Annotated in this window: 208 protein-coding genes, 8 tRNA genes, 1 other RNA gene, 1 pseudogene and 1 riboswitch (1 of these 219 only partly in view); of the genes and pseudogenes, 123 read left to right on the forward strand and 95 right to left on the reverse strand. The window is 62.9% G+C overall.

Features of this window, described 5'->3' with window-relative positions:
- Together BCA01S_RS34640 and BCA01S_RS06950 are read left to right on the forward strand one after the other, a co-directional pair.
- The coding region (locus BCA01S_RS34640) for an ABC transporter ATP-binding protein C-terminal domain-containing protein (RefSeq protein ID WP_042318195.1) at positions 1 to 191 on the forward strand (191 nt) is incomplete at its 5' end.
- A 17-nt stretch (positions 192 to 208) separates the two neighbouring features.
- A complete protein-coding gene (locus BCA01S_RS06950) occupies positions 209 to 913 on the forward strand; it encodes an ABC transporter ATP-binding protein (RefSeq protein WP_027776310.1) in 705 nt (234 codons plus the stop codon).
- A gap of 133 nt (positions 914 to 1,046) precedes the next feature.
- Here BCA01S_RS06950 and BCA01S_RS06955 read toward each other — a convergent pair whose 3' ends face one another.
- The 3 genes from BCA01S_RS06955 to BCA01S_RS06970 form a co-directional block, all read right to left on the reverse strand.
- Entirely contained in the window at positions 1,047 to 1,520 is a 474-nt protein-coding gene (locus BCA01S_RS06955) for a GNAT family acetyltransferase (RefSeq protein WP_027776311.1), read from the reverse strand.
- 16 nt (positions 1,521 to 1,536) lie between these two features.
- The gene (locus BCA01S_RS06960) at positions 1,537 to 2,721 is read right to left on the reverse strand and encodes an acetylornithine transaminase (RefSeq protein ID WP_027776312.1); all 1,185 of its coding nucleotides are present in this window, start codon (positions 2,719 to 2,721) and stop codon (positions 1,537 to 1,539) included.
- A gap of 391 nt (positions 2,722 to 3,112) precedes the next feature.
- A complete protein-coding gene (locus BCA01S_RS06970; RefSeq protein WP_027776313.1) occupies positions 3,113 to 4,144 on the reverse strand; it encodes a CDP-6-deoxy-delta-3,4-glucoseen reductase in 1,032 nt (343 codons plus the stop codon).
- A gap of 128 nt (positions 4,145 to 4,272) precedes the next feature.
- Between BCA01S_RS06970 and BCA01S_RS34645 the strand changes: the two genes are divergently transcribed.
- A complete protein-coding gene (locus BCA01S_RS34645; RefSeq protein ID WP_042318289.1) occupies positions 4,273 to 5,361 on the forward strand; it encodes an NAD-dependent epimerase/dehydratase family protein in 1,089 nt (362 codons plus the stop codon).
- Positions 5,362 to 5,501: 140 nt separating this feature from the next.
- Here the strand turns inward: BCA01S_RS34645 and BCA01S_RS06980 are convergent, their stop codons facing one another.
- Both BCA01S_RS06980 and BCA01S_RS06985 read right to left on the reverse strand, forming a co-directional pair.
- Positions 5,502 to 5,690, reverse strand: coding sequence for a hypothetical protein (locus BCA01S_RS06980; RefSeq protein WP_027776314.1), 189 nt, complete (start codon positions 5,688 to 5,690; stop codon positions 5,502 to 5,504).
- 166 nt (positions 5,691 to 5,856) lie between these two features.
- The gene (locus tag BCA01S_RS06985) at positions 5,857 to 6,567 is read right to left on the reverse strand and encodes a pseudouridine synthase (RefSeq protein ID WP_027776315.1); all 711 of its coding nucleotides are present in this window, start codon (positions 6,565 to 6,567) and stop codon (positions 5,857 to 5,859) included.
- Positions 6,568 to 6,659: 92 nt separating this feature from the next.
- Here BCA01S_RS06985 and BCA01S_RS34650 point away from each other — a divergent pair.
- The 9 genes and pseudogenes from BCA01S_RS34650 to BCA01S_RS07035 all read left to right on the forward strand — a co-directional run bounded on the left by BCA01S_RS34650 (position 6,660) and on the right by BCA01S_RS07035 (position 17,051).
- Positions 6,660 to 7,318 (forward strand): annotated as a pseudogene (locus tag BCA01S_RS34650) (MFS transporter).
- Between the two features lie 149 nt (positions 7,319 to 7,467).
- On the forward strand, positions 7,468 to 8,475 hold the full coding sequence (locus BCA01S_RS07000; protein WP_027776318.1) for a MurR/RpiR family transcriptional regulator: 1,008 nt from the start codon (positions 7,468 to 7,470) through the stop codon (positions 8,473 to 8,475).
- Positions 8,472 to 9,467, forward strand: coding sequence for an isoaspartyl peptidase/L-asparaginase family protein (locus BCA01S_RS07005; protein ID WP_027776319.1), 996 nt, complete (start codon positions 8,472 to 8,474; stop codon positions 9,465 to 9,467). Before BCA01S_RS07000 ends, BCA01S_RS07005 begins: the two co-directional genes overlap by 4 nt.
- A 58-nt stretch (positions 9,468 to 9,525) precedes the next feature.
- The gene (locus tag BCA01S_RS07010) at positions 9,526 to 11,448 is read left to right on the forward strand and encodes a dipeptide ABC transporter ATP-binding protein (protein ID WP_027776320.1); all 1,923 of its coding nucleotides are present in this window, start codon (positions 9,526 to 9,528) and stop codon (positions 11,446 to 11,448) included.
- Between the two features lie 153 nt (positions 11,449 to 11,601).
- Positions 11,602 to 13,164, forward strand: coding sequence for a glutathione ABC transporter substrate-binding protein GsiB (gsiB, locus tag BCA01S_RS07015; protein ID WP_042318200.1), 1,563 nt, complete (start codon positions 11,602 to 11,604; stop codon positions 13,162 to 13,164).
- Between the two features lie 111 nt (positions 13,165 to 13,275).
- A complete protein-coding gene (gsiC, locus tag BCA01S_RS07020) occupies positions 13,276 to 14,196 on the forward strand; it encodes a glutathione ABC transporter permease GsiC (protein WP_027776322.1) in 921 nt (306 codons plus the stop codon).
- 7 nt (positions 14,197 to 14,203) lie between these two features.
- A complete protein-coding gene (gene gsiD, locus BCA01S_RS07025; RefSeq protein ID WP_027776323.1) occupies positions 14,204 to 15,109 on the forward strand; it encodes a glutathione ABC transporter permease GsiD in 906 nt (301 codons plus the stop codon).
- Positions 15,106 to 16,218: a DmpA family aminopeptidase gene (locus tag BCA01S_RS07030; RefSeq protein WP_027776324.1), complete on the forward strand. Its 1,113-nt coding sequence runs from the start codon at positions 15,106 to 15,108 to the stop codon at positions 16,216 to 16,218. Before gsiD ends, BCA01S_RS07030 begins: the two co-directional genes overlap by 4 nt.
- A complete protein-coding gene (locus tag BCA01S_RS07035) occupies positions 16,218 to 17,051 on the forward strand; it encodes a M55 family metallopeptidase (RefSeq protein ID WP_027776325.1) in 834 nt (277 codons plus the stop codon). The genes BCA01S_RS07030 and BCA01S_RS07035 overlap by 1 nt, the downstream gene beginning before the upstream one ends.
- A 44-nt stretch (positions 17,052 to 17,095) precedes the next feature.
- Here the strand turns inward: BCA01S_RS07035 and BCA01S_RS07040 are convergent, their stop codons facing one another.
- Entirely contained in the window at positions 17,096 to 18,046 is a 951-nt protein-coding gene (locus tag BCA01S_RS07040; RefSeq protein WP_027776326.1) for an alpha/beta fold hydrolase, read from the reverse strand.
- 213 nt (positions 18,047 to 18,259) lie between these two features.
- On the opposite strand from BCA01S_RS07040, the gene BCA01S_RS07045 reads away from it, so the two are divergent.
- Complete coding sequence (locus BCA01S_RS07045) at positions 18,260 to 19,645, forward strand: amino acid permease (protein WP_027776327.1); 1,386 nt, start codon at positions 18,260 to 18,262, stop codon at positions 19,643 to 19,645.
- Between the two features lie 132 nt (positions 19,646 to 19,777).
- On the opposite strand, the gene BCA01S_RS07055 is transcribed toward BCA01S_RS07045, so the two are convergent.
- Both BCA01S_RS07055 and hemN read right to left on the reverse strand, forming a co-directional pair.
- A tRNA-Leu gene (locus BCA01S_RS07055) sits at positions 19,778 to 19,862 on the reverse strand.
- Between the two features lie 106 nt (positions 19,863 to 19,968).
- Positions 19,969 to 21,354 (reverse strand): oxygen-independent coproporphyrinogen III oxidase, encoded by a 1,386-nt coding sequence (hemN, locus tag BCA01S_RS07065; protein ID WP_027776328.1) that lies wholly within the window; start codon positions 21,352 to 21,354, stop codon positions 19,969 to 19,971.
- Between the two features lie 221 nt (positions 21,355 to 21,575).
- On the opposite strand from hemN, the gene BCA01S_RS07070 reads away from it, so the two are divergent.
- The 3 genes from BCA01S_RS07070 (at position 21,576) to BCA01S_RS07080 (ending at position 23,480) form a co-directional block, all read left to right on the forward strand.
- Entirely contained in the window at positions 21,576 to 21,896 is a 321-nt protein-coding gene (locus BCA01S_RS07070) for a YkgJ family cysteine cluster protein (protein WP_084166814.1), read from the forward strand.
- A gap of 54 nt (positions 21,897 to 21,950) precedes the next feature.
- Entirely contained in the window at positions 21,951 to 22,541 is a 591-nt protein-coding gene (locus BCA01S_RS07075; protein ID WP_027776330.1) for a DUF1439 domain-containing protein, read from the forward strand.
- Positions 22,542 to 22,628: 87 nt separating this feature from the next.
- The gene (locus BCA01S_RS07080) at positions 22,629 to 23,480 is read left to right on the forward strand and encodes an undecaprenyl-diphosphate phosphatase (protein ID WP_027776331.1); all 852 of its coding nucleotides are present in this window, start codon (positions 22,629 to 22,631) and stop codon (positions 23,478 to 23,480) included.
- A gap of 102 nt (positions 23,481 to 23,582) precedes the next feature.
- Here BCA01S_RS07080 and trmB read toward each other — a convergent pair whose 3' ends face one another.
- Positions 23,583 to 24,365 carry a tRNA (guanosine(46)-N7)-methyltransferase TrmB gene (gene trmB, locus BCA01S_RS07085; RefSeq protein WP_027776332.1) on the reverse strand — a complete coding sequence of 261 codons (783 nt, stop codon included), beginning with the start codon at positions 24,363 to 24,365 and terminating at the stop codon, positions 23,583 to 23,585.
- A gap of 403 nt (positions 24,366 to 24,768) precedes the next feature.
- Here trmB and BCA01S_RS07090 point away from each other — a divergent pair, with 403 nt between their 5' ends.
- Entirely contained in the window at positions 24,769 to 25,152 is a 384-nt protein-coding gene (locus tag BCA01S_RS07090) for an aggregation-promoting factor C-terminal-like domain-containing protein (RefSeq protein ID WP_027776333.1), read from the forward strand.
- A gap of 105 nt (positions 25,153 to 25,257) precedes the next feature.
- On the opposite strand, the gene BCA01S_RS07095 is transcribed toward BCA01S_RS07090, so the two are convergent.
- The 4 genes from BCA01S_RS07095 to BCA01S_RS07110 form a co-directional block, all read right to left on the reverse strand.
- Positions 25,258 to 25,331: transfer RNA gene (locus tag BCA01S_RS07095), tRNA-Gly, on the reverse strand.
- 105 nt (positions 25,332 to 25,436) lie between these two features.
- Positions 25,437 to 26,000 carry a YggT family protein gene (locus BCA01S_RS07100; protein WP_027776334.1) on the reverse strand — a complete coding sequence of 188 codons (564 nt, stop codon included), beginning with the start codon at positions 25,998 to 26,000 and terminating at the stop codon, positions 25,437 to 25,439.
- A 198-nt stretch (positions 26,001 to 26,198) separates the two neighbouring features.
- Positions 26,199 to 26,519 (reverse strand): EthD family reductase, encoded by a 321-nt coding sequence (locus tag BCA01S_RS07105; RefSeq protein ID WP_020069078.1) that lies wholly within the window; start codon positions 26,517 to 26,519, stop codon positions 26,199 to 26,201.
- A gap of 77 nt (positions 26,520 to 26,596) precedes the next feature.
- Positions 26,597 to 27,526 (reverse strand): Rossmann-like and DUF2520 domain-containing protein, encoded by a 930-nt coding sequence (locus BCA01S_RS07110; protein ID WP_027776335.1) that lies wholly within the window; start codon positions 27,524 to 27,526, stop codon positions 26,597 to 26,599.
- A 239-nt stretch (positions 27,527 to 27,765) separates the two neighbouring features.
- Between BCA01S_RS07110 and BCA01S_RS38435 the strand changes: the two genes are divergently transcribed.
- The 3 genes from BCA01S_RS38435 to BCA01S_RS07125 all read left to right on the forward strand — a co-directional run bounded on the left by BCA01S_RS38435 (position 27,766) and on the right by BCA01S_RS07125 (position 29,792).
- The gene (locus tag BCA01S_RS38435) at positions 27,766 to 27,927 is read left to right on the forward strand and encodes a hypothetical protein (RefSeq protein WP_164701921.1); all 162 of its coding nucleotides are present in this window, start codon (positions 27,766 to 27,768) and stop codon (positions 27,925 to 27,927) included.
- Positions 27,928 to 28,293: 366 nt separating this feature from the next.
- Positions 28,294 to 28,608, forward strand: coding sequence for a hypothetical protein (locus BCA01S_RS07120; protein WP_027776336.1), 315 nt, complete (start codon positions 28,294 to 28,296; stop codon positions 28,606 to 28,608).
- A 218-nt stretch (positions 28,609 to 28,826) separates the two neighbouring features.
- Positions 28,827 to 29,792, forward strand: coding sequence for a threo-3-hydroxy-L-aspartate ammonia-lyase (locus BCA01S_RS07125; RefSeq protein ID WP_027776337.1), 966 nt, complete (start codon positions 28,827 to 28,829; stop codon positions 29,790 to 29,792).
- 77 nt (positions 29,793 to 29,869) lie between these two features.
- Here BCA01S_RS07125 and BCA01S_RS07130 read toward each other — a convergent pair whose 3' ends face one another.
- A complete protein-coding gene (locus BCA01S_RS07130) occupies positions 29,870 to 30,565 on the reverse strand; it encodes a LysE family translocator (RefSeq protein WP_020069072.1) in 696 nt (231 codons plus the stop codon).
- A gap of 58 nt (positions 30,566 to 30,623) precedes the next feature.
- A complete protein-coding gene (locus tag BCA01S_RS07135) occupies positions 30,624 to 32,192 on the reverse strand; it encodes a UbiD family decarboxylase (protein WP_027776338.1) in 1,569 nt (522 codons plus the stop codon).
- Positions 32,193 to 32,795: 603 nt separating this feature from the next.
- On the opposite strand from BCA01S_RS07135, the gene BCA01S_RS07140 reads away from it, so the two are divergent.
- Positions 32,796 to 34,001 (forward strand): transglycosylase SLT domain-containing protein, encoded by a 1,206-nt coding sequence (locus tag BCA01S_RS07140; RefSeq protein WP_027776339.1) that lies wholly within the window; start codon positions 32,796 to 32,798, stop codon positions 33,999 to 34,001.
- 198 nt (positions 34,002 to 34,199) lie between these two features.
- On the opposite strand, the gene BCA01S_RS07145 is transcribed toward BCA01S_RS07140, so the two are convergent.
- The 8 genes from BCA01S_RS07145 to BCA01S_RS07185 form a co-directional block, all read right to left on the reverse strand.
- Positions 34,200 to 35,399 carry a pyridoxal phosphate-dependent aminotransferase gene (locus tag BCA01S_RS07145; RefSeq protein WP_027776340.1) on the reverse strand — a complete coding sequence of 400 codons (1,200 nt, stop codon included), beginning with the start codon at positions 35,397 to 35,399 and terminating at the stop codon, positions 34,200 to 34,202.
- Between the two features lie 156 nt (positions 35,400 to 35,555).
- Positions 35,556 to 35,990, reverse strand: coding sequence for a transcription antitermination factor NusB (nusB, locus tag BCA01S_RS07155; protein WP_027776341.1), 435 nt, complete (start codon positions 35,988 to 35,990; stop codon positions 35,556 to 35,558).
- A complete protein-coding gene (ribH, locus tag BCA01S_RS07160; protein WP_027776342.1) occupies positions 35,987 to 36,490 on the reverse strand; it encodes a 6,7-dimethyl-8-ribityllumazine synthase in 504 nt (167 codons plus the stop codon). The genes nusB and ribH overlap by 4 nt, the downstream gene beginning before the upstream one ends.
- Positions 36,491 to 36,546: 56 nt before the next feature.
- Positions 36,547 to 37,677, reverse strand: coding sequence for a bifunctional 3,4-dihydroxy-2-butanone-4-phosphate synthase/GTP cyclohydrolase II (gene ribBA, locus BCA01S_RS07165; RefSeq protein WP_027776343.1), 1,131 nt, complete (start codon positions 37,675 to 37,677; stop codon positions 36,547 to 36,549).
- A 242-nt stretch (positions 37,678 to 37,919) separates the two neighbouring features.
- Positions 37,920 to 38,534: a riboflavin synthase gene (locus BCA01S_RS07170; protein ID WP_027776344.1), complete on the reverse strand. Its 615-nt coding sequence runs from the start codon at positions 38,532 to 38,534 to the stop codon at positions 37,920 to 37,922.
- 11 nt (positions 38,535 to 38,545) lie between these two features.
- Positions 38,546 to 39,703 (reverse strand): bifunctional diaminohydroxyphosphoribosylaminopyrimidine deaminase/5-amino-6-(5-phosphoribosylamino)uracil reductase RibD, encoded by a 1,158-nt coding sequence (ribD, locus tag BCA01S_RS07175; RefSeq protein ID WP_027776345.1) that lies wholly within the window; start codon positions 39,701 to 39,703, stop codon positions 38,546 to 38,548.
- Between the two features lie 48 nt (positions 39,704 to 39,751).
- A complete protein-coding gene (gene hemL, locus BCA01S_RS07180; RefSeq protein WP_027776346.1) occupies positions 39,752 to 41,035 on the reverse strand; it encodes a glutamate-1-semialdehyde 2,1-aminomutase in 1,284 nt (427 codons plus the stop codon).
- 138 nt (positions 41,036 to 41,173) lie between these two features.
- Positions 41,174 to 41,752: a hypothetical protein gene (locus BCA01S_RS07185; RefSeq protein WP_027776347.1), complete on the reverse strand. Its 579-nt coding sequence runs from the start codon at positions 41,750 to 41,752 to the stop codon at positions 41,174 to 41,176.
- A 265-nt stretch (positions 41,753 to 42,017) separates the two neighbouring features.
- On the opposite strand from BCA01S_RS07185, the gene BCA01S_RS07190 reads away from it, so the two are divergent.
- Together BCA01S_RS07190 and BCA01S_RS07195 are read left to right on the forward strand one after the other, a co-directional pair.
- Positions 42,018 to 43,238 carry a Bcr/CflA family multidrug efflux MFS transporter gene (locus BCA01S_RS07190; protein ID WP_027776348.1) on the forward strand — a complete coding sequence of 407 codons (1,221 nt, stop codon included), beginning with the start codon at positions 42,018 to 42,020 and terminating at the stop codon, positions 43,236 to 43,238.
- A gap of 204 nt (positions 43,239 to 43,442) precedes the next feature.
- The gene (locus tag BCA01S_RS07195; RefSeq protein ID WP_027776349.1) at positions 43,443 to 43,673 is read left to right on the forward strand and encodes a hypothetical protein; all 231 of its coding nucleotides are present in this window, start codon (positions 43,443 to 43,445) and stop codon (positions 43,671 to 43,673) included.
- Positions 43,674 to 43,877: 204 nt separating this feature from the next.
- On the opposite strand, the gene BCA01S_RS07200 is transcribed toward BCA01S_RS07195, so the two are convergent.
- The 4 genes from BCA01S_RS07200 to rph form a co-directional block, all read right to left on the reverse strand.
- Positions 43,878 to 43,967: transfer RNA gene (locus BCA01S_RS07200), tRNA-Ser, on the reverse strand.
- Positions 43,968 to 44,022: 55 nt separating this feature from the next.
- Complete coding sequence (gene hemW, locus BCA01S_RS07205; protein ID WP_027776350.1) at positions 44,023 to 45,252, reverse strand: radical SAM family heme chaperone HemW; 1,230 nt, start codon at positions 45,250 to 45,252, stop codon at positions 44,023 to 44,025.
- The gene (gene rdgB / locus BCA01S_RS07210; protein WP_027776351.1) at positions 45,249 to 45,896 is read right to left on the reverse strand and encodes an RdgB/HAM1 family non-canonical purine NTP pyrophosphatase; all 648 of its coding nucleotides are present in this window, start codon (positions 45,894 to 45,896) and stop codon (positions 45,249 to 45,251) included. The genes hemW and rdgB overlap by 4 nt, the downstream gene beginning before the upstream one ends.
- Positions 45,889 to 46,629, reverse strand: a complete 741-nt coding sequence (rph, locus tag BCA01S_RS07215; protein ID WP_027776352.1) for a ribonuclease PH — start codon at positions 46,627 to 46,629, stop codon at positions 45,889 to 45,891. The genes rdgB and rph overlap by 8 nt, the downstream gene beginning before the upstream one ends.
- A 221-nt stretch (positions 46,630 to 46,850) precedes the next feature.
- On the opposite strand from rph, the gene BCA01S_RS07220 reads away from it, so the two are divergent.
- The 5 genes from BCA01S_RS07220 to BCA01S_RS07240 all read left to right on the forward strand — a co-directional run bounded on the left by BCA01S_RS07220 (position 46,851) and on the right by BCA01S_RS07240 (position 51,798).
- Positions 46,851 to 47,774: a YicC/YloC family endoribonuclease gene (locus BCA01S_RS07220; RefSeq protein WP_027776353.1), complete on the forward strand. Its 924-nt coding sequence runs from the start codon at positions 46,851 to 46,853 to the stop codon at positions 47,772 to 47,774.
- A gap of 17 nt (positions 47,775 to 47,791) precedes the next feature.
- Positions 47,792 to 48,475: a guanylate kinase gene (gene gmk / locus BCA01S_RS07225; protein WP_027776354.1), complete on the forward strand. Its 684-nt coding sequence runs from the start codon at positions 47,792 to 47,794 to the stop codon at positions 48,473 to 48,475.
- A gap of 60 nt (positions 48,476 to 48,535) precedes the next feature.
- Positions 48,536 to 48,739 (forward strand): DNA-directed RNA polymerase subunit omega, encoded by a 204-nt coding sequence (gene rpoZ / locus BCA01S_RS07230; protein ID WP_006025620.1) that lies wholly within the window; start codon positions 48,536 to 48,538, stop codon positions 48,737 to 48,739.
- Positions 48,740 to 48,850: 111 nt separating this feature from the next.
- Positions 48,851 to 51,211, forward strand: a complete 2,361-nt coding sequence (locus tag BCA01S_RS07235; protein ID WP_027776355.1) for a RelA/SpoT family protein — start codon at positions 48,851 to 48,853, stop codon at positions 51,209 to 51,211.
- Positions 51,212 to 51,306: 95 nt separating this feature from the next.
- Complete coding sequence (locus BCA01S_RS07240; RefSeq protein ID WP_027776356.1) at positions 51,307 to 51,798, forward strand: phage protein NinX family protein; 492 nt, start codon at positions 51,307 to 51,309, stop codon at positions 51,796 to 51,798.
- 95 nt (positions 51,799 to 51,893) lie between these two features.
- On the opposite strand, the gene BCA01S_RS07245 is transcribed toward BCA01S_RS07240, so the two are convergent.
- Positions 51,894 to 51,970: transfer RNA gene (locus BCA01S_RS07245), tRNA-Arg, on the reverse strand.
- A 79-nt stretch (positions 51,971 to 52,049) separates the two neighbouring features.
- Positions 52,050 to 52,126, reverse strand: a tRNA-Arg gene (locus BCA01S_RS07250).
- Between the two features lie 120 nt (positions 52,127 to 52,246).
- Between BCA01S_RS07250 and greB the strand changes: the two genes are divergently transcribed.
- A complete protein-coding gene (gene greB, locus BCA01S_RS07255) occupies positions 52,247 to 52,816 on the forward strand; it encodes a transcription elongation factor GreB (RefSeq protein WP_027776357.1) in 570 nt (189 codons plus the stop codon).
- A 99-nt stretch (positions 52,817 to 52,915) separates the two neighbouring features.
- On the opposite strand, the gene BCA01S_RS07260 is transcribed toward greB, so the two are convergent.
- Together BCA01S_RS07260 and BCA01S_RS38995 are read right to left on the reverse strand one after the other, a co-directional pair.
- Positions 52,916 to 54,061: a porin gene (locus BCA01S_RS07260; RefSeq protein WP_027776358.1), complete on the reverse strand. Its 1,146-nt coding sequence runs from the start codon at positions 54,059 to 54,061 to the stop codon at positions 52,916 to 52,918.
- 537 nt (positions 54,062 to 54,598) lie between these two features.
- Positions 54,599 to 54,847: a hypothetical protein gene (locus BCA01S_RS38995; RefSeq protein ID WP_084166818.1), complete on the reverse strand. Its 249-nt coding sequence runs from the start codon at positions 54,845 to 54,847 to the stop codon at positions 54,599 to 54,601.
- 546 nt (positions 54,848 to 55,393) lie between these two features.
- Here BCA01S_RS38995 and BCA01S_RS07270 point away from each other — a divergent pair.
- Positions 55,394 to 56,545: an exonuclease domain-containing protein gene (locus BCA01S_RS07270; RefSeq protein ID WP_027776360.1), complete on the forward strand. Its 1,152-nt coding sequence runs from the start codon at positions 55,394 to 55,396 to the stop codon at positions 56,543 to 56,545.
- Between the two features lie 106 nt (positions 56,546 to 56,651).
- Here the strand turns inward: BCA01S_RS07270 and BCA01S_RS07275 are convergent, their stop codons facing one another.
- Positions 56,652 to 57,248 (reverse strand): chorismate mutase, encoded by a 597-nt coding sequence (locus tag BCA01S_RS07275; protein WP_027776361.1) that lies wholly within the window; start codon positions 57,246 to 57,248, stop codon positions 56,652 to 56,654.
- 279 nt (positions 57,249 to 57,527) lie between these two features.
- Positions 57,528 to 57,677: a hypothetical protein gene (locus BCA01S_RS38440; protein WP_006050185.1), complete on the reverse strand. Its 150-nt coding sequence runs from the start codon at positions 57,675 to 57,677 to the stop codon at positions 57,528 to 57,530.
- Between the two features lie 651 nt (positions 57,678 to 58,328).
- Here BCA01S_RS38440 and BCA01S_RS38445 point away from each other — a divergent pair.
- Positions 58,329 to 58,571: a hypothetical protein gene (locus BCA01S_RS38445; protein ID WP_439709124.1), complete on the forward strand. Its 243-nt coding sequence runs from the start codon at positions 58,329 to 58,331 to the stop codon at positions 58,569 to 58,571.
- A gap of 73 nt (positions 58,572 to 58,644) precedes the next feature.
- Here BCA01S_RS38445 and BCA01S_RS07290 read toward each other — a convergent pair.
- The 5 genes from BCA01S_RS07290 to pepN form a co-directional block, all read right to left on the reverse strand.
- Positions 58,645 to 58,720: transfer RNA gene (locus BCA01S_RS07290), tRNA-Thr, on the reverse strand.
- Positions 58,721 to 58,774: 54 nt separating this feature from the next.
- Positions 58,775 to 59,791 carry a class 1 fructose-bisphosphatase gene (locus BCA01S_RS07295; protein WP_020069041.1) on the reverse strand — a complete coding sequence of 339 codons (1,017 nt, stop codon included), beginning with the start codon at positions 59,789 to 59,791 and terminating at the stop codon, positions 58,775 to 58,777.
- Between the two features lie 131 nt (positions 59,792 to 59,922).
- Positions 59,923 to 60,378 carry a HigA family addiction module antitoxin gene (locus tag BCA01S_RS07300; RefSeq protein ID WP_027776363.1) on the reverse strand — a complete coding sequence of 152 codons (456 nt, stop codon included), beginning with the start codon at positions 60,376 to 60,378 and terminating at the stop codon, positions 59,923 to 59,925.
- 16 nt (positions 60,379 to 60,394) lie between these two features.
- Positions 60,395 to 60,676: a type II toxin-antitoxin system RelE/ParE family toxin gene (locus tag BCA01S_RS07305; RefSeq protein ID WP_027776364.1), complete on the reverse strand. Its 282-nt coding sequence runs from the start codon at positions 60,674 to 60,676 to the stop codon at positions 60,395 to 60,397.
- Between the two features lie 201 nt (positions 60,677 to 60,877).
- Positions 60,878 to 63,583: an aminopeptidase N gene (pepN, locus tag BCA01S_RS07310; RefSeq protein WP_027776365.1), complete on the reverse strand. Its 2,706-nt coding sequence runs from the start codon at positions 63,581 to 63,583 to the stop codon at positions 60,878 to 60,880.
- A 257-nt stretch (positions 63,584 to 63,840) separates the two neighbouring features.
- Here pepN and BCA01S_RS07315 point away from each other — a divergent pair, with 257 nt between their 5' ends.
- The gene (locus BCA01S_RS07315; protein WP_027776366.1) at positions 63,841 to 64,551 is read left to right on the forward strand and encodes a DUF4136 domain-containing protein; all 711 of its coding nucleotides are present in this window, start codon (positions 63,841 to 63,843) and stop codon (positions 64,549 to 64,551) included.
- Positions 64,552 to 64,631: 80 nt separating this feature from the next.
- Here the strand turns inward: BCA01S_RS07315 and BCA01S_RS07320 are convergent, their stop codons facing one another.
- Positions 64,632 to 65,204: a TMEM165/GDT1 family protein gene (locus BCA01S_RS07320; RefSeq protein WP_027776367.1), complete on the reverse strand. Its 573-nt coding sequence runs from the start codon at positions 65,202 to 65,204 to the stop codon at positions 64,632 to 64,634.
- A gap of 8 nt (positions 65,205 to 65,212) precedes the next feature.
- Positions 65,213 to 65,432: riboswitch (yybP-ykoY riboswitch) on the reverse strand.
- 520 nt (positions 65,433 to 65,952) lie between these two features.
- Between BCA01S_RS07320 and BCA01S_RS07325 the strand changes: the two genes are divergently transcribed.
- The 18 genes from BCA01S_RS07325 to BCA01S_RS07410 are packed head-to-tail and all read left to right on the forward strand — an operon-like array spanning position 65,953 to position 83,242.
- On the forward strand, positions 65,953 to 66,804 hold the full coding sequence (locus BCA01S_RS07325) for a beta-ketoacyl synthase chain length factor (RefSeq protein ID WP_027776368.1): 852 nt from the start codon (positions 65,953 to 65,955) through the stop codon (positions 66,802 to 66,804).
- Complete coding sequence (locus BCA01S_RS07330; RefSeq protein ID WP_027776369.1) at positions 66,788 to 67,582, forward strand: lysophospholipid acyltransferase family protein; 795 nt, start codon at positions 66,788 to 66,790, stop codon at positions 67,580 to 67,582. Before BCA01S_RS07325 ends, BCA01S_RS07330 begins: the two co-directional genes overlap by 17 nt.
- On the forward strand, positions 67,557 to 67,856 hold the full coding sequence (locus tag BCA01S_RS07335) for a phosphopantetheine-binding protein (RefSeq protein ID WP_020069033.1): 300 nt from the start codon (positions 67,557 to 67,559) through the stop codon (positions 67,854 to 67,856). The genes BCA01S_RS07330 and BCA01S_RS07335 overlap by 26 nt, the downstream gene beginning before the upstream one ends.
- Before the next feature lie 3 nt (positions 67,857 to 67,859).
- Positions 67,860 to 68,111 carry an acyl carrier protein gene (locus tag BCA01S_RS07340; protein ID WP_020069032.1) on the forward strand — a complete coding sequence of 84 codons (252 nt, stop codon included), beginning with the start codon at positions 67,860 to 67,862 and terminating at the stop codon, positions 68,109 to 68,111.
- The gene (locus BCA01S_RS07345; protein WP_027776370.1) at positions 68,111 to 68,779 is read left to right on the forward strand and encodes a COG4648 family protein; all 669 of its coding nucleotides are present in this window, start codon (positions 68,111 to 68,113) and stop codon (positions 68,777 to 68,779) included. Before BCA01S_RS07340 ends, BCA01S_RS07345 begins: the two co-directional genes overlap by 1 nt.
- Positions 68,776 to 70,482, forward strand: coding sequence for an ApeI family dehydratase (locus BCA01S_RS07350; RefSeq protein ID WP_027776371.1), 1,707 nt, complete (start codon positions 68,776 to 68,778; stop codon positions 70,480 to 70,482). Before BCA01S_RS07345 ends, BCA01S_RS07350 begins: the two co-directional genes overlap by 4 nt.
- Complete coding sequence (locus BCA01S_RS07355) at positions 70,482 to 72,218, forward strand: glycosyltransferase family 2 protein (RefSeq protein WP_027776372.1); 1,737 nt, start codon at positions 70,482 to 70,484, stop codon at positions 72,216 to 72,218. The genes BCA01S_RS07350 and BCA01S_RS07355 overlap by 1 nt, the downstream gene beginning before the upstream one ends.
- A complete protein-coding gene (locus BCA01S_RS07360; protein WP_027776373.1) occupies positions 72,205 to 73,818 on the forward strand; it encodes an HAL/PAL/TAL family ammonia-lyase in 1,614 nt (537 codons plus the stop codon). The genes BCA01S_RS07355 and BCA01S_RS07360 overlap by 14 nt, the downstream gene beginning before the upstream one ends.
- A complete protein-coding gene (locus BCA01S_RS07365; protein ID WP_174447020.1) occupies positions 73,815 to 74,255 on the forward strand; it encodes an acyl-CoA thioesterase in 441 nt (146 codons plus the stop codon). Before BCA01S_RS07360 ends, BCA01S_RS07365 begins: the two co-directional genes overlap by 4 nt.
- 11 nt (positions 74,256 to 74,266) lie before the next feature.
- Complete coding sequence (locus BCA01S_RS07370; RefSeq protein WP_042318295.1) at positions 74,267 to 74,926, forward strand: LolA family protein; 660 nt, start codon at positions 74,267 to 74,269, stop codon at positions 74,924 to 74,926.
- Positions 74,926 to 77,427, forward strand: a complete 2,502-nt coding sequence (locus tag BCA01S_RS07375) for an MMPL family transporter (RefSeq protein WP_027776376.1) — start codon at positions 74,926 to 74,928, stop codon at positions 77,425 to 77,427. The genes BCA01S_RS07370 and BCA01S_RS07375 overlap by 1 nt, the downstream gene beginning before the upstream one ends.
- The gene (locus BCA01S_RS07380; RefSeq protein WP_027776377.1) at positions 77,424 to 78,608 is read left to right on the forward strand and encodes a beta-ketoacyl-[acyl-carrier-protein] synthase family protein; all 1,185 of its coding nucleotides are present in this window, start codon (positions 77,424 to 77,426) and stop codon (positions 78,606 to 78,608) included. Before BCA01S_RS07375 ends, BCA01S_RS07380 begins: the two co-directional genes overlap by 4 nt.
- Before the next feature lie 6 nt (positions 78,609 to 78,614).
- Positions 78,615 to 79,100 carry a hotdog family protein gene (locus tag BCA01S_RS07385; RefSeq protein ID WP_027776378.1) on the forward strand — a complete coding sequence of 162 codons (486 nt, stop codon included), beginning with the start codon at positions 78,615 to 78,617 and terminating at the stop codon, positions 79,098 to 79,100.
- Positions 79,097 to 79,822 carry a 3-ketoacyl-ACP reductase FabG2 gene (locus tag BCA01S_RS07390; protein ID WP_020069022.1) on the forward strand — a complete coding sequence of 242 codons (726 nt, stop codon included), beginning with the start codon at positions 79,097 to 79,099 and terminating at the stop codon, positions 79,820 to 79,822. Before BCA01S_RS07385 ends, BCA01S_RS07390 begins: the two co-directional genes overlap by 4 nt.
- Complete coding sequence (locus BCA01S_RS07395) at positions 79,822 to 81,048, forward strand: beta-ketoacyl-ACP synthase (RefSeq protein ID WP_027776379.1); 1,227 nt, start codon at positions 79,822 to 79,824, stop codon at positions 81,046 to 81,048. The genes BCA01S_RS07390 and BCA01S_RS07395 overlap by 1 nt, the downstream gene beginning before the upstream one ends.
- Complete coding sequence (locus BCA01S_RS07400; protein ID WP_027776380.1) at positions 81,045 to 82,283, forward strand: beta-ketoacyl-[acyl-carrier-protein] synthase family protein; 1,239 nt, start codon at positions 81,045 to 81,047, stop codon at positions 82,281 to 82,283. The genes BCA01S_RS07395 and BCA01S_RS07400 overlap by 4 nt, the downstream gene beginning before the upstream one ends.
- Before the next feature lie 34 nt (positions 82,284 to 82,317).
- The gene (locus tag BCA01S_RS07405; RefSeq protein WP_027776381.1) at positions 82,318 to 82,740 is read left to right on the forward strand and encodes a hypothetical protein; all 423 of its coding nucleotides are present in this window, start codon (positions 82,318 to 82,320) and stop codon (positions 82,738 to 82,740) included.
- Positions 82,741 to 82,798: 58 nt separating this feature from the next.
- Complete coding sequence (locus tag BCA01S_RS07410) at positions 82,799 to 83,242, forward strand: excinuclease ABC subunit A (protein WP_027776382.1); 444 nt, start codon at positions 82,799 to 82,801, stop codon at positions 83,240 to 83,242.
- Between the two features lie 16 nt (positions 83,243 to 83,258).
- On the opposite strand, the gene BCA01S_RS07415 is transcribed toward BCA01S_RS07410, so the two are convergent.
- Positions 83,259 to 83,987, reverse strand: a complete 729-nt coding sequence (locus tag BCA01S_RS07415) for a class I SAM-dependent methyltransferase (protein WP_027776383.1) — start codon at positions 83,985 to 83,987, stop codon at positions 83,259 to 83,261.
- 120 nt (positions 83,988 to 84,107) lie between these two features.
- Between BCA01S_RS07415 and BCA01S_RS07420 the strand changes: the two genes are divergently transcribed.
- Positions 84,108 to 85,361 carry an NAD(P)/FAD-dependent oxidoreductase gene (locus tag BCA01S_RS07420; RefSeq protein WP_042318297.1) on the forward strand — a complete coding sequence of 418 codons (1,254 nt, stop codon included), beginning with the start codon at positions 84,108 to 84,110 and terminating at the stop codon, positions 85,359 to 85,361.
- Between the two features lie 120 nt (positions 85,362 to 85,481).
- On the opposite strand, the gene guaD is transcribed toward BCA01S_RS07420, so the two are convergent.
- The 10 genes from guaD to BCA01S_RS07470 all read right to left on the reverse strand — a co-directional run bounded on the left by guaD (position 85,482) and on the right by BCA01S_RS07470 (position 98,673).
- Positions 85,482 to 86,846 (reverse strand): guanine deaminase, encoded by a 1,365-nt coding sequence (gene guaD / locus BCA01S_RS07425; protein WP_027776385.1) that lies wholly within the window; start codon positions 86,844 to 86,846, stop codon positions 85,482 to 85,484.
- 81 nt (positions 86,847 to 86,927) lie between these two features.
- The gene (locus tag BCA01S_RS07430) at positions 86,928 to 87,974 is read right to left on the reverse strand and encodes an adenosine deaminase (protein WP_027776386.1); all 1,047 of its coding nucleotides are present in this window, start codon (positions 87,972 to 87,974) and stop codon (positions 86,928 to 86,930) included.
- A 66-nt stretch (positions 87,975 to 88,040) separates the two neighbouring features.
- Positions 88,041 to 89,057, reverse strand: coding sequence for a xanthine dehydrogenase accessory protein XdhC (gene xdhC, locus BCA01S_RS07435; protein ID WP_020069013.1), 1,017 nt, complete (start codon positions 89,055 to 89,057; stop codon positions 88,041 to 88,043).
- Between the two features lie 152 nt (positions 89,058 to 89,209).
- The gene (gene xdhB, locus BCA01S_RS07440; protein WP_027776387.1) at positions 89,210 to 91,660 is read right to left on the reverse strand and encodes a xanthine dehydrogenase molybdopterin binding subunit; all 2,451 of its coding nucleotides are present in this window, start codon (positions 91,658 to 91,660) and stop codon (positions 89,210 to 89,212) included.
- Positions 91,660 to 93,204, reverse strand: a complete 1,545-nt coding sequence (gene xdhA, locus BCA01S_RS07445) for a xanthine dehydrogenase small subunit (RefSeq protein WP_027776388.1) — start codon at positions 93,202 to 93,204, stop codon at positions 91,660 to 91,662. Before xdhA ends, xdhB begins: the two co-directional genes overlap by 1 nt.
- Positions 93,205 to 93,699: 495 nt before the next feature.
- A complete protein-coding gene (locus BCA01S_RS07450; protein WP_027776389.1) occupies positions 93,700 to 94,209 on the reverse strand; it encodes a disulfide bond formation protein B in 510 nt (169 codons plus the stop codon).
- A gap of 124 nt (positions 94,210 to 94,333) precedes the next feature.
- A complete protein-coding gene (locus BCA01S_RS07455) occupies positions 94,334 to 95,713 on the reverse strand; it encodes an amidase (protein WP_027776390.1) in 1,380 nt (459 codons plus the stop codon).
- A gap of 62 nt (positions 95,714 to 95,775) precedes the next feature.
- Positions 95,776 to 96,456, reverse strand: coding sequence for a GntR family transcriptional regulator (locus tag BCA01S_RS07460; protein WP_020069007.1), 681 nt, complete (start codon positions 96,454 to 96,456; stop codon positions 95,776 to 95,778).
- 158 nt (positions 96,457 to 96,614) lie between these two features.
- A complete protein-coding gene (locus BCA01S_RS07465; protein WP_027776391.1) occupies positions 96,615 to 97,964 on the reverse strand; it encodes an MFS transporter in 1,350 nt (449 codons plus the stop codon).
- 22 nt (positions 97,965 to 97,986) lie between these two features.
- A complete protein-coding gene (locus BCA01S_RS07470; RefSeq protein ID WP_027776392.1) occupies positions 97,987 to 98,673 on the reverse strand; it encodes a DUF2848 domain-containing protein in 687 nt (228 codons plus the stop codon).
- A 168-nt stretch (positions 98,674 to 98,841) separates the two neighbouring features.
- Between BCA01S_RS07470 and BCA01S_RS07475 the strand changes: the two genes are divergently transcribed.
- From BCA01S_RS07475 to BCA01S_RS07485, 3 genes are all read left to right on the forward strand, one after another.
- Entirely contained in the window at positions 98,842 to 100,599 is a 1,758-nt protein-coding gene (locus BCA01S_RS07475) for a cation:proton antiporter (RefSeq protein WP_027776393.1), read from the forward strand.
- A 128-nt stretch (positions 100,600 to 100,727) separates the two neighbouring features.
- On the forward strand, positions 100,728 to 102,212 hold the full coding sequence (locus tag BCA01S_RS07480) for a gamma-glutamyl-gamma-aminobutyrate hydrolase family protein (protein WP_027776394.1): 1,485 nt from the start codon (positions 100,728 to 100,730) through the stop codon (positions 102,210 to 102,212).
- 362 nt (positions 102,213 to 102,574) lie between these two features.
- On the forward strand, positions 102,575 to 103,372 hold the full coding sequence (locus tag BCA01S_RS07485) for a DUF2968 domain-containing protein (RefSeq protein WP_027776395.1): 798 nt from the start codon (positions 102,575 to 102,577) through the stop codon (positions 103,370 to 103,372).
- A 67-nt stretch (positions 103,373 to 103,439) separates the two neighbouring features.
- Here the strand turns inward: BCA01S_RS07485 and BCA01S_RS36960 are convergent, their stop codons facing one another.
- Both BCA01S_RS36960 and BCA01S_RS07495 read right to left on the reverse strand, forming a co-directional pair.
- The gene (locus tag BCA01S_RS36960; protein WP_052369437.1) at positions 103,440 to 104,177 is read right to left on the reverse strand and encodes a hypothetical protein; all 738 of its coding nucleotides are present in this window, start codon (positions 104,175 to 104,177) and stop codon (positions 103,440 to 103,442) included.
- A gap of 722 nt (positions 104,178 to 104,899) precedes the next feature.
- Positions 104,900 to 105,433, reverse strand: a complete 534-nt coding sequence (locus BCA01S_RS07495; protein ID WP_027776397.1) for a GNAT family N-acetyltransferase — start codon at positions 105,431 to 105,433, stop codon at positions 104,900 to 104,902.
- Positions 105,434 to 105,743: 310 nt separating this feature from the next.
- On the opposite strand from BCA01S_RS07495, the gene BCA01S_RS07500 reads away from it, so the two are divergent.
- Positions 105,744 to 107,045, forward strand: coding sequence for an MFS transporter (locus BCA01S_RS07500; RefSeq protein WP_027776398.1), 1,302 nt, complete (start codon positions 105,744 to 105,746; stop codon positions 107,043 to 107,045).
- Positions 107,046 to 107,154: 109 nt separating this feature from the next.
- Here the strand turns inward: BCA01S_RS07500 and BCA01S_RS07505 are convergent, their stop codons facing one another.
- A complete protein-coding gene (locus BCA01S_RS07505; RefSeq protein ID WP_027776399.1) occupies positions 107,155 to 109,002 on the reverse strand; it encodes a tetratricopeptide repeat protein in 1,848 nt (615 codons plus the stop codon).
- Positions 109,003 to 109,125: 123 nt separating this feature from the next.
- On the opposite strand from BCA01S_RS07505, the gene BCA01S_RS07510 reads away from it, so the two are divergent.
- The 3 genes from BCA01S_RS07510 (at position 109,126) to BCA01S_RS07520 (ending at position 112,667) form a co-directional block, all read left to right on the forward strand.
- Positions 109,126 to 109,494 (forward strand): ArsR/SmtB family transcription factor, encoded by a 369-nt coding sequence (locus BCA01S_RS07510; protein WP_027776400.1) that lies wholly within the window; start codon positions 109,126 to 109,128, stop codon positions 109,492 to 109,494.
- A complete protein-coding gene (locus BCA01S_RS07515; protein WP_027776401.1) occupies positions 109,491 to 110,768 on the forward strand; it encodes a cation diffusion facilitator family transporter in 1,278 nt (425 codons plus the stop codon). Before BCA01S_RS07510 ends, BCA01S_RS07515 begins: the two co-directional genes overlap by 4 nt.
- Positions 110,769 to 110,942: 174 nt before the next feature.
- Positions 110,943 to 112,667, forward strand: coding sequence for an FAD-dependent monooxygenase (locus tag BCA01S_RS07520; RefSeq protein ID WP_027776402.1), 1,725 nt, complete (start codon positions 110,943 to 110,945; stop codon positions 112,665 to 112,667).
- A gap of 75 nt (positions 112,668 to 112,742) precedes the next feature.
- On the opposite strand, the gene BCA01S_RS07525 is transcribed toward BCA01S_RS07520, so the two are convergent.
- The 4 genes from BCA01S_RS07525 to BCA01S_RS07540 are packed head-to-tail and all read right to left on the reverse strand — an operon-like array spanning position 112,743 to position 118,017.
- The gene (locus BCA01S_RS07525; RefSeq protein ID WP_027776403.1) at positions 112,743 to 112,994 is read right to left on the reverse strand and encodes a formate dehydrogenase subunit delta; all 252 of its coding nucleotides are present in this window, start codon (positions 112,992 to 112,994) and stop codon (positions 112,743 to 112,745) included.
- An 8-nt stretch (positions 112,995 to 113,002) separates the two neighbouring features.
- Complete coding sequence (gene fdhF / locus BCA01S_RS07530; protein ID WP_027776404.1) at positions 113,003 to 115,954, reverse strand: formate dehydrogenase subunit alpha; 2,952 nt, start codon at positions 115,952 to 115,954, stop codon at positions 113,003 to 113,005.
- Positions 115,955 to 115,969: 15 nt separating this feature from the next.
- Positions 115,970 to 117,535: a formate dehydrogenase beta subunit gene (locus BCA01S_RS07535; RefSeq protein ID WP_027776405.1), complete on the reverse strand. Its 1,566-nt coding sequence runs from the start codon at positions 117,533 to 117,535 to the stop codon at positions 115,970 to 115,972.
- Complete coding sequence (locus tag BCA01S_RS07540; protein ID WP_027776406.1) at positions 117,532 to 118,017, reverse strand: NAD(P)H-dependent oxidoreductase subunit E; 486 nt, start codon at positions 118,015 to 118,017, stop codon at positions 117,532 to 117,534. Before BCA01S_RS07540 ends, BCA01S_RS07535 begins: the two co-directional genes overlap by 4 nt.
- A 134-nt stretch (positions 118,018 to 118,151) precedes the next feature.
- On the opposite strand from BCA01S_RS07540, the gene BCA01S_RS07545 reads away from it, so the two are divergent.
- Positions 118,152 to 119,231: a substrate-binding domain-containing protein gene (locus BCA01S_RS07545; RefSeq protein WP_027776407.1), complete on the forward strand. Its 1,080-nt coding sequence runs from the start codon at positions 118,152 to 118,154 to the stop codon at positions 119,229 to 119,231.
- A gap of 110 nt (positions 119,232 to 119,341) precedes the next feature.
- The gene (locus BCA01S_RS07550) at positions 119,342 to 119,611 is read left to right on the forward strand and encodes a hypothetical protein (RefSeq protein WP_027776408.1); all 270 of its coding nucleotides are present in this window, start codon (positions 119,342 to 119,344) and stop codon (positions 119,609 to 119,611) included.
- Positions 119,612 to 119,692: 81 nt separating this feature from the next.
- Here the strand turns inward: BCA01S_RS07550 and BCA01S_RS07555 are convergent, their stop codons facing one another.
- Positions 119,693 to 120,052 carry a COG4315 family predicted lipoprotein gene (locus BCA01S_RS07555; protein ID WP_027776409.1) on the reverse strand — a complete coding sequence of 120 codons (360 nt, stop codon included), beginning with the start codon at positions 120,050 to 120,052 and terminating at the stop codon, positions 119,693 to 119,695.
- A gap of 862 nt (positions 120,053 to 120,914) precedes the next feature.
- On the opposite strand from BCA01S_RS07555, the gene BCA01S_RS07570 reads away from it, so the two are divergent.
- The 4 genes from BCA01S_RS07570 to BCA01S_RS07585 all read left to right on the forward strand — a co-directional run bounded on the left by BCA01S_RS07570 (position 120,915) and on the right by BCA01S_RS07585 (position 126,804).
- Positions 120,915 to 121,868 carry a lysophospholipid acyltransferase family protein gene (locus tag BCA01S_RS07570; RefSeq protein ID WP_042318218.1) on the forward strand — a complete coding sequence of 318 codons (954 nt, stop codon included), beginning with the start codon at positions 120,915 to 120,917 and terminating at the stop codon, positions 121,866 to 121,868.
- Between the two features lie 109 nt (positions 121,869 to 121,977).
- Positions 121,978 to 123,171 (forward strand): HlyD family secretion protein, encoded by a 1,194-nt coding sequence (locus tag BCA01S_RS07575; protein WP_027776411.1) that lies wholly within the window; start codon positions 121,978 to 121,980, stop codon positions 123,169 to 123,171.
- A 2-nt stretch (positions 123,172 to 123,173) separates the two neighbouring features.
- Positions 123,174 to 125,276, forward strand: coding sequence for a peptidase domain-containing ABC transporter (locus tag BCA01S_RS07580; protein WP_027776412.1), 2,103 nt, complete (start codon positions 123,174 to 123,176; stop codon positions 125,274 to 125,276).
- On the forward strand, positions 125,269 to 126,804 hold the full coding sequence (locus BCA01S_RS07585) for a TolC family outer membrane protein (RefSeq protein WP_027776413.1): 1,536 nt from the start codon (positions 125,269 to 125,271) through the stop codon (positions 126,802 to 126,804). The genes BCA01S_RS07580 and BCA01S_RS07585 overlap by 8 nt, the downstream gene beginning before the upstream one ends.
- Before the next feature lie 141 nt (positions 126,805 to 126,945).
- Here BCA01S_RS07585 and ssrA read toward each other — a convergent pair.
- The 4 genes from ssrA to ompA all read right to left on the reverse strand — a co-directional run bounded on the left by ssrA (position 126,946) and on the right by ompA (position 129,724).
- Positions 126,946 to 127,315: a transfer-messenger RNA gene (gene ssrA, locus BCA01S_RS36705) on the reverse strand.
- 117 nt (positions 127,316 to 127,432) lie between these two features.
- Positions 127,433 to 128,146: a phosphoglycolate phosphatase gene (gene gph, locus BCA01S_RS07590; RefSeq protein WP_027776414.1), complete on the reverse strand. Its 714-nt coding sequence runs from the start codon at positions 128,144 to 128,146 to the stop codon at positions 127,433 to 127,435.
- 29 nt (positions 128,147 to 128,175) lie between these two features.
- Positions 128,176 to 128,874 (reverse strand): bifunctional 2-polyprenyl-6-hydroxyphenol methylase/3-demethylubiquinol 3-O-methyltransferase UbiG, encoded by a 699-nt coding sequence (gene ubiG / locus BCA01S_RS07595; RefSeq protein WP_027776415.1) that lies wholly within the window; start codon positions 128,872 to 128,874, stop codon positions 128,176 to 128,178.
- A 202-nt stretch (positions 128,875 to 129,076) separates the two neighbouring features.
- Entirely contained in the window at positions 129,077 to 129,724 is a 648-nt protein-coding gene (gene ompA, locus BCA01S_RS07600; RefSeq protein WP_013340148.1) for an outer membrane protein OmpA, read from the reverse strand.
- Between the two features lie 487 nt (positions 129,725 to 130,211).
- Between ompA and gyrA the strand changes: the two genes are divergently transcribed.
- From gyrA to cysM, 17 genes are all read left to right on the forward strand, one after another.
- Positions 130,212 to 132,848 carry a DNA gyrase subunit A gene (gene gyrA, locus BCA01S_RS07605; RefSeq protein ID WP_027804785.1) on the forward strand — a complete coding sequence of 879 codons (2,637 nt, stop codon included), beginning with the start codon at positions 130,212 to 130,214 and terminating at the stop codon, positions 132,846 to 132,848.
- 122 nt (positions 132,849 to 132,970) lie between these two features.
- Positions 132,971 to 133,573 (forward strand): DUF2059 domain-containing protein, encoded by a 603-nt coding sequence (locus tag BCA01S_RS07610; protein WP_027776416.1) that lies wholly within the window; start codon positions 132,971 to 132,973, stop codon positions 133,571 to 133,573.
- A 292-nt stretch (positions 133,574 to 133,865) separates the two neighbouring features.
- A complete protein-coding gene (serC, locus tag BCA01S_RS07615; RefSeq protein WP_027776417.1) occupies positions 133,866 to 134,948 on the forward strand; it encodes a 3-phosphoserine/phosphohydroxythreonine transaminase in 1,083 nt (360 codons plus the stop codon).
- A gap of 77 nt (positions 134,949 to 135,025) precedes the next feature.
- A complete protein-coding gene (gene pheA / locus BCA01S_RS07620; protein ID WP_027776418.1) occupies positions 135,026 to 136,108 on the forward strand; it encodes a prephenate dehydratase in 1,083 nt (360 codons plus the stop codon).
- 84 nt (positions 136,109 to 136,192) lie between these two features.
- Complete coding sequence (gene hisC / locus BCA01S_RS07625; protein ID WP_027776419.1) at positions 136,193 to 137,305, forward strand: histidinol-phosphate transaminase; 1,113 nt, start codon at positions 136,193 to 136,195, stop codon at positions 137,303 to 137,305.
- Between the two features lie 52 nt (positions 137,306 to 137,357).
- Positions 137,358 to 138,299, forward strand: coding sequence for a prephenate dehydrogenase (locus tag BCA01S_RS07630; protein WP_027776420.1), 942 nt, complete (start codon positions 137,358 to 137,360; stop codon positions 138,297 to 138,299).
- A 19-nt stretch (positions 138,300 to 138,318) separates the two neighbouring features.
- Positions 138,319 to 139,623 carry a 3-phosphoshikimate 1-carboxyvinyltransferase gene (aroA, locus tag BCA01S_RS07635; RefSeq protein ID WP_027776421.1) on the forward strand — a complete coding sequence of 435 codons (1,305 nt, stop codon included), beginning with the start codon at positions 138,319 to 138,321 and terminating at the stop codon, positions 139,621 to 139,623.
- Positions 139,624 to 139,658: 35 nt separating this feature from the next.
- On the forward strand, positions 139,659 to 140,345 hold the full coding sequence (cmk, locus tag BCA01S_RS07640; protein WP_027776422.1) for a (d)CMP kinase: 687 nt from the start codon (positions 139,659 to 139,661) through the stop codon (positions 140,343 to 140,345).
- Between the two features lie 174 nt (positions 140,346 to 140,519).
- Complete coding sequence (rpsA, locus tag BCA01S_RS07645; RefSeq protein WP_020068971.1) at positions 140,520 to 142,253, forward strand: 30S ribosomal protein S1; 1,734 nt, start codon at positions 140,520 to 140,522, stop codon at positions 142,251 to 142,253.
- 101 nt (positions 142,254 to 142,354) lie between these two features.
- Complete coding sequence (locus BCA01S_RS07650) at positions 142,355 to 142,678, forward strand: integration host factor subunit beta (protein WP_006050255.1); 324 nt, start codon at positions 142,355 to 142,357, stop codon at positions 142,676 to 142,678.
- 518 nt (positions 142,679 to 143,196) lie between these two features.
- On the forward strand, positions 143,197 to 143,490 hold the full coding sequence (locus BCA01S_RS07655) for a LapA family protein (protein ID WP_020068970.1): 294 nt from the start codon (positions 143,197 to 143,199) through the stop codon (positions 143,488 to 143,490).
- 70 nt (positions 143,491 to 143,560) lie between these two features.
- The gene (lapB, locus tag BCA01S_RS07660) at positions 143,561 to 144,736 is read left to right on the forward strand and encodes a lipopolysaccharide assembly protein LapB (protein ID WP_027776423.1); all 1,176 of its coding nucleotides are present in this window, start codon (positions 143,561 to 143,563) and stop codon (positions 144,734 to 144,736) included.
- An 84-nt stretch (positions 144,737 to 144,820) separates the two neighbouring features.
- The gene (locus BCA01S_RS07665) at positions 144,821 to 146,224 is read left to right on the forward strand and encodes a UDP-glucose dehydrogenase family protein (RefSeq protein ID WP_027776424.1); all 1,404 of its coding nucleotides are present in this window, start codon (positions 144,821 to 144,823) and stop codon (positions 146,222 to 146,224) included.
- Entirely contained in the window at positions 146,190 to 147,209 is a 1,020-nt protein-coding gene (rfaE1, locus tag BCA01S_RS34660; RefSeq protein WP_084166820.1) for a D-glycero-beta-D-manno-heptose-7-phosphate kinase, read from the forward strand. Before BCA01S_RS07665 ends, rfaE1 begins: the two co-directional genes overlap by 35 nt.
- A 141-nt stretch (positions 147,210 to 147,350) precedes the next feature.
- Entirely contained in the window at positions 147,351 to 148,343 is a 993-nt protein-coding gene (gene rfaD, locus BCA01S_RS07675; protein ID WP_027776425.1) for an ADP-glyceromanno-heptose 6-epimerase, read from the forward strand.
- Between the two features lie 76 nt (positions 148,344 to 148,419).
- Complete coding sequence (locus BCA01S_RS07680; RefSeq protein ID WP_027776426.1) at positions 148,420 to 148,785, forward strand: ComEA family DNA-binding protein; 366 nt, start codon at positions 148,420 to 148,422, stop codon at positions 148,783 to 148,785.
- Between the two features lie 255 nt (positions 148,786 to 149,040).
- Complete coding sequence (gene cysM, locus BCA01S_RS07685) at positions 149,041 to 149,943, forward strand: cysteine synthase CysM (RefSeq protein WP_027776427.1); 903 nt, start codon at positions 149,041 to 149,043, stop codon at positions 149,941 to 149,943.
- Positions 149,944 to 150,057: 114 nt separating this feature from the next.
- Here the strand turns inward: cysM and mltB are convergent, their stop codons facing one another.
- Entirely contained in the window at positions 150,058 to 151,215 is a 1,158-nt protein-coding gene (mltB, locus tag BCA01S_RS07690; RefSeq protein ID WP_027776428.1) for a lytic murein transglycosylase B, read from the reverse strand.
- A gap of 287 nt (positions 151,216 to 151,502) precedes the next feature.
- Here mltB and BCA01S_RS07695 point away from each other — a divergent pair, with 287 nt between their 5' ends.
- Together BCA01S_RS07695 and BCA01S_RS07700 are read left to right on the forward strand one after the other, a co-directional pair.
- On the forward strand, positions 151,503 to 152,426 hold the full coding sequence (locus BCA01S_RS07695; RefSeq protein ID WP_027776429.1) for a histone deacetylase family protein: 924 nt from the start codon (positions 151,503 to 151,505) through the stop codon (positions 152,424 to 152,426).
- A gap of 55 nt (positions 152,427 to 152,481) precedes the next feature.
- Positions 152,482 to 153,282, forward strand: a complete 801-nt coding sequence (locus tag BCA01S_RS07700; protein ID WP_027776430.1) for an enoyl-CoA hydratase — start codon at positions 152,482 to 152,484, stop codon at positions 153,280 to 153,282.
- Here the strand turns inward: BCA01S_RS07700 and BCA01S_RS07705 are convergent.
- Entirely contained in the window at positions 153,279 to 154,202 is a 924-nt protein-coding gene (locus BCA01S_RS07705) for an alpha/beta hydrolase (RefSeq protein ID WP_027776431.1), read from the reverse strand. The two genes, BCA01S_RS07700 and BCA01S_RS07705, sit on opposite strands and share 4 nt — an antisense overlap.
- 241 nt (positions 154,203 to 154,443) lie before the next feature.
- Between BCA01S_RS07705 and BCA01S_RS07710 the strand changes: the two genes are divergently transcribed.
- The 6 genes from BCA01S_RS07710 (at position 154,444) to BCA01S_RS07735 (ending at position 160,786) form a co-directional block, all read left to right on the forward strand.
- Entirely contained in the window at positions 154,444 to 155,478 is a 1,035-nt protein-coding gene (locus BCA01S_RS07710) for a methionine ABC transporter ATP-binding protein (RefSeq protein WP_027776432.1), read from the forward strand.
- Positions 155,468 to 156,121, forward strand: coding sequence for a methionine ABC transporter permease (locus BCA01S_RS07715; RefSeq protein WP_020068958.1), 654 nt, complete (start codon positions 155,468 to 155,470; stop codon positions 156,119 to 156,121). Before BCA01S_RS07710 ends, BCA01S_RS07715 begins: the two co-directional genes overlap by 11 nt.
- Before the next feature lie 14 nt (positions 156,122 to 156,135).
- On the forward strand, positions 156,136 to 156,933 hold the full coding sequence (locus BCA01S_RS07720; protein ID WP_027776433.1) for a MetQ/NlpA family ABC transporter substrate-binding protein: 798 nt from the start codon (positions 156,136 to 156,138) through the stop codon (positions 156,931 to 156,933).
- Positions 156,934 to 157,170: 237 nt separating this feature from the next.
- Positions 157,171 to 157,920 carry an electron transfer flavoprotein subunit beta/FixA family protein gene (locus BCA01S_RS07725; protein ID WP_027776434.1) on the forward strand — a complete coding sequence of 250 codons (750 nt, stop codon included), beginning with the start codon at positions 157,171 to 157,173 and terminating at the stop codon, positions 157,918 to 157,920.
- A gap of 31 nt (positions 157,921 to 157,951) precedes the next feature.
- Complete coding sequence (locus BCA01S_RS07730) at positions 157,952 to 158,887, forward strand: electron transfer flavoprotein subunit alpha/FixB family protein (protein ID WP_027776435.1); 936 nt, start codon at positions 157,952 to 157,954, stop codon at positions 158,885 to 158,887.
- Between the two features lie 108 nt (positions 158,888 to 158,995).
- Positions 158,996 to 160,786, forward strand: a complete 1,791-nt coding sequence (locus BCA01S_RS07735; RefSeq protein ID WP_027776436.1) for an acyl-CoA dehydrogenase — start codon at positions 158,996 to 158,998, stop codon at positions 160,784 to 160,786.
- Positions 160,787 to 160,934: 148 nt separating this feature from the next.
- On the opposite strand, the gene BCA01S_RS07740 is transcribed toward BCA01S_RS07735, so the two are convergent.
- Positions 160,935 to 162,221, reverse strand: a complete 1,287-nt coding sequence (locus tag BCA01S_RS07740) for a D-amino acid dehydrogenase (RefSeq protein WP_027776437.1) — start codon at positions 162,219 to 162,221, stop codon at positions 160,935 to 160,937.
- A 167-nt stretch (positions 162,222 to 162,388) separates the two neighbouring features.
- Between BCA01S_RS07740 and BCA01S_RS07745 the strand changes: the two genes are divergently transcribed.
- Positions 162,389 to 162,889: an Lrp/AsnC ligand binding domain-containing protein gene (locus BCA01S_RS07745; RefSeq protein ID WP_013340120.1), complete on the forward strand. Its 501-nt coding sequence runs from the start codon at positions 162,389 to 162,391 to the stop codon at positions 162,887 to 162,889.
- An 85-nt stretch (positions 162,890 to 162,974) separates the two neighbouring features.
- Positions 162,975 to 164,120: a PA0069 family radical SAM protein gene (locus BCA01S_RS07750; protein ID WP_027776438.1), complete on the forward strand. Its 1,146-nt coding sequence runs from the start codon at positions 162,975 to 162,977 to the stop codon at positions 164,118 to 164,120.
- Positions 164,121 to 164,139: 19 nt separating this feature from the next.
- Here the strand turns inward: BCA01S_RS07750 and BCA01S_RS07755 are convergent, their stop codons facing one another.
- Entirely contained in the window at positions 164,140 to 164,607 is a 468-nt protein-coding gene (locus tag BCA01S_RS07755; RefSeq protein WP_027776439.1) for an NINE protein, read from the reverse strand.
- Positions 164,608 to 164,850: 243 nt separating this feature from the next.
- Positions 164,851 to 166,020, reverse strand: coding sequence for a PQQ-dependent sugar dehydrogenase (locus BCA01S_RS07760; protein ID WP_084166822.1), 1,170 nt, complete (start codon positions 166,018 to 166,020; stop codon positions 164,851 to 164,853).
- Positions 166,021 to 166,192: 172 nt separating this feature from the next.
- Between BCA01S_RS07760 and rpsP the strand changes: the two genes are divergently transcribed.
- The 6 genes from rpsP (at position 166,193) to BCA01S_RS07795 (ending at position 170,526) form a co-directional block, all read left to right on the forward strand.
- Positions 166,193 to 166,447 carry a 30S ribosomal protein S16 gene (rpsP, locus tag BCA01S_RS07765; protein WP_006400702.1) on the forward strand — a complete coding sequence of 85 codons (255 nt, stop codon included), beginning with the start codon at positions 166,193 to 166,195 and terminating at the stop codon, positions 166,445 to 166,447.
- A gap of 120 nt (positions 166,448 to 166,567) precedes the next feature.
- A complete protein-coding gene (gene rimM / locus BCA01S_RS07775) occupies positions 166,568 to 167,326 on the forward strand; it encodes a ribosome maturation factor RimM (RefSeq protein WP_027776441.1) in 759 nt (252 codons plus the stop codon).
- 38 nt (positions 167,327 to 167,364) lie between these two features.
- Positions 167,365 to 168,132 carry a tRNA (guanosine(37)-N1)-methyltransferase TrmD gene (gene trmD / locus BCA01S_RS07780; protein WP_027776442.1) on the forward strand — a complete coding sequence of 256 codons (768 nt, stop codon included), beginning with the start codon at positions 167,365 to 167,367 and terminating at the stop codon, positions 168,130 to 168,132.
- 146 nt (positions 168,133 to 168,278) lie between these two features.
- Complete coding sequence (gene rplS / locus BCA01S_RS07785; RefSeq protein WP_020069334.1) at positions 168,279 to 168,665, forward strand: 50S ribosomal protein L19; 387 nt, start codon at positions 168,279 to 168,281, stop codon at positions 168,663 to 168,665.
- Positions 168,666 to 168,756: 91 nt separating this feature from the next.
- Entirely contained in the window at positions 168,757 to 169,473 is a 717-nt protein-coding gene (locus BCA01S_RS07790; protein ID WP_027776443.1) for a CoA pyrophosphatase, read from the forward strand.
- A gap of 114 nt (positions 169,474 to 169,587) precedes the next feature.
- Positions 169,588 to 170,526 (forward strand): CobD/CbiB family protein, encoded by a 939-nt coding sequence (locus BCA01S_RS07795; RefSeq protein ID WP_020069336.1) that lies wholly within the window; start codon positions 169,588 to 169,590, stop codon positions 170,524 to 170,526.
- Positions 170,527 to 170,704: 178 nt separating this feature from the next.
- On the opposite strand, the gene BCA01S_RS07800 is transcribed toward BCA01S_RS07795, so the two are convergent.
- Genes BCA01S_RS07800 through BCA01S_RS07810 form a run of 3 tightly spaced genes read right to left on the reverse strand, consistent with a single transcriptional unit; the run spans position 170,705 to position 173,275 of the window.
- Positions 170,705 to 171,025 carry a putative signal transducing protein gene (locus BCA01S_RS07800; RefSeq protein WP_027776444.1) on the reverse strand — a complete coding sequence of 107 codons (321 nt, stop codon included), beginning with the start codon at positions 171,023 to 171,025 and terminating at the stop codon, positions 170,705 to 170,707.
- Position 171,026: 1 nt separating this feature from the next.
- Positions 171,027 to 172,019, reverse strand: a complete 993-nt coding sequence (rsgA, locus tag BCA01S_RS07805) for a ribosome small subunit-dependent GTPase A (protein ID WP_027776445.1) — start codon at positions 172,017 to 172,019, stop codon at positions 171,027 to 171,029.
- The gene (locus tag BCA01S_RS07810) at positions 172,016 to 173,275 is read right to left on the reverse strand and encodes a M48 family metallopeptidase (protein WP_027776446.1); all 1,260 of its coding nucleotides are present in this window, start codon (positions 173,273 to 173,275) and stop codon (positions 172,016 to 172,018) included. Before BCA01S_RS07810 ends, rsgA begins: the two co-directional genes overlap by 4 nt.
- 144 nt (positions 173,276 to 173,419) lie before the next feature.
- On the opposite strand from BCA01S_RS07810, the gene orn reads away from it, so the two are divergent.
- Positions 173,420 to 174,031, forward strand: coding sequence for an oligoribonuclease (gene orn, locus BCA01S_RS07815; RefSeq protein ID WP_027776447.1), 612 nt, complete (start codon positions 173,420 to 173,422; stop codon positions 174,029 to 174,031).
- Between the two features lies 1 nt (position 174,032).
- Here the strand turns inward: orn and mog are convergent, their stop codons facing one another.
- Complete coding sequence (gene mog, locus BCA01S_RS07820) at positions 174,033 to 174,689, reverse strand: molybdopterin adenylyltransferase (RefSeq protein WP_042318229.1); 657 nt, start codon at positions 174,687 to 174,689, stop codon at positions 174,033 to 174,035.
- A complete protein-coding gene (yjgA, locus tag BCA01S_RS07825; RefSeq protein WP_027776449.1) occupies positions 174,670 to 175,281 on the reverse strand; it encodes a ribosome biogenesis factor YjgA in 612 nt (203 codons plus the stop codon). Before yjgA ends, mog begins: the two co-directional genes overlap by 20 nt.
- A gap of 254 nt (positions 175,282 to 175,535) precedes the next feature.
- Here yjgA and pmbA point away from each other — a divergent pair, with 254 nt between their 5' ends.
- Positions 175,536 to 176,906 carry a metalloprotease PmbA gene (gene pmbA / locus BCA01S_RS07830; RefSeq protein ID WP_020069344.1) on the forward strand — a complete coding sequence of 457 codons (1,371 nt, stop codon included), beginning with the start codon at positions 175,536 to 175,538 and terminating at the stop codon, positions 176,904 to 176,906.
- A 99-nt stretch (positions 176,907 to 177,005) separates the two neighbouring features.
- Here the strand turns inward: pmbA and BCA01S_RS07835 are convergent, their stop codons facing one another.
- The gene (locus BCA01S_RS07835; RefSeq protein ID WP_027776450.1) at positions 177,006 to 177,530 is read right to left on the reverse strand and encodes a dihydrofolate reductase; all 525 of its coding nucleotides are present in this window, start codon (positions 177,528 to 177,530) and stop codon (positions 177,006 to 177,008) included.
- 694 nt (positions 177,531 to 178,224) lie between these two features.
- Between BCA01S_RS07835 and BCA01S_RS07840 the strand changes: the two genes are divergently transcribed.
- Positions 178,225 to 179,619, forward strand: a complete 1,395-nt coding sequence (locus BCA01S_RS07840) for a sigma-54 dependent transcriptional regulator (RefSeq protein ID WP_020069346.1) — start codon at positions 178,225 to 178,227, stop codon at positions 179,617 to 179,619.
- A gap of 232 nt (positions 179,620 to 179,851) precedes the next feature.
- A complete protein-coding gene (locus tag BCA01S_RS07845) occupies positions 179,852 to 180,823 on the forward strand; it encodes a thymidylate synthase (protein ID WP_027776451.1) in 972 nt (323 codons plus the stop codon).
- An 88-nt stretch (positions 180,824 to 180,911) separates the two neighbouring features.
- Here BCA01S_RS07845 and BCA01S_RS07850 read toward each other — a convergent pair whose 3' ends face one another.
- Together BCA01S_RS07850 and BCA01S_RS07855 are read right to left on the reverse strand one after the other, a co-directional pair.
- On the reverse strand, positions 180,912 to 183,398 hold the full coding sequence (locus tag BCA01S_RS07850; RefSeq protein ID WP_027776452.1) for a DUF6600 domain-containing protein: 2,487 nt from the start codon (positions 183,396 to 183,398) through the stop codon (positions 180,912 to 180,914).
- Between the two features lie 151 nt (positions 183,399 to 183,549).
- Complete coding sequence (locus BCA01S_RS07855) at positions 183,550 to 184,263, reverse strand: ArsR/SmtB family transcription factor (protein ID WP_027776453.1); 714 nt, start codon at positions 184,261 to 184,263, stop codon at positions 183,550 to 183,552.
- A 177-nt stretch (positions 184,264 to 184,440) separates the two neighbouring features.
- Here BCA01S_RS07855 and BCA01S_RS38450 point away from each other — a divergent pair, with 177 nt between their 5' ends.
- The 4 genes from BCA01S_RS38450 to BCA01S_RS07875 all read left to right on the forward strand — a co-directional run bounded on the left by BCA01S_RS38450 (position 184,441) and on the right by BCA01S_RS07875 (position 188,019).
- A complete protein-coding gene (locus tag BCA01S_RS38450) occupies positions 184,441 to 184,584 on the forward strand; it encodes a hypothetical protein (protein ID WP_167455740.1) in 144 nt (47 codons plus the stop codon).
- 211 nt (positions 184,585 to 184,795) lie between these two features.
- Positions 184,796 to 186,103, forward strand: a complete 1,308-nt coding sequence (locus BCA01S_RS07865) for an MFS transporter (RefSeq protein ID WP_027776454.1) — start codon at positions 184,796 to 184,798, stop codon at positions 186,101 to 186,103.
- Complete coding sequence (locus BCA01S_RS34665) at positions 186,103 to 187,290, forward strand: GlxA family transcriptional regulator (protein WP_042318231.1); 1,188 nt, start codon at positions 186,103 to 186,105, stop codon at positions 187,288 to 187,290. The genes BCA01S_RS07865 and BCA01S_RS34665 overlap by 1 nt, the downstream gene beginning before the upstream one ends.
- 222 nt (positions 187,291 to 187,512) lie before the next feature.
- Positions 187,513 to 188,019, forward strand: a complete 507-nt coding sequence (locus BCA01S_RS07875) for an acyl-CoA thioesterase (RefSeq protein WP_020069353.1) — start codon at positions 187,513 to 187,515, stop codon at positions 188,017 to 188,019.
- A 174-nt stretch (positions 188,020 to 188,193) separates the two neighbouring features.
- Here BCA01S_RS07875 and fumC read toward each other — a convergent pair whose 3' ends face one another.
- From fumC to BCA01S_RS07900, 5 genes are all read right to left on the reverse strand, one after another.
- Complete coding sequence (fumC, locus tag BCA01S_RS07880) at positions 188,194 to 189,594, reverse strand: class II fumarate hydratase (RefSeq protein ID WP_027776455.1); 1,401 nt, start codon at positions 189,592 to 189,594, stop codon at positions 188,194 to 188,196.
- A 15-nt stretch (positions 189,595 to 189,609) separates the two neighbouring features.
- Positions 189,610 to 191,259, reverse strand: a complete 1,650-nt coding sequence (locus BCA01S_RS07885; protein ID WP_027776456.1) for a phospholipase D family protein — start codon at positions 191,257 to 191,259, stop codon at positions 189,610 to 189,612.
- Between the two features lie 157 nt (positions 191,260 to 191,416).
- Positions 191,417 to 192,376: a ketopantoate/pantoate/pantothenate transporter PanS gene (gene panS / locus BCA01S_RS07890; protein ID WP_027776457.1), complete on the reverse strand. Its 960-nt coding sequence runs from the start codon at positions 192,374 to 192,376 to the stop codon at positions 191,417 to 191,419.
- 482 nt (positions 192,377 to 192,858) lie between these two features.
- Positions 192,859 to 194,271, reverse strand: a complete 1,413-nt coding sequence (locus BCA01S_RS07895) for an MATE family efflux transporter (RefSeq protein WP_027776458.1) — start codon at positions 194,269 to 194,271, stop codon at positions 192,859 to 192,861.
- Positions 194,272 to 194,592: 321 nt separating this feature from the next.
- Positions 194,593 to 194,811, reverse strand: a complete 219-nt coding sequence (locus tag BCA01S_RS07900) for an RNA-binding S4 domain-containing protein (RefSeq protein WP_011489423.1) — start codon at positions 194,809 to 194,811, stop codon at positions 194,593 to 194,595.
- A 311-nt stretch (positions 194,812 to 195,122) separates the two neighbouring features.
- Here BCA01S_RS07900 and BCA01S_RS07905 point away from each other — a divergent pair, with 311 nt between their 5' ends.
- From BCA01S_RS07905 to BCA01S_RS07915, 3 genes are all read left to right on the forward strand, one after another.
- Positions 195,123 to 195,587, forward strand: a complete 465-nt coding sequence (locus BCA01S_RS07905; protein WP_027776459.1) for a hypothetical protein — start codon at positions 195,123 to 195,125, stop codon at positions 195,585 to 195,587.
- 80 nt (positions 195,588 to 195,667) lie between these two features.
- Positions 195,668 to 195,949, forward strand: coding sequence for a hypothetical protein (locus tag BCA01S_RS07910; RefSeq protein ID WP_020069359.1), 282 nt, complete (start codon positions 195,668 to 195,670; stop codon positions 195,947 to 195,949).
- Between the two features lie 218 nt (positions 195,950 to 196,167).
- Entirely contained in the window at positions 196,168 to 198,297 is a 2,130-nt protein-coding gene (locus BCA01S_RS07915; protein WP_027776460.1) for an ATP-dependent helicase, read from the forward strand.
- A 145-nt stretch (positions 198,298 to 198,442) separates the two neighbouring features.
- Here BCA01S_RS07915 and BCA01S_RS07920 read toward each other — a convergent pair whose 3' ends face one another.
- The 8 genes from BCA01S_RS07920 to fdxA form a co-directional block, all read right to left on the reverse strand.
- On the reverse strand, positions 198,443 to 199,210 hold the full coding sequence (locus tag BCA01S_RS07920; RefSeq protein WP_027776461.1) for a DUF4088 family protein: 768 nt from the start codon (positions 199,208 to 199,210) through the stop codon (positions 198,443 to 198,445).
- 322 nt (positions 199,211 to 199,532) lie between these two features.
- Entirely contained in the window at positions 199,533 to 199,862 is a 330-nt protein-coding gene (locus tag BCA01S_RS07925) for an AzlD domain-containing protein (protein ID WP_027776462.1), read from the reverse strand.
- Positions 199,859 to 200,539 (reverse strand): AzlC family ABC transporter permease, encoded by a 681-nt coding sequence (locus BCA01S_RS07930; protein WP_244145977.1) that lies wholly within the window; start codon positions 200,537 to 200,539, stop codon positions 199,859 to 199,861. The genes BCA01S_RS07925 and BCA01S_RS07930 overlap by 4 nt, the downstream gene beginning before the upstream one ends.
- Positions 200,540 to 200,666: 127 nt before the next feature.
- Entirely contained in the window at positions 200,667 to 201,497 is an 831-nt protein-coding gene (locus BCA01S_RS07935; RefSeq protein WP_027776464.1) for a helix-turn-helix transcriptional regulator, read from the reverse strand.
- Between the two features lie 128 nt (positions 201,498 to 201,625).
- Positions 201,626 to 202,102, reverse strand: a complete 477-nt coding sequence (locus tag BCA01S_RS07940; protein ID WP_027776465.1) for a CreA family protein — start codon at positions 202,100 to 202,102, stop codon at positions 201,626 to 201,628.
- Between the two features lie 248 nt (positions 202,103 to 202,350).
- Positions 202,351 to 202,426 (reverse strand) — tRNA-Asn (locus tag BCA01S_RS07945).
- Between the two features lie 62 nt (positions 202,427 to 202,488).
- Positions 202,489 to 202,564, reverse strand: a tRNA-Asn gene (locus BCA01S_RS07950).
- Positions 202,565 to 202,681: 117 nt separating this feature from the next.
- The gene (gene fdxA, locus BCA01S_RS07955) at positions 202,682 to 203,005 is read right to left on the reverse strand and encodes a ferredoxin FdxA (RefSeq protein WP_020069367.1); all 324 of its coding nucleotides are present in this window, start codon (positions 203,003 to 203,005) and stop codon (positions 202,682 to 202,684) included.
- Positions 203,006 to 203,297: 292 nt separating this feature from the next.
- On the opposite strand from fdxA, the gene pncB reads away from it, so the two are divergent.
- From pncB to BCA01S_RS07980, 5 genes are all read left to right on the forward strand, one after another.
- Positions 203,298 to 204,494, forward strand: a complete 1,197-nt coding sequence (pncB, locus tag BCA01S_RS07960; protein ID WP_020069368.1) for a nicotinate phosphoribosyltransferase — start codon at positions 203,298 to 203,300, stop codon at positions 204,492 to 204,494.
- A gap of 127 nt (positions 204,495 to 204,621) precedes the next feature.
- A complete protein-coding gene (locus BCA01S_RS07965) occupies positions 204,622 to 205,284 on the forward strand; it encodes a LutC/YkgG family protein (protein ID WP_027776466.1) in 663 nt (220 codons plus the stop codon).
- 75 nt (positions 205,285 to 205,359) lie between these two features.
- Positions 205,360 to 206,787: a sodium:proton antiporter gene (locus BCA01S_RS07970; protein WP_027776467.1), complete on the forward strand. Its 1,428-nt coding sequence runs from the start codon at positions 205,360 to 205,362 to the stop codon at positions 206,785 to 206,787.
- Between the two features lie 54 nt (positions 206,788 to 206,841).
- Positions 206,842 to 207,831: a 2-hydroxyacid dehydrogenase gene (locus BCA01S_RS07975; RefSeq protein ID WP_027776468.1), complete on the forward strand. Its 990-nt coding sequence runs from the start codon at positions 206,842 to 206,844 to the stop codon at positions 207,829 to 207,831.
- Positions 207,828 to 209,276 (forward strand): DNA recombination protein RmuC, encoded by a 1,449-nt coding sequence (locus BCA01S_RS07980; protein WP_027776469.1) that lies wholly within the window; start codon positions 207,828 to 207,830, stop codon positions 209,274 to 209,276. The genes BCA01S_RS07975 and BCA01S_RS07980 overlap by 4 nt, the downstream gene beginning before the upstream one ends.
- A gap of 90 nt (positions 209,277 to 209,366) precedes the next feature.
- Here BCA01S_RS07980 and BCA01S_RS07985 read toward each other — a convergent pair whose 3' ends face one another.
- The 5 genes from BCA01S_RS07985 to BCA01S_RS08005 all read right to left on the reverse strand — a co-directional run bounded on the left by BCA01S_RS07985 (position 209,367) and on the right by BCA01S_RS08005 (position 216,370).
- The gene (locus BCA01S_RS07985) at positions 209,367 to 209,642 is read right to left on the reverse strand and encodes a hypothetical protein (RefSeq protein WP_006053283.1); all 276 of its coding nucleotides are present in this window, start codon (positions 209,640 to 209,642) and stop codon (positions 209,367 to 209,369) included.
- 80 nt (positions 209,643 to 209,722) lie between these two features.
- Positions 209,723 to 211,024, reverse strand: a complete 1,302-nt coding sequence (gene moeA / locus BCA01S_RS07990) for a molybdopterin molybdotransferase MoeA (protein WP_027776470.1) — start codon at positions 211,022 to 211,024, stop codon at positions 209,723 to 209,725.
- A 59-nt stretch (positions 211,025 to 211,083) separates the two neighbouring features.
- On the reverse strand, positions 211,084 to 211,722 hold the full coding sequence (mobA, locus tag BCA01S_RS07995; protein WP_027776471.1) for a molybdenum cofactor guanylyltransferase MobA: 639 nt from the start codon (positions 211,720 to 211,722) through the stop codon (positions 211,084 to 211,086).
- Between the two features lie 8 nt (positions 211,723 to 211,730).
- Positions 211,731 to 212,840 (reverse strand): GTP 3',8-cyclase MoaA, encoded by a 1,110-nt coding sequence (moaA, locus tag BCA01S_RS08000; protein ID WP_027776472.1) that lies wholly within the window; start codon positions 212,838 to 212,840, stop codon positions 211,731 to 211,733.
- 194 nt (positions 212,841 to 213,034) lie between these two features.
- Entirely contained in the window at positions 213,035 to 216,370 is a 3,336-nt protein-coding gene (locus BCA01S_RS08005; RefSeq protein WP_027776473.1) for an Rne/Rng family ribonuclease, read from the reverse strand.
- A gap of 733 nt (positions 216,371 to 217,103) precedes the next feature.
- Here BCA01S_RS08005 and BCA01S_RS08010 point away from each other — a divergent pair.
- Genes BCA01S_RS08010 through BCA01S_RS08025 form a run of 4 tightly spaced genes read left to right on the forward strand, consistent with a single transcriptional unit; the run spans position 217,104 to position 220,253 of the window.
- Positions 217,104 to 218,141, forward strand: coding sequence for an RluA family pseudouridine synthase (locus BCA01S_RS08010; protein WP_027776474.1), 1,038 nt, complete (start codon positions 217,104 to 217,106; stop codon positions 218,139 to 218,141).
- Positions 218,134 to 218,793: an HAD-IA family hydrolase gene (locus tag BCA01S_RS08015; RefSeq protein WP_027776475.1), complete on the forward strand. Its 660-nt coding sequence runs from the start codon at positions 218,134 to 218,136 to the stop codon at positions 218,791 to 218,793. Before BCA01S_RS08010 ends, BCA01S_RS08015 begins: the two co-directional genes overlap by 8 nt.
- Positions 218,790 to 219,206 (forward strand): Rieske (2Fe-2S) protein, encoded by a 417-nt coding sequence (locus BCA01S_RS08020; RefSeq protein WP_042318235.1) that lies wholly within the window; start codon positions 218,790 to 218,792, stop codon positions 219,204 to 219,206. The genes BCA01S_RS08015 and BCA01S_RS08020 overlap by 4 nt, the downstream gene beginning before the upstream one ends.
- Positions 219,207 to 219,248: 42 nt before the next feature.
- Positions 219,249 to 220,253 carry a S49 family peptidase gene (locus tag BCA01S_RS08025; RefSeq protein WP_027776477.1) on the forward strand — a complete coding sequence of 335 codons (1,005 nt, stop codon included), beginning with the start codon at positions 219,249 to 219,251 and terminating at the stop codon, positions 220,251 to 220,253.
- Positions 220,254 to 220,346: 93 nt separating this feature from the next.
- Here BCA01S_RS08025 and BCA01S_RS08030 read toward each other — a convergent pair whose 3' ends face one another.
- On the reverse strand, positions 220,347 to 221,066 hold the full coding sequence (locus BCA01S_RS08030) for an SAM-dependent methyltransferase (protein ID WP_027776478.1): 720 nt from the start codon (positions 221,064 to 221,066) through the stop codon (positions 220,347 to 220,349).
- The gene (locus BCA01S_RS08035; protein WP_027776479.1) at positions 221,063 to 221,680 is read right to left on the reverse strand and encodes a Maf-like protein; all 618 of its coding nucleotides are present in this window, start codon (positions 221,678 to 221,680) and stop codon (positions 221,063 to 221,065) included. The genes BCA01S_RS08030 and BCA01S_RS08035 overlap by 4 nt, the downstream gene beginning before the upstream one ends.
- Positions 221,681 to 222,055: 375 nt before the next feature.
- Here BCA01S_RS08035 and BCA01S_RS08040 point away from each other — a divergent pair, with 375 nt between their 5' ends.
- From BCA01S_RS08040 to fabG, 6 genes are all read left to right on the forward strand, one after another.
- Positions 222,056 to 222,700, forward strand: coding sequence for a DUF177 domain-containing protein (locus BCA01S_RS08040; protein ID WP_027776480.1), 645 nt, complete (start codon positions 222,056 to 222,058; stop codon positions 222,698 to 222,700).
- 101 nt (positions 222,701 to 222,801) lie between these two features.
- Positions 222,802 to 222,981, forward strand: a complete 180-nt coding sequence (rpmF, locus tag BCA01S_RS08045; RefSeq protein WP_006051932.1) for a 50S ribosomal protein L32 — start codon at positions 222,802 to 222,804, stop codon at positions 222,979 to 222,981.
- A gap of 172 nt (positions 222,982 to 223,153) precedes the next feature.
- A complete protein-coding gene (plsX, locus tag BCA01S_RS08050; RefSeq protein ID WP_027776481.1) occupies positions 223,154 to 224,260 on the forward strand; it encodes a phosphate acyltransferase PlsX in 1,107 nt (368 codons plus the stop codon).
- Complete coding sequence (locus tag BCA01S_RS08055; RefSeq protein WP_027776482.1) at positions 224,260 to 225,249, forward strand: beta-ketoacyl-ACP synthase III; 990 nt, start codon at positions 224,260 to 224,262, stop codon at positions 225,247 to 225,249. Before plsX ends, BCA01S_RS08055 begins: the two co-directional genes overlap by 1 nt.
- A gap of 98 nt (positions 225,250 to 225,347) precedes the next feature.
- On the forward strand, positions 225,348 to 226,283 hold the full coding sequence (gene fabD, locus BCA01S_RS08060; RefSeq protein ID WP_027776483.1) for an ACP S-malonyltransferase: 936 nt from the start codon (positions 225,348 to 225,350) through the stop codon (positions 226,281 to 226,283).
- A gap of 71 nt (positions 226,284 to 226,354) precedes the next feature.
- Positions 226,355 to 226,428 carry the 5' portion of a 3-oxoacyl-ACP reductase FabG gene (gene fabG / locus BCA01S_RS08065; RefSeq protein WP_027776484.1) on the forward strand. Its footprint extends 676 nt past the window's final position, so 74 of the gene's 750 nt are visible here — the first part of the coding sequence; its start codon is at positions 226,355 to 226,357; its stop codon lies beyond the right edge, outside the window.

A 226,428-nucleotide genomic window follows, 5' to 3' on the forward strand; every position in this document is an offset into this window, starting at 1 on the left:
GGCTGCTCGACAAGATCCGCGCCGACGGCAAGACGATCCTGCTGATCGAACACGACGTGAAGCTCGTGATGGGTCTGTGCAACCAGATGACGGTGCTCGACTATGGCAAGGTGATTGCGCAAGGACTGCCGCAAGACGTGCAGAAGGATCCGAAGGTGATCGAAGCTTATCTGGGTGCAGGAGTCCACTGATGTCCACGACGCATGCAATGTTGAAAATCAAGGGCCTGCAGGTCAATTACGGTGGCATCCAGGCAGTGAAGGGCATCGACCTCGAGGTCGCGCAGGGCGAGCTGGTCACGCTGATCGGCGCGAACGGCGCGGGCAAGACCACGACGATGAAGGCGATCACCGGGCTCAAGCCGTATGCCGCAGGCGACATCGAGTACATGGGTCAGTCGATCAAAGGCGTGCCGCCGCATGAGTTGCTCAAGCGCGGCCTCGCGATGGTGCCGGAAGGCCGCGGCATCTTCGCGCGCATGTCGATTATCGAGAACATGCAGATGGGCGCTTATCTGCGCACCGACAACGACGGCATCAAGGCCGACGTCGATCGCATGTTCGGCTTTTTCCCGCGTCTGAAGGAGCGCGCCACGCAATACGCGGGCACGCTCTCGGGCGGCGAACAGCAGATGCTGGCCATGGCGCGCGCGATCATCTCGCGTCCCAAGCTGTTGCTGCTCGATGAGCCGTCGATGGGTTTGTCGCCGATCATGGTCGAGAAGATCTTCGAAGTGGTGCGCGCGATTTCGGGTGAAGGCATGACCGTGCTGCTCGTCGAGCAGAACGCGCGTCTCGCGTTGCAGGCGGCGAACCGCGGCTATGTGATGGACTCGGGTCTCGTCACGATGTCGGGCGACGCGAAGCAGATGCTTGATGATCCGAAGGTGCGGGCGGCTTATCTGGGTGAATGAGCTGGGTGAATGAGCTGGGTGAATGAGCTGGGTGAATAACCCTTGAGCTGAACCGCCGATGCAAAAAAGGCCGCATGCGTGAGTCAAACGCATGCGGCCTTTCTCTTTTTACGACGCATGAAGCGCCTGAAAACTAAACCGGCGGCGAATCCGCCAACTCACCAAGACGTTTGCCGAGACTGACCACCGCATCCGCGCGATAACCGAGCGCCTCGTAAAACGCGCGGACGTCGCTTTTCGCGGACAACACCTGCAGGTTCAGTTTCGGGCAGCCAAGCGCCGCCAACGCGTTTTCGACGTGTGCGACCAGACGCGAGCCGATTCCATGTCGCCGCAACGACTCGTCCACCGCGAGCGAGTAAAGCCAGCCGCGATGACCGTCGTAGCCGCCCATCACCGTGCCGACCACTCGCTCACCCAGCACCGCTACAAAGAACAGCTCGGGCTGCGTCGCGAGCTTGTTCGCAATCGACAGATGCGGGTTGCGCTGCGGCTTCGTCACGTCCCTGTATTCCGGGAAGGCCTGCTGCCACAGCGCGACCACTGCGTCGGTGTCGTTCGCCTCGAAGCGGCGGATAGAGAGCGTTGCGGTCGCGGTCGTCGTCATACGCGTGCCCGCGCAATTACAGCGTGTCGAGGATCGAACGCAGCATCGCCATCATCTGGTCGATCTCTTCGTTCGTGACGTTCAGCGCAGGCATGAAGCGCAGCAGGTTCGGGCGCGCCGCGTTCAGCAGAAGACCGTCGGGCTGCATGTCACGCGCCTTTTCGACGATCTGGTTGCCGATGTCCTTGCCGAGCAGCAGTGCACGCAACAGACCTTCGCCGCGCTCTCCCTTGAAACCGCGCTCTTCCGACAACTCGAGCAGCTTCGCGCGCAAATACTCGCCGCGCGCACGCACGCCTTCGAGGAAGCCCGGCGCGGTGAGTTGCGAGATCACCGAGTAACCGACCGCGGTCATCAACGGATTGCCGTTGTACGTGCCGCCCTGGTCGCCTGCTTCGAACACGGCGACTTCAGCTTTCGCGAGCAGCGCCGCGAGCGGCACGCCGCCGCCAATACCCTTGCCGAGCGTCATGACGTCCGGCTCGATGCCCGACAGCTCATACGCGAACAGCGTGCCGGCACGGCCGCAGCCGCTTTGCACTTCGTCGACGATCAGCAGCACATTGTGCTTGCGGGTCAGCTCGCGCAGTTGCTGCATGAATTCGCGCGTTGCCGGAATCACACCGCCTTCGCCCTGGATCGGTTCGAGCATCACCGCGACCGTCTTCGCGTTGATGAGCTTTTCCACCGACGCGATGTCGTTCAGATCCGCTTTCGGGAAGCCCGGCACTTGCGGCGCGTAGATCGTGTCCCAGCCCGGCTTGCCGCTTGCAGACATCGTGGCGAGCGTGCGGCCGTGGAAGCTGTGATCGAACGTGATGATTTCGAATGCGCCGTCCTTGAACTTCTTGCCCCACTTGCGGACGAGCTTGATCGCGCCTTCGTTCGCTTCGGCACCGCTGTTCGCGAAGAACACCTTGTCGAAGCAGCTATGCTGCGTGAGCAGCGCCGCGAGCTTCGCCATCGGCTCGTTGTAGAAAGCCGGCGACGGATTGAAGAGCAGCTTCGCCTGCTGGTTCAGCGCTTCGATCATGCCTTCGTTGCAATGACCGAGGCAATTGACCGCCCAGCCCTGAATGAAGTCCAGATATCGCTTGCCGTTGTTGTCGTAGAGCCACGAGCCCTTGCCGTGCGTGAAAACGATTTCGGGCCGGTTGGTGATGTACATCAGCGACTCGATCGGATATTCATTGAAATTCATGACGGCAGGCTCCAGACAGCGGGTAATAGGTGGATAAGGTGTTGGCGCACGTTAGCCGATGAGCAAACGGGCCGGAAAAACAAAAAAGCCACGGCATGCCGTGGCTTTCATGATTCGAACAGCTTGCGCTTTGTTGTAGCGCGAATCCGTGACGAAGCCGGCGGCGTCCCTAGGGAAGCGGCGAGCGGCGACGTCGAAGTTCGGATTGGATGCGGTTCATGCGCGAAAGAATACGACAATAAAAGCGCTGATGTAAACCTTGAATTTGCACGAATTCATCGCGATGGGCGCGCCCGCCAGTTTTTGCGCGGCTGTCTTCATGCTGACATGTTGTCTCAGGCACGGCTCGCTCGTTGTAACGAGCGAGCCGTTTCTTTCAGCGGGTTTCGAGTCAAACCGCGTTCGCCAGGTCCGCGGCGCTCGTGAACGAGTCCGCGTAGAACTCGTCTTCGGGCAGGCTGTGATGGTGCGTGAAATCGCGTTGTGCCGACTCGACCATGACCGGTGCGCCGCACGCATATACCTGATACGCGGACAGGTCGGGGAGGTCTTCGATCACTGCCCGATGCACGAAGCCCACGCGGCCGGTCCACGCATCGCTCGCGTCCGGCTCCGAGAGTACCGGCACGAACTTGAAGTTCGGAATTTCGCGCGCCCATTGTTCGGCCAGTTCGAGCAGATACAGATCTTTCTTGCGACGCGCGCCCCAGTACAGCGTCATCGGGCGGTTCAGGTTCTTGAACACCGCATGCTCGACGATTGCCTTCAGCGGCGCGAAGCCGGTGCCCGAAGCAAGCAGCACGATCGGCTTGTCCGACTCTTCGCGCAGGAAGAACGTGCCGAGCGGCGCTTCGAAGCGCAGGATATCGCGCTCTTTCATGGCGTTGAACACGTGGTCGGTGAAGGCGCCGCCGGGCATGTGGCGAATGTGCAATTCGATCGGGCCTTCGACGTGCGGCGCATTCGCCATCGAATAGCTGCGGCGCTTGCCGTCCTTCAGAATGAATTCGAGGTATTGGCCGGCAAGATATTGCAGACGTTCGTTAGCGGGCAATTGCAGCTTGAGCACGACGACGTCGTCGGCCTTGCGCTCGATCGCATTCACACGGCACGGCAGTTTCTTTACCTGCACGTCGCCCACACCTGCCACTTCGCGGATATCGATCTCGAGATCGGAGCACGCCGTTGCGCAGCAGAAGAGCGCCATGCCGCGCGTTTTTTCTTCGTTCGACAAAGCCGACGACGAATGTGCGCGCTGTTCCACCTGGCCGCTGACCACAGCGCCTTTGCACGAACCGCACGCGCCGTTCTTGCAGCCGTACGGCAGACCGATGCCTTGACGCAAGGCGGCGTTCAGCACCGGCTCGTCCTGTTCTACCTGAAACTGCCGGCCGCTTTGCCGGAGCGTGACGTTGAATGCCATAAAGTGTTCGAAGTCGAAAAGTCGGTAATCGTTAAACGGAGAGACGGGGCATGCAAAGTCGGGATCGTCGGAGCCAGCGGTATTGTCGCCCGGCGCCCCACGTGCTTGACGGCTACAATGCGTGCACCATGAAAGCCACACGAAACTTCCGCCGTCCGCGCGTGCTGATCGTAGGTTGCGGCGATGTCGGCATGCGCTGCGTCCCCCTGTTGCAGCGCGCCCACGTCTTTGCACTGACAAGCCATGCGGAGCGCAGCGCAGAGTTGCGTGCCGCGGGCGTTTCGCCGCTGGTCGGCGATCTCGACGAGCGCCGCAGCCTGAAACGGCTCGCGGGCCTCGCGCTCACAGTGCTGCATCTCGCGCCGCCGCAGAAAACCGGCGACGACGACCGCCGCACTCGCGCGTTGCTATCAGCCTTGGCGATGCGCCGCGCTCGCGCGTTGTCAGGCACGCATGGGACCCGCGCCACCATCGCGCCGGTCGGGCGCTTGCGCCGCGCGCGCGCTTCATGGGCACAAGCACGGCCACTCCCGGAACCAGCCGGTATTGTACCCGACGGCCTTCGCCGCGCCGCCGCTTCACGCGCGCCGCTGCGCTTCGTGTATGCGAGCACGACAGGCGTCTATGGCGATTGCGGCGGGGCGTGGATCGACGAGACGCGCGTCACGGTGCCGGCCAATGCGCGTGCGAAACGCCGCGTGTCGGCCGAGCAGCAATTGCGACGCGCGACCGCTCGCGGGACGCTCGTCGCGAGCATCGCGCGGATTCCGGGCATCTATGCAGCCAATCGCCTGCCGCTCGCGCGGCTTGAAAAGCGCACACCGGCGCTCGTCGATGCCGACGACGTCTACACCAACCACATTCATGCGGACGACCTCGCCGCGATCCTCGTGCGCCTCGCCACTCATGGCAGGCCGGCGCGCGTGGTTCACGCGTCCGACGACTCGTCGCTGAAAATGGGTGAGTACTTCGACCTCGTCGCCGATGCGTTCGGTTTGGCACGTGCGCCGCGCATCACGCGGGCTCAGGCTGAAGAGCAGATCGAGCCGACCTTGCTGTCGTTCATGCGCGAGTCGAGACGGCTCGTGAACCGCCGCTTGAAAAAAGAGCTAGGCATACGCCTGCGCTATCCGAGCGTCGAAGATTTTCTGCGTGAAGCGGCAGGCGCTGGGGAAGAGGTTAACGACGCTGCTAAAGACATTGCAAGCAGACCATGAAGGCCCGGTAGAGGCATCACATTGCCCCAAAAGCCCGGCGACGCAGCGGCAAAGAAAGTCCGCCGGACATCGGCCGGACAACTTCGTGAAGCGTCGCCGCACGGCACACCATAGCACCGCAAAGCAGCGCGCCTCGTGCCTCAGGTCAGTGCGGGCAGTGCTTCAAGCAGCAGGAAACACAACATCCCGCCGATCAACGCGCCGATCAGATTCGGATCGTATTTGTGCCGCAGCCGCATGGCGATCAGCAGTCCGCCGATCAGCAGCAACCCGACACACACGAACGCCGGCAGCACGTACGAGAGCATGACTCCGTTATGGACGATCATGGCCGCTCCTTGAACTCTTTGTAGTCTTTGTTTAAACGAGTATAGGGCGCGGCCTGATGAAGAGCATGCTGCAGTGCAGCGTCGATCGCATGGGCGGTCGCGCGAATGTGCGGGTGCCCACAGGGCTTTCCTAATCTTGTCAGATGGTTGCGCGCGACCTACCGGTTTACCCGCTCCGTAAAGATCCGAGGTCGGTTTCATCGAGCCATTGCCACGCGCCCGGCGCGAGGGTCGCGGGCAAAGCGAGTCCGCCAACGCGCTCGCGATGCAGCGCTTCACAACGGTTGCCGGCCGCCGCGATCATCCGCTTGACCTGGTGATACTTGCCTTCCATCACGGTGAGCGCCAACGTGTGCTCGCCGCGCGCATCGGCCTCGACCGCCGCGACCGGCTTCGACTCGCCGTGCAATAACACGCCATTGCGCAGCGCGCTCAACTGCGCGTCGTCGATCGCATGACGGGTTGTCGCGACATACACCTTCGGGACCTTGCGTTTGGGCGACGTGAACATGTGGACGAACTTGCCGTCGTCGGAGAGCAGCAGCAAGCCGGTGGTGTCCTGATCGAGCCGGCCGACGCATTGCACGCCGCGCTCGGCGAGCTGCGGCGGCAGCAGACTGAATACGCTCAGATGATGCTGCGGATCGCGCGAGCACTCGTAGCCGGCCGGCTTGTTGAGCAGCAGATATGCGCGCTCCCGGTACGGCCAGACCACGCCGTCGACGCTGAAGCAGAACGACGCGTCGTCAGTCGGGAAATCGGCGTCGGCGTCAGTGCATAGCGCTCCGCCGATGCTCACGCGAGCGTCGTTTATCAGCGCGCGGCATTGGCGGCGCGAGCCGAAGCCCTGGGTGAAGAGAATGCTTTCGAGATTCATGGCGAGCGAAGAATAACACCGCAAGAAGCGGGGCGTCCCGCGGTGCGTTCGCGGCCACGATGGCGGCTCCTGTTTCATTGCCGGAGCCATCCATGCATGCCTCGCCGTCTTCAACCCGTGTCCGTTTGCCGGCCGCTTTCCAGCGGCTCGCGTGGTCTAACCTCGTCGCGCAATCCGCCGAGCAGATCAGCCTCGCCGCCGCGCCGCTCGTCGCCGTGTTCGCGCTCGGCGCCGACGCTCGCGGCACGGGACTTCTGCAGACGGCGCAGACGTTGCCTTTCCTGTTGCTGTCGATCCCGCTCGGCGTATGGGCCGACCGCCGCTCGCGCCGCACGTTGATGGCGCTAGCCGAAAGCGTGCGTGTCGTCGCAATGCTCTGCGTGCTTCTGCTTCTGATGACCCATGCGCTCACCCTGCCGTTGCTTGCCGCGCTCGGCTTCGTGGCCGCGACTGGCACAGTGGCGTCTCGAACTTGCGCGCAGCGTCGCGTATTCGGCTGGACCGGCGCACGCTGCGCCAGGCCATCACGCCGCAACGGATGATGGGCCGCGTCTCCGCGCTGAACAGCACGGCGACCTATGGCGCGCGGCCGGCAGGCGCACTGCTCGGCGCGGCGATCAGCGCGCGCTGGAACATGGACGCCTGTCTGATCGCCGCCGCAGCGGCCTTTTTCGTGCAGGCGTCGATTATCGCGATGTCGCCTGCGGCGCGGCTCGCGCGCATTCCCGAGGAACGCGTCACAGCTTGCTGAAGATCAACTTCACTGCACGATGAGCGCCAGGGCAAACCCCCAAAAAATGAAAATGAATTTTTTCTCGGACCAATTCCATGTAAATATACTTTCATCCAATTTGCTTACACCTCGACACACTGCCGCGCTGACCACGCCGCTTCGCTCGCATGATTCATCAACCGTCCGTTGCATCCAATCCGGCTGAGCAGGCCATCGCTGCGCGCATCGAGGCGGCCATGCCTACGCTCACGCCGATTCATCGGCGTATGGGCGAGTACGTACTGGCCAATCTGTTTCGCGCTGCCACCATGCGAATCGACGAACTGGCGAGCGTGGTCGGCGCTTCGGTGGCAACAGCGAATCGCTTTGCCCGCGCGCTTGGCTTCGACGGTTATCCGCAGTTCCGTGAGGCGCTCGTGCGCGGCTTCGAGGCGACGCTCGCGCCGGTCGAACGTCTGCGCAGCGCGCAAGAGTCGCTCGCTGCGGGCGACGACGTGGTCGACGCGTCGCTCGAACAGGCTGCCAACAACCTGCACCTGACCCGCACGGCGATCGACAGCGCCGCCGCCGAGGCCGCGGTCGAAGCGATCCTCGCCGCGCGGCGTGTGTTCGTGCTCGGCGCGGGCACGAGCGCGTTCCTGGCCGGGTTGATGGAGCACGGCCTGATGGCGTATCACGACAACGTGCAATCGCTTGCGTTCATCGGCGGACCGTCGCATGCGGCGCGGCGCCTGTTCAACTGCGGCAAGGGCGATCTCGTGATCGGCATCGCGTTTCCGCGTTATGTCGACGACACCATCGAACTCGCGCGCCGTGCGGCAACTCGCGGCGCGCGCGTGCTGGCGCTGACCGACGGACCGCGCTCGCCGCTCGCGCAGTTCGCCGATCTCTCGTTATACGTGCGCTCTGAACGCCGCCTCGCGGCGAACGCGGATGCCGCTGTTCTTGCTGTGATCGAAGCGCTATGCGACGCGGTCGCCTATCGGGCGAAGCGCTCGGTGAAGGCAGCCGCCGACGTTACCGAGTTCGTATTGCCGTGGCTCACCGACCCGCTGTCCGCATCCGCGAGTGGGGCGGGTGAAGCCGTGCGCGAACCGGCGCGCACTGCGCGTACGTCAGTAAGCGCAGTACCGAACCCTCGCACCACCCAGGCAAAATCCAAACTCAAACGATGAACGACAACGCAGTCATTGCCATTCATGGCGGCGCGGGCACGATCCTGCGCGCGTCGCTGTCGGCCAGTGCCGAGGCCGAATACCACGCGGCTCTGCACGCGGTGCTCGCCGCCGGCCAACGCGTGCTTGCAGACGGCGGCAGCGCGCTCGACGCAGTCAGCGAGGCCGTGCGGTTGCTCGAAGACTGCCCGCTGTTCAACGCGGGCATTGGTGCGGTCTACACGGCAGCGGGCACGCATGAACTCGACGCGGCGATCATGGACGGCAGCACGCTCGAGGCCGGCGCGATCTGCTGCGTGAAGCGCGTGCGCAATCCGGTTCTCGCGGCGCGCCGCGTGCTCGAGTGCAGCGAACATGTGCTCTTTACCGGCGAAGGCGCGGAAAGTTTCGCGGCCGCGCAGGGACTTGAATTCGTCGAACCGCAGTACTTCGATACGGAAGCGCGTCATCGTCAATGGCTGCTCGCGCGCGATCAGCAGCGGGCAATGCTCGATCACGACGGCGCGACGCTCGCCGCGTCGCCGTCGGCTACAGACAATAGCGATCCCATGCCGCACGAGCCGATCGATCCGAACCGCAAGTTCGGCACTGTCGGCGCGGTCGCACTCGACAGGCACGGCCACGTTGCGGCGGCGACGTCGACGGGCGGCGTCACCAACAAGCAGGTCGGGCGCGTGGGCGATACGCCGCTGATCGGCGCGGGCTGCTATGCCGACGACGCAACCTGCGCGGTCTCGACCACCGGCTCCGGCGAAATGTTCATGCGCATGGTCGCGGCTTACGACGTCGCCGCGCAAATGGCCTACCGCAACGTGTCGTTGCACGAAGCCGCGCACGACGTCGTGATGAACCGCCTGCCCAAGATCGACGGCCGCGGCGGCCTGATTGCCGTCGACGCACTCGGCAATATCGCGTTGCCGTTCAATACCGAGGGTATGTACCGCGGTTTCGCGCGACTGGGCGAGGCGCCGACGACGGCGATCTACCGTTAGTTCGTTACCCTGAACATTGCTGAACACCGCTTGCGCGTTCGAATTCAAAGGAATCATTGTGCCGACTTCATCGCACACCGCCAGCCCGATTACTGGAAGCCTGCCGACGCAACGCGTACTCGCAGTCGACAACCTGTCGGTCGCGTTTCGCAGCGGCGAGACCACCTTCAACGCAGTGCGCAATCTGTCGCTGACGGTCGAGCGCGGCGAGACGCTTGCGATAGTGGGCGAATCGGGTTCAGGAAAATCAGTGACATCGCTCGCGTTGATGCGGCTGATCGAGCATGGCGGTGGGCGCCTTGCCGGCGGCAGCATCGCATTCCGGCGCCGCGACGGCAGCGTGCTCGACCTCGCGAAAGCGTCGTCCGGCACGATGCGCTCGATTCGCGGCGCCGACATCGCGATGATTTTTCAGGAGCCGATGACCTCGCTTAATCCAGTCTTCACGGTGGGCGACCAGATCAGTGAGGCGATCTCGCTGCATCAGGGCAAGAGCCGCTCGGCGGCCTTCGCGGAAACGCTGCGTCTGCTCGAACTCGTGCGCATTCCCGAGGCGCGGCGCGTGGCGGCGCGGTTTCCGCATCAACTGTCGGGCGGAATGCGCCAGCGCGTAATGATCGCGATGGCGCTGTCGTGCAAGCCGGCCTTGCTGATCGCCGACGAACCGACCACCGCGCTCGACGTGACTATTCAGGCGCAGATCCTGCAACTGATTCGCGGCTTGCAGGACGAGATGAACATGGGCGTGATCTTCATCACGCACGACATGGGCGTGGTCGCCGAAGTGGCGGACCGCGTGCTGGTGATGTATCGCGGCGAGAAGGTCGAAGAGGGTGCGTCGGACGCGCTCTTTGCAGCGCCGTCGCATCCTTATACGAAGGCGTTGCTCGCTGCCGTGCCGCGTTTGGGCGCAATGCAAGGCACCGATCAACCCGCGAAATTTCCGATCCTGACGGTCGAGCAGGCGGGCGCGAGCGGCGCCGATGAACCCGTGCGCCCTGCAGCCGCCGTTGCGAAGGAAGCGCAACCGCATGTCGACGAAAGCACGCCGCCGATTCTGCGCGTGCGCGATCTGGTCACGCGCTTTCCGGTCAGGACCGGGCTTTTTGGCCGCCTGACGGGCCGCGTGCATGCAGTCGAAAAAGTCAGTTTCGATCTGCGGCCAGGTGAAACGCTCGCCCTAGTCGGCGAGTCGGGCTGCGGCAAGTCGACCACGGGTCGCTCGCTGTTGCGGCTCGTGGAAAGTCAGAGCGGTTCGATCGAGTTCGACGGCAAGGAAATCAGTTCGCTGACAGGACCTGCGTTGCAGGCACTACGCCGCGATATCCAGTTTATTTTTCAGGACCCGTTTGCGTCGCTCAACCCGCGTCTGACGGTCGGCTTCTCGATCATGGAGCCGCTCCTCGTGCACGGCGTCGCGCAAGGCGCAGAGGCACAGGCGCGGGTCGCGTGGCTGCTCGAAAAAGTAGGCTTGCCGCCCGAAGCCGCGCGCCGTTATCCGCATGAATTTTCCGGCGGCCAGCGGCAACGCATTGCGATTGCGCGCGCGCTCGCGTTGAATCCGAAAGTCGTGATTGCCGACGAATCCGTTTCCGCTCTCGACGTCTCCGTGCAGGCGCAGATCGTCAATCTGATGCTCGATCTGCAGCGCGAGCTCGGCGTCGCGTATCTGTTCATCTCGCACGACATGGCGGTGGTGGAGCGCGTCAGTCATCGCGTTGCAGTCATGTACCTCGGACAGATCGTCGAGATCGGTCCGCGCCGCGCAGTGTTCGAAGCGCCGCAGCATCCGTACACGAGAAAGCTGATGGGCGCGGTGCCGGTTGCCGATCCCGCGCGACGTCACGCGAAACGGATGCTCGCCGCCGATGAAATTCCGAGCCCGATCCGCTCATTGAACGATGACCCGGCCGTGGCGCCGCTCGTCGCCGTGGGGCCGGGTCACTTCGTCGCACAACATCGAGTCGGCGGCGCGTATTAGACGGCGACTCGCAGCCAGGCGAAGCCGGCATGCAAGCAGCCCTGGCACAAGATCCGGACAACAAGCCGGACGCAAAAACCCGATGCAGCAACTTAAAGCAAATCGTCTCGCAGCAACTTAAACCATTTTATTTTCGCAGCCTGGAGCCAACTCATGAACCTGCCGGTCCCGTCTTCCACGTTCCGTTTGCGCGCGCTGATCAGCGGCGGCGCGGTAATGTTCGCGATGCTCGCGGGCAATTTGGCGCACGCCGAAACCACCGCGGTGATGGCCGTCGCGTCCACTTTCACCACGCTCGATCCGTACGATGCGAATGACACGCTGTCGCAAGCCGTTGCGAAGTCGTTCTACCAGGGGCTTTTCGGCTTCGATAAGGACATGAAGCTCGTCAACGTGCTCGCCGATAGCTACGAAGCGAGCGCGGACGCGCGCGTCTACACCTTCAAGCTGCGCCATGGCGTGAAGTTCCAGGACGGTACCGACTTCAATGCCGCCGCAGTCAAGGCCAACTTCGACCGCGTGACGGATCCGGCGAACAAGCTGAAGCGTTACAACATGTTCAACCGCATCGAGAAGACGGAAGTGGTCGACCCGTACACGGTGAAGATCACGCTGAAGGCGCCGTTCTCGGCCTTCGTGAACGTGCTTGCGCATCCGTCGGCGGTGATGATTTCGCCGGACGCGCTGAAGAAGTACGGCAAGGACATTGCGTTCCATCCGGTCGGCACGGGCCCGTTCGAACTCGTGAAGTGGGACCCGGCAGGGGACCTGACGGTGAAGAAGTTCGGCGGCTACTGGAAGAAGGGCTATCCGAAGGTCGATGCGATCGACTGGAAGCCGGTGGTCGACAACAACACCCGCGCCGCATTGATGCGCACGGGCGAAGCCGACTTCGCGTTTCAGGTGCCGTTCGAGCAGGCCGGGCAATTACAGTCGAGCCCGAAGGTCGATCTGATCGCGTCGCCGTCGATCATTCAGCGCTACATCAGCCTGAACGTGAATCAGAAGCCGTTTGACAATCCGAAGGTGCGCGAGGCGCTGAACTACGCGGTCAACAAGGAGGCGCTGACCAAGGTCGTGTTCGCCGGATATGCAACGCCTGCCGACGGCGTCGTGCCGCAAGGTGTGGACTACGCGGTGAAGCTCGGGCCCTGGCCGTACGATCCCGCGAAGGCTCGCGCGTTGCTGAAGGAAGCGGGCTATCCGAACGGTTTCGAAACCACGCTGTGGTCGGCGTATAACTACTCGACCGCGCAGAAGGTCATCCAGTTCGTGCAGCAGCAACTGGCGCAAGTCGGCATCAAGGCGCAGGTCGAGGCGCTCGAAGCCGGCCAGCGCGTAGCCAAGGTGGAAAGCGCGCAAGACGCGGCGACCGCGCCGGTGCGCATGTACTACGCGGGCTGGTCGTCGTCCACAGGCGAAGCCGACTGGGCGATCACGCCGCTGCTCGCGTCGGTCTCGTTCCCGCCGAAGATGGTCAATACCGCTTACTACAAGAACGATACGGTCGACGGCGACCTGAAGCAGGCGCTCGAAACCACGGATCGCACGCAGAAGGCCGCGCTTTACACGGACGCGCAAAAACGCATCTGGGCCGACGCGCCGTGGATTTTCCTCGTCAAGGAAAAGGTCGTGTATGCGCGCAGCAAGCGTCTGTCGGGTGCATATGTCGCGCCGGACGGCTCGTTCAATTTCGACGAGATCGCGGTCAAGTGATGATTTGACCGTGCGGCGCTGCGTGTTGCATCAGGACACGCAGTGCCGCGCTCCCGTATCGCGGTCCTACATGACACCTCGTTGCCTGCTTCATTGCCGGATTGAGCTTCAATGCTGAACTTCCTCGTCAAACGTCTCTTTGGCCTGCTGCCGACGCTCTTTATCGTCGCGGTGCTGGTCTTTCTGTTCGTGCATCTGTTGCCGGGCGATCCGGCGCGGCTCGCCGCCGGTCCCGATGCCGACGAAGCGACCGTCGCACTGGTGCGCGCCGACCTCGGACTCGACAAGCCGATGCCGCAGCAGTTCGCGCACTTCTTCGTGAAGATCGCGCACGGCGATTTCGGCACGTCCACGCGCAGCAAGCGGCCCGTTAGCCAGGAGATCGGCGAGCGTTTCATGCCGACGCTGCTGCTCACGCTCGCAAGCATGGTGTGGGCGGTCGTGATGGGCATGGGCATCGGCATCGTGTCGGCGGTGTGGCGTAACCGCTGGCCTGACCGGCTCGGCATGACGCTCGCGGTGTCGGGTATTTCCTTTCCCGCATTTGCGCTCGGCATGCTGCTGATGGAGATCTTCTCGGTGAAGCTCGGCTGGCTGCCCATTGTCGGCGACGGCTCGTGGCAGAGCTACATACTTCCTTCGCTCACTCTCGGCGCGGCAGTTGCGGCGGTGATGGCGCGCTTCACGCGCGCATCGTTCGTCGAAGTGATGAACGAGGACTTCGTGCGCACCGCGCGAGCGAAGGGCGTGCCCGAGCGGCTCGTGATCGTTAAACACTGTCTGCGTAACGCAATGATCCCCGTCGTCACGATGATGGGTCTGCAATTCGGCTTTCTGCTCGGCGGCTCGATCGTGGTCGAGGTCGTGTTCAACTGGCCGGGCCTCGGGCGCTTGCTGGTGGATGCGGTGTCGATGCGCGACTATCCGGTGATTCAGGCCGAGGTGCTGCTGTTCTCGCTCGAATTCATCGTCATCAATCTGGTCGTCGACGTGCTGTATGCCGTGATCAATCCGACCATCCGTTTCAAGTGAGGCCTGCATGAGCACGACAGCCACCGGGCCGGATGCGGCCAAACCTTCCGGCGCAGAGCGCGCGATCCGCACGCCTTGGAGCGAGTTCTGGCGCAAGTTTCGCAAGCAGCACGTCGCGCTCGCGGCCGGCATTTTCGTGTTGCTGCTGGTCGTGGTCGCGATTGTCGCGCCGCATATCGTGCCCTACGACCCTGAGAATTTCTTCGACTACGACGCGTTGAACGCAGGGCCATCGGCCGCGCACTGGTTCGGCGTCGATTCATTGGGCCGCGATATTTTCAGCCGTATTCTCGCGGGCTCACGTATTTCACTCGAAGCTGGCTTTCTGTCTGTAGCGATCGGCGCGGTGATCGGCACTTTCTTCGGGCTGCTCGCAGGCTACTACGAAGGCTGGTGGGATCGCATCACCATGCGCGTGGCCGACGTGCTGTTCGCTTTTCCCGGCATTCTGCTTGCAATCGGCGTGGTCGCGATTCTCGGTAACGGCATGATCAACGTGATCTGCGCGGTGGCGATCTTCAGCATCCCAGCCTTCGCGCGCCTCGTGCGCGGCAATACGCTGATGCTCAAGCAGCTCACGTATATCGAAGCGGCGCGCAGTATCGGCGCGTCGGATTGGACCATTATCGTGCGTCATATCTTGCCGGGCACGATCTCGTCGGTGGTCGTGTACTTCACGATGCGTATCGGCACGTCGATCATCACCGCCGCTAGTCTGTCGTTTCTCGGACTGGGCGCTCAACCGCCAACGCCCGAGTGGGGCGCAATGCTCAACGAAGCACGCGCGGATATGGTCACCGCTCCGCATATCGCGCTGTTTCCGAGTCTGGCGATCTTCCTGACCGTGCTCGCGTTCAACCTGCTGGGCGACGGCTTGCGCGATGCGCTCGATCCGAAGCTCGATCGCCCATGAGTTCGACGCAGTTGCCGGGTTTGCACAATTTGCCGGATGTGCCGCATATCGGCGAGTTGCAGTGCGGCCCGCTGGGCACGATTGCCGACGTGCATGGCGTGAGCGTCGGACACTGCACGCTCGATGAAGGCGCGCTACAAACCGGCGTGACCGTGATTCGTCCGCATGCGGGTGATCCGTTTCTCGACAAGGTGCCGGCGGCGGCGTCGGTAATCAATGGCTTTGGCAAAAGCGTGGGCCTCGTGCAGGTCGACGAACTGGGCACGCTCGAAACGCCTATCGCGCTGACCAATACTTTCAGCGTGGCCGCTGTGGCGCAGGCGCAGATCCGCGCGGCCATACGCGCCAATCCGGGCATTGGCCGCGAATGGCCGACCGTCAATCCGCTGGTGTTCGAATGCAACGACGGATACCTGAACGATATCCAGGCGTTAGCCATCGGCGAGCAGCACTTCAATAAGGCATACGACGCGGCGAGTACGAGCGTTGCGAGCGGGTCGGTCGGAGCGGGGCGCGGCATGTCGTGCTTCGATCTGAAGGGCGGCATTGGCAACGCTTCGCGTGTGGTGCGGATCGGTCAACGTGAATACACAGTGGGCGCGCTCGTGCTCGCCAACTTCGGCCGTTTGCCGATGCTGACGGTCGACGGAACTCCGCTCGGGCGGATTCTTGCCGGGCGTGCGGCAGCAGCGGAGGCGGAATCGGCTGGCAAACATGCGGACATCGCGAAGCCCGAGCAAGGCTCGATCATCATGATCGTCGCAACCGATGCACCGCTCGACGCGCGTCAACTCAAGCGCCTTTCTTTGCGCGCGGCCGCGGGCCTTGCGCGCACGGGTTCCGTCTATGGTCACGGTAGTGGCGATATTGCGCTCGCCTTTTCAACGGCCTATACGGTGCCGCATATCGCCGAATTCATCGCGCTCGCACCTCTGCTCGCCGATCAACACATGGACCCGCTCTTTCGCGCCTGCGCCGACAGCGTCGAACAGGCGATTCTCGATGCGTTGTGGAGCGCGGAGTCCGTGACCGGTCGCGATGGGCATAGGCGTCTATCACTGGGCGAGAGCGCTCCCGACCTCGCGCATTTACTGAAAAGAAAGTCCTGATGAAAGTCCTTATTTCCGCCGACATCGAAGGGATTGCCGGCGTGTTTCATCCCGAACAAACGCGCTCGGGCAACGGCGAATACGAAGCCGCGCGCCGCTGGATGACGCTCGAAGCGAACGCGGCGATTGAAGGTGCGTTCGCCGGCGGTGCGACTCAAGTGTGGGTCAACGATTCGCACGGCGGGTTTCGCAATCTGCTGCCCGATCTGCTCGACTCGCGAGCTCAGGTGGTGCTCGGCAAGCCGCGCACGCTCGGCATGATGGCTGGTCTGGAATACGGCGCCGCGCTCGTCTTCATGATTGGGTATCACGCAATGTCGCAAACGCGTGGCATCCTCGCGCATACGATCAACAGTTTCGCGTTTGCCCGCGTGTCGCTGAACGGTGAAGAGGTGGGCGAGGCGGGCCTTTACGGCGCGCTGGCGGAAGAATATGGCGCACAGGTGGCGCTTTTATCCGGCGACGACGTTTTCGCCAACGAAACCGCGCCGCGCTTTCCAGGCGCGCGCTTTGTCGTGACGAAGAGTGCGACCGGACACGCGAGCGGCGTCACGCAGTCGCCGGCAAGCGCTCGCGCGGCTATCGAAAGCGCTGCGTGCGAGGTGGTGCAGCATCATGTCGCCAACGGTCACCCTTCGCAAGCTACACGCGGCGCAGCCAAGCCTGTCGAGTGCGAATTGCGCGTGCAGACGAGCGCGCTAGCCGATCTGTTTTGCCAGTGGCCGACTATCACGCGTGTCGATGCCGTCACATTGCGCTTTGGCGCGGCATCGGCTGAACACGCGGTGCGCATGCTCAACTGTTTATCCGCGATGTCGTTCATGCTGCGATAGCGTTAGCTTTTGCAGTACGCGCCGCGAGCAATTGAACCGCTTGACTACTGCTGCCTGCTCAATTCGCGCGCGGCACGGTCTATCACGTCGGCAATCGCGCCCGCATGCGACACTGGCGCGAGATGGCTCGACGCCATCGGCACGATCTTCGCGCCCATCCGCTCGGCCATGAATCTCTCGACGTCCGGCGACACTGCGCGGTCCTTTGTCGTCACCACGTACCACGACGGCTTCTCTTTCCACGCGACCTGGCTCACCGTTTCGTCGAAGGCCTTGGCGGCGATCGGTACTTGCGCGGCCGACAGCACGCGCGTCAGATTTTCGGGGACGTCGGCGGCGAAGTCGGCGTGGTATTTACTGCGGTCCAGCCACAGAAAACCGCTCGCGTCCTTGACGATGCTCTGACCCGAGGGCATGGGCGCGCCCCGCTTCAGCAGGTCCATCGTCGACTCGTGAAGATCGGGTGCGATTGCCGCGATGTACACGAGCCCCGCGACGTTCGGCGCATTCGCCCCCGCTTCGGTAATCACGACGCCGCCCCATGAATGGCCGACGAGCATCGTCGGGCCTTCCTGGCGAGCAAGCACACGACGTGTCGCGGCGACGTCGTCGGCGAGCGAGGTCAGCGGGTTTTGCACCGAACTCACGTGATAGCCCTTCTGCTGCAATTTCGCGACGACGCCGTTCCAGCTCGAACCGTCGACGAACGCGCCGTGAACCAGCACGACATTGCGCACCGGCCCTGTCATCGGCGCGATGGCGGGCTTGGCGGCCGAGGCTGTAGCGGGCGCCCCGGAGGCGGTGGAAGGCACTGCAGATGGGCTGGCTTCGGCAGCCGGCGGAGCAACCGGCTCGGCAGACTGGGTGGGTTCGGGCGTGCGCTCCGCGGCCGGTGCCGCAGGCGCCGCGTTCTGTGCGACGTTTTGCGCAAAGACGCCGAAACTGTCAAAACCGAGACAAATGACGGCGGCGCAAAGCAGGTGTTTGGGCGACATGTTGCATCTCCTGAGGCATCAAACCGACTACGGCAACATACAGAAGCGGCGCGGCAGTGACAATCGCTATTCCTCCTGTGCCGGTGCGGTGCGAAACAAAGCGCGGGTTGGTACCAGTATTTGGGCAATATCGGCCGAGGTAAAATTTTCGGTTCTGCCGGGACGGACCACAAGTCCGATCGGGCGATCGAAATCCATACACTGGGGCGCAATTTGGACAATGCACTACAGCAAGACGGCTTGAAACGCGGGCTGAAGAACCGCCACATCCAGCTCATCGCATTGGGCGGCGCGATCGGCACGGGACTCTTCCTCGGGTCGGCAAGCGTACTGCAGGCCGCGGGCCCTTCGATGATTCTCGGCTATGCAATTGGCGGTGTCATCGCGTTCATGATCATGCGGCAGTTGGGCGAAATGGTCGCGCAGGAACCTGTGGCCGGCTCGTTCAGCCACTTCGCGTACAAGTATTGGGGCGACTTTCCCGGCTTTCTGTCTGGCTGGAACTACTGGGTGCTATACGTGCTCGTCAGCATGGCCGAATTGACGGCGGTCGGCACATACGTTCATTACTGGTGGCCCGGCGTGCCGACGTGGGTGTCGGCGCTGGTCTGCTTTGCGGGCATCAACGCGATCAACCTCGCGAACGTCAAAGCGTACGGCGAGACGGAATTCTGGTTCGCGATCATCAAGGTCGTGGCGGTAATCGGCATGATCCTGTTCGGCGGCTATCTGCTCGTCAGCGGACATGGCGGGCCGCAGGCGTCGATTAGCAATCTCTGGAGCCACGGCGGATTTTTCCCGCATGGGTTCCACGGACTCTTCACGATGCTCGCCGTCATCATGTTTTCGTTCGGCGGGCTGGAGCTGATCGGCATCACCGCAGCGGAAGCTGACGAGCCGCAAAAGAGCATTCCGAAGGCCGTTAATCAGGTCATCTACCGGATCCTGATTTTTTATATCTGCTCGCTCGCGGTGCTGCTGTCGCTGTATCCGTGGAACGAAGTCGCGGCCGGCGGCAGCCCGTTCGTGATGATCTTTTCGCAGATCGGTTCGACGCTGACCGCCAACGTGCTGAACGTGGTGGTGCTGACCGCGGCGCTGTCTGTGTACAACAGCGGCGTCTATGCGAATAGCCGCATGCTGTACGGTCTCGCGGAACAAGGCAATGCGCCGCGCGCACTGATGAAGGTCGACCGGCGCGGTGTGCCGTATATGGCGATCGGCTTATCGGCGCTGGCCACGTTCACCTGCGTGATCGTCAACTATCTGATTCCCGCCGAGGCGCTCGGCCTGCTGATGGCGCTCGTCGTCGCCGCACTCGTGCTGAACTGGGCGTTGATCAGCCTGACGCATCTGAAGTCGCGCCGGGCGATGGTCGCAGCGGGCGAGACACTCGTCTTCAAATCGTTCTGGTTTCCCGTCAGCAACTGGATCTGCCTCGCGTTCATGGCGCTGATCCTCGTGATTCTCGCGATGACCCCTGGCCTGTCGGTTTCCGTGCTGCTCGTGCCGTTATGGCTCGTGGTGATGTGGGCGGGCTATGCGTTCAAGCGGCGTCGCGCGGCGGCGCATGTTGCCGCGCGAGTGGTGGGACGCTAGGAGGGCGAGGCGAGCACGGCGAGAGCCGTGCTCGCCGAAAAGCAAAAACCCGCGAAGCGTTCGGCTTGCGCGGGTTTGCGATACATCTTGCGGCTGATTTACCGCTGATTTCGTGCTGACTACGAAAATGTTTGGTGCCCAGGGCCGGAATCGAACCGGCACGCCTTGCGGCGGGGGATTTTGAGTCCCCTGCGTCTACCAATTTCACCACCTGGGCAGGTCTTGCAGCGCACGCGCGAGATGCTGGCGCGTGGCGAAGACGCAGATTATGGCCGAAAATTCGACGACGGGCAAGCCGGTTGCAGCCACCGCCCGCCATGCCGTCAAACAGTGCGCGAGAAACGTTCGAGCGTCTGTTGGCCGAGATAGCGGTCGAACACCATTGCGATGTTGCGCACGAGCATGCGCCCGGCCGTCTGCACTTCCAGCTTGCGCTCGGTCAGCGACACGAGGCCGTCCCGCTCGAAGCCGCGCAAGCGGTCGAGTTCGGGCTCGAACGTATCGGCGAAGCGGATGCCGTACAGCGCTTCGAATTCGTTGAACCGCAATTCCAGATTGCACATCAACTGGGTGATGATGTCGCGGCGCAAACGGTCGTCGGCGGTGAGGCGTACACCGCGTGCAATTGCCAGTTTGCCGGCGTCGATCGCCGCGCCATACGCGGGCAGGTCTTTGGCATTCTGCGCGTAGACGTCACCGACCTTGCCGATCGACGACGCGCCGAAGCCGATCAGATCGCATTCGGCACGCGTGCTGTAGCCTTGGAAGTTGCGGTGCAAGGTTCGTTGTGCCTGCGCGCGCGCCAGTTCGTCGGTGGGCAGCGCGAAGTGATCCATGCCGATGTAGACGTAGCCCGCCGCTGTCAGACGCTCGACCACCCGTTGCAAGATGGCGAGCCGTATTGCAGGCGAGGGCAGCGTGGCCGCGTCCATCTGACGTTGCATTTTGAAAAGCCGCGGCATATGCGCATACGCGAACACGGAGAGGCGATCAGGCGTGAGTTCGATCATCGTATCGAGCGTGCGAGTGAAGCTTTCCACCGTTTGATGCGGCAGCCCGTAGATCAGATCGACGCCGATCGAATGAAAGCCTGTATGCCTCGCGGCCTGCATGACAGAGGCGGTCATATCGAGCGGCTGAATGCGGTTGATGGCGCGCTGCACGAGCGGATCGAAGTCCTGCACGCCGAGACTCAGGCGATTGAAGCCGAGCTTGCGTAGATGCGCAATGGTCTCGGGCGAAGCCTCGCGCGGATCGACTTCGATCGAATATTCGGCTTCGTCGTCGGGCGGCAAGGTGAAGTGCTCGCGAGCCGCGCTCATCAACTCGGCCAGTTCATCGTTCGACATGAACGTGGGCGTGCCGCCGCCCAGATGCAATTGCGATACTGGCCGGCGCGTATCGAAACACGCGGCCTGCAAGGCCATTTCGCGCTTTAACTGTTCGAGGTAGGGGCGCGCGCGCGCGCGGTTTTTCGTCGCGATCTTGTTGCACCCGCAGTAGAAGCAAACCGTGTCGCAGAACGGAATATGAAAGTACAGCGAGAGGTCCGCGGCCGATGCGCCAGGGTCCGCTGCGGCGCGTAAATAGTCGGCAACCGAGAAGTTGTCGCGGAACTGAAGGGCTGTGGGATAGGACGTATAGCGTGGGCCGTTCGCGCTGTACCTGGCGAGCAGGTCAGGGCGAAACAGCGAATTGGCGGTGGTCATGAATGGCTCGTTGTGATGGCCACCGGCAAAGAGGCGGGAACTCCGCTGTTTCCCGCGTTGATGAACGGAACTTGCGGCGCCTCACGAGCGTGGCCTTGAGGGTCAGTCGAGTTTACGTGAGCGGTTTCGCGCCGGATTGTGTAAAAAGGTCGCACGCGACGCAGTGGCACAATGCGGGTCGGGTGGCGATGCGCCGCTCTTCGATTTGAGGACAATGTGCAGTGAGCGATGTGCGCGATCGCGTGACGAACCGCGACTTTCCGTTTGATGTGGCAGATCATGCGTGCCGCCCCGATTGCGGCGCGTGTTGCATCGCGCCGTCAATTTCGAGTCCCATTCCGGGCATGCCGAACGGCAAGCCGGCGGGCGTGCGCTGCGTGCAATTAGGCGAAGACTTGCGATGCGCGATCTTCGGCCGGCCCGAGCGGCCGGCATGCTGCTCGGGGCTGCAGCCTCAGCTGGAAATGTGCGGGCCGGACAGAGGAAGAGCGCTTGCATGGCTCACGCTGCTCGAAGCGCAGACTCGGCCGGAAGTTGAATAAAGCAAGTATCTGGACCGAGGCAGGCTCTCAATTGTGGTTGATCGGAGATTGTGTATGACTGGACTTGTCGCGCCCACCAGGCGCCGTTTTCTACTCGCAGCGCTGGCAGGTGCCGGCGCGCTTGGCGTTGTTTCGCTCACGGCCTGCGCCACGCCGATCTTCCCGTTCATTCCGTCTCATTACACGTTCTCGCAGCAGCAAGTGCAGGACGCCGTGCAGCGCAAGTTCCCTTATCAACGCACTGTCTCACAAGTATTCGACGTCGCGCTGAGCCATCCGGTGGTCGGCTTGCTGCCCGACGCGAACCGCATTTCGGTGAAGCTCGATGCGCACCTCGCGAGCCCGTTCATGCCGCAGCCGGTTGACGGCGTCTTCACGTTGTCGAGCGAACTCGCCTACGACGCCGCGAGCAAATCCGTCGTGCTGAAGTCGCCCAATGTCGACAACGTCAGCGTGAGCGGCGAGGCGCAGGCTTATACGCAACAGATCAACGCCGCCGCCGCCGTGCTCGCCACGCAGTTGCTGAGCAATTACCCGATCTACACATTCAAGCCCGAACAACTTCAATTTGCCGGAGTTAATTACGAACCCGGTACAATCACCATCCTTACAAACGGTATACGCGTGCAAATCGTCGAGAAGTGACGTTGCGCGTGGCCGGCAGGGCCGTGCGTCGTCGTGCCGGCCGTGCCAGTTCCGACAATCGACAATCGAAAACGATGAGGGGCACGGATGGACTGGTTATTGGCTTGCAAGGCGTTGATTCTGGGCGTCGTCGAAGGCTTGACGGAATTTTTGCCGGTGTCGAGCACAGGGCACCTGATCGTCGCGGGGAGTCTCCTCAACTTCACCGACGAACACGCTAAGACCTTCGACGTCGTCATTCAGCTCGGCGCGATTCTCGCGGTGTGCTGGGAGTTTCGCCGCCGCATCGGCAGCGTGGTGACCGGCCTGCCGAGCCGTCCGGAAGCGCGGCGCTTTACGTTGAACGTGATCATCGCGACCATTCCGGCGGTCGTGCTCGGTCTGCTGCTGGAAAAGTCGATCAAGGCTGCGCTGTTTTCGCCGGTGCCCGTGGCGTTCGCGCTGGTGGTGGGCGGCGTCGTCATCTTGTGGGCAGAAGCGCGTCAACGCGCGCAAGCCCGCGAAGGCGGACAAGCCAGGGTTGCGCGTGTGACCAGCGTGGACGACCTGAGCGCGATGGATGCGCTCAAAGTCGGCCTCGCTCAATGTTTCGCGTTGATCCCTGGCACGTCGCGCTCGGGCTCGACAATCATCGGCGGGATGTTGTTCGGACTCGACCGGCGCGTGGCCACTGAGTTTTCGTTTTTCCTCGCGATCCCGATCATGTTCGGCGCGACGGCCTACGAGTTGTACAAGGACTGGCATCTGCTGTCCGTCGACGCGCTCGGCGTTTTCGCGCTTGGCTTCGTGGCGGCGTTTATCAGTGCCTTTCTGTGCGTGCGCTGGTTGCTTCGCTACATCGCCGGACACGATTTCACGGCGTTCGCGTGGTATCGCATCGGCTTTGGATTGCTGATCCTGCTAGTGGGCTATAGCGGCGCGCTGAGCTGGACGGAGTAAGTCTCCTCGGCTTTTCGCAGGCCGGGAAAAAAGGTCCGTCACTCGAGTTGGCGGACCTTTTTGTTTATGCGGTCGATGTTCTGACGACAAACGTCTCTGCGTTTATGCGACCTCGCGTTTGCGGAACACGAGATCCCACACACCGTGGCCGAGGCGCAGGCCGCGTCGCTCGAACTTCGTTACCGGACGATATTCGGGGCGCGGCGCATAGCCGTCGACGGTGTTTTGCAACGTCGGCTCGGCATTGAGCACTTCAAGCATCTGTTCGGCGTAGTTCTGCCAGTCGGTCGCGCAATGCAGATAGGCGCCGGGCTTCAGGCGCGACGCGAGCAGCGCGACGAACTTTGGCTGAATCAGGCGACGCTTGTGATGGCGCGCCTTGTGCCACGGGTCGGGAAAGAAGATGTGCACGCCGTCGAGGCTGTCCGGCGCGATCATCTGTTCGAGCACTTCCACGGCGTCGTGCTGAATGATGCGGATGTTGGTCAGCGCCTGCTCGCCCATCAACTTCAACAATGCGCCGACACCCGGTTCGTGCACTTCGACGCCGAGAAAATCGTCAGCCGGACGGTGCGAGGCGATTTCCGCGGTGGTCGCGCCCATGCCGAAGCCGATCTCCAGCACGCGCGGCGCTTCACGGCCGAATACACTGTTCCAGTCCGGCTGCTGCGGCGCAAACGGAACGACGAAGCGCGGGCCGAGTTCGTCCATCGCGCGGCGCTGACCGGTCGACACCCGGCCGGCGCGCGTGACAAAGCTGCGAATGCGCCGGCGATGCAAGGCTTCGCCGTGCGGCGCGGCGTCGTCGGCGGCGACATCGTCTGTTTCATTGGAGGACGTCGGAAGGTCGTCGGGCAAGCCGGCGTTGTTGGGATCGTGGATCATGGTCGATGCTGCTAAGGATGAAGGCTTCGCGGCTTGCTCGGCGCGGGTTGGCCCTAATTGGCGCTCGCTGACAACGACGCGGCGCACCGCGTTAGCGCGAGCCGGTTGTCATGTCGGCAAGCGGATTGCGATTAGTCGCCGCGCGGGCTAGCCGTCGCTACAAAAAAGCCGCCTTCGTAGAGGCGGCTCGTGCCTGGTTTTTGCCCAAGGCTCGGCAATAAGGTGGAGCGGTGTTGCAAGTGCGCGTAAGGTAGCACAACGCGAAAGGGTGCGTCCAGACAGCGCGCGGTTCGTCGCGTCCGCGGGCAGCGCACATTACGTTTTAATAACAGTGCAGGTCTTGTATGATTTAATCGTTCTGTAAGCCGGCACTTTCCAACGATTAAACTACGCGAATACCGTTATGAGTAAGCACACACACAATCACCGCGAAGCAAAACCAGCGAAAACCGGCTGGCGCCCGATTAAGCCGGCGCGTGTTCCTGCTACCTCCGTGAATGCGCTTCGGGAAGCGATGTCCGTTGAAAGTGTGCCGCTGACTCAATTCAACGACCTGCTGTGGCTCATGGCGCAGGAATCGGGCGGTGCGGTGAATCTGCGCAGTCCTAAATCCGGCGCGCGCGGGCTGTTTCAATTGCTGCCGTCGCAATATGAATTGAATCCGGACGGCGTCAAGTCTTTTGGCAATGCAGTGGAAGAATGCCGCGGCGGAATTCGTTATATTCTCGGCCGCTATCACAATGCGGCGTCCGCCCGTTTGGCATGGAAAGCCAATCAGTGGATTTGACGTATCAGGCGTGTTTTGCTTCGCGTGACTGAAACTGAGGGCGGTGAATGCAGATACTTTCTTCGAAGCAGTTGCGAGCGGGTTGCGAAACTGCCGGAAAGTATCTGGAGCGGGCGATGGGAATCGAACCCACGGCTCTAGCTTGGGAAGCTAGGGTATTACCATTATACGACGCCCGCAGAGCGCGCTATTTTACTCGGGAAAGGGCAGCGAGCGCAAACTGCGTCGCCGCTTTCCTTATGCCGCGCTGTGCGCGGCGACATCGTCCAGCATTCCGCTCCGCTTTAGATCACGAAGTAAGTCAGCTGAACGGCGGCGCGCGTGACCACCATCAGCAGCACCTGCACGATCACGAAAAGAAGAATCGGCGAGAGGTCGATGCCTCCGAGATGCGGCACGACGCGTCGCAGCGGATTCAGAAACGGCGCGGTCAGTTGATAAAGGATCGGCATTGCTGGCGAACGCGGATTCAGCCACGACAGCAGCGCCATCAGGATCGTCATCCAGATGATCAGATTCAGCGCCCACTTGATCACGGTCAGCACCGCGACGATCAGCAGCGTCGGCACCAGCGTGAGCGGGTCGGCGCCGGTCAGGACCACCATCAGCACGACGTAGACGATCGCCGCGATCAGCGCCGCGACGAGGCTCGCCCAGTCGACGTTGCGCGTGCTCGGCAGAATGCGGCGCAGCGGCAGAACGATCCAGTTCGTCGCTTGTAGCACGGCGTTCGTGACCGGGTTGTACGGCGGCATGCGCACGACCTGCAGCCAGGCGCGCAGCAGCAACGCCGCGCCGAATAGCGTGAAGACGGTATTGAGCAGAAAACGGGCGATATCGCCAAACATCGTGTGTCCTTATGCTTCTGATGACAGCCGCGGAACGGCATGGGCGCCGGCGCTCTTCGGTCTCGTGCACCGGCGGGTCAGTAACTGGCATCGGCCGCCGACGCGGCCGCATGCATTGCAAAGCGGATGATACGGGTCGTGCAAGGGGCGCATTTCCAACGTCGGACGAGGAGCCGCCCCCGCATCAACTGCGGCCAGTCACACGGAAACCTTGATTTCGCTGATGAGAATGGCGCCGTTGCCGCCGTCGGTGTAATTCGGAATGTCGGCCAGCAGGCGTTCGGATGCCGGCTTGAAGACCTTGTAGAAGTCATCCGTGCTGTCGAACAGGAAATGACCTGCGGCCACATACGGCGGCGGCGTACCCGGCGGGCCCGCGTTGATGCCTACGTCGACGGACCAGCCCTTCAGCGACGGGCCGAACAGTTCCGCCGCGAGCGGCATGTGGGTGACGCAGTAATAGTCCACGTCGAAGTGGCCGTTTTCCCGATACGGATAGAGGATGCTGACCTTGATCATTGTGCGTTCTCGTCTGTTGGTCCCGAAGCGAGGCGCCGGCGGATTGCGCGCGGCGCCGGACGTCACATTATCACGGCTTACTTGACGCTTGCACCTGCTGCCGCCTGATTCAGCGAGCGGCTCAACGAATCTTCCACCGCGTCTGCGATTGCGGCGATTGCCGCAGGCGGCGTGGCGCGGCGTTGCGCCAGCTCGACCGCGCGCCGTGACAGCAGACCATACAACGCAGCGTGATCGCCGCCGAGGCTTTCCATCAACGCCAACTGCTTCTGCACGACACCGGTGTCGCCGCGCGAGACCGGCCCCGCCAGCGCATTGGACAGTCCCTTGTCGCGAGCGGTCTGGATGGTGCCCGCGAGCATCGGCAACAGCGCGCGTAACGCTTCGTCCTCGGCAAAACCGAGCGTGCGCCACAGCGCGACGCATTCAGCCAGGCTGCAGAGCGCGAAACTCGCCGCATAGTGCGCGGCGCCGTGGTACAGCATGCGGCCGCCCGGCGGAATCGACAACGGATGGCAGCCGAGCGCGACGGCCAACGCCGTCAGCGTGTCTTTCAGGTCGCCGTCGGCCTCGATCGTCACCGAACAGCCGGCGATACGGTCGAGGTCGGCCAGCTCGCCGCTGAACAGGTAGAGCGGGTGAAAGCCCCCAATCGACGCGCCCTGGTCCCGCGCGCCCGCCAGCAACTCGACCGGCGACGCGCCGCTGCAATGCACGAGCGCCTTGCCATAGACTGCATCGGCGGCGAAACGCAGTGTGTGCGCTGACGTACCGATGCTGTCGTCGGGAACGGCTAAAAAGACAACATCGGCGCCGTCGACGACTTGCTGAGGATCATCGAGCGCCACGCAGTTGGGAATCTGACTGGCGAGCCGACTAGCGGAAGCGGGCGTGCGGCTCGCCACTGCCGTCACCGGATAGCCTGCGCGCGAGAAACTCAGCGCGAGGCATCGCGCGAGCCGGCCCGCGCCGATAAACCCGAGGCGTGGCAAATGGGAGTGGGACATGTCGACGTGCTCCAGACGGGACGTGAAAGGGAACAAGCAGTATCGCGCATCGGCCGGCGTACAGCGTGTGCAACGGTCGTCAGATGAGTTTGCCTGCGATATGACGCGAGCTGCCGGTCATGGCGTCGCGCGCGCCCCGTGGGCTTGAAAACTGCTCACAATTTCCGCATGGCCGATCGGCTGTGGCTGTCTATGGGTATTCGCTTCGCAATTTCGCAATCGGATTCGGGGAGGCTACGATGAATATTTTTTCTTACCGGAAGCACTTGCGGTTTTTGACCCACGCTCAGCGGCGTCGCTGGTGGGATCAGAAGAAGCGTCTGAGCCCGCGCGTGCGCATCAGCGCCGCGTACGTGCCACCTAACGTGTCCCGCGAATTCGCGTACGTGAAGGTCGGCTGACCGACACCCGTTTGTAGCTTTAAAAACCCGGTCTGTGCGCCGGGTTTTTTATTGGGCGTTGCTCTGCGCCGTCAGCATTGAAGCTAATTTGTAATTAAAGATTACCGACCCGGCGTCCGTTTAACTCGCCGTTGCCTCGCGACCCCATCGTGTCCACCGCGGCGGGCCCTAATCCGTTGATTCCTCAGGCCCTTCGCGCTCTTTAAGCGACGCTACTTTCTGCGCGACAGCGCAAAACCTTTTCGCGTATTGCAATTTGCAACAAATGCGAACAGCGTTGCGCGGGCTTTTTGGATAGATTGATTCCGTAGCATGCATGGCATGCGGAGTTGGCGACCTTCAATGGGCCGCGCCAGGAGAACAAAAGTGAAGAAGATCGTTCCGTTCGTCGTTGCCGCCGCACTCGGCGTGGGGTTTGTCGCCACCGCGCAGGCGCACGTCTCTGTCGGTATCGGTATCGGGGTACCGGTCGCGCCGGCTTATCCTGTCTATGCCGCGCCTGTCTATGCCCCGCCGCCGCCGGTGTACTATTCGCCGCCGCCGCCCGTCGTCTATGCGCCGCCGCCTGTGGTCTACGCGCCGCCGCCCGTCGTAGTGGGTGGGTATTACGGTTACGGTCGACCTTATTATCGTCACGGCTATTACGGTGGTGGCTATGGCCACGGTTACTATCGGCGCTAATTCTGCCTGACCCACGAGTTTTGATCGACACCTACCTGGTTGACGCGTCGCTGTAGGCGGGCAGAGAGTCTGAACGGCGTAACGCCGGCTTGATCGCCGCGTTACGCCGTTTTGTTTTTACGGCATCGTGTGAGTTGTTGCGGACGTTTCAAAGCGTCGGCGAAGCTGGGAGAATGGCTGTTTCGCCACCGCTCTGGAGAACTCCGCCAATGCAGCCGATGCACCCACTCCCCGCTCCCACGTTCGACGACGTGCTCGACGCCGCAGCGCGACTCGAGGGCGTCGCGCACCGCACGCCGGTTCTGACCTCGAGCACGTTCAACGAGCGCACCGGAGCGTCGGTGTTCTTCAAGTGCGAGAACTTTCAGCGGATGGGGGCCTTCAAGTTTCGCGGCGCCTACAACGCGATCTCGCATTTCGACGCGGAGCAGCGCAAGGCCGGCGTGCTGACCTATTCGTCCGGCAACCACGCGCAGGCTATCGCGCTGTCGGCGCGCCTCGCCGGCATCCGCGCGACAATCATCATGCCGCACGACGCGCCTGCGGCCAAAGTGGCCGCCACCAAGGGCTATGGCGGCGAGGTAATCACCTACGACCGCTATAAGGAGAACCGCGAGGAGATCGGCCGAAGGCTCGCCGAGGAGCGCGGCATGACGCTGATTCCGCCATACGATCATCCCCATGTGGTTGCGGGGCAGGGCACGGCGGTGAAGGAATTGATCGACGAAACGGGGCCGCTCGACATGCTATTCGTGTGTCTGGGCGGTGGCGGGCTGATTGGCGGCAGCGCGTTGTCGGCGGCGGCCTTGAGTCCGGACTGCGCGGTAATCGGCGTGGAGCCGCAAGCGGGCAACGACGGTCAGCAGTCTCTTGCGCGCGGCGAGATCGTGCATATCGACACGCCGCGCACCATCGCCGACGGGGCGGCCTCGACGCATCTGGGCGACTACACCTTCGCGATCATTCGCAAGCTCGTTGCGCGGATCGAAACCGTCACCGACGAGCAGTTGATCGACACCATGCGCTTTTTCGCGCAACGCATGAAGATCGTCGTCGAGCCGACCGGCTGCCTCGCGGCGGCGGCCGTGCTGAACGGCGTCTTGCCAGTGAAGGGCAAGCGCGTGGGTGTGGTAGTGAGCGGCGGCAACGTCGATCTCGCGAAGCTCGCGCAGTACCTGGCCTGATCATTTTCCGGCGTGAAGCCGGCTTCACGTGTAGGAAGACGGCCCGCCCAGGTTAATAGGGGGCGGGCCGTTGCATGTTAGCTCGCCGCTTGTGCAACCGGCGAGCGCTCTGCCGTTTGCAGAATCAGATCGCGGTAACCGTTCACGATCACGCTGTATGAGAAGTAGGCGAACAGCAGCGCGGACAACACATGGCACGCGCGTAGCAAACCGGTGCCGGCGCGCTTGCGGCCGTGGCTGCCGAGGCCGCAGATGAATACCGTCCAGCACAAGCCGCCAAGAAAGAAACCGCCGAGAAATACGGGCGCGGTTTTGGCGCTCGTCGCGCCAGCTTTGGCGATCAGTGCGCCCCCCACTGCGGCGAACCACAGAATCGCCGAGGGCGACGACACCGCGAGCAATACCCCGCGAAGGAACCCGCGCCACGCGGACAGATGCGGCGAACTCGCGTCCGCCTCGCCGGCGACAGGCGGCGCCGACGCCGGAAACATCGCTTCGCGCGCCATCTTCCAGGTAAGGAACAGCAGGATAACCGCGCCACCGATCCACACGACCCAGCGCACCGACTCGAACTGCAGCAGCGCAGCCATGCCGGCTAGCGCAAGCGCCGCATAAATCAGGTCGCCGACGCACGAGCCAAGGCCGAGCCAGAAGCCCGGCTTGAATCCGTGCGACAGCGCCAGCGAAATCATCGCGACGTTTACGAGGCCGATGTCGAGACACAACGACAAAGACAGGAAGAACCCGTCCGACATCATCGAGAAGGCATGCATGCCTGCAACTGCTCCATCTGTTTGTTATGCGGCCGCGCGCTGGGCTCGCTCGGCGCGCTCACAGTCCCAGTTCGTTCCACAAACTGTCGATTCGCTGCTTCACCGCCGCGTCCATTTCGATAGGTCGGCCCCATTCGCGATCGGTTTCGCCAGGCCATTTATTGGTAGCGTCGAGTCCCATCTTCGAACCGAGGCCCGCGACCGGCGACGCGAAGTCGAGATAATCGATCGGTGTGCGATCGACGAGCACCGTATCGCGCGTCGGGTCGACGCGCGTGGTGATCGCCCAGATCACTTCTTTCCAGTCGCGAATGTTGACGTCTTCGTCTACGACGACAATGAACTTCGTATACATGAACTGTCGCAGGAAGCTCCAGACGCCGAACATCACGCGCTTGGCGTGGCCCGGGTAGCTCTTCTTCATCTGCACGATCGCCATGCGGTAGCTGCATCCTTCTGGCGGCAGATAGAAATCTGTAATTTCGCTGAACTGCTTCTGCAGAAGCGGCACGAACACTTCGTTGAGCGCGACGCCGAGCACGGCGGGCTCGTCGGGCGGTTTGCCGGTGTAGGTGGAATGGTAGATCGCGTCGCGGCGCATGGTGATGCGCTCGACAGTGAATACCGGGAACCACTCCTGTTCGTTGTAGTAGCCGGTATGGTCGCCATACGGGCCCTCCAGGGCGTGCTCATAGGCGGCCGAGGCGCCCTTGGCCGGCCGCGGCGGCGCGCCGGCCGGAGCGGGCGAGGGCGCACCTTCCTGCGGATAGATAAAGCCTTCGAGCACGATCTCCGCGCGTGCGGGTACCTGCAGACCGTCGACGCCCGGCGTAATGCATTTGGCCAGCTCCGTCCGACCGCCGCGCAGCAAGCCGGCGAACTGGTATTCGGACAGCGTGTCCGGCACCGGCGTCACCGCGCCGAGGATCGTCGCCGGATCCGCACCCAGCACGACCGCTACCGGATACGGCTGGCCGGGATTCTTCAACGCGAACTCGCGGAAGTCGAGCGCGCCCCCGCGATGCGCGAGCCAGCGCATGATCAGCTTGTTGCGTCCGATTAATTGCTGGCGATAGATGCCGAGATTTTGTCGGCTCTTGTTCGGGCCTTTTGTGACGGTCAGGCCCCACGTGATCAACGGGCCGGCGTCCCCCGGCCAGCAAGTCTGGATAGGCAGCTTTTCCAGGTCGACGTCATTACCCTCCCACACGATTTCCTGGCAGGGTGGCGCGCTCACGGTTCGTGGCGCCATGTCCCACACCGCTTTTGCCAGCGAGAACAGTTTGCCCGCGTCCTTCAGCCCTTTTGGCGGCTCCGGTTCCTTCAACGCAGAGAGGAGCCGGCCGACGTCGCGCAGCGAATCCAGCGCGGCGCCGTCGCCTTCGCCGGCTTCAGCGTCGATGCCCATACCGAGCGCCACGCGGCGCGGCGTACCGAACAGGTTGCCAAGCACCGGGAACGCATGCCGCTCCTGATTCTCAAATAGCAGAGCCGGTCCCCCGGCGCGCAGCACGCGGTCGCACAGTTCGGTCATTTCCAGGACAGGCGATACCTTTTGCGGGATACGGCGCAGTTCTCCAATCGTCTCGAGACGGCCGATGAAGTCACGCAGGTCTTTGTATTTCATCTGATGCGGTTGTGTGCCGCGAGCGGCGATAGAGGAAAGCGCGACTGCGGAGGAGGCGCCAGAACGATTGTCGATTTTACCTGCGTTGGCTAGCGCACGTAGATCGGCCAAACGTCATAGGGCGAGCAGCAATCGCCAGAATGCCGAAAAACCGCTCGGCACGGCCCTCTGGGCGGTCGGAACGCTCGTCGTTATTACAATTAGTTATACTTTCGCCAGTTTATAGTGTTGACGATCTATAAAACCGTGCCCTAGAATCCGTCCACGTTGGTTGCAGGGCGTGAACCTTTTACCACTGCCCCCGGTCCCATCTGACGCAACGCGTCACCGCTTACCGAAGCCCTGCACGGTATTCGTCGGTCTTATCGATGTCCTTGCCAGCGCCAACCGACGCTGGTTTTTCGCGTGGGAGCCACCGCCCGCATGTTTTTGGCATGCCGCGGACCGCTTTTCAGGAAGGCTCCCCACAAACGGTATTTGCCGTTTTCCCGACGTCGCTGCTGCCCTAACCAGACAGAGCGCGCGATGTCTTGACTCTGCGAATGTGTGGTACCGCCTGTTTTTCCGGTGGGGTTCGCGGATCATGCAACATGGGAGATCTGAATGAACGCCTGGTTATCGTGGCGTCCCGACGAACGAATCGCGCAAGTCGTGCGCGGTGCAGTGCGTCGCGGGACGCAATTGAGTCATCACCTGTTCAGCATTGTCGGCGGCATTGCCGTGGTGCTGGCAATCGCGCTGTGGCTGATGCCCACGTGGCGCGGCACCCTCGCGGCGAAGCTGATGCCGGTCCTTTCCGCGGCTGTGCAAGCGGGCCCCGCGCGCCTGCTGCAAGGCAACCCGCTGCCTGCTTTCGGGCCGCCGGGGCGCACTTCGTCGGACGAAACGCTGTCCGCGAACTCGAACCCAAACAGCGCTGACGCAGCAAGCGTCGGCAATAACACGGGCGTGAGCGCCAGCAATACCAGTTATGACGGCGCGTTCGACGGTTCCGGCTCGGCCGGCATGGGGATCGCGGCGCTCAACGGTCTCGATCCGCGCACGATGCAAAGCGTTTCAGCGTTGGCGCGGCTGATTCCTGCGCAACGCGTGTCCGCCGACGCGCGCGACGATCGCGTGCTGATTTCGTCGCGTGAACAGGCTCTCGTGGCGTCGTACCTGGCGCGTCGCTACCGCGTCGCCCAGGAGCCCGTCGGAGAGCTGGTGAAGGCTGCTTTCGACACCGGTCGCGAAGTCGGCCTCGACCCGCTGCTGTTGCTGTCGGTGATGGCGATCGAATCGGGCTTCAACCCGTACGCCGAGAGCGGCGTGGGGGCCCAAGGCCTGATGCAGGTGATGTCCAAGGTTCATTCGGACAAGTTCCAGTATTTTGGCGGCGAGAGCGCTGCGCTTGAGCCGGTCGCGAACATCAAGGTCGGCGCGCTGGTTCTGAAGGATTGCATCGCGCGTGGCGGTTCGCTGCCGGGCGGATTGCGGCTGTATGTCGGCTCGACGTCGCAGGACGACGGCGGCTACGGCGCCAAGGTGATGGCAGAACGCGCGCGTCTGCGTGACGTGGCCCGCGGCCGCAAGGTGCCGATCAACACGCCGCAGGCGCCGGTTACCACGGCATCGAATAATGCGTCGTCGTCATCCTCGTCGTCGTCCGCCGCTGCGAACAACAGCAACGGCAAGCGGGTGCAGGTCACGCTGGAAGGAAGCCACCCGTTGAGCGCCGCTGCGCCAGGCAAGACGCCGGTCTCGGAACAGGACGATGCCAGCACGAGTGCTCCCAAACACGTGGCGTCTGCCGCGGAACTGGGCGCCTGAGACGCTCGCATAACGTCATGCTGATCGCCCTGACGCGAGCGCACGGACGGCAAGAAAAAGGACACCTTAGGTGTCCTTTTTTGCTTTTGGGGAGGTCGCGCGGCTAGGCGACAGTAGCGTCCTGGGTCCGGCTGTGCCTGGCGGCAGGCGACTCTCGCTGCGCACGAGGCACTCATCAGGGCCGGCCGCCTGCCGCTCCTACTGCCGTTGGCCGAAAAGCCGCGCCAGGCGTTCCACCGCCTCTTCCAGCTTCTCGTAAGCGGTTGCGTACGACAGCCGGATATATTGTTTTGGCGCGTGGCTGCCGAAGTCCATTCCTGGCACGAGCACGACACCTGCCTCGTGCAGCATTGCTTTCGTGAGTGCCGAGCTGTCACCTGCGGCAGGATGAGCGACGCTTCGGCAGTCGGCGTAGACGTAGAACGCACCGTCGGGCATGACGGGCACGGTGAAGCCCAGCGATTCGAGCGCCGGCGCGATGAAGTCACGCCGCCGTTTGAACTCGAGACGGCGTGCCTCGTAGGTTGCGATGGTTTGCGGTTCGAAGCACGCGAGCGCCGCGTGCTGGGCGAGCGCTGACGCGCAGATGAAGAGATTCTGTGCCAGTTTCTCGAATGCACTCACCATGCCCGGCGGGACCACCAGCCAGCCGAGGCGCCAGCCCGTCATGTTGAAGTACTTCGAGAAGCTGTTGACCGTGATGACGTCGTCGCCATAGGACAGCGCCGACACCGGTTTCGCGTCGTAGCTCAAGCCCTGGTAAATCTCGTCGACAATCGTGAAGCCTCCACGCGAGCGCACCGCTTTGACAATGCGTTCCAGTTCCACCGGCTCGATTGACGTGCCGGTCGGGTTGGACGGCGACGCGAGCAGCACGCCACGCGTGCGCTCGTTCCAGCGCTGCTCGACATCGGCGGCAGTCAGTTGGAAGCGTTCGGCAGGGCCGCTTGGCACCATCACCGGTTTGCCTTCGGCTGCGATCACGAAATGGCGGTTGCACGGGTAGCATGGGTCCGGCATCAACACTTCGTCGTCGCGATCCACCAGTGCCGCGCATGCCAGCAGCAATGCGGCCGACGCGCCCGCGGTCACCACGATCCGGGCGGGGTCCACGTCGACGCCATGGACGTCTGCGTAGTGCGCCGAAATTGCTTCGCGCAGTGCGTGCAGGCCAAGTGCGCTGGTGTATTGCGTGACGCCGCGGCGCAGCGCGTTCGCTGCTGCCTCGATGACCGGTTCGGGGGCGGTGAAGTCGGGCTCGCCGATTCCCATGTGAATGATGTCGCGCCCGTCGCGCTCAAGAAGCGCAGCCTCTTTTGCCAGCTCCATCACGTAGAACGGCTGTATGGAGTCGACGCGTGCGGCGAGCCGCATAAGAGGTTCGGTCACGGAGTTCATACGGTTAAATCCAGTTCAAATGCGAAAGCGCGACCGCCATTGCGCGGTTTCTCGCGCGCGGCAGCGTTGTGACGAGCGATGCATTTCGTTGTGTCGGCGTCGCGCATATTTGCGACGGTTTCGCCGCGATGTTGCGCGAGCCGACCACACGCATGCCTAGCCCTTTCGAGCGGCTTCGATTTCCGCGACGCGCAGCTTGGCCGCCAGCTTGTCGAGCACACCATTCACGTACTTGTAGCCGTCGGCGCCGCCGAAGGTCTTGGTCAGCTCAACCGCTTCGTTGATCACCACGCGGTAAGGAATATCGAGGTGATTCTTCAGTTCAAACGCGGCGACGAGCAGCACGGCGCGCTCGACCGGCGATAGCTGCTCGATTGGACGGTCGAGGCAAGGCGCGATATCGGCGGACAGTGCCTCGGAATCGCGGATCACGCCGTGCAGAACGGCGTCCAGATGCTCATGGTCCGCTTTGTCGAAGCCCTGCGCGCCGCGCAGCTGCGCGTCGATCTCACTGCCGGGCGAACCAGACAGCAGCCACTGATAAAGCCCCTGCGTGGCCAGTTCGCGGGAGCGTCGGCGTGCGCTCTTCATGCCTCTTCCTCTTCTTCGTCTTCTTCTTCGTCGCCGCCGAGTTGTTCCAGCGCGACCGCGAGGTTCGCCATTTCGACCGCCACGCGTGCCGCGTCGCGACCTTTCTCGGTCATGCGAGCGACGGCTTGCTCGTCGTTCTCGGTGGTCAGCACCGCATTTGCAACAGGAATGCCGAAGTCGAGGCCGATGCGCGTGATGCCCGCGCTGCTCTCGTTCGACACCAGTTCGAAGTGGTACGTTTCGCCGCGGATCACCGCGCCGAGCGCGATCAGCGCGTCGAACTGCGCGCTCTCAGCGAGCTTTTGAAGCGCCAGCGGGATTTCCAGCGCGCCCGGCACGGTGACGAGCAGCACGTCTTCGCCGGTCACGCCGAGGCGTTCGAGTTCTTCGATGCACGAGTCGGCGAGGCCGTTGCAGACGGGTTCGTTAAAACGCGCCTGGACGATGCCGATGCGCAGTCCGTCGCCGTCGAGGTTCGGTTGGTATTGTCCGATTTCCATGTGAATTCCGTAGTGTTTTTGAGTGAGCGCGAGGCGCGTGAATGACCGGATCAGCGTTATTGCGGAGGCTGCGCGGCGCTGCCTGGCATGGGTATGAAGCCTGTGACTTCGAGACCGTAACCCGACATGCTGCCCAGCTTGCGCGGATTCGACAGCACCTGCATCTTGCCGACGCCCAGCTCGCGCAAAATCTGCGCGCCGACGCCGTAGGTCTTGAAGTCGACGGGCCGGCGCTTGAGCGCGTCTGCTTTTTCTTTCGAATCGAACGCCTTGAAGACGTCGATCAGATGTTCCTTCGAGTCGCCGCAATTGAGCAGCACGATCACGCCGACTTCGCGGGAGGCGATCTCTTTCATGGCTGCGTCGAGCGTCCACGAATGAGTGGATTCGCCGACTTCGAGCAGGTCGAGCACCGACAGCGGCTCGTGCACGCGCACCGGCGTGTCCTTCTCCGGGTTGGGCTTGCCGCGCACGAGGGCAATGTGCGGCTGACCGCTCGGCTGATCAAGATACATGACCGCGCGGAAAGCGCCGTGCGCCGTCTGCATGGTGCGCTCGCAAATGCGCTCGACGATCGACTCGGTGCGGCTGCGATAGTGGATCAGATCCGCGATCGTGCCGACCTTCAGGTCGTGCTCTTTTGCGAACTCCATCAGGTCGGGCAGGCGCGCCATGGTGCCGTCGTCGTTGATGACTTCGCAGATCACTGCCGCCGGCGTAAGGCCAGCCAGCGCGGTGAAGTCGCAGCCTGCCTCCGTGTGGCCGGCGCGCACGAGCACGCCGCCCGGCTGGGCCATGATCGGAAACACGTGGCCAGGCTGCACGATATGCTCCGCCTTCGCGTCCGGTGCTACTGCCGCGGCGATCGTGCGGGCGCGGTCGGCGGCCGAGATGCCGGTCGTCACGCCCTCCGCCGCCTCGATGCTGACGGTGAACGCGGTTCCGTACTGCGTGCCGTTGCGGTACGTCATGAGCGGCAGGTTGAGCAGCTTGCAACGTTCCTGCGTGAGCGTGAGACAGATCAGGCCGCGGCCGTAGCGCGCCATGAAGTTGATCGCTTCCGGCGTCACGAATTCGGCGGCGAGCACCAGATCGCCCTCGTTTTCGCGATCTTCTTCGTCGACGAGGATCACCATCCGGCCGGCTTTGAGTTCGGCGATGATCTCTGGAGTGGAGGCGAGCGTCATGTTGGCGAGTTTTTCGGAGAAAGCGCGTATTTTACGCCACGCGCGGTCCCAAGTCGCCTCCGCCGGACGGCATATGCCGTTTGGCCGACTGGCGCTGCGTCACCGGCCGTTGATATGCTCGCAGAACGATAGACGCATGGACTGATGAGAAGCGGCAAGGCGCCGCATGCGTGGGCGCCCGGCGGCTGCTGCAGCCTTGCAGCTGGTGTTGCTGTTGGCGTTGTTGCTGGTGTTTTTGCCGGCTACTTCGGTGAGTTGAGCATGCGCTCCACGTAGCGCGCGATCAGATCGATTTCCAGATTCACCGGCGTGCCTTCGCGCAGATGCTTGAGCGCGGTGACTTCCACCGTGTGCGGAATCAGATTGATCGAGAACTCGCAACCGTCGTCACGATCTTTAACCGAGTTGACGGTCAGACTGACTCCGTTGACAGTGATAGAGCCCTTGTATGCCAGATAGCGGCCGATCTCGCGCGGCGCCAGCACGCGCAGTTCGTGCGATTCGCCTACCGGCGCAAAGTGGGTGACCGTGCCCAGGCCGTCCACGTGACCCGAGACGATATGGCCGCCCAGCCGGTCGTGCGCGCGCAGTGCCTTTTCCAGGTTGACTTCGCCCACTTCGCCAAGGCCCGCTGTGCGATTCAGGCTTTCGCGCGACACGTCCACTTCGAACGAATGGTCGGTCTTCGCGACCACGGTCATGCAGGCGCCCTGAATGGTGATGCTGTCGCCAAGTTGGACGTCGGCGAGATTGAGGCCGCCGGCTTGCACGTTCAGGCGCACGCCTGCGTCGCCGTCAGTGCCGAGAGGCTTGACTGACTCGATGCGGCCCACTGCCGCGACGATCCCTGTGAACATCGTACTAATCCTCAAAACGAAACGGGTTGGGACGCGGTGTCGGTTCCGGCTGGGGTTACGCCCGCCGGCAGGAGGCGCGCGAGAATCCGAAGATCTTCGCCGATCCGCTCGACGTTATGAAAAACCAGCTTGACGCGTCCTTCAAGTGTTTCAGGCGCGCTCAGGTTGAACATGCTCATCGAGTCGATGCCGAGCAGACTCGGCGCGAGATAGACGAGTAGTTCGTCCACGCAACCTTCGCGCAGCAGCGAGCCGTTCAGCTTGTAACCGGCCTCCACGTGAAGTTCGTTCACCTGGCGCTCGCCCAGCACTTTCAGCATTGCCGGAAGGTCCACCTTGCCGGCCGCGTTGGCCAGTTGGACGATCTCGGCGCCACGCTCGCGTAGTGCTTGCGCACGGTCGCTATGCCGTTGATCGAGATTGCCGCAAAAGATCAGCGTGGGCGCCCCGGCCAGAATCTGCGCCTGCGGCGAGACTTCCAGCTGACTGTCGATCAACACGCGTTGCGGCTGACGCGGCGTGTCGACAGCGCGAACAGTCATGCGCGGATCGTCTTCCCTGACGGTGCCGATGCCGGTGAGAACGGCCGACGCGCGGGCGCGCCATGCATGGCCGTCGGCACGGGCGGCCTCGCCGGTGATCCATTGGCTGACGCCGGAAGGCAGGCCGGTACGGCCGTCGAGCGAGGCTGCCACTTTCATGCGCACCCACGGCCGGCCGCGTGTCATGCGCGACACGAAGCCGATGTTCAACTCGTGCGCTTCGTTGGCGAGCAGCCCGCAGCGTACTTCGATGCCGGCGTCGCGCAGCACCGCAAGACCGCGTCCGGACACCTGCGGATTGGGGTCTTCCATCGCGGCCACCACGCGCGCGACTTGCGCTTCGATCAGCGCTTTCGCACACGGCGGCGTGCGTCCAAAGTGGCTGCACGGTTCGAGCGTTACGTAAGCGGTGGCGCCGCGCAGATCGTGACCGCGCGAACGCGCGTCTTTCATCGCGCGGATTTCCGCGTGGTCCTGGCCGGCTGGCTGCGTGAAGCCTTCGCCGATCACTTCGCCGTTCTTGACGAGCACGCACCCCACGCGCGGATTCGGGTCGGTCGTGTACATGCCGCGCTTGGCCAACGCAAGCGCGCGTTCCATATGGACGAAGTCGGTTTGCGAAAACATCGGTGTGTGGTTAGGTCCGGTGGCAGGGTGGCGGCGGTTTCTGGACGCTCAGGCGCTCAGCGACGCAAACGCGCCACGAGCGGCATCCACAGTTGCGTCGACGATCGCGTCGTCGTGCGCAATCGAAACAAAGCCTGCTTCATATGCCGACGGCGCGAAGTAGACGCCCGCGTCGAGCATCTTGTGAAAGAACGCGTTGAAGCGCGGCACGTCGCTCCTGGTCACTTCGGCGAAGCTTGTCGGAATCGACTCGGTGAAGTACAGGCCGAACATGCCGCCGAGCGAGTCGGCCGCGAACGGTACATTGGCTTCGCGAGCGACCTGGGCGAGACCTTTCGCAAGACGGGCAGTGCGCGTGGCGAGTGTTTCGTAAAAGCCCGGCGCCTGGATCAATTGCAGCGTCTTCAGGCCCGCGGCGACCGCGATGGGATTGCCGGACAACGTGCCCGCCTGGTAGACGCCGCCGAGCGGCGCGAGGTGAGCCATGATGTCGCGCCGTCCGCCGAAGGCAGCCGCCGGCATGCCGCCGCCGATCACTTTGCCAAGACACGTCAGATCCGGCGTGATGCCGTAGACCTCTTGCGCGCCGCCGAGCGCCACGCGAAAACCGCACATTACTTCGTCGAAGATCAGCACGGAGCCGTATTCGGAGCACAGGCGTCGCAGCGCCTGCAGAAACTCGGGTGTGGCACGCACCAGATTCATGTTGCCCGCCACCGGCTCGACGATCACCGAGGCGATTTCGTTGCCGAAGGCTTTGAACGCCTCTTCGAGCGCGGCGACGTTGTTGTATTCCAGAACCGTGGTGTGCTTTGCGATGTCGACCGGCACGCCCGCCGATGTCGGATTGCCAAACGTCAGCAGGCCCGAACCGGCTTTCACGAGCAGGCTGTCGGCATGGCCGTGGTAGCAGCCTTCAAACTTGACGATACGGCTGCGGTTCGTGAAGCCGCGCGCCAGACGCAGCGCGCTCATGGTCGCTTCGGTGCCGCTCGACACCATGCGCACCTGTTCGATCGACGGCACGAGCTTGCAGATTTCCTCTGCGATTTCGATTTCCGACTCGGTGGGCGCGCCGAACGAGAAGCCATTGGCCAGCACGCGCTGCACCGCTTCCAGAACTTCGGGGTGCACATGCCCGAGAATCATGGGACCCCAGGAGCCGATGTAGTCGATATAACGTTGGCCATCGGCGTCCCAGAAATAAGGACCCTGTGCGCGTTCGATGAAACGCGGCGTGCCGCCGACCGAGCGGAATGCGCGGACCGGCGAATTCACGCCGCCGGGAATGGTGCGTTGCGCGCGGTCGAAGAGGGTTTGATTGTTGGACATGACGATGCCTGGAATTGGGTTGCGCAGCGGCGCGGCTTGCCTGCGAGCGGTTGGCGCGACGCCGGGATAGATGAGAGAAATTGTACCGGAGTCGGTGTGAACAGGTTTTGCGGAGCTACGTGGCTTTCAGACGCATTCTCAGCGCAGCGGCGCGCGCTTCCTTGCGGGCGTCTTCACGGAGGCCTTAACTGGCGATGTGCCGGTGGGCGATTGCGCCGCGTGCGCAGTCGCTTTGGTGGAGCGTGCGGGGCCAACTGGCGCGTCCAATCGCGGCGGCTTGCGTTTGCCCGTGAGTTCAGCCCAGCGTTTCTCTAGCGCGCCTTCCGCGATCGGTTTGATCACCGTGCCTGAACTCTGCGCGTCCCAGGTCTGCACCGAAAATGGATGCACGCGCAACATGTCGCGAGGGATCACCGCGCTTTCATGCGCATCGACGAGCCAGTCGTAGACGAAGTCTATGCACAGGCGGTAGCCGCGCTTCGTGGCTGGGTCCGGGACCTCGTACGGTGCGCGTGTCACATAGCCCGAGCCGAAAATGCCCTTCGGCTCCGTGGCGACACGATGCAAGAACACGCGGTCGCCGGGCAGAATGCCGCGCGCGAATCCGCAACCCCACACGTCGGCTACGGCGACGCCCGCCGCAACGCGTTTGGCCACATCGGGCAGTTCTGGCCACGGCCATTTCTTCGGGCTCCAGATCAGCAGGAAGGCAGTCATCGTAACGTTGCACAGAAAGGTATGAGGGACGCGCGCCGCTGCCATCCTCGCGCGACGCTGAACGGCCGAAACGGTTCACGCGGCAGCTTAACCGATCAGCGGCGCGCTTGCCCTGCAAGCCTGCAACGGCCTCACGCTGCGGCTGGTGCTCGCTGCTCGCGAGGTTGATGCCTTAACCGTCGCGTACAATCGATGCGACCAACTGCAGTCTTTTTGTACCCCCGCGCGCCGGTTTTCCGAGGACGCGCGCTTCACCTGGATTCCCATGTCTCACGTCACCGGACGCCGGCCAGATGGCCGGCTGATTCTGTTGCTCGGTGCGCTTGCCGCGTGCGGGCCGATTTCCATCGACATGTATTTGCCGAGCTTGCCGACCATCGCGCAGGCGTTCGCGATCGGAACGGGCGCCGCACAAACCACGCTGACCAGTTTTATGTTCGGCTTCTCGATCGGCATGCTGCTCTACGGGCCGCTGTCCGATACGTATGGCCGCCGGCCTGTGCTGCTGGGCGGCATCATCATGTATGCGCTGGCGAGCATTGCGTGCACGCTGTCGTTCTCGATCGGCGCGCTGGTCACGTTCCGTTTCGTGCAGGCGCTCGGTGCGGGTGCGGCATCCGTGCTCGCTCGCGCCATTGCCCGCGACGCGTATGGTCCCACCGACGCTGCGCGCGTGCTGTCCATGCTCGCCATCGTCACGTCGATCGGACCATTGCTCGCGCCGCTGATCGGCGGACAGTTGCTGCTGCTTGGCGGCTGGCGTGTCGTCTTCATTGCGTTGACGCTGTTCGGCATGGTGTGCGCGATAACCGCGTTTCTCAAAGTGCCGGAAACCTGGCCGCGCGAAAAGCGTGCACATTCGGCGCTACTCAAATCGTTCGCTGCATACGGCCGGCTGTTACGCGATCCAGTTGCCTGGGGGCATATGCTGTGCGGCGGCATGGCATTCGCGTCGATGTTCGCGTACATCACGGCGACGCCGTTCGTCTATATCCAGTACTTCCACGTGTCGGCGCAGCATTATGGCTTTCTGTTTGCGCTGAACATCGTCGGGATCATGCTGGGCAACTTCATGAATACGCGGCTTGTCGGCCGGCTTGGGTCGTTGCCGATCATTTCGTTTGCCGCGACCGTGAGCTGTATTGCGTCGTTGTTCGTCTGTCTTGTCTCGTTGACCGGCTGGGGCGGGCTGTGGTCGATCGTTGCCGGCCTGTTCTTTGTCGTTGGCGTAGTGGGTTTGCTGTCCGCCAATTGCACGACGGATCTGATGCATCGCTATCCGGTGAATGCGGGTGCGGCGGCTGCCGTGTTCGGCGCGGTGCAACTGGCGCTGGGCGCGCTGTCGAGCCTCGCGGTCGGACTGTGGCAGGACGGCTCGCCTAAAGGCATGGGCGTCGTGGTGGGCGTCGCAGGATCGCTGTGCTACGTCGGTCGTATCCTCGTCGTCAGATGGCACGGGACAAAGGCGCCGGTGGCTGTCGTTTGACGGCCGCGTGATGGAGATGCCGCAATAAGGCGGCGCAGCAAGGACGGCGTAAAGAGAGCGCTCCGTGCTCCTGCACTTGATGCGTACACGCATTTCCGGTGTACGAAGCGCTTCTACCGGAAAACACCAGGTGTTGCGCGCACGCGACCTTGCCTTTGAATTGGCATTGCTATGATGGGATCACTGTTCCTCGGAGCGGCAATCATGGCGATCGGAGATTTGATGAACGGCGAGCGGCAACATGCTGCATTCGCCGAAGCGCGGAAGCTGGCCGACAGCGGCGCCTATCACGACTACACGGACATCGAATACGTTTTGCGCTTTGATTACGGCTTGACCGATGTGTCCGCGCTGCTCGACAGCCAGTTGATGCATCGCGATCTGAACCGGCGTTGCGCCGACGCACGCGAGAAGCTCGACGCGGTTAGTGTGTGACGCGGGGCGGGGGCGTCGTTTGTCGTTGTGCTGTTTTGATGGCGCGTACCCGGCTGGCGGGGTCGGGCGCATATGGGTAATCGCACGCCCGTTCCGCAAGTTCGTACAGCTTCAAAGTTGAAGCGAGGCGCCGGCGCTCGTGTAGTAAACGGCGCGAGCACAAACAAAAACGGGCCTTGCGGCCCGTGGATGTGTACAGAGATCTGGCGGAGGCGGTGAGATTCGAACTCACGGAAGGATCACTCCTTCGCCGGTTTTCAAGACCGGTGCCTTAAACCGCTCGGCCACACCTCCAAGCCGCAAATTGTAACCTGAAAAAACCTCGCTGCGGCGCTCTCTTGATCCGCATTCACTGCGGATCTTTCAGAAACAACGCCTGAAGATCGTTGAGGAACGCTTGTCCGAGCGGCGTAGGCGCAATCTTTTCGTGGTCTCGCGTAATCAGTTTGCGGCGTTCCGCCTGCTGCAAAGCCGGCTCGATAGATGTCATCGACAAACCCGTACGTTCGATGAACCGATGCACCGGAAAGCCTTCCACCAGTCGCAGCGCATTCAGCATGAACTCGAACGGCAGGTCGCGCGGTCCGACTTCGTGTTCTTCCTGCACCGCCGCGCCGGCCTTGGCGTGCTCGATGAACGTGGCCGGATGCTTGTAGCGCGCCTGACGCAACACACGATTCGGAAACGACAGCTTCGTGTGCGCGCCGGCGCCAATGCCAAGATAGTCGCCGAAACGCCAGTAGTTCAGGTTGTGCCTGCTTTGCCGATGCGGTCTGGCATACGCGGACACTTCGTAGCGCTCATATCCCGCCGCCGACGTGCGTTCGTGAATCCAGTCGTGCATGTCGGCGGACGCGTCGTCGTCCGGCAGTGCTGGCGGGAATTTTGCAAAAAGCGTGTTTGGCTCGAGCGTCAGGTGATACAGCGAAAGATGCGGCGGCGCGAACGACAACGCAGTCTCGACATCGGCCTGACATTCGGCGAGCGTCTGCTGCGGAAGCGCGAACATCAGGTCGAGATTGAAATTGTCGAACGTAGTGGCGGCCACTTCCACCGCATGGCGCGCTTGCGTCGAATCGTGAATCCGGCCGAGCGCCTTCAGATGCGCCTCGTTGAAACTCTGTATGCCCACCGACAGCCGGTTCACGCCGCTCGCGCGAAACTGCGCGAACTTCGCCGCCTCGAACGTGCCGGGATTGGCCTCGAGAGTGATCTCCGCATCGGCGTCGAGCGGCAAGAGCGCTCGCACGTCCGACAGCATGCGGTCCAGTCCGGCCGCTGACAGCAAGCTCGGCGTACCGCCGCCGATGAACACCGTATGTACCTGCCGTCCCCACACGAGCGGCAACGCCATTTCGAGGTCGGCACGCAACGCGTCGAGATACTCGTTCTCGGGGAAGCTGTCGCCTTTCCATTCATGCGAGTTGAAATCGCAGTACGGACACTTGCGCACGCACCATGGAAAATGCACATACAACGAGAGCGGCGGCAGCGACGTCAGACGGATGCTGCCCGGCGACGTGAATGCCTTGATCACGCCGTTTCCGACATCGGCGGGCGTCGGCTTGATCGGAATCACGCTTCCTCCGTCAGACGCGCAAGCAGTTGGCGCAACGCAATCGCGCGATGACTGCTGGCATTTTTCAGCGCCGGTTCGAGCTCCGCGGCGCTCGCGTTCAGCGACGGCAAAAAGAAGTACGGGTCGTAACCGAAGCCGTTCGCGCCGCGCGGCGCATCGAGAATCTCGCCATGCCAGCGGCCTTCGGCGATCAGCGGCTCGGGATCGTCGGCGTGACGCACGAGTGCCAGCACGCAGTAATAATACGCGCGGCGATCGCTCTCGCCTTTTAACGCGGAGACGAGCCGCGCGTTGTTTGCCGCGTCGCTCTTCTCGCCGCCGGCCAGTTGCGCGTAACGCGCCGAATAGACGCCCGGCGCGCCGCGCAGCGCGCGCACGCACAGGCCGGAGTCGTCGGCGAGGGCAGGCAGCCCGGTCAGCCTGGCCGCATGCCGTGCCTTGGTCAGCGCGTTTTCGACGAACGTGGGATGCGGTTCGTCCGCTTCCGGCACACCCAGTTCGCCTTGCGCGATCAGCTCGATACCTGCCGCGCCGAGCAGCGCCGCGAACTCGCGCAGCTTGCCCGCGTTATTCGACGCCAGCACGACCTTGTTCAACGGCGATCCCGATAGAGGCGCGCCATTGCCTTCACGAACTTCACTCACCTCGATACTCCAATGCTTCTTTCTGTTTCGCGATCAGCGTGGCGATGCCGTCGCTCGCGAGATCCATCAGCGCGTTCATTTCATCGCGCGAAAAAGGCACGCCTTCTGCGGTGCCCTGAATTTCGACGAAGCCACCCGCGCCCGTCATGACCACGTTCATGTCGGTGTCGCATTGCGAGTCTTCGTCGTAATCCAGATCGAGCACCGGCACGCCGTCGTACACGCCGACTGAAATCGCCGCGACGTAGTCGTTGATCGGCGAACTCTCGATGCGTCCCGCAACCAGCAGTTTGTTCACCGCGTCATGCGCGGCGACAAAAGCGCCGGTGATGCTCGCCGTGCGTGTGCCGCCGTCGGCCTGGATCACGTCGCAGTCGATATGCAGCGTGCGCGCGCCGAGCTTCTCCAGATCGAACACCGAGCGCAGCGCGCGGCCGATCAGACGCTGGATTTCCTGGGTGCGCCCGGTCTGCTTGCCGCGCGCGGCCTCGCGGTCGCTGCGCGTATGCGTGGCGCGCGGCAACATGCCGTATTCGGCGGTGAGCCAGCCCTGGCCGCGATCGCGCAGGAACGACGGCACGGTCTCCGCGATGCTCGCCGTGCAGATCACCTTGGTGTCGCCGAATTCGACCAGCACCGAACCCTCCGCGTGCTTCGTATAGTGGCGCGTGATGCGCACGTCGCGCAGCTGATTGGCGAGACGGCCGCTAGGGCGTTGAGTGGTGTCGGTCATGTCGATTGGGTCGGGAAGGAAGCAGGAGGGGAAAGCACGATTTTACAGCCGATCCGCGCAGGTATGCGCCCCGTCGGCGCGCCGCGTCGGCCGGGGCTCTCCAAGGGGTCCCATCGCCAAAAATGGGATAATGCCGTTTCACCGCCTCGCGTCTCGTACACGCCGGGCGATTCGACTCTTCGGCCAGCGTCTCACGCATGGCCTCCATCGCGAGAAATACGATGATCTACAGCATGACTGGCTATGCGAGCGCGACACGCGAACTCGTCGCGGCCTCCGGCACGGGCGGCGTAAGCGTGTCGGTCGAACTGCGCACGGTGAACTCGCGCTTCCTCGACCTGAACTTCCGTATGCCCGAGGACGTGCGCGTATGCGAACCCACGCTGCGCGAAATGCTGATGAACAAGCTGTCGCGCGGCAAGGTGGATATTCGTATCAATCTGCAGCGTAGCGAACAGACGGCAAACGCCGGTTCGATCAATCATGACGCGCTGACGCAGCTTGCGTTGCTGGAGCGCACCGTGCTGGCGACGTTTCCGGAAGCGGGCCGTCTGCGCTCGGGCGAGATTCTGCGCTGGCCCGGCGTGCTCGCCGAGACGGGCGTGGCGCCGGACGTGCTGCGCGACGCAGTGCTCGCATGCGGCAAGCAGGCCATTACCGATCTGATCGACGTGCGCGCCCGCGAAGGCGCACAACTGGCCACGATGCTGCTCGCCAACGTCACCGAGATGGAAGCGATCGTCACGAAGATCACGCCGCTCGTGCCGGAATTGATCACAAAGCATCAGCAGAAGATCGTCGAGCGACTGCAGGAAGCACTCGGCATTGCCGCACCCGAAACGGCGGCGACCACTGTGTCGCGGGAAGAGATCAATGAGCGGATTCGTCAGGAAGTGACGATGTACGGTATCCGCATCGACATCGCCGAAGAACTGTCGCGGCTCACGGCTCACCTGAACGAAACGCGTCACGTGATCCAGAAGGGCGGCAAGGTCGGCAAGCGGCTCGACTTCATGATGCAGGAACTCAATCGCGAAGCGAACACGCTCGGCTCGAAGGCGGCGGCGAAGGAACTGGCGGATTCGTCGATGACCCTGAAGCTGCTCATCGAACAGATGCGCGAGCAGGTACAGAATCTGGAATAAGGCTGGAGCATCACAACATGACCGATCACCACACACGCGAAAGCGGCGCACCGCGCAACCCGTATGCCGGAGCATATCCGGGCAACCTGTTCATGGTCGTCGCGCCGTCTGGCGCCGGCAAGTCGACGCTCGTGAACGCGCTGCTCGCCGGCGACGACGCGATCCGTCTCTCGATCTCGTACACGACGCGCCCACCGCGTCCGAAAGAGCAGGACGGCGAGCATTATCACTTCACGTCCGTCGACGATTTCATGCGGCGTCACGACGAGGGCGAGTTTCTGGAAAGCGCCGAAGTGCACGGCAACTACTACGGCACTTCGCGCGTGTGGATCGAGGAGCAGATGAAGAGCGGCCATGACGTGTTGCTCGAAATCGACTGGCAGGGCGCGCAACAGGTGAAGAAGCAGTTTCACAACGCCGTCGAAATTTTTATCCTGCCGCCATCGCTCGAAGCGCTCGAAGAGCGCCTGAGAAAGCGCGGCCAGGACGAGCCGAATGTGATTACGCGTCGGCTTCTCGCTGCAGGCAGCGAGATGGCGCACGCGGCCGAAGCCGAGTATGTGGTGATCAACGAGAACTTCGATCGCGCGCTCGGCGAACTGCAGTGTCTCGTGGCTGCCACGCGTTCGCGCTTCGCCTCGCAATACGCGCGTCATACGCAGCTTTTCGTGCAGCTCGGCATTCACCTTCCGCACCCCTGAGCGCGGCGGCGATTCGAGCACATAAGGTAGAATAAGCAACATACTGAGAAGGAACTCAACATGGCCCGCATTACCGTCGAAGACTGTCTCAAACAGATCCCGAATCGTTTCGAACTCGCGCTCGCCGCAACGTATCGCGCGCGTCAGCTCGCTCAAGGCCACACGCCGAAAATCGAAAGCCGTGACAAGCCCACGGTCGTCGCGCTGCGCGAAATCGCGGCCGGCCAGGTCGGCGTCGAAATGCTGAAGAAGGTGCCGGTTTAAGGCGTACGGTTTCTGTTTTCGGTTGGCAAGCATTTTTGCCATAGTTTTTGCGTCACCTGATTGCAGCAACGTGCAGACCGGCGTCAACTCTCAACCGCTACGGAGGCGACCATGAGTACTACCCCGCCCACCGCCACGGAAGCGGAGCATGACGCCGACTCGCCCTCGTCTGCACGCAAGTACATCGACGCGGTCCTCGAACAGTCGTTTCGCCATCTGTTCGGGCCGACCGCCACGCCGGAGCAGCCGCGCCGGCATGACGTCGTATCGATTGCCAAGCTGACCTCCGCGTTGTCCGGCTATTTGCAGCCGGAAGAGATCAAAGACGTCAAGGCGGCTTTCCATTTCAGCGACGAAGCCCACCTCGGCCAGTATCGCCAGAGCGGCGAGCCCTACATCACGCACCCGGTTGCCGTTGCGGAAATCTGCGCCGGCTGGAATCTCGACGGCCAGGCAATCATGGCCGCGTTGCTCCACGACGTGATGGAAGACCAGGGCGTGACCAAGGCCGAGCTCGCCGAGCGTTTCGGCGCGAAGGTCGCGGAACTGGTCGACGGTTTGTCGAAGCTCGACAAGATGGAGTTTCGCAATCGCGAGGAAGCGCAGGCGGAAAATTTCCGCAAGATGCTGCTTGCCATGGCGCGCGACGTCCGCGTGATCCTCGTAAAGCTGGCCGACCGGCTGCACAACATGCGTACGCTCGGCGCGGTGCCGCCCGAAAAGCGTCGTCGCGTGGCGCGTGAAACGCTGGACATCTACGCGCCGATTGCGCACCGGCTCGGCTTGAACAATACGTATCGCGAGCTACAGGACCTGAGCTTCGCGAACTTCAATCCGCATAGGTATGCCACGCTCGAGAAGGCTGTGAAGGCGGCGCGCGGCAACCGGCGGGAAGTGGTCGGCAAGATTCTGGAGTCGGTGCAGCGCGCAATCGCCGACGCTAAGATCGACGCGGAAGTGACCGGTCGCGAGAAAACCATTTTCAGCATCTACAAGAAAATGCGCGACAAGCAGTTGTCGTTCTCGCAGGTGCTGGACGTGTACGGCTTTCGTGTAGTGGTGGACAGCGCGCTCGAGTGCTACACCTGCATCGGCGCATTGCATGCGCTTTACAAGCCGGTGCCGGGCAAGTTCAAGGACTACATCGCGATCCCGAAGGTGAACGGCTATCAGTCGTTGCACACTACGCTCGTTGGTCCGTTCGGCGCGCCGATCGAGTTCCAGGTGCGTACCCGCAAGATGCACGAGATCGCCGAAGCCGGCGTGGCAGCTCACTGGCTGTACAAGAACGGCAGTGCGGATCTGAACGACGTGCAAAAGCGCGCGCATCAGTGGCTTAAGTCGCTGCTGGACATTCAGAGCGAAGCCGGCGACTCGAGCGAATTCCTCGAGCACGTAAAGATCGACTTGTTCCCGGACGCGGTGTACGTCTTTACGCCGAAGTCGAAGATCATGGCGCTGCCGCGTGGCGCCACGGCGCTCGACTTCGCGTATTCGATCCACAGCGACCTGGGCAACCAGTGCGTCGCGGTGAAGATCAATAACGAATTGCTACCGCTGCGCACCGAGTTGAAGAGCGGCGATATCGTCGAAGTCATCACGGCGCCGTATTCGAAGCCGAATCCGGCGTGGCTCGGTTTTGTGCGTACCGGCAAGGCCCGTTCTGCGATCCGCCATTATCTGAAGACGATGCGGCTGAACGAGTCGGTTCAGCTTGGCGAGCGTCTGGTCGATCAGGCGTTGAAGGGCTACGGCCTTGCGCTGTCGGACGTGACGCCCGAAGCGTGGGAAAAGCTCGTGCAGTGGACGGGCAACAAAAATGGACAGGAAATTTTCGCGGACATCGGTCTCGGCCGGCGTGTCGCGGCGGTCATGGCCAAGCGTATCGAAGTGTTGATGAGCGGCCGCGATGCCGACGACGACGGTTCGCGCTCCGAATCCGGTTCCGCGCCGCATGCGCCGCCGGTCGTAATCACCGGCACCGAGGGCATGTCGGTGCAATTGTCTGCGTGCTGCCGTCCGATTCCGGGCGACGACATCATGGGCTACATCGGCATTGGCCTCGGTATGGCCATCCACACTACCGACTGCCGCGTTGCACAGCGAATCCACCGGCGCGATCCCGGCCGCTGGATCGACGTGGCGTGGGCGCCACAACCGGGGCGTCTGTTCGACGTCGCAATCAAGGTGCTGGTCAAGAACACGAAGGGCGTGTTCGCCCGCGTGGCCGCAGACATCACTTCTGCAGACGCGAACATCGTGCATATCGCGATGGACGAAGACCTGTCGCAGGAATCCACGATCTTGCGCTTCGTGATCCAGGTCAGCGACCGCGTCCATCTGGCCAACGTCATGCGCCGCGTGCGTACAAATCTCGACGTAATGCGCATCGCGCGTGAGCGGCCGAGCGATGACGGCCATCACCGGCATGACGGCGGCATGCGAATCGACCGCGAGCGGGCCGATTACTGAGCTTTGCCGCTCATTGGGCGGAGAAGTGCCGCTTCTTTCTGCCGGAACGCCGGCGCCGCTAGCGAGTCTCACCTGAAAACTCAGGGAGAACGCTGATGAAAGTAGCTGACCTCGAAGGCCTCGCACTGGATTATTGGGTGGCCCGCAGCCTGCACGATTTTGTGCGAGAAATCCATTTCACCGACAGCGGTGAGACCGTCGCCATCCGCGGAAACGATCGTGGCCGTCCTTGGGACGGCCGTTTCACACCGACCACCTCATGGGACGCCGCTGCGGCAGTGATGGAGCGCGCGCGTCGGCTCGAAATGCGCGAGCGCAGCGGGGAAATCCCTGCACACTGCGTGGCGGAATTCGAAGGCGGCCGGGGTGAAGTGGAGGGGCGTGGCGACTCGTTGCGCGTGGCGCTGCTGCGGGCATTCGTGGAAAGTCGGTTCGGCGATAGCGTTGGCGAAATGCTGCACGAGTCGCAGATGCTGGTCGACAACACGGCTCGGCGCATAGCCGAAGCGACGGCAGGCGATACTTTTGAAGAGGTTCCGAGCCCGGACGGGCATATCGGCGATATTCAGTCTCCGCCGCGGCCATGAGGGCGACCGCGGCGATCACCGTGGCGTGGCGATCGGTTGAGGCAAAAACGCGCTTGAAAGACAAAGGGCCTTCCAACTGGAAGGCCCTTTAGAGGTGGTGCGGCTGGCAGGATTCGAACCCACGACCCCTTGGTTCGTAGCCAAGTACTCTATCCAACTGAGCTACAGCCGCACGCGAAACACGTGGTGCACTACTTCACTAAAACTGGGTAAAACATAAGGGCCTCCCCGGAGGGAGGCCCTCGAATAAGTGGTGCGGCTGGCAGGATTCGAACCCACGACCCCTTGGTTCGTAGCCAAGTACTCTATCCAACTGAGCTACAGCCGCACGCAGAAACGAGATTATAGCAAAGGTTTCAAAAAAGGGAAGCGTGTAACTGCGATTTGTCTCATTGTCATGATCGTGTACCCTAGTGGAGCAGCCGTTTGCTGCAGCTTATGGATCATCATGAACAAGGCCTTTGTCAAAGAGTCGAGCGACGATAATGACGACGATCTCGACGTCGCCCAGCCGGAAATCCCCGCCGGAACCAAGAACTACATCACGCCTGCCGGTTACCACCGCATGCGCGATGAACTGCTGCATTTGATCGACGTCGACCGGCCGGAGGTCGTCAAGCTCGTGTCATGGGCTGCGTCGAATGGCGACCGCTCGGAGAACGGCGATTACATTTACGGCAAGCGCCGCCTGCGCGAGATAGATCGGCGCATCCGCTTTCTGACCAAGCGTCTGGACCTCGCCGAGGTTGTCGACAGCAGCAAGCAGGAGAACGTCGATCAGGTCTTTTTCGGGGCGACTGTCGAATATGCGACAGAGGACGGTGAGGAGCACACCGTGACGATTGTCGGCATCGACGAGGTTGATCTCGATATCGGACACGTGAGCTGGATCTCGCCGATCGCACGGGCGTTGCTGAAGGCGAAGGTCGGCGACACCGTGACGTTGTACACGCCGGCCGGTCCGCAGCCGATCGATATTCTCGACGTCAAGTATCCGCCTGCAGGTAGCGACCTCTAGTCTGTCACCTCATGCAGATTTGCCCGCACGAAGCGTGTTCAGGCAATAAAAAAGGCGCCGCGAACGGCGCCTTCCATGCTGCGGGTCCTGCCCGCCGCGTTAGAAGCGGTGACGCAGACCTGCCGTGACCGCAACCTGCTTGTTGTTGCTCGAAGCACCCAGACCGTTGATGTCAGCACCAACGATGGCGCCTTCGTTGACCTGCTGGTATTCACCCTGCAGATAAACGTCCGTGCGCTTGGACAGTGCGTACGCCGTTTGCAGGTTGAACTGATTCCAGTGCGGACGGGTGCCCGCAAGGCTCGCACGCGTGTACGTGTACGAACCTGCAATGCTGACAGCCGGCGTCAAAGCGTAACGAGCGTTTGCTTCGTAGTTCTGGAAGTGCGCGCTGTTGTTCGGCAGGCCGATGCCGCCGGGTTGGCCCGATGCACCTGCGCCGATGCCGACGAGACCCGACAGGTTCGTCTGCGAATAGACGAGGCCGACGGTTGCCGGACCAAACGCGTAGTTGGCGCCTGCGCCCCACGTCTGCTGACGGCCAGCGAAGAACGTGTTGTCGCTGGACACCGCACCACCGGAGTTGAACGCTGCAGCCGCGCCGGTCGCGCCGTTGCTGTTCAATTGCAAATACGCTGCGCCGACGTTCAGGCCGCCCCAGTTGTACGACGCGCCCGCGCTGTATGCGCGGTTGTTTGCGAAGCCGTCAGCCTGGTTCGAGAAGCCATACAGGCCGCCGAACTTGAAGCCACCGTAGTTCGCGCTCGTGTATTTGACCGAGTTGTTGATACGGAACGAGTTGTTCAGGTTGTCGTTGTCAAACGGGTGGGCGAACTGCGTGCCGCCGTATTGCGTGCCGGTCAGCGCCAGTGGGCCAACGTAATCAACCATGCTGTCATATTGACGGCCGAGCGTGACGGCGCCGAACTGATTGCTCGACAGACCAACGAATGCCTGACGGCCGAATTCGCGACCGCCTTGTTTCAGCGAGCCGTCATTAATGCCGAAGCCGTTTTCCAACGTGAAGATTGCCTTCAGGCCGCCACCGAGGTCTTCAGCGCCGCGCAAGCCCCAACGGCTGCCATTCACCGAACCGCTCGTCTGTTGCCAGTTGCTGTGACCGTGCTGGTTGTTGGTGTACGTAATGCCGGCGTCGATCAAGCCGTAGAGCGTGACGCTGCTTTGAGCGTGCGCCGCAGTTGCAAAAACGCCCGTCAGGGCCGCGACCATGAGAGTCTTTTTCATCTTGTTACTCCGAAAGCGAGAGTGAGCGGTGAATCGTGCTTCGGAAACCTTCACGCGGGCGCTGCGAGAGGCGTATCCGTGTCAAGGTGCGCTTGAAGATAGAGCGCTGATTTCCGGTTACGCAAAGTGTAGAGAGAGGCTTGATTCAATGGACGTTTCGATTCTCGCAATAAAGAATTACTTGATTCGAAACGATGAAAGAATCCCGGCAAAGCCTTGCTGGTCAATGGTTGCGGGCATGCCAGCAAGTATCCGAACCGATGAATGCCGAGTGGCGTTGTGAAATCGCGACGGTAATTCGATGCGAAAAAACAACGAAATGCAACCGTCAACTTATTGTTGTCGTTCTAGCAACAGACGATTGTATTTTGTGTGAATAATCGGAATGGGATTAAACGCTATACTGAAAGTTCTGCTTTTCGAAGCGGACTTTTTCGTTGACGAAAAAGATCTCCAAACCTTTGTCGGCGCGACTTCCCAGTCGCGCTTTTTTTCGTCCGCGAATCGGCGAGTTGGCGTTGTGACGCCGGGCGATGATCAGTGCGCGGACGCTGTGCGGTCCGCACTCCACTCCTCCGTCGTAGTCGCGGACCAATCTTCCATGACGTAGCGTCGAGCGTCCATTGGGGAGGACAGCAGGTTCTGCCAGTGATCACCATGCCACATCGGATCGAATTCCAACGCTGATGGCTGACCTGGCTCAGAGGCGAGAGGTGAGGCGGCGGGCGATCGTTCTAGATGAGGAATCAGATTAGAAAGAATTCGGCGGATTTCACTGAACTGCATGGCAACCTCCTGATGCGCATTACCGCAAACGCTGGTTCATGATCCGATTGCGTGGGGTCTGCAAGCAAGTCGGAAAAACACTTATCAACGTTGCAGAGCATCACAAGGCACCGGCGATCGGCAAATACTGCCTTCTTCCTGTTAATGATTATTCGATCTGGGTAATATTGGCGTAGCGCGGGAGCGATGCGATTACGCTGTCAATATGAACGCTCGATCTATCACCTCAGAGAAAAAGTGCGTATTGCCGGAGCGCCATTGGACTCTTGTAAATGAAAAGGCACGAAATCCATCCGATGAACAATTTGTTAAGCGCACAAGAAAAAGAATTTCCAAATGCCTTGCTAAATCTGTGAGTCTGATACCCACGACCGATATAACGCGCGTATTTTTCAGCCCCCGGCTGCGTTGCGAGATGTGGCCGCGGCCGACGTCAGGGAGACTTTGGTCGACGAAGGGCGGTCGAGGCCCTGCCCATGCCCACAGGTCACCGGCCGCTAACTAGTGCATACTTGCCGCAAAGTCACGCGTCCAAGCATTCCTTTCATGTCTGAACAGTTTTTGTCCGAACCGGCCCTCAGCGATCCGATCGTCTTCGTCGATCTGGAAACCACCGGCGGCTCGACTAACGAGCACCGCATTACCGAAGTCGGCGTCGTCGAAGTAGGGCCGGCCGGCGTCTCGCGCTGGAGCAGCCTCGTCGATCCGCAGCAACCGATCCCGTCGTTCATCCAGCAGCTCACCGGCATCACGAACGCGATGGTGCGCGGCGCGCCGACGTTCGACGCCATCGCGCCCGAACTGTTTGCCCGACTCAACGGCAAACTCTTCATCGCGCATAACGCCAGCTTCGACCGAGGGTTTCTGCGCGGCGAGTTCCGCCGTGCAGGCCTGTCCTTCGACCCGGACGTCTTGTGCACCGTGCGCCTGTCGCGCGCGTTGTTCCCGTCTGAAAAGCGCCACGGGCTCGACGCCCTGGTCGAGCGGCATTCTCTGGTGCCGTCCGACCGGCATCGCGCGCTTGCCGACGCCGATCTGATCTGGCAGTTCTGGCAGCGGCTTCACGGCCTCGTGCCGCTAGAGGTTCTGCGCGCGCATATCGAGCGCACGACGCGGCGCTATCGGTTGGCAGGCGACATCACCGAAGATCTGCTTGAGACCGCGCCTGCCGGATGCGGCGTCTACGCATTCTATGGAGACGACGACTTGCCGTTGTACGTCGGACGGAGCGTGCGCGTCCGTCAACGACTTCGTGCGCATCTGACAGGCGAGCGACGTTCGTCGAAAGATATACGGCTGGCACAGCAAGTGAGGCGCGTAGAGTGGCGCGCCACCGGCGGCGAGTTGGGTGCGATGCTCGCCGAGGCGCAGTGGATCGCGACGCTGCGGCCGGGGCATAACCGTGTGCCGCGCGTCTCGAAGAGCGATCCTGCGGGCGCGCCGTGGCCGTTCCAGGGGCCTGTCGTTTTCGAGGAGCATGAAGAAGCGTCGCAGGCGCGCGCTTTCCATGTCGTCGACCAATGGTGTTACATCGGCCATGCGCCTTCGCTGGCGCAGGCGACCGAACTGCATGCCGCCAGCCTGGCCGGCGGCTTCGAAGCGTCGACTTACAAGATTCTTCAGAGCCACCTTGCGCGCGGATTGCGGATTATGCCGCTCAGCGTGCTGGGCGCCGCGCCTGTCGTAGGCGTCGTTTGACCGCGCTCGCCTGATTGCGCGGCTGCTACGCGTGACCAAGCGAGATTTCGTCATTGGTCGCCGCGCAACGTTCTTCCTTCGGCCGCGTCTTGCGTCTACCGCATCGTCAGCCGGTTGCGCCGACGCCACCGCTTTCGCATACGTGCCCAAGCGCGCGATTCAATGCAGTTGAGCGCGCAGAATCGTAGCGAGTCAGAGACTTCCAGCTAGCCAGCGATTGCGCGACGCGCGACGGACAATCCGGCGCCGCGCGTAGCGGTTGCACGCGAGCAAGGGCGGCGACGAGCGACTGCGTCAGACGATCCAGCTGCGGACGCGTGCTCGTTGCGAGGTCGGGAGCCGGCTCCTGCGGCGGCTGCGTTGTGCGCCAGCTCGCGAAAAGTGCGTTCTGCACGTCTTTGCTCGCGTCGATCTGATCCTGGAAGAATGCGCGCGCGAACGCCGGATCGACGTTGGCGGCTGCCGCTCGTTTCTCCACATCAGCAAGCAACGCCTGCTCGCGCGGAGTGTCGGTGATTGCCTGGTGATTGGCCCACTTCCAGCGCGCCACCGGTTCCGCGAGCGCGAGTCGCTGCGACGCGAGCGCGATCAGATTCGTGAGCGCGGTATCGTCGCCGTCGGCAAAGGCAGAAGTAGGGGCAACCAGGAGTGATGCGAATAGGGCGAGCGCGCACGGCGCGGCAAAGCGAAACAGGCGATTCATAAGCTGGACGATGGCCGGGCGGCTGTGGAAGGAAAGCTGAAGCATAGACGATGCTTCATTGCGCGAGCTTTTTCGCCGGCATTAAAGCGGTGCTGCCGGTCGCGGCAGAACAGCCAGTTCACGCGAGCAGAGGTGGGCGCAGGCTCGAGTGCGAGCGTCAACGCCAGTCAGCGCTAGTCCGCCTGGTGAGAGTGTGATCCAAAGAAATCAGCGAGCCGCGCGGCGCCGCGCCTCGTGCCATAAGCACAAGGACCGCTACCGTGTCGCGCCGCTGCACAATTACTTTGCGTCGCAAGACTTACGTTGTTCGTCGAAAAAGGCGCGCACATGCTCCGGCAATTCCGCCCCGAGAAACTCGACGCCGACAGGTTCCGGATCCGGGCTAAAGACTTTGTCCGGGGTCGGGATCTTCGGTGGTTTTGCATCCATGATCGTTCTCCTTTACAAACCGATTATCGGCCCCGTGCCGTGTTTCGCACCAGTGTCCGATTAGCATCACACCATCTTTGTTGCTTTAACGGCACAGCGCACCATTTCAGCAGAGCTTCTGATCAAATTTATAGGTTCGCTTGCGTCGTCGTTCCGTGGGCTTGCGTACAGTTTCGACGTCGAATGTTTCGAGAATCTCTCGCGAGCCTTATCCGGCGGGCTGTGGCGAAGGTGAGCGAAACATTCGCAGTATCAGTCGTCAGTATGCTCCGGGTATTCCCCGATCGGCGATTGATTTGTGCATTGCGATATCGGCATAACCTGCCCGGTAAAAAGCGAACGTTCGTTTATTGCCGATCGGACATTTATATTCTGTCGCAACCACGGTGATTACTTGGTAAACGATTTATTTGGCACCTCGTTGACGGAGACCCAATTTTTAAAGCGTGATTTGCGCAATAAGGCTCTCCTCGCATTCGAATACGTCGGCCGTCTCGTGCTGCTGGCATCAACGCCGCGCACTTTGCGCCAAAGCTTCACCTTCTTTAGTGACGAACCTCGCCGCGTCAACGTCGCTCCTATGATGAAGGTGGCTGGTTTCCGTCGGCTACGGTGCGGTGGACAACTGACCCCCGGCGGCCAACGCGGAAGATGGTTGTCTTCGCCTTCAAAGGGTTCGTCATGGAAAACGGTGTGTACTGGAATGGACAGCAGGTCGGAATTGAGTGCGATGGCCGCATCTCGTGGTTTCCGTCAGCGCCGAAGGAGGCAGTCGCTGCGTACGGCGACGCTAAGCGCACGGAAGGCAAAGACGCCGTTCAGATGAGCGACGCGGTCGTCGCGCGCAACCTCGGGACCGTCGCGCAATTTGGTAGACCTGACTTGCGTGGCTAGGAAGCGAGCCGAAGAGGTCGACGAAAAGCAAAAAGCCCAGTCACGAGGACTGGGCTTTTTGCTTGAATCTTGATGGTGCCGGAAAGAGGAATCGAACCCCCGACCTTCGCATTACGAATGCGCTGCTCTACCGTCTGAGCTATTCCGGCATCAGGAGAAACGAGATTATAGGGACTTCTTTATTGGCTTGGCAAGCCCTCGAATCACTTTTTTGTTTCGAGATGGTAGCGGGTCACGCGGTCCACTTCGTTCTTCGATCCGAGGAACACCGCAACGCGCTCATGCAAGCTCTTGGGCTGAATGTCGAGGATGCGCTTTTCGCCGTTGGTTGCAGCGCCGCCCGCCTGTTCGACGATAAACGCCATCGGGTTCGCTTCGTACATGAGCCGCAGCTTGCCGGGCTTCTCCGGCGTGCGCTTGTCGGCCGGATACATAAAGATGCCGCCACGATTCAGGATACGGTGCACGTCTGCCACCATCGACGCGATCCAGCGCATGTTGAAGTCGCTCTGACGCGGGCCGTCTTTGCCCTGCTTGAGTTCGCCGATATACTGCTCAACCGGCGGATACCAGTGACGTTCATTCGACGCATTGATCGCGTACTCCCGCGTTTCGACAGGAATGCGCATGTCGCTTTGCGTGAGCACCCACGAACCGAGTTCACGGTCGAGTGTGAAGCAGTTCACGCCATTGCCGGTGGTCAGCACCAGCACGGTTTGCGGTCCATACACCGCATAACCCGCAGCAACCTGTTCTGTGCCTGGTTGCAGGAACGACTGCTCGGTGGGCTGCTGGCCATCTGGGCAGCGGAGCACCGAAAAGATGGTGCCGATAGAAACGTTCACGTCGATGTTCGACGAGCCGTCAAGCGGATCGAACACCAGCAGGTACTCGCCCTTCGGATAGTTCGCGGGGATAGGGAAGAACTGCTCCATTTCCTCCGACGCCATGCCCGCCAGGTTGCCGCCCCATTCGTTGGCTTCGAGCAGGATTTCGTTCGACAGAATGTCGAGCTTCTTCTGTACTTCACCCTGGACGTTCTCGCTGCCCGCCGTGCCGAGTGCGTCGCCCAATGCGCCTTTGCTAACGTGATAGCTGATCGCCTTGCATGCGCGCGCGACAACTTCGATCAAAAGCCGCAGGTCGGCCGGCAGGTTATTGGTTTCCCGCTGCTGCTCGATCAGGTACTTCGTGAGAGTGGTACGACGTTGCAAGGACATTGCTGTACTCCAGGAGGCTTGAGGAATATCCCGATTTTAACCGCTCGGTGTGTCCGCTCTGTGCTTTTGACATCGGAGCGCGCATGCAATGGCGCCCGATCGGTCCGAGCGGCTCTGCGCGAGCGAGCCGTTCAGCCTTTGCGCCGGGCCTTTCCGCCCGTCGCGTTGCCGCTCACGCATGCTGCGAGCGCCGCTGCCTGGGCGTGTTCCGCCGATACCTTCGGCAGCTTCGGGCGGTCCGCCTTAGGCATGGGTTCTATCTCGCGTTCGATCTGCTCGCCCGCTGCCGCCGTGGCAACGCGCAGGTCGTATGCGATCTGCAGGTTGAGCCAGAACTGCGCGCTCGCGCCGAAATAGCGCTCGAGGCGCAGCGCGGTGTCGGCGGAAATTGCGCGCTTGCCGCGGACCACGTCGTTGATGCGCGGCGCCGGTACGCGCAACGCGAGCGCAAGCGCGTTGACTGACATGCCGAGCGGTTCGAGAAACTCGCTGCGCAGAATCTCACCCGGATGGATCTCCTCGATGCTGTCTCCCGCGTCGATGTCGGAGAAATCGATACTGTCCAGATCGGAGCGTTTGATGACCATGCCGGTCTCCCAATAATCAGTGATAGTCGACAATCTCAACATTCAGCGCCTCGCCTTCGATAAAGTGGAAACAGATTCGCCACTGCGCATTGATCCGAATGCTCCATTGCCCGCTGCGCTGGCCTTGCAGTGCTTCGAGCCGGTTGCCGGGCGGCGTGTGCAAGCTTTGGATGCAGTCTGCAGCGTCGATCATCAGTAACTTGCGGTACGCGAGCGCCTGGATATGACGCGGCAGCGTATGCACGAACTTGCCCTGAAAGATTCTCGCCGTAGCCTTGTCGCCAAATGTCGTGATCATGGGATGATATAACGCATTGCGTTAAACGTAAACCGTTAAATGAATGCGTTTACTTTCACCCGTCCGGACGCGGCCGAACAGTCAGCCAGATGGCTAACGTCGATGCGAGCCTGAGACCCGAAGTCGTCGCAAAACAAAGGGCGAAAAAAAGCCGGCAACGTGTGCCGGCTTTTCGATACGGAGGACCGCGTCAGAGGAGCGTCATGCGAGCGCTTTCTCGACAATCTCGCGCACGTCGCGCGATTTGACCTGCGACGCCACTTTCTCCAGCGCCGCGCGCATGCCTTCGCGCAGCGTCGGCGTGAAGCGGCGCCACAGTTCGAGCGACCGCGCGAGGCGGGCGGCCACTTGCGGGTTGATCGCGTCGAGTGCGATCACCTGGTCCGCCCAGAACGCGTAACCCGAGCCGTCTTCGGCGTGGAACTGCGCGGGGTTGGCTGCGCAGAAGCTGAAAATCAACGAGCGCGCACGGTTCGGATTTTTCAGATTGAAGGCCGGATGCGTCATCAGCTTGCGTACGACGTCGATGACTGGACGCTGCGCGCTGCCGCGCTGCGTTGCCTGCAAAGCGAACCACTTGTCGATTACAAGCGGCTCCTTCTCGAAGCGCCGGTAGAAGTCGTCGAGCGCATGCTGCGCTTCGGCGCTGCCGCCATTTGCCGCCGATGCATTGAGCAACGCGGACAGCGCCGCCGCGCGGTCCGTCATGTTGTTCGCCGCATCGTATTGCGCGGACGCGAGCCGCACCGTTTCCGACGGATCGTCGAGCTCCGTGAGATAAGACAGCGCCAGGTTCTTCAACGCACGGTGGCCTGCCGCCGCCGGCGTGGCTTCATACGGGCCGGGCGTGCGATGTTGCTCGTAAATCTTGAGCCAGTCGTTCTTGAGTGCATTGGCGAGGCGCTTGCGCACGAACTGCCGCGCCGCATGCACGGCCGCCGGATTGGATTCGGCCATCTGCTCGGCGAGATACGCTTCGGACGGCAGCATCAATGCAAGTTCACGGAAGGCCGGCGAGAGCGACTCGTCCGTGAGTACGCGTGCGAACGCGGCCGCCACCGAGTCGTCGAGCTGCAGCTCCGCGCCGCTCGCGGCCCGTCCGGCTAGCGTCAGCAATTCGCGCGTGGCGAGCCGTTGACCGGCTTCCCAACGGTTGAACGGATCGCTGTCGTGCGCGAGGAGGAACGCCAGTTGATCCGCCGAGTAATCGTATTCGACGATCACCGGCGCCGAGAAATTTCGCAACAGCGATGGCAACGGTTCCTGCGCAACGTTGACGAACGTGAAGGTCTGTTCGGTCTGCGTGAATTCGAGCACGCGCGTGGTCGAATCCGAAGCCTGCGGCTCACTCTCAAGTTGCAGCGGCAAGTCTTTTCCGTCTTTGCCGATCAGGCCGATCGCAAACGGAATCAGCAGCGGGCCTTTTTGCGTTTCGCGTGCGGCCTGTGCCGCGTCGCCGTAACCTTGCGTGAGCGTTACGCTGTAGCGCTGCTGCGCGGCGTCGTAACGCGTGCGCACCGTCACCCGCGGCGTGCCCGCCTGGCTGTACCAGCGCTCGAACTGCGCGAGGTCGCGGCCGTTTGCGTCGGCGAGCGCATGACGGAAGTCGTCGCAGGTCACGGCCTGGCCGTCATGCCGCTTGAAATACAGGTCCATGCCTTTGCGAAACCCTTCGCGGCCGAACAGCGTCTGATACATCCGCACGACTTCGGAGCCTTTCTCGTAGACCGTCATCGTGTAGAAGTTATTGATCTCGACGTAGCTTTCGGGGCGCACCGGGTGGGCCATCGGTCCTGCGTCTTCGGCGAACTGCATCTGGCGCAGCACGCGCACGTCTTCGATGCGCTTGGTGGCGCGCGCGGCTTCGTCACTGCCGTCGGTCTCGCCACCGGCCATGTCGGCCGAAAATTCCTGATCGCGAAATACTGTCAGGCCTTCCTTGAGGCTCAACTGGAACCAGTCGCGGCACGTCACGCGATTGCCGGTCCAGTTGTGGAAATACTCGTGGCCGACCACCGCCTCGATATTCGCGAAGTCGGTGTCGGTCGCCGTCTCGGGGTTCGCCAGCACATACTTCGTGTTGAAGATGTTGAGCCCCTTGTTTTCCATCGCGCCCATGTTGAAGTCGCTCACGGCGACGATCATGAAGCGGTCCAGATCCAGTTCGAGCCCGAAGCGCTCCTCGTCCCAGCGGATGGAGTGAATCAGCGAATCCATTGCGTGACGGGTCTTGTCGAGATCGTGCGGCTCGACCCACACCTGCAGCAGCTTTTCCTTGCCCGAACCCGTCTTTACGCGCTCTTCCAGCGCAACGAGCTTGCCGGCGACGAGCGCGAACAGATAGCTCGGCTTTCTGAACGGATCTTCCCAGCGCGCGAAATGGCGGCCGTCCGGCAGATCACCTTCTTCGAGCAGATTGCCGTTGGACAGCAGCACGGGGTAGTCGGCCTTGCTGGCTCGCAGCGTCACCGTGTAAGTGGCCATGACGTCCGGCCGGTCGAGGAAGTACGTGATGCGGCGAAAGCCTTCGGCCTCGCACTGCGTAAAGAAATTCCCACTCGAAACATACAGGCCGGAGAGCGTGGTGTTCGCGGCCGGATTGCAGATGCTCGTGAGCGTGAGCTCGAACTTCTCCGGCACGTTGTCGAGCACCAGTCCGTGTTCGTGCGCATGCGCGTTGGCGAAGGGCTGGCCGTCGAGCGTGGCGCTGACGAATTCAAGCTGTTCGCCCATGAGCTCCAGATGCGCGGCGCGCGACGCGTCCGGATTGCGGCGCACGCGCATTGTGTTCTTCACGACCGTGCGTTCCGGCAGCAGGTCGAATTCGAGTGCGACGGTATCGATCAGGAAAGCGGGCGGCGCATAATCGGCGCGGCGGATCACATTGGGCGTTGCGGTATCGGCCATGGCGTTCTGTAGTGATGGGACTCGAGCGGCCGGCGCACGAAGGCGCGTGAGCCGGGCTTGTCGAGCCATTGTACAAAGCCTCGGCGAATCGTGCGGAGCGAACTTTCGACCGTTCCCAATGCGCCGCAAGGCCGGCGCGCGAGCGGTCGTCCAGACAAACGTGGGCCCACGCAGCGGGGCCCGGAAAGGTGGGGCCTGGCCTACGGTCTACGTACAATACAAACACGAGCCGACCCAAACGCTTCACGAGGTAGACCATGAAAACGAACCGATGGACGCGCCGCGCCATGCTGGTGCTGGCGGCGCTGACCGTGCTGCTGTCCGGCTGCACGACTTATGTGACGACGCAAGTCACCGCGTTCTCCGACTGGAGCGGCGGCGACGCGACGCGTACCTACGCGTTCGCGCGCGAACTCGACCAGCGGAACAATCTCGAACTGACCACGTATGAGCACATCGTCGCCAATGAACTGGCCACGCACGCGTTTCGCCAGGTGGACGGCGCGCAGGCGCGCTATCTGGTCGGACTGTCGTATGGAATTCGCTCGGACCTGGTGACAGTGGCCGAGCCGGTCTATTACAACCCGTGGCCTGCGCCTTACTGGGGGTGGGGGCGCCCATATGATCCGTGGGGGCCATGGGGACCGTTTCCCGCCGGATACGTGAACCAGAGCTATCCGATCTTCACGCATCTGCTCGGTGTTCGGATCACCGAGCGCGCGACCGGCAAGGAGGTCTACAACGTGACCGCGCGCAATTCGGGCGGCGAGTCGTCGCTGGTGAGGGCCATGCCGTATCTCGCGCGCAGCGCGCTCGCTGACTTCCCGCTCGGCAATGGTGTCGTGCGTACGGTCAAGATTCCGCTCGGCGCGGGCGCAGGCGCTCCGAACGAAACGCCTGTGCCCGCCGCTGCACCGGCATCGGCAATGGCGCCTGCGCCCGCATCCGGCGCGAAAGCCGCGCAGTGACGGAGCGGTGACGCAGCGGTGATGGAGCGGTGAGCGCGGCGGCGCGCAATCCGGCTGGCGCCCGGATCGCGCGGTTCGCTTCAGATTCCCGCGCCGAACAACGCCATCGTCCCGAGAACGACGAACAGCACGGCGGCGATGCCATGCACGATGCCGGTCGGCAGACGGTGAGCGAAACGGTCGCCGAGCAGGATCGCCGGCACGTTGGCGATCATCATGCCGAGCGTGGTGCCGGCCACCACGCCGAAGAAATCGTGAAACCGCGCGGCCAGCGCCACCGTAGCGATCTGCGTCTTGTCGCCCATCTCCGCCAGGAAAAATGCCACCACAGTTGCGCCGAAGACGCCGAGGTGCGTGCGGTTCGTGTTGGCCTCGTCATCGGCTAGCTTGTCGGGCACGAGAATCCACAAACCCATGCCGATGAACGAGATGGCCAGCGCCCAGCGCATCACAGTGGGCGTGAGCAGCGAGCCGAGCCACGCGCCAAGTGCGCCCGCGCCCGCGTGATTGACGAGTGTCGCGGCCAGCACGCCCAGGATAATTGGCGCTGGCTTGCGATAACGCGCGGCAAGCACGAGCGACAGCAATTGCGTCTTGTCGCCGATCTCGGCGAGCGCGACCGCTCCGGTCGAAATGAGAAAAGCGTGGATCACGTTGTTTTGACTTCCCGGGCCGAGATTGAACGAGCGACGACCCACGACACGCCGGGCCCAATTGCGGCGGGGTGTGGGTCATCGGTCTCGCCAGGCCTGAGGCTGCGGCTGCCATGGCCGTGACGGCCAAGTCTGTTGACAGGCGCCCCCGCGAGTTCGCGTTCCACGAGCCCGGCCTGCTTGCCGGACGAACGCGCTGCGGGGCGGCTACTCCCCAATGAGGGGCGGATTATAGCAGGCGTGGCATGACGGCCGCAGCGCCGGCCCATGCATCGGCCGGCAAAATGAATGTATTGAAGTGCAACAGCCTTCGCAGAAAGTTTATTGAAAGTTTCAAGCGACTTTCAACGTGAGCCGCGTCGTGCAACACTGGAGTCCGGCGGGAAAACACGCCGCCATAGGCATATTCCCAAGGCGCCCCTTGAAATGTCCGCAAATCTAATATGACCTGAACGGCACCGTGGCAATTGCGACACGGATACAGATGGATACGTCTTTTTTGGCTGATTTAAACGAAAATCTTCAGTATGATTCCGGCCACTGCGGGAGCCGGAGCCAATTTATAAGGTCGATTGTCAGAGGCACCTAAATAATCTGGCCGATGTGCCGTTAATTTCGGTGAGCCTACAAAAAGACTGGATCGACCCGCGGCTGGAGTTGCCGGTCCGCGCGGCGCGCATACGCTATGAAGGCTGCGTGTTCCGTCAGGCGCTTCAACCTCTCCCTGCTTCTACGCGCGAACACCGATATGCCCGATCCGCACTGGACCATTCCGGTCGCTCGCTGGTCTAGCTGGCCTGCCGCCGCTTCTGCCTCACCCGACATCGGCTTTATCGAGCCGATCGTGCGGCGGCGTCTCAGCACTCTGTCCAGAGTCGCGCTGAAGGTTGCGCACGATTGTGTCGGCGCCGACGAGGCCCGCGTCGTGTTCGCCTCGCGGCACGGAGAATTGCGCCGCACTACCGACATCCTCCGCGCAATCAGCTCCGGCGAGCCCGTTTCGCCGACCGCCTTCAGCCTCTCGGTGCTCAACGCCATGACGGGCGTGTTCGGCATTGCGCGCGGCGACCGCTCGGCTGCGAGCGCGATCTCCGCCGGGCCCGAAACGCTCGGCTATGCGCTCCTCGAAGCCTATGCGCAATTCGCGACGCAGCCTGCGTCGCCGGTATTGCTCGTCTACGCGGACGAACCCGCAGATCCCGCATACGGCACCATCGAAGACGAAGTCCAAGGCGGCGCGATCGCTATTCTGCTGAGCAGCGAAGGCGCGTTGGGCCACCTCGTGTGCGCGCGATCCTCGGCTGTCGCCCCGGACATCTCGCGCGCAGTCGGCCATGGCGACCCCGGCCCGACGGCTGCAACGGCAGCACCGGCTGCAAGCACAGCAGCCGTTGCAGCCGCTGAGAAAAGCGTAGCGCCGGGCCACAGCGCGGCAACAGATGCAACTGGCGCGGCGCAACCGCGCAACGCCGCCGAGCCCGAAACGCGCTTCGCCACGCAGAGCCAGGCGCTGCTGCACTGTCTCGAAACCGGCAAGCCGGCGGCCTGGCAGGGCGCCGGCGCCCTATGGCATTGGGGATGGCATGACCGCGCGGCTTGATTACGCCTGGCGACTCTTCGCCACCGGCATGGCGTTCGTCGTGTTCGGCATCTGCGGCGTGCTATTTTCGGTGCTCGTGTTTCCGCTCGCGTGGCTGTGGCCGCATCGGGCGTCGCGACAGTTTGCGGTGACGGGCGTGATCCACTGGTTCTTCCGCGCGCTTGTCGCCGTCCTGCAGCGCATCGGCGTGATGGAGCTCGAAGTGTCGGGCGTGGACGCGTTGCGCGCGTGCAAGCCGTCCATCGTGGTGGCGAATCACCCCACGTATCTCGACGTGATGGTGCTGCTCTCGCTCACGCCGCATGCATGCTGCGTCGTGAAAAACGCGCACTGGAGCAATCCGTGTTTCTGGGGCATCGTGCGCTCGGCGGAATACGTCAGCAATGTCGATCCCGCGGAACTGGTCGAGGCCGGCGCGAGGCAGCTGGCCGCGGGCTATACGATGATCATATTTCCGGAAGGCACGCGCAGCCCCGCGCCGAACCGGTTGCATGCGTTCTCGCGCGGCTTCGCGCATATGGCTTTGAAGGTCGGCGCGCCGATCGTGCCTGTGCTGATGGACTGCGACCCGCCCGCGTTCACGAAGCAGATGCGCTGGTACCACGTGCCCGCGCGAGCGTTCCGCATGCGCGTGAACGTGCTCGAACCATTGGGCGTGGACCAGCTCAAGGCAGACGACACTACACCGGCTCTCGCTGCGCGCAGCGTGACGAGTGCCGTCGAAGCACACATTACTCAGCACCTGTTCGATTATGGATTCTTTAAAACTGGAAATTAAGCAGCTCCTCATCGAAGCGCTCGATCTGGAAGACCTGAGTCCCGCCGATATCGACGACGACGCGCCGTTGTTCGATACCGACGGCATCGGTCTCGATTCGATCGACGCACTCGAAATCGGCATCGTGCTGCGCAAACAATACCAATTGACCATTGCGGCAAACGACGAACGCACGCGCGAACACTTCCGCTCGATCAGCACGCTGGCCGCGCTGGTCGAGAGTCAGCGCGAAGCGGCGCACGCTGCGAACGAAACCAACAGAAAAGGGGAATAAATCGTGTCCGAGGCAGAGATTCTTGAACGCATCCGCGCCATCTTCAAAGAGAACTTCGCAATCGAGCCCGAGCGCGTGACGCCCGACGCCCATCTGTTCGAAGACCTCGATCTGGATAGCATCGACGCCGTCGATCTCGCGATCAAGCTGCAGGAAATGACCGGCCGCCGAATCAAGCCGGAAGAGTTCAAGTCGGTGCGCACGGTCGGCGACGTGATCGGTGCTGTCGAATCCCTGCTGGCGGCCCAAGGCTGATGCCGGCAGTGCGCTCGGGAACGCCGGCGAACGCGACCGGAGCGTCCGCTTCCGGCGCCTCGTCCACCGGCGGGCGTCATTGGGTCAAGGCAGTCGTGCAGGTGCTGGTGAAGCTCGCATATCCGGCCTTGATCCTCTGCGCATGGCGGTGGGACACGCCGCGTTATGTCGGCTGCATGCTGTTTGCGATCCTGTGGTTGCAGCGCTGCGCCGGCAGCGGTCCGGTCGCGACATCGCTGCGCCGCCTCTCCGCAATCGACTGGACTGTGGTCGGCTTGCTGAGCTGCGCGTCGGCGGCGATCGTGTTGACCAACAGCGAGCTGCTGTTGCGCCTGTATCCATCGCTCGTCAATCTCGGACTGCTGATCGCATTCGGCGCGACGCTCGTGCGCGGGCCGTCGATGATCGAAAAGTTCGCGCGCCTCGGCAACCCCGATCTGCCGCCGGGCGCAGTGCGCCATACGCGGCGCGTTACACAGGTGTGGTGTGTGTTTTTTCTGTTGAACGGTGCTTTCTCCGCCTATACCGCGCTCTACTGGAGCCGCGCGAACTGGTCGCTCTATAACGGCGCGATTGCTTATGTGCTGATCGGTGTTTTGCTGATCGCCGAGGTCATATGGCGCTACCTCGTGGTGCTGCCGCGCGCCGCGCGTTCGGAGGCGGCATGATCGCGTTGCACGACCTGTTGTCGACTCCGTTGAGTTCAGCGGCTGCCGCTACGCCGGTATGCCGCGATCGCGGTTTGCTGCTGGATCGCGCCGCATTTCGCGCGCGCGTTGCGACGCTGCTGGCGGCCGTGCAATCGCAGGCGGCGCAACGCTACGCATTGTGTATCGACGATCCCTTCGATTTCGCCTGCGCGTTATTCGCGCTGTTCGCATGCGCCAAGGAGCCGGTGATTCCGGCGAACGCGACGCCCGGCTATCTCGCCGATCTCGCCGATGCATACGACGTCGTGCTCACCGACGCCGCGCTGGCGCCGCATGTGCAAGCCGACGCCGACGCCGCTCAAGCGCCGCGCGCACAAATCGACCCGCAGGCACCGCTCACGCTCTATACGTCGGGCAGCAGCGGCCGGCCCAAGCCGATCCGCAAAACGCTCGCGCAGTTCAACGCCGAGGTGCATACGCTCGAAAAGCAGTGGGGCGCGCTGGTCGGCGACGCGACGATGCTTGCGAGCGTGCCGCATCATCACATCTACGGTCTGCTGTTTCGCGTGATGTGGCCGCTGGCCGCCGGCCGCCCATTCCACCGTGACATCAGCATCGAACCGCTGCATCTGCAAGCGCAGCTCGCGCAGTGCGGCGCGGCGGTGATCGTGTCGACGCCCGCGCAGTTATCGCGCTGGCCCGCGCTGCCCGGCTTCACTGGATTGACGCCCGCACCGCGCGCTTTTTTCTCGTCGGGCGGTCCGCTCGCGCTCGAAGCCGCGCACGAATATGCGGCGGCCTACGGCGCCGCGCCGCTCGAAATCTATGGCAGCACTGAGACGGGCGGCATTGCGTGGCGCCGCCAGGATCAGACGGATGCATGGCAACCGGTGAGTGGCATTGAAGTGCGCCGCGACGAAGACGGTGCGCTCAGCGTGCGCTCACCGCATCTGGACCACGACGGCTGGCATCGCACCGACGACCGGATCGCATTCGACGAGCAAGGCCGCTTCCGTTTGCAAGGCCGCCTCGACCGCGTGATGAAGCTCGATGGCAAGCGCGTGTCGCTGCCGGAACTGGAAGCGCGCCTCGCGCTGCATCCGTATGTCACGCAAGCGGCAATCGTGCCGCTCGAGGGCGGTGTGCGTGAACGCGTCGGCGCTGTCGTCGCGTTGACCGAAGCGGGTAATAAAGCATTGCGCGACGAAGGCCGCGTGCTGCTCGCGAAAACCTTGCGCCGACATCTCGCCGATTATTTCGATGTCGTCGTGTTGCCGCGTCACTGGCGCTTTCGTCTTGCGTTGCCGTTCGACGCACGCGGCAAGCTGCCGGTCTCGGCGGTCGCGGCGACGTTCGAGCCGCGCGCCGAAGGCGTCGAAGTGCTGGCCGAAGCGCGCGGTGGCGACACCGCGGAGACACTGCATTACGAGTTGCGCGTGCCCGCCACGCTCACGCATTTCGCCGGCCACTTTCCTGGCTTGCCGATTCTGCCGGGCGTGGTGCAGATCGATTGGGCGATGCGGCTTGCCGCCGAGCAACTGCCTTGCGTGCGCGGTTTCACGTCGATCGATCGATTGAAGTTCATGGCGCCGGTTGCGCCGGGCGCGGTGCTAAAGCTCACGCTCGCGCACGATCCCGCACGTCAGCGCGTGCAGTTCGCGTACCGGGCGAACGAGCGCGAATGCGCGTCGGGCGTGATCGTTTATCGGGCGGACGCATGATGAACTTCGCTGCCTGCATCGTGATCCCGATCTACAACCACAAGGACGCAATTGGCGCGACCGTCGCGCATCTCGCGGTGCACGGCTTGCCGATTTTTGTCGTCGACGACGGCAGCGACGAGGCCACGCAGCAGGTGCTCGCAGAACTCGCTCGTGAGTACGCGGGGCAGCTCACGTTACTGCGTCTGCCCGTCAACGGCGGCAAAGGCGCGGCGGTGATGGCGGGGTTGCGCGCCGCGCGCGGCGCCCACTACACGCACGCGTTGCAGATCGACGCCGACGGCCAGCATGACGCCACCGACGTGCCGCGCTTCATCGAAGCGGCGCGCGCCGAACCGGGTGCGGTGATTCTCGGCCGTCCCGTCTACGATGAGAGCGTGCCAAAAGCGCGTCTCTACGGCCGTTATCTGACGCATGTCTGGGTGTGGATCGAAACGCTTTCGCTGACCATTCGCGATTCCATGTGCGGCTTTCGCCTGTATCCGCTTGCGCTCGCTTGCGATCTGATCGACAGCGTGCAGTTGCCCACGCGGATGGACTTCGACATCGAAATTCTCGTGCGCCTTTACTGGCGTCGCGCCGCATTCCGCTCGATTCCCACGCGCGTCACCTACTCGAGCGACGGCGTTTCACATTTCGACGTGCTGTGGGACAACGTGCGTATCAGCCGCAGCCACACGCGGCTCGTGTGCGGCATGCTGGCGCGTCTGCCCATATTGCTCGCGCACAAGTTCATGCCACGGCGTGCCGCGCCCGCCGATACACGAAGCAAACAAAGCGGCAGCCATGAGGCGCAGGACTGGTGGCGTATTGCCGAACGTGGCAGTCATCTGGGCATGTCATTGCTCGCGCTCAGTTGCAAGCTGTTCGGCCGCCGCTTCACCGGGCTGTGGCTGCATCCGATCGTTGCTTATTTTTTGTTGACGGGACGTGCCGCGCGCGAGGCGTCGGCGAATTACTTCAGGCGTCTGCACGAGGCCGAACCGCGAGGCGACACGCCTCGCCCAGGCTGGCTCTCCGCGTATCGTCACATGCTCGCATTCGCCCAATCGGGCTTCGACAAGCTCGCCGCGTGGTCCGGGCGCGTCAACAATGCGGACGTCCAGTTCGAAGATCCTTCGGCGTTCAAAGCATTGGTCGCGAGCGGCAAGGGCGCGCTGGTTATCGGCGCGCATCTCGGCAATCTGGAGATGACCCGTGCGCTCGCCGCACAGGGCGCGTATGCGAAAGTCACGGCAGTCGTCTATACCGAACATGCGCGCCGCTTCAACAGCGTGCTGGCCTCCGCGAATAGCGAGTTCACGCGGCACCTGCTGGAAGTCGCGGACTTCGGGCCCGAAACCGCGATGATGATGCAGGAGCGCGTCGACGCGGGCGAGTTGCTGGTGATCGTCGGCGACCGTGTGCCTGCGCATGAAGCCGGCCGCACCACCGAGGCTCGTTTTCTCGGCGCGACTGCGCCCTTCGCGCAAGGTCCGTATGTGCTCGCGCATGCCCTCGGCTGTCCGGTCTATCTGTTCTTCTGTCTGAAAGAACACGACGGTTATCGTCTTTATTTCGAGCCGTTCGCCGAGCGCATCGAATTGCCGCGCCGCGAACGCACGCAGCATCTCGCTGCCTGGGCGCAGCGTTATGCAGTTCGTCTCGAACATTACTGTCGCAAGGCACCTTATCAATGGTTCAACTTCTTCGATTTCTGGGCTCGCCCCAAGCGAGACGCGAATGGCCGAACATGACCTGATCGACGCGCCGGATGCCGGCGCGCATGCGGCTTCCAACGGCGACAGCCACGCGGCTCACGTCGTGATCGGCGGGCGCAAGCTGAGTATCGAAGAAGTCGTCGCGATTGCTCAGCATCGCGCGCCGGTTGCGTTGAACGCTGACCGCGAATGGCGCGCCCGTATTCAACGCGGCGCGGATTTTCTGCGCCGCCATCTTGCCGCGGGCGAGACGGTCTACGGCGTCAACACGGGTTACGGCGACGCCTGTGTGGTGGACGTGCCGATGGACCTCGTCGAAGCGTTGCCGTTGCAACTCACGCGCTACCACGGCTGCGGCATGGGCCAATATCTCGACGACGCACAGACGCTCGCCGTCATCGCCGCGCGTCTGAACTCGCTCGCCTATGGCTATTCAGGCGTGCGCCCGGTATTGCTCGAACGCCTCGCGGACCTCGTCAATCAACGCGTGCTGCCGCGCATTCCCGCCGAAGGTTCGGTCGGTGCGAGCGGCGATCTGACGCCGCTCTCGTATGTCGCCGCGGCACTCGCGGGCGAACGGGAGGTCATGTTCGAAGGACGTCTGCGCGACGTGCGTGAAGTGTGGAGCGAACTCGGACAAACGCCGCTTACGCTCGCGCCGAAAGAAGGCCTCGCACTAATGAACGGCACAGCGGTAATGACCGGCCTCGCGTGTCTGGCGTTCGCTCGCGCGGATCATCTGACCCGGCTCACTGCGCGCCTGACCGCGCTTTGCACCGTCGCGCTCGACGGCCGCGCCGCGCATTTTGACGCAACGCTCTTCGAAGTGAAGCCGCACGCCGGCCAGGCGCAAGCAGCCGCATGGATACGCGACGATCTGGAAGGCCGCGACGATACGCCCGGCCACCGTTTGCAGGACCGCTATTCGATCCGCTGCGCGCCACATGTGATCGGCGTAGCGCGTGATGCGCTGAGCTGGGTGCGTCGCGACATCGAAAACGAATTGAACAGCGCAAACGACAACCCGCTGATCGATCCCGACAACGAACGGGTACTGCACGGCGGCAACTTCTACGGCGGTCATATTGCATTCGCGATGGATTCGCTGAAGGTCGCAGTCGCCAATCTCGCCGATCTGATGGACCGGCAACTGGCGCTCCTCGTCGACGTCAATTTCAATAATGGCCTGCCGCGCAACCTGACTGGGGCCGCGCCCGCGCGCGCCGCGATCAATCACGGCTTCAAGGCCGTGCAGATTTCGTCGTCCGCGTGGACGGCCGAAGCGCTCAAGAACACGATGCCCGCAAGCGTATTCTCACGCTCGACCGAGGCGCACAATCAGGACAAGGTCAGCATGGGCACTATCGCCTCGCGCGACTGTTTGCGCGTGCTGGAGTTGACCGAGCAGGTTGCCGCCGCGCATACGCTTGCAACGGTTCAGGCCGCGCGTTTGCGCTTGCGCATCGACAGCGCGACGCCGGTTCCTGCAGCATTGCGAACGTTCATGGAAAACGTCGGCGCGCAATCGCCTTTCGTCGACGAAGATCGCGCGCTCGAACACGATTTGCGCGCGCTGACTGCGCGCATCGCCGCATGCGGGTTGTTGCAGGATTATCGCGGAGGGCCGCAAGCATGAGCATGACGGAAAGCGCGACCCGCAAGGTACTGAGCGCGAGTGCAATAGTGGAGGTGCCGTTCCACGACGTGGATGCGATGAATGTGTGCTGGCACGGCCACTATCTGAAGTACTTCGAGATCGGCCGTGCGGCGCTCCTGCGCGCATTCGATTACGACTACCGCGAGATGCAGGCGTCCGGTTATCTGTGGCCGATCGTCGAAGCGCATCTCAAGTATGTTCGCCCGGCTACGTACGGTCAGAAGATCGACGTGCGCACCCAACTGCTCGAACACGAAAACCGCCTGAAAATAGGCTACGAAATTGTCGATTGCGAATCGGGCACGAGGCTCACCAAGGGCTATACGATCCAGGTGGCGGTCGATGCCGCCACGCAAGAGTTGCAGTTCGTGTCGCCGCCGGTGGTCTTCGAGAAACTGGAGCGCGTATGGCGATGACGAATTCCGGCATGCGATGGTTGAACGGGCTGCGTGCCTGTGCGTTTTCGTTTGCGGTGGCCAGCGCGTTGAGCGTGCCGGCGTGGCCGGCGTGTGCCGCGTCTACAGACGGCAATCCCGCGCTGGTCTCGCAGGTCGCATCGCATCTCGCTCAAGCCAAAGGCGTGCGCGCGCAATTCACGCAAAGGCAGACGCTGGCCGCGATGAAGCAGCCGCTCGTCAGTACCGGTTCCTTGCTGTTTCTGCGTGAGCGCGGCGTGATCTGGCGTATCGATACGCCGTACAAAGCCACTTACGTCATCACCGACGCAGGCGTCGCCGAAATCAATGCCAACGGTCAGCGCGTCACGACGCACAGTGCGCAAGGCACGCGCGGCGTCGCGCAAGTTTCGAAGATGATGCGTGCAATGCTCGGCGGCGATCTGTCCGCGCTTTATTCCCAATTCGACGTGCAGGCCGAGGGCAGCGCCGCGCACTGGCGATTGCAGCTGACGCCGAACCAGCCGCAACTTGCGCAGTCGATCAAAGGGTTGCAGATGAGCGGCGGAGACTTCCTGCAGAGTTTGCGTATCGCGCTCGCCAACGGAGATACGACGCAACTCGAATTCAGCAAGAGCGAAGCGGTGAGCGAACCGGCCGTGGCCGAACGCAGTCTGCTCGGGGCGCCCTGATGGACCTGCTGCAACACAGGTCCGCGAAAACCGCGTGGGGCATGCGCGCCGCGTGGCTGCTGCTCGCGCTCGTCGCGGTGCTGTATTGCGGCTGGCGTTTTTCCGGACCGTCGCCGTTGCAGACGAATCTGCTTGCGCTGCTGCCGGCAACTGAAGCAGATCCGGTCGCCGAGAAAGCGGTCGATACGCTGGCGAGCGCTCTCGGCGACCGCACGGTTTTTCTCGTCACCAGTCACGACGATGCGCACGCCAAAGCGGCGGCAAAGCAACTCGGCGCTTCGCTGCAAAAAAGCGGGGCGTTCGCTTCGGTGACGGCGGAGTTGCCGCCATTCGATCTGTCGCAGATTGCGGCGCTGTATCTGCCATATCGTTTCGGCTTGCTGACGCCTGCTGACCGCGCGGCAATCGCAGGCAGTAAGGCGCCGGACGCCGTGTTGCGCGACGTGCTCGCCCAACGCATCTATAGCCCATTGCGCGGCGGGCTCACCACGTCGCTCGCCGACGATCCATTCGGCTGGCTCGAACACTGGCTCGGCAATCTGCCGCTCGCGACATCGAATCTCGAACTGGAAGACGGATTGCTGGTGTCGCACCAAGACGCGCATCAAGACGGGCATCAAGGCACTGCGACGAGCGTATTGATCGTGGCTACGCTGCCAGGCTCCGCATACGAAACCAAAACGCAGCACGCGGTACTCGCGGCGCTGTCGCGAGGCGAGCGCTCGTTGAAGCAGGCGTTCCCCGACGTGTCGGTCGCGCGAACCGGCGCCGTGTTCTACGCCGAGTCGGCGCGCAGTGCATCGGAACGCGAAGTGCATCTGATCGGCCTCGCGTCGCTCGTCGGCATCGCGCTGTTGATGATGTGGGTGTTCCGTTCGCCGCGTCTGCTCCTGCTCGGCTTCGTCTCGACTGCGCTCGGCATCGTCTGCGCGCTTGCGGTGACGCTGCTCGTATTTGGCAAGCTGCATCTGCTGACGCTCGTGTTCGGCGCAAGTCTGATCGGCGAAGCTGTCGACTATTCGATCCAGTATTTCGTCGTCTATCTCGGTGCCGGGCGGAATTGGGATGCGCGACGGGGCGCACGTGCGGTGCGTCCCGCATTGAGCGTTGCGCTTGCCACGAGCCTGCTTGGTTACGCGGTTCTCACGTGGGTGCCGTTTCCCGCGCTCAAGCAGATCGCATGTTTTGCGATGGCGGGCATCGTGACCGCGTTCGCGTCGGTGATGTGGCTGTTGCCCGCGTTGCTGCCGCATGCGCCGAAGCGCAGTCCTCGGCGACTCTTCGAACGCTCGGCGCGTTTGTTGCGCGTATGGCATCGCTTGATCGGCGGCAAGCGCGCCTGGATCGTCGCGGTGCTGTTGCTGATCGTCGCGATTCCCGGCTGGTTGCGTCTCACGAGCGACGACGACGTTCATCTGCTGATCCAGCGAGATCCGTCTCTCGTCGCGCAAGAGGACAAGGTGCGCAACGCGGTGGGGATCGATAACAGCGCGCAGTTTTTCGTTGTGCGCGGCGAGACGCCAGAACTCGTGTTGGAGCGTGCCGAAGCGCTAGCCGCGAAACTCGACGCACTTGGCGGCACGTCGAACGGGGTGGGCGGTTATCAATCCGTCGCGCAGTTCGTGCCGTCCGCGCAGCAGCAGAACAAAGACCGCGCATTGCTCGCGCAGCATGTATTCGACGACACGGCGGCATTGCGCGCCACGCTGCTGCAAGCGGGCTTCAAGGACGAAGTCGCCGACGCGTGGATCGCAGCGGAAAAGAATGCGCAAACGAAACCGCAAGCGCTCATGACCGTCGACCAGTGGCTTGCCGCGCCGTGGTCGCAGCCCTATCGACATCTGTGGCTCGGCCAGGTCGATACGGCGACGAAAGCGTATGCCGCCGTCGTGATTCCGCAAGGCGTGACACCGCGCAACGAGGCCGCCTTGATCGCGACCGCGCGCTCAGTGCCAGGCGTGGCTTTCGTCGACAAGGCCGCGAGCGTGTCGAAGCTGTTCGGTGCCTATCGCGTGGACAGCGGCTGGTGGCTCGGCGGCGCGCTGACATTGGTGCTGATTCTGCTGATCGTGCGCTACGCCCGGCAGCAACCGCACTCGGGGCACGCCGCAAAAGAAGCGCCGCTCGCACACCGCGTGCGCGGCGGCATCGCCGTGACGCTGCCTGTACTGCTCGCAGTAGGCGTCACGCTGGCGGTATTCGGCTACGCACGTGTGCCGCTCAATCTGTTCAACTGGCTGGCGCTCATGCTCGTGCTCGGCGTCGGCGCGAACTACGCCGTATTTCTGCGTGAAGGGTGCATGCGCGCGGACTCCGATCTCGGCGCGGTGTGGACGGGCGTGCTGCTTTCGGCCGCTACCACGCTGTTGTCGTTCGGCATGCTCGGCATGAGCGCAATGCCTGCGCTAAAGAGTTTTGGCGCGACGCTCGCGCTCGGTATTGCGGTCTCGGTGCTGCTCGCGCCGATCGGCATGCCATCGGAATCCAGGAGGGCCGCATGAAAGCGCCACCAGTTTATTTGCACGCGCTCGGCATGATCAACGCGCTCGGCGGCGACCTCGAAAGCATCCTGCCGGCGCTCGCCGCGAGTCACGCGCGAGGCATGGCGGCTGTGCATACGGGCATCGGCGATGCGTTTGTGGGCAGCGTCCTGACACCGCTCGATCTCGCTCCGCCCGCCGATCTCACGCGCTACGACTGCCGCAATAACCGCTTGCTGCTCGCCGCGCTCGCGCAGATCTCGCCTGCCGTCGACGCCGCGCGCGAGCGCTACGGCGCGCATCGGATCGGCGTGGTGCTCGGCACCAGCACATCCGGTATCGAAGCGGCTGAGGCGGCGTTCGTCTATCAGGCGCAAGCGGGCGACTTGCCGGCGAACTTCAACTACCGGCAGATGGAAATCGGCACGGCCGCGCCCTTCGCGGCTGCGGCACTCGGCTTGAAGGGCCCCGCGTTCACGATCTCGACAGCCTGCACGTCGAGCGCGAAAGCGTTCGCGTCGGCCCGGCGCCTGTTGCAATTGCAGATGTGCGATGCGGTGGTGGTGGGCGGTGTCGATTCATTGTGCGAGCTGACGGTGCAAGGCTTTGCGTCGCTCGAATCCACCAGCGGCGAGCGCACCAATCCGATGAGCCGCAATCGTTGCGGCATCAATGTCGGCGAAGGCGCGGCCGTGTTTCTGATGAGCCGCGACGAAGCGGCGGTACGCCTTGCGGGTGTCGGCGAATCGAGCGACGCGCATCATATTTCAGCGCCCGATCCGCAAGGTGTGGGCGGCGAAATGGCGCTGCGCGAAGCAATCGCGGATGCGGGCATCGCGCCGTCGTCTATCGGTTATGTGAACTTGCACGCCACGGCCACGCGCAAGAACGACGAGATGGAAGCGAACCTGATGTCGCGCGTGTTTCCCAACGGCGTCGCGACGAGCGGCACGAAACCGCTGACCGGCCATCAACTGGGCGCGGCGGGCGCGACCGAACTCGGCTTCGCCTGGCTCACGCTCGCACGCGACGACGTTGCACTGCCACGCCATATCTGGGACGGCGAAGCGGACCCCGCGCTGCCCGCGCTGGAACTTGTCGAAAGCGAACAGTTTTTGCCGCGCGGCGAGGGCGCTCAATACGTAATGAGCAACTCGTTTGCGTTCGGCGGCAGCAATGTCAGTCTGATTCTTGCACGGTAAGGCGCGATGAACTCGACACGAAGCATTGACGAACTGCTGCAGCAACCTATCGAAGCGATCATCCCGCATCGCGGCACCATGCTGCTGATCGACGCCGTGACCGCGTTCGACGAACAGACGCTGAGCGCGCGCGCAACCGTGCATGCCGATGCATGGTATGCGGACGCGCAAGGCGCGATGCCCGCGTGGATCGGCATCGAATTGATGGCGCAGTCGATCGCCGCACACGTCGCGTTGCTCGCCATGCGTGGCGGTGGCCGGGCGCGGCCCGGCGTGCTGCTCGGCTCGCGCAGCTACAAGGCGTTGCAGCCGTCGTTCGCAGGCGGCGCGCAACTGCTGATTCGCGCAACGGAACTGCTGCGCAGCGACGAAGGCCACGGCGCATACGAATGCACGATTCATCATGACGCCGTGTGTTGTGCCGAGGCGGTGATCAAGGTATTCCAGCCGTCCGATTTTCAGTCATTCATCGAAGGGAGTTTCAATTCATGAGCCGGCGTGTTCTCGTTACCGGCGCAAGCCGCGGCATTGGCCGCGCGATTGCGTACCAGTTGGCCGCCGACGGCTTTGCGGTGTCCGTGCACTGCCGCACGGGGCGCGCTGAAGCCGAGGCAGTGGCGTCGGGGATCGCCGCTCAGGGCGGCACTGCGCGGGTGCTGCAATTCGACGTGCGCGAGCGCGCGGTGTGCCGCGATGTGCTCGAAACCGATGTGGCGGCGAACGGACCGTACTACGGCATCGTATGCAGCGCCGGCGTGACGCGCGATGCCGCGTTTCCCGCGCTCACCGACGAAGACTGGGACGTCGTGATCGAAACCGGTCTCGACTCGTTCTATAACGTCGTTCATCCGCTGACCATGCCGATGGTGCGTGCCCGCAACGGAGGGCGCATCGTGACTATCGCGTCCGTATCGGGCGTGATGGGCAATCGCGGTCAGGTCAACTACAGCGCGGCAAAGGCCGGCCTGATCGGCGCGACCAAGGCGCTCGCGGTGGAACTCGCGACGCGCAACATCACCGTCAACTGCGTGGCGCCCGGCCTCATTGAAACCGGCATGCTCGACGAGATGCCGCTCGAACACGCATTGAAGACGGTGCCGATGAACCGCGTCGGCCAGCCTGCCGAGGTAGCGTCCGTGGTCAGCTTCCTGATGTCGGATGCGGCCTCGTATGTGACTCGCCAGGTGATCGGCGTAAACGGCGGGATGGTCTGATGAAGCGAGTCGTCATTACCGGCATGGGCGGCGTCACGGCGCTCGGCGATAGCTGGGACGCAATCGAGGCGCGTCTGAAAAGCGGCGCGAACGCAGTGCGGCGCATGCCCGAGTGGGACTACTTCGAATCGTTGCATACGCGGCTCGCATGCCCGTTGCCGCAGTTCGTCACGCCCGCGCATTATCCGCGCAAGAAGACGCGTTCGATGGGCCCTGTGTCGATGTATTCGGTGCGCGCAAGCGAACTCGCGCTCGCAGATGCGGGCCTCGCCGACGACGCGAGCATCAAGGACGGCCGCATGGGCGTCGCGTACGGCTCGTCGTCGGGCTCGGTGCAGCCGATCCGCGCGTTCGGCACGATGCTCGAAAGCGGCTCGATGAGCGACGTCACGTCGAACAGCTACGTGCAGATGATGCCGCACACGACAGCCGTCAACGTCAGCCTGTTCTGGGATCTGAAAGGGCGGATCATTCCCACGTCGTGCGCGTGCGCGTCGGGCAGTCAGGCGATCGGCTACGCGTATGAAGCGATTCAGACGGGCAAGCAGACGCTGATGCTGGCGGGCGGCGCGGAAGAATTGTCGGGTCCGGCGGTTGCCGTATTCGATACGTTGTACGCGACCAGCACGCGCAACGACGAGCCTCATCTGACGCCGCGTCCATTCGACGCCGCGCGCGACGGCCTCGTGGTCGGCGAAGGCGCGGCCACGCTCGTGCTGGAGGAATACGAGCATGCGGTGGCGCGGGGTGCGCGGATTCACGCGGAGATCGTGGGCTTCGGCTGCAACTCGGACGGCGCGCATATGACGCAGCCCACTGCGGAAACCATGGCGTTTGCGATGCAGCTTGCACTGAAAGACGCAGCGCTTCCGGCCGAAGCGATCGAGTATGTGAATGCGCATGGCACGTCCACGGATCGCGGCGATGTCGCGGAGAGCCACGCGACCGCGCAGACATTCGGCGAGCGCATGCCGATCAGTTCGCTCAAGAGCTATGTGGGCCACACGCTGGGCGCGTGCGGCGCGCTCGAAGCGTGGTGGACCATCGAGATGATGAAGCGCAACTGGTACGCGCCCACGCTGAATCTGCATGACGTGGACCCGGCTTGCGCGCCGCTCGATTACATCATCGGGGCAGGGCGCGAGATGGACGCCGAACTGGTGATGAGCAACAACTTCGCGTTCGGCGGGATCAACACGTCGCTCATTTTCAGGCGCGTTCAATGAGCGTGGCGTTGCAACGCGTGGTCGTTACCGGCATGGGCATCGTGTCGTGCCTCGGCAATTCGCTCGACGAAGTGTCGGCTGCATTGCGCGCGGGGAAGTCGCGCATCGAACGAGTCCAGGCATGGCGTGAGCGCGGCTTTGCGTCGCAAGTCGCGGGCGTGGCGTCGGTCGCTAATGAAGCGCCTTTCGAGCGCAAGCTGGAGCGCTTCATGGGCGATACCGCGCGCTTTGCCTGCCATGCGGCGCGCAAGGCGATCGACGATGCCGGGCTCGATGCCGCCATGCTGCGCTCGCCGCTTGCCGGCACCGTGGTCGGCTCGGGCGTCGGCACGATGTCGAGCTACGACGCCGCGATGACCGTTGCCAACACGCGCGGCGTCGATAAAGTGCCGCCTTACACGGTGCCGCATGCAATGAGCAGCACCGCGTCCGCGAACGTCGCGCAGGTGTTCGGGCTCGAAGGAGTAGGCTATTCGCCGTCGTCGGCATGCACGACTTCCGCGCTCGCCATTGGCCAGGCGATGCAACTGATTCAGACCGGCCGCCAGCAGATCGTGCTCGCGGGCGGTAGCGAGTCGCTGCACGACAACATGACGCTGATGTTCGACGCGATGGGCGCGTTGTCGCGCCGCTCCAACGACACGCCCGAGCGCGCGTCGCGACCTTACGATACGAAGCGTGACGGCTTCGTGATCGCGTCGGGCGGCGGCGTGCTCGTGCTCGAAGCGCTGGACCACGCAGTGGCGCGGGGCGCGCGCATCTACGCGGAACTCACGGGGTTCGGCGACTGCACGGACGCCGGCATGGTCACTCCGCGCGCGGCAGGCATCGCACGCGCCGTGCGCGGCGCGCTGGACGAAGCGGGCAAGCGTCCGGACTACATCAACACGCATGCGCCTTCCACGCCGCTTGGCGACGTCGAGGAACTGCATGCGTTGAGGCAGGTGTTCGGTGCCGCATCGGAGCGCGGTGTGCCCGCGTTTTCGTCGACCAAGGGCATGACCGGGCATCCGCTTGGCGCATGCGGCGCACATGAGGCGATCTATACGTTGCTGATGATGCGCGACGGGTTTGTCGCAGGCACCACGGGGATCGATTCGGCGGAGCCGGAAATCGACGGCATGCCGCTCGTGCGTGAGACGCGTGACGCGCGCATTGGCACGGCGATGTCCGTGTCATTCGGCTTCGGTGGAAGTTGCGCGAGCTTGATGTTCGAGGCATGGCAGGGCGGCTGATACGGCCGCGTTTTTAAAAACGAGGGTGATAAAAATGAAAAGAACATTGGTGCTGGGTGTATTGACGATTGCAGCCGCGACGCTGACGGGTTGCGCGACACAGGTGAAGTCGCTGCCGCTCGCGGCCGCGGGCGGCGAATCGCGCGGCGGCGTGCCCGTGTATTTCGGTGAGCAAAGCCATCCGGCCGTGAAGCGCGGGTTGGGCGACGTCTCGTACTCGGTGCGCATCGCGCGCAAGGTTGCGGGCCCCGAGGACGCATGCCGCGAGGCGCTCGCCGAAGCAATCGGCAAGCTTCGCGCGGCGGCGCGGGAGCGCAATGCGAATGCGGTGATCGACGTGACGACGCGCTTTCACAGCAGCGAAAGCAATTCGTCCAGCGAGTTCACTTGCGGCGTGAGCCCGAGCGCCGCCGCGATCGCGATCAGCGGCCGGCTCGCTGTGCTGGAGGCGAACTGATCTGCAAGGCAGTGGATGCGGGAATCGTAAAACCCATAACAACCAGGAAGGAGTATCAATGAAACGCCATCTGATGTTTGTCACACTCGCCGCTTCATTTGCGATGCTGAGCGCCGCACCGGCTTTTGCGCGAGACTCGGTGGGTACCTATCCGATCAACGAAGCATTGCATAGCGAGCCGGGCAAGGTCGGCGACGACATCCAGTTGTATTTCGCGGGAAAGCGGCATCCGGCCGTTGCGAAAACGCTCGGCGAATTTGCAACGAACAAGAAGACCAACGCGTTCGGCAAGAGCGATGAGGCCGCATGCCAGCACGTGTTCCTGTCGGCGGTGATCGAGTTGCAGGATCGTGCGCGCAAGGAAGGCGGCAACGCGGTGATCAACATCAAGAGCAACTACAAGAACGAAGTGCGCGAAAGCGCGACCGAGTTCACCTGCGGCGCGGGTGCAGTGATTGCGGGCGTCGCGTTGAAGGGTGACGTCGTCACGCTGCGCAAGTAACGCAACCTGAACCGACTCAGGCGGTCTTCACCGCCGCGACATTGACGAGCGTCTCACGGCGCTTGCCGGGTTGCGGACGGTAAAGGCCGAGCCGCTCGAGCAGACCGAAGTCTTTCGCGCGGCTCCACCAGAGATACGGCAGCGACACGTTACGTTCGGTAAAGCTGAAGCCGCCGCCACGAATCATGTCGAGATAGCCGTCCGCGCTTTTTTGCACGTGCATTGGATGACGAAACAGCAGCCGGATCACCCACGACCTGATGTACGCGTCGGTGGATTCGGCGAACAGCAGCACGCCGCCGGGTTTCAATACGCGGCGAAATTCGGCGAGCGCGCGGTCCTGCTCGACGAGATGATGGAAAGTCTGATGGCAGAACACGATGTCTGCGCTCGCATCCGGCAGCGGCAGCGCCGCGCAGTCGCCGTGCAGCAGTTCGATGTCGGCGACCTTGTCGCGGCAGGAGTTGGCCGCATTGGCCGCGAGCGCAAGCGACGGTTCGTGATAGTCAATGCCGACGATGCGGCGCGGCTCGAACGCATCGGCAAGCAGGCGAAACGAAATGCCTTGTCCGCAGCCAACGTCGACGATGACGGGCGCTGCGGGCAACGGCGTATCGATCAGGCGCTTGAGGTCGTTGATCGCGACGCGCAACACATGATGTTCCCATGTGTGAGTACGCAGGAACCAGATTCCAAATGCCGTTTCCGGCACGAAAGGCACACTGGATGTTTGAGACGGCGACACGCTGGACTCCCCGGTGAAATATTTAATGCTGTTCGAGATGCAATGTAACAGGACGTAAGGATGCAGCGTAATGCTGCGTCGGGCAAGCAAACGATTGAGGCGAACTTGAGTACACATGACATGAAGCACACGGCGGAACACACGACGGTCGACGTCGCGATCATCGGCGCCGGCCCGGCCGGTGCAGTCGCGGCCGCGTTGCTGCGCAAAGCGGGTCGCTCGGTGCTCGTGCTGGAGCGCCAGCACTTTCCGCGTTTTTCGATTGGCGAAAGCCTGCTGCCGCAAAGCATGGCTTATCTGGAAGAAGCCGGCATGCTGCAAGCCGTGATCGAGGCCGGATTCCAGTACAAGAACGGCGCGCAATTCGTGTATCGCGGCCAATCGTCGTCGTTCGATTTCCGCGACAAGCACACTGCAGGATGGGGCACGACGTATCAGGTGGAACGCGCGGTGTTCGACGAGATCCTGATTCGCTGCGCAGCGGAGCAAGGTGCGGATGTGCGCTTCGGGCATACGGTGCAAGCTGTGCATACCGGCGAGGGCACGGGTGCCGCGCCGCGCGTCGACGTGATCGACGAGGCAGGCCATGCGTATCAGGTCGAAGCGCGTTTCATATTCGATGCAAGCGGCTTTGGCCGCGTGCTGCCGCGTCTGCTCAACCTTGAGGCGCCCACGCGCATGCCCACGCGCGCCGCGCTCTTCTCGCATGTCTACGACGGCCTCCCCGCGGGCGTCCACGACCGCAACAAGATCTGCGTGGCAACGCATCCCGAGCGCCGCGACGTGTGGTTCTGGATGATTCCGCTTGCGGGCGGACGGTCGTCGGTGGGATGCGTCGCCGAGTCGAGTTTTCTCGACGTGCCTCCAACGGAGCGCGAGCCGAAGTTGCGTGCGCTGATCCAGAAGGAGCCGACGTTTAACCGGCTGATCGGCGACGCGCCTTTCCTGTTGCCTGTGCGGCATATTGGCGGCTACTCGGCGAATGTCGAGCGTCTGCACGGACCGGGTTATGCGCTCCTTGGCAACGCGGGCGAGTTTCTCGATCCCGTGTTCTCGTCGGGCGTAACGATCGCACTACGCTCGGCGCATCTGGCGGTACAGACCTTGAACCGTCAACTGGATGGCGAGCAGGTCGACTGGTCCGCGAATTACGACGTGCCGTTGCGCAAGGGCATCGACACATTCCGCGCGTTTGTCGAGCGCTGGTACACGGGCGAATTGCAGGACATCATTTTCTACCCCGACCAGACACCGTCGATCCGCCGCATGATCTGCGCGGTGCTGGCGGGCTATGCGTGGGACGAATCGAACCCGTATGTCGCCGACCCGGCGCGCAGGCTGAATGCCTTGCATGAGGTTTGCACACAGCGCTGAGTCCCCGCGGGTGGGGCATGAACTGCATGCGGAAATTGAAACGGCGCTTCCTTGTCATGCAAGGAAGCGCCGTTTTGATTCAGAAGCAGCGAAAATCTTCAGGTCACTTTCGAGCTGCAATCAGGCCGCGAACCGAGCGACGCGCGGCGCGTGCTGCCTCACGTCGTCGCGGCGATGCACGCGCTTGCCTGCCGCATACGTTTCATAGACCGCGCGATCGTCGCCGAGCAGCGCGAAGGCGAACAGCAATTCTTCGAGCGACTCCGTGCGCGCGGTGCGGCGCGCGAGCAGCGGCGTTGCTTGAGGATCGAGCACGACGAAGTCCGCTTCCGACTTCGGCCTGAGCGTACCCACCTTGTCTGCGAGATCGAGCGCTTCGGCCGCGCCCGCTGTCGCGAGATAGAACATGCGCGTGGCCGTCAAATGGTGGCCCGTCAATCGCGCGACCTTGTGCGCTTCATTCATTGTCTGCAGCATCGAGAACGACGTGCCGCCGCCGACGTCCGTGGCGAGCGCGACGGGCATGTTAGCTTCGTCGGCCTTGTCGAAATCGAACAGGCCGCTGCCGAGGAACAGGTTCGACGTCGGGCAATGCGACGCGACCGCGCCGGTTTGAGCCATGCGTTGCCGGTCTTGCGCGTCGAGATGAATGCAATGCCCGTAGACCGCGCGGCGGCGTAGCAGGCCGTAGTGGTCGTAGATGTCCAGATAGCTGCGGTGACCGGGGAAAAGACTGTTGACCCACTTCACTTCGTCGGTGCTTTCGGCGACGTGACTCTGGATGAACACGTCCGCATGCTTGCCCGCCAGCACGCCGCAAGCTTCCAGTTGCGCTTCGGTCGAAGTCGGCGCGAAACGCGGCGTGAGCGCGTACATCTGACGGCCGCGATTGTGCCAGCGGCCGATCAGCTCGGCGCTGTCGTCATAACCGGATTGCGCGGTGTCGCGCAGGAACTCCGGACAGTTGCGATCCATCAGCACCTTGCCTGCCACCATGCGCAGATTGCGCGCCTCGCTTTCGGTAAAGAGCGCGTCGGCCGACTCCTTGTGCACCGTGCAATAGACAAGCGCGGTGGTCGTGCCGCAAGACAGCAGTTCTTCGAGGAAGAAGCTCGCCGTATCGCGTGCATAAGCCTGATCGGTGAAACGGCGCTCGGTCGGAAACGTGTACGTGTCGAGCCACGGCAACAGGCCAGGCGCAGGCGACGCGATCATGTCCGTTTGCGGGTAATGAATGTGCGTGTCGATGAAGCCCGGCACGATCAGCTTGTCGCGCATGTCCTGAACCGGCGTGCCCGGCACGAGTCGAGACGCGAGCGCCGCGTACGCGCCCGCCGCGACGACATGGCCGTCTTCGACGATCAGAAGGCCGTCCTCATTGAAGATCGCCGCGTCGGGCGAGCGCGACGGATCGCCGTTGAAAGTCAGCAACTGCGCGCGGAATGCCGATTGGGCCGGGTTAGCCGTTGTAGCCGGGTGAGTCATGAGAAAACCGTCTCCGAATGTGAAAAGCTGAGCAGCGTGGAAGGCCGTGTTGCGATGCCCGCGCTGCAATACGTCGGCCCTTTAATGTGGGCCGCTTTGATTCCAATGCGCGTCGAGCTTTGCGATCATTTCCGCGCGCTCTTGCGGCGTAACGAACGACGCTTCGAAAGCGTTGCGGATAATCGTATAGACCTCGGCATCGTCGAGCTTCAATGCGTCGATGGTCGCCGCATAGTTGGCGTTCACATAGCCGCCGAAATACGCCGGATCGTCGGAATTCACCGTGACGGCGACGCCGCGATCGAGCAGGTCTTTCAGCGTGTGTTTTGTCATGTCGTCGAACACACAAAGCTTGAGGTTCGACAGCGGACACACCGTCAATGCGACACGCGTGTCTGCAAGACGCGCGACGAGCGCCGGGTCTTCGATGCTTCGCACGCCGTGATCGACCCGGTCTACCTTGAGCAGGTCGAGCGCTTCATAGATATACGACGGTGGTCCTTCCTCGCCCGCGTGCGCGACGAGCTTCAAGCCGAGCGCACGCGCTTTCGCGAAGACTCGTTCGAATTTCGACGGCGGATGGCCGCGCTCCGACGAATCGAGCCCCACGCCGATCAGGCGATGCTTGTACTGGTCGAACAACGGCCGTGCTTCTTCGAACGTTGCGAGTGCGTCTTCTTCGGACAGGTGACGCAGGAAGCACAGAATCAGCTTGCTCGACATGCCGCGTTTTTCCGCGTCGGCGAGCGCGCGCTCAATGCCGGCCACCACCGTCGCGATGGGCACGCCGCGCTCGGTGTGCGTCTGCGGATCGAAGAAAATCTCGCTGTGAATCACGTTGTCGGCGAGGCAGCGCTCGACATACGCCATCGTCATGTCGTAGAAATCCTGCTCGTGCAGCAGCACGCTCGCGCCGGCGTAGTAGATGTCGAGAAACGATTGCAGATCGGTGAATGCATAGGCCGCGCGCAGTGCTTCTATGGAGTCGTAAGCGAGCTTTACCCCGTTGCGCTCGGACAGCGCGAAAATCAGTTCGGGTTCGAGTGAGCCTTCAATGTGAATATGCAGCTCGGCCTTCGGTGCGAGCATGGCCTTTTCGATGAGGGACGTAGCGGTTGTTGTGTTCATGGTCGGTCAGAAGTTTGTTGGTGTCGTTGCGCGCCGGATGCGTAAGCGTGATGTCGACTCGCTTCGTCAAACCGTCTGCGCGGCGCGATGCACACTCGCGTTCGCCTCGACAGCTTGCAGCAGTTGCGCGGCCGCGGAAATCGCAATGATCTCCGGCGACTTGTCGACGATGCCATCCACGCCGAGCGGGCATTTCATCCGCGCAATCCGCGAAGGATCGATGCCGCGCGCGGCGAGCCGGTGTTCGAACTGTTTGCGCTTGCTGTGCGAGCCGATCATGCCGAAGAACGCAAAATCGCCGCGCCGCAAAATACGCTCGGCCAGTTCGAGGTCGCGCGTATGGTTGTGCGTCATGACGATGAAGTACGTGTTGGGCGCAGCCGTGTCGACGGCTTCGTCAGGCGCGTCGTTCGCGTCGATCTTTACGTTGTGCGCGTGCAGCGATTCAACGGGCGGAAACTGCGCATCGCGTTCGTCCACCCAGCGTACCGTGCAAGGCAGCGTGGCGAGCACGCGAACCAAAGCGGCGCCCACGTGCCCCGCGCCAAACAGCACGACCGGGAAGTCGCCTGGCGCAATCGTCTCGGTGAGCAGCGCGCCGCTGTCGTCGAAACCGGCGCCGTCCCACAGCAGGCAGTCGGCGGCATCGACGCCCGGCTCGGGGTCGGACAGCATCACCGCATCCGGTGCGGGGCCGAATGATACGCTACGCACCGTCGATTGACCTGCGGCCACGCGCTTCGCAAGCGACGTGATCCAGCCCAGATCGCCGATGTCGAGCCGTTCGAACGCGAGTATCACGGCGCCGCCGCAGCATTGCCCGAGACTCGGGCCGAGCGCGAAACGCTCGAGCCGGCGCATATGCGGCGAGCGCATGCCGTCGCGCAGCACCTGGCGCGCAGTCTCGATCGCTTTCCATTCGAGGTGTCCGCCGCCAATCGTATGTTTCGCCGAATCGCGCGTAACGATCATCTTGGTCCCGGCCTCACGGGGCGCCGAACCTTCGACGCGCGCGACCGTCACCAGCACGGCGGCGTCGCCGTGCGCGAGCAGTTGTTGCAGGTCAGGTAGCCATGCTTGCATCCGACGAATCTCCGTACAGTGCCGCTCGGGGTTTCCATGCGGCCGGTTGAGCCTGGTGCGAGGCGATCGTGTCGCGCCGGGCGTATCTGCGAGTCACTTGCGTTCGCTGCGCTTCGCCCGGATCTCCGCTTGGGTTGTCTGTTTCGCGCATGTCAGGCAGTCGTGTCGCTGGTCGACGCCTCTGTGCTCGTTCCTTGCCCGGATGCCGGCTCGCTCGCGCTTTGTGCGTGCAACGCATCCAGTGCATCGAGGATCGCTTCGGGCGTCGCGGGCGCGCGCAACATCGGCGCATGCTGTGCAGACGGTACCGCGGCCGCGATCGCGTCGCGAATCGCGAGGAACACGGAGAACGGCAACAGCAACGGCGGCTCGCCGACAGCCTTGGAGCGGAACACAGTCGGCTCTGCGTTCGGGTTTGGGTAAAGCCGCACGTGGAAAGCGGCGGGCGTATCGTTCACAGCCGGAATCTTGTACGTGGACGGAGCATGCGTCATCAGACGGCCATCGCGGTTCCACCATAACTCTTCGGTCGTGAGCCAGCCCATGCCCTGAATGAAGCCGCCTTCGACCTGGCCCAGATCGATCGCCGGATTGATCGACTGACCGGCGTCGTGCAGTACGTCGGCACGCAGCAGTTTCCATTCGCCGGTTAGCGTGTCGATCACCACTTCGGACACGGCCGCGCCATACGCGAAGTAATAAAACGGATGACCGGTCAGCGTTTTCGCGTCCCAATGCACTTTCGGCGTCGCGTAGAAACCGTCCGACCACAACTGCACGCGCGCGAGATACGCGGCGCCGACCAGTTGATCGAAAGGCATCGCACCGCCGTTCACCGTTACCTCGCCGTTCGCGAACAGCACGTCGTCTGCGTTGCCGCCGAGTTGTTTCGCCACGAGTTCGGCAAGCCGCGCACGAATGGTTCGCGCGGCGTCTTGCGCGGCCTTGCCGTTCAGATCGCTGCCGGTGGAAGCCGCGGTCGCCGACGTGTTGGCGATCTTCGAGGTATCGGTTGCGCTCACACGCACGCGCGAGAGCGGCAAGCCGAACTCGTTCGCGACGACTTGAGCGACCTTCGTGTTGAGCCCTTGGCCCATTTCAGTGCCGCCGTGATTGACGAGCACCGAGCCGTCCTTATACACATGCACCAGTGCGCCGGCCTGATTCAGAAAGGGCACATTGAACGAGATGCCGAACTTGACGGGCGAAAACGCGAGGCCGCGCTTGAGTACCGGGCTTCTGGCGTTGAACGCGGCGATCGCTGCGCGGCGCGCGCGATAGTCGCTGGAGTCGAGCAGATCGTCGGTCAACGGCGCGATGATGTTGTCTTCGACACGCTGTCCATACGGAGTCGTATCGCGTTCGCCTACGCCGTAGTAGTTGGCGAGGCGTACGTCTAGCGGATCGTGGTTCAGTTGACGCGCAATGCTGTCGAGCATCACTTCCATCACGAGTGCGCCTTGCGGGCCGCCAAAGCCGCGGAACGCGGTGTTCGACTGGGTGTTGGTTTTGCAGCACAGCGCGACGATGTCGACGTCGGACAGGTAGTAAGCGTTATCGAAATGACATACGGCGCGCGTGGCGACGGCGCCGGAGAGGTCAGCGGAATAGCCTGCGCGCAACGCAATTTCCACGCGCGCGCCGAGAATGCGGCCATTGTCGTCGAAGCCCGCTTCGTATTCGTAGATCGCGTCGTGCCGCTTGCCGGTGATCATGAAGTCGTCGTCGCGATCGGCGCGCAGTTTGACCGGACGACGCAGCAGCTTCGCCGCGAGCGACGCCACGCAGGCGAAGAGCGCCGATTGCGATTCCTTGCCGCCGAAGCCGCCGCCCATCCGGCGGCACTCGCAAACCACGTTATGCGCGGGCCAGTCGAGCATATGCGCGACGACCTGCTGCATTTCGCTCGGATGCTGCGTCGAGCTGTAGACAAGCATGCCGTCCATCTCTTTCGGCACCGCATACGCGACCTGGCCTTCCAGATAGAACTGCTCCTGGCCGCCGACTTCGAACGTGCCGCGAATGTTGTTCGGCGCGGCCGCGATCTTCGCGTCCGGATCGCCGCGCTTCAGATGCAGCGGCGGCAGCACGAACTGTTTGGCGGCCTTCGCGTCCGCCGGCGTGAGAATCGCGTCGAGCGGCTCATAGCGGATCACGTCGTCGCTTTTCGCGAGCGCCGCGGCGCGGCGCGCGAGCTCGTGGCTCTGCGCAATCACGGCGAACACAGGCTGACCGAGGTACAGCACTTCATTGACGGCGAGGATCGGGTCGTCGTGCAGCACAGGGCCGCAATTGTTTTCACCGGGTATGTCTTCGGCGGTCAGCACCGCGATGACGCCGGGCGCTTTTTTCACCGCGTCGAGATCCATCGACACGATGCGCGCGTGTGCATGCCGCGACAAGCCAAGCGCCGCGTGCAGCGTGCCTTGCAGTTCGGCGATGTCGTCGGTGTAGGTCGCTTCGCCGCTCACGTGCAGCGCGGCCGATTCATGCGGCAGCGCGACGCCGATCGCGGCTTCGGGTCGATGCAGGGCGGCGGGATTTCCAGCAGGGCTTTCCGCCTGCTTCGCAGCGCGTTCGACAAAAGCATCGGTGCGATTCATCACGACGGCTCCTTCACGATCGCGTCCGGCGTGCCGGCTTCGAACGCGAATGCATTCACGTCGAAGAGCGCGAGCGGCGCGTCCTCGCGCGTTTCCAGATGGAAGCGCCACAGCAGGTTGCGCGCCACCTTCAGCCGATAGGCGCTCGATGCGCGCATGTCGGTGAGCGGCTGGTAGTCGGCGGCGAGCGCGTTCATGGCCTGCCGCGCGGTGCTCTCATTCCACGTCGCGCCGCTCAGCACGGCTTCGGTTTGCGTGGCCCGCTTCGGCGTTGCAGCCATGCCGCCGAATGCGACGCGAGCCTCGACGATCGTGCTGCCTTCGTCGATATGCAGAGCGAATGCCGCGCAGACCGCGGAGATGTCCTGATCGTAGCGCTTGGACACTTTGTAGGTGCGAAAGCGTAGATTGCCCGCCGGCCGCGGAACGCGCAGCGCGGCGACGAATTCGCCCGACGCGAGCGCGGTTTTCTGATAGCCGAGATAGAACCCGTCGAGGGGCAGCGTGCGTGTTTTCGTGCCGTGGCGCAGCACCACTTCGGCACCGAGCGCAAGCAGCGCGGGCATCGAATCGCCGATCGGCGAACCGTTTGCGACATTGCCGCCGAGCGTGCCGGCATTGCGGATCGGCAGCGACGCAAAGCGCGTCCAAAGCTCGGCGAGTTCAGGGTAGTCGGCGGCCAGGGCCGCATACGCGTCTTCGAGCGTGACGGCTGCGCCGATGGTGAGCGTCTGCGCATCGCGCTCGATCGTCTTCAATTCGCGCACATTGCCAATGTACAGAACGTCGCCGAGATCGCGGAACTGCTTGGTGACCCACAGGCCGACGTCAGTGCTGCCGGCCACGAGCCGGGCTTGCGGATGTTCCGCGCGAAGCCGCGCGAATGCGTCGAGCGTGAGCGGCGCATAAAACGCTGGCGCGCCGAAGGCCGCGCCGCGCGTGTCGGGCGCGCGGTACTCGAACGTGTCGTTGCGTCGCAGTTCACGCAGCGTTTGTTCGACAGCCTTGCGATCGAGCGTCACGCGCGGATATTGCGCGTAGTCGAACATTTTCTGCGATGCGTCCACGATCGGCCGGTAGCCGGTGCAGCGGCACAGGTTGCCGGACAGCGCGATGTTGATTTCGTCGCGTGTCGGCAGGCCGGCAGCCGCTGGCTGGTTTTCGTAGAGTGCCCACATCGACATCACGAAGCCGGGTGTGCAGAAGCCGCACTGCGAGCCGTGACAGTCGACCATTGCCTGTTGCACGGGATGCAGCGTGCCGTCCGCCGCGCGCAGGTCTTCGACCGTGAACAGGGCTTTGCCGTCGAGTGTGGGCAGGAACTGGATGCAGGCGTTGACCGCTTTCAGCGCGAGCGCGCCTCGCGCGTCGAGCTCGCCGATGACGACCGTGCAGGCGCCACAGTCGCCTTCAGCGCAGCCTTCCTTGGTGCCGGTGCAATGCAGGTCTTCGCGCAGATGCTGGAGCACGGTGCGCGATGCGGGTACGCCGGAGATCTCGTGGACGGACCCCTGGCGATAAAAGCGGATGGTTTGCGTTGTCATGGCGAATCCAGAAGACAGTGCGGACCGGGCGCGCGTTACGCATGGGGTCGCGCCAAAGCCGGCCTCGCGCACGTAGATCGCCATCCATATCCGAAGATAGCATTACGGCGCCTCAAAAATATTTCCGATGTCGCATGAAGCTTATTCGGAAGATGCAATGAGATCAGTCCGATTTGAGTCGGATTCACTTCGCGCGGGGAAGTTGCGTCGGGCGGGAAGGAGGCGCACCGGCAGAAGCTGGCGCGAAAGAGGCGAACGGGCAGGAGTTGGACTGCGGACCAGGCGAAGCGCCCTGCCTGCGGTTCAAAACCGCCGGAAACCGGGGCGCGCGACGGCGGCAGCAACCGGATCGGCAAAAAAGAAAACGGCAAAAACCGACACAGCGCAGAGGCGGCCCGATCCACAAAGGCGGTATCACTGCGGCGGTCTTCGCCATAGCGCCGCGCCGTTAGGCGCGGGATAGATGCCAGCGCCGTATGAAACCGGCAAAATTCCTCAAGCAATCCGCCTGCGGTTGCGCACGAGGCTAATTGCCAGCGGAACGAAAGCGAGCACGAAGCCGACCAGTGCCCACATCGGCAGCGTCAGGCCGAGGATCGGCGGATAGGCGGTTTCGCATAGCCCGGCCACCTTGAACACGCCCGGCAGCCAATGCGCAGGCGGCAGACTGTCGACGATCGGCTGCAGCGCGTCGAAGCCACAGCTAAAGCCCGGATTCGCCTGCACATATACGTGCCGCACCGCGGTCACGATACCCGCCAGCGCCGACAACGCTGCCATCGTTTCGAGCAGACGCACGCCGCGCCAGCTGTTGAACCGCGCGCCGAGGAACGCGAAGATTGCGATCAGCAGGAAGAAATAGCGCTGGATGATGCACAGCGGGCACGGATCCTCGTGCTTGAAGTACTGCAGATACAGGGCGCCGGCAACGAGGCCGACGCAGATCAGGCCAAGCAGGACCAGCAGGGAGCGCTCGCGGCGCAGCATCGCATTGTCGTTGTTCATGGATCGTGTGGCGGTTGTGTAGCTGTTGTGTGGCCGCTAATCAGCGGAAACGGCGAGTGCCCGCGATTTTAGCGCGAACCCCCGCCCACACGACGCCTCACCCGCACGCAAACCGTGACGTCGCTCAGCGAATCGCGTTGAGCACCGCTTCGGCGCCCCGGCCAATGGCGAGAAGCGTGTCGTCGGCGTGCGGCGCGCCTGCCAGCATCAGGCCGACCGGTGCGTCGCCTCGCAGGTGGCAGGGCAGCGACAGCGCGCAGGCGTCGAGGAAGTTGAACACGCCCGGGTTGCGCAGCATCAGTGCGTTGGTGCGGCCGAAGAGGTCGTCGTCGGAAACGAGTTCGGCGACGCGCGGCGGCAGCATCGGCACGGTCGGCGCAACTACCGCGTCGAAGCGCTGCCACAGCGTGCGTGCCGCTTCGGCGAGCATCGCGTCGCGTTCGGCGAGCAGGTCCAGATAGTCGGCGGCGCTGGCCGGCTGGCCTTTGAGAATGCGCACCAGCACGCGCGGATCGTATTGGTCGCGGTGTTTCTCCAGCAAAGGACGATGCCACGCATACGCTTCGATCGGCGAAAAGCCGAAGCGGTTGATGTCGGGCAGACGGTCGAGCGGTGCAAAGCGCACTTCGCTGACAATCGCTCCGGCCGCTTCGAGGTGCTTGAGCGCGGTGTCGACGGCGGCCGCGACCTCGGGCTCGACGCCGTCGGTAACGTAGTTGGTCAGCACGCCGAGGCGCACGCCTTCGAGCGGCCGCGCAGCCGGCACGCGCGGTTCGAGCCCGGCGAGCATGCGGTCCACCAGTGCGCAGCACGCCACCGAGACGCCGATCGGGCCGAACGAATCGAGCGTCGGCGAAAGCGGCACGCCGCCTTGCTTCGGAACGCGCGCGGCGGTCGGCTTGAAGCCGGTCAGACCGCACAGCGCGGACGGAATTCGAAGCGAGCCGCCCGTGTCGGTGCCGAGCGCAACGGCGGCCATGCCGTCCGCGACGGAAGCCGCCGCGCCCGACGACGAGCCACCCGAGATCCGCTCGTCGCCCTTTACGTCGCGCCGGTACGGCGACAGCGGGTTGCCGTAGTGCGGATTGAGTCCGAGCCCGGAGAACGCGAATTCGCTCATATTGGTGCGTCCGACGATCACCGCGCCTGCCCGCTTCAGGCGCGCGACGGCCACGGCGTCCTGCGTGGCGGCGGGTGCGTCGGCAAGCACCGTCGAGCCGGCGCGGGTCGGCTGGCCCTCGATGTCGAACAGGTCCTTTACCGAGACCGGAATGCCGGCGAGCGGCGAGAGTACCGTGCCGGCGGCGCGCAAACGGTCGTGCGCGTCGGCGGCCTGGCGTGCGCCGTCTGCATCGACGTGCATGAAGGCGACCGCGCCCTGGCCGGCCGGATCGGCGATCCGTTCGAGCGCGGTTTCGACGAGCGCGCGGCTCGTGGTGCGCCCCGCGCCAAGGTCGGCGGCGAGCTGGGCAAGCGGCGGGAAGGGCGTGAATTCAGTGGCCATGATGTCGTTCGATCCAGTTGGTCTGCGTGAAGCCGCTTACGTAAGGTTTCTACATGCGGGTTTTACATGCGGTTGAAAAGCGTCGCGCGGAATGCCTCGATATGTTTCTGCACCGAGCGTTTCGCGCCTTCGGCGTCGCGCTCGCGCAGCAGGCGGAATAGTTCGAGGTGTTCTTCGTGAACGTCTTCGAGATGATGCGGCTCAGAGAGTGAAATGAACCAGAAGCGCAACGAGCGCTCATGCAGTCCGCGCAGAATGTCGGCGAGCACCGCGTTGCGCGAGGCGGCCGAAATGGCCAGATGGAACTCGCGGTCAATGTCCATCATGCCTTCTATGTCGTGCGCGGCGACGCACACGGCCGAGCGCTCCAGCAGCGTCTGCATCGCGTCGTAGTCGTGCTGTTGCGCGTGACGCGCGGCGAGTTCGACGCAGTAGCTTTCGTTGACGAGGCGCACGTCGATGATCGCAAGCACGTCGTCGAGCGAAACGGGGCGCACCATGATGCCCTTGCGCGGCATGATGGTCAGCATCCCTTCGTGGACGAGCCGGTGCAGCGCCTGGTGCACCGGCGTTCTGCCGATGCCGGTCAGCGCCATCAACTCCGCTTCGTTGAGCACCTCGCTCGGCCGCAAACGCATCGTGATGATTTCGCGCTTGACGAACGCATAAGCCTGTTCCGCGAGACTCGCATTGGCGGTCGCTCGGGTGGGCCGTGGGGGACGGGCGGTCTGCAAAAGCGTCATGTGAAGAAGGAGCGGACGATGTCGTCCGCGCATTGTAGAGCAAGGTCGAGCGAGCTTTTCGCGGGCGTGGCGGGCGCGGGCTCCGGTCCGATGCGAGGTGCGTGAGCCTGGCCTGTCAGGGTGGGGCGAGCCCGCCAGGCCGTGCCACTATTGATACCTCACGCGCTGCCCGCCACCGTTGTCGCGGCGTGCTGAACCCTGACACGCGGCATCATCAGCGTGACGAGGCCGCCCACGATCAGCGCGCCCGCAATCAGCACGAGCCCGAACGTCACGCTATGCGTCGCGTCTTTCACGATACCGAGTACATACGGGCTGACATAACCAGCGAGGTTGGCGATCGAATTGATCACCGCAATGCCGGCGACCGCAGCGGTGCCTTGCAGGAAGCTCGTCGACATCGACCAGAAGATGCCGAAGCCCGCGAGGATGCCGATATACGCAATCGACAAACCGGTGACGGCTAGCGGAATCGAGTTCGTGACCGACGCGCTGCCGAGCAGGCCCGCCGCGCCGATGAAACAGCACACGGCGTAGTGCCAGCGGCGCTCGCCGGTCACATCCGACGAACGGCCGATCAGAATCATGCCGATACCGGCTGCCAGATACGGAATCGCGGTAACGAAGCCATTGGTCACGAGATTCGTCACGCCGAGGTCTTTGACGATCTGCGGCAGCCAGAACGAAAAACCTGCATTGCCCGTGACGAGGCAGAAGTAGATCAGCGTGAGCAGCCAGAAGCGGCCCGAACGCAAAGCGACCGAGAGGCTATGTTCGGCGCCTTCCGCAGCAGCCGCGGCATTCTCGCGCGAGATGCGGGCAAGAATCACGCGTTTTTCGTCGTCGGTCAGCCACGCGGCCTCGGCGGGCGTGTTGCGCAACACAGCGAGCGCCCAGAAGCCGGCGAGAATCGACGGAATGCCTTCGATCAGGAACATCCACTGCCAGCCGCGCAATCCGTGTGCTTCGTGCAGCGCCGACATGAGGAAACCCGACAACGGCGCACCGATGATGCCCGCTACCGGAATCGCAGCCATAAAAACGGCGACCATCCGCGCGCGGCGGTCGGACGGGAACCAGAAAGTCAGATACAGCACGACGCCCGGCACCAGTCCGGCTTCAGCGACGCCGAGGAAAAAGCGCAGTACGTAGAACATGGTCTCGCTGCGTACGAACATCATCAGACACGACAGCAGGCCCCACAGCATCGTGATGCGGGCGATGGTGGCGCGCGCGCCGAATTTCTTCAGCAGCAGATTGCTCGGCACCTCGAATACGAAATAGCCGAAGAAGAAGATCCCCGCGCCCAGTCCGTACGCGGCGTTGGAAAGTCCGAGGTCGCCGGTGAACTGCAGCTTCGCATAACCGATGTTGACGCGATCCAGATACGACAGCACGTAGACGAGGAACAGGAACGGCATGATGCGCCACGTGATCTTGCGGATGGCGGCGGCTTCGAGCCAGGCGTCGGAGGACGCGTCGGCAACGGATGGCAATGGGGTGCTCATGAATGCCTCATTCGACGATAGCTCATTCGACAACAGGTAACGCGCGCACGCGATAGGCGTGACGCAGCGTGCGGTTCAGTACGGGATCGTGCAATTCGAGTTCGAGCGCGTCGCCGTCATCCATGCCGACAATGCCGCCTTGAACCGCGAGCGTGCCGCAGAACATGGCCGCGCCTTGTGCGAGCGGTGCACGCGCGAGCAGGTCGGCGGCGGGGAGCAGCGAGGCGACGCTGCCTTGTTGATACACGCGGCGCTCGCCGTTCGCGACCGCATAGGCGCGCAGTTCGAGCTGATCCCAATGGTCGGCGACGTCCTCGAATCGCCACGCGTCGCGCGCGACCGGCTTCGGACACACCTGCTTGGAGACGGTCACGCCGTAGGCCTCGACTTCGCGGTCGGTGTGATCGGAGCCGACGGTCACGAGCAGTCCCGCACTGGAATGCACCAGCACGCATTCCGCTTCGCCGCTCGACTTCGTGCCGGCAACGTCGATCTGTTCGGCTTGCGTCAGCAGTTCGGAGCCGAGACGGTAAAAGCACGGCGTAGTGGACGGGCGCTTCACGCCGAGTTCGGCAAGCTCGGCAATGTGGTGCTCGATTGCGGCCTGATCGCGGCCTGCCCAGCCGGCAATCGTGAGGCGGTTCACATCGGTTGAAATGGCGCGCTCGGCGCCGGAACGGTCTACAACCTTGAAAGACACCTGCTGCATGAGTGAACTCCGGGACGATATGCGACAAATATTATTGTGATATTTCACAGGCGTCCAGCGTGTCAAAAACATTGGCTCCGGATCGCCGACCGGCGCGCGGGCCGCCGCGCCGGAGACGGTTTGTTACACTGCGCTTGTTTGGACATTACTTTTTGTAAGGAAAGACGCATGCACGAAGGCATCGGCTTCATTCAGGATCTGGCGGTCGTGATGGCGCTCGCCGGCGTCGTTACCGTGCTGTTCCATCGCCTGAAGCAGCCGGTGGTGCTCGGCTATATCGCGGCGGGCGTGATCATTGGGCCGTACACGCCGCCGTTTCAGCTGATCCACGACGAGCAGACCATCAAGACGTTGGGCGAACTGGGCGTTGTGTTCCTGATGTTTTCGCTCGGTCTCGAATTCAGTCTGCGAAAGCTTTTCAAGGTGGGCGCGACCGCGATCGTCGCGGCGCTCTCCGAAATCGTGCTGATGTTGTGGCTAGGCTATGAAATCGGCAGCGCATTCGGCTGGAGCCCGATGGATTCGTTGTTCCTCGGCGCGATACTCGCCATTTCGTCGACGACCATCATCGTCAAGGCGTTGTCTGAGCTTGGCCTGAAGCGCGAGAGTTTCGCGCAACTCGTATTCGGCATTCTGATCGTCGAAGACATTCTCGCCATCGCGATGCTCGTGCTGCTGTCCGGCATCGCGCAGACAGGGCAGTTGAGCGCGGGCGTTGCGGCTGTCACGCTGGGCAAGCTGTTGCTTTTCATGACGGTGTCGCTGGTTGTCGGCATTCTCGTCGTGCCGCGCGCGCTGAACTACGTCGCGCGCGCTCGCAGCGACGAGATGTTGCTCGTCGCCGTGCTCGGTTTCTGTTTCGGCTTCTGCCTGCTGGTGGTCAAGCTCGACTACAGCATTGCGCTGGGTGCGTTCCTGATTGGCGCGATCATGGCCGAATCGCGTCATCTGCATCGAATCGAGCATCTGATTGCGCCGTTGCGCGATGCGTTTTCTGCGATCTTTTTCGTCACCATCGGCTTGATGTTGAATCCCGCGGTGCTCGTCGACTATGCATGGCCGATTGCCGTCATCACGGTCGCGGTAATCGTCGGCAAGATCGTCTCGTGCGGGCTCGGCACTTTTCTCGCGGGCAAGGACGGCCGCACGGCGATGCGCGTCGGCATGACGGTCTCACAAATCGGTGAGTTCTCGTTCATCATCGCGTCGCTCGGTTTGACGCTGAAGGTGACGAGCGCGTTTCTCTATCCGATTGCGGTGGCCGTATCGGCTTTGACCACGCTCTTCACGCCTTATCTGATCCGGGCCGCCGATCCACTCACGCGGCGTTTCGCCGACGCGATGCCGCGCACGCTCGTCAATGTGTTCGGCATGTATAGCCAGTGGTTGAGCAGCCTCAGCACAGAAAGCGGCGAGCCGACGCTTTTCAGCATGACGCGGCGAATCATCCTGCAGATCGCGGTGAATCTTGCGTTGGTTGCCGCGATCTTTCTGATTGTGTCCTACGGCGCGCCTTACATCAGTACGGTGTTGACGCGTTGGGTCAGTTCGGAGCCGATGCAGCGCGTCGTGCTGTGGAGCGTCGCGTTGCTCGTGTCGATGCCGTTTCTGGTGGCGGTTTATCGCAAGACCAAGTCGCTCGCGTTGCTGCTCGCCGAGGTGAGCGTGCAGCCGGCGACGGCCGGGCGCTTCACGAGCGCGCTGCGTTATGCGATCTCCGATCTCGTGCCGGTGGTGTGCATGGTCGGCGTGTTTCTGCTCGTCGCGGCGCTTTCGGGCGGTATCCTGCCGCCGACTGGCCTGCTCGCCGCGGTGCTGATCTGCGCGGCGCTGCTGCTCGCGCTCGTGTGGCGCTGGTGCGTGAAGATTCACGCGGCAATGCAGATCGCGCTGCGCGAAACTTTTGACGAACAGCCGGATCCCTAAGTTAGACGGAACTGCGCGAGGCGGCCCGACAATGTGAGCAATTGTGTGCGGGTTTGCCGGGTCAAGCACGCTGGCGGATAATCAGGGCATATTCATTCGTTCGCGTGGAAGGCGCCTGTCCAACAGTCATGAGCGAAAACAAACCCGAAAACGCCGGTCAATCCGGCAGTTCGACGCCGCCTCCGGCATCGCCGGAAAGCTTCGGCCAAACACTGGCCGAACCGACCGCATCGTTACCCCTCTCGCATGAAGACGTCATTCAGTCGCCCGTGAAAGATCCGGTCGCGTCGACGGCGGCGCCGTCGTCCGTGCCCGTTACGGCATCGGTCCCGGCGCCGGCCGCTTCGTCGGAGGCGGCTGCGAGGTCATCGACTGACGACCCCGAAAGTGCGTCCACCGTTACGCCAGTCGTCAAACGGACCGCCCAGCAACGCGACGCGGCCGAGGCGCGCAGTTCCGCCGCGGCTTCCACCGCGAAGCAGGAGGCCGCGGTTCATGAGCGCGACTCGCGCCCGGTTCGCGGGCGGGAAGTTCCGTCCACTCATAACGCGACGCCGCTGACCAGTGAACCGATTCAAGGCGAACTCATCGCTTCGGCCGACGACGTGCTCGCCGCCGAAGACGCCGCCGCATCCACCGCGCGTCCGGCGGGTTCGCCTCCGCCGGGCTTCGGCGCCGCGCCCGATTTCACCGCGACCAACCCGCCGCCGCCGAATGCGTTGCCGCCGTCGCCACCACGCTATCTGAAGCAGACGGACTCGGCGTGGTCCGTGTTTGGCCGCATCATCGCGGCGCGCGCGCGACAGCTGTTCGATCGGGCCGGTCAGCGGATCACGCAGCGCACGCTGCGCATCGGCGTATCGGCGCGAATCTTTCACCCGGAGCCGGGTGCGAAAGGGCTGCGGGGCAAGACGCTGCAATATCTCGAAGAGTCGATTGCGCACTGGGTAATGTCGCGCGACGTGCTGGTCTTCATGATTCCGACGGTCGGGCACCAGGGCATGCTGCATCCGAGCAACATCCGTTTGCGCGACTATGCGAAGCATCTCGACGGTCTGTTGCTGCAAGGCGGCGCGGACGTTTCGCCCCAATCGTATGCCGAGGCGGCGACGAGTCCCGAATGGCCCGGCGACCGCGTGCGCGACATGTACGAGCTCGAACTACTGCATGAATTCATCGAGTCTGGCAAGCCGGTGCTCGGCGTGTGCCGCGGTTGCCAGCTGATCAATGTGGCGTTCGGCGGGACCTTGTATCAGGATATCGCCACCGACGTGCCGACCGCCGGTGCGCACGTGAACGAAGATTACGATCAACATCGGCATGCCATCCATTTCCCTGACGGCTCGACGCTCGCCAATATGTTTCCCGCCCGGCGCGATGCGATCGTCAACTCGATTCACCATCAGGCGGTCAAGACGCTCGGCCGCGATCTGAATATCGAGGCGGTGTCGGCATCGGACGGCATTATCGAAGCCGTGCGCTACCGGCGCGCGCCTTTCGTGATGGGCGTGCAATGGCATCCCGAGTTCCATCGCGCGGGCGGTCCTGAGTTGCTCGATTGCACGCCGCTGCTCGATACATTCCTGCGAGTGGCGCGCGAAACGCGCTTCTAGGCATGGGGTGACGGCAGTTCGGGCTTGCGCTTGCGGATTGCCGGCGTGGCCCGGTGCTGGAAAATGTAATTCGTCAGAGGCGCCACTGGGTAAGTGGCGCCTCGTTATTTATGCGCTCGCCGTTATCACTTGCGCGTGGTGTTTGGCGTCTTGTCTTGTCCATCGACGCCATGTGTCTCCTGCGTTTCAAGCCTTATCCAGATATGTTTTATTTCGCGATAGGCCGGCATGTCGTGTATTTCGCACAACGTAGTTTCATCTCAATTTAAAGTCTATTTTTACGACGCTTCAATGCTTCGCTTAAGCGACAATCCGCGCGATAATCCAAAGCTGTTTTCTGGATCCGCATGGAGCATGCACGTATGAAGTACACCTTATTGATACGGCGCGCCATGCTGCTCGCGACTTCGTGTGCGCTGTTGCAGCATGGCGGGTTCGTGCTGGCCGCGCAAGGCGAAATGGCGGCACCCATGGTTGGCACGCGGCCGGCCATGAACGCTCTTACGCCGCAGCCCGTCGTCGCTGCGCTGCGCGACGCGGCGTCGGGGGCTGCCTCGGCCTCGGTTGTGTCGCTTGCGCCAGGTGCCTCAGGGTCGTCAGGTTCATTAGCTCAGTCGGCTTCGTCGCCCGAATCGCCCATGTCAAGTGAAGCGCAAGGCAACGTGGCCGAGTTAATGCAAATGATCCAGGACACGAAGCTGAGCGAATTGCGCACCACATACAACGGCAGTTATGGCGCGAGCCTTTTCTTCTATCCGCGCGAGATGACGTACTACGTCGCGTTGTTTCAGGACAAGCATTTCTGGCGGGTAATCAAGTCGACGGACGCGGGCCGGGCTGAAGCGATCTACGCAGGATTCGTACAGCAAACCGCGCAGTTAGCTGAGGTGGAGATTCACCGGACGCAGCTGCAGGCGCAGAAGGCGTACATAGAGGACACTATCGCGTTGTCCGAAGATCGTGCGAAGCGCCTGCAAGCTGACCTTGAGGTCGCCCGCACCCAGCAGGCCAAGGTCAACGACTACCAGCGTCAGACGCAAAACGAAGCGGCCGCGTTACGCGAGGAAAAAGAGCGGGCACAGGCGCAACTGCGGCAGGTGCAAGGTCAGGTCATGCAACTGCAACGGCAGACCGAAATGGGCTTGGCAGGCCAGAAGTAAAAGCGCTTGAAATGCGGAGGAAGCCCGGCTTTGGTAGCCGGGCTTTTTTGTGCCGCTTTTCGCGCGGCTATCTGATGAATTGATCTGGGACTTCGGTCACTCGCCGATGTGTGAGACGGGCGCTCCACTGCTGCCCGGCGCTCCCGTCCAGATTCGCGGATGATGCCTGCTGCGCCTGCTGCGTCGTGCTGCCGTGGCGAATGCTCGCGGACATGTCGGCGAACGTGTAGTCGCTCGTGCCTGGCTGCGTCGGCGCGGGCGGCGAGTATGATCCCGCAACCGACGGTTTGACGAACATCCCCGTTACAGGCGGTGGCATTGCGATAGTCGACGCGCCGTCGGCTGCGTGCTGCCGATGGCTCACAGCGTCAGTTCTCGCGGGATGTCTATAGACGATCCGGCGATCGCCGTCATTCTTCACGGCAAGCGGCGTGCGTGTGCGGACGATGGTCGCAGAGCGGTGCGGTTCGATCGACGCGGTTGTCGGCGGGTGCAACGTCAAGCCGCCCACAGCAACGGTCCGGGCCGTGCCGGACACCAATGCGGTTCGCGCATGCTGCCGCGCAAAGACAGCGCTTGCACCGCTCATGTTTGCTGTTTCGGCGACGCTGTTCGAAACGTCAACGGTATCGCGCCGCGGAATTTGCCTGGCCGGCGTCTGGCGCTCGACCACCGCTATGTCAGTGCGCCTCGGGAGGTTGCCAATGCGCAGACCACGGACGTCGACATGACCGACCGCCGTCCATGCGAGCAGTGCGGCGCCGCTCAACGCGCAGGCGCCTCCCGCCAGCGCCCACCGCGGCATGAGGGGCGCGCGTGCCGCCGATCCTGCGACATGCGCTTTCACTGGCGCAAAGGCATCCTGAAAAGGGGGAGCGTCAGGTACAGCTAAATTGTCCGCGAAAACCGAGTGCCCCGGAGGCAAGCCGCCCCGAAGTCGCAACGCCTCCGCCTCATGCTCACCCACTGTCTCCGCCGTCATCGCGCCTGTCGCCAATCCCATCATGATCGCCGCGGAAGCGTCAGCAAGCTGATGGTTCGGCGCCTCCCATCGACAGAACGAGCGAATAGGCTGGTCGCGTAAGTCAAATGTCTTGAGGACCGCTCCGTAAAGCCCGTGCAGCCCTTTATCCAACCGGTGGCTTGGCGCGAGCAACGCCCACCCGCGGCCGAAGGGCGCCGGCACACCATTGAACGGGCGGGAGCGGGGCAACGCCATCGCGCCGTCAATTATCGTTAAAGGTGTGGTGGGCATCGATCTCTTCCAGCGCCTCGGGGACGGACGCCGCCTGGCGCCCCGTAGGTCGGTGAGACGATGGCCTCGGAGCAGTACGCGAGGAACGCCTCACGCGCGTCAACGCGCAAAAGCGCAGGGACGCGTATCAGCCTCCGCGAATGCATTATCGCTTCAACAGAAAAGCCATCGTCGGGAAGAATGCATGATGCGCCCGAACGAAACCGGCAACGCTCAGACGTTTCGCAACGTGAGTGCAGATCTGTCCGGGATTGCGGCGCTCAAGACGCAGCTCAAGCGCTCGACTTGTCCAACCGATAAACATAGCGCAGCGCCGTGATATCCACGCCGCCCATGCGATCCGGCTCTGCGCCGACATACTGCCAGCCTTGCCGTTCATAGAAACCGATAGCCGGCAGATTGCCCTCTAGCGCGAACAAATAGAGTTGAGTCTCGCCCTGCGCGCGAGCCCAGTCTTCGGCGGCGCGCATCAGCAGTTTGCCGACGCCAATGCCCTGATGGTCCGGAAGTGCATGCAGGTTATCCAGCAGCACGCCCCACGCGGATTCCGGTTGACTCTCCACGCATACGAAGCCAACGGGCTCGCCGCCCAGTTCTGCAATCGCCACCATGCGACGCTCGCCGCCCGGCGCGCTCATGCGGGCCTCCCAATAGGCGGCGCGCTCCTGAGTGACTTCACCGTCCAGAAAAGCGTCAGGCAACAGACCACGATAAGTGGCGCGCCAGCTCGTGCTGTGAATAGACGCGATGAGCGCTGCGTCGACGATGGTTGCGGGGCGCAGCGAAAGGGCGGAGGCGGTTGGCATCGGGAAGGGCATCACGGCAATGACGAGTTGCAATTCTAACGGTCGCGAGTGGCGCAACTGGCTGTAATGAAAATGTAGGGAATATGCAACAGCACTATGGACGGTAACATGCTGTGGCGCGGCTTCTGGCGGACCTCAACGTTTACCCTGATACCGCTAAAGTGTATTGGGTCGCAGAATTCAGCGCCCCCGGCGCGGCTCAACCTGCGGCCATCCATTTGCCTGTGGCATCCGCATTCTCACCGGGCGCGAATCGTTTCAACTGCCAGATCGCCGCGGCTTGCCGGGCGTGGGCTTATCAGAGAACGTCATGTCAACAGCGTCACACGCTATCTCCCCGTCGCAAGAATCCAAAGTCAAGACCGTGTTCCGCGTAGTCAGCGGCAACTTTCTTGAGATGTACGACTTCATGGTCTACGGCTACTACGCGTCCGCGATTGCCAAGACTTACTTTCCGAGCGGCAGCGAGTTTGCGTCGCTGATGCTTTCGCTGTCGGTGTTCGGCGCGGGCTTCCTGATGCGGCCGCTCGGCGCGATTGTCCTCGGCGCTTATATCGACCATCACGGTCGCCGCAAGGGGCTGATCCTCACCCTGGGCCTGATGGCGCTCGGCACGCTGACCGTAGCGTCCATTCCGGGCTACGCGACGATCGGCCTGCTCGCCCCGGTGCTCGTGCTGCTGGGCCGCTTGCTGCAAGGCTTTTCCGCGGGCGTGGAACTGGGCGGCGTGTCGGTGTATCTGTCCGAAATCGCCACCAAAGGCAACAAAGGCTTCTATTGCGCGTGGCAGTCAGGCAGCCAGCAGGTTGCCGTGGTGTTCGCCGCGCTGCTGGGCGTAATGCTCAACAAGATGCTGCCCGCCGACCAGATGAGCGCATGGGGCTGGCGCGTGCCGTTCCTGATCGGCTGCCTGATCGTGCCGTTTCTGTTCATGATTCGCCGCTCGTTGAAGGAAACCGAGGAGTTCTCGGCGCGCAAGCATCGTCCGGGAATGGGCGAGATCATGAAGACCATGGCCGCGAACTGGGGCACCGTGCTGGGCGGCATGGGCATGGTGATCATGACCACTGTGTCCTTCTACATGATCACGGCTTATACGCCGACGTTCGGCAAGGAAGTGCTGAAGCTGTCGTCGATCGATACGCTTGTCGTCACCGTCTGCATCGGTCTGTCGAACCTGATCTGGCTGCCGCTCGCGGGCGCGCTGTCGGACCGCATCGGCCGTCGTCCGGTGTTGCTTGCTTTTACGGCGCTCACCATCGTCACCGCGTACCCGGCGCTGCAATGGCTCGTCGCCGAGCCGTCGTTCGCTCGGCTGCTCGCCGTCGAGTTGTGGCTGTCGTTCCTCTACGGCAGTTATAACGGCGCGATGGTCGTGGCGCTGACCGAAGTCATGCCGGTGGAAGTGCGCACCGCAGGCTTCTCGCTCGCATACAGCCTTGCCACGACGATCGGCGGTTTCACGCCGGCCATTTCCACGCTGCTGATCCATTCCACCGGCAACAAGGCGGCCCCGGGCCTGTTCCTCGGCGTGGCCGCGATCTGCGGGCTGATTGCAACGCTCGTGCTGTACCGCACGCCTGAATCGCGCGATCAATACAAAGCCGCATGACTCTGAGCGTGTGCTGACGCCGCTTGCGACGTCGGTGCAACAAAAAAACCCCACGCTCGTCAGGCCGCGGGGTTTTTTTTGTTGCCGTAGCGATCACATGCCCGGGCGGCTAGCCCCGGCGCAACTCGTTTGCGACCGCGTGCACGACCTCGCGCCATGCATCGGGCTGCGGCTGACGTACCAGTGTCGCGCTCGCGTACCACGGGCTGCGCGTGTCGTCGGCGCACCAGCGCCAATCTGGCGCGAACGGCAGCATCAGCCAGAGCGGCTTGCGCAGCGCGCCGGCGAGGTGCGCGATCGACGTATCGATCGACACCACCGCGTCGAGGCGCTCGATGATCGCCGCCGTATCCGCGAAGTCGTCGATCCGCTTGTCGAACCGATGAATCGACCCGGCTCGCGGATGCGCGTCCAGCGCGGCGCATTCATCGGCACTGAGGTTGGGCTGCAACACGATCCAGTCGATGCCATCAATCGCGAAAAGCGGATCGAGTTCGGCGAGCGGCATAGATCGCGTTTCGTTCTGGTGGATGCGCCCCGACCACGCAAGCCCAATCTTGCGCTTTGCCTGGCCGCCCAGCGAGCCGCGCCATTTTCGCCGGTACGCGGGTGGCACGCTGAGATAGGGCGTGCGCTCGGGAATCGTGTCCAACGTCGTGCCGAGCGCGAGCGGCAAGCTCAGCAACGGGCATTGAACATCAGCGGCGGGGCGCGGCGCGCCTCTCGGGATGAGCGTCACACGCCACTCCTGCGCGGCCGGCTCGAGCAGCGGCAGCAACTGCGGCTGTACTTCGAGCACCACACGCGCCGCACGTTGCGCGGCCAGCGGGATGAAGCGCACGAACTGCAACGTATCGCCGAAACCCTGTTCGGCGTGTATCAACAGCGTGCGTTGTGACACCGGCTCGCCGTGCCAGCGCGGTAAGGTTTCGATGGCCGGCTCGGCGACCGTTTGCAGACGCCATTCGTATTCGGGCAACCCACGCGCAAAGTCGCCGAGCGCAAGCCACGCTAGCGCCCGGTTCATATGCGCTGACGCGAGATCCGGCTGCACGCGCAACGCCTGATCGAATGCGCGTACAGCTGTGGCGTGTGCGCCCAGCGCCTGGTGCGCGGTGCCAAGGCTCAGCCACGCGAGCGCGAATTGCGGATCCAGTCCGACCGAGCGTTCGAGATACGGTATCGCTTGAGCGTGACGCCCCAGCGCAGCCAGCGCGTTGCCCATGCCGAAGATGGCGGGCGGCAGGTTCGGCTGCAATGCGAGCGCAGCCTCGAACGAGGCAACCGCCTCTGCGTGACGGCCGGTGGCGTCGAACGTATTGGCGAGGTTGAAATGCGCGGCGACGAAGCGCGGCTCGGCGGCGAGTGCGGCCTGGAAGCATGGGATCGCTTCGTCGGCGCGGCCGAGCGCATTGAGCGACATGCCCATGTTGTTGAGCGCCCCGGCGTGGCCTGGGCGCAATTCCAGCGTACGGCGGAACGAGGCGATGGCTTCCTCGTGACGCCCGAGCGCGTGCAACGCGTTGCCCAGATTGTTATGCGACGAGGCGTCGTCCGGCTGCAGGCGCAACGAGCGGCGGAATGCGTCCGCGGCGTCTTCGTGACGACCTGCCGCGGTGTAGGCGTTGCCGAGGTTGTAGTGCGCCATGGGGAACGAAGGCGCAAGCGTGAGAGCGTTGCGGAACTGGTCGATGGCTTCGTCGATCTGGCCGAGCGCCTTCAGCGCGTTGCCGAGGTTCAGTTGCAGCGCGGCGTCTTGCGGGCGCAGGTCTACCGCGCGCCGTACGAGTTCGGCGGCCTCGGCGTGCTGGCCCTGCTGGTGGCGCAGGACGCCCAGCAGGTGCAGCGCATCGACGTGCACCGGGTTGCCGTCGAGCGTCGCGCGGTAGCCGCGTTCGGCATCTTCGAGCCGGCCGTCACGATGCGCCGCGAAAGCGCGGTCAAATACAGGTTGCATGACGGGGATGGTAGTCGGTGAGGCAAAGGCCGCATTTTCCCACACTCGCCGACCCGCACCCCGGTTTGACCCGGCGGGCCCGTTTCGCTAACATGTGAACACCTGTTCATATATCTGCCGCCCATGATTCCCGCTACGGCCTCGCCGCCATTGCCGCCTTTGCCGGCGAGTTTCGAACCGCGCCCGGCGGACAGGGTCGCGCCGCTCGCCGACCTGTTTCGCCTGCTGGGCGACCCGACGCGCTTGCGCATCGTGCTGGCTTGCGTCGACGAACGGCGGGCGGTGGGTGCCATTGCCGAAGAACTGAATCTGTCGCCGTCGCTCGTGAGCCATCATTTGCGGCTGCTGCGCGCGGCGCGAATCGTGCGGGCGCAGCGGCAGGGCAAGCAGGTGTTCTATCTCGCCGCCGACCGCCACATCAGCACGATGCTGGCCGGCATGCTTGAACACGTGGCCGAGCCCGCCCGTGATGACGCATTGGATCTGCCATGAAGAAAATCGAAGAAAGGGAAGACGAACACGCCCCGGTGTGGCTCGACGCGACGGATAACAACGACGTCGCGGACAAACAGAGTCGAGTTGCCGGCACGCAGGTTCATGAGGACAGTGATCGCGGGGTTGTAGCGGGGGAGCATTCTGCTCGTGAGCTTGAACAGGGCGGCCATGGGGACGGCCTCGATCAGAGCCATGCCGCCGGCCACGGGCACAGCGGCAGCCACGACCAAAGTCATGGCCACGACCACAGTCGCGACCACGACGACCACAGTCACGACCACGGCCACGACCACGGCCACGACGACAGTCGCGATCGCGGCGACGGCCACAGCCACGGCCACGATCACAGCCACACCCACGCAGGCCACCATCATCACCATCACGCGCCCGTCCCAGGCCACGGCTTCGCGTTCGCGCTGGCTGTCGCGTTGAATGTCGCGATCGTCGTAATTCAGGCGCTGTACGGCGTGCTCGCGCACTCGACCGCGCTGCTCGCCGATGCCGGTCACAACCTGTCCGACGTACTCGGCCTGCTGCTCGCCTGGGGCGCCGCCTGGCTTACGACGCGCCGTCCTTCCGCACGCTACACGTTCGGCTACGGCAGCTCGTCGATTCTCGCGTCGCTGGCCAATGCAGCGCTCCTGTTGTTCGCGTGCGGCGTGATCGTCGCCGAGGCGATCGGCCGCCTGATGAATCCGGCGCCGGTCGCAGGGCTCGCCGTGTTCGTCGTTGCGACCGTCGGCGTCGTCGTGAACGGGATTTCCGCGTGGCTCTTCATGCGTGGCCAGAAGGAAGACCTCAACATCCGCGGCGCCTTTCTGCATATGGCAGCCGATGCCGGCGTGTCCGCTGCGGTGGCCATAAGCGGTCTCGTGATTCTCTATACCAACTGGACGTGGCTCGACCCGCTAATGAGCCTGCTGGTGGTCGCGGTCGTCGTCTACGGGACCTGGGGTCTGTTGCGCGATTCGGTGAGGCTCGCGCTCAATGCGGTGCCGTCAGGCGTCGATCTGCAGAGCATCCGCGATTACCTAGCGGACCTGCCCGGCGTCGAGGGCGTGCACGATCTGCACGTGTGGGCGCTGTCGACCACCGGCAACGCGCTCACCGTGCACCTCGTGATGCCGGCCGGGCATCCCGGCGACGAGCGGCTCGACGGCATCGTGCTCGCGTTGCGGGAACGCTTTTCGATGCAACACGCGACGCTGCAAGTCGACCTCGGCACGACCAGTCATCGATGCGCGATGGATCATCCGGCAGAACAACACTGACACCTGCCGACGCCGCAGCCTGCTGACGCACTGACGCGCCACAGCACAACGCCGCAGCGCCGGTCTACGACAAGCCCGGCTCTGCGCGATACACCTCGTAATTGATGCACCGCGCCGTTCAGCCCCGGGGCTCGGGGCGTACACTAGATCGCACTGTGCTCTGCGGAGTTTCGCATGGACGCTGCTGCCAATAATGCGTCGCCGGTTCTGATCGTCGGAGCGGGTCCGACCGGCCTCGCCGCTGCGATGAGCCTCGCGCGCGCTCATATTCCCGTGCGTCTGATCGACCGCGCGATGCAGCCGAACCCTTATTCGCGGGCAATCGGCATCCAAGCGCGCACGCTCGAACTGCTGGAGCAGCATCGGCTTGTCGAGCGATTTCTCGAACTGGGCCATCGCGCCCGCGTCGCCAATCTGTTTTCGAACGGCATGCGCCTCGCGCAACTCGACTTCGATCCGCTGCACACGCGCTATCCGTATCTGCTGTTTCTCGATCAGTCGGTGACCGAGCGTCTGCTGACCGAGCATCTCGCGACGCTCGGCGTCACGGTCGAGCGGGGCGTCGAACTCACGATGTTCACACAAGGCTCGGCCGGCATTCAGGCGACGCTGCGGCGCGCCGACGGTCACACGCAAACGCTGCGTCCGTCCTACATGATCGCCGCGGACGGCGCGCACAGCATGATCCGCCAAGGCCTCGGCCTGAGCTTCGAGGGCAAGACACTCGAGCAGACTTTCCTGCTCGCCGATCTGCATGCCGAGACGGACTGGCCCGAGGACGAATTCCACATCTTCGCTTCCGGCGAAGGTCTCGTCGCGCTCTTTCCAATGGGCCACGGCCGGCATCGGCTGATCGCAGATCACGCAGTCGAGCGAGTCGCCGAGGCCGCGCCGCTTTCGCCGGTAGTGCTTGGCGAACCGCCGCTCAATCGCGCGACCGCACCGTCGCTCGACGAATGCAAGGCACTGCTCGCGAGGCGCGTGCATGAACGCGTCGATGTCTCGGAGCTGGCGTGGTCCTCGTATTTCCACCTGAACAGCCGGATGGTCGAGCGGCTGCGCGTGGGGCGCGTCTTCCTCGCCGGCGACGCCGCGCACGTGCATAGTCCGGCCGGCGCTCAGGGAATGAACACCGGCATGCAGGAAGCGTTCAATCTCGGCTGGAAGCTCGCGCGCGTTCTAAAGGGCGGGGCGCCCGATCGCCTGCTCGACACCTACCATCTCGAACGACATCCCATTGAGCGCGACGTGCTGCGGCAAACCGGCTTCATCACGCAGATGGCCGAGGCGGATCATGGGCCGCTCAAGCTGCTGCGCGAACGCGTGATGCCGGTTCTTGCCGCGCTCGGTCCGTTGCGCGACGCCGCGCGGCTCACGATCAGCGAGTTGTCGGTCCAGTACCGCCGCAGTCCGCTCACGCTCGAACGCGTGCTCGACGGCGGTCCGCGCGCGGGCGAACGCGCGCCGGATGCGGTGGTGCACGTGGTCGACGGTCCGCTCGGACGCGCGCCCGGCATCGGCTGCATTTTCGATCTGCACGACCCCGCGTTTTTTTCGCTGTTCGTGCTCGTGCCGCCACTGCCCGTCGACGAAAAGCCGCTCGATCCCGATGCAAAGCACGAGCCGCCCCGCGACGCCGAGTTCGAGCGTCTCGTGGCCGACATGGAGAGATTGTTGCCAGGCGCGGTGCGCATCTGGCGCGTGACGGATACGACCGGCGACGGCGGTCCGTCGCTAGCCGAGTCGTATGGACGAACGCGGCCGTCGTTCTATCTGCTGCGGCCCGACGGCTACATCAGCGCGCGCGGGCGCACCGGCTCGGACCTGAACGGCTTGTTGCGGCACTGCGAAGCGTGGTTCACCGTTGGCGGACAGATACCCGAGCAGACAGCCGTGTAAAACTGCGGCGGGCGGCTGCCTCCGTTGGAGCCGCCGCCCATACGCACAGACCGCGCAAACCTGTTACATGCCGCTTCAGGCGATTGAAGGCTCCGCGGGCGTCAGGCGCTCGCGGTGTTTGACGAGCGCTTCCTTGACGATCGCGGACATTTCGATACCGCCTGCGTCCGGGGCATCGAGCGCCGCAAGCAACGCGCGCCGCATGCGCGGCTCCCAGAAACGGCGGATGTGGTCGGCGACGCCTGTAACCGCTTCTTCCCGATCCGGCATCGAATCGAAAAAGTCGCCGATGCGGTTTGCCATGTCGATCAGATTCTGTGTGTCCATGACTCGCCTCACTTACCCGCGGTCGCGTTGGCCATCTCGCGCTGCTTCAGCAGTTCGAGTTGCTCCGCGTTAAAGCGTGAATACTCTTTCTGCCATTGCGACGGCTGTTCGACCGGCATCACCTGCACCGCCGTGACCTTGTATTCCGGACAGTTGGTCGCCCAGTCCGAGCTATCGGTCGTAATCACATTCGCGCCCGATTCGGGGAAGTGGAACGTCGTATAGACGACGCCGGGCTGCATCCGCTCGGTGACCTTCGCACGCAGCACGGTCTGTCCCGCGCGCGATTCGATGCCGACCCAGTCGCCTGTCTTGATGCCCCGTTCTTCCGCGTCGTGCGGATGCAGTTCGAGGCGATCCTCGTCATGCCAGCGCGAGTTCTCCGTGCGGCGCGTTTGCGCACCCACGTTGTACTGCGACAGAATGCGCCCGGTGGTGAGGAGCAGCGGAAATTTGCGCGTGACTTTTTCCGGCGACGCGATGAACTTCGTAATCACGAACTTGCCCTTGCCGCGCACGAACGTATCGATGTGCATGGTCGGCGTGCCGTTGGGCGCCTCTTCGTTGCAAGGCCACTGGATACTGCCGAGTTCGTCGATCTTTTTGTACGACACACCGTGGAAGGTCGGCGTGAGACGCGCGATTTCGTCCATGATCTCGGACGGATGCGCGTAGTCCATTTCATAGCCGAGTGCGCGTGAAAGCAGCAGCGTGACTTCCCAGTCGGCGTAGCCCGGCACCGGCGGCATGACCTTGCGCACGCGCGAGATGCGGCGCTCCGCATTCGTGAACGTGCCGTCTTTTTCAAGGAACGTCGAGCCGGGCAGCAGCACATGCGCATACTTCGCGGTCTCGTTCAGGAAAATGTCCTGTACGACGATGCATTCCATCGACGACAACGCAGCGGCCACATGGTGCGTGTTCGGGTCCGACTGTACGATGTCTTCGCCCTGGCAATACAGGCCCATGAAGCTGCCGTCGAGTGCTGCTTCGAACATGTTCGGAATGCGCAGACCCGGTTCGGTTTGCAGCGTGACATTCCACGCGTCCTCGAACTGCGAGCGCACGATCGTATCGCTGATGTGTCGATACCCCGGCAGCTCGTGCGGGAACGAGCCCATGTCGCACGAACCTTGCACGTTGTTCTGGCCGCGCAGCGGATTGACGCCGACGCCTTCACGACCGATGTTGCCGGTGGCCATCGCGAGGTTCGCAATGCCCATCACCATCGTCGAGCCCTGCGCGTGTTCAGTGACGCCGAGGCCGTAGTAGATCGCGGCATTGCCGCCCGTTGCATAGATGCGCGCGGCTTCGCGCACGTCTTTGGCCGGCACGCCGGTCACGGCTTCCGTTGCTTCAGGCGCATTCTCGGGAAGCGCGACGAAATCGCGCCATTGCTCGAACGCGCGTCCCTCGCAGCGCTCGGCGATAAATGCTTCGTTCAGCAACCCTTCGGTCACGATGACGTGAGCGAGCGCGTTGACGATGGCGACATTTGTGCCCGGACGCAATTGCAGATGATGCGAAGCCCTGACGTGCGGTGTATCGACGATGTCGATGCGGCGCGGATCGACGACGATCAGCTTCGCGCCTTCGCGCACGCGGCGCTTCAGACGCGAGGCGAACACCGGATGGCCGTCGGTCGGATTCGCGCCGATCACCATGATCACGTCGGCCTTGTCGACGGAGGCGAACGTCTGGGTGCCCGCCGATTCGCCGAGCGTCGTCTTCAGGCCATAGCCGGTCGGCGAATGGCAGACGCGTGCGCAGGTGTCCACGTTGTTGTTACCGAACGCGGCCCGCACGAGCTTCTGCACCAGATACGTTTCTTCGTTCGTACAACGCGACGATGTAATGCCGCCGATGGAATCGCGTCCATGCTTCGCCTGGATGCGGCGGAATTCGGAAGCTGCGTAATTGATCGCTTCTTCCCAGCTGACTTCGCGCCACGGATCGGTGATTTTCGCGCGGATCATCGGCTTGGTGATGCGGTCCTTGTGCGTCGCATAGCCCCATGCAAAGCGGCCCTTCACGCACGCGTGGCCTTCATTCGCCTGACCGTTCTTGAACGGCACCATGCGCACGACCTGGTTGCCCTTCATTTCGGCCTTGAACGAGCAGCCGACGCCGCAATACGCGCAGGTGGTGACGACCGAATGTTCGGCCTGGCCGAGCATGACCACGGTCTTTTCCTGGAGCGTGGCGGTCGGGCACGCGGAGACGCACGCGCCGCACGACACGCATTCCGATTCCATGAACGGCTGATTTTCGCTGGCCGCCACGCGCGATTCGAAACCGCGCCCCGCGATGGTCAGCGCGAACGTACCCTGGGTTTCTTCACACGCACGCACGCAGCGATTGCAGACGATGCATTTCGCCGGATCGTACGTGAAGTACGGATTCGATTCGTCCTTCTTGTCCTGCAGGTGATTCGCGCCGTCGAAACCGTAGCGCACTTCGCGCAGTCCGGTGACGCCTGCCATGTCCTGCAGTTCGCAGTCGCCGTTCGCGGGGCAGGTCAGGCAATCGAGCGGGTGATCGGAGATATACAGTTCCATCACGTTGCGGCGCAGCGATTGCAAACGATCGCTCTGCGTGCGCACCTTCATGCCGGCTTCGACCGGTGTCGTGCACGAGGCCGGATAGCCGCGCTTGCCTTCAATCTCGACGAGACACAGGCGGCACGAGCCGAACGGTTCCAGCGAATCGGTCGCGCAGAGCTTCGGCACATTCACGCCGGCTTCGATAGCGGCGCGCATGACCGATGTGCCGGCCGGCACCGTTACCGCCTGGCCGTCGATTTCCAGCGTCACGTCGATGTCGGCGTGACGCTCGGGCGTGCCGTAGTCGGTGTCGTCGAAGTAGGAGCGCGGGGTGCGCGATTGTGCTTGCGCTTGCGATTTACACGCGCAGTTGCCGGAGCCGCAGCCGCCGGCAGGAGTGTTGAGCATGTCTGACATGGTTGGGCTCCTCGTTCAGGCCGCGGCTTTCGGTGCGTCGGCGCGAGCGTCGGCGAGACCGAAGTCTTCAGGAAAATGGTCGAGTGCGGACAGCACGGGGTAAGGTGTCATGCCGCCCATCGCGCACAGTGAGCCGGACACCATCGTGTCGCAAAGATCGCGCAGCAACTGCACTTGCCGCGTGGACGTGTCGCCGTTACGGATTCGTGCGATCACTTCGACGCCGCGTGTGGAACCGATGCGGCACGGCGTGCACTTGCCGCAGGATTCGAGCGCGCAGAAGTGCATCGCGTACTGCGCGAGTTCGGCCAGATTCGACGTGTCGTCGTGTACGACGAGACCGCCGTGGCCGACCACGGCGCCGACCGCCGCATACGCTTCGTAATCCATCGGAATGTCCCACTGGCTTTCCGGCAGATAGGTGCCGAGCGGGCCGCCAACCTGCACGGCGCGCGCGGGCCGGCCGCTTGCCGTGCCGCCGCCGTAGTCGTGGATCAGTTCGCGCAGCGTCACGCCGAATGCAAGTTCCACGAGGCCGCCTTGCTTGACGTTGCCTGCCAGCTGGAACGGCAGCGTGCCGCGCGAACGGCCCATGCCGAAGTCTTTGTAGAACGCCGCGCCGCGCGCGAAGATGATCGGCACCGTAGCGAGCGTGATGACGTTGTTGATCACCGTCGGCTGGCCGTACAGACCGACCAGCGCCGGCACCGGCGGCTTCGCGCGGACGACGCCGCGCTTGCCTTCGAGCGATTCGAGCAGTGCGGTTTCTTCGCCGCAGACATACGAGCCGGCGCCCTTTGCGACAAACAACTCGAACCGATGCGCGGAGCCGAGCACGCTGTCGCCGAGCCAGCCGGCGGCGCGCGCTCTTGCGATTGCGGCTTCGAGCGTCGCGATCGAATGCGGATATTCGCTGCGCACGTAGATATAGCCGGCCGTTGCGCCGGTCACTACGCCCGCGATGATCATGCCTTCTATCAGCACATACGGGTCGCTCTCCATCACGAGGCGGTCGGAGAACGTGCCGGAGTCGCCTTCGTCCGCATTACAGACGATGTACTTCTGCGCGGCTTTCGCCGCGCGCACCGTGCGCCATTTGATGCCGGCGGGGAACGCCGCGCCGCCGCGTCCGCGCAAGCCCGATTCGATCAGCGCTTCGCATGCGGCGTCGCCGTCGGTTTGCAACGCCTCGCGCAAGCCTTCGAGACCGCCGTGCGCGACGTAATCGTCGGTGGAAAGCGGGTCGGTGATGCCGATGCGCGCGAACGTCAGACGCTGTTGCTTCTTCAGATAGGGAATCTCGTCCACCACGCCGACGCGGCGAGCATGCTCGCCCCCGTCGATGAAGCCTGCGTCGAAGAGCGCGCCTACGTCACTTTCCTCGACGTTCGCATAACCGACGCGGCCTTCGGCCGTTTGCACTTCGACGAGCGGTTCGAGCCACAGCAAGCCGCGCGAGCCGTTGCGAATCAGCTCTATCGCGATGCCGCGGCGCGCGGCCTCGGCTTTGATCGCGTCGGCCAGCGCATCGGCGCCGAGTGCGAGCGCCGACGAATCGCGGGGAACATAGATGCGCGTCATGCCGTCACCTCCACGCGTTTGCTGGCGGCCGCGAAAATGGCGTCGAATTTCTGCGGCGTAACCTTGGCATGGAGCGTGCCGTTCACCATCATCGCCGGCGACAGCGCGCATTGGCCAAGGCAGTACACCGACTCGAGTTCCACCGCGTCGCCGGTTTCATGCCCGGCATCGAAGCGGCAGCCCGTATGCGCCTCGATGTGCTGCGCGAGCGCCTCGGTGCCCATGCTGCGGCAGGCTTCCGCGCGGCATAGTTGCACCGTGACGGGCGCCGCCGGACTCGTGCGGAAATGGTGGTAGTAGGTGATGACGCCGTGCACTTCCGCGCGCGAGAGGTTCATCACGCGAGCGAGCGATGGAACCGTGGCGGGCGGCACGTAGCCGAGTTCGTCCTGAATCGCGTGCAGCACCGCTAGCAGCGACTTGCCAGGCAGCGCGTGACGCTCTACGAGCTGTTCCGGCGCGAAGGCGATGAGATCGTCCAAATGGGGGCTCCTCCAAAGTCATATATGCACTTGTTATTCATAATGTGTGCACTTATGCTTCGTTTATTCGATATGGGATAGCCGAACGATAGGCGGGCGAAACGGCCTATGCAATAGGAGAAACCTGTACATATATGATCAGAATCGAGTGCCACGCGCAACTGGTGTTGAAGGGTCCGGACGGTCGGGAGGCAAGCCTGTCGGACGTCGTGCCGTTGCTCGCTCTCGTGAACGAGTCGGGCAGCATTGCGCAGGCGGCGACGCTTAAGGGTTTGTCCTACCGTCATGCGTGGGGATTGTTGCGCGGAATCGAGGAGCGTCTGGGCGGTCCGCTGATCGCGAAGGAGCGCGGCCGAGGTTCCGTGCTTTCGGAGCTCGGTCACGCGGTGCTGCGTGCGCAGCGTTTATGCGGCGAGCGGCTCGACGGCAATATGCAGGCGCTGGCGAGCGAGGTGGCAAGCGATCTGAATCGGTGGCTCGCGCCGCGCGTCGATCACGTGCGCATTCATGCATCGCATGGCTATGCCGTGGCGGCGCTCGTGACCGCGCTGGTTGCGAACGAGTTGCCCGTCGAAATCAAATACCGCGACGGTGCGGACGCCGTGAGTGCGCTCGCGCGCGGCGAATGCGAACTGGCCGGCTTCCACTTGCCGCTCGGCGAGTTTCGCGAGGCTTGCGCCGATACGTACCGGCGCTGGCTCGATCCGCAACGCCATGTGCTCGTGCATCTGACGCGGCGCAAGCAGGGGCTTTTTCTCGGCAAGGGCAACCCGAAGACCATCGGCGGCCTGAGCGACCTCGCACGCGACGACATCCGCTTCGTCAATCGCCAACATGGCTCCGGCACGCGCATGCTGCTCGATCTGGCGCTGACGAAGCTCGGGATCGACCCGGATCGCGTGAATGGCTATGCGTCGGCCGAGCTTACGCATTCGGCGATCGCCGCATTCGTTGCTAGCGGCATGGCCGACGTGGGCTTTGGCGTAGAACCGGCGGCGCATCATTTTGGGCTCGACTTCATTCCTGCCGTCGACGAAGACTATTACTTCGCATGCGACCGCGCGCGGCTCGAGCGCGAGCCGCTGTCCACGGTGATCGAACTGTTGCGCGGCAGCGCGTTTCATGAAAGCGTCGATCAGCTGCAAGGCTACGATCCGCGCGAGTGCGGCAAACTCGTGGACCTCGAAGCAGGATTGAGCGGAGCAGGCGCGTAAGCGGCTGTAAACATCGTGGCGCGTTCGACGCTGCGTATGGCTTTCGTTTGGGATACTCTCTAAGCTTCCGCTTTTGCCCAACCGCGCGCCAGGCCGCGCTACGAATCGATATGAAAGCTCTTGTACATGCATGCGCCGCCGCAGCGTCGGCCGGTTTGCTCCTCGTGACCATTCCTCCGGTCGCTTTCGCGCAGAATTCGCCAGGCGTGCCGGGCGGCATTCTGCAGGAGCAGTTCCGGCTCGCTGAACATCCGCAAATGCCGTTCGCGGCTTCCGCGCCGTCGGACAAATATCAGTCGGACAAGAAATCGGCCATGCGCAAGCGCGGCGACCTGGGCGACCCGAATGGCTGCAACCTGCGCTGTCCGAAAGACGAGTAGGCTGCTGTTCAGTGCATTTTTGCTAGTTGAAACGCCGGCGCTTTGCCGGCGTTTTTCGTTGGTTGTGCGCCTGAGCGCCGGTTACGGCTTTGCTGTGTGCCAGACGTCCTTGAAGCCGTCTCCTTTTGCGTCCCCCGCCTGCTTGTCCGCCGCATAGCGATAAAGCGGATGACCTTTGTACGCCCATTGCTGCTTGCCGTCCGCCGACGGAATCAGTGTCCAGTCCCCGGACGGTTTGTCGGAGGGGCTCGCCACGGCAGCCGGCCAATAGCTCATGCAGCCGCCCGTGCAGGCGCTGACGCCCGGCGTCGTGTCCTTGTCGAAGGTGTACAGCGTCATGCCGTCGGCGGTAACGAAGCGGCCGTCGACAACCTTCGGGGGTTCGGCAAAAGCGGCCTGTTGCAGCGCCAGCAAGGCGAGGCAGAAGAGGGTTTTGCGCATGATGTCGGCTCCTGTTGTTTGTGATCGTGTGAGTTGTTAGCGCGCAAGGCGGCTCGCGTCCGCGCGTGAGGTATCAACGAACGAGCCGGTGGGTTTATTCCACGTTTGCCGGATGTGTTCGCTATTCACTTGCGGCCCGATGCTCATGCGCGTCGCCATCTCGTTCGCGGTGCGCTTGCGCTCGCACTGTCACAGTAGGCGACGGATTCGGGTTTAGCAACGCGTCGTGATATTGCAAGGCGTGGATTTATCGCGGCTTCCTCGAATTGATTTAATTCCCATTTCGACGTAGGAATGTTTCGTGTGGGATCGATGAACTGGCCGGGTGACTGTTTGCATGAACACTCGGTCCTTAATGAAGAATGATTAATTAGCATTTTTAAAACGTGCGCTTGTGCCACGCCGGGAAATCGAGCCGACTGGTCGATCCGACTGCCACCGCCGTTATAGCGCGAGCAGGCTCGCCATGTGCGCAGCCGCGCAACGTAATCCGGAATATTCACGGGTTAAAGAGAGAAAATTCCGAAGAATAAAGATAAATGAAAAATTGCGTCAAGATGCCGTTTTTAAAACATTCCCGGTGCTAGACTCTGCGCCGCTCTATAAGTGAAAGATTACTTGCGAGCTAATTATATTCAGTTAACTTAGGTAAGCAAAAATGCAAAAGATCAACCGTAATGAACTAGCCAAATCCGCTGTTGCCGGCGGTTGCTGCAAGAGCAGCACCGCAAAAACGACGCAGACCACGCAGACCACGCAGACGACGCTGAACAGCGCTGCTCCGGTCAAGTCGCGCGCCTAACGTTCGACCGTGCCGGGACCGCGCCGCTGGCGCGGTCCCGGCACACGAACGAACGCCAACATGAAGCCGTGGGTCGTCGGGTGGAACTTGCTGACTTTCCTGCGCAACCGGATCGCGAGTGCGAGGCGCAGCGTACAGGTCGCGTTGATTGCGCGTATGCCGCGTTCTGCAATCGAGCCTCTGTCTGCTGTTTTATGGCGAGTCTGTGGGCTCTTCGATGCGCGTACGCGCTGGGAAGGCGTGTGCCGTTACGAGATTGGCCGCGACGTACTTGACTTGCCACTGCGCAACCCGGGCCGCGTTGCCGCCGGCCGCTTCCGGGAGCGCCTGATCGACCAGCGGATCTATTTCGGCCGGCTGTCGCGTGGCAGCGAAGCATGGTTCGACCTGCAGCAGATCGCGAGTTCGCTCGCCACACGAATCAGGCAATTGCAGGCAAATGAACCCGGTCGCCCGGTCATCGTGTCGCCGTTTCACTATGTGTCGCAATACGCGAACATTTACGTCATCGACGAATTGCGGGCCTTGCTCGGACTCGAATCGATCGCCGTGGTGTCGGGCGTACCACGAGATCTGTATGGCGATGACCACGCGCTCATACCAGGCGTGAACGTGCTGTACACCTACGGGCAAGACGATCGCAATGGCCTTGGCCTGCGTGTCGCGCGCGCGTTGAAGCGCAGTGGCGTCGTCGTGTTGTTTGCCGACGTGCCTCCGTTCGCACTGCACCGTTATCCCATGGAGACCGTGAGCGTCTCCATGTTCGGGCGCAACGCGCGCATTCATAACGGAGTGTTCCGGCTGGGCGCGCAGTTCGACGCGATATTGCTGCCGTTCTATCTGCGCTTTGAGCGTGGCCGCTTTGGCGCCGAAATATTCGATTCGTTGCCGCTTGCCGGGACAGGTGCTGCCCAGCAAGTCGCGAGGTATATCGAAGCCGCGGCCGCGAACAACTATTCGGATTGGCTGGTTGCCGGCCATCCCTCGATGTACTCGTTCGCGCCCGTTCGCTAAAGCTTTCCCGCCCGGCACGAGAGTCGCGGCATCGCATTCGTCCCAAAAGCGCGCAGCCACAGAAATGCGCACAGACCAGCACCGGCTGGCATCCGGCACCAACGAGGCTATGGAACCGATCTATCTCCCACAATTCAGGGACGTCTCGTGGCGTTGGCTCGCCTATGCGGCGTCCACGCTCATCATTGTCGCGGTCGCTTTCGCGTTCGTTCACGACGTCGAGCTGAAACAGGACGTACGCGCGGAAATCGTGTCGCCGTCGGAAATCAAAATCCAGGGGCTGAGCGGCCTGGTTTCGGACATTTATGTCAGCACCTCGGCGCGCGTCGGGCAGGGCGCACCACTCTTCAGACTGGAGCGCGATCTTTCGCTGGCGAGCGACGGCCGGCAGCGCCCCGCTTTTGACGCGCATGACCGCGACGAGCAGATTCGTACGAGCGATGCGCAATACACGCAGCGCAAGGCCGACCTCAGCGCGCAACTGGACGCCGCGCGTCTTGCCGCGCAAAGCCGTCGGGCGGAGATCCTGGCGCTCGATGAGCAATTGAGCCAGAACGAGCAATTAGCCAACGAAGCGCAACGCACGGTCGCACGGCTCGAATCGGTGTCGGACTACGTCACCGCAGACCGCGTCGAACAGGCGAGGGCGGTGACGCATCAGGCGAAGGTGTCGGTTGCGCAAAGCGCCGCGCGCCGTCAACAGTTGAACGCAGAACTCGGCGCGGCACTCGGCACCCAAACCGGGCTTGGCGCGCAGCTGACTGAACTTGAAGCGCGCCATGCGCGCGAACTCCAGGACATTCGTGTGCGGTTCGAGCAGATTCGCCAGGACGCGACCATTTCCGCGCCGAAGGCAGGCGTCGTTACGTTTTCTGGGCTCGTTCCCGGCCGCACGCTGTCCACGGACGACGTGGCACTCGTGATATCGACCGGCGAAAAGGGGCCGCTGCGCGCTGCATTGCGTATTCCTTCGCGGCGGCGTGGCTTTATCCGCGAAGGGCAAGTTGTGCGGCTCAAGTTCGACGCGTTTCCTTATGCAAAATTCGGCAGCTACGCGGCGCGCATTGATTCTATCTCCCGCACCACGGTGCGATCAGGAATGTCACCGGCGGGCGCTTCAGAGCCGCGCAGTACGCAAGGCGACTACATGGCATGGGCCACGTTGAGCGACGACAAGTTCAAGTTCGAACACCAACGCTTCGACATTCTGCCCGGCATGGCCGCGACGGCGAGCATCGTGATCGAACGGCGCACCATCGCCGAATGGGTGCTCGCGCCATTTTTCCGCATGCTGCGAGCTTGACGATGCGCGCTATCTATCAAAACGAAGTTGCCGAGTGCGGCTACGCGTGTCTCGCCATGGTCCTGTCGCACTTCGGCCGAGCCATTGAAGTGCGCGAGTTGCAGGCATTCAGGCCGATCTCAGCCAACGGCCTCTCGCTCATGGACCTGTACGACGTGGCAGTCGAATTCGGTCTCGCCGTCCAGGCGTACCGCTTTGACGCCGGCGATCTGCCGAGCATCAAGCGCGGTTCGATTCTGCACTTCGGCGGCGCGCATTTCGTCGTTTTCGAGAATTGCGGGCGCGGCTATGTGCAAGTGATCGATCCGGCGAGTGGGCGGCGGCGCGTCTCCATGGACACCTTTGTCGCGAATGTGTCCGGCTACCTGCTCGAGTGCGCGCCGACGCCAGCCATGCCGCGTGTGCGCAACAAGTCGCGTGTGCCAGGCGCGCTGGCTCGCGTGCGTGCGCTCAATCCGCAACTCACCGCGCAGATCGCCAAGGTGATGTTCGTCGCGCTCGGCAGCCAGTTCGCGATTCTCGCCATGCCGTACCTCGGCAATCTGCTGCTCGATGACGTCGTCGCCGCCGATAACCTCGACCTGCTCAATGTGTTGATGCTGACGTTCGGCGGCATTTTTATCGTCGGTGCGTTGAGCCAGTACGTTCAGACCTACCTCGTCGAGCTTCTGCACGGTTTAGTGCAGATGAACATGACCGAGGGAATCGTGGCGCAACTGTTGCGCAACCCCATACCGTACTTCGAGAAGCGTCATGTCGGCGATCTGTTTGCGCGCGTGAAGGCGCAAGACGAAATCAGCGCCTTCACCACCCGCACTACGATCTCGACAGGCATCGACGTCGCGGTCGGCATGCTCGCGCTCGCGTTGATGCTGGTGCAGAGCAGGCAACTCACGGTAATCGCCGTGCTGATTTTCATGGTCTACGTGGCGGTGTCGTTCGCGCTCTTTTCGCGCATGCGCGACACGCATGCGCTGGTGCTGGAGGAGTCGGCGCGCTGCGACGACACGCTTATCGAAACGATCCGCGCGGCTTCGTTGATCAAGCTGTCGCAGGGCGAGGCGCGGCGCACGGCGATCTTCATGGCGAAATATCGCGCGTATATGGCGGCGTTGGTGAAGAACAGCCGCCTCGCGAGCGCACGCGACGCGATCCTCAAACTTGTGGACTACGCGGACATGATCGCGGTGAGCTGGTTCGCCGCGCGTCTGATGCTGAGCGGCACGATTTCGGTGGGCGTCTTCTATTCGTTTCTGATCTACAAGTCGCTGCTGTCAGAGCGCTTTGCGCGAGCCGTCAATGCAGCCTTCGAATATTTCATGCTGAGTGTTCCGGTTGCGCGCGTGGGCGATATCGTCGATGGCGAAGCGGAGCGATACACCGAGCCCGGTGAGATGCATAAGGCCGTCGAGGTGCGAACGTTCGAGCGCATCGATGTGCGCGGCGTCACGTTTCGCTACGGCGTTTCGGATCAACCGGTGCTCAAAGACGCGAACATCGTGATCCGGCGGGGCGACAAGATTGTGATTACCGGCGCGTCGGGAAGCGGCAAGTCGACGCTCTTCAAGCTGCTTGCCGCAGCCGAGCCGTTGCAGGAAGGCGAGATCACGCTAAACGGGATCGCCTGGCCGAATCTCAGCGTCGATGAAATCCGACGACATGCCGTTCATATGCGGCAGGGCGATCTGATCCTGCACGGCTCGATTGCCGACAACGTCTCACTTTTCGCGGGCAATGCGGACGAGGCGCGCATTCATGCATTGCTGGACGACGTCGGCTTGCTGCCCGATGTCATGCGCCTGCCGATGCGCACGCGCACGGTGATTAGCGACACGATCGCGAATATTTCGGCGGGCCAGCGGCAAAGACTGCTGCTCGCGCGAGCGTTGTATCAGCAACGGGAACTGCTGCTGCTCGATGAGCCGACTTCGAACCTCGACCCCGCATCCGTGCGGCATGTTGTCGACTTGTTGCTGCGTCTGGACCGCACGGTGGTCGTGATTACGCATGACATGTCGCTCGCGTCGGCGTTCGACACGCGCTATCGATTGGTCGATGGTGAATTGCTATCCGAGGCTCGCGAAGGAGTTCTGGCGGATGAATAAACGCGCGATCGCGGGCGCACTGCTTGTGTTCAGCGGTGTGGCTTACGCAGAGGCCGCAGCGGCTGTCGATCTGCTCACCGTGGTGGAGCAGAGCACCGATCACGACGCGGATCTGGCAGCGTTTCGCGCCGGATCGAGAGCCGCAGGCGAGGCCTTGCCGAAAGCCCGCGCGGCGCTGCTGCCGCAGCTGGCGGCGGGTTGGGGGCGGGCATACAACAGCACGGTAACCGAGGGCGTTCCGAACACCCACTACTGGCAGAACGGGTGGACTGTCGCGCTTACGCAGCCGGTTTTCGACTGGAGCAGATGGACCACCTATAAGCAGGCGGATTTCGTTCAGGCGCGCGGCGCGGTCGATCTCGCGCGTGCGCAGCAATCGGCCATTCTGCGAGCCGTGCAAACGTACTTCGACGAACTCGCAGCGGAGGACGAACTGACACGCGCCGACGACTACACGGCGGCGCTGGATGTGCACCTGGAAGAACTGCGGCGTCGGCGGCGTGCCGGTGAGGCTACGGTGATCGACTTGCAGGAAGCCGAGGCGGCTTGCGAACAGGCGCGGTCGCAACAGTTGGACGCCCGGGACGACTTGAAGTTGAAACGGCTCGCGCTGGAACATCTGACTGGGCAGCGGTTTGCGGGGCTGTCACGCTTGTCGGACGCTGCTGTCATGCCAGGACTGTACCCGGAAGATATGGAAAGCTGGGCCTCGCAAGCCGAGGCGCACGACTACACGGTGCAACTAAAGCAGATCGACCGGCGCATTGCAGAACTCGAGGTCGAGAAGGCTCGCGCAGCGCGGTTACCGGTCGTGAATCTGACGGCGAGCCATACGCCAGCCGGCGCAGCGTCCGGCTACATCCGCCCGACAACGACAACGACGGCGATGCTGTCCGTGAGCATTCCCATTTTCGAAGGTGGTGCAACGAGCGCGAACATCGACGAAAAACTGGCACTCGAAGATAGGGCGCAGGACGAACTGGTTGCGGCGACACGGTTGGCGGGGGCGAGCGCACGGGAATACTGGTCGCGCTTTCTTGCCGGCGTCGCCCGGGTGGAAGCACTGTCGCGATCGGTGCAGAGTTCGCGCGCTGCGCTTGACGCGACGAAGGTCGGCTATCGCGTGGGCAGTCGCGGGAGCGCGGATGTGCTGCGGGCATCTGACGCGTTTTTCGCGAATCGCCGTGATCTCATTCGGGCACGGTATGCAACAGTCGTCGGGCTTCTTCAACTGAAGGCGGCAACCGCAAGTCTGAATCTCGACGAGGTGGCGCGCGTTAATGAACTGGTGCTGAACGCTCGGGACCGTCAGGCGGTGACTCGCGTGGATGTGCAACACGCGGTGGTGGATGCCAAAGTGGAGCGGGCGGCGGTTGAGGCAAAGATAGAGACGGCTGCAGCGGGTACTGAGATACCGCGGGCGGTTGTTGGTACCGATTCTCCACAAAGGGTAGCCGGCACGGCTCCGCAGCCGGCAGCTATTGACGCCGCCGTGCAACGCGCGCTGGGCTCTATTCGCCAGCAATAAGGCCGACGCGACCTGCGCCGCACTGTTCGTGGCGGGTGGGACCGCCATGCCGAAGTGCTGGCAATCTGAAGACAAAAAACCCCGAGCGGCTAGCGCCGTCGGGGTATTCGTTGAGGCATTGCCATTTGCCTGAAAGGTGTCTGGTGGAGGCGGCGGGAATCGAACCCGCGTCCAGAAGCACTCTACGACCAGTTCTACATGTTTAGTTCTGTCATTTGATTTAACCATAGTGACGCGGACGAACACGCTGCACTACGGCGATTCACTAGATTTTCGACCCGGACGTCGTGACTCCGTCAAGGCTTAACTGACGTATATGACCTCTGTCGGTATTGCTACCGGTCTTGCGACTCTAGCCCGTCAGTGAACTAGGCAGAGGACGGCGGCCCTTAGGCTGCCAGTGCGAACGTATCGTCGTTTGCAGTTACGTTTTTCCCATTGATTAACGAGGTGACGGGTCCTCGACATGCCCTAGCCGCTTCGCAACCCCTGTCGAAACCAGGTCGCCCCCGCGGTTCGTTGCTCACAACTTCGAGCCAACGTATATTTTACAATAGATTGACGGCCGTGTCTTGGCCCATGCCTGGCTGATGTGACCTGCGCGTCGGGCCCGTGCCGGGGCCGGTTGCTAACCGATGTCGCGAAGCAGCTTCTGCAGTTCGGCAGGCGACTGCACGACATGCTGCGCATGCCATTGCGTCGGCGGAATATCGTCGCCGCAGTAGCCGTAGGCCGCAGCCACCGTCTTCATGCCGGCAGCGAAGCCCGCCTGCACGTCGCGCAAATCGTCGCCGACGTAGACGACGCGCTCGGGCGTCACATCGAGTTCGCGAGCCGCGTGCAGCAACGGCGCCGGGTGTGGTTTCGAATGCGGAGTCGTATCGCCGCTGACCACGCAGCCTGCCCGCTCTTCCAGACCCAGTTGCGCGACCAGCGGTTCCGTGAGCCGCGCCACCTTGTTCGTGACGATGCCCCAGCGCACGCCCCGCGCGTCGAGTTCATCGAGCAGTTCGGGAATGCCGGGAAAGAGCGTGGTTTCGATGCAAAGGTCCGCTTCGTAGTTGGCGAGGAACTCCTCGCGCATCGACGCGAACTCGTGGTCGTCCGGCCCAATGCCGAACGCCCCGCCGATCAGCCCTCGCGCGCCAGCCGACGCGAGCGGCCGTAGTCTGTCGAGCGGGACCATATCCAGCCCGCGATCATGGCGCATCTTGTTGACGGCGGCGGCAAGGTCTGGCGCCGTATCGGCCAGCGTGCCGTCGAGGTCGAACAGCACGGCTTGGCAAAGACCAAGTGCGTCTTCGTGGTCTTCGCGTTGGGGCAGGGGCGTAGGATCGCTCATCGATTGGATTGGGTCGGCGTTCTGGCGGATCAGGCGTCGCGGCGGCAGGCGAGCATGTAGTTCACACTCGTGTCTGCGGCAAGCGCGAAGTGCTTGCTGAGCGGGTTATAGACGATACCCTTGATGTCTGCTGTGCGCAGGCCGGCGGCTCGCACGAAGCCCGCGAGTTCAGACGGACGGATAAAACGCGCGTAGTCGTGCGTGCCTTTGGGCAGCATGCGCGCAATGTATTCCGCGCCGATCACCGCAAACAGGTATGACTTCACGTTACGGTTGAGCGTGGAAAAGAACACCCAGCCGCCCGGTTTGACGAGCGTCTTGCACGCCTCGACGATCGCTGCGGGCTGCGGCACGTGTTCGAGCATTTCCATGCAGGTGACCACGTCGTAGGTGCCCGGTTCACGCGCGGCGAGCGCCTCGGCGGCGATCTCCTCGTAATTAACCGTTACACCGCTTTCAAGGCTGTGAAGATCTGCGACGCCAAGAGCTTCGCTCGACAGGTCGATTCCTTTGACGTGCGCGCCCAGGCCAGCCATTGACTCGGACAGAATGCCGCCGCCGCAACCGATGTCCAGCACGTGCTTGCCAGCTAGATGAGCGTGGGCGTCTATCCAGTTCAAGCGAACGGGGTTGAGTTCATGCAGCGGTTTGAACTCGGCGTTTGGGTCCCACCAACGATGCGCAAGGTCGCTGAATTTCTGTAGTTCGTGGGGATCGGCGTTGGTCATGGCGAAGCTGCCTCGATGAGAGCGGTGAGCGGGCGCTCGAGGATAAACCCGGAGTATATAGGCGAGGGGCCGGGGCGGCAAAATGCCGCCCGCGCGTGCAAGCGGTTGGCGGCGCTCGCCTGGCTTGATCGGCGATCTGCGCAGTCTGCGCATAAAAAAAGCCCCGCTGAGCGGGGCTTTTCGTACTGCGGTAGTTTGTAGCTTACTGCTTCGAAGTACCGACAACTTCGACTTCCACGCGACGATCCGGTGCGAGGCAGGCGATCAGTTGCTTGCGGTTCTTCTGGTTGCAGCCGGTCGTGACCGGGTTGCGCTTGCCCTTGCCTTCCGTGTAGATACGGTTGGATTCGATGCCCTTGCTGACGAGGTATGCCTTCACAGCTTGAGCGCGACGCAGCGACAGACGGTCGTTGTACTTGTCCGAACCGATGCGGTCCGTGTAACCCGTTGCCACGACGACTTCGAGGTTCAAGCCCTGGATCTTCGATGCCAGATCGTCCAGCTTTTCCTTGCCAGCCGGCTTCAGGATAGCCTTGTCGAAGTCGAACAGTGCGTCAGCCTGATACGTGATTTTCTGGCTGGTGATGGCCGGTGCCGGTGCGACCGGTGCCGGCGGCGTCGGAGCCTGGGCAACCAGTGCGCCGTCGCACTTTGCGTTAGCCGTTGCCGGCGTCCAGAATGCATCGCGCCAGCAAAGCTCGTTCGTGCCGTTCATCCACACGTATTCGCCAGTACCATTCACCCAGTTGTCATTGGTAGCTTGTCGCGACGCCGGCACCGACTGTGCCATTGCGGATGCAGCCATAACTGCGGTAGCTGCAATGAACGCGAGCTTTGAAAGTTTATTCATATTTCTCCTCTCGAATTTGAGATTACCGCAGGTTTACTGCGAGCCTGTTGACGAAGACAAGTCATACATTGCTCGAAGTATAACATTGGTGCCAAACAAAAAACGCTGTGTGTAGACTTCGAGCAGTGTCTGACTCTTTGTGCGTTGGCATTTTGCCATATCGTTCCCTTCCGACGATAAAAAAATCCGCCCCCGATCAAATCGCCTTCCAATTGTGGTGCATGCGCAACAGAACCGATCGCCCGGAGCGTCCCGCCAGTCATGGCTGAGCGCGAAATTGCCCCACGCATTAATCGAGCCTGGTCGGCCCGGATATGGGGCATTTCAACCCCGCTCTGGCGCCTCTGCCGAGCACTCGCTAATAGGTATACGTGCGACCGTCGGGCGCGGATGACCGGCATGTTAGAATCGCGTGATGCGTTGCGCCTGCAATGCTTACGCGAAGGCGCCGTCTTCCCGTCGCCTTCGCACGTAAAAGATACGGATAATGGATCAATTCGCCAAAGAGACTCTGCCAATCTCCCTAGAGGAGGAAATGCGCCGTTCGTATCTCGATTACGCGATGAGCGTGATCGTAGGGCGTGCGCTTCCCGACGTTCGCGATGGCCTGAAGCCGGTCCACCGGCGCGTGCTTTACGCGATGCACGAACTGAACAACGACTGGAACCGCGCGTACAAGAAGTCGGCGCGTATCGTCGGCGACGTCATCGGTAAGTACCACCCGCACGGCGACACGGCTGTATACGACACCATCGTCCGGATGGCGCAAGACTTCTCGCTGCGCTACATGCTCGTAGACGGCCAGGGCAACTTCGGTTCGGTCGACGGCGATAACGCCGCGGCCATGCGATACACCGAAATCCGCATGGCCAAGATCGGCCACGAGCTGCTTGCCGACATCGACAAGGAAACGGTCGACTTCACGCCGAACTACGACGGCAGCGAGAACGAGCCGGCCATTCTGCCCGCGCGCATTCCCAATCTGCTGATCAACGGCTCGTCGGGTATCGCGGTCGGCATGGCGACCAACATTCCGCCGCACAACCTGAACGAGGTGGTCGACGCATGCCAGCACCTGCTCAGAAACCCCGAAGCCACGATTGACGAGCTGATCGAGATCGTTCCGGCCCCCGATTTTCCGACCGCCGGCATCATCTACGGCGTGGCGGGCGTGCGCGACGGCTACCGAACCGGCCGTGGCCGCGTGGTAATGCGCGCGCTGACGCACTTCGAAGAGATCGATCGCGGCCAGCGCATGTCGATCATCGTCGACGAATTGCCGTATCAGGTGAACAAACGCTCGCTTCTCGAGCGTATTGCCGAACTCGTCAACGAGAAAAAGCTGGAAGGCATCTCCGACATCCGCGACGAGTCCGACAAGAGCGGTATGCGCGTCGTGATCGAGCTGAAGCGCGGCGAAGTGCCGGAAGTCGTCCTGAACAATCTGTACAAGGCGACCCAGCTTCAGGACACTTTCGGCATGAACATGGTCGCGCTGGTCGACGGCCAGCCGAAGCTGCTGAATCTGAAGGAGATGTTGTCGTGCTTCCTGTCGCATCGCCGGGAAGTGCTGACGCGGCGCACTGTTTACGAACTGCGCAAAGCTCGCGAACGTGGGCATGTGCTCGAGGGCCTGGCCGTTGCGCTCGCCAATATCGACGAGTTCATCGCGATCATCAAGGCCGCGCCGACTCCGCCCATCGCAAAGCAGGAATTGATGGCGCGTCCGTGGGATTCCTCCCTGGTGCGAGAAATGTTGTCGCGCGCCGAAACGGAAAACGCGTCGGCCGGTGGCCGCGAAGCCTATCGTCCTGACGGATTGAATCCGTCCTTCGGTATGCAGTCGGACGGTCTCTACCGCTTGTCCGACACCCAGGCTCAGGAAATTCTGCAGATGCGTCTGCAACGGCTGACCGGCCTGGAGCAGGACAAGATCATTGGCGAGTATCGCGACGTCATGGCGCAGATCGCCGATCTGTTGGACATCCTGGCGCGCCCGGAGCGGATTACGGCGATCATCGTCGACGAACTCACGTCGATCAAGTCGGAATTCGGCGACGCGCGCCGCTCGAAGATCGAACTGAACGCAACCGAGCTGAACACCGAAGATCTGATCACGCCGCAAGAAATGGTCGTGACCATGTCGCACGCCGGTTACGTCAAATCGCAGCCGTTGTCCGAATATCGCGCCCAGAAGCGCGGCGGTCGCGGCAAGCAGGCGACTTCCATGAAGGAAGACGACTGGATCGACACGCTGTTCATCGCGAACACGCACGACCATATTCTGTGCTTCTCGAACCGCGGCCGTGTGTATTGGGTCAAGGTCTACGAAGTGCCGCAGGGTTCGCGGAACTCGCGCGGTCGTCCGATCGTCAATATGTTCCCGCTGCTGGAAGGCGAGAAGATCACGGTCGTGCTGCCGGTCAAGGAATTTTCCGCAGACAAGTTCGTGTTCATGGCAACCGCGTTAGGAACGGTAAAGAAGACGCCGCTCGAAGCCTTCAGCCGACCGTTGCGCAAGGGTATTATCGCGGTCGGTCTCGATGACGGCGATTACCTGATCGGCGCCGCTATCACAGACGGTCAACACGACGTCATGCTGTTCTCCGATTCTGGCAAGGCAGTCCGCTTCGACGAAAACGACGTGCGGCCAATGGGACGCGAGGCGCGCGGCGTGCGCGGCATGCAGCTCGAAGACGGACAGAACGTGATCGCGTTGCTGGTGGCGGGCGACGAGCAGCAGTCGGTGCTCACGGCTACGGAAAACGGCTTCGGCAAACGCACGCCGATCACAGAGTACACGCGTCACGGTCGCGGCACGAAGGGCATGATCGCGATCCAGACGTCGGAGCGCAACGGCAAGGTCGTTGCGGCCACGCTGGTCGATCAGGAAGCGCAGATCATGCTGATCACCAATACGGGCGTGCTTATCCGTACGCGCGTGTCGGAAATTCGAGAAATGGGCCGTGCAACCCAAGGTGTTACACTCATCAGCCTTGACGAAGGGACCAAGCTTTCAGGTCTGCAACAGGTTGCCGAAGCAGAAGCAGACGTCGATGTGGAAGGCGACGCCGAAGGTCCCGCCGACGGCAGCAACGACGTCGAAGACGGCGGTGCGGCCTGACCTGCGTCGCGGCTTGTGCATTCGTTAACCGGTTGAAAGCTGCGCAGGAAACAATAGCGTGTCGGGCCGACATGCTTTCTGCGCGGCAAGCAGTTCAAGTCAATTTCTATTAGGGAGTAATGATGCAGAAACGATTTAAACAACTGGCGTTGCTGGCTGCCCTCGTGCCGACGTTTGCAATGGCTCAAGCGCTTCAGAGCCAGGCTCCGTCGGCTCCGGCTGCTGCCGCAGCACCGGTTGATCCGGCCAAGCAGGCTGCAATCAAGGACCTGCTGGACGCAATCGACGCGCAGAAGCTCGTCGGCGCAATCGGCAACAGCGCGCAAATGCAAGCAAAGCAGCTGGTCCCGGCTATCCTTTCGGACGCGCTGAGCGAGAACAAGACGATGACGGACAAGCAGAAGCAGGCTTCCGTCCCGACGCTGCAAAAGAACGCAGTGCCGAAGCTGGTTGACGGCGCAGGCCAGGTCTTCGCGACGGACAGCTTCCGCCAGGACGCAATGCAAGCTCAGTACGATGCTTACGCAAAGTACTACAGCACGTCGGAAATCAAAGATCTGACCACGTTCTATAAGAGCCCGACGGGCCGCAAGTTCATCCAGGTTCAGGACCAGGTTGGCCGCGACGTCGTCAACGGCTTGATGCAAAAGTACATGCCGCAATCGATCAAGGCGACGCGTGACCAGGCTGACAAGGAAGTCGCTTCGGTCAAGCCGGCTAAGTAAAGCCTCGGGCGAAGACTGCGCTCGCGCGCCAGTGGCGGCCCGTCGCAGGGCCGCCGGTTTGGCGGGTTCGCGGGGACAGTGCGATAATGGCCGTTTGCGCGTGTGCGCAAATGGCCATTATTTTTTGGTGGGAGCTTGTGGAGGCTTCTGCGGTCTGATCGCCGCGTTGCTGATCGACACAGCGTTTCTCGTCTGCCAATAATCTGGGCGGTTCAGCAGCTTATTTTCGCGGCGGCCACTTCGCCGACTCGTGCGCGATCTTCCGTTTTCGCGCCGCTTTCAGGATCTCACGATGCGCGTCTTTAATTTCTCCGCCGGCCCGGCGGCCATGCCCGAAGAAGTGCTGCGTCAGGCAGCCGACGAGATGCTCGACTGGCAAGGCAGCGGCATGAGCGTGATGGAAATGAGCCATCGTGGAAAAGAATTCATGTCGATCCACGAGGAAGCGCTCCTCGATCTGCGCGAGTTGCTGGCCGTGCCGGCGAGCCACCGCATCCTGTTTCTGCAAGGCGGCGGTCTGGGCGAAAACGCAATCGTGCCGATGAACCTGCTCGGTGCGAAGCCGCGCGCCGATTTCGTCGTCACGGGTTCATGGTCGCAAAAGTCACTGAAGGAAGCGCAGAAGTACGGCACCGTGCACGTTGCGGCAAGCGGCGAGACGGCTGACGGTTTCACGCGCGCGCCCGCATTTTCCGAATGGCAAATGTCGGACGATCCGGCTTACGTGCACTTGTGCACGAACGAAACGATCCACGGCGTCGAGACATTCGAGATTCCTGATCTCGGCAACGTGCCGTTGGTGGCGGACGCATCGTCTCACATCCTGTCGCGTCCCATGGACATCGCCAAATACGGCGTGCTGTTTGGCGGCGCGCAGAAGAATATCGGCATGGCCGGCGTGACGGTCGTGATCGTGCGCGAGGACATGCTGGATCGCGCACAGGCCATCTGCCCGTCGGCGTTCGAATGGAAAACCGTCGCCGAGAACAATTCCATGTACAACACGCCGCCCACGTATGCGATCTACATCGCGGGGCTGGTGTTCAAGTGGTTGAAGAAGCAGGGCGGCCTTGCCGCAATCGAAGCGCGTAATCTCGAGAAATCGAAGCTGTTGTACGACACGATCGACTCGAGCAACTTCTATCTGAACAAGGTCGAGCGTAGCTCGCGTTCGCGGATGAACGTACCGTTCTTCCTCGCCGACGAGTCGCGCAATGAAGAATTTCTCGCCGGCGCGAAAGCGCGGGGAATGGTGCAGCTAAAGGGCCACAAGTCCGTCGGCGGCATGCGGGCGTCGATTTACAACGCCGTTCCGCTCGAAGGCGTCAAAGCGCTTGTCGAATACATGAAGGAATTTGAACAGCGCAGCGCCTGAGTGCTTCGGCATTCGGCGCGCGCATCCTTTCCAGCACGCTTTTTTTCCAGCAGCTATCGGCAGGACCGTTTTCACGCATGGACGACGAACTCAATAACCGACTCAAACCTCTTCGCGAACGCATCGACGCGCTCGACGCGCAGCTGATCGCGCTTCTCAATCAGCGCGCCGCGGTGGCGCTCGAAGTCGGCGAGGTCAAAAAGCATTTCAACGCGCCGGTGTTTCGTCCCGAGCGCGAGCAGCAGGTGATCGCCCGTCTGCAGGACATGAGCGAGGGGCCGTTGGCGAGCGAGCATATCAGCGCGATCTGGCGCGAGATCATGGCGGCCAGCCGGGCGCTCGAGAAGACAATCAAGGCGGCTTACCTCGGGCCGGTGGGCACCTACAGCGAGCAAGCCATGCACGAGTACTTCGGTCAGTCGATCGAGGGACTGCCGTGTCCGTCGATCGACGAAGTATTTCGCTCGGTCGAAGCAGGCGCCGCCGAATTCGGCGTCGTGCCTGTCGAGAATTCGACCGAAGGCGCGGTATCGCGCACGCTGGATCTGCTGTTGCAAACTCAGTTGGCGATTGGCGGCGAACTTGCGTTGCCGATTCATCACAATCTGTTGACGCTGAATGGCGGCCTTGCGGGCGTCACGCGCGTGTGTGCGCACGCGCAGGCGCTCGCGCAATGTCAGCGCTGGCTCGCAACCAATGCGCCGCATCTGGAGCGCCAGGCGGTGTCGAGCAACGCGGAAGCCGCGCGTATGGCGGCGGAAGATCCGACCGTCGCGGCGATCGCGGGCGACCGCGCTGCGACCCACTACGGCTTGCAAGTTGCCTATGCGCTAATTCAGGACGACCCGCACAACCGCACCCGCTTCGTCATGATCGGCAAGGAGCGCACAGGCGTGAGCGGACACGACCAGACGTCGCTGATCGTGTCGGTGGCAAATGAGCCGGGCGCCGTGTTCAAGCTGCTGGAGCCGCTCGCGCGTCATAGCGTCTCGATGACCCGCTTCGAATCGCGGCCCGCGCGCGTGGGTACGTGGGAGTACTACTTTTATATCGACGTCGAAGGCCACCGCGACGATCCGGCTGTAGCTGCCGCGCTTAAAGAGCTTGGCGAGAAGGCAGCGTTTCTGAAGATTCTCGGCTCGTACCCGCGTGCGCGCTAACGGTCACCGGTCGGCGAGTAAGCTCACGCAGACAGTAGGCCGGCGCGCTGGCCGCGACATTTTTAATAATCGTTCGGAGATTTCATGACAACGTCCTTCGGTCCTTCTTACGTGCGCGCTATAGCGCCCTACATTGCCGGTAAGCCCATTTCTGAAGTGGCGCGCGAGTTCGGGCTGGACGAAGCGAACATCGTAAAGCTCGCGTCGAACGAGAATCCGCTCGGCATGCCGGAGTCGGCTAAACGTGCGATGGCGCAAGCCGCGAGCGAGTTGGGCCGCTATCCCGACGCAAATGCGTTCGAACTGAAGGCCGCATTGAGCGAGCGTTACGGCGTGCCGTCGGACTGGATCACGCTCGGCAATGGCAGCAACGACATTCTCGAAATTGCCGCGCACGCGTTCGTCGAGAAAGGGCAGTCGATCATTTACGCGCAATACTCGTTCGCGGTCTACGCACTCGCCACGCAAGGCCTGGGCGCGCGGGCGATCGTGGTGCCGGCGGTCAAGTACGGGCACGATCTCGACGCGATGCTGGCCGCGATCACCGGCGACACGCGGCTGATCTTCGTCGCCAATCCGAACAACCCGACCGGTACGTTTATCGAAGGTTCGAAGCTCGAAGCGTTTCTCGACAAGGTGCCGCGCAACGTGGCAGTGGTTCTGGACGAGGCATACACGGAATATCTGCCCGCGGAAAAGCGCTACGACTCCATCGAGTGGGTGCGCCGTTATCCGAACCTGCTCGTGTCGCGCACGTTTTCGAAGGCGTTCGGTCTCGCGGGCTTGCGTGTCGGCTTTGGGATCGCCCAGCCGGAGTTGACCGACTTGCTGAACCGTCTGCGTCAGCCGTTCAATGTGAACACGCTCGCGCAAGCCGCAGCCATCGCCGCGCTCAACGACAAGGCGTTCCTGGAGAAAAGCGCGGCGCTGAACGCGCAGGGTTATCGCCGTTTGACTGAAGCGTTTGAGAAGCTCGGCCTCGAATACGTGCCGTCTGACGGCAATTTCGTGCTGGTGCGAGTCGGCAATGACGACGCGGCCGGCAATCGCGTGAACACTGAATTGCTGAAGCAGGGGGTGATCGTGCGTCCGGTCGGCAACTACGGATTACCGCAGTGGCTGCGCGTCACGATCGGACTGCCGGAAGAAAACGAGGCGTTCATCGCCGCACTCGAAAAAACCCTCGCCACCGCCTAGGCGGCGAACCTTGACCCACGCGCCTCGTCGATATGAAAGGCGCGCTTTTTGTGTGACCGACGTGGCCGCGTTTTCTTTTAACAAGCTGGTGATCTTTGGTGTCGGCCTGATCGGCGGATCGCTTGCGCGCGCACTGCGCGAGCGCGGCGAAGCGGACGGTGCGCGCACGGTAATTGGCGTCGGCCGCTCGGCTTCATCGACCGGGCGCGCGGTCGAACTCGGCGTGATCGATAGTGCGGCGGCATTGACCGACGACGCTGCCCTGCGCGAAGCGCTTGCCGACGCCGACGTCGTGCTGCTCGCGGCGCCTGTTGCGCAGACTCAGCCGCTTCTTGAACGCATTGCGCCATTTCTCGGCGCTGATACGATCGTGACCGACGCCGGCAGCACCAAATCCGACGTTGTCGCCGCTGCCCGTGCCGCACTGGGCGCGCGCATCGGCCAGTTCGTGCCGGGACATCCCATCGCCGGGCGCGAGGCGAGCGGCGTCGAGGCCGCATTGCCGGACCTGTATGTAGGCCGCAATGTCGTACTGTGTCCGTTGCCGGAGAATGCGCCACGGACCGTCGAGCGCATCGCGGCGATGTGGCGCGCGACTGGCGCGCTCGTGCGCGACATGGCGCCCGGGCAGCACGACCGCGTGTTCGCGTCGGTCAGTCATTTGCCGCATGTATTGTCGTTCGCGCTCGTCGAACAGATTCTCAATTCGCCCGATGCCGCACTGAAATTTTCGTTCGCCGCGGGCGGCTTTCGCGACTTCACGCGAATCGCCGCGTCGAGCCCGGAAATGTGGCGCGACGTCTGCATCGCCAATCGCGTTGCGCTGCTTGACGAACTCGACGCCTACTCTGCAGTGATAGCGCGCCTGCGCACGGCTATCGAGGCTGCCGACGGCGCCGCGCTCGAAGCCGTGTTCGCCCGCTCTCGCCTCGCGCGTACCGAATGGCAGGAGCAACGCGCGGGCGGCGGCGCGCCGGGCGACGCGTCCAAATAACCGGAAACTGGACTCAATCATGGAATTCCTCGATCTCGGACCATTTTCTCGTGCGTCCGGCACGGTTCGTTTGCCTGGCTCGAAGAGCATTTCGAATCGGGTGCTGCTCCTCGCGGCGCTCGCTGAAGGCGAAACGACAATCACGAACCTGCTCGACTCCGACGACACCCGCGTAATGCTCGACGCGCTCGAAAAGCTGGGTGTGCGTCTGAAGCGCGACGGCGACTCCTGCGTCGTGACCGGCACGCGCGGCGCTTTCACGGCGCGCACGGCCGATCTGTTCCTCGGCAATGCCGGTACGGCGGTCCGTCCGCTGACCGCGGCACTCGCGGTGAATGGCGGCGACTATCGCATTCACGGCGTGCCGCGCATGCACGAGCGGCCAATCGGCGATCTGGTCGATGGATTGCGGCAGATCGGCGCGAGAATCGACTACGAGGAAAACGAAGGCTTTCCGCCGCTGCGAATCCGTCCGGCGCAGATTTCCGCCGAGGCGCCGATCCGCGTGCGCGGCGACGTCTCCAGCCAGTTCCTCACGTCGCTGCTGATGACACTGCCGCTTTTGCGCACCGAAAGCGGCGTGAGCACCGTCCAGGTCGACGGCGAACTCATCTCCAAGCCGTATATCGACATCACGATCAAGCTGATGGCGCGCTTTGGCATTGAGGTCGAACGCAACGGCTGGCATCGGTTCGTGGTGCCGGCGGGGCAGCGTTATCAGTCGCCGGGAACCATCATGGTGGAAGGCGACGCGTCGTCGGCGTCCTATTTCCTCGCGGCGGGCGCGCTCGGCGGCGGGCCGCTGAAGGTGGAGGGCGTCGGCCGGTCAAGCATTCAGGGCGACGTCGGCTTTGCGGATGCGCTCATCAAGATGGGCGCGAATCTGCAAATGGGCGAGGACTGGATCGAAGTGCGCGGTGTCGGCCACGACAGCGGCAAGCTCGAGCCGATCGACATGGACTTCAACCTGATCCCCGACGCCGCCATGACCATAGCGGTTGCCGCGCTGTTCGCCGACGGCACGACCACGTTGCGCAACATTGCGAGCTGGCGCGTGAAAGAAACGGACCGGATCGCGGCGATGGCCACCGAACTGCGCAAGGTTGGCGCAAAGGTGCAGGAGGGCGAAGACTTCCTGGTGGTCACGCCGCCTGAGAAACTGATTCCGAACGCGTCGATCGACACCTACGACGATCACCGCATGGCGATGTGTTTTTCGCTCGTGAGTCTCGGCGGCGTGCCGGTCCGGATCAACGACCCGAAGTGCGTCGGCAAGACATTTCCCGATTATTTCGAGCGCTTCACCGCGCTTGCCCAACCCTGATTCCTGTGCGAATCGCCTGACGTGCGACTCTTTCGATGAAACCGATCCGTCCCTTTCACCAGACGCCCGTCATTACGATCGACGGCCCGAGTGCCTCCGGCAAAGGCACCGTGGCCGCGCTGGTTGCCGCGAGCCTCGGCTTCCACCTGCTCGACAGCGGAGCGCTGTACCGCCTCGCCGCGCTCGCCAGCATTCGCTACGACGTGGCAGCGGACGACGTCGAGGCCCTTGTAAAGCTGATCGACGACCTGCATATCACGTTTCGCGAAGGCCTCGCTCAGCTCGACGGAGTGGACGTTTCGGCGGACATTCGCGCCGAGGAAGTGGGCAGCCGCGCTTCCGCGATCGCCGTGCATGCTCCTGTGAGGGCCGCGCTGGTGGCGCGCCAACGGGCGTTTCGCAAGGAGCCGGGCCTCGTCGCGGATGGTCGCGATATGGGCACGGTCATCTTCCAGGACGCCGTGCTCAAGGTGTTCATGACCGCCAGCGTGGAAGCCCGCGCGGCGCGGCGGCATAAGCAATTGATACAAAAAGGCTTTTCTGCTAACATAGATAACTTGCTCCGGGATTTGCGTGAGCGCGACGAGCGTGACAGTCAGCGCGCAGCCGCGCCGCTTAAGCCCGCAGTGGATGCAAAGCTGCTCGATACGTCCGCCTTATCGGTCGATCAGGCGGTCGAGCAGGTAGTCCAATGGTACGAAGCCCTGGTTCCGCAGGCGTGACTGGAATGCATCGAGCATCGGTCGCACATGAATGCGCGGCCGCAGTCGTAGTTCCATTGTGTGTTGGTGCTTCGCGATGGTCGCGAAGCGTTGTATTAACCCTTTAACCCCGCGTGGCATTCGCATTCTTGCCGTAGTTGCTGACCGTCCGGCCAGCCGGGCAGCGCGAGAACCATGCAAATTTCGATTTTTATGTCCGACCTGCAAACCTCTACCCCGAATACCGAATCTTTTGCGGCTCTGTTCGAAGAGTCGCTGACCAAGCAAGACATGCGCGCCGGCGAAGTGATCTCCGCTGAAGTCGTGCGTGTTGACCACAACTTCGTGGTCGTCAACGCTGGTCTCAAGTCCGAAGCCTACATCCCGCTCGAAGAGTTCCTGAACGACGCGGGCGAGGTAGAAGTGCAGGCGGGCGACTTCGTTTCCGTCGCGATCGACGCGCTGGAAAACGGCTATGGCGACACGATCCTGTCGCGCGACAAGGCGAAGCGTCTGGCTTCGTGGCTGTCGCTGGAAAAGGCTCTCGACAACAACGAACTCGTGACCGGCACGATCACGGGCAAGGTCAAGGGCGGCATGACCGTGATGGTCAACGGCATCCGCGCGTTCCTGCCGGGTTCGCTGGTCGACACGCGTCCGGTCAAGGACACGACCCCGTACGAAGGCAAGACGCTCGAGTTCCGCGTCATCAAGCTCGACCGCAAGCGTAACAACGTCGTGCTGTCGCGCCGTGCCGTGATCGAAGCGACCCAGGGTGAAGAGCGCGCAAAGCTGCTCGAAACGCTGAAGGAAGGCGCGATCGTGGAAGGCGTGGTGAAGAACATCACCGACTACGGCGCGTTCGTGGACCTCGGCGGTATCGACGGCCTGCTGCACATCACCGACATCGCATGGCGTCGTGTGCGTCACCCGAGCGAAGTTCTGTCGGTTGGCCAGGAAGTCACCGCCAAGATTCTCAAGTTCGACCAGGAAAAGAACCGCGTTTCGCTGGGCATCAAGCAACTCGGCGACGATCCGTGGGAAGGCATCTCGCGTCGTTACCCGTCGGGCACGCGCCTGTTCGGTAAGGTCACGAACATCACCGACTACGGCGCATTCGTCGAAGTGGAATCGGGCATCGAAGGCCTCGTCCACGTGTCGGAAATGGACTGGACGAACAAGAACGTTGCACCGTCGAAAGTTGTTCAGCTGGGCGACGAAGTCGAAGTCATGGTTCTCGAAATCGACGAAGACCGCCGCCGTATCAGCCTCGGCATGAAGCAGTGCAAGCCGAACCCGTGGGACGACTTCAGCCGCAACTTCAAGAAGGGCGACAAGCTGCAAGGCGCCATCAAGTCGATCACCGACTTCGGCGTCTTCATCGGTCTGCCGGGCGGCATCGACGGTCTGGTTCACCTGTCGGACCTGTCGTGGTCGGAAACGGGCGAAGAAGCTGTTCGCAAGTACAAGAAGGGCGACGAAGTGGAAGCGATTGTTCTCGGCATCGACGTCGAGAAGGAACGCATTTCGCTGGGTATCAAGCAGCTCGAAGGCGACCCGTTCAGCAACTTCGTTGCAATGAATGACAAGGGCTCGATCGTCGACGGCGTGGTCAAGACGGTAGACGCGAAGGGTGCAGTGGTTCAGCTGTCGGCTGAAGTCGAAGGCTACCTGCGCGCTTCGGAAATCGCACAAGACCGCGTGGAAGATGCTCGCAACGTGCTGAAGGAAGGCGACAAGGTCAACGCGATGATCATCAACATCGATCGCAAGTCGCGTGGCATCAACCTGTCGATCAAGGCGAAGGACTCGGCTGAGCAACAGGAAGCGATCCGCGGCCTGGCTTCGTCGGATTCCAGCGCAGCTGCTACCGGCACGACCAACCTCGGCGCACTGCTGAAGGCCAAGCTCGACGGTCAGAACCAGTAATTGAGGAACGCCCTCGAACCTGCCGTCTTTGCGCGGCAGGTATCCCTTTGCGGGGAAAATCTGGGGGCGGCTCGGCGTTTTCTTGAGAGGTCTGCTGCAGTATGACCAAATCGGAATTGGTCGCCCAACTGGCTACGCGGTTTCCGCAGCTTGTCCTAAAAGATGCGGATTTCGCGGTGAAGACGATGCTTGATGCGATGTCGGAGGCGCTTGCCAAAGGTCATCGCATCGAAATTCGAGGTTTCGGCAGCTTCGGCCTGAACCGCCGTCCTTCCCGCGTCGGGCGCAATCCGAAGTCGGGCGAAAAAGTGCTGGTGCCTGAGAAGTACGTGCCGCACTTCAAGCCGGGCAAGGAATTGCGCGAGCGGGTCGATCGTCGCGCGGGTGAGCCGTTGAAGGCCGAAGAGCCGGACGACGATCTGTAAATGCTCCGCCATCCGCTGTGCATTTGGCAGCGTGGCTTTGGTAGCGTCAGCGGCCAGTGCCAGTCGGCAAAAAGAAGAAATGCGCCTCCGGGCGCTTTTTTTTCGCCTGCGCATTTTCGGTCCACCTTGGCGGACACGCCCGTGCCGGCTGAGTTGTCCGCCGCAATGTCCGGCGACTTACTAGCTGCGCTTTCAGCCAAGTTCCAAGCCAGGTTCTCGGCCGACTTCTAGGCCACTTCTAAGCCGAGTCTCCAGCCGACTTCCAAGCCGACTTCCAGGCCCCCGTCCACGCCCCAATCCCCGACACGTTCAGCCACACTGAGCTCACAACGATCGCGCCAAATCCGCCCCGCGTCCGCATGGTCACCACTGCTTTTCTGTAAGCGCAGGATCCGCCAGTTCCTGCCCAGTCGCGAGGGCTTCAATTACAATACGGGTCACTTCGGCGCGGGCAACACCGTGGCGCGACGCGTCATCAGGCCGGCGTCACCCCGCAACTGCCGTCAAGAGATCTATTCATGAAATTTATCGTCTGGCTGATCCGTGTACTGGTGTTCGTGCTGCTGTTGGTGCTTGCACTTTCCAATACGCAACCTGCTACGCTGAATTTCCTCGCTGGCTACGCGTGGTCGGCGCCGCTCATCCTGATTGGCCTCGCGTTTTTCGGGGTTGGGCTGCTCGCAGGTCTCGTTTCGTCGATGCCGGCTGTCGTGCGCCTGCGCATGGAGAATGGCCGCCTCAAACGAGAACTGCGTGTGGCGCGCGAGGCGCCGGTCGTCGTTGAACAGCCGCCCATGCCGCCGCTGATCTGATTTTGTCGTTCGCCGCGCACATAGCGCGCGGCATTCCATTTCCGCCTTCAGGCTCATTTGCATTCATCGCATGGATCTAGACTTCTGGTGGCTGCTCGTCATACCCGTCGCTTTTGCGTTCGGCTGGATGGCTGCGCGCTACGACCTCAAGACGCTGCTGTCAGAAAGCGCCAATCTTCCGCGCTCCTATTTCCGCGGACTCAACTTTCTGCTCAACGAGCAGCCGGATCAGGCGATCGACGCGTTCATCGAAGTGGTCAAGCTCGATCCTGAAACTGTCGAACTTCACTTTGCATTGGGCAATCTTTTCCGGCGCCGCGGAGAAACGGACCGCGCAATTCGGGTGCATCAGAATCTCCTGAGTCGTGCCGATCTACCGGTCAGTGAGCGTGATCACGCGCTATTCGAACTCGGGCAGGACTTCCTGAAAGCCGGCCTGCTGGACCGCGCGGAAGAAACCTTCCGTTCGCTCGAAACCGGCGACTACGCGTTGGGTGCACAGCGCGCGCTGCTTACCATCTACGAAATCGAGAAGGACTGGATCAAGTCGATCGACACAGCGCGTCATCTGGAAACGATGGGCGCGGAGTCGCTCGACAAGGAAATCGCGCAGTTCCATTGCGAACTCGCGCAGGAAGCGCTGCAACAGAAAAAACCCGACGAAGCACGCCGGCAACTCGGATTCGCGCTGAAGGCGAACCCGACCAACGTGCGCGCCACGATTCTATTCGGCGACGTCGACGCGGCCGGCGGGGCACAAGAAGCGGCGATCGAACAATGGCGGCGGGTCGAGGAACAGAACCCTGCCTATCTGCCGCTCGTCGCCGAGAAGCTGATGAAGGCGTACGAAGCGCTCGGCCGAGCGCAGGAAGGCGCCGATCTGCTCACCACATGGGTCGACCGCTATCCGAGCAATGATCTGCTCGACGTCGCGTATCAGCACGTCGCGTCGCTGCGCGGGCCCGATGCGGCGCATGCGCTCGCACGGTCGCAGATGCAGAAGTCGCCAAATCTCGCGGGCATGACGCGGCTGCTCGAAGCGCAACAGGCCGTCGCGGAAGAGCCGCGGCGTAGCGAACTCGAACTGATGCGCACGCTGATCCGCCAGCGCACCAAAAATCTGCCGCGCTACACGTGCCAGAATTGCGGCTTCAGGGCGCGGCTTTTCTACTGGCAGTGCCCGGGTTGCAGCGGTTGGGAAACCTACGCGCCGCGCCGGGTCGAACCGATCACCGCAACGAACTGAGTTCGCGGACGGATTTGACATCGTGCTGATGACCGGCTTCTTCACCGCCGGGAATCATCACCGGAACCTTCAACCGGAAAGCGTATGAAAATCACCATTATCGGCACCGGCTATGTCGGCCTCGTCACTGGCGCGTGCCTCGCTGAAATCGGCAACGACGTGTTCTGCCTCGACGTCGATCCGCGCAAAATCGAAATCCTCAACAACGGTGGCGTGCCTATTCACGAGCCGGGCTTGCAGGAAATCATCGCGCGTACGCGCGCGGCCGGCCGCATCACGTTTTCGACGGACATCGAAGCGAGCGTCGCTCACGGTGACGTTCAATTCATCGCCGTCGGCACGCCGCCCGACGAGGACGGCTCGGCCGATCTGCAATACGTGCTGGAAGCCGCGCGCAACATTGGCCGTACGATGAACGGCTTCAAGGTAATTGTGGACAAGTCGACGGTGCCGGTCGGCACTGCACAGCGCGTGCGCGCGGTGATCGATGAAGAACTGGGCAAGCGCGGGCTCGCCGGTAGCGGACAGCACCGCTTCTCGGTGGTGTCGAATCCCGAGTTCCTGAAGGAAGGCGCGGCAGTAGACGACTTCATGCGACCCGACCGCATCGTGCTCGGCAGCGACGAAGACGAAGCCGGCTTGCGCGCGCGTGAACTGATGAAGCGCCTGTATGCGCCGTTTAACCGCAATCACGAACGCACGCTGTATATGGACGTGCGTTCGGCCGAATTCACCAAGTACGCAGCCAACGCGATGCTCGCCACGCGCATCTCGTTCATGAACGAGATGTCCAATCTCGCGGACCGTGTCGGCGCAGACATCGAGGCGGTGCGCCGCGGAATCGGCTCGGACCCGCGGATCGGCTATCACTTCCTGTATGCCGGTTGCGGCTACGGCGGTTCATGCTTCCCGAAAGACGTGCAGGCGCTGATTCGCACTGCCAGCGAAAGCGGCCACAATCTGCGCATTCTCGAGGCCGTCGAGGAAGTGAACTACACGCAGAAAGACGTGCTTGTACAGAAGATCGCGCACAAATGGGGCAACGACCTGTCCGGCCGCACGTTTGCCGTTTGGGGCCTCGCGTTCAAGCCGAACACCGACGACATGCGCGAAGCGCCGAGCCGCCGCGTAATCGCTGAACTGCTGGCGCGCGGCGCCAACGTGCGCGCGTACGATCCGGTCGCCGTGGCAGAAGCGCGGCGCGTTTTCGCGATGGATCTGCACGATTCGCCGGAACAGCTCGAGCGTCTTACCTTCATGAGCACGCAGGACGAAACGCTCACGGGCGCCGACGCGCTCGTGATCGTCACCGAATGGAAGGAGTTCAAGAGCCCCGACTTCGCGTATCTGAAATCCGTGCTCAAGTCGCCGGTGATTTTCGACGGCCGCAATCTGTACGAGCCGGATGCCATGAACGAACTCGGCATCGACTATCACTCGATTGGACGTCCTTATGCCCAACCCTCCAAACGTGCGGCCGATGCCTGAGATCATGCCCGCATCCGCCACGTCCATGCCCAACTCCACGACTTCGCCCACACTGGCCGTGGTGCCGCGCGCGCAACTCGCTGCCGCGCGCGTCCTCGTGGTCGGCGACGTGATGCTGGACCGCTACTGGTTCGGCGACGTCAATCGTATTTCGCCGGAGGCGCCGGTGCCGGTCGTGCACGTGCAGCGCCAGGAAGACCGGCTTGGCGGCGCGGCGAACGTCGCGCGCAATGCGGCGGCGCTCGGTGCGCAAGCGAGCCTCCTGTGCGTCGTCGGACATGACGAACCGGGCGAGCGCATCGTGCAGTTGCTCGGCGAGAGCGGCGTGAACCCGCATCTCGAACGCGATCCCGCGCTTCTAACGACAATCAAGCTGCGTGTGTTGTCGCGTCAGCAGCAACTGCTGCGCGTCGATTTTGAGAACTCGCCGGCGCATGAAGTGCTGCTCGCGGGTCTTGCTCGCTTCGACGAATTGCTGCCTTCGCACGACGTGATCCTGATGTCCGATTACGCAAAGGGCGGCCTGACCCACGTCACGAAGATGATCGCGAGGGCGCATGCCGCAGGCAAACCGGTGCTGGTCGATCCGAAGGGCGACGACTGGGAACGCTATCGGGGCGCTACCTTGATCACGCCGAATCGCGCGGAGTTGCGCGAGGTGGTCGGTCAGTGGAAATCGGAAGAAGACCTGACCGAGCGCGTGAGCAAACTGCGCGCGGATCTTCAGTTCGAGGCTTTGCTGCTCACGCGTTCGGAAGAGGGCATGACGCTGTTCTCCAATGACGGCATCCTGCACACATCGGCTGTCGCACGTGAAGTGTATGATGTTTCTGGTGCGGGCGACACGGTGATCGCCACGCTCGCGGCCATGCTGGGCGCGGGTCTCACGCTGGTCGAAGCGGTCGGTCTCGCCAATCGGGCGGCAGGAATCGTGGTCGGCAAACTCGGCACCGCTACCGTGGACTACGACGAACTCTTTCAATGACGCCGCCCGCCAGATTCGTTGCCGCACGCCTTCGGGCTACGTGCAGAAAGGATCGGCAGGACGTCGACTGACCCTGACGATTCGCGTTGGCGCCTGAGCGCTCACGCGAGTCCCTACAAGGCTCATTACCGCGGGACCATCATGACCCTTATCGTCACCGGCGCGGCCGGTTTTATCGGCAGCAACCTCGTGAAAGCGCTCAACGAGCGCGGTGAACAACGCATCATCGCGGTGGACAATCTGACGCGCGCCGACAAGTTCAAGAACCTCGTCGACTGCGAAATCGACGACTACCTGGACAAGACCGAATTCGTCGAACGCCTTAAGCGTGGCGACTTCGGCAAAGTTCGCGCGATTTTCCACGAAGGCGCCTGTTCGGACACAATGGAAACCGACGGCCGCTACATGATGGACAACAACTTCCGCTACAGCCGCGACGTGCTCGACGTCTGCCTCGCGCAGAACATCCAGTTCCTGTACGCGTCCTCGGCGGCAACGTATGGCGGCTCGAGCCGTTTCGTCGAAGAGCGCGAAGTCGAGCAGCCGCTGAACGTGTACGGCTATTCGAAGTTCCTGTTCGATCAGGTCATTCGCCGCGTGCTGCCGACCGCCAGAAGCCAGATCGCCGGATTTCGCTACTTCAACGTCTACGGTCCGCGCGAAACGCATAAGGCGCGCATGGCGTCGGTGGCGTTCCACAACTTCAACCAGTTCCGCGCGGAGGGCAAGGTCAAGCTGTTCGGCGAATACAACGGTTACGCCGCGGGCGAACAGACCCGCGACTTTGTCTCCGTGGAAGACGTGGTGAAGGTCAACCTGTTCTTCTTCGACAATCCCGACAAGTCAGGCATCTTCAACCTGGGCAGCGGGCGCGCGCAGCCATTCAACGACATTGCGAGCACGGTAGTCAACACGCTGCGCTCGTTGAACAATGAGCCGTCGCTGTCCCTCGCAGATCAGGTGCAACGCGGGCTGATCGAGTACATCCCGTTTCCCGACGCATTACGCGGCAAGTATCAGTGCTTCACGCAAGCCGACCTCACGAAGCTGCGGGCGACCGGTTACGACGCGCCGTTCCTGAGCGTGCAGGAAGGTGTCGATCGTTACGTGCGTTGGCTGTTCGGCCAGGTGTAAATAATTCGGATACCTCTTTAAACTGGAATCTCCCGGTTGGTGATGTCGCCAACCGGTTGTACGAGGGAGATTCCATATGTTTCGAAAAATTCTGGTTACCGCGGCCATGCTCGCCGCTTTCGGTCACGCGTATGCGTCGGTCGACGTCAACACGGCTAACGAGGACGCACTGCGCGGCATCAAAGGCATCGGTCCTGCCAAAGCGAAAGCCATTCTCGAAGAGCGTTCAGCGCATGGTCCGTTCAAGGACCCGACCGATCTCGGCAAGCGGGTCAAGGGCATGGGCGGGCATACCGTCGAGCGCCTGCAGGCGGAGGGTCTCGCTGTCGGTCCGGCTGGCGCGGCTGCTGGCTCGCAGGTTGCGGCGTCTTCACAGACCAAAGGCGCGACCGTTCCGGCCAATACGCCTAAAGGCGGCGCCACCGTGGCGGTGAAGAAATAGTCTGACGCGAGTCGGGCGCGCGGTCCCGGTTGCGCCGCGCGCGATTCGCCATCGTATTCCCTTCATGGTCGGAGCCGGCAACAGCGCTCCTTAAGCCGTCATATGCATGACTGGCTCCCGCGGTACTCAGCCGCGGGCTTTTTGCGTGGGAGAGGTTGCATCCATGCGGGCAGAAGGGCCGCGCGGCAACGGTGGGCACGGTGGTTTAGAATCAAAGCATTGAAGACTTCGCGCATCGACAGCACCAGAACCTATATGGCTTACAAAACGATTGAAGACACGATCGGCAATACGCCGCTCGTGCAACTCGTCCGGCTCCCCGACGACGAGATCCGCAGCCGTAACAACGTGGTCCTCGCCAAGCTCGAGGGTAACAACCCCGCAGGCTCGGTGAAAGATCGCCCGGCGTTGTCGATGATCAAGAAAGCGGAAGCGCGCGGCCGTATCAAACCGGGTGACACGCTGATCGAATCGACAAGCGGCAACACCGGCATCGCGCTCGCCATGGCAGCGGCGATCCGCGGCTACAAGATGGTTCTGATCATGCCGGAAGACCTGTCGGTAGAGCGCCGTCAAAGCATGGCCGCATACGGTGCGCAGATCATCCTCACGCCCGTAACGGGCGGCATGGAATACGCGCGCGATCTGGCCGAACAGATGCAGCGCGACGGCAAGGGCATTATCCTCGACCAATTTGCGAATCCGGACAATCCGGCGGCGCACGTCGAAGGCACAGGCCCCGAAATCTGGCACGACACGGAAGGGCGCATCACGCACTTCGTGTCGTCCATGGGCACGACGGGCACCATCATGGGCGTGTCCAGTTACCTGAAGCAGCAGAATCAGGCGATCGAAATTGTCGGCGCGCAGCCCGAGGAAGGGTCGCGCATTCCAGGCATCCGTAAATGGCCAGAGGCTTATATGCCGAAGATCTTCGACCGTAGCCGGGTCGACCGCGTCGAGAACGTGAGTCAGGCCGCGGCCGAAGCAATGGCGCGCCGGTTGGCTTCCGTCGAAGGCATTTTTGCGGGCATTTCGTCGGGCGGAGCGTGCGAGGTGGCATTGCGCGTCGCGCGTCAGGTCGAGAATGCGACCATCGTGTTCATCGTCTGCGACCGCGGCGACCGTTACTTGTCCACCGGCGTGTTTCCGGCGTAAGCGGACAGTGTCGCTCACGCGCAATACGATATAGCGTCAGTTAAAAAAAGCGCCAGCAGGCGCTTTTTTTACATCTATAGCGCGCAGGTATCGGCCTGCAGTCCGCGCTATGAACTATTGCGAAGCCGCGCTTGGGGGCGCTGCGTTGTTCTGAGCATTGGCCGAACTCGCTGCGTCGCTTGCTTGCATCTGCGACTTGATGCGCTCGCCCAACTGATAAACCGCGAGTGCATAAAAGAAGCTGCGGTTGTAGCGCGTGAGCACGTAGAAATTTTTCAGGCCCAGCATATATTCCGTGCCGCGGCCCGGCGACGGCAGGTCGACCACCGTGACAGGCGTTCCCGCTTCCGACGCGATATTCACGCTCGGCTCATTGAGCAGCAGCCCCGCGCGCAACAACTGGTCGAGCGGCCAATGCGGCTCCGGCGCACCGTCGGCGGCGGCTTGCGCGACGCCCAGGCTGCCAGCGTCCGTACCGATTTTCCATACCACGGGCCGGCCGTTTTCCCAGCCGTTCTGCCGCAGATAGTTCGCCACGCTGCCGATCGCATCCGCCTGGCTCGTGCGCAGGTCGATTTCCTTGTTGCCGTCGTAACTCACCGCGTACTGTGTGATGCTGCTCGGCAGGAACTGCGGAATGCCGATCGCGCCCGTGTACGATCCGAGCACCGTGGTCGGGTCGATCTGCGAATCGCGCGTCCACACCAGGTAGTCTTCGAGATTCTTGCGGAACGTCGCCTGACGGTCGGCGCGATTAGGCGTGTTCGGATAGTCGAAACTGAGCGTAGTCAGCGCGTCGAGGACGCGGAAGTTGCCCATGAAACGCCCGTAGATCGTTTCCACGCCGAGAATGCCGACGATCACCTCCGGCGGCACGCCAAACTCCTCGTACGCACGCTGCAGCGTAGCCTGATTCGCGCGCCAGAAGCGAATGCCCGCGTTGATGCGGATCTGATCGAGAAAACGCGACTGATACGCGCGCCAGTTCTTCACCGAAGGAGACGGCGACGGCGTCACCAGCTTGACCGCGGTCGCCGAATAGCTCACGCCGGCAAAAAGCGAATGCAGCGACGACTCGTCGAAGTCGTAGCGCGCCACCATATCGTTGATGAATGCATCGACATTCGGGTTGTTCGCGTAGCGCTGCGGAATGATTTCTTCTTCGAAGGTTTGCCCTTGCGGCACCGCTGTTTGCGGTTGTGCCTGAGCGAGCAGCGTCGGCGGTTTTTTTCCGGCGATCTGCCCAAGTGCCGGAGTGGTTGCCATGAACATGCACGATGCGATGGAGAGTGCGGCGGCGATGGTTCGGGTGCTGAGCCGGTTTCGTGCAGACAGAGCAAGCTTGACGGTCATAGTGAGCTGGGGGCGCAGTGCGAAAGGACGAAGACAGGAGGAAAACGGATCGGGGTAGTATACCCGAGGCCTCTCGCGAAACTGTGCCGGACGCGTTACAGCCACGTCGTGTGGTAACTTGACGATGTTGGCGCGCCGCGGGCGCGCGCCCCTGGATGGAGACGCGCCGCGCACGCCTCGAAGGCCACGCGCCGCAGAAGAAAATCATGGCAACAGGTTTCTATTCCCACGCCGACTGTCTGCTGCACGACATGGGGCAATGGCATCCCGAGTGCCCTGCACGGCTGCAGGCCATCGAAGATCAATTGATCGCAAGTCGCATCGACGCGTTGATCGAACGGGAGTCGCCGCCGCTCGCCGACGAAGCGGCGCTGCTACGCGTGCACACGCAAGCGCACATCGATTACATTCGCAGCCGTTCGCCGGCCGAAGGCATGGCTGAAATCGACCCCGACACGTCGATGAATCCGCATACCTTGCAGGCAGCGTTACGCGCTGCCGGCGCCGCAGTGGCCGCCACCGACGCGGTCATCGAAGGACGCTTCGACAACGCCTTCTGCAGTGTGCGGCCGCCCGGTCATCACGCGGAACCCGCGCGCGCGATGGGCTTCTGCTTTTTCAACAATGTCGCGATTGCTGCTCGTCATGCGCTGGAGGTGCACGGCTTGCAGCGCGTCGCGATCATCGACTTCGACGTGCACCACGGCAACGGTACGGAGGCGGCGTTTTCCGGCGACTCACGCGTGCTGATGTGCAGCATCTTCCAGCATCCGTTCTATCCGTTCACCGGCGCCGACAATCAGGCGCCCAATATGTGCAACGTGCCGATGCCCGCGCGCTCGAAAGGCATGGCGGTGCGCGAGGCGGTCGACATGCTGTGGTTGCCTCGTCTGAATGAATTCAAACCTGAGATGTTGTTCATTTCGGCCGGCTTCGACGCGCATCGCGAGGACGATCTCGGCAACATGGGTCTGGTCGAAGACGACTACGTGTGGATCACCGATCAGATGCGCGACATCGCAAACCGCTATGCGCGCGGGCGAATCGTGAGTTGCCTCGAAGGGGGCTACAACCTGTCCGCGCTTGGGCGCAGCGTCGTCGCACACGTGCGCGCGCTCGCCGGAATCTGACGAGTCACCGCGCCGCATAGGCTGCGGTCGCCGGACATTGAAATGGGAGCGAGCCATGAAGGCCGATGCACTGAGCGCTTCGCTGATCGAGACGGAGGCCGACGCGTACGGCGTGCCGGGCGTCGTCCTTCTAACGATGAACCGGCCCGACGCGTTCAACGCACTCTCGGAGCCGTTGCTCGACGCGTTGCAGGAAGCGTTGAACGGACTCGCTGTGTCGCAGGCGCGCGTGGTGGTGATCGCCGGCGCAGGGCGCGCATTCTGCGCGGGACACGATCTGAAAGAGATGCGCGCGGCGCCGTCGCTCGAGTATTACCAGGCGCTGTTCGCACGCTGCACGAAACTCATGATGACGATCCAGCGCTTGCCTCAGCCGGTGATCGCACGTGTTCACGGGATTGCGACGGCGGCCGGCTGCCAGCTCGTCGCGATGTGCGATCTGGCCGTGGCTTCGGATACCGCGCGGTTTGCCGTCTCGGGCGTGAACCTCGGGCTGTTTTGCGCGACGCCGTCGGTGCCGCTGTCGCGCAACCTCTCGCGCAAGGCCGCGCTCGAAATGCTCTTGACCGGCGATTTCATCGACGCCGCAGAGGCGAAGCGGCAGGGCCTCGTCAATCGCGTGGTGCCTACGGACTCCCTGGATGCGGAGGTGGCAAGGCTTGCCACCAGCATTTGTGCAAAGCCCGTGGAAGCCGTGACTGCCGGCAAGGGACTGTTCTACCGGCAGCTCGAAATGGGCATCGAAGCCGCTTATCAGCTTGCGGGCCAGACCATGGCCTGCAACATGATGGACGACTCGGCGCTCGAAGGCGTTCAGGCGTTCATCGACAGACGCCCGCCTGACTGGAAGCGTTAGCGCATGCGCCCCAGTCTCTGATCGATCCACTCGATCAGTTCGCTCACAACGCGCTCGCCGTCCAGATCGTTCATCGTCTCGTGAAAGCTGCCTTCGTAGAGCCGCAGCGTCTTGTCCGGCGATCCGGCGTGCTCGCTAAAGTCGCGGCTTCCTAGAGGCTCCGTGAGCTTGTCGGCGGTGCCGTGATAGACGAGTAGCGGCAAGCGCAGCGCCGCGCGGCCCGCTTCGATGCGCGCCATCGACAGCAGCAATTCCGCGCCGGTGCGCGCGGGGATCGGACCGTGATGCACGAGCGGGTCGTTGCGGTTCGCGTCCACCACGGCAGGAACGCGCGAGAGCAGGGCGGCGTCGATTTTCATTGCCGGGAAGCTCGGCCATACGCGGCTGATCACCTGACTCAGCTTGAGCATCCAGCGAGGCACGTCGCGGCCTGGCGCGAGAGCGGGGCTCGACAGGATCAGACCGCTCACGCGTGTGCCGAGGTCGTCGCGAGCGGTGCCGAGGCGCTCGGTCGCGTAAAGCGCGGCTACGGCGCCTCCCATGCTATGGCCCATCAGAAAAATCGGTGCATGCGGACGTGCTTGGGCTGCGGCATCGAGTAAAGCCTGTGCGTCCAGCAGGTAATCGTCGAATCGTTCGACGTATGCGCGCTTGCCGGGTGCCCGGCCATGGCCGCGCAAGTCGATTGCCAGCAGTTCGACGCCGGCCGCATTGAGCCTCGTGGCCAGCGCCCGATAGCGGCCTGCGTGCTCAGCCAGGCCGTGGATCAGTGCAACCGTTGCGCGCGGCGTTCCTATGACAGGCCAGCGGTACAGCGGCAATTCCACGTTGTCGGCCGCAATGATTGACGAGCGAAAAGGCTCGGTGCTTTCTGCGCCGGTCGGGGCGGCGAAAGCGCTGCTGTTTTGGGGAGTCTCCATGACGGCGCGTCCATTGGTTCTGGTCCCGGCAGATCATAGACCGCCGCCGTGTCGCCCGGCGAAATCGCGCCTTGCATGTTCCTCTAATGTCAATTAGTTATGAAAGAATCGTAATTGATTATTAAAGGGAATGACGTCGCCTACGGTAGAATCGCGGGCTCAAATCCCAATAAAAGTGACGGCGGATGCTTGGTCGCAGAGCGCATGACGCTCGTCGACAAACCCGCCGTTTCGTTTTTCCATGATCGAAATACGCAATATCTCCCAGCGGTTCGCGGGACCCCGGGGCTGGGTCGAGGCACTGCACAACGTCAATCTGTCGATTCCGGCGGGCGAAGTGTTCGGCATCATCGGCCGCAGTGGTGCGGGCAAGAGCACGCTTGTGCGCACCATCAACCTGCTGACGCGTCCAACGGAAGGCAACATCGTCGTCGACGGACGGGATCTGACCACGCTGCCTGCTGCGCAACTGCGCGAGGCGCGCCGCGAAATCGGCATGATCTTCCAGCACTTCAACCTGCTGTCGTCGCGCACGGTGTACGAGAACGTCGCGCTTCCGCTCGAACTCGCCGGCATGAAGCGCGACGAGATCGAGGCGCACGTGCTGCCGCTGCTTGAACTCGTGGGCTTGTCCGCGCAGAAGGACCGCTACCCCGCGCAGATCAGCGGCGGGCAAAAGCAACGCGTGGGCATCGCGCGAGCGCTTGCTAGCAAGCCGAAGGTGCTGCTCTCGGACGAAGCGACGTCCGCGCTCGATCCCGAAACCACGCGCGCGATCCTCGAACTGCTCAAGCGGATCAATCGCGAACTGAATCTGACCATCGTGTTGATCACGCATCAGATGGACGTGATCAAGCAGGTTTGCGACCGCGTCGCCGTGCTCGACGCGGGCCGCGTGGTCGAAGAGGGCAAGGTGATCGACGTGTTCCTGCAACCGCATCACGAAGTCACGCGCGCGCTGATCGGCGACGTGATCGCGCAAGAACTTCCGCCCGCAATGAAGGCGCGCGTGGCCGAGCGTTTGAAGACCGGCAGCGGTCATTTGCTGCGCCTCGCGTTTACGGGGTCGGGCGTCGATCAGCCGATTCTCTCGGAGACGATTCGCCGCTACGAACTCGACTTCAACATCCTGCACGGCCAGATCGACGAGATCCAGGGGCAGGCGTTCGGCTCGCTCGCGGTGCTCGCGGGCGGCGAGCCGACCAAGGTGGCGCAAGCGCTCGCTTATCTGCGCGAACAAGGTGTGGTGGTGGAGGAACTCTCGTATGTTGAGTGAAATGTTCGATATGTTCGTCCAGTCGTTCTGGGAAACGCTCGTCATGGTGGGCATTTCCGGACTGGTCGGCGCGCTGGTGGGTTTGCCGCTCGGCGTGCTGCTATATCTGACGGACCGTCAAGGCGTATTGCAGAACGTCGCAGTCAATCGTGCGATGGGCGTGGTCGTCAATGCGGTTCGCTCTACGCCGTTCATCATCCTGCTCGTGGCGGTGATTCCGTTCACGCGCCTCGTGGTCGGCTCGTCGATCGGCACGGCTGCGGCCGTTGTGCCGCTGACCATTGCCGCAGCGCCGTTCATCGCGCGTCTCGTCGAGACCGCGCTGCGCGAAGTCGATCGCGGCCTGATCGAGGCGGCGCAAGCAATGGGCGCGACCACCAGCCAGATCGTATTCAAGGTGTTGTTGCCGGAATCGCTGCCGGGCGTCGTCGCCGGGTTGACGATCACGTTCGTCTCGCTGGTCGGGTATTCGGCGATGGCGGGCGCGATCGGCGGCGGCGGTCTCGGCGACCTGGGCATCCGGTACGGGTATCAGCGGTTTCTGCCGGAAGTCATGTTGACGGTCGTCGTGATTCTGATCGTTTTCGTGCAGTTGGTGCAGTCGTTCGGGGATTGGCTCGTGCGTCGTCTGAGCCATAAATAATCAAAAGGTCCATCATGCAACGTCGTTTCATTTTCAAGCTCGCCGCGGCGCTCGGTGCCGTATCGATGTTCGGCGCCAACGCGGCTCACGCTGAAGACGCGATCAAGGTCGGCGTCACCGGCGGTCCGCACGCGCAGATCATGGAAGTCGTGAAGACTGTCGCGGCAAAGAACGGTCTGAACATCAAGATCGTCGAATTCTCCGACTACGTGCAGCCGAACGCGGCGCTCGCCGGCGGCGACCTCGACGCAAACAGCTATCAGCACGACCCGTACTTGCAGGCGCAGGTGAAGGACCGCGGCTACAAGCTGATTCGTGTCGCCGATACGGTCACGTATCCGATGGGCATCTATTCGAAGAAAGTGAAGACGCTGGCCGACCTGCAGCCGGGCGCGAAGATCGCGGTGCCGAACGACCCGACCAACGGCGGCCGCGCGCTTCTGCTGCTGCAAAAGCAGGGGCTTCTGAAGTTGCGCGCCGACGCGGGTCTGAAGGCTACGCCGCTCGACATCGTCGACAATCCCCGGAAGCTGAAGATCGTCGAACTCGACGCCGCGCAGATTCCGCGCTCGCTCAACGACGTGGATGCTGCGGCGATCAACACCAACTTCGCCATGGAAGCAGGGTTGAAGCCGAAGCAGGACGCGATCGCGATCGAAGACCCGAAGGGTCCGTACGTGAACATCATCGCGATCCGCGAGGCGGACAGGAATAAGCCGTGGGTCGCCAAGCTGGTGGCGGCTTACCATTCGCCGGAAGTGAAGCAGTTTGTCGAGGGCAAGTTCGGCGGCGCTGTCATCACCGCCTGGTGAGTCGAGCGGCTCCAGAAACGGCAAGACACCTCGGCGATATGAGAACTAGAGTCGTAAGTGAGAACCCGGGGTTGCTGCCCGGGTTTTTTTGCGATTAAAATAGAACGACCGTTCGATATTGCCGTCACGCCACTGGGGAGCGATATCCTCGTGCTAGAACACCCGCGATAAGGCTGCAGTGAGGCAGTCGCTATAATGTTCGTTGGGTTGACGTATTCGTAACTTTGGAGCGTGTGCATGAAAATCCTGGTGCCAGTCAAGAGAGTGGTCGATTACAACGTGAAGGTCCGAGTCAAGTCGGACGGCACGGGCGTCGACATTGCGAACGTAAAGATGTCGATGAATCCGTTCGACGAAATCGCGGTTGAAGAGGCCGTGCGTCTGAAAGAAGCCGGTGTCGCGACCGAGGTGATCGCGGTGTCGGCCGGTGTCACGCAATCGCAGGAAACGCTGCGCACGGCGCTGGCCATCGGCGCGGACCGCGCGATCCTGATCGAGTCCACGGAAGAATTGCAGCCGCTGGCTGTCGCCAAGCTGCTCAAGGCGCTGGTCGACAAGGAGCAGCCGCAACTGGTGATTCTCGGCAAGCAGGCCATCGACGACGATTCGAACCAGACAGGTCAGATGCTTGCCGCACTGGCTAACCTGCCGCAGGCAACGTTCGCGTCGAAAGTGGTCGTGGCCGACGGCAAGGCAACGGTTTCGCGCGAAGTGGACGGCGGCGCCGAAACGCTGTCGCTCACGCTGCCCGCAGTGGTCACCACCGACCTCCGCCTGAACGAGCCGCGCTATGTGACGCTGCCGAACATCATGAAGGCGAAGAAAAAGCCGCTCGAAACGATCAAGCCTGAAGACCTCGGCGTCGATGTCACGCCGCGTCTGAAAACGCTGAAGGTTGTCGAGCCGCCCAAGCGCTCCGCCGGTGTGAAGGTGCCGGATGTGAAGACGCTGGTCGAGAAGCTGAAGACCGAAGCCAAGGTGCTGTGAGCAGCGCACGGAGACGAATGAAATGACGAATCTGGTGAATCTTGTAATAGCAGAACACGACAATACGTCGATCAAGGGCGCAACGCTGAATACGATCGCAGCCGCGCAGAAGGTCGGCGGCGATATTCATGTGCTGGTCGCAGGTCAAAATGCGCAGGCTGCAGCGGATGCGGCGGCGAAGATCGTCGGTGTTTCCAAAGTGTTGCTGGCCGACGCGCCGCAACTCGCCGAAGGGCTCGCTGAAAACGTAGAAGCAACGGTGCTGAACATCGCGAAAGACTACTCGCACATCTTCGCGCCGGCCACCGCCTACGGCAAGAACATCGCGCCGCGTATCGCAGCGAAGCTCGACGTCGCGCAGATCAGCGATATCACCGCGGTCGATTCCCCGGACACGTTCGAGCGCCCGATCTACGCGGGCAACGCTATCGCGACGGTGCAGTCGGCTGATCCGATCAAGGTCATTACCGTACGCACAACGGGCTTCGACGCAGTTGCCGCCGAAGGCGGCAGCGCGACGATAGAGAAGATCGAAGCAGCCGCGGACGCGGGCATCTCGCAGTTCGTCAGCCGTGAAGTGACGAAGCTGGATCGTCCGGAACTGACGTCGGCGAAGATCATCGTTTCGGGCGGGCGCGGCCTGGGCAACGGTGAGAACTACACCAAGGTTCTCGAGCCGCTGGCCGACAAGCTGAACGCGGCGCTGGGTGCATCGCGTGCAGCAGTGGACGCGGGCTTCGTGCCTAACGACTATCAGGTCGGCCAGACCGGCAAGATCGTCGCGCCGCAACTGTACGTGGCGGTCGGCATCTCCGGCGCGATCCAGCATCTGGCGGGCATGAAGGACAGCAAGGTGATCGTCGCCATCAACAAAGACCCGGAAGCGCCGATTTTCAGCGTCGCCGATTATGGCCTTGTTGGCGATCTGTTCACGCTGGTGCCGGAACTCGTCACCGAACTCGGCTAAGCGTCCGGGCGCCGTATAAAAGCCATTCAAAGGCGTTAGGCGACATATAAAGGGCGCGGGACCAACAAGTCCGGCGCCCTTTTTCCATCAAGGCAGGAGGAGAACACAATGAGCTATACGGCGCCTATCAAGGACATGCTGTTCGTGATGAAAGAACTGGCGGATCTCGAGCAGATCGCGACGCTGCCAGGCTTCGAGGACGCGAATCTGGACACCGCCCAGGCCGTGCTGGAAGAGTCGGCGAAACTATGCGGCGAAGTGCTGGCTCCGCTGAATGTGGAAGGCGATCGCAATCCGAGCAGTTGGAAAGACGGCGTGGTCACCGCGACGCCGGGCTTCAAGGAAGCGTTCCGCCAGTTTGGCGAAGGCGGCTGGCAGGGCGTGCAGCATCCTGTCGACTATGAAGGTCAGGGCTTGCCCAAGCTGATCGCGACCGCGTGTATCGAAATGCTGAACGCGTCGAACCTGTCATTCGCGTTGTGTCCGTTGCTGACCGACGGCGCGATCGAAGCGCTGCTGACCGCCGGCACCGACGCGCAGAAACAGACCTATGTGCCCAAGCTGGTTTCCGGCGAATGGACCGGCACGATGAACCTCACCGAGCCGCAAGCCGGCTCTGACCTCGCGCTCGTGCGCACGCGTGCCGAGCCGCAAGGCGACGGTTCGTTCAAGCTCTTCGGCACGAAGATTTTCATCACGTGGGGCGAGCACGACATGGCGAAGAACATCGCGCATCTCGTGCTGGCGCGCACGCCGAATGCGCCTGAAGGCGTGAAGGGCATTTCGCTCTTTATCGTTCCAAAGTTTCTGATCAATGAAGACGGTTCGCTCGGCGAGCGTAACGACGTGCACTGCGTGTCGATCGAACACAAGCTCGGCATCAAGGCGAGCCCGACCGCGGTACTGCAATTCGGCGATCACGGCGGCGCGATCGGGCACCTGATCGGCGAGGAAAATCGCGGCCTCGAGTACATGTTCATCATGATGAACGCGGCTCGTTTTGCTGTTGGCATGCAGGGCGTCGGCGTGTCGGATCGCGCGTATCAGAAGGCGGTCGCGTATGCGAAGGACCGCGTACAAAGCCGTCCCGTCGACGGCTCTGCAAAACAGCCGGTTGCGATCATTCAGCATCCGGACGTGCGCCGCATGCTGTCGACTATGCGCGCGCTCACGGAAGCGTCGCGTGCGCTCGCTTACGTCGCGGCAGGACATTGCGACATCGCGCATCGTCATCCGGACGAAGCGACGCGTGCGAGCCACCAGGCGATTTATGAATTCCTCGTGCCGATCGTGAAGGGCTGGAGCACCGAGCTGTCGATCGACGTGACGAGCCTCGGCGTGCAGGTGCACGGCGGCATGGGTTTCATCGAGGAAACGGGCGCCGCGCAGTATTACCGCGATGCGCGCATTCTGCCGATTTACGAAGGTACGACTGCGATTCAGGCAAACGATCTGATCGGCCGCAAGACGGTGCGTGATGGCGGCAAGGTTGCGAAGTCGCTGCTCGCGGGCGTCGCCGAGACCGTCGAATCGCTCGGTGCGCAGCAAGGGCCTGCGTTCCAGTCGATGAGAAAGTATCTCGGGCAAGGGCAGCGCTCGTTGAGCGCTGCGATCGATTTCGTCGTCGCGAACACGAAAGAGGATCCGAACGCCGTGTTTGCCGGGAGCGTGCCTTATCTGAAGCTCGCCGGGATTGTGCTCGGCGGCTGGCAGATGGCGCGTGCACTGCTCGTCGCCGCCCAGAAGCGCGACGAAGACCCGGCGTTTTACAGCGCGAAAATCGCGACCGCGCAATTCTATGCGGAGCATGTGTTGCCGCTTGCGTCCGCGCTCGAAGCGTCGATTGTCAGCGCGAAGGGCGGCGAGGGCGTGCTCGCGTTGTCGGCGGACCAGTTCTGATACGGTCTGTCGCTAGACATTGCCCTGTAAATGCAAACGGCGCCTTGTAGCAAGGCGCCGTTTCTCTTGTTACGAGTCGCTTCGTGCAGTCACGAACCGGCTGACGACGCTCTATGCGTCAAGTCTCACGAGCTCGCACAGTCACGCTTCACGCATAAGCCGGACGATGCGCGCCGCCGGTGTCGCCGAGATAGCGATGTACCGACAGATCGTCTGCCTTGATGGCAGGCTGCTTGCCCGAGATGACGTCGGCGAGCAATTGCCCCGAACCGCACGACATGGTCCAGCCGAGTGTGCCGTGGCCAGTGTTCAGGAACAGATTCGCCACCGGCGTGCGTCCGACGATCGGTGTGCCGTCCGGCGTCATGGGCCGCAGCCCGGTCCAGAAGCTCGCCTTCGACGTATCGCCGCCACCCGGGAACAGGTCGTTCACGCACAGTTCCAGCGTTTCACGGCGCGCCTGGCGCAACGACTTGTCGAAGCCGACGATCTCAGCCATGCCGCCCACGCGAATCCGGTTGTCGAAACGGGTGATCGCGATCTTGTAGGTTTCGTCCAGCACCGTGGAAACGGGCGCGGCCGCTTCATTGACGATAGGCGCCGTGATCGAGTAGCCCTTGAGCGGATACACCGGAATCTTCACGAGCCCGGACAGGAATTTCGTCGAATACGAACCCAGCGCGACCACGAACGAATCGGCGCGCACCAGTTCGTTGCCGCATTGCACGCCGGCAATGCGATCTGCGGCCATGGCGAGTGCGTCGATCGGCGTGTTGTAGCGGAATTTGACACCCAGTTGCTCGGCCAGCGCGGCAAGGCGCGTGGTGAACATCTGACAGTCGCCGGTTTCGTCGCCCGGCAGGCGCAGACCGCCGGTCAGCTTGTGGGAGACGGCGGCGAGCGCCGGTTCCGCCTGCGCCAGTTCGGCGGCCGTGAGCAGCTCGTACGGCACATTGGCTTCGCGCAGCACGGCGATGTCTTTCGCCGCGCCGTCGAATTGCTGCTGCGTGCGGAACACCTGCAGTGTGCCGCCAGTGCGGCCTTCGTACTGAATGCCGGTCTCCGCTCGGAGTGCCTGAAGGCAATCGCGGCTGTATTCGGCAAGACGGACCATGCGGCCCTTGTTGACCGCATAGCGCGACTCGGTGCAGTTCTGCAGCATTTGCCACATCCATTGCAACTGGAACTGCGTGCCGTCGAGGCGGATTGCGAGCGGTGCGTGTTTCTGGAACATCCACTTGACGGCTTTCAGCGGCACGCCCGGTGCAGCCCACGGCGACGCATAGCCGGGCGAGATCTGCCCGGCGTTGGCGAAACTGGTTTCGAGCGCCGGGCCGGCTTCCCGATCGATAACGGTCACTTCATGACCCGCTCGTGCCAGGTAATACGCACTCGTCACGCCGACGACGCCACTGCCCAAAACGACGACTCGCATAGCTGCTCCGGAAAATTCGCAAAGATTCGGGGGCGGTGCGCTCGTTGGTTCGTGCGGATTCGTGCGATTAACGAGGTGTAACGAGGTTCGCCCAGTGTTAACCGCTATACTATGGTCGAGCCTGCAGGTTTTGTTATTGTATTTTTGCGATTTTCAGAAGAAACACTATGCGTACGCAGCGCCAGCCGGTCCGAGCTCTCGACAAGCTCGATCACAAGATTCTCCGTCTGCTGCAGCAGGACGGCCGCATGGCCATGAAAGACCTCGCGGAGCAGGTCGGACTGTCGGTCACGCCGTGTATCGAGCGCGTCAAGCGCATGGAGCGCGACGGCGTCATTACCGGCTACTACGCGCGCGTGAATCCGGCCGAACTGGGCGCGGCACTGCTCGTGTTCGTGGAGATCACGCTGGATCACAAAAGCGGCAACATGTTCGACCAGTTTCGGCGTGAAGTGCAGAAAATCCCCGAAGTGCTCGAATGCCACCTCGTGTCGGGCGACTTCGACTATCTGATCAAGGCGCGGATCGGCGAAATGGCGGACTACCGCAAGCTGCTCGGCGACATCCTCCTGCAGCTCCCCGGCGCGGTGCAGTCTAAAAGCTATGTCGTGATGGAAGAAATCAAGGAAACGTTGACCATTCCCGTAGGCGACGAAGCCACGCGCTAGTTTTCCGCAGGGCTCGACAAACGGCGTAAACACTGTATATTTATACAGGTGTTCTGCGCCGTTTTCCATTCGTCTCCTGCTAGCCGTGACCAGATCCCACGTCTCTCCCGTCCGCGAGTTTCCGATCGCACCGCCAGCGCCTCGCAAGGGGCGCGGTGCGGTAACGAATTTGCAGGGACGCTATGAAGTTGACCAGCGCGAAGCCGTAGACGACGGCTGGCTCGCGGTCCCGGACGAAGAGGGAGCGCCGAAGGTTCTGCGTACGCAAGTTTTCGAGGAAAGGGCAAAGAGCATCCTCACGCGCAATAGTTCGCCGGATATCCCGTTCAGCGTGTCGCTCAACCCGTACCGCGGTTGCGAACACGGCTGTATCTATTGTTTCGCGCGGCCCACGCACAGTTATCTCGGGCTCTCGCCGGGACTCGATTTCGAAAGCCGGATCTATGCGAAGGTCAATGCGCCTGAATTGCTGCAGCGCGAGCTTTCGAAGAAGTCGTATGAGCCCGAGCCCATCGCGCTCGGCGTGAATACCGACGCCTGGCAGCCCGCGGAACGCGATTGGCGGCTCACGCGCCGCGTGGTCGAGGTGCTCAGCGAGCGCAATCACCCATTTGCAGCCATCACGAAGTCGTCGCTGATCGAGCGCGATCTGGATCTGCTTGCGCCTATGGCGGCTCGTGGTCAGTTTATGGCAGCCATCACGATCACTACGCTAGACGCGGATATCGCCCGTACCCTGGAGCCTCGCGCGGCTACGCCCTCGCGGCGGCTGCGAACCATCCGAACATTGAGCGAGGCCGGCATTCCGGTCGGCGTGAGCATTGCGCCCGTCATTCCGTTTGTCACCGAGCCCGACATGGAGCGCGTGCTCGAGGCGTGCGCGGAAGCCGGCGCCAGCAATGCGAGCTATATCGTGCTCAGGTTGCCGTGGGAGGTCGCACCGCTTTTCAAAGACTGGCTCGCCGCGCATTTTCCCGATCGCGCCGAACGGGTCATGGCGCGCGTGCGCGATATGCGCGGTGGTAAAGACTACGACTCGTCTTTTTCCGCCCGCATGAAGGGCGAAGGTTTGTGGGCCGATCTGCTTAAGCAGCGTTTTCACAAAGCGGTGCGCCGTTTAGGGCTGAACCAGCGCGACCGGGGCATTCTGGATATGTCTCACTTCCGGCGAAACGAGGCGCAGCGCGTTCCGGCGGCAAGCCCGGACAATCCGCAACTCGATCTGTTCTAGCATTGCACGGCGCGCCGGACTATTGCGAAAGCGCTTTGGCCGCCTGAACTTGTCCTTCGAAGTAGGTCTGGAAGGAAATGGCGAGGCCGGTCATCAACAGGAAGGCCCCGATCAGCAGCGAAAAAATCACCACGAAGATTACGGTCCAGCCGGATCGGCTGGTGCGCTGCGTGTGCGCGTTGAACTGCCTATCCCATTTTTCGTCGGGGCGCAGGCCGTAGACGATCGCGGCGAGGAATGCAGCCAGAAGCGAGACGGCGCCAGGGAACGCCAGGACCCAGCCGAGCATTGAAGCGCGTTCGCTCGCCACGAGCAACATCGCGCCTGGAATGCCGATCAGCGTGCCGATCACGTGAGCCCAGCCGAAAAGGTCGCGCGGTCCGTACAGGTAGAAGCGATGTGCGCCGAGGGTGCCCAGGAAAAATGCTAGTGCGGCGGTAATAGTTTTGGATCGAAAGTAAGTCGAGGTCGAAACTGGCTTGGACATGTAGGCGAGGGCAGAGTAACGGGCGGTCAGTAACGCGGGCCGAAGGAGTGGCCAAGGGAGCGGGCACACCGTTGCCGCGGACCGTCGCGCATTCTACGCCGCTCGCGTGCGGCCGGTCACGCGGCGTACGGCCTCATGGGACTCGGGCATGTTGCCGTCTGGCTTGATGGTTCCCGTGTCGGGAGCACCGTCTGACTAGATTGACTGCTGGCCCACTGAAACGTGGAGCGGCCGGACGGGCGTTCAAGGCGCAGAGTAAGTGACGCGATAGATAGCGCCGGCGTAGTCGTCGCTGATAAGCAGTGACCCGTCGGGCAGCGGCAGGACATCGGCCGGGCGGCCCCAGACGGTTTCTCCCGACTGGAGCCATCCTTCGGCGAACACCTCCTGACGCGCATGACTGCCGTCCGCGTCCGTGACGACGCGCATCACGCGGTAACCGGACTTCTTGCTTCGGTTCCAGGAACCGTGCTCGGCAATGAAAATGTTGGCGCGGTAGTCGGGCGGGAACATGGAGCCGCTATAGAAGCGCATACCGAGCGCGGCGACGTGCGCACCTAGCTTGGCGACGGGCGGCGTGTACGCGCTGCATGGGTGGCCCTCGCCAAATTCCGGATCGGGAATGACGCCGGCGTGGCAGTACGGAAAGCCGAAGTCCATGCCGACGCGCGGGGCGCGGTTGAGTTCGTCGTCGGGTGCGTCGTCGCCCAGCAGGTCGCGACCGTTATCGGTGAACCATAGCTCGTGCGTCGCCGGATGCCAGGCAAACCCAACCGTATTGCGCACACCGCGCGCCACGACTTCGTAATGGTTGCCGTCCGGGTCCATGCGGCCGATCATCGCGTAGCGGTCGCGGTCTTTCCCGCAGACGTTGCAGGGCGCGCCTTGCGGCACGTAAAGCTTGCCGTCCGGTCCGAAAGCAATGAATTTCGCGCCATGATGAGTCTCGCCCGGCAGTTTGTCCGTCACCACGACTGGCTTGGGCGGCGCGTTAAGGCGCGTATCAATCGAGTCGAAGCGTAAAATCTTCGACACCGCGGAGACGTACAGCGCTCCGTTATGCCAGGCCACGCCGACCGGAGTCTCCAGGCCCGAGGCCACCACATGGCGCCCGGTCGCGCGTCCGTCCTGCAGCTGGAGCGCGTATACGTGGCCGTCGAGACTGCCTATATATAGAACGCCTTTCGGCGACAACGTCATGGCGCGAGCGCTCGGTACTGCGTCCGACAAAACCTCAATGCGAAAACCGGCCGGCAGCTTGATGCGTTCGACTGGGAGCGCGGCAAACACATTGCACGCGAAGGAGGCCAGGAGCCCTGCCGCTACCGCGCGAAAACCGCGACAGAGCGAGGCATTAGCGGTCCGACGGGCGAAGTAGAGGAGTACGAGAGCGGCTCGGGACAGTGGTTTCACAAGGCGTTCCGTCAGGTTGTTCGGGCTTCTGGGCGCCGCCGACCACCCGTGCTGTATGGGCGGCGCAACCGCGCTGCGCAGTTTATCCCGGTAAGTGTTTGTTATGGCGTCAGTTTCCCGCTATAATCGCGTGTTTCAGTCGTTCCGAACCCCGGTTTTCAAGGATTCTAGTATGGTCATCATCCGCTTGGCTCGTGGCGGCTCCAAGAAGCGCCCGTTCTACAACATCGTCGCAACCGACTCGCGTAACCGTCGTGACGGCCGCTTCATCGAGCGCGTTGGCTTTTACAACCCGGTCGCTACGAAGGGCGAAGCCCTGCGTATCGCTCAAGACCGCCTCACGTACTGGCAAGGCGTTGGCGCACAACTGTCGCCGACCGTCCAGCGTCTCGTGAAAGAAGCGCAAAAGGCGCAGCCGGCTGCTTAATGGTAGCTCGCATGCGGATCGTCGTCGGTTTGGCCGGCGGCTCGCGCAACTTGCATGAGCAGTCCGATACGCAAGATTTTTTGCCGAAGCAGGCGTCGAAGTTCGTTGTGAGGCTCAATCATGTCCGAGCGTGATTCCGGCAGTTCAGGTCGCGTAAAGGCCAAAGAGCCGACACAAGAGCCGCCGAAAGGTGCGAGCTCACGTACGAAGACGTCTGGTCAGGCGCCATTCGGTGCATTCGTCCGCAAGCCGGTCGAGCGGGCCGAAGGCAAGGCGAAAGCCAATGTTGCAAACGCCGGTTCCGAGGCAGCAGCAATGCGCGCGGAAACGGCGGAGAGTTGGCCGGCCGACGCGGTCGAAGTCGGCGCAATCGTCGACGCATACGGTCTCAAAGGCTGGGTCAAGGTAGCTGCTCACGCGGATGCCGGCCATGGCGGCGACGCTTTGCTCAGTGCAAAGCGCTGGTGGCTGATGAAAGGCCGCGAGCGGAAGTCGGCGCCGTCATTGCAGGCGAAAACGCATAGCGACAGTGTGGTGGCCCATCTGGGCGGCGTCACTGACCGTGATGCGGCGTTGTCACTGCGCGGCTCTCGCGTCTATATCAGCCGCAGCGAATTCCCGGCGCTGGAAGCCGACGAATTCTACTGGGTCGACCTGCTCGGCCTCGATGTGGTGAACCTTGCCGGCGTCAACCTGGGCAAGGTGGCAGACATGATCGACAACGGTGCGCATTCGGTTTTGCGCGTCGAATATGCGGCAGCCGACAAAATCGGCAAGCCGGTCACCGCCGAGCGTTTGATCCCGTTCGTCGGTGTGTTCGTCAAGACGGTGGACCAGGCGGCAAAGCAGATCATCGTCGACTGGGAAGCCGATTATTGACAGTTCAGCAAATCGAGTTCGCTAAAACGGAGAGAGCGATGCAGTTCGATGTCGTCACGCTCTTTCCCGAAATGTTTCGTGCGCTTACCGACTGGGGTATAACCAGTCGGGCAGCAAAGCAGGAGCGCTATGGGTTGCGCACGTGGAACCCGCGTGATTTCACGACCGACAACTACCGCACGATCGACGATCGCCCATACGGCGGCGGCCCCGGCATGGTCATGCTGGCCAAGCCGCTGGAAGATGCGATTGGCGCAGCCAGGGCGGCGCAGGCGGAGCAGGGCATCGGCGCGCCGCGCGTGGTGATGATGTCGCCGCAAGGCGCCACGTTGAATCACGAGCGTGTCATGAAGTTCGCCGCGCAGCCGGGACTAATCTTGCTGTGCGGGCGTTACGAAGCGATCGATCAGCGTTTGCTCGACCGCGTTGTCGACGAAGAAGTCAGTCTTGGCGACTTCGTGCTGTCGGGCGGAGAGTTGCCCGCCATGGCCTTGATGGATGCGGTCGTGCGCCAGCTGCCGGGCGTGCTCAATGATTCGCAGTCGGCGGTGCAGGACAGTTTTGTCGACGTGCTGCTCGATTGTCCGCACTACACGCGGCCCGAGGAATACCAAGGCGTGCGCGTGCCTGATGTGCTGCTTGGCGGCCATCACGCAGAGATCGAAGCATGGCGTCGGCGCGAGGCCTTGCGGAACACGTTGCGCAAGCGGCCTGACCTGATCGTCAAGGCTAGGAAAAACAAGATGTTGAGCCGTGCCGACGAGGCATGGCTTGCAAGTCTCGCGAAGGAAGAGCCGAAGGCGTAAAGCTTCGGTCTTTCGAGCGGACACCAGGCGGCGCCGCACATGCGTGTACGGCGCCTGATGTGAACCCATCCTCTATCGGGGCCGTAGCCGGGCATTTTCATGCGAGGCAGGTACGAACGCCGACAAGATGGACTTAGGAGTCAGTGATGAATCTGATTGCAAAACTCGAGCAGGAAGAAATTGCGCGCGCCCTCGGCGAAAAGACCATTCCCGAATTCGCTCCTGGCGATACGGTGATTGTCAGCGTGAACGTGGTTGAAGGTACGCGTAAGCGTGTTCAGGCTTACGAAGGCGTCGTGATCGCCAAGCGTAACCGTGGTCTGAATTCGTCGTTCATCGTCCGTAAGATTTCGTCGGGCGAAGGCGTCGAGCGTACGTTCCAGACATACTCGCCGCTGCTGGCAAGCATCGTCGTGAAGCGTCGTGGCGACGTGCGTCGTGCGAAGCTGTACTACCTGCGCGACCGTTCGGGCAAGTCGGCTCGAATCAAGGAAAAGCTGGTCTCGAAAGACCGCGCTGCTTCCCAGGCGTAAATGCTGTAAGAAAAAGCACCCCTCGCGGGTGCTTTTTTGTTTGCCAGGTCAAAATAGCGGCATCACCGCTACCGCTCACTCGAGAGATCCGTTGATCCGCCCCGCCTTTGAACCTGAAACTCTGCCTGTCGAAGCGACCGGCGCCCACTTGCCGCCAGTGCACGCGGAGCGTCTTACGCCCGATGGTCTGCGCCGCCGTTTCAAACAGCATCTTTGCTGGACACCCGAGCCGATCGTCGAGACGCCGTGGCGCAATACTCAGGGCGATCCGCGTGTCGCCTCTGTACTGGTCCCGCTCGTAATCCGCGCAAATGGCCTGACGGTGCTGCTCACGCAGCGTGCCGACCATCTTAACGATCACGCAGGCCAGGTCAGCTTCCCTGGTGGCCGGCAGGAACCGTTCGACGCAGACGCCACTGCCACTGCTTTGCGCGAAGCGCAGGAGGAAGTAGGCCTGGCGCCGTCGCGCGTCGAGGTGCTTGGCGCGCTGCCCGACTATCTGACGGGCACGGGTTTTCGCGTGACGCCGGTAATCGGCCTCGTACATCCGCCGTTCGCATTGAAAGCGGACGCGCTGGAGGTCGCAGAAGTATTCGAAGTGCCGCTCGCATTTCTGATGAACCCGGCGCATCACGAAGAACGCGTGTTCCGTTACGAAGGAGGCGAACGGCGTTTCTTCGCTATGCCGTACCCGCGCGGCGCGTCATTGGAGGCGGCTGAAAGAGACGACGGCACGGGCAGCCACTATTTCATCTGGGGCGCGACGGCCGCCATGCTGCGCAATTTCTATCGCTTTCTAACAGCTTGAGGCGAGGTGACGCGCACGGTCGCCGGATGTTTGGCAACGACCTCGCTCAGCGGCATCCGACCCTGTGCTATCGTTATGAAACAATCGTAAAACTCGAAAAGCACGGCGCATCGCATGACTTTTTTTTCCGTATTGCTGGCTCTGATCATTGAACAGGTGCGCGCACTGTCGCCGAACAATCCGGTATCCGCGCTGCTTCAATACCATGCGGAGTCGGCGGCGCACGGATTCGATGCGGGCAAGCCCAAGCACGGCCTTCTTGCGTGGCTCGTCGTAGTGGTCCCGTGGACGCTCGTCGTCGCGCTCGTCTACTACGTTCTGTACAACATCCATTTCGCGCTGGCGTTCCTGTGGAACGTCGCGGTGCTGTACTTCACGCTGGGCTTTCGCCAGTTCAGCCATTACTTTACGGACATTCATCTCGCGCTCAATAACGACGATGTGCCGCGCGCCCGTGAAATTCTCAACGAATGGACCGGCCTCGACACGCTAGACATGCCGGTCAGCGAGATCGTGCGCCATACGCTGATTCACGCAGTCGTCGCGTCGCATCGCCACGTTTTCGGCGTTTTCTTCTGGTTCCTGATTCCGGTCGGGCCGGCGGGCGCGGTGCTGTATCGCATCGCCGAATATCTCTCGCGTACATGGGCGCGTCCGGTCGACGACCGTACCATCGCGTTTTCAAGTTTCGCGCAGCGCGCATTTTTCGTGATCGACTGGGTGCCGGCGCGGCTGACGTCGCTGGGCTTTGCGATTGTCGGAAATTTCGAAGACGCGATCTATGCATGGCGTAACCATGCGCGTCAGTGGCCGGATGCGAATGACGGCGTGTTGCTGGCCGCCGGCAGTGGCGCGCTCGGTGCGCGTCTGAGCGGACCGCTCGCGGAGCCGTCGAGTCTCGACGCGCTCGCCACCGGCGACGGCGGTCCCATGCAAGTCGGCGACGATTGCACGCCGCGCACGCTGCAGTCGGCCGTCGGGCTGGTGTGGCGCGCAGTCGTACTGTGGATGATCCTGTTGCTCATGCTGACAATCGCCGTGTGGCTCGCTTGATCTCACGCGTATGCGAACGTAAGAAAGCCGGGTTACCCCGGCTTTTTTTACGTCCTTCTCCGGCTCATGGCGCTTCGAGAGCGATGGTCCGCTGAGGGCAGAACATCGATCACGTCGCGTCAGTCTGAACAGCATCGCATGAAGCGCATCAGCTCGTGTCGTACTGTGAAGGCGCGAATCACCCGTCCAACGGATCGCGCGCGGTACCGCACTGCCAGCACACGGTGAATTGCGCTTCGAGCCTCTCACCGCACTGGCGGCACTGCCAGCCAGGCGCGCCCGCCGCTGGACCTTGCGACGCGGCATCGATCAAGCGACGCGCTATGGTCTCGTCGCGGTCGTCTACGAGCCAGAGCTCAGGCGCGCATTGATCGGCGGGAATATCGCCGAGCGCGCCGTTCAGGTAGCGGTTGTGCAACTCGCACGCAATGCCGGCCGCGGCCAGCACATTGACCCAATGCTGTCCGATGATCAGGTTCGGCGCGCGCATCAGCCTCATGTCAGCGTACGACCTGACTGGCTTCGTGCACGAGTTGCGCGTATAACGCATGGCGTTCGCGGCGGATACGGCCATCGGCGACCGCCTCGAGGATCGCGCAGCCCGGCTCTTGCAGGTGATGGCAGTTGTAAAAGCGGCAATTGGGCAAGAGCGGCCGGAACTCCGGAAACGCGCGTTCGAGCCGGCCTTCGGTCAGATGATGCAGGCCGAATTCCTGGAAGCCCGGCGAGTCGATCAGTGCGCCGCCTTCGCCATCCACGCGGCGAGTGTCGCGCGCGATGTCCGCTGTGTCATTGCGGGCGAAATTCGGCAGCGGATATAGACGCGTGAACGTCGTCGTATGGCGGCCGCTGTTCAACGCCGTTGAGATCTCGCGCGTGGCAACTTCGGCGTCCGGAATCAGCAGATTCACGAGCGTGGACTTGCCCATGCCGGACTGGCCGAGCAATAGCGTCGAATGACCGCGCAAGTGTTCGATCAACGCGGTGCGAGCGGCCTCGGGTTGCGCCTTGATCGACACTTCCACGACTGTGTAGCCGAGCGCGCGATACGGCTCCAGCCGTTTGCGGGCGCCTTCGAGCGCATCGGTCACGTCGATCTTGTTCAGCACGATCAACGGTTTCAGTTCGTTGGCTTCCGCTGCGACGAGCGCCCGGCCGAGCAGGTCTTCGCTGAAATGCGGCTCTGTCGCGAGCACGATCAGCAACTGGTCGAGATTCGCGGCGAACAATTTCGACTTGTACTGATCCGAACGATAGAGCAGATTGCGCCGCTCGCCGATTTCGACGATCACGCCCTGGTCCGCGGAAGTGGGCTCGTAGATCACGCGGTCGCCCACTGCGACTTCGCTGCGCTTGCCGCGTGGGAAGCATTGGAGCATCGGGCCGCCGTCTTCTGGCGCTACCAGATAGTGGCGGCCATGCGCGGCCACCACGAGGCCGCCTACGCGCGTGCTGGACGGCGCGCGCGGCGCTTTCTGAGGGCGGCCGCTCATGCGTGACGCAACAGTCGGTCGATCCGCTGCGACGCAGGCGGATGCGAGTAATAGAACGCGGTGTAGAGCGGATCGGGCGTCAGCGTGGACGCATTGTCTTCATACAGCTTGACGAGGGCGTTGACGAGGTCTTGCGCGTGGGTTTGCGTGGCGGCGAATGCATCGGCCTCGAACTCATGCTTGCGCGACGTGAGACTGCCGAGCGGCGTCACGAAGAACACGAACACAGGCAGTGCAAGGAAGAACAGCACGAGCGCGAGTCCGCTATTACCGCCGACTAGCGACGGCCGCACGCCCAGCCCTTCGTAGAACCACACGCACTGCGTGAGCCAGCCGAGCAAGGCGAGCATGGCGAGGCTGAGCGCGAACGTGACCAGCATCCGCTTGATCACGTGACGGCGCTTGAAATGGCCGAGTTCGTGCGCGAGCACGGCTTCGATCTCGCTGCCCGACAGGCGCGCAAGCAGCGTGTCGAAGAACACGATTCGCTTGGCCGCGCCGAAGCCGGTGAAATACGCGTTGCCGTGCGCGGAGCGGCGGCTGCCGTCCATGACGAAGAGCCCTTTGGCCGCGAAGCCGCAGCGTTTCATCAGCGCCTCGATGCGGCTTTTCAGCGCTTCGTCCTTGAGCGGTTCGAACTTGTTGAAAAGCGGTGCGATAAACGACGGGTACAGCACCAGCACGAGCATCTGGAAGACGACCCAGACGATCCACGTCCACAGCCACCAGAAGCTGCCCGCCTGGTTCATCAGCCACAGTACGACGAACAGCAACGGCAGACCGAACGCGGCGCCGAGCAACACGCCCTTCAACCGGTCGACGATGAAAATGCGCTTGCTCATCCGGTTAAAGCCGAAGCGTTGCTCGATGACGAATTGCCGGAAGTAATCGAATGGCAGGTCGATCGCGCTGGTAATCGCGATCACGGCCGCGACCAGTGCGATCTGGCCGACGTAGCCGCGGCCGAGCCAGTCCGTGATCGCGAGATCGAGTGCCTGCACGCCGCCGAGCAGTGTCAGGCCGATCAGCACGGCGGCGCCGACGACGATTTCGATCATCGTGAGACGCGTGCGCTCGACGGTGTAGTCGGCGGCGCGCTGGTGCGCACTCAGCGCGATGGTGCCGGCAAACTGGCTCGGCACCTGCTCGCGATGGCCGGCGACGAAGCGGATTTGCCGCGACGCGAGCCAGAGTTTGGTGCCGACCATCGCCACGACGGCGACGACGAACAGAACGGTGAAGTACAGGGTAGGCATCCGTGGATTCCGTGGTATCTATGCGAGAATTATATGTTTCTTCCCGCCTCGCAGCGGGGACATGCTCAAACCATCTCAAACGACCAACCGCCGCGGCAACGGGGCTTCCCGCAAGCTTCCTGCCCGGCCATCAGGACTGCCTTCATGACCGACATTCCCGAATCCGCGCAACAGCTGCCGCTCGTGCGCAGCGACATGAATCTCATCTGGCTGGACATGGAAATGACCGGACTCGACCCGGATTCGGACCGCATCATCGAAATTGCGGTGGTGGTGACGAATTCGACACTCGACAGAATGGTCGAGGGCCCGGTTCTGGCGATTCATCAGAGCGACGAGACGCTCGCCAGGATGGACCAGTGGAATCAGAACACACACGGCCGGTCGGGACTGATCGACCGCGTGAAGGCATCTACGGTGAGCGAAGCCGAGGCCACCGAACAGATTCGCAATTTTCTCAGCGCACATGTGCCACCCGGCAAGTCGCCGATGTGCGGCAACTCGATCTGCCAGGACCGCCGCTTCATGGCGCGCTGGATGCCGGAACTGGAGAGCTTCTTCCATTACCGCAATCTCGACGTCAGCACGCTCAAGGAGCTGTGCCGACGCTGGCAGCCGGCAATCTACAAGGGTTTTCAGAAGCGCGCGCTGCACACGGCGCTTGCCGACATTCACGAGTCGATCGACGAACTGAAGTACTACCGGGAGCACTTCCTGATTCCGCCGACGCCGGACGCCTCCCTCAACGCGGAATAAGCTAAGCCTGACGAGGGGCGCGCACCGCGCTCTTCGGCCGGAACGCCTTCACCACTTCCGCATTGGTCTCCACGTACGGCCCACCGATCAGATCGATGCAGTAGGGGACCGCCGCAAAGATGCCGGGCACTGTCACCGTGCCGCTGGCGTCGGCGTCGGCATCGCGCAGGCCTCCCAGCGTTTCCTTGATCGACTTCGGCTGACCCGGCAGGTTGATGATCAGCGCCGCGTGATCCGCCGTCTCGCGGATCACCGCGACCTGGCGCGACAGGATTGCGGTCGGCACGAAGTTCAGGCTGATCTGCCGCATCTGTTCGCCGAATCCCGGCATTTCCTTCGTAGCGACCGCGAGCGTGGCTTCGGGCGTCACGTCGCGCCGCGACGGGCCAGTGCCGCCCGTGGTCAGCACGAGATCGCAGCCGACTTCGTCAACAAGTTCCGTGAGCGTTGCCGAGATGGTCGATGCGTCGTCCTGAATGAGGCGCGTGACCACCTGCCACGGCGAACTCAACGCGGCGCCGAGCCAATCCTGCAACGCCGGAATGCCTTTGTCTTCGTAGACGCCGGTGGATGCGCGATCGCTGATCGACACGAGGCCGATCAGGATCTCGTCGGGGTGATTGCGCTTCAGCTTGGTGTCAGGCGTCGCGGTCGTCATCGTCGTCTTCCAGAGCGTCGTCGGCATCGGAATCGGTCGCTGCTGCGGGGCCGTCCGCGTTCTTGATCCACTGGAACAACTCGCGGAAGTAACGCGGCGGCTTGTTCTGCTCGGCTTCCTTGCGGGCGTTGCGGATCAGCGTGCGGCCTTGCTGCGGATCGGCATTCGGATGCTGGCGGATGAAATCGGTCAGCGCGGCGTCGTCGGCAAGCAGTTTTTCGCGAGTGCGCTCGATCCAGTGCAGCTTGGCCGTTTCCGCCTTGTTGACACCGTTATAAGTGTCGAGCGCGGTGCGCAGCGCGGCGGTTTCCTCGTCCAGCAACGAGCGCATCACGCGCCCGACGTACTGCACCTGACGGCGCTTGCCTTCGTGATCGGTGATGCGGCGCGCCTCGCGCACGGCGTCGTCGAGCTTTTCCGGCATCGGCATGCGCTTAAGCGCGTCTTTGGGCAGCGCGATCAGCGCCGCGCCGAGTTCCTGCAGCTCGTGCATTTCGCGCTTGAGCTGCGACTTGCTCGGACGGTCATAGCCGTTTTCGTCGACTTCCGGCTCGGCGGATTCGATGGGTTGAATGCGGGTTTTGCGTGTCATGCCGATATTGTAGCGTGCCAGGCCCGACGAACCGGCTGCGCAGCCGTGCACGGCAGCGGCCATTGCCCGAAGCGAGCAGCGAATGCCAGGTGCGGCAGCGCTTAGCTTGATATGATCGCGGGATGCGTTAGTGCGCTCGAACGCACGGCAAACGCAGACTGACGCGCATATGAGCAGCGCATATGGCGCACTGAACGGCGCGGCGTGTGCGAACACCCAAGGGCCGCTCGGCCCCGAACAGGACGGCAACGACAATGGCAGCAGACATGGACGTCAAGCAGCGCTTTTTTCCGCATACCCAGGATGAACTGAAGGAAATCGCCTCGGACATCCTTCGTCACGCGAAGTCGCTCGGCGGCACCGACGCGGCAACCGAAATTTCCGAAGGCGACGGCCTGTCCGTCTCCGTGCGGCGCGGCGAAGTCGAGACGATCGAACATAACCGCGACAAGATGGTCGGCGTGACCGTGTTCATCGGCAACAAGCGCGGCAACGCGAGTACTTCCGACTTCTCGTCACAAGCGCTAAAGGACACGGTCGCGGCCGCGTACAACATTGCCCGCTTCACGGCGGAAGACGATTGTGCGGGGCTCGCCGAAGCAGAGTTGCTCGAGACCGAGCCGCGCGACCTCGATCTCTATCATCCGTGGAATCTGTCCGCCGACGAAGCCGTGGAAATCGCCCGTCGCGCGGAAGACGCCGCGTTCGCCACCGATCCGCAAATCAAGAACTCCGAAGGCGCGAGCGTGTCGGCGCAGCACTCGCAGTTCGTGCTTGCCACGTCGCGCGGTTTCCTCGCCGGCTATCCGTACTCGCGTCACTACATCGCCTGCGCGCCGATTGCCGGCAGCGGCCGCAACATGCAGCGCGACGACTGGTACACGTCTACGCGTAGCGCGGAGCAACTGGCCGACCCCGAAGCGGTCGGTCGTTACGCGGCGCAGCGCGCGCTTGCGCGCATCGGCGCGCGTGGTCTCGACACGCGCAAGGTGCCGGTGCTGTTCGAAGCACCGCTCGCCGCGGGTCTGCTCGGTGCGTTCGTACAGGCTACGAGTGGCGGCGCGCTGTATCGCAAGACGTCGTTTCTCGTCGATAGTCTCGGCAAGCCTGTGTTCGCGCCGCATGTGCAGATCGTCGAAGATCCGCACGTGCCGCGCGCCATGGGCAGCGCGCCGTTCGACGAAGAAGGCGTGCGAACGCGGCAGCGTTCGGTGGTGAAAGACGGCGTCGTGGAAGGCTATTTCCTTTCGACCTATTCGGCGCGCAAGCTGGGCATGCAGACTACCGGCAACGCGGGCGGCTCGCACAACCTGTCGCTGCTCAGCTCGAACACGCGTGCGGAAGACGACTTCGAAGAAATGCTCAGGAAGCTCGGTACAGGGCTGCTGCTGACCGAACTGATGGGTCAGGGTGTCAATTACGTGACGGGCGACTATTCGCGCGGCGCGTCCGGCTTCTGGGTCGAGAACGGCAAGATCCAGTATCCGGTCGAGGAAATCACCGTCGCGAGCACCTTGCAGGAGATGTTCCGCCATGTCGTAGCGATCGGCGCGGACACGATCACTCGGGGCACCAAGCAGACCGGCTCGGTGCTCATCGAACGGATGACGATCGCCGGACAGTAAGCGGTTTCCCAGCGTTGTAGCGGTACAGACGAAAACGCCACGCAGTTTGCGTGGCGTTCTGCTTTTCGGCGTGCTTCGTTCCGCTTTTGTCAGCGCGCTTCACTGCGCTCGGGGCGCCTCACGTCCCCGGCTTTTGCGCTTGTATGTGACGAACGCGTAGTCGAAATCGTTCGGTGCATGCGCGCGATGCGTTTCGTGTGCGACTTCTTCCCACTCGTTCGGATCGACCGCCGGGAACGTCGCGTCGCCGTCGAAATCGGCGGAAATTTCCGTGACGATCATCTTGTCTGCAAGACGCAGCCCTTCCACATACAACTGAGCACCGCCGATCAGAAACGCTTCGGGCGCCTGGTCCTGCGCGGCGAGCTTGAGTGCTTCGTCGAGCGTGGTGGCCGCGTCGCAACCCTGAAAACGCCGAGCGACATCGCGAGTCACGACAATGTTGCGGCGTCCCGGCAACGGCCTGCCGATCGACTCATGCGTTTTGCGGCCCATGATGATGGGCGCGCCCATGGTGGTCCGCTTGAAAAAAGCGAGGTCTTCGGGGAGTCGCCAGGGCAACTGGTTGTCGCGGCCGATCACGCCATTATTGGCGCGAGCAACGATCAGGGTGAGCGTCGTCATCGAATGGAAGAGGGAACATAACCTGCCTGATTCTACCTGACGCACACGTTCCGGCCGCCGCTCTGGCGGGGTCCATCGAGCGGCGACGCCCATTGGCACCGGCCGAAAAAATCCCGCTCACTGCGACATCGACTGAATCCGCACGCAATAAAAGCCGATTGGGTAGTGCGTCTTCGTATACATAGTGATTGGCGCACATCTCGGACCGCTCGCAAACCATTGGTGCATTGGTGAACAACGTTCCCGTCACCAATCAGATAAAGTAGTGGCACAGGAAACTTTGCGGGTTGAACCCGCCAGAAGAAAATACCTATTAGATCCTAATTGAAACGGTACGATCTACCTGGATTCCTATGTATGAGAAAAGCGCTTCCACATCTCGTAATTCGTAAGTTGATTACTTATTTATCGGCGCGGGCGCCTTGCTGGGCAAGGGCGGCCGGATTAAATTCGCATAATTGTTTTCCAAGCCGCGCGCGTATAGTAAGCTCTCGGAAAGAGCTTCAATTTTAAAAAAGCCCGCTAACGGGCCGTCTCAAACACACACGCCGCTTTCTGGGGATCAGCTGTCCGCACGGAATGGAATGGCCGTTCGGTTTTTGCTATTTGCGAATCCCGAATGTGCCAGCGTGTCTGAATTGCGGTTCAGGTGCGTGCATCATCCTTAACGTTCGTTGACGAGAGGATCTGAATAATGGAACCCGCAACGCGGCAACTGATTTACGTTTCGCGAGAGCCAAGCGCGGAACTGAACACCCGCTTCCACCAGCGTGGCTGGAATGTTGAAGTGGTGGGATCGGCGCGCGACGCGCGCCGGGCCGTACGCGCCGGTTCGGCAGCGGGTGGCCTGCTCGATTTATCGAGCCATTTCCAGCCGCATGAAATTGCAGCATTCGAATCCTGCCTGACCATGCCGAACGTCGGCTGGGTCGCCGCGACCATGCCTGGGCAACTCCAGGACGCAGCGCTGCGCCGTCTGGTACGCGACTATTGTTTCGACTATGTGACCGTCCCTTACTCCGGCGACCGGATCGTCGATTCCGTCGGTCACGCATACGGCATGATCTCGCTCGGCGAACCCGCTTCGAACGATGCATCGCAGGGCGCCGAAGGTGAAATGGTCGGGTCGTGCGACGCAATGCTGGCGCTGTTCCGCTCCATCCGCAAAGTCGCGATGACTGACGCGCCGGTCTTTATCTCGGGCGAGTCAGGCACGGGCAAGGAGCTGACAGCCGTTGCGATTCACGAGCGCTCGGCGCGACGCAACGCGCCGTTCGTACCGATCAACTGCGGCGCGATTCCGCCGCATCTGCTGCAGTCCGAACTGTTCGGCTATGAACGCGGCGCGTTCACCGGTGCGAATCAGCGCAAGATCGGCCGCGTGGAAGCGGCCAACGGCGGCACGCTTTTCCTCGACGAAATCGGCGATCTGCCGCTCGAAAGTCAGGCGAGCCTGCTGCGTTTCCTTCAGGAGCGCAAAGTCGAGCGGCTGGGCGGCCATAGCGCGATCGACGTCGACGTGCGGATCATTTCCGCAACGCACGTGGATATGACCGCTGCCATGATCGAAGGACGTTTCCGCTCGGACCTGTATCACCGCCTGTGCGTGCTGCAAATCGACGAACCGCCGCTGCGCGCGCGCGGCAAAGACATCGAACTGCTCGCGCGCCACATGCTGGAGCGTTTCAAGAAAGACGCGAGCCGGCGCCTGCGCGGTTTCGCACCCGACGCAATCGCCGCTTTGCACAACTACGGCTGGCCGGGCAACGTGCGTGAGCTCATCAACCGCGTGCGTCGTGCAATTGTGATGTCCGAAGGGCGCGCGATCACGGCGCGCGATCTCGAACTCGCCGAGTACGTGGAGATCGTGCCGGTGTCGCTCGCTCAGGCGCGCGAAGCGGCCGAGCGCCAGGCGATCGAGCTTGCACTGTTGCGTCATCGTGGACGTCTCGGCGACGCAGCCCAGGAACTCGGTATTTCGCGTGTCACGCTGTACCGGCTGCTGTGCTCGCACGGCATGCGTCATATGGAAAGCGAGCCGCTGGCGTCGCCGCACGGCACGTTGCCCGCATCGGTGCCGCATCTCTGAGATGCGGCCGCACGCAACGGTTGTGAGCTGGCCGCTCCGCAGCGGCCTGTAGACCGGACGGGCCGTGACGCGTCGGCCGCGTCGTAGTTTCGCGCCGGGCTCGTCGTACCAGGCCGCCTTCCTTCCATAGTACCTCGCAAGCGGTCGGCGCCCGCCGGCCGCGCTTGGTAAAATCGGGTTTTCCGCTCAATCTCGCGGCGCACCGCTTCCGGACCGCGTCGAAGGAACCCGCATGAAACAATACCTGGACCTCGTCCGCACGATTCTCGACACTGGCACGTGGCAGGAGAATCGCACCGGCATCCGTACCATCAGCATGCCGGGCGCCATGTTGCGCTTCGATCTTCAGCAGGGTTTCCCGGCGGTCACGACGAAAAAGCTGGCATTCAAGTCGGCCGTGGGCGAACTGGTCGGTTTCCTGCGCGCGTCGCGCAGCGCGGCCGATTTTCGCGACCTCGGCTGCAAGGTGTGGGACGCGAACGCCAACCAGAATCCGCAATGGCTTGCCAATCCGTATCGCGAGGGCCCCGACGACCTGGGCGACGTGTACGGCGTGCAGTGGCGGCAGTGGCCGGCCTACAAGGTGCTCGACGCCAGTGCGAGCGCGCAGCTTGCGGATGCGACCGCGCGCGGTTTCCAGCTGATCACTGAATTCGACGATAACGGCAGCCGCAAGGTGCTGCTGTACAAGGCGATCGATCAATTGCGTCAATGCCTCGACACCATCATGCAGAATCCGTCGGACCGGCGAATCCTGTTTCATGCGTGGAATCCTGCGGTTCTGGATCAGATCGCGTTGCCCGCGTGCCATCTGCTCTACCAGTTCCTGCCGAACGTGGCGCGGCGCGAAATCTCGCTGTGCCTGTACATCCGCAGCAATGATGTCGGGCTCGGCACGCCGTTCAATCTGACCGAAGGCGCCGCCCTGCTGCATCTGGTGGGACGCCTGACCGGCTACACGCCGCGGTGGTTCACGTACTTCATCGGCGACGCGCATATCTACGAGAATCAGCTGGACATGCTGAAGCAGCAGCTCACGCGCGAGCCCTATGAAAGCCCCAAGCTCGTCATTTCCGAGCGCGTGCCGGACTACGCGAAGACCCACGTGTACGAACCGGAATGGCTGGAAAAGATCGAGCCTTCGGATTTCTCGCTGGTCGGCTACCGGCATCACGAGCCGCTCACGGCGCCCATGGCTGTCTGACGCGCCTGACAAAAAAAAGCCTCCGCGATTCGCATCGCGGAGGCTTTTTGTTTTGTGCCGACGACAGACCGCTTGTAGCGAAGGGCGCTTAGCCCTTGTGATGCTCGTCGTGGCCGCCGGCGGAGCGCTGCTCACCGTGCTGCTGCGGCTCAGGACGCGGCTGCTGCACTTGCTGCGGATGAAACTCCTGACGCGGCGCCTGCTGGGCTTGCGGTTGCGGTCGCGGCTCAGGGCGAGGGTGCTGCGCCTGCTGCGGGTGGAACTCCTGACGCGGTGCCTGCTGAGCGTGTGGTTGCGGACGTGGTTCAGGACGCGGCTGCTGTTGGACCTGCGGCCGCTCGACCGCTTCGGCGTGCTGCGCGGGCTGCCGTTGATCTTGCGCCCCATGCGGCTGTTGCCCCATCGCCGGATTTTCCACGGGGCGCGGCACCTCGCGTGACTGCATCGCTGGGTTCCGCTGACCTCCTGGCTGCTGCGACCACTCCGGCCTTGGCGTCTGCGCCTCTTCACCGCCTCGCTGACGACCCTGCTGCGCTTGCTGGGCCATAGGCGTATGCGGCTGCGTCCAGGCCGGCTGCTGACGCCCATCCGCAGCAACTGACTGGCCTTGCTGCGGAGCCGGTTGCTGTGCCACTCCCCGCTGTTGTGCCACGCCCGGGTTGCCGCCGTTCGCCTGCGGTGGCCGCGGCACGCCGTTCGGCGGGGCACCTGCTGCGCCCACCTGCTGCCCATTCCACCGCAAGGGCATGCCGGGACGCTCCGGCTGTGCGCCCGCGCGCCCCGGCTGAACTGCGACAGGCGCGTCGCCTGGCCGGCGCCCAGCCTGCGGCCCGTTGTTCTGTGCCTGGCCCGTGGCGCTCGGCGCGGGCTGCCCGCCGGTCGCCGGCTGAAGAACCGGCGCTCCCGCCGCCGCCCCTGGCATTCGTCCCGGAAGATGCGACTGGACGACCCGCACGTTCTGCACCGGCAACGCACCGGGCCCACCCGACATGTGCGCCGGGACCGACGTCCGAACGATCGGCTGCCCGGCGCCCGGCACGCGTCCACCGCTTTGGGCGAAACGCTGCGCAAGGCCATCGCGGTAGGCGGGCGGCATCGACGGACTACGCGTCGCGACGACTGGACGCGTCATCACCCCCGCCGGCGGCCGGTAATTGGCGTTGCGCTGACCGGACCTGTAACTCTCGCGCACCGGCGCGATGCCGGGGGCGCCCGGGTTGATCCGCGCATTGCGCCACTGCGCGGGATCCACCTTCTGCGCAAAGCGCCCCACAGGCTGTCCATGCACGAAAGCCGTCGCCGGAACCGCCGTCACAGCACGCGGCGCCCGGTAGTTGACGTACGTGTTGTGAATGTTGGTGATATTGCGGTTGTAGTTGTTGATGACTGTCGTCTGATTGACGCGTTCGTAGTAGCGCGGGCTCCAGTGATCGTGGTCGCCCCAGTGCGGATGCCACCGTTCGCCTGGCCCGAGTGGGAACCACGCGACGCCCGCGGCCACCGCACCGCCAATCGCAAGGTTCACACCCCAGTCGACGCCACCGCCTCCGCCACCGCCGCCGACGAAAGCCACCAGCGCCGGCGCATAGACCGGCGGCGCGCTGACCACGACCGGGCCCGGGACCCATGCCCAGGAGTCGTCGACGTAGGCCCAGCGCCCGTAGTGATACGGCGCGAAGCCCCACGGTGCGTCGTCGACCCAGGTCCAGCCCCAAGGCGCCTGCCATACCCAATGTCCGTCGTGGTACGGCGCCCAGCCGGCGGGGGTCGCGCGCGGCACCCAGACCTCGCCGTACTGCGGGCTGCTGCGCCACGTACCGTTGGCATCCAGATCCTGATAACCGGGGATTTCGCGCGACACATAGCGCGCCGATACCGAGCGGTTTTCGGCAGCGTCGCGGCTCGCGGCCCATTGGTCGAAGCCGTCGAGGCTGGGTGCGCCATTGTCGGCAAGCGTTTGCAAAGAAGTGCTGGCAAAGCGGATCTGCTGGCCGGCCGTGATCGGCACCTGTGCGCCGTCGCCATAAGCCGTCGCACTGCCGTTGCGAACGGTGACGGTGGTGCTGCTGCCGTCCGGCGCGACGTCGACGCGGTAGTCGCCCGGGCCGTTCAAGCCGAGCGCGAGATTCGGCGTGTCGATTTCATACGACGACCCCGCCGGCAGTTCCCGCACATGCGCCGACAACGTCCCTTGCGCAACCTTCAACTGCGCGCTGTTGTCGTCGAGACCGAGGATATCGAGGCTCGTCGACTGGCCGAGACGCACCGCGGTCGAGCCGATATGCAGCTCGGAACGCGCGTTCTGATCGTTCCACAACTGGTCGCGGGTGGTGAGCGGCCGGTTGATCTGCGCGTACGACCAGTCGGTGGCGCCGGCGGGTTCGGTGGTCACGGTTCCGGCCGTGTAGTTCAGCCGCGCGACGCGTCCGGGCGGATCGCTCTCCGTAGCGACGCCCTGCAGCGGCGCGGCTTGCTGCGCGAGCGCGGCCTGCGCGGCGAACAGGAAGGCGGCTGCGGCGATCAGCGAGTAGCCGATGGTGCGACGGGTTGACGATGGTGACGTCGTGGTTCTCATGATTGTTCTCCGACGGACGATGCACGTGCAGCATCCGTGAACCACTGTACCCGCGCCGTTTGTTTCAAGACGCCCACTTTTGTAAAGCCTCGTGGCGACTGGTAACAAAAGGTCTCTAACAGATCGCATCGGCTTTGAGCCCGCTCATTACTCACTCGGCCAGGAAGGCATCGAAATGCCGATGTCCGGCCGGCGTGACGCGCAAGATCCGCGGCCGTTCCGTCCGTTCGACCCAGCCGTGCGCGGCCCACGAGTCGAGCAGCGCCGCCCCGAGCGCGCCGCCGAGGTGCGGTCGCCGTTCGCTCCAGTCCGGGCAGGTGCACGCAAAGCGGCGCCGGCGGCTGCGCTGCGCCGACAGGTCGATGCCCCAGTCGGAGAAGCGGGCGGCGCCCTCCGGTGTGGCTTCGAGCGACGCGCCGTTCGAAGCGAGCAGTCCGCGTCCGATGAGCCGCTCGAACACGCGTACGGACAACTCGCCGGCCATATGGTCGTAGCAGGTGCGTGCGTAGCGCATGTCGGTCGGCACGGTGCGCACGGGGCGCGGCACCGGACGCTGCGGCGCGCTGACTTGCGCGACGTTGGCGAGCGCTTCGATGGACGCCGCGATGTCGGCCGACGCAATGCGGAAATAACGATGCCGGCCGCGCACCTCGAGTGCGAGCAGGCCCCCCTCGGTCAGGCGCGCGAGATGAGCGCTGGCCGCCGACGGCGACAGTCCCGCGATCATCGTCAGTTCGCCGGCGGGGCGGGCGCTGCCGTCCATCAACGCCCACAACATGGCTGCGCGGCCGGGATCGGCGAGCAGCGCGCCAATGCGGCTCAGGCCCGGAAAATGATTGTGTTCGTCTGCGAGGCTGGCGGGCATAAGGCGTCTCCGTGTTCTGTCGGTCTTCGATGCGCGGGGCGCAACGTACGATGCAGCCACTTTACCTGGCAAATGCATTCGATGTTTCAGCCTGGCGTGAACCGTCGATTGCAGCCTGGCGCATGCGCCCGAAGCGCCAGGCTAGAATCGACACCTGTCTTTGCAGGAAACGCAGTCATGAAAACAGTTCTGGCCGTTGTCGTTTGCATTGTCTCGCTGGGCGCTTGTGCTCAAGGCGGCTCCGGCTCGGCATCGGGCGCGGGTAGCGGCAGCGTCACCATGTACGGCACGATCGACGAAGGCATCACCTTCCACAAATAAAGGCGTCGTCCGCTCGCAGCCCCTTTCGGCGAGCAGCGAATTGGCAGAAACTGATGCATCGTTGTCATTGCTGCCACGCGCAGTCATGTGACGATGTGGTTTTCGCCAAGTGAGCACTCGGCGGCTTAGCTCAGTCAGGCGACTTAAGGCCATGGCGACGAGTGAGGGCCGCTCGGGCCACATCGACCACCTTCGCCGCCGGGACCGATCCATGCCGCCTGCCGCACCAGCTTCGTCTTCACGATCCGCCGCCGCTTCAGTTGCCGGTTCCGCCGCCGTTTCCGCTTCCCCCGACGATTCCGCGGACCTGCGCGGCTCCGGCCCGCATGGACGTCGCGACGCGCGTGTGCTGGCCGTCTGCCAGGCGTTGTACACCTCGTCGGTGTCGATCGATCTCACGCTGACCGGCCTCGTCGGCTACACGCTCGCCGACGACAAGGCGCTAGCCACGCTGCCTTTCTCGCTGATCACGGTGACTGCGGCGCTCACGACGATCTTCGCGTCGTTTTTGATGGCTCGCATCGGCCGTCGCGCGGGTTTCGTGCTGGGCGCGAGCGTCGGCGCGCTGGGCGGCGCTGTGTCCGTGTGGGCGATCTTTCATCACGACTTCTGGGCGTTTTGCGCGGGGACCGCGACGGTCGGCGTATTCCAGGCGTTTGCGCAGTACTACCGGCTCGCCGCCGCCGACGCCGTCGGCCTCGAAGCCAAGAGTCGCGCAATTTCGACGGTTCTCACGGGCGGCGTGGTCGCGGCCGTCTGCGGCCCGCTTCTCGCCGCGTGGAGCAAAGACTGGCTCGCGCCGGTGGCGTTCGCGGGCTCTTACGCGCTCGTCACCGGACTTGGACTCGCGTCGATTGTTCTGTTGATGCTGCTTTATCGCGACATGGCGCCTGCGCCGGCCGTGGCCGGTACCCACGACGCCGCACGGCCGCTCGCGGAGATCGTGCGGCAGCCGATCTTCGCTGCGGCGCTCGCGAACAACGCGCTCGGCTATGCCGTGATGATGTTCGTCATGACCGCCACGCCGATCGCGGCGGTCGCGTGCGGGCACAGCATCGGCGACGGCGCGTCGATCATCCAGTGGCATCTGGTCGGCATGTTTGCACCGTCTCTGTTTTCGGCGCGGCTCATCAAGCGTTTCGGCGTGCTGCCGGTGATCGGCGCGGGCATTGCGCTCTCGGCACTATGCGGTGTCTTCGCATTGCGTTCGACCGATCTGCCGCACTTTTACGCCGCGCTCGCGTGTCTCGGCGTGGGCTGGAATTTCATGTTCGTGGGCGGCTCCACGCTGCTCGCGCAGTCGTACCGGCCGTCGGAACGGGCGAAGACGCAGGCCACCAGCGAATTCACGACGTTCGCGTTCTCCGCGCTCGGTTCGCTATTCGCGGGGCAACTACTGGCGCGCTTCGGCTGGGCGACGATCAACGCAGCGATCTTTCCGCTGCTTGCCGCAGCGGCGCTCGCCACGCTCGCCTATGCGCGGTCGTCCAGATGGCGCGCGATGGGAGGGGGCGCGTGATGAGCGTGCGTCATATCGTATTTGCCGTCGCACCCGATCTGGTCTTGCTCGACGCGTGCGGCCCGCTGGAAGCATTCTGGCGCGCCGAACTGACAATGGCCGCTGCGCAGGGTGCGAGCGATGGCGGTGGGCGGGCGCAGATGCCGGCGAACCCGTCCACGCATGCGCATCAGGGCGCACGTCCGCTCACGCCTGCGGATGCGTCCGTGCCCGCATCGACGCACCCGCCCGCCCGCCCGGTCGCCTATCGCACGACGGTCGCTTCAATCGACGGCGGCGTCTTGCAGACTTTTCCGGGCCTGCCGGTCGTGACCGAACGACTCGATTCACTCGACGCCGAGCCGATCGACACGCTGATCGTCCCCGGCGTTCCGGTCGATCAGCATTGCACGCTGCAGCCGGAACTCGTCGCGTGGATCAGGCGCAATGCGCCGCGCGCACGGCGCGTGTGCTCGGTATGCACGGGCGCGTTCTATCTGGCGGCGGCCGGTCTGCTGGACGGCCGCCGCGCGACCACACACTGGCGCGATGCGCCGCATCTCGCGCGCCGCTTTCCCAATGTTCATGTCGATGCCGATCCGATCTTTATCCGCGACGCAGGCCCGCACGGCCGAGGTGACGGCGAACGCGTGGTCTGGACGTCGGCGGGCGTGACGGCTGGCATCGATCTCGCGCTTGCGCTGATCGAAGAAGACCTCGGCCACGCCGTCGCGATGCAAGCCGCGCGGCGCCTCGTCGTCTTCATGAAGCGGCCCGGCGGGCAGTCACAATTCAGCGCGGCGCTCGCGGCACAGGCGTCGGCGGGAGGGCCGTTCGAGGCCTTGCATAGCTGGATGGTCGCCCATTTGCGCGAGGACCTCACGGTCGAGCGACTCGCCGAGCACGCGCGTATGACGCCGCGGACCTTCGCGCGCCGCTACGTCGACGAGGTCGGGCGCACGCCGGCGAAAACCGTCTCCGCATTGCGTCTCGAAGCGGCTTCGCGGGCACTGGCCGAATCGCGCCGGCCGCTGAAGCGCATTGCGCTCGACTGCGGGTTCGGCAGCGAGCAGAATCTGCGGCGCGCGTTCGTGCGGCGCTTCGGCGTGCTCCCGCTCGAGTATCGTGAACGGTTCATGTCCGCGACCGCACCTGCGTCGGTGAACCATCGCGAGGCGCCCGTCCGCGCAGGCGACGACGTGCGCTGAACGACTGCGCGCCAAGCGACGTTCGAGCCGGAGGACAGGCCAGCGCCGCGGCACTTTACGAGCTTGCAGCGGCTACAGCGATGAACCGGCTGATCGGATTGCGCGCCGAAACCGGCTGCGCGCAAGGACGTTGCACGCATTTCCGCTCGATAGTGGCCACGCCGCCAATATTGCGCTCGTATAATCGCCTCCTTTCAATGCATCCGATTGACCGGAGTCAAGATGAGTAGCCATCTCTCAGCGCCGCTGGAACGTTCCGAAACCACGTTCCGCTTTCTCGCCGAACCCAGCTCGGTCAACTTCGGCGGCAAGGTGCACGGCGGCGCGCTGATGAAGTGGATCGACGAAACCGCATATGCGTGCGCGGCGGTGTGGTCGGGGCGTTATTGCGTGACGGTCAGCGTCGGCAATATCCGTTTCCGTCGACCGATTCTGGTAGGCAACCTCGTCGAATTGCGCGCGCGCGTGGTGGCGACAGGGCGCACCAGCATGCACATTCATGTGTCGGTGCAGGCCGGCGACCCGAAGGGCGGCGAGTTGCTGCAAACCACGGATTGTCTCGTCGTGATGGTCGCGGTCAATGAGAACGGGCACCCGGTGCAGGTGCCGTCGTTCGTGCCGGAAACCGACGAGCAGAAGCGCCTCGCGAAGTACGCGATGGACGTGAAGGAAGCGCTCGACGCGATCGTCGAACTGAAGCCGGAAGAAGTGGCGCAGGGCAAGGTTTGAACGACGCTTGCCGGCGTTCACTCGGGCGCTGGCAAAACTGCAGGCGACGATCCTTTGCCGCCTAGGCGCCCGCTTTCCCGTCCAGGCTAATCTGAATCAAACCCGCATTGAACAAACCGGGCGACTCACCACGAGTCGCCCAGCGGGTCAAGCGTAGGAGCGGGCAGGCGCCAATCAAGGCGCCGAATGGCCCACCATATCGCCCGGCCGCACCCATTCGTCGAACTGCTGCTCAGTGACATAGCCGAGCGCGAGCGCCGCGGCCTTCAGCGTGGTGCCCTCCTTGTGCGCCTTCTTCGCGATCTGCGCGGCCTTGTCGTAGCCGATGTGCGGATTGAGCGCCGTCACGAGCATCAGCGATTCGTTGAGCAGCGCGTCGATCCGCTCGCGGTTGGGCTCGATGCCGACCGCGCAGTTCTCGTTGAAACTCAGAGCGCCGTCGCTGAGCAGGCGGATGGATTGCAACACGTTGTGCGCGATCATTGGCCGGAATACGTTCAGCTCGAAGTTGCCGCTCGCGCCGCCGATGTTCACCGCGACGTCATTGCCGAACACTTGCGCGCACAGCATCGTCAAGGCTTCGGACTGCGTGGGATTGACCTTGCCCGGCATGATCGAGCTGCCCGGTTCGTTCTCCGGAATCGACAGTTCACCCAAGCCGCAGCGCGGACCGCTCGCGAGCCAGCGGATGTCGTTGGCGATCTTGTTCAGGCTCGCGGCCACCGTTTTGAGCGCGCCGTGCGCGAAGACGAGCGCATCGGCTGCGGCCATCACCTCGAATTTGTTGGGCGCGGAAACGAACGGCATGCCGGTGAGCTGCGCGATGGCAGCCGCGACCTTGCCGGCGAATTGCGGATGCGCGTTCAAACCGGTGCCGACAGCCGTGCCGCCCTGCGCGAGCTCGTACAGGTGCGGCAACGTTGATTCAACATGGCGGATGCCGTGGTCGAGCTGCGCGACATAGCCCGAGAACTCCTGGCCGAGCGTGAGCGGCGTTGCGTCCTGCAAGTGCGTGCGGCCGATCTTGACGATGCCGGCAAACGCCTTCGCCTTGCCGTCCAGCGTGTCGCGCAACGTCTTGAGCGCGGGCAGCAGATGCTTGACGATGCCATGCGCGGCGGCCACGTGCATGGCCGTCGGGAAGACGTCGTTCGACGACTGGCCGCGATTCACGTCGTCGTTCGGATGCACTTTGCGCGCTTCACCGCGCTCGCCGCCGAGCAGTTCGCTCGCGCGATTCGCGATCACTTCGTTCAGATTCATGTTGGTCTGCGTACCGGAGCCGGTTTGCCAGACCGCGAGCGGAAATTCTTCCGGATGCTTGCCTGCGATGATCTCGTCGGCCGCCTGCATGATCGCGTGCGCCTTCGTTTCGTCCAGCACGCCGAGGCCCAGGTTCACCTCGGCGGCGGCGCGCTTGATCACGGCGAGCGCGGTGATCAGTTCAGGCGATTGCTTCTCGGTGGAAATGCGGAAATTCTGCAACGAGCGCTGCGTCTGCGCGCCCCACAAATGAGCGTTCGGCACAGCGATTTCACCGAACGTGTCGCGCTCCATTCGTACGTCTTCAGTCATGGTTGAGCTCCGCTTTTAAAGTTCTGCGTTGACCGGCAATAGGGAGAATAGCCCCGTTAGCGCGTTCCGGTATAACCCTGCCTGCGGGTCGAAAATGTAGGTGCGGCGCGTGCCGTCTTCGACATCGGTCCACACGAGCGGGGACAGCGGCGCGCCGATCGAACGAAGATAGGCGAGCTGCGCGTCGTCGGCGAGCGTTACGCGGTAGCTCCGCTCGGGCGCCGTGGCGCTGCCGAAAATATCGGCGACCTGCGCAGCAAGTTGCGGGCTGTGGATCACGAGCGCGAGTTCGGTATTCAGATGCGCCGAGCGCGGATCGAGGTTCATCGAGCCGATCACCAGAATCCGGCGGTCGATCACATAAGTCTTCGCATGCAGACTGGCGCGCGAACGCGACCCGGTGATTCCCGCCGCGGGCGTATCCTGGCGCGGCTTGAACTCGTATAACTCGACGCCCTGTTGCAGGAGCGGCACGCGGAACGGACTGTAGCCCGCTTGCACCGCGACCGCGTCGGTGGCGGCGAGCGAATTCGTCAGGATCGCTACGCGCACGCCCCGATGCGTGAGTGCGCCAAGCGCCGTCACGCCGGCCTCGTGCGGAACGAAGTAGGGCGACACGGCGAGGAAATCCTTGTGCGCATCCTTCATGAGTTCGCCGAGCCGCTTCATCGGTGGACTGACGTAGTCTGGCGACGGGTTCTCGATCTTCTCCGGCTGATCCGCCTTGAACTCTGCGTGCGCCCAGGTCAGGCCGAGTTGCTTGCCCGCAATCTGCGTGGCGAGCGGCGTCGCGTTCAGGGGCTTCGCGTTGTATGGATCGGCGTTGGTGCGCCAGTGCTTGCGTAGGTCGTCGCGCGTCTGATCGAGTTCCTCGCGATCGAATTTCTGCTTGTTCAGCACGCCGAGCGGATACGCGACACTGCTGTTCCAGTAGTCGTCGAAGCTCGCCGAGACATCGGCGGTGATCGGGCCGGCGGCGAGCACGTCGATGTCGCGGAACTGCAGGACTTCGCTCGCGCTGAAGTATTCGTCGCCGAGATTGCGGCCGCCGACAATCGCCAACTGGTTGTCTGCGATCATCGCCTTGTTGTGCATGCGGCGCGTGAAGTGGCCGATCTGCGTGAAGACATTCGTAGTGCGCTCGAACACACCCTCACGCGCGCTACCGAACGGATTGAAGACGCGAATCTCGATGTTGTTGTGCGAGTTGAGCCCCGCCATGATGCGGTCGATGTCCTTGAAGTTCAGGTCGTCGACCAGCATGCGCACGCGCACGCCGTGATCCGCCGCGTACAGCGCCGCGCCGAGCAGCAGCTTGCCGGTGGTGTCCTCGTTCGCGATGTAGTACTGCATGTCGAGCGTTTTCGTCGCCGCGCGGGCGAGTGCGATGCGCATCTGCAGTGCGTCCGTGCCGCTCGAGAGCACACGAAAACCCGATTCCCCCGGATGAGCGGCTTCGAGCGGTTCAAGCGCCGCGCGAAGCGGCGTGTTTTCGGTCGGCGCCAACGCGTGAGTGACCGGGCGGTCGAACGCGGTGGCGGGAGGTTTGGTTGCGCACGCAGTCAGAAATGCCGATGTGCAGCACAGCAAGAAAAAATGTCTGGCGGAGCGGATTGCGCGCTTGCGTTGCGTCGCGGTCTGCTTTTGTTCTGTATGCCACTGCACGCTTTTTCCCCTTGTTGTTCAGGCTTTTCGTAACGGCAGCGCAGATGCTTCAGCCGCCCTGCCGAGAAATCCATTCTAAGGGGAATCGCTCCGCCGGACTGTGCACCGCGGCACCCCGGCGGCAAGCGGGACCGCGATGAGCGGTGGTTCGAAGCCGTCAGACGCGTTCGGTGTTGAGCCTGCGTTCGCCTTCGGCATAGGTCGAGCCCTTCGCCGGACGCCCTGCCCAATAGCCCGCGAGCAGCGATCCCGACAGGTTGTGCCAGACCGAGAACAGCGCGCCGGGCAACGCGGCAATTGGCGTGAAGTAAAGCTTGCCGAGCGTCGCGGCAAGGCCCGAGTTCTGCATGCCGACTTCAATCGCAAGCGTGCGGCAAACGGCTTCGTCGAAACCTAGCAGACGGCCGCCCCAATAGCCGCCGAGAAGGCCGATGCCGTTATGCAGCACCACCCCGAGCATCACCACGAGGCCGACGGACGCAATGCTCTTCTGCGTGCCGCCCACCACCGCGCCGATGATCAGCAGGATCGCTACCATCGAGACCAGCGGCAGCACTGGCTCGACCTTGCGAACCGTCTTGCCGAACAGGTGATTCACCACGAGGCCGACCACGATCGGCAGCGCGACGATTTGCAGGATGCTCATCAACATGCCGTGGACGTCGACGGCGATCGACGCATCCACGTAAAGGCGCGTGAGAAGCGGCGTCGCAAAGACACCGACGAGCGTGGACAACGCACTGATCGTCACCGACAGCGCGACGTCGCCGCGCGCCAGATAGATCATCACGTTCGACGCCGTGCCGCTTGCCACGCTGCCCACCAGCACCATGCCGGCGGTTAGATCGGGTGGCATGCGCAAGGCTTTCGCGATGACCCAGGCGGCGAGCGGCATCACGAGGTAATGCAGCACGATGCCTGCGATCACCGGCGCCGGCCGTGTAAAGACGCGCTGGAAGTCCGCGACGGACAGCGTGACGCCCATCGCCAGCATGATGATGGTCAGAAGCGTGGTGACGTGCGGCGCGATGCCGGTAAACGAAGCCGGCGAGAAATACGCTGCAACCGAGATGAGCACGGCCCAAACGGGAAAAAGACGGGTGATGCGGGCAAGCATGGGGCAAGGTCCTTGGTTATGTTTTATGGCGAGAAGCGGGGGTTGGTCGTTCGCAAGCGAGTGCAGCGCTGAAGGCGGCGACGCTCTGCCGGGCCCGGCGCTTCACGGACTGCAGCGAGTGCATGTGAGCGTGCCGCGTCGTATGTCGCGGTTGCTGCAGTTGTGTCGCAAGAGAACGGCAGGTTGTCAGCGGATGGTGGACCTGCCGGCGGCGCGGTCCTTTGTGAGGCGCGCAAGCGGAACTCCGGTGGATGGACGCGGGTTCGCGACACGCACCGAAGAAGTCATGCATTTTAACGTTGTGGGCGGCGGCTTGCTGGCTCTATGGTTGCGCGTACAACGGGTTTGCCGGGACGTTGTTTGCTGTGCCATTGTCCCTTTTGCGGCAAGACCGCCCGCCGGGCCCTAGCGGATTTCGCGTACCCAAGCGGACCTGTCACGCAGCACGCGTGTACCTGAAACGGCAAGTCGGTTACCCGCCTTCAAACCGATGCGGCAGGCGGCGCATCCGCCGCGACCGGCACGCGCCGCAAGCTTAGCTTGTGAAAGCGCAGCGTCATGAGCAGCGCGACGCTCGCGAGGCCGGCCGCGAGTCCCCACCATAAACCTCGAGCACCCAGCCCGGCATGAAAGGCGAGCGTATAGCCGGTCGGAAAACCGATCACCCAGTAGCCGAATGCCGCGGCGATCATTGGTATTCGCGTGTCTTTCAGACCACGCAGACAACCTGATCCGACCGTTTGCATGCCGTCGACAATCTGAAAAATCGCGGCCACGCCGAGGAGCGAACTTGCGAGCGTGACCGTCGCCGCATTGGCCGGGTCGTCCAGGTGCAGATAGAGGCCGACGATCCAATGCGGCGCGGCGATCAGCACGATTCCCGACAACGTCATGAAGCCGACGCCGAGTGCCAGCGCGACGAAGCCCGCGTGTCGCGCGGCGAGCGGCTGCCCGGCGCCGGACCAGAAGCCGACTCTCACATTGGCCGCCTGGCCGATCGCGAGCGGCACCATGAATGCCACTGACGCGACGTTCAGCGCGATCTGATGTGCGGCCAGTTGCGACTCGCCAAGCAGCCCGACCATCAGGCCGGTCGCGAGGAAGAGCGTCGATTCGACGCCGTAGGTGATCGCCACCGGCCAGCCGATACCGAACAGTTCGCCCATCAGCGGGACATTGGGGCGCGTGGCAACCACGAAATGGCGATAGCGCGGCCGCAGGTGCAAGAGCGCCATCAGCACGAGCGCGGTCAGCCAGACGGTGATGGACGTCGCGGCGGCCGAGCCGAGGAAGCCGAGCCGCGGCAGCCCGTAGGCGCCGTGAATCAGCCCGTAGTTGAGAAAGCCGTTCACGCCGACGCTGACCAGCGACACCCACAGCAGCCGCCGCGCCGCGCCGATCGCCGGCAGGAACGAGCGCATCAGACCGACGCCGATCAGACTGCCCAGCGCGCCCCAGCGCAGCACCGCCGCGTATTCGCCGACGTTATGCGCGAGCAGCGCCGGTTCGCCGAACGCAAGCAGGATGGGCGTCGCGAACGACAGCAAGGCGAACGCCGGCACCGACAGCAACACCGACAACACAAAACCGGTCCAGTAGATGTGCGGCACGCGGCTTTCGTCCTGCGCGCCGCGCGCATGCGAAACGCTCACGCTGACCGACGTCAGCACGCCCTGCAGCAGCGTCACGACCACGAAGAACAGATTGGCGCCCAGACCGCCGGCCGCGAGCGCGTCCGGTCCGAGAGAGCCGAGCAGGATCGTGTCGGTGACGCCCATCGCCATTTGCGACAGCTGCGCGATGGCGAGTGGCGCGGCGAGCCGCGCGGTGTCGGCGGCGTGGCGGGACAAGGTCGGCGGACGGGTGGCCACCCGGGTAAGGCCGGATTGAGTCATGGAGCGTGTGAAAGTTGACGGAATGACGCCGCCGTGACCGCTGGCGCCGGGCCCTGGAAGCACCGAAGGCAACGGAAGCGCGCTCTACAGGAGACGCGCAGGCTCGCGGTCGCATGGCCGCTCACGAGCCTCGTGATGACGCCGATCAAGGCGGCTCGCCACGGTTTCCCGGCGAGCCCACAGTCGGCGATGTCAGCGGGGCCGTTCGTCTAGCGAAACCGACAGCTTATTGCGTGACCGCTGCAAAGTCGATGGATGAAGCACATTTCTGGTGCGCGACTTTCCTGCGGAATCTCGTGGTTCGAGCGCGAGCGGGAGCCGTCAGGCTTCGTGGACCGCGATTCGCGTGTCGCCGAGCAGCACCACCTGTCCCGCGCGGATCTTGCACGTTTTACGCGTTTCGACGCGGCCGTCCACCGTGACGGCGCCGTCCGCCACCATCATTTTCGCCGAGCCGCCGCTGTCCGCGAGCCCCGTGATCTTCAGCAGATTGTGAAGTTCGACGTAGTCGCCGGTAAGCGTGAAATCGAGATTGGGCATGGGCTTTGCACCTTCAGGCAAGGGGTTCGCATCATAAAGCACAAGCTTGCCCCTAAGAAATCGCGTTGTCTCGCGCAGTGTTTCGCGAACGCATCGCAAGCAAATGCAAGCAGATGTTATCCGTTTGTCGGAAAGTGAAACGTTGCGTAACACCGGTCGTCACGACGGGACTTCACTCGTAAAGTGCATCTCAGCAGGAAAGCTTGCCGGATCTAGTTCGGCTATGAGCAGACCGGGAGGTCGTCCAGCGCGCCGCAGCGCGATGCGGGACGGTTCGACCCGGCCACAACAACTCTAGAGAGGAATTTGCCATGACCCAGATTCGTACGCTCCTGATCGGTACCGCCCTGACCGCATTCGCCGCCACGGCAGCTGTGGCGCAGACCACGCAGCCCGTTCAACCGGCTGCGGGCATGAATACCCAGGTACAGGTTCAAACGCCCGGCGCCGACGTCGCGCCGGCCGCTCCCGCCGCTCAAGGCGTGCAGCCGGTAACCCCGGCACCGACCCGCCTGACGGCCTCGGGCTCGCCCGATCCGCTCGTGCAAAAGCGCGAAGCCAACGCGAAGGCTAACGCGGAGTACCGCGCGTCGAAGAAGGCGTCGAAGGCCGAGCTGAAGGAACAGCAGAAGGCTGCCAAGTCCGAATACAAGGAGCAGGTGCGCGACGCGAAGATCAACAAGAAAGCGGACAAGCAGGCCGCTGACAACGAAATGAAGATGAACCTGCAAAGCCAGGCGGGCGCTCAGACCGACGGCGGCGAAGTTAAGCACTAATTGCAGGGGAGTCGCGGGCTTAAGTTAGCCCGCGGTGTCGAACCCGACTCGACCTGATGAGACTGTTAAGGAGGAATCGCATGAGCAACACTCGATTTACTAATTCCGCAAAATCCCCGACCGCGCGGCTTTGCGCACTGTTGATCGCGGGCTGCCTGTCGTCGGCCGCATTCGCGCAGGCAAGCGATCCGGCCGCGGCGCCGGTCACGCACGCCGATCAGAAGGCGGCGAAGCAGCAAGCCAAGGCAGACAAGAAGGCGGCTGTCGCGCAAGCCAAGGCCGACAAGGAAAAGACCGAAGCCCAAGCCGACGCCGACAAGGCGCACGCCGAGGCCACTCTGAAGGACGCGAAGAAGCAGTAGGTTCCTGCTTCCTGATGGGCAGGTGCGACCTGCTCAACGAAACGGCCCGTTTGCGGAATGCAGACGGGCCGTTTGTTTTGGGCGGCTTGTAAGCGTGCGGCGCGGCGTGCGCGTGACTGCGCAGCAGCCACGCTAAAAAAGGGCGCTTGTGCGCGCGGGTTGTATGGATATACAGTATGCGTCGCCGTTCCCGATCCATCCAACGCCCTTAAAACACCGTGCTTTCCGTCGCCGAAACGCCGTCGCCGTCCGATACCGCCGCCTGGCTTACGAAGCTGAACGACGCGCAGCGCGAGGCCGTCGAATTCGGCACCGACGCGCCTCATTCAACGTCGGGCGCCTTGCTGGTCATTGCGGGCGCGGGCTCCGGCAAGACCAGCACGCTTGCGCACCGTGTGGCCAATCTGATGGTGAAGGGCGCCGATCCGCGCAGAATCCTGCTACTGACGTTTTCGCGTCGCGCGGCGCTGGAAATGACACGCCGCGTCACACGCATCGCCACGACGGCGCTCGGCACGCGCGCCGCGCTCGCGCAAGGGCTGACATGGGCGGGCACGTTCCATAGCGTCGGCGCGCGGCTTCTGCGCGAATACGCAGAACTCATCGGTCTTGCACCGGCCTTTACGATCAACGACCGTGAGGATTCCGCCGACCTGATGAATCTGGTGCGGCACGAACTGGGTCTGTCCGCGAAAGAACGGCGTTTTCCGGCTAAGGGAACCTGTTTCGCGATTTACTCGCGCGTCGTGAACACCGGCGCGTCGCTCGGGCAGGTGCTGGAGAGCGCGTTCCCGTGGTGCCGCGAGTGGGAAGCCGATCTGCGCATGCTGTTTGCTGCCTACGTCGACGCGAAGCAGAAGCAGAGCGTACTCGATTACGACGACCTGCTGCTTTACTGGTCGCATATGGCCGCGGAGCCGGCGATTGCCGCAGATCTGTCGGCGCGCTTCGATCACGTGCTGGTCGACGAATATCAGGACACCAACCGGCTGCAGGCGTCGATTCTCCTCGCGCTGAAGCCGGACGGACGCGGCCTGACCGTGGTCGGCGACGACGCACAGTCGATCTATTCGTTTCGCGGCGCTACCGTGCGCAATATTCTCGATTTCCCGGCGCATTTCGATCCGCCCGCGGTTCAGGTCACGCTCGAACGCAATTACCGCTCGACCGAGCCGATTCTTGCCGCGTCGAACGCGGTGATCGAACTGGCCAGCGAGCGCTATACGAAGAACCTGTGGACCGACAAGGCGTCGGCGCAGCGGCCCCGGCTCGTCACCGTCGCGGACGAGGCCGACCAGGCGCGTTACATCGTCGAGCAGGTGCTCGAGGCGCGCGAGCAGGGCATGACACTGAAGTCGCAGGCGGTGCTGTTTCGCGCCGCGCATCACAGCGCGGCGCTCGAGATCGAACTCACGCGGCGCAACATTCCGTTCGTGAAGTTCGGCGGCCTGAAGTTCCTCGATTCCGTGCACGTCAAGGACGTACTGGCGGTGCTTCGTTGGGCCGAGAATCCGCGCGACCGTGTGGCCGGTTTTCGCGTCGTACAGCTATTGCCCGGCGTGGGGCCGGCCACGGCCGCGAGAGTGCTCGACGAAATCGTCGCGCGCGCCGGCGTGGGCAATCCCGCGGACACCGCGGGCGGAACGCTCGCCGCGTTCGCGCCCCCGCCTCGCGCGCAGGAGGACTGGCATCCCTTCGTCAGGCTGATGTCGAGTGTGTATGGGCGGCAGACGCCATGGCCTGCGGAGTTCGAGATGGTGAGGCGCTGGTACGAGCCGCATCTGGAGCGCAATCATGAAGACGCCGCAATCCGTCATGCCGACGTGTTGCAGATGGAAAGCATTGCGGGCACGTATGCGTCGCGTGAGCGCTTTCTGACGGAACTGACGCTCGATCCGCCCGATGCCACGAGCGACGAATCGGGCGTGCCGCTCATCGACGAAGACTATCTGATCCTGTCCACCATCCATTCGGCAAAGGGACAGGAATGGCGCAACGTGTTCGTGCTGAACGGGGTCGACGGCTGCATTCCGTCCGATCTGGGTACCGGCAGCGAAGAGGAAATCGACGAAGAACGCCGCCTGCTCTACGTGGCGATGACGCGCGCAAAGGAAGACCTGCATATCGTCGTGCCGCAGCGCTTCTACGTGCACAACCAGACGCATATGGGCGATCGTCACGTGTGGGCGTCGCGCACACGCTTTATCCCGGCGCACCTGATGCCTTTGTTCGACGCGTACGCATGGCCGCGCGTGCCGGTGCCCAGTGCGCCGACGGCCGCGGGGCTTGCCGCGGCGGCGCAGGCAAAGATCGAAATCGGAGCAAGGCTCAGGAAGATGTGGGACTGAGCGGCGCTCAGGTGGGTGAGGCGGGCGGTGCCGCGCGGGCTGCTGTAGCTGCACGGGAGGCTTCGCCGGAGTCTCCCTGGATCGCTTTCGGTAGCAGCCAGCGTGCTTAGCATGCTAGCTGCTGCTGGGCAGACGCTGGGCAGAGCTAGCGCGACTGCCGTTGCTGCTGTTGCGGGGCGGGACGCGGCGGCACGAAGAAGTTGCGCAGCCACGCCGCCATTCGCGAAAACACGTCGTACGGTTCCTCGACGAAGATCTCCGGCTTCAGCAGGCGCAGATATTCCATGATCTGTTGCGCTTCCTGCTTCTGGAACGAGCCGTGCGAAATGCCGAGCCGCAGCAGGCCGCGCAGTTCGCCCAGCTTTTCGCGGGCGGTGCTGCCCACGCTCGTTTCGCACGCCACCTTCGCTTCATAAACGCGCTGACGCAGCGATTCCACGAGCCGCCATGCCGGCGTCTGCATGACTTCCTCGAGCGCCTGAATATCCTGCACCGCGCCCTTGATCTGCGCCGAGAGCGGGTCGACCAGAACGGCGTCGCCTTCGGCTTCCTTGACGATCGCCGCCGCCCAGTCGCGACATTGCTTGGCCAACTCTTCCGGCGTCCACTCCGAGCGCGCTGCAAAGCCGAAACCGAATTCGCCGGCCTGCCGCATCAGAATCGCGACGACGTCAGGAAACTCCTTGTCCAGCGTGCGTTTGGCCCATGCATACTGGCCGCCCTGCAACATCCGCTGTACGGCGTGTTCGGTCAGCGGCACCATGTTGTCGAGCAGCTTGGCTCGCAAAAAGTCCTCGAACGAAGGCGTCGCGAACTGCGGATCGAGCTTCAGCGATACGCGCAGAAATGCATCGAAATCCTTGCGCAGCGTCGCAATGGTCTCGTCTTTGAGCGTGAGGGTAATTTGACCCATGTGTCTATCCCGTTTGGTCCTGCCGCGCGGCCTCGTCGTATTCGTCCGGTCGCAAGCGGACCCGGAAGACTGGACGTGCAATGGCTGCGCGTTTGATTCCTGCCTGTTGCCGCGTCTGGCGGGACGTATCCCGACGAGCGGACCTCGACTGCATATCGGCGGATCGACGGGAAACTTAAGGGTTTTGTCGGATAAGAGGCCGGCATTGCAGCGCTGCCTGGACGGTTTTGCGGCTCTCGTCTGGAGCCGACGGGGAACGCGGAAGCCCCGCCACCGGCGGCTTCCGTGTGAGTGAGCCCTTACGTGTCGGACCGCACGCGCGTTATCGCAGCACCACGCCTTGCCAGACGAAAAATACCGTGAGGCCCACGGCGATGGTTACGAGCGGCCGCCGCGTCAGCGCGCTCACGAGCACAGCGGCCAGTGCGCCGACCAGTTGCGGATTGCGCCACGTCAGCTCGGCACCGGTGTCGGCGCCATGCGGCGAGACGGCCATCGGCACGATGATCGCCGTCAGCACGGTGACCGGCACGAAGCCAAGCGCCGTGCGCACCAGAGGCGGAAATACCAGCCGGTCGCCAAGCACGAAGACGGCGGCACGGATCACCCACGTGATGAGCGCCATGCCGAGTATCAAAACGACGTAGTTCATCGCGATCCCTCCGCCGAGCGGCGCGCACGCCGCAATCCGAAGCCCGACGTGGAAAGCAGTACGCCGACCACGACGCCCGCGAAGACGGCGGCGAGCAGTCCGAGCTTGTATGGCCACGCTTGCCAGAAGAAGGCCAGCGTGCCCGCGGTGACCGCGGCCGCGATGTAGCGCAACGCGGTGAGCTGCGGTACGACGATCGCAATGAAAGTGGCGACCATCGCAAAGTCGAGTCCGAGCGATTGAAGTCCGGGGAGGGCAGCGCCGAACAGCAGGCCGGCGACTGTCCACAGCTGCCAGTTCAGATACATCGCGAGACCGGCGCCGAAGAAGTAGTGCGGGCCGACGGTGCCCGGCTCGCGGTTCCGATAGTGCTCCCACGCGACTGCGAATACTTCGTCCGTGAGCAGCGCACCGAGGGCCCAGCGCCAGCGCGCCGGAAGATGCGCGACGTGCGGCGCGAGTGTCGCGCTATACAGAACATGCCGCAGATTGACCACGAGCGTGGTGGCCCAGATCACCGCGAAGCTCGCGTGGCCCGCGATCAGCCCAAGCGCGATAAATTGCGCGGAGCCCGCGAAAACGATGAGCGACATCAACTGGCCGTGCCACAGATGCAGCGGCCCGGACGCGACGAGCGTGCCGAAAATGACGCCGAAAGGCGCCGAGCCGACCATCATCGGGATGATGTCGCGCGCGCCCGTGGTGACTTCCTTTAAACGGACTGAGTGGGTCAAAACTTGCCTCCTTTGAGTCGGGAAGCATAACGGGGCAGGGAGAACCGGGCTTGTACGTTCTTGCGGACGATCACTGTCCCTGCCAGCGTCCGGGCGGCACGCCGAACATGCGCCGAAAGTGCCGCGTGAAATGGCTTTGATCGGTAAAGCCGCTGGCGGCCGCCACGTCTGTTACCGGGACGCCTGCCCGCAACGGCGCAAGCGCGCGTTGCAGGCGCACCTGATTGCGCCAGGCGTGGGGCGGCAGACCTGTCGCGCGGTTGAAAAGGCGCGCGGCGTGGAATGGCGAAAGTCCGGCCGCCTGCGCTACGTCGGCGAGCGTGACCGGTTCGAGCAGGTCGCCTGCCAGGCGTTCTTTCATGACGGCGACGCGAGTGTCGTCGGCGGCCACGCGCGAAGGTTCGGGCAGCGTCTGCGAATAGCGCACGAGCAGCGTGGACAGCGCGTCGAGCATTGCGGCTTCGGCTGCCAGCGCGTCGCTGCCCGCTTCCAGCATGCAGTGCGCGTTCGCGAGCCGCGCGGCAAGGTCGGGATCGTGAATCACGCCGGGCGCGAACCACGGCAAAGGCTGCGGTTTGCCGGCGATCTGATCAGCGAGTTCGTGGATGAACTGCACCGGCGCGTACATTACGCGATAGCGCCAGCCTGCTTCGACTGCCTTCGAACCGGTGTGGAGTTCGCCCGGATTGATGATCGGCACGCCTCCGGCTTCGGCGACATAGTCCGAACCGCGATACCGATAGCCTTCGGCGCCCGCGACGATCACGGGAATCGTGTACGCATCGTGCCAGTGCGGTGCGAACTCGTGGTCGTGATATTCAGCCGTGAGCAGGTCCGCACCGGGCAGAATCGGTGTGCGCCAGTAACGGGCTGAATTCTGGAAACGATGGACGGCGGTCATTGCATGGCTCTCGCACGGCCAGTCAGTTTAGCGCGGCGCGACGGCTGCGGGCATGACGGCGTGCCTGGTTCGGCGGCGCACAGCGTGCGCTTTTTCGTAGGACGTCGCTCGCATTGACCCGCGGTTGGTCACTTCACAGGGATGGTGGTGCCGGCCGGCATCGGCACGGCGCTCACGCTGTTTTTCGCGCTACCGCTGACGACCCGGTCGCTGTAGGTCAGATACACGAGCGCGTTGCGCTTTGTGTCGACCACGCGTACCACATGCAACGCCTTGAAGATTAGCGACATGCTCACCGAAAACACATCGGCTTGCTGTTTCACCGGACCGGTGAAATGAATTGCACCGACCTGACGGCAGGCGATCGACGCCTCCGTGGGATCTTCCGCGATGCCGAGCGTGCCCTTCACGCCACCCGTGCGTGCACGCGACACATAACAGGTCACGCCTTGAACGAGAGGATCGTCGTAGGCCTCGACGACAACCCGGTCGGAACCGGTGATGTGAAAGTTCGTATTGACGCTGCCGACTTCTTCGCCGTGCGCGACAGGCACGGCGACGGTGGCGGCGACTGCGAGCGCGATATGCAACGTGGTGATTTTCATGAGATGGCCGGATTGAGCAGGAAGCGTTGGAGGCGCGGTGCGCGCCGCAAAGCTGTCATCGTATACCGCCGGAAGATTGCCGGACGTTCGGCAACGGCTCGGCAGACGAGCCTTGGAAAAACCGCCGTGAATGATGATGAGTGGAGAACGACGCGCCGATCGCAAATGAGGCGCTCGCCCTGAAGGAAGACCGAAACTGAAGGAGACCAAAAACAAAAAGGCCCGCACGGATGCGGGCCTTTAAATTTTGGCTCCTCGACCTGGGCTCGAACCAGGGACCTACGGATTAACAGTCCGGCGCTCTACCGACTGAGCTATCGAGGAACAGCAGTACAACTTGATCTACATAAAAAAGCCCGTCTTGGTTAACGGGCTTTTGCAATTCTTGGCTCCTCGACCTGGGCTCGAACCAGGGACCTACGGATTAACAGTCCGGCGCTCTACCGACTGAGCTATCGAGGAACAGAAAAACAACAGCAGAGAAGCGAAATTGTAGAAGCAGCGTTGGCGCCTGTCAATACCTTGTGTTCATCTCAATTTGATCCGAACTGCCAGGACGAATGACGGGCTCTCAAACGCTCAGCGCGCGAGCAGGGCGAGCTTTTCCTTGACGTCCTTGAACTCGTCGGCTTCCGGCAGCGGCGCCTTGGTCTTGGTGATGCTTGGCCAGTTCTTGGCGAGATCAGCATTCAACTCGATGAAGTTCTGCTGGTCGCCCGGCACGTCTTCTTCGGCATAAATGGCGTTCACCGGGCACTCGGCCACGCACACTGCGCAGTCGATGCATTCATCGGGGTCGATCGCGAGGAAGTTGGGACCTTCGCGAAAGCAGTCCACCGGGCACACATCGACGCAGTCGGTATAGCGGCACTTGATGCAGCTTTCGGTCACAACGTGAGTCATTCAGGCAGCTCCTGCATGCGGAATCAGGGAAGGCGCAAACGCCAAAAGCGGTATTGTAACGTAACGTCAAGAGGCGCATGCAGCATCGCACAACGCCTTTTATATGTTTTCGTGATTAGTTTATTGCGTGCACAAAGAGTAACGGGTTCGCGCTCAGCGGCGCGAGGGCGGGCCGCTGGGCGCCTGAATGACGGCGCATTCGGGTAACATGCGTCAAGCCGGCGCACGAGGCGCCCCTATGCATGGGTCGAGTCAGGCCTTCCGTACCTCCTGCGGTCCAGTTCGCACCATCATGATTATTACTTCGCTGCTCGACACCGATCTGTACAAGTTCACGATGATGCAGGTGGTTCTGCATCACTTCCCCGCGGCCAACGTCGAGTACCGCTTCCGTTGCCGCACGCCGAACGTCGACCTCGTGCCTTACATCGGCGAGATACGTGACGAAGTGCGCAAGCTCTGCCAGTTGCGCTTCACCGACGAGGAACTCGACTACCTCCGGCGCATGCGCTTCATTAAGGGCGACTTCATCGAGTTCCTCGCGCTCTTTCATCTGAACGAGAAGTACATTTCGATCGAGCCGTCGCCGAAGAACAACGGCGAGATCGACATTGAGATCAAAGGCCCGTGGCTGCACACGATCCTGTTCGAGATCCCGATGCTCGCAATCGTCAACGAGGTCTACTTCCGCAATACGCAGCAGGAACCGGACTACAGCGAAGGCCGTGGGCGCCTGGTCGACAAGATGAAACTTCTGGGCGCGCGGCCGGAATTTGCCGACTGCAAGATTGCCGACTACGGCACGCGTCGCCGCTTTTCGAAGCAATGGCACGAAGAAGTGATCCTCACGCTGAAAGACGGCCTTGGCGAGCAGTTCGCCGGCACGAGCAACGTGTTTTACGCAATGAAGCACAGTCTGACGCCGCTCGGCACCATGGCGCACGAGTATCTGCAGGCGTGCCAGGCGCTCGGCCCGCGGCTGCGCGATTCGCAGATTTTCGGCTTCGAAATGTGGGCGAAGGAATATCGCGGCGACCTTGGCATTGCACTGTCGGATGTCTATGGCATGCAGGCGTTTCTGCGCGACTTCGACATGTACTTCTGCAAGCTGTTCGACGGCGCGCGCCACGATTCGGGCGACCCGTTCGATTGGGGCGAGCGCCTGCTCCAGCACTACGAGGCGAACCGTTGCGATCCACGCACGAAGATTCTGGTGTTCTCCGACGCGCTCGATATTCCCAAGGTGCTGCAGCTCTACGAGCGCTTCCGTGGACGCTGCAAGCTCGCATTCGGCGTGGGCACGAATCTGACCAACGACCTCGGCTACAACCCGCTGCAGATCGTGATCAAGATGGTTCGCTGCAACGGGCAGCCCGTGGCGAAGCTGTCCGATTCGCCGGGCAAGAACATGTGCGAGGACAAGGCGTATCTCGCGTATCTGCGGCAAGTCTTCGGCATCGCGCAGCCCGAGGAAGAGTCGGCGAATTAACGGCTTGCGCACGCGTGTTTCCGCGCGTCTGAAGTGTTCCTATGCCGTTCGGCCAGGGTGTTCGCGTGGAGGGTGGCCGGTATAATTCCGACATATCGCACGGCTATCGACACGAGGACTTTCGCATATGGACACATCGATTGCCCGCCGCAACATTTTGGCGCGCATCCGCGCGGCGCAAGGCCGGGAACTGGAGCCGTCCCCGTCCGAGCGGGAAGCAGCGGCGGACTATCTGGCGCGCCATCCGTCTGGCCCGCGCCCGGATATGCCTGCGGACCTGACCGGGCGGTTCATTGAAGAAGCGCAGAAAATGGCGACCACCGTCGACACGGTAGCGTCGCTCAGCGACGTGCCAACCGCGGTGTATCGCTATCTCGCAGATCACGCGTTGCCGTTGCAAGCCATTGTCTGGGGCACGCTGCAGGATCTGCGCTGGAACGACGCGGGCCTCACGGTCGAATTTCGCAAGCCGAAAGACGGCGACGTAGTGGGCCTGACCGGCTGCTTCTGTGCAACTGCCGAAACGGGCTCGCTCGTGTTGCTGTCCGGCCCGGACACTTATGCGTCAGCCGGTCTGCTGCCGGAAACGCATATTGCGATCGTGCCGGCTTCGCGCATCGTGGCGGGACACGAAGAAGCGTTCGCATTGATCCGCAGTGAGCGGGGCGAGCTTCCGCGTGCGGTCAACTTCATCTCCGGGCCTTCGCGCACCGGGGATATCGAGCAGACCATCGTGCTCGGCGCGCATGGGCCATATCGCGTGCATGTGATTGTCGTACTCGGCGCCTGAGTGAAAACCACGCTTGTCCTCACGCGTGCGTAACGCGGTATTCAAGTCATTTCAACAAAGAAGGACCTCCAGCGTATGACTAGACGTGCCGTGCCGACGTGCATAGTGCTCGTGGCTGCACTGACGCTGACGAGCTGGCCCCAACTGGCCTGCGCCGCCACACTGAAAGGCGCATCGCTGTCCGCGCTCTGGGGATTGCCGTTCGCGGGCATGCTGCTCTCCATTGCCCTCTTTCCTCTCGTCGCACCGACATTCTGGCATCACCATTTTGGCAAGATCGCGGCGGCGTGGGCGCTGGTCTTTCTCGTACCGTTCGCGTTTACATTCGGCTGGGGCATCGCGTTAGGCACGCTAGTGCATGCGTTGCTCGAAGAATACATTCCGTTCATCGTGTTGCTGATCGCGCTGTACACGGTTGCGGGCGGCATCTGCGTGCGGGGCAATCTGCACGGCACGCCGCGCCTGAACACAACGATTCTCGCGCTCGGCACGTTGCTCGCGAGCGTGATGGGCACGACTGGCGCGGCGATGCTCCTCATCCGTCCGTTGCTGCGCGCGAATGACAATCGCCGACACGTGGTGCACGTGGTCGTATTCTTTATCTTTCTGGTCGCGAATGCGGGCGGCTCGCTGTCGCCGCTGGGCGACCCACCGCTCTTCCTGGGCTTCCTGCAGGGCGTCGACTTTTTCTGGACCACCACGCATCTTGCGCTGCCCATGTTGTTCGTTTGCGGTGTGCTCCTAACAGCGTTCTATTTCCTCGACTCGCACTATTTCCATCAGCGTGAAGAAGAGCGCTCGCGTTTTTTTGACCCCACGCCCGACTCGCCGCTCGGCATCGACGGCAAGCTGAATTTCCTGTTACTTGGCGCGGTTGTCGGGCTCGTTCTGATGAGCGGGCTGTGGAAACCCGGCGTCAGTTTCGATGTGCTCGGGACCCATGTAGATTTGCAGAACGCCATACGCGATGTCGCGCTCGTCGTCGTCATGTTGCTTTCGCTCGCACTAACGCCGCGTGCGGCTCGCGAGGGCAACGACTTCAACTGGGCGCCGATCGAAGAGGTGGCCAAGTTGTTTGCGGGCATCTTCGTGACGATTGCACCCGTCATCACAATACTGCGCGCGGGCGAAGCCGGTGCGTTTGCCGGGGTGGTTCACCTGGTGAACGATTCCGCGGGACGGCCGCACGACGCGATGTACTTCTGGGCGACGGGCCTGCTATCTTCGTTTCTGGACAACGCGCCGACGTACCTGGTGTTTTTCAACCTGGCCGGCGGCGATGCTGCGTCGCTCATGACAACCGGCGCCACCACGCTCGCGGCAATTTCGGCGGGCGCGGTGTTCATGGGCGCGAACAGTTATATCGGCAATGCGCCCAACTTCATGGTAAAGGCGATTGCAGAGTCGCGCGGTGTTCGCATGCCAAGCTTTTTCGCTTATCTGGTGTGGTCGGGCGTGGTGTTGCTGCCGCTTTTTCTTGTCACCGGTTGGCTGTTTTTCTGACACTGAGTCTGAAGCCGAGGCCGTCGAACTCGACACGCTATACGGAGAATTGCAATGCAGAAGATCCTTGTCGCCCGTCCGATCTTTCCCGATGTGATCGAACGGCTCAAACAGTATTTCGACGTCGACTGGAACCAGGGCGACGTGCTGTCCGCGGAAGAACTGAAGCGCCGTCTCGTTGACAAGGACGGCGCACTGACCGCGGGCGATCCTGTCGGCGCGGAGGTTCTCGCGGCCGCGCCGCGCCTTCGCGTGGTGTCGAATATGGCGGTGGGTTACAACAACTTCGACATGGCGGCGTTCAACGCAGCCAACGTGCTCGGCACGAATACGCCGGACGTGTTGAACGAGTCGACCGCGGACTTCGGCTGGGCGCTGATGATGGCTGCGGCTCGGCGCATCGCGGAATCGGAGCACTGGCTGCGCGCCGGCAAATGGCAGAAGTGGGCGTACGACGGCTTTCTCGGTGGCGATATCCACGGCTCCACGCTGGGCGTGATCGGCATGGGGCGGATCGGCCAGGCGCTCGCACGGCGCGCGAAGGGCTTCAACATGCAGGTCATTTATCACAACCGCTCCCGGGTCGCGAACGAGATCGAAGCCGAGCTGAATGCCGAATATGTGACGAAGCAGGATCTACTGCGGCGCGCCGATCATGTGGTCCTCGTGCTGCCCTATACGAAGGAGAACCATCACACGATCGGCGCTGCCGAACTCGCGCTGATGAAGCCGAGCGCGACGCTGACCAATATCGCGCGCGGCGGCATCGTCGACGACGCAGCGCTCGTCGAGGCGCTGCGCTCCGGGCAGATCGCCGCCGCCGGCCTCGACGTCTTCGAGGGCGAGCCGAACCTCAATCCCGATTTGCTGAGCGTGCCGAACATCGTGTTGACGCCGCATATTGCGAGCGCAACCGAGGCCACGCGCCGTGCAATGGCCAATCTCGCCGCGGACAATCTGATTGCCGGCCTTGGCGAAGGTCCGCGCGCCGGTCGGCCACGCAATCCGATCAATGCCGAAGTTATCGGCCGGGCGCGTGCATGACGATGATTCTTGTCGCGGCCGTCGCAGTGCTGGCGGTCGCGCTCGTGCTTACCGTGGTCTTGCTGATGCGAGTCCACGGTCGCACTAATGAGCACGAGCAGTTCGAAATGCTGAGCGATCGCATCGACACCGCGGCCGACGCGCAGGCGCATGCCTATGAGCGCCTCGAGCGGCAGTTGCGCAATGACATCACTGAGACCGCGCGCGTGTCGCGTACAGAGCAGAGCAGCGGCTTCGCGCATTTCCAGCAAACGCTGGCCGCGCAATTCAGCAGCATGACGACTGTGCAGGGCGGCAAGATCGACGGATTCGCGCAGCAACTGGACGCGGTGCGTCACAGCCTTCAGCAGCAGGCGCAGCAGGCGCGTGACGAACAGGGACGCTCACTCAAGCAGTTCGGCGATACCCTCAGCCTGCAGCTCGGGCAACTCACGGAGGTAAACGATCGCCGCTTTGCCGAGGTTCGCGCGACCATCGAACAGCGGCTCAAGGACATCGAGGCGAACAATGCCAGCAAGCTGGATGAAATGCGCCGTACCGTCGACGAAAAACTGCACGCCACGCTCGAACAACGCCTTGGCGAGTCGTTTAAGCTCGTGTCGGACCGCCTCGAACAGGTACATCGCGGCTTGGGCGAAATGCAAACGCTCGCGGCCGGCGTCGGCGATCTGAAGAAGGTGCTGACGAACGTGAAAACGCGCGGCACCTGGGGCGAAGTGCAGCTCGAAGCGCTGCTTGAACAACTGCTCACCGCCGACCAATACGCAAAGAACGTGGCCACCGTGCCGAAGAGCGCGGATCGCGTCGAGTTCGCTATCCGCCTGCCTGGACGGGTGGAGGCGGGCGGTGCGGCCACTCCGGTATGGCTGCCCATCGACGCCAAGTTTCCACGCGAAGACTACGAGCGGCTCATCGACGCGCAGGAACGGGCCGACCCCGCCGCAGTGGAAGACGCTTCGCGCGCGCTGGAAGCGAGGATTCGCGCGGAGGCACGCGCCATCGCCGAAAAATACGTGTCGCCGCCGCACACCACCGATTTCGCGCTGCTGTACCTGCCCACCGAGGGTCTCTACGCGGAAGTGCTGCGTCGGCCAGGTTTGTCGGATCTGCTGCAACGCGATTACCGCGTGACGATTGCCGGCCCCACTACGCTAACCGCGTTGCTCAACAGTTTGCAGATGGGTTTTCGCACGCTTGCCATCGAGCGGCGCTCGAGTGAGGTGTGGCAAGTGCTCGGCGCGGTTAAGACCGAGTTCGGCAAGTTCGGCGACGTGCTGGCAAAGACCAAAGCGCAACTCGAAACAGTCACGCGTTCTATTGAGGCTGCCGAGACGCGCACCCGCGTGATGAATCGCAAACTGCGCGATGTCGAGGCGCTGCCCGGAGAGGAGGCGAATGGTCTGATAGGCGGTGCGTTGCCGGGGGTCGATCCCGACGAGCAGTAAGCAGTAACGCTGGCGCGGCGCGTGCGCGTCAGCAGTCCGCGCCTGCCGCGTCCGCCAGCGCGGCGGCAGTGGCGCGGAGCGGGGCACGCATCAGGCTTCTTCCGGTGCGTCGGTCAACTGGATCTCAATGCCGCCGAATCGCGACGCAACCCAGTTGTATGCGTGGCATGCGATCCACAGCAGGATGAAGCCAAGAATCGCATTCAACAGCAGCGCGCTGAACACAGTGCTCAGTTCGACAGAACCGTAGCGCACGAACGCGACGAGCACGCCGAGCAGCACGATCGGTACAGAGAACGTCAGATAGACGAGGATAAGTGCTTTGGCCGTCTGTCCCGGTGCGATGAACGAGATCTGTTTTTTCATGTAAGTCAAACCCGCATGTCGTAGTGGTAATGGGTAAAGCTGAATGTGACCGTGGATGAAAGTGCCGCGAGGCGGATACGTCAGATCAAGCCGTGGAACAGCATGATACTGACGCGTTCGCCCTCGCCAATGTCGCCTTCTTCATGGCCGAGCACGATGAAACAATTGGCCTCGCTCATCGAACTCAATACGCCGGAGCTTTGCGAGCCTGTCGGCGTGACCTGCCACTGGCCGTTCGCGGCCTGGCAAGCTATGCCGCGCTGGAACTCCGTGCGTCCGGCGCGTTTGCGGATCGGCCGCAGGCTCGCCGCGTGAATGAGCGGCAGCGGCTGCGACGCGACACCCGACATGAGCAGCAGCACTTCGCGCACGATCTGATAGAACGTCACCATCACGGCGACCGGATTGCCCGGCAGACCGAAGAATAACGCAGGTCGTCCAAGACCCGGATGCTCGCCGGACCATACGCGGCCAAACGCAAGAGGGCGGCCCGGGCGCATGGCGAGGCTCCAGAACGCGACGTCGCCGAATGTCTGCAACAACTGCCGTGTGAAATCCGCCTCGCCGACTGAAACGCCGCCGGAGGTCAGCACGACGTCGGCACTCTCCGCGGCGCTGCGCAGTGCGGCTTCGAGCGCGGCGGGTTCGTCACGGATCACGCCCAGATCCAGCGCTTCCACATTCAGGCGCCGCAACATGGCGAAGAGCGTGTAGCGGTTGCTGTCGTAGACCGCGCCCGGGTCGAGCGGCTCGCCCACAGAGCGCAGTTCGTCGCCCGTGGAAAAGAAAGCGACGCGCAAACGACGCCGAACATTGATTTCGCCGATGCCGAGTGAAGCCAGCAGGCCAAGGTCGGACGCGCGGATCACGCGGCCCGCATGCAACGCAACGTGGCCGCGAGCGAGGTCCTCGCCGGCCAGCCGCCGGTTTGCGCCGGCCTCTACCGCGTCGGCTGCAAACATGATTGAAGCGGAGTCGGCGTTGCGCTCGACCAGTTCCTGCGGCACCACGGTGTCGCAGCCTTCCGGAACGCATGCGCCCGTCATGACACGCACGCATTGCGCTGCTCCGACGTGGCCATCAAACGGATGTCCCGCCAAAGCTTTGCCGACGACGGTCAGCTCAACCGACTGCGCGCCGCTTCGCAATGCGACGCCGTTGAACGCATAGCCGTCCATTGCGGAATTGACGTGCGAAGGCACGTCGATCGGCGAAACGATGTCTACGGCCAAAACGCGGTCGAGTGCGTCGCGCAAGGCCACGCGTTCGACGGCCGTGACCGGCGTCGCCCACTGGCGGGTAATCGCCTGGGCAGCCGAAACAGGTAGCGCATGAGGATCGTACTGCGCGACGCAGCGGGAAAATTCGTTATGCGTGGTCATGAAGAGCTGGACGTCGCGGCTGGCGGCTAGACGGCGCTTGCCGTGCGGCGGAGCGGGATTCAGCCGGGGCCCCGATGACGCTCGAGGTCGGCGAGTTCTTGTAACGAATTGATATTGTAAAACGCGCGCTCGTCGGTAAAGACGACTTCCACGGTCTTGTGGCGCGCGTACCACGCGCGCACTTTCCGCTCGCCGGCGGCCAGGTAGGCGGCGAGGTCGTCGGCGAGACCAGTGCGCAGCAGCGCGAAAACCGGGTGAAGCGACAGATTCCCGTCGGCGTCAGCGGTTGTAACGGTGGAGATGTCGGCTGCGTTCGCAGCAAGGGCCTGCGCAAGGCGCGCAGCGAGGTCGGCGGGGAGCCACGGCGTGTCGCACGGCGCGCTCAGCAGGTATTCGCTGCGAGCAGTGCGCAGACCGGCCAGCAAACCGGCCAACGGCCCTGGGAATTCAGGCAACGTGTCGGCGACGATCCCTGCGCCGAACGGCGCACCGAGTGCTGCGTAAACGTCCGGGTGGCGATTGGCGCTGATCAGCAGCGCGCCCGTCTGCGGCGCAAGGCGCTTGAGCACATGGGCGGCGAGCGGCTCGCCGTGCAATGTCTGCAAACCCTTGTCGGCGCCGCCCATGCGTGTACCGCGACCGCCCGCGAGCAGCAGGCCGGTAATCTGTTCGCGGGTCGGCGTGGCGGCTTGCCCCATCCCAGCGATCAGCCGCCGATGTACGACATTTCGACGCGCCGCGCGTCCTGCTCGCGTGGGTCGGCGGCGTTGCTGCCGCGCAATTGCGAATAGCGGTCGCTGCGACCTTGCCAGATTTCTGCGACCGCGGTTGCGATTTCGGCGTCGCTTGCCCCGCTGCGCAGCAACGCGCGCAGGTCGTGGCCCGACGATGCGAACAGGCACAGATACAACTTGCCCTCGGTCGAAAGGCGCGCCCGCGTACAGCTCGCACAAAATGCGCGGGTCACGCTGGAAATGACGCCGATTTCGCCGCTGCCGTCGGCATAGCCCCAGCGCTGCGCTGTCTCGGCTGCGCTGTGCGCTTCGAGCGGCGCAAGCGGGAAATGCTCGGCGATGCGCGCGATCACGTCCGCCGACGGCAGCACTTCGGTCATGTTCCAACCGTTGGACGTGCCCACGTCCATGTATTCAATGAAGCGCAGCACGGCGCCCGAGCCTTTGAAATGGCGCGCCATCGACACGATTTCGCTGTCATTCGTACCGCGCTTGACGACCATGTTGACCTTCACCGGCGCGAGGCCGACGGCGTGCGCCGCGGCGATTCCGTCGAGCACGTCGGCCACCGCGAAATCGGCGTCGTTCATGCGGCGAAACAGCATGTCGTCGAGCGCGTCGAGGCTGACGGTTACCCGGGTGAGACCTGCGTCCTTGAGGCTGCGCGCCTTCCGGGCGAGCAGCGAGCCATTCGTGGTGAGCGTCAGGTCGAGCGGGCGGCCGGCTGGCGTAGTGAGTTGCGCGAGGCGTTCGATCAGGAATTCGAGGTTCTTGCGCAACAGCGGCTCGCCGCCCGTCAGGCGAATTTTTTCGACGCCATGCGCGACGAAGAGCCGCGCGAGCCGTTCGATTTCCTCGAAGCTCAACAACGCGCTGTGCGGCAGGAACGCATAGTCCTTGTCGAACACGGCGCGCGGCATGCAGTAGACGCAGCGAAAGTTGCAACGGTCCGTGACCGAAATGCGCAAGTCTCGCAACGGACGCGCGAGCGTATCGTGCAGCGCGCCGCTAGGCGTCTGCACCGGGCCAGAAATGACCGGCGCCGCGCTGAGGTCGGCAACAGGGATGATGCGTCGGGACATGAGTGACTTGCGTTGTGCCAAACGGATAAGGCGATTCCTTCATTCTATCGGAAATGCCTTAAACGGCTGGGCGATGCCGACCCCTGTCGGGGTTTACGGGGAGGGCAGGGAGTTCGCTAGGGCAATGCGTTTCGCGTGCGCAAAAACAAAAAAGCCCGCCGGTGAGGGCGGGCTTTTCGAAGCGGGTTGCAAGCTTATTGCGAATGCTTCCCGGTTTCCACTTGCTGCATCGGTGCCGTGTCGACCGGCGGCAACGGCTTGCGCTCACGCACCACGCGCGGCGGTTTCACCGTTTGCGCAGCGGCTTCTTGTGCTGCGCGCAGCTTGTCGGCATCGGTATTGACCCAGACAAGACCGGCTTGCTCCAACACCGGCTTCAGGGCTTCGGCCGAGACGCCGCCGTTGAACGACGCGCGCGACGCCGACGGCGCTTGCGATGCCTGCGTGGTTTCGGCGACATCGGCGACATCGGCGACTTCGGCGACTTGCGGCGCGGCGGCGACAGGCGCCGGCTCGACCGCTGCTGATTCCGCAGCCGGTGCGACTGCTGCCACGACCGGTTTCGGCTCGACGATCTGCGGTTGCGGTGCCGGCTCGGCGGCCGGGGCCGCGATCACTTCCGCCGGAGCGGCGGCCGCGGGTTCGACGTGAGCCTGCTCGGCTTGCGCTTCAGCCGCCGGCGCAACAGCCGCAGCCTCTTCACGAACGACTGGTTCCACGAGCGATACCGTCTCCGCCGCAGCCGGTGCAGCCTGCGCCGGTTCGACCGGCGCCACGGCTTGTGCAACAGGCGCTTGCTCGACCGGCTCGACCACGGCCGGAGCAGCCGGCACTTCGGCGACCGGCACGACCGTTTCCGTCTTCGCTGCCTTTTCGACGGCGAGTGCCGGCGTTTCGGTTGCAGCGTGGAGCTCCGTGACGACAGCCGTCTCGGTTGCAACGGCGGCAACAACGACTTCCACCGGCGCCACTTCCTTCACTTCCCGGGCTTCGCTCACTTCGGGCTTCGATTGGACCGGCTGATGCGCCGTGCGCACCGGTGCGTCGTCGCTGACGCTGACGTTGTCGCCTTCCGCTTCCGCGACGTCTGCGGCCAGGTTGCCGTTCACGTCTTCCTCACGCTCACGACGACCGCCGCGACGGCCGCGACGGCGACGACGACGCTCTTCGCCGTCACGCGCCACGGCTTCCTGATCGACCGGCGCAGCGTTGTCAGTAACGGCCGTCTGGTTTTGCGCGAGTGCCAGTTCTTCCGCGGTTTGCGCCTCGGCCTGGGTCAACGCATCGGCGGTTTCTGCCTGCGGCTTGCGGCGCTCGCCGCGCTCAGCGCGTTCGCCACGTTCGCGGCGCTCGCCGCGTTCCTGACGCTCGCCACGCTGTGCGCCTTCCGCCGTTTCAGCACGCTCGCCGCCGCGATTGTCGCGCTCGCGGTTGTCACGGCCTTCGCGCGGTTCGCGTGCCTCGCGGGGCTCGCGGCCCTCACGCGCTTCGCGGTTGCCGCGAGGTTCACGAGCCTCGCGCGGTTCACGCGGCTCACGGCCTTCGCGTGCTTCACGCACCTCGCGGCCTTCGCGCGGCTCGCGTTCCTCGCGACGCTGCGAAGGCTGCTGGCCTTGACGGCCGCCGTTCGTCGCTTCGCCACGGGTTGCCGCATCGCGACCACCCGCGCCACTGCGACGATTGCGGTTGCGATCGCCGCCGCGTTCTCCGGTGCGCTCACCGCGCTCCGAACGCTCGCCATGCGGTTGCGGACGGGCGGGCTTTTCGGTAGCCGCAGGCGCAACTGGCGCCGGCGCCGCCGGCTGCATGCCGAACAGATTTTTCAGCCAGCCGATGAAGCCGCCGCTCGCCTGTGTGACCGCGACCGGAGCCGGCGCTGCGACCGGGCGAACCGGCGCGCTTGGCGCCGGCTTCTCGGGCGTGATGCCCTTGACCGCCGCTTCCTGCTTCGGCTTCACTTCTTCGGTGCGCTTGCTGTAGCCGGTTTCCGACTCCAGCTCGCGAGCCGCTTCTTCGGCCATCTTCCACGAAGCGCGCGGTTCGTCGAGGCGCGCGTCGTCGTGGCGCAGACGTTCCAGCTTGTAGTGCGGCGTATCCAGGTGCTTGTTCGGCACCAGCACGACGTTCACCTTGAAGCGCGATTCGATCTTGTTGATTTCCGAACGCTTTTCGTTGAGCAGGAAGGCGGTCACCTCGACCGGCACCTGGCAATGGATCGCCGCGGTGTTTTCCTTCATGGCTTCTTCCTGAATGATCCGCAGCACTTGCAGCGCGGACGATTCGGTATCGCGGATGTGGCCCGTGCCGTTACAGCGCGGGCACGTCACGTGGCTGCCTTCCGACAGGGCCGGACGCAGACGTTGACGCGACAGTTCCATCAGGCCGAAGCGCGAAATTTTGCCCATTTGTACGCGCGCACGGTCGTGCTTGAGCGCGTCTTTAAGGCGTTGCTCGACTTCGCGCTGGCTCTTGGCCGACTCCATGTCGATGAAGTCGATCACGATCAGGCCGCCCAGATCGCGCAGGCGCAGCTGGCGCGCGACTTCGTCGGCGGCTTCGAGGTTGGTGCGCGCGGCCGTTTCCTCAATGTCTGCGCCCTTCGTGGCGCGGGCCGAGTTCACGTCGATTGCAACGAGCGCTTCAGTGTGGTCGATCACGATCGCGCCGCCCGACGGCAGCGGAACCGTACGCGAGTACGCCGTTTCGATCTGATGTTCGATCTGGAAGCGGGAGAAGAGCGGCACGTCGTCGTGGTAGCGCTTCACCTTGCTGACATTGTCCGGCATCACGATGTCCATGAAGGCGCGTGCCTGGTCATGAATTTCGGTGGTGTCGATCAGAATTTCGCCGATGTCCGGCTGGAAATAGTCGCGGATCGCGCGAATCACGAGGCTCGATTCGAGATAGATCAGCATCGGCTGGCCGCTCGAACCGCTCTGCGACGCGGCTTCGATCGCGCGCCACAGTTGCATCAGGTAGTTCAGGTCCCACTGCAGCTCTTCGGCGCTGCGGCCAATGCCGGCCGTGCGAGCGATGATGCTCATGCCTTCCGGCAATTGCAGCTGCGCCATGGTTTCGCGCAGTTCCTGGCGGTCGTCGCCTTCGATCCGGCGCGACACGCCGCCGCCGCGCGGGTTGTTCGGCATCAGAACAAGATAGCGGCCGGCGAGCGAGATGAAGGTGGTGAGGGCTGCGCCCTTATTGCCGCGCTCTTCCTTTTCGACCTGAACGATCAGTTCCTGACCTTCCTTCAGCGCGTCCTGAATGCGCGCGGAGCGCATGTCGACGCCGTCGCGGAAATACTGGCGGGCGACTTCCTTGAACGGCAGGAAGCCGTGGCGGTCTTCGCCGTAGTTGACGAAACAGGCTTCGAGCGACGGCTCGATGCGGGTAATGATGCCCTTGTAAATATTGCCTTTGCGCTGTTCGCGCCCGGCGGTTTCGATGTCGATGTCAATGAGTTTTTGCCCATCGACGATGGCAACGCGCAGTTCTTCCTGCTGCGTCGCATTGAACAACATGCGTTTCATGGAACGGCTCCAGTGCGGCTCGGCCGGCGCGCGTCGCCTTCGCGGTTGTCAGTCGCGAGCGCGAAGCGGGCAGCGGCATGCCGCGCCTTATTGTGTTTTCACAAGCACGCTGGAGCGGGAAAAATGGCGGGAGAATTGCCTGAGAGGGCCCGGCTCCATAAAGAAGGAGCGCGGTGCCGCAGGGCACATGCGAACACGGCTTCAAATAACGACCCGACACGCCGCGGGTTCTGCCAGCAGACCTTCATAAGCCTTTCGTTCCCTCTCGCCGGTGCGCCAACTGGGCGCGTGACCGGAGGGTCGAAGGCTGCGGTCGTGCCGCAACGGGAAGTTCGCGCAAGCGGCGCGTCTTTTCCTGCTGGGGGTGTCTCGCCTCATTTTGACGTCGCCAAGTCTTGTACTTTCTACAAGACGCCATGGGCGCACGCCGTATTTTCGCAACTCGCAGCTTCGTACAGCGGGACGTGAGACGCCCGATACCGAAGCTGGAAGTTAAATTCTTTTTTACCAAAATTCCGTTACCGTCGAAGCCGACCTTGACCGAACGCGCCTGTGGGCGCCGTCCCTGCCGGGTGCTGACTTCGTGCGTGCAACTTGTTGCATCTCATTTTCAGGGTGAGCAACCAGACCCCGGCACAAGTAAAATAACGATTTACGCTTGCACCTGCGCAATCCGCCCGAATTCCGGACACTGCGCCGGCCGCCGCAGACTGCTGGGCAAATTATATTCAGAATGAAAGAGTTAGGCAAAATATCCCAGAAATCGGTGACAAGCGCGGTCGCGAGCGATCAGGTCTCAGTGATCGAGATCGACGACAGTGCGGCCGGACAGCGCATCGACAACTTTCTGTTGCGAGTCTGTAAAGGCGTCCCCAAGAGCCACATTTATCGCATCCTGCGTAGCGGGGAAGTGCGTGTGAACAAGGGCCGGATCGACGCGCAGTACCGGCTCGAACTCGGCGATCTCGTGCGCGTGCCGCCCATTCGCGTCGCGCAGCCCAATGAGGCGGTGGCGCAGGCGCCGGTGCCCAGCGCTGAGTTCAGAACCATTTTCGAAGACGAACACCTGCTCGTCATCGACAAACCGGCGGGTGTCGCGGTGCACGGCGGCAGCGGCGTCGCGTTCGGCGTGATCGAGCAGATGCGCGAGGCGCGGCCGCAGGCGAAATTCCTCGAACTGGTGCATCGGCTGGATCGCGAAACCTCCGGCATCCTTATGCTCGCCAAGAAGCGTTCGGCGCTCGTGAATCTTCACGACCAGATTCGCGAGAACAGGATGGATAAGCGCTACTATGCGTGCGTTCATGGCGAATGGGCGAGCGACTGGGGGCGCCGCCGCGCCGTCAAGGAGCCGCTGCACAAATACCTGACCGCGGACGGCGAGCGGCGCGTGCGCGTGCAGGCCGACGGTCTGGCGTCGCACACGGTCTTCAATCTGATCGACCGTTGGCCCGACTACGCGTTGCTCGAAGCAGAGTTGAAGACGGGCCGCACGCATCAGATCCGCGTTCATCTGCAGCATCTGGAACTGCCGATCGTCGGCGATGCCAAATACGGCGACTTCGCGCTGAACAAGGCGCTGGCTCGCGCGAATGCCAAACCCGGGCTCAAGCGTATGTTCCTGCATGCTTACCGGCTGAAGCTAACGCACCCGGCAACCGGCGCGCCGCTGCAACTGGAGGCGCCGTTGCCGGCCGAATGCCGCAATTTCATCGCGCAGCTCAACGAATTAAGAAATGGGTCACACCCGGAGACGGCACCGCATGGCTAGAGAGCAATTTGACCTGATCGTCTTCGACTGGGACGGAACGCTGATGGATTCCACCGCGCACATCACGCGCAGTATCCAGGCAGCATGCCGTGATCTCGGTCTGCCGGTTCCAGCGGACGAAGCCGCGAGCTATGTGATCGGCCTGGGCTTGCGCGACGCGCTGCAAATCGCGGCGCCCACGCTCGATCCGAGCGACTACCCGCGGCTCGCCGAGCGCTACCGGTTCCACTATCTGGTGAAAGATCAGACCACCGAGTTGTTCGTCGGCGTGCGCGAAATGCTGCAGGAGTTGCGCGATCAGGGCTATCTGCTGGCGGTGGCGACGGGTAAAAGTCGCGTTGGACTCAACCGCGCGCTCGATCAGGTTCGGCTGACCAGCCTGTTCGACGGCACCCGCTGCGCGGATGAGACGTTTTCAAAGCCGCATCCAGCCATGTTGCACGAACTGACGCGCGAACTGGGGCAGGACCCGGTGCGCACGGTGATGGTCGGTGATACGACCCATGATCTGCAGATGGCGATCAACGCGGGAGTCGCCGGTGTCGGCGTGACCTACGGCGCGCATCCGGCCGGGTCGTTGAGCGCGCTGTCGCCGAGATATGTCGCATCCAGCGTGGGTGCGCTGTCGTCCTGGTTGAGGGAGAACGCATGAGCACCGGCGTGAACGAGGGCGGCGGCGAGGCTACCGTTCAGGCGGTTCGGGTGTGCGCATCCGGGGAACTCGTGGACGGCGGACTGGGCGTGCGGCGTGCCGCCAGAATCGGTGCAGATGAAGTCGTGGTGTTTTTCGTGCGCTACGAGGGCCGTGCTCACGGCTATCTGAACCGTTGCGCTCACGTTCCGATGGAGCTGGATTGGGCTGAGGGACAGTTCTTTGAATCGTCCGGTTTATACTTGATGTGTGCCACACATGGGGCGATTTACGCCCCGGATACCGGCAAATGCGTAGGCGGTCCGTGCCGTGGCGGCAGGCTGCGGGCCTTGCAGGTAGACGAGCGCGATACGCCCGAGGGCCGCGCTGTGTTCTGGCTTCCCGACGGGGAATTGCAACCCGCCGCGTCCTGATCCGCGTTTTGATCTGTCTTCCTCGGAAATTCCACTGCACGCATGTCCGACAATTTGACGCCTGAAACGAAAGAACCGGCCATGAGCGGCCGTAGCCGCGTCTCCGCCGACGAGCCTGGCTGGGAACGCGCGGCGCTCGAGCGCATAGCGCTCGCTGCAATCAACGAACAGCGTGCCGCTCGCCGCTGGAAAATCTTCTTCCGTCTGCTGTTTCTCGTCTTGCTGGGACTGGTGATCTGGGCGGTGTTCATATTTTCCGGCGACAAGCTGGCGGCTACGGGCCGTCATACAGCATTGATCGCACTTGACGGCGAAATCTCCGCAGATACAAACGCTAACGCCGAAGATATCGGCGCGGCGCTCGAAAGTGCGTTCGGCGACGCGGGCACGGCCGGGGTGATCCTTCGCTGCAATAGCCCGGGTGGCAGTCCCGTGCAAGCGGGCATCATCTACGACGAAATCCGTCGATTGCGGGTGAAACATCCGTCTATTCCGCTATACGTCGTCGTGGGTGACATGTGTGCATCGGGTGGTTACTACGCCGCCGCCGCCGGCGACAAGATTTATGTCGACAAGGCGAGCATCGTGGGCTCGATTGGCGTGCTGATGGACAGCTTCGGTTTTACCGGTCTTATGGACAAGCTGGGCATCCAGCGCCGACTGCATACGTCTGGCGAGAACAAGGGCTTTTACGACCCGTTCTCGCCCGAAACGCCGAAGATGGACGCGCATGCGCAAGAAATGCTCGATCAGATCCACGGGCAATTTATCGACGCAGTTCGCCAGGGTCGCGGCAAACGCCTTCACGAAACGCCCGACATGTTCTCCGGGCTCTTCTGGACCGGTCAGAAAAGCGTCGAACTGGGCCTCGCCGACGGTTTTGGCGACGCCAATTTTGTGGCGCGCGAGATTATCAAGGCGCCGGACATCGTCGACTATACGGTGAAGGAAAGCATCACCGACCGCGTCGCGCGCAAATTCGGCGCGGCCGTCGGCAATGGCGCTGTGCACGCGATGGCGCTGGGCGGTAAGCTCAATTTGCGCTGATCGGAGCGAGGCGCACCTATCGCAAAAGCCCCGCGCGGTCGTTCGGACCGGTCGGGGCTTTTTTGCGTCGAAGTGGCTCGGAGGCCGTTTCGTTCAGGCGGCCAGTATCAGAAAAATCGCCGGCCGCTTATGCAGATCGAGTGCCGGTTTCTTCTTCCAGTCGGCCACCGTGTGGCTGCGGATCGTTTCCGTTTGCAGCGTCAGATCCACGGCGACACAAACAAGTGTCGACGGAGCGCAGGTCGCCAGCAAGGTGTCCAGCAGTGCGCGGTTGCGATACGGCGTTTCAATGAAGATCTGCGTCTGCTTGCCTTTGCGGGATGTCAGTTCGAGATCGCGCAGACGTTTGGCCCGGTCGGCCGCGTCGACCGGCAAATAGCCGTGGAAAGCAAAACTTTGGCCGTTGAGCCCGGAAGCCATCAGCGCAAGCAGGATCGAGCTCGGTCCTACGAACGGCACGACCTTGACTCCGCGTTCGTGCGCCCGCCGCACCAGCAGCGCGCCCGGATCGGCTACCGCGGGGCAACCCGCTTCGGACACGAGCCCGGCGTCCGTGCCGGCCAGAACCGGCGCAAGCAGTTTGTCGATCTCGCCGGCCGGCGTGTTGACGTTCAGTTCGCGGATCTCGATTTCCTGGATGGGCTGCTCGGTGCCGACTTTCTTCAGAAATGCTCGCGTGGTCTTGGCGTTTTCGCCGATGTAGTACCGCAGTGCCGCGGCGCGGGCCCGCACCGGGGCCGGCAGGACGGCGTCGAGCGCGTCGGCGTCGCCTTCGCCTAGCGTATTCGGAATCAGATAGAGCGTGCCGCTCATTGCGCCCCCAATAACGGATAACCCGCCGTCAGCAGCATGTCCGACAGGGCAATCAGCGGCAGGCCGACCAGCGCAGTCGGATCGTCGGAATGGATGGCTTCGAGCAGCGCAATGCCGAGCCCTTCGGACTTGGCGCTGCCGGCGACGTCGTACGGCGTTTCGGCCAGAAGATAGGCTTCGAGCGCTGCGTCCGGCAGTTCGCGGAATCGCACGCGGGTGATCACGTCGACGCTCTGGGCGGTTCGCGAGCGGCTGTCGAACAGACACAGTGCACTATGAAACAGCACCTCGCGGCCGCGCATTGCTTGCAATTGTGCGAGCGCATTGTGGTGAGTCCCCGGCTTGCCGATTTGCAGGCCGTCGTAAGTGGCGACCTGGTCGGAGCCGATTACGAGGACGGCTTCGCCGGCGGGAAGCGCGTTGGCCACCGCTCGAGCCTTCGCCTCGGCGAGCCGCAAAGCGGTGGCGTCGGGTGTTTCGCCGGCGTGCGCGGTTTCGTCGATCGCGGGCACCGCAACGTCGAATGGAATGCGAAGGCGTTCAAGCAACTCGCGTCGATAGGGCGAACTCGACGCCAGAATGACGCGTGGCGGGCTTTGTGGGGAGTCTGGCATGGGCGATCAACGGCTAAAAGGGCGGGACGTACGACGTTGCGCGGAGGTCGCGCTGGTACGAGCTTAAGTGTTTGACTCGAAAAGACAAAGCGGATATGATTTTGGGCTTTTCATCGGTATGCTTGCGTCAGGCGTGGCTCGCCGGGCATGACGCGGTGAGAGCCGGAAGGGTAGCTGCAAGCAGGGCTGCGGTGTCGCTGCGGTCATGCAGTTTAGCGGCAACACAATCGTGCATCGTTCAAGTTTCGCGGGCCTTCTCGCGGACTGATTCACCCCGTGATTTACCTTTGATTGACCCGTGAGTTGCCGGTGTTTAACGGGCGAAATTAACCGGCGAAATTAACCGGCGAAATCATTGCCGACGCAGGAGCGCACATGACTCAACATCCTGGCAAACCTGCAGGTCTGTCTGACCCGCATGAACTCGATCTGTTCGAATTTGCGCGAAGTGGACGGCAGGCCGCGGGTGTCGTGCGCGTCTCGCAACTGCCGCGCATGTTAAACGAAGTCCCGGCAGAAGCGCCAGAGCGCGACACCGCGTTCACGTGGCAAACCGAAGGGGCGACGCAACCGGAATTGCAGGACGACGGCACCGAGGGCCCTCAACCTTACTTGAGGTTGGCGATCCACGGCGCTGCATGGCTTGAATGTCAGCGATGCATGACACCGTATTCGCAGGCGTTCAACGTCGACGCAACTTATCGGATCGTCAACACTGAGGCGGAAGCCGAAGAGTTTCCGCTCGACGAGGATGAAGTCGAAGTGATCGTGGGTTCGCGCCAGTTCGATCTCATCGACTTGATCGAAGAAGAGTTGCTGCTTTCTTTGCCGCTCGTGCCCAAGCATGAGGTCTGTCCCGAGGTGCACGAAAGTCTCGTCTCGGGTGTGGCCGGTGCCGAAGGCGAAGGTGACGAAGCCGCGTTGGACGAAGCAGGCGAGGGCGATGAGCCCGAGCGGCCGAATCCGTTCGCGGCGCTCGAAAGTCTCAAGCGCGGCGAGCCGGGCGACAAGAAGCATTGAACAGTTGCATGGGAGCGCGATGCGGGCGCATTGGCCATTCGGCCAATGGCGGACACCGGGTCGGGCTGTGTTAGAATTCGGAAAATTTTTAGGAGTTAGTCATGGCAGTTCAACAAAATAAGAAGTCGCCGTCGAAGCGCGGCATGCACCGTTCGCACGATTTCCTGACGGCAGCGCCGCTGGCCGTGGAGCCGAGCACGGGCGAAGTGCATCTGCGTCACCACGTTAGCCCGAACGGCTACTATCGCGGCAAGAAAGTCGTCAAGACGAAGAACGACTAATCGTTTCACTGCGTTGCGCCAACTGGCGTTTCGCGTGGCGATCAGCTCGCTTGACATTTTCCCGGCTCGGAAAAAAGGCGGCATTCGTTTGCCGCTTTTTTGTGTCGATCGCAGTTGCAGCTTCAGCGCTTACTGCGATCTCATGCAGAGCGCCTGAAATTCGCCGCACTCCATGACAGTAAAGCTCACGATAGATTGCATGGGAGGCGACCACGGCCCGTCCGTGACCGTTCCCGCTGCCGTCAACTTCGTTCGTTCGCATCCCGACGCGCAATTGCTGCTCGTCGGCATTGAAACTGCGATTCGTGCGCAGCTGAAGAAGTTGAAGGCACAGGACCTGCCGGCGCTGACGGTAGTATCCGCTTCCGAGATCGTTGCAATGGACGACCCGGTTGAAGTCGCGCTGCGCAAGAAAAAAGATTCATCCATGCGCGTCGCGCTGAATCGCGTCAAGGAAGGCGAGGCGCAAGCCTGCATTTCCGCCGGCAACACCGGCGCACTAATGGCGGTTTCGCGTTATGTGCTGAAAACGCTGTCGGGAATCGAGCGCCCGGCAATTGCGTCCGCTTTGCCGAACCCGAACGGCTACACCATGATGCTCGACCTGGGCGCCAACGTCGACTGCGAACCACAGCATCTGCTGCAATTCGCGGAGATGGGGCACGCGCTCGTGTCGGCGCTGGAAGGCCGCGAGCGGCCCACCATTGGTCTCCTGAATATCGGCGAAGAAGTCATCAAGGGCAATGACACGATTAAGCGTGCCGGGGAGTTGCTGCGTGCGAGCACACTCAACTTCCACGGTAACGTTGAAGGCAACGACATCTTCAAGGGCACGGTCGACGTGATCGTGTGCGATGGTTTCGTCGGCAACGTGGCGCTCAAGACCTCTGAAGGCCTCGCGCAAATGTTGTCGAACATCATCAAGGAAGAGTTCGGGCGGTCGTGGCTCACCAAAGTGATGGCGGTGCTCGCGCTGCCCGTGTTGATGCGCTTCAAGAAGCGCGTCGATCATCGGCAATATAATGGTGCTGCGCTGCTCGGCCTGCGCGGGCTGGTGATCAAAAGCCACGGTTCCGCAGATGCCTACGCGTTTGAGTGGGCTATCAAACGCGGGTATGATGCCGTCAAAAACGGTGTGCTGGAGCGCCTTGCGCAAGCGATGGAAGAGAACGCGGGTTCTCTTGAACAGGCGGCGCGCGACGCAAGCGGTGCGGGTCACGCAAGCCCCATCGCAGGCCAGCCGGCCGAGCCCTACGCTGCGCAATCCTCGAAGGCATAATGGCTCAATCGACAATTTATTCCCGCGTCCTCGGTACCGGCAGCTATCTGCCGCCCGCGCGCGTCACCAATCAGGACCTCGCTGAGCGTCTGGCGAAGCAAGGCGTCGAAACGAGCGACGAGTGGATCGTGGCCCGCACGGGCATCCATGCACGTCACTTCGCGGATTCCGATGTCACAACCAGCGACCTCGCGCAGTTCGCGTCGCTGCGTGCGATCGAAGCGGCGGACATCGACCCGCAATCCATCGATCTGATCATTGTTGCGACTTCCACGCCGGACTTCGTGTTTCCGAGCACGGCGTGCCTGTTGCAAAACAAACTCGGTATCAAGAATCACGGCGCGGCGTTCGACGTGCAGGCAGTCTGCTCCGGCTTCGCTTACGCGGTGGCTATGGCCGACAGTCTGATTCGCGGCGGCCAGCATCGCACGGCGCTCGTCGTCGGCGCGGAGACGTTTTCGCGCATTCTCGATTTCAATGACCGCACCACCTGCGTGCTGTTTGGCGACGGCGCCGGCGCGGTGATCCTGCAGGCGTCGGACGAGCCGGGCGTGCTTGCGAGCGCATTGCATGCAGACGGCAGTCATTCGAACATTCTATGCACGCCGGGCAACGTGAACGGCGGTGTGATCGCCGGTAGCGCGTTCCTGCATATGGACGGGCAGGCGGTGTTCAAGCTGGCCGTGAACGTGCTGGAAAAGGTCGCGGTCGAGGCACTCGAAAAAGCGAATCTTTCCGCCGATCAGATCGACTGGCTGATTCCGCATCAGGCCAACATCCGCATCATGCAGAGCACTTGCCGCAAGCTCGGCTTGCCGCAGGAACGCATGGTCGTCACAGTGGGCGAGCACGGCAATACGTCGGCTGCGTCCATTCCGCTCGCACTCGACGTCGCGGTCCGCGACGGTCGCATCAAGCGCGGCCAGAACGTGCTGATCGAAGGCGTCGGCGGCGGCTTCACGTGGGGCGCGTCGGTCATTCGCTACTAAGCGGGCCGACTTCAGGCGGCGCTCTTCATGCGCCCACGCGTCGCGTGCTTTTGAGCCGCACGCACCTCACATCTGACTAAATCGATTTTGGGGACGATATGAAATTTGCGTTCGTTTTTCCCGGGCAGGGTTCGCAATCGGTCGGCATGCTCAATGCATTTGCCGGCCATGCGGTTGTGCGCGAGACAGTTCAGGAAGCGTCCGACGCGCTCAATCAGGACATCGGCAAGCTGATCGCCGAGGGCCCGGCGGAAGATCTAAATCTCACTACGAACACGCAGCCGGTCATGCTGACTGCGGCCTACGCGATCTATCGCGCGTGGCAGCAGGCGGGCGGTCCAGCGCCGGCAATCGTCGCTGGTCATAGTCTCGGCGAATACACGGCGCTCGTCGCGGCTGGCGCAATCGCGTTTCGCGATGCCGTGCCGCTCGTGCGTTTCCGCGCGCAGGCGATGCAAACGGCGGTGCCCGTCGGCGAAGGCGGCATGGCGGCGATCCTCGGTCTGGACGACGACACCGTGCGCGCTGTTTGCGCCGAAGCGGCGGCCACGGGCGTCGTCGAAGCGGTCAATTTCAACGCGCCTGCTCAGGTCGTGATCGCGGGCCACAAGGCAGCGGTCGAAAAAGCCTGTGAAGTGGCGAAGGCGAAGGGCGCAAAGCGCGCACTGCCGCTGCCGGTATCCGCGCCGTTCCATTCGTCGCTGCTGAAGCCGGCGTCGGATCAATTGCGCGAGTATCTGGCGAGCGTCAACGTTCAGGTGCCGTCGATTCCGGTCATCAACAATGTCGACGTCGCGATCGTGAACGAGCCGGCGCAGATCAAAGATGCACTGGTGCGCCAGGCGGCCGGCGCGGTGCGCTGGGTCGAATGCATCCAGGCCATGGCGGCTCAAGACGTCACGCACGTCGTCGAGTGCGGGCCGGGCAAGGTCCTTGCGGGCCTCACGAAGCGTATCGACGGCAATCTGGTCGGCGCGTCCGTGTTCGATCCCGCTTCGCTGGATGAAACGCTCAAGCTCGTTACGGCAGGCTGAGCGCTGCATCACATAGACGGCAACAGGCATCAGCAATCAATCAGCCCACCGAAGGGCATTCGGACCGACAGATGGAAAAGAATCTCGATAAGCAGATCGCAATCGTAACGGGCGCCTCGCGCGGCATTGGCCGCGCCATCGCTAT

This window comes from Paraburkholderia caledonica NBRC 102488, assembly GCF_000685095.1.
Taxonomy (GTDB): Bacteria; Pseudomonadota; Gammaproteobacteria; order Burkholderiales; family Burkholderiaceae; genus Paraburkholderia; species Paraburkholderia caledonica.

Bases quoted from the DNA above. Each gene is read 5' to 3' on its own strand.
- BCA01S_RS08020 (WP_042318235.1), top strand. From the start codon at position 218,790: ATGAGCACCGGCGTGAACGAGGGCGGCGGCGAGGCTACCGTTCAGGCG.
- hemL (WP_027776346.1), bottom strand. From the start codon at position 41,035: ATGTCCAACAATCAAACCCTCTTCGACCGCGCGCAACGCACCATTCCC.
- BCA01S_RS07900 (WP_011489423.1), bottom strand. From the start codon at position 194,811: ATGCCCAATCTCGATTTCACGCTTACCGGCGACTACGTCGAACTTCAC.
- rpmF (WP_006051932.1), top strand. From the start codon at position 222,802: ATGGCAGTTCAACAAAATAAGAAGTCGCCGTCGAAGCGCGGCATGCAC.
- BCA01S_RS07910 (WP_020069359.1), top strand. From the start codon at position 195,668: ATGAGCAACACTCGATTTACTAATTCCGCAAAATCCCCGACCGCGCGG.
- BCA01S_RS07735 (WP_027776436.1), top strand. From the start codon at position 158,996: ATGAGCTATACGGCGCCTATCAAGGACATGCTGTTCGTGATGAAAGAA.
- BCA01S_RS07125 (WP_027776337.1), top strand. From the start codon at position 28,827: ATGCACCCACTCCCCGCTCCCACGTTCGACGACGTGCTCGACGCCGCA.
- ribBA (WP_027776343.1), bottom strand. From the start codon at position 37,677: ATGACGCTCGCCTCCACTCCAGAGATCATCGCCGAACTCAAAGCCGGC.
- xdhC (WP_020069013.1), bottom strand. From the start codon at position 89,057: ATGCAAGCATGGCTACCTGACCTGCAACAACTGCTCGCGCACGGCGAC.
- BCA01S_RS38450 (WP_167455740.1), top strand. From the start codon at position 184,441: ATGAAAACAGTTCTGGCCGTTGTCGTTTGCATTGTCTCGCTGGGCGCT.
- pheA (WP_027776418.1), top strand. From the start codon at position 135,026: ATGGACGACGAACTCAATAACCGACTCAAACCTCTTCGCGAACGCATC.
- BCA01S_RS07185 (WP_027776347.1), bottom strand. From the start codon at position 41,752: ATGACTGCCTTCCTGCTGATCTGGAGCCCGAAGAAATGGCCGTGGCCA.
- BCA01S_RS07460 (WP_020069007.1), bottom strand. From the start codon at position 96,456: ATGACGCTTTTGCAGACCGCCCGTCCCCCACGGCCCACCCGAGCGACC.
- mltB (WP_027776428.1), bottom strand. From the start codon at position 151,215: ATGTTCATGGCAACCACTCCGGCACTTGGGCAGATCGCCGGAAAAAAA.
- BCA01S_RS07220 (WP_027776353.1), top strand. From the start codon at position 46,851: ATGATCTACAGCATGACTGGCTATGCGAGCGCGACACGCGAACTCGTC.
- gsiD (WP_027776323.1), top strand. From the start codon at position 14,204: ATGAGCACGACAGCCACCGGGCCGGATGCGGCCAAACCTTCCGGCGCA.
- BCA01S_RS07305 (WP_027776364.1), bottom strand. From the start codon at position 60,676: ATGATCACGACATTTGGCGACAAGGCTACGGCGAGAATCTTTCAGGGC.
- fdhF (WP_027776404.1), bottom strand. From the start codon at position 115,954: ATGTCAGACATGCTCAACACTCCTGCCGGCGGCTGCGGCTCCGGCAAC.
- BCA01S_RS07450 (WP_027776389.1), bottom strand. From the start codon at position 94,209: ATGAACAACGACAATGCGATGCTGCGCCGCGAGCGCTCCCTGCTGGTC.
- BCA01S_RS06960 (WP_027776312.1), bottom strand. From the start codon at position 2,721: ATGAATTTCAATGAATATCCGATCGAGTCGCTGATGTACATCACCAAC.
- BCA01S_RS07850 (WP_027776452.1), bottom strand. From the start codon at position 183,398: ATGAGAACCACGACGTCACCATCGTCAACCCGTCGCACCATCGGCTAC.
- BCA01S_RS07505 (WP_027776399.1), bottom strand. From the start codon at position 109,002: ATGCAACCTGTATTTGACCGCGCTTTCGCGGCGCATCGTGACGGCCGG.
- ompA (WP_013340148.1), bottom strand. From the start codon at position 129,724: ATGAATAAACTTTCAAAGCTCGCGTTCATTGCAGCTACCGCAGTTATG.
- BCA01S_RS07510 (WP_027776400.1), top strand. From the start codon at position 109,126: ATGATTCCCGCTACGGCCTCGCCGCCATTGCCGCCTTTGCCGGCGAGT.
- BCA01S_RS07695 (WP_027776429.1), top strand. From the start codon at position 151,503: ATGGCAACAGGTTTCTATTCCCACGCCGACTGTCTGCTGCACGACATG.
- BCA01S_RS07110 (WP_027776335.1), bottom strand. From the start codon at position 27,526: ATGTCCCACTCCCATTTGCCACGCCTCGGGTTTATCGGCGCGGGCCGG.
- trmB (WP_027776332.1), bottom strand. From the start codon at position 24,365: ATGATCCACGATCCCAACAACGCCGGCTTGCCCGACGACCTTCCGACG.
- BCA01S_RS07030 (WP_027776324.1), top strand. From the start codon at position 15,106: ATGAGTTCGACGCAGTTGCCGGGTTTGCACAATTTGCCGGATGTGCCG.
- BCA01S_RS07170 (WP_027776344.1), bottom strand. From the start codon at position 38,534: ATGTTCACAGGGATCGTCGCGGCAGTGGGCCGCATCGAGTCAGTCAAG.
- BCA01S_RS07350 (WP_027776371.1), top strand. From the start codon at position 68,776: ATGATCGCGTTGCACGACCTGTTGTCGACTCCGTTGAGTTCAGCGGCT.
- BCA01S_RS07455 (WP_027776390.1), bottom strand. From the start codon at position 95,713: ATGGCCACTGAATTCACGCCCTTCCCGCCGCTTGCCCAGCTCGCCGCC.
- BCA01S_RS07480 (WP_027776394.1), top strand. From the start codon at position 100,728: ATGAGCGAAAACAAACCCGAAAACGCCGGTCAATCCGGCAGTTCGACG.
- BCA01S_RS08005 (WP_027776473.1), bottom strand. From the start codon at position 216,370: ATGAAACGCATGTTGTTCAATGCGACGCAGCAGGAAGAACTGCGCGTT.
- BCA01S_RS07000 (WP_027776318.1), top strand. From the start codon at position 7,468: ATGATTCATCAACCGTCCGTTGCATCCAATCCGGCTGAGCAGGCCATC.
- BCA01S_RS07585 (WP_027776413.1), top strand. From the start codon at position 125,269: ATGAATAAACGCGCGATCGCGGGCGCACTGCTTGTGTTCAGCGGTGTG.
- BCA01S_RS07040 (WP_027776326.1), bottom strand. From the start codon at position 18,046: ATGTCGCCCAAACACCTGCTTTGCGCCGCCGTCATTTGTCTCGGTTTT.
- rfaE1 (WP_084166820.1), top strand. From the start codon at position 146,190: ATGCCCAACCCTCCAAACGTGCGGCCGATGCCTGAGATCATGCCCGCA.
- rpsP (WP_006400702.1), top strand. From the start codon at position 166,193: ATGGTCATCATCCGCTTGGCTCGTGGCGGCTCCAAGAAGCGCCCGTTC.
- BCA01S_RS08025 (WP_027776477.1), top strand. From the start codon at position 219,249: ATGTCCGACAATTTGACGCCTGAAACGAAAGAACCGGCCATGAGCGGC.
- orn (WP_027776447.1), top strand. From the start codon at position 173,420: ATGACCGACATTCCCGAATCCGCGCAACAGCTGCCGCTCGTGCGCAGC.
- moaA (WP_027776472.1), bottom strand. From the start codon at position 212,840: ATGTCCCGACGCATCATCCCTGTTGCCGACCTCAGCGCGGCGCCGGTC.
- BCA01S_RS06955 (WP_027776311.1), bottom strand. From the start codon at position 1,520: ATGACGACGACCGCGACCGCAACGCTCTCTATCCGCCGCTTCGAGGCG.
- fdxA (WP_020069367.1), bottom strand. From the start codon at position 203,005: ATGACTCACGTTGTGACCGAAAGCTGCATCAAGTGCCGCTATACCGAC.
- BCA01S_RS34645 (WP_042318289.1), top strand. From the start codon at position 4,273: ATGAAAGCCACACGAAACTTCCGCCGTCCGCGCGTGCTGATCGTAGGT.
- BCA01S_RS07295 (WP_020069041.1), bottom strand. From the start codon at position 59,791: ATGTCCTTGCAACGTCGTACCACTCTCACGAAGTACCTGATCGAGCAG.
- BCA01S_RS07315 (WP_027776366.1), top strand. From the start codon at position 63,841: ATGAAAACGAACCGATGGACGCGCCGCGCCATGCTGGTGCTGGCGGCG.
- BCA01S_RS07145 (WP_027776340.1), bottom strand. From the start codon at position 35,399: ATGAACTCCGTGACCGAACCTCTTATGCGGCTCGCCGCACGCGTCGAC.
- BCA01S_RS07400 (WP_027776380.1), top strand. From the start codon at position 81,045: ATGAGCGTGGCGTTGCAACGCGTGGTCGTTACCGGCATGGGCATCGTG.
- fabD (WP_027776483.1), top strand. From the start codon at position 225,348: ATGAAATTTGCGTTCGTTTTTCCCGGGCAGGGTTCGCAATCGGTCGGC.
- lapB (WP_027776423.1), top strand. From the start codon at position 143,561: ATGGATCTAGACTTCTGGTGGCTGCTCGTCATACCCGTCGCTTTTGCG.
- BCA01S_RS07575 (WP_027776411.1), top strand. From the start codon at position 121,978: ATGGAACCGATCTATCTCCCACAATTCAGGGACGTCTCGTGGCGTTGG.
- plsX (WP_027776481.1), top strand. From the start codon at position 223,154: ATGACAGTAAAGCTCACGATAGATTGCATGGGAGGCGACCACGGCCCG.
- BCA01S_RS07800 (WP_027776444.1), bottom strand. From the start codon at position 171,025: ATGAGGCTGATGCGCGCGCCGAACCTGATCATCGGACAGCATTGGGTC.
- BCA01S_RS06970 (WP_027776313.1), bottom strand. From the start codon at position 4,144: ATGGCATTCAACGTCACGCTCCGGCAAAGCGGCCGGCAGTTTCAGGTA.
- BCA01S_RS07240 (WP_027776356.1), top strand. From the start codon at position 51,307: ATGAAAGTAGCTGACCTCGAAGGCCTCGCACTGGATTATTGGGTGGCC.
- ribH (WP_027776342.1), bottom strand. From the start codon at position 36,490: ATGGAAATCGGACAATACCAACCGAACCTCGACGGCGACGGACTGCGC.
- BCA01S_RS07745 (WP_013340120.1), top strand. From the start codon at position 162,389: ATGCGTACGCAGCGCCAGCCGGTCCGAGCTCTCGACAAGCTCGATCAC.
- BCA01S_RS07005 (WP_027776319.1), top strand. From the start codon at position 8,472: ATGAACGACAACGCAGTCATTGCCATTCATGGCGGCGCGGGCACGATC.
- BCA01S_RS07865 (WP_027776454.1), top strand. From the start codon at position 184,796: ATGCCGCCTGCCGCACCAGCTTCGTCTTCACGATCCGCCGCCGCTTCA.
- hemN (WP_027776328.1), bottom strand. From the start codon at position 21,354: ATGACCACCGCCAATTCGCTGTTTCGCCCTGACCTGCTCGCCAGGTAC.
- BCA01S_RS07905 (WP_027776459.1), top strand. From the start codon at position 195,123: ATGACCCAGATTCGTACGCTCCTGATCGGTACCGCCCTGACCGCATTC.
- rplS (WP_020069334.1), top strand. From the start codon at position 168,279: ATGAATCTGATTGCAAAACTCGAGCAGGAAGAAATTGCGCGCGCCCTC.
- rpsA (WP_020068971.1), top strand. From the start codon at position 140,520: ATGCAAATTTCGATTTTTATGTCCGACCTGCAAACCTCTACCCCGAAT.
- ubiG (WP_027776415.1), bottom strand. From the start codon at position 128,874: ATGACCAACGCCGATCCCCACGAACTACAGAAATTCAGCGACCTTGCG.
- rpoZ (WP_006025620.1), top strand. From the start codon at position 48,536: ATGGCCCGCATTACCGTCGAAGACTGTCTCAAACAGATCCCGAATCGT.
- BCA01S_RS07390 (WP_020069022.1), top strand. From the start codon at position 79,097: ATGAGCCGGCGTGTTCTCGTTACCGGCGCAAGCCGCGGCATTGGCCGC.
- BCA01S_RS06950 (WP_027776310.1), top strand. From the start codon at position 209: ATGTTGAAAATCAAGGGCCTGCAGGTCAATTACGGTGGCATCCAGGCA.
- BCA01S_RS06980 (WP_027776314.1), bottom strand. From the start codon at position 5,690: ATGATCGTCCATAACGGAGTCATGCTCTCGTACGTGCTGCCGGCGTTC.
- BCA01S_RS07385 (WP_027776378.1), top strand. From the start codon at position 78,615: ATGAACTCGACACGAAGCATTGACGAACTGCTGCAGCAACCTATCGAA.
- BCA01S_RS07380 (WP_027776377.1), top strand. From the start codon at position 77,424: ATGAAAGCGCCACCAGTTTATTTGCACGCGCTCGGCATGATCAACGCG.
- BCA01S_RS07680 (WP_027776426.1), top strand. From the start codon at position 148,420: ATGTTTCGAAAAATTCTGGTTACCGCGGCCATGCTCGCCGCTTTCGGT.
- BCA01S_RS07755 (WP_027776439.1), bottom strand. From the start codon at position 164,607: ATGTCCAAGCCAGTTTCGACCTCGACTTACTTTCGATCCAAAACTATT.
- BCA01S_RS07495 (WP_027776397.1), bottom strand. From the start codon at position 105,433: ATGCCAACCGCCTCCGCCCTTTCGCTGCGCCCCGCAACCATCGTCGAC.
- BCA01S_RS07375 (WP_027776376.1), top strand. From the start codon at position 74,926: ATGGACCTGCTGCAACACAGGTCCGCGAAAACCGCGTGGGGCATGCGC.
- BCA01S_RS08015 (WP_027776475.1), top strand. From the start codon at position 218,134: ATGGCTAGAGAGCAATTTGACCTGATCGTCTTCGACTGGGACGGAACG.
- BCA01S_RS07370 (WP_042318295.1), top strand. From the start codon at position 74,267: ATGCGATGGTTGAACGGGCTGCGTGCCTGTGCGTTTTCGTTTGCGGTG.
- BCA01S_RS07555 (WP_027776409.1), bottom strand. From the start codon at position 120,052: ATGCGCAAAACCCTCTTCTGCCTCGCCTTGCTGGCGCTGCAACAGGCC.
- BCA01S_RS07470 (WP_027776392.1), bottom strand. From the start codon at position 98,673: ATGCAGCAGGTGTCTTTCAAGGTTGTAGACCGTTCCGGCGCCGAGCGC.
- BCA01S_RS07475 (WP_027776393.1), top strand. From the start codon at position 98,842: ATGCACGAAGGCATCGGCTTCATTCAGGATCTGGCGGTCGTGATGGCG.
- BCA01S_RS07940 (WP_027776465.1), bottom strand. From the start codon at position 202,102: ATGAAAATCACCACGTTGCATATCGCGCTCGCAGTCGCCGCCACCGTC.
- BCA01S_RS08035 (WP_027776479.1), bottom strand. From the start codon at position 221,680: ATGCCAGACTCCCCACAAAGCCCGCCACGCGTCATTCTGGCGTCGAGT.
- serC (WP_027776417.1), top strand. From the start codon at position 133,866: ATGCGCGTCTTTAATTTCTCCGCCGGCCCGGCGGCCATGCCCGAAGAA.
- BCA01S_RS07140 (WP_027776339.1), top strand. From the start codon at position 32,796: ATGAACGCCTGGTTATCGTGGCGTCCCGACGAACGAATCGCGCAAGTC.
- BCA01S_RS07985 (WP_006053283.1), bottom strand. From the start codon at position 209,642: ATGAAAAAACAGATCTCGTTCATCGCACCGGGACAGACGGCCAAAGCA.
- BCA01S_RS07710 (WP_027776432.1), top strand. From the start codon at position 154,444: ATGATCGAAATACGCAATATCTCCCAGCGGTTCGCGGGACCCCGGGGC.
- yjgA (WP_027776449.1), bottom strand. From the start codon at position 175,281: ATGACACGCAAAACCCGCATTCAACCCATCGAATCCGCCGAGCCGGAA.
- BCA01S_RS07795 (WP_020069336.1), top strand. From the start codon at position 169,588: ATGACTTTTTTTTCCGTATTGCTGGCTCTGATCATTGAACAGGTGCGC.
- BCA01S_RS38435 (WP_164701921.1), top strand. From the start codon at position 27,766: ATGAATATTTTTTCTTACCGGAAGCACTTGCGGTTTTTGACCCACGCT.
- pncB (WP_020069368.1), top strand. From the start codon at position 203,298: ATGATTATTACTTCGCTGCTCGACACCGATCTGTACAAGTTCACGATG.
- hisC (WP_027776419.1), top strand. From the start codon at position 136,193: ATGACAACGTCCTTCGGTCCTTCTTACGTGCGCGCTATAGCGCCCTAC.
- cysM (WP_027776427.1), top strand. From the start codon at position 149,041: ATGGCTTACAAAACGATTGAAGACACGATCGGCAATACGCCGCTCGTG.
- BCA01S_RS07270 (WP_027776360.1), top strand. From the start codon at position 55,394: ATGTCTGAACAGTTTTTGTCCGAACCGGCCCTCAGCGATCCGATCGTC.
- BCA01S_RS07535 (WP_027776405.1), bottom strand. From the start codon at position 117,535: ATGACGCGCATCTATGTTCCCCGCGATTCGTCGGCGCTCGCACTCGGC.
- BCA01S_RS07090 (WP_027776333.1), top strand. From the start codon at position 24,769: ATGAGTAAGCACACACACAATCACCGCGAAGCAAAACCAGCGAAAACC.
- BCA01S_RS07235 (WP_027776355.1), top strand. From the start codon at position 48,851: ATGAGTACTACCCCGCCCACCGCCACGGAAGCGGAGCATGACGCCGAC.
- BCA01S_RS07105 (WP_020069078.1), bottom strand. From the start codon at position 26,519: ATGATCAAGGTCAGCATCCTCTATCCGTATCGGGAAAACGGCCACTTC.
- BCA01S_RS38445 (WP_439709124.1), top strand. From the start codon at position 58,329: ATGGTTGTCTTCGCCTTCAAAGGGTTCGTCATGGAAAACGGTGTGTAC.
- rph (WP_027776352.1), bottom strand. From the start codon at position 46,629: ATGACCGACACCACTCAACGCCCTAGCGGCCGTCTCGCCAATCAGCTG.
- mog (WP_042318229.1), bottom strand. From the start codon at position 174,689: ATGACGACCGCGACGCCTGACACCAAGCTGAAGCGCAATCACCCCGAC.
- BCA01S_RS07405 (WP_027776381.1), top strand. From the start codon at position 82,318: ATGAAAAGAACATTGGTGCTGGGTGTATTGACGATTGCAGCCGCGACG.
- BCA01S_RS07420 (WP_042318297.1), top strand. From the start codon at position 84,108: ATGAAGCACACGGCGGAACACACGACGGTCGACGTCGCGATCATCGGC.
- moeA (WP_027776470.1), bottom strand. From the start codon at position 211,024: ATGACCACGCATAACGAATTTTCCCGCTGCGTCGCGCAGTACGATCCT.
- BCA01S_RS08030 (WP_027776478.1), bottom strand. From the start codon at position 221,066: ATGAGCGGCACGCTCTATCTGATTCCGAATACGCTAGGCGAAGGCGAC.
- panS (WP_027776457.1), bottom strand. From the start codon at position 192,376: ATGCTTGCCCGCATCACCCGTCTTTTTCCCGTTTGGGCCGTGCTCATC.
- BCA01S_RS07345 (WP_027776370.1), top strand. From the start codon at position 68,111: ATGCCGGCAGTGCGCTCGGGAACGCCGGCGAACGCGACCGGAGCGTCC.
- BCA01S_RS07325 (WP_027776368.1), top strand. From the start codon at position 65,953: ATGCCCGATCCGCACTGGACCATTCCGGTCGCTCGCTGGTCTAGCTGG.
- BCA01S_RS07360 (WP_027776373.1), top strand. From the start codon at position 72,205: ATGGCCGAACATGACCTGATCGACGCGCCGGATGCCGGCGCGCATGCG.
- BCA01S_RS07135 (WP_027776338.1), bottom strand. From the start codon at position 32,192: ATGAAATACAAAGACCTGCGTGACTTCATCGGCCGTCTCGAGACGATT.
- BCA01S_RS07845 (WP_027776451.1), top strand. From the start codon at position 179,852: ATGAAACAATACCTGGACCTCGTCCGCACGATTCTCGACACTGGCACG.
- BCA01S_RS07395 (WP_027776379.1), top strand. From the start codon at position 79,822: ATGAAGCGAGTCGTCATTACCGGCATGGGCGGCGTCACGGCGCTCGGC.
- BCA01S_RS07365 (WP_174447020.1), top strand. From the start codon at position 73,815: ATGAGCATGACGGAAAGCGCGACCCGCAAGGTACTGAGCGCGAGTGCA.
- BCA01S_RS08040 (WP_027776480.1), top strand. From the start codon at position 222,056: ATGACTCAACATCCTGGCAAACCTGCAGGTCTGTCTGACCCGCATGAA.
- BCA01S_RS08010 (WP_027776474.1), top strand. From the start codon at position 217,104: ATGAAAGAGTTAGGCAAAATATCCCAGAAATCGGTGACAAGCGCGGTC.
- BCA01S_RS07935 (WP_027776464.1), bottom strand. From the start codon at position 201,497: ATGACCGCCGTCCATCGTTTCCAGAATTCAGCCCGTTACTGGCGCACA.
- BCA01S_RS36960 (WP_052369437.1), bottom strand. From the start codon at position 104,177: ATGCCGCGGTGGGCGCTGGCGGGAGGCGCCTGCGCGTTGAGCGGCGCC.
- BCA01S_RS07705 (WP_027776431.1), bottom strand. From the start codon at position 154,202: ATGGAGACTCCCCAAAACAGCAGCGCTTTCGCCGCCCCGACCGGCGCA.
- BCA01S_RS07725 (WP_027776434.1), top strand. From the start codon at position 157,171: ATGAAAATCCTGGTGCCAGTCAAGAGAGTGGTCGATTACAACGTGAAG.
- BCA01S_RS07485 (WP_027776395.1), top strand. From the start codon at position 102,575: ATGAAGTACACCTTATTGATACGGCGCGCCATGCTGCTCGCGACTTCG.
- BCA01S_RS34665 (WP_042318231.1), top strand. From the start codon at position 186,103: ATGAGCGTGCGTCATATCGTATTTGCCGTCGCACCCGATCTGGTCTTG.
- BCA01S_RS07650 (WP_006050255.1), top strand. From the start codon at position 142,355: ATGACCAAATCGGAATTGGTCGCCCAACTGGCTACGCGGTTTCCGCAG.
- BCA01S_RS07515 (WP_027776401.1), top strand. From the start codon at position 109,491: ATGAAGAAAATCGAAGAAAGGGAAGACGAACACGCCCCGGTGTGGCTC.
- gmk (WP_027776354.1), top strand. From the start codon at position 47,792: ATGACCGATCACCACACACGCGAAAGCGGCGCACCGCGCAACCCGTAT.
- BCA01S_RS07080 (WP_027776331.1), top strand. From the start codon at position 22,629: ATGGACTGGTTATTGGCTTGCAAGGCGTTGATTCTGGGCGTCGTCGAA.
- BCA01S_RS07035 (WP_027776325.1), top strand. From the start codon at position 16,218: ATGAAAGTCCTTATTTCCGCCGACATCGAAGGGATTGCCGGCGTGTTT.
- BCA01S_RS07500 (WP_027776398.1), top strand. From the start codon at position 105,744: ATGTCAACAGCGTCACACGCTATCTCCCCGTCGCAAGAATCCAAAGTC.
- gsiB (WP_042318200.1), top strand. From the start codon at position 11,602: ATGAACCTGCCGGTCCCGTCTTCCACGTTCCGTTTGCGCGCGCTGATC.
- pepN (WP_027776365.1), bottom strand. From the start codon at position 63,583: ATGGCCGATACCGCAACGCCCAATGTGATCCGCCGCGCCGATTATGCG.
- BCA01S_RS07840 (WP_020069346.1), top strand. From the start codon at position 178,225: ATGGAACCCGCAACGCGGCAACTGATTTACGTTTCGCGAGAGCCAAGC.
- BCA01S_RS07550 (WP_027776408.1), top strand. From the start codon at position 119,342: ATGAAAGCTCTTGTACATGCATGCGCCGCCGCAGCGTCGGCCGGTTTG.
- gsiC (WP_027776322.1), top strand. From the start codon at position 13,276: ATGCTGAACTTCCTCGTCAAACGTCTCTTTGGCCTGCTGCCGACGCTC.
- BCA01S_RS07190 (WP_027776348.1), top strand. From the start codon at position 42,018: ATGTCTCACGTCACCGGACGCCGGCCAGATGGCCGGCTGATTCTGTTG.
- BCA01S_RS07655 (WP_020068970.1), top strand. From the start codon at position 143,197: ATGAAATTTATCGTCTGGCTGATCCGTGTACTGGTGTTCGTGCTGCTG.
- BCA01S_RS07665 (WP_027776424.1), top strand. From the start codon at position 144,821: ATGAAAATCACCATTATCGGCACCGGCTATGTCGGCCTCGTCACTGGC.
- BCA01S_RS38440 (WP_006050185.1), bottom strand. From the start codon at position 57,677: ATGGATGCAAAACCACCGAAGATCCCGACCCCGGACAAAGTCTTTAGC.
- fumC (WP_027776455.1), bottom strand. From the start codon at position 189,594: ATGACTGAAGACGTACGAATGGAGCGCGACACGTTCGGTGAAATCGCT.
- mobA (WP_027776471.1), bottom strand. From the start codon at position 211,722: ATGGGGCAAGCCGCCACGCCGACCCGCGAACAGATTACCGGCCTGCTG.
- BCA01S_RS07545 (WP_027776407.1), top strand. From the start codon at position 118,152: ATGATCAGAATCGAGTGCCACGCGCAACTGGTGTTGAAGGGTCCGGAC.
- BCA01S_RS07275 (WP_027776361.1), bottom strand. From the start codon at position 57,248: ATGAATCGCCTGTTTCGCTTTGCCGCGCCGTGCGCGCTCGCCCTATTC.
- BCA01S_RS08055 (WP_027776482.1), top strand. From the start codon at position 224,260: ATGGCTCAATCGACAATTTATTCCCGCGTCCTCGGTACCGGCAGCTAT.
- BCA01S_RS06985 (WP_027776315.1), bottom strand. From the start codon at position 6,567: ATGAATCTCGAAAGCATTCTCTTCACCCAGGGCTTCGGCTCGCGCCGC.
- gph (WP_027776414.1), bottom strand. From the start codon at position 128,146: ATGAGCGATCCTACGCCCCTGCCCCAACGCGAAGACCACGAAGACGCA.
- BCA01S_RS07610 (WP_027776416.1), top strand. From the start codon at position 132,971: ATGCAGAAACGATTTAAACAACTGGCGTTGCTGGCTGCCCTCGTGCCG.
- ribD (WP_027776345.1), bottom strand. From the start codon at position 39,703: ATGTTTTCGCAAACCGACTTCGTCCATATGGAACGCGCGCTTGCGTTG.
- BCA01S_RS07895 (WP_027776458.1), bottom strand. From the start codon at position 194,271: ATGACTCAATCCGGCCTTACCCGGGTGGCCACCCGTCCGCCGACCTTG.
- BCA01S_RS07925 (WP_027776462.1), bottom strand. From the start codon at position 199,862: ATGAACTACGTCGTTTTGATACTCGGCATGGCGCTCATCACGTGGGTG.
- BCA01S_RS07075 (WP_027776330.1), top strand. From the start codon at position 21,951: ATGACTGGACTTGTCGCGCCCACCAGGCGCCGTTTTCTACTCGCAGCG.
- BCA01S_RS07520 (WP_027776402.1), top strand. From the start codon at position 110,943: ATGGACGCTGCTGCCAATAATGCGTCGCCGGTTCTGATCGTCGGAGCG.
- BCA01S_RS07980 (WP_027776469.1), top strand. From the start codon at position 207,828: ATGACGATGATTCTTGTCGCGGCCGTCGCAGTGCTGGCGGTCGCGCTC.
- BCA01S_RS07835 (WP_027776450.1), bottom strand. From the start codon at position 177,530: ATGACGACGCTCACCCTGATCGTTGCTCGCGCCAATAATGGCGTGATC.
- trmD (WP_027776442.1), top strand. From the start codon at position 167,365: ATGCAGTTCGATGTCGTCACGCTCTTTCCCGAAATGTTTCGTGCGCTT.
- BCA01S_RS07965 (WP_027776466.1), top strand. From the start codon at position 204,622: ATGGACACATCGATTGCCCGCCGCAACATTTTGGCGCGCATCCGCGCG.
- BCA01S_RS07930 (WP_244145977.1), bottom strand. From the start codon at position 200,539: ATGATGGTCGGCTCGGCGCCTTTCGGCGTCATTTTCGGCACGCTCGTC.
- BCA01S_RS07855 (WP_027776453.1), bottom strand. From the start codon at position 184,263: ATGCCCGCCAGCCTCGCAGACGAACACAATCATTTTCCGGGCCTGAGC.
- rsgA (WP_027776445.1), bottom strand. From the start codon at position 172,019: ATGAGCGGCCGCCCTCAGAAAGCGCCGCGCGCGCCGTCCAGCACGCGC.
- xdhA (WP_027776388.1), bottom strand. From the start codon at position 93,204: ATGACAACGCAAACCATCCGCTTTTATCGCCAGGGGTCCGTCCACGAG.
- BCA01S_RS07130 (WP_020069072.1), bottom strand. From the start codon at position 30,565: ATGCATGCCTTCTCGATGATGTCGGACGGGTTCTTCCTGTCTTTGTCG.
- gyrA (WP_027804785.1), top strand. From the start codon at position 130,212: ATGGATCAATTCGCCAAAGAGACTCTGCCAATCTCCCTAGAGGAGGAA.
- BCA01S_RS07465 (WP_027776391.1), bottom strand. From the start codon at position 97,964: ATGAGCACCCCATTGCCATCCGTTGCCGACGCGTCCTCCGACGCCTGG.
- nusB (WP_027776341.1), bottom strand. From the start codon at position 35,990: ATGAAGAGCGCACGCCGACGCTCCCGCGAACTGGCCACGCAGGGGCTT.
- rfaD (WP_027776425.1), top strand. From the start codon at position 147,351: ATGACCCTTATCGTCACCGGCGCGGCCGGTTTTATCGGCAGCAACCTC.
- BCA01S_RS07715 (WP_020068958.1), top strand. From the start codon at position 155,468: ATGTTGAGTGAAATGTTCGATATGTTCGTCCAGTCGTTCTGGGAAACG.
- BCA01S_RS07970 (WP_027776467.1), top strand. From the start codon at position 205,360: ATGACTAGACGTGCCGTGCCGACGTGCATAGTGCTCGTGGCTGCACTG.
- BCA01S_RS07525 (WP_027776403.1), bottom strand. From the start codon at position 112,994: ATGGACACACAGAATCTGATCGACATGGCAAACCGCATCGGCGACTTT.
- BCA01S_RS07975 (WP_027776468.1), top strand. From the start codon at position 206,842: ATGCAGAAGATCCTTGTCGCCCGTCCGATCTTTCCCGATGTGATCGAA.
- BCA01S_RS07430 (WP_027776386.1), bottom strand. From the start codon at position 87,974: ATGAACACAACAACCGCTACGTCCCTCATCGAAAAGGCCATGCTCGCA.
- cmk (WP_027776422.1), top strand. From the start codon at position 139,659: ATGAAACCGATCCGTCCCTTTCACCAGACGCCCGTCATTACGATCGAC.
- BCA01S_RS07300 (WP_027776363.1), bottom strand. From the start codon at position 60,378: ATGGTCATCAAACGCTCCGATCTGGACAGTATCGATTTCTCCGACATC.
- BCA01S_RS07330 (WP_027776369.1), top strand. From the start codon at position 66,788: ATGACCGCGCGGCTTGATTACGCCTGGCGACTCTTCGCCACCGGCATG.
- BCA01S_RS07195 (WP_027776349.1), top strand. From the start codon at position 43,443: ATGGCGATCGGAGATTTGATGAACGGCGAGCGGCAACATGCTGCATTC.
- xdhB (WP_027776387.1), bottom strand. From the start codon at position 91,660: ATGAATCGCACCGATGCTTTTGTCGAACGCGCTGCGAAGCAGGCGGAA.
- BCA01S_RS07580 (WP_027776412.1), top strand. From the start codon at position 123,174: ATGCGCGCTATCTATCAAAACGAAGTTGCCGAGTGCGGCTACGCGTGT.
- BCA01S_RS07920 (WP_027776461.1), bottom strand. From the start codon at position 199,210: ATGGGTCAAATTACCCTCACGCTCAAAGACGAGACCATTGCGACGCTG.
- pmbA (WP_020069344.1), top strand. From the start codon at position 175,536: ATGGCAGCAGACATGGACGTCAAGCAGCGCTTTTTTCCGCATACCCAG.
- BCA01S_RS07875 (WP_020069353.1), top strand. From the start codon at position 187,513: ATGAGTAGCCATCTCTCAGCGCCGCTGGAACGTTCCGAAACCACGTTC.
- BCA01S_RS07335 (WP_020069033.1), top strand. From the start codon at position 67,557: ATGGATTCTTTAAAACTGGAAATTAAGCAGCTCCTCATCGAAGCGCTC.
- BCA01S_RS07740 (WP_027776437.1), bottom strand. From the start codon at position 162,221: ATGCGAGTCGTCGTTTTGGGCAGTGGCGTCGTCGGCGTGACGAGTGCG.
- BCA01S_RS38995 (WP_084166818.1), bottom strand. From the start codon at position 54,847: ATGCAGTTCAGTGAAATCCGCCGAATTCTTTCTAATCTGATTCCTCAT.
- guaD (WP_027776385.1), bottom strand. From the start codon at position 86,846: ATGACTCACCCGGCTACAACGGCTAACCCGGCCCAATCGGCATTCCGC.
- BCA01S_RS07355 (WP_027776372.1), top strand. From the start codon at position 70,482: ATGAACTTCGCTGCCTGCATCGTGATCCCGATCTACAACCACAAGGAC.
- aroA (WP_027776421.1), top strand. From the start codon at position 138,319: ATGGAATTCCTCGATCTCGGACCATTTTCTCGTGCGTCCGGCACGGTT.
- BCA01S_RS07570 (WP_042318218.1), top strand. From the start codon at position 120,915: ATGAAGCCGTGGGTCGTCGGGTGGAACTTGCTGACTTTCCTGCGCAAC.
- BCA01S_RS07410 (WP_027776382.1), top strand. From the start codon at position 82,799: ATGAAACGCCATCTGATGTTTGTCACACTCGCCGCTTCATTTGCGATG.
- BCA01S_RS07100 (WP_027776334.1), bottom strand. From the start codon at position 26,000: ATGTTTGGCGATATCGCCCGTTTTCTGCTCAATACCGTCTTCACGCTA.
- rimM (WP_027776441.1), top strand. From the start codon at position 166,568: ATGTCCGAGCGTGATTCCGGCAGTTCAGGTCGCGTAAAGGCCAAAGAG.
- BCA01S_RS07720 (WP_027776433.1), top strand. From the start codon at position 156,136: ATGCAACGTCGTTTCATTTTCAAGCTCGCCGCGGCGCTCGGTGCCGTA.
- BCA01S_RS07700 (WP_027776430.1), top strand. From the start codon at position 152,482: ATGAAGGCCGATGCACTGAGCGCTTCGCTGATCGAGACGGAGGCCGAC.
- BCA01S_RS07260 (WP_027776358.1), bottom strand. From the start codon at position 54,061: ATGAAAAAGACTCTCATGGTCGCGGCCCTGACGGGCGTTTTTGCAACT.
- greB (WP_027776357.1), top strand. From the start codon at position 52,247: ATGAACAAGGCCTTTGTCAAAGAGTCGAGCGACGATAATGACGACGAT.
- BCA01S_RS07810 (WP_027776446.1), bottom strand. From the start codon at position 173,275: ATGCCTACCCTGTACTTCACCGTTCTGTTCGTCGTCGCCGTCGTGGCG.